General features: G+C 51.2%; 210 protein-coding genes, 5 pseudogenes and 1 riboswitch. Of the genes and pseudogenes, 157 read left to right on the top strand and 58 right to left on the bottom strand.

The window, feature by feature from the left end; all coding sequences use genetic code 11:
• Positions 1-6: 6 nt before the first annotated feature.
• The 3 genes from PDUR_RS21570 to PDUR_RS21560 all read left to right on the top strand — a co-directional run bounded on the left by PDUR_RS21570 (position 7) and on the right by PDUR_RS21560 (position 5,105).
• Positions 7-1,434 (top strand): dihydrolipoamide acetyltransferase family protein, encoded by a 1,428-nt coding sequence (locus tag PDUR_RS21570; protein ID WP_042208138.1) that lies wholly within the window; start codon positions 7-9, stop codon positions 1,432-1,434.
• Positions 1,435-1,448: 14 nt separating this feature from the next.
• The gene (gene lpdA, locus PDUR_RS21565; RefSeq protein WP_042208137.1) at positions 1,449-2,834 is read left to right on the top strand and encodes a dihydrolipoyl dehydrogenase; all 1,386 of its coding nucleotides are present in this window, start codon (positions 1,449-1,451) and stop codon (positions 2,832-2,834) included.
• A gap of 294 nt (positions 2,835-3,128) precedes the next feature.
• Positions 3,129-5,105 carry a sigma-54-dependent Fis family transcriptional regulator gene (locus tag PDUR_RS21560; protein ID WP_042208136.1) on the top strand — a complete coding sequence of 659 codons (1,977 nt, stop codon included), beginning with the start codon at positions 3,129-3,131 and terminating at the stop codon, positions 5,103-5,105.
• 79 nt (positions 5,106-5,184) lie between these two features.
• On the opposite strand, the gene PDUR_RS21555 is transcribed toward PDUR_RS21560, so the two are convergent.
• Positions 5,185-6,342 carry a M23 family metallopeptidase gene (locus tag PDUR_RS21555; RefSeq protein WP_233277417.1) on the bottom strand — a complete coding sequence of 386 codons (1,158 nt, stop codon included), beginning with the start codon at positions 6,340-6,342 and terminating at the stop codon, positions 5,185-5,187.
• A 220-nt stretch (positions 6,343-6,562) separates the two neighbouring features.
• Here PDUR_RS21555 and lipA point away from each other — a divergent pair, with 220 nt between their 5' ends.
• A complete protein-coding gene (lipA, locus tag PDUR_RS21550; protein ID WP_042208135.1) occupies positions 6,563-7,468 on the top strand; it encodes a lipoyl synthase in 906 nt (301 codons plus the stop codon).
• A 45-nt stretch (positions 7,469-7,513) separates the two neighbouring features.
• Positions 7,514-8,188, top strand: coding sequence for a YutD family protein (locus PDUR_RS28275; protein ID WP_081949609.1), 675 nt, complete (start codon positions 7,514-7,516; stop codon positions 8,186-8,188).
• Between the two features lie 117 nt (positions 8,189-8,305).
• Here PDUR_RS28275 and PDUR_RS21540 read toward each other — a convergent pair whose 3' ends face one another.
• The 4 genes from PDUR_RS21540 to ylbJ all read right to left on the bottom strand — a co-directional run bounded on the left by PDUR_RS21540 (position 8,306) and on the right by ylbJ (position 13,477).
• Complete coding sequence (locus PDUR_RS21540; protein WP_081949608.1) at positions 8,306-9,763, bottom strand: S41 family peptidase; 1,458 nt, start codon at positions 9,761-9,763, stop codon at positions 8,306-8,308.
• A 10-nt stretch (positions 9,764-9,773) separates the two neighbouring features.
• Entirely contained in the window at positions 9,774-10,964 is a 1,191-nt protein-coding gene (locus PDUR_RS27480; protein WP_052410337.1) for a copper amine oxidase N-terminal domain-containing protein, read from the bottom strand.
• Between the two features lie 172 nt (positions 10,965-11,136).
• Positions 11,137-11,940 carry an NAD kinase gene (locus tag PDUR_RS21530; RefSeq protein WP_042208133.1) on the bottom strand — a complete coding sequence of 268 codons (804 nt, stop codon included), beginning with the start codon at positions 11,938-11,940 and terminating at the stop codon, positions 11,137-11,139.
• A gap of 277 nt (positions 11,941-12,217) precedes the next feature.
• Positions 12,218-13,477, bottom strand: a complete 1,260-nt coding sequence (gene ylbJ / locus PDUR_RS21525) for a sporulation integral membrane protein YlbJ (RefSeq protein WP_407944248.1) — start codon at positions 13,475-13,477, stop codon at positions 12,218-12,220.
• Between the two features lie 511 nt (positions 13,478-13,988).
• Between ylbJ and PDUR_RS21515 the strand changes: the two genes are divergently transcribed.
• Positions 13,989-14,378 carry a globin domain-containing protein gene (locus PDUR_RS21515; protein WP_042208130.1) on the top strand — a complete coding sequence of 130 codons (390 nt, stop codon included), beginning with the start codon at positions 13,989-13,991 and terminating at the stop codon, positions 14,376-14,378.
• A 30-nt stretch (positions 14,379-14,408) separates the two neighbouring features.
• Positions 14,409-15,125 carry a DUF2225 domain-containing protein gene (locus PDUR_RS21510; protein ID WP_042208129.1) on the top strand — a complete coding sequence of 239 codons (717 nt, stop codon included), beginning with the start codon at positions 14,409-14,411 and terminating at the stop codon, positions 15,123-15,125.
• An 18-nt stretch (positions 15,126-15,143) separates the two neighbouring features.
• Here the strand turns inward: PDUR_RS21510 and PDUR_RS21505 are convergent, their stop codons facing one another.
• Both PDUR_RS21505 and PDUR_RS21500 read right to left on the bottom strand, forming a co-directional pair.
• Positions 15,144-15,374 (bottom strand): hypothetical protein, encoded by a 231-nt coding sequence (locus PDUR_RS21505; RefSeq protein ID WP_025695895.1) that lies wholly within the window; start codon positions 15,372-15,374, stop codon positions 15,144-15,146.
• Complete coding sequence (locus PDUR_RS21500) at positions 15,371-15,553, bottom strand: YycC family protein (protein ID WP_036594730.1); 183 nt, start codon at positions 15,551-15,553, stop codon at positions 15,371-15,373. The genes PDUR_RS21505 and PDUR_RS21500 overlap by 4 nt, the downstream gene beginning before the upstream one ends.
• 137 nt (positions 15,554-15,690) lie before the next feature.
• Between PDUR_RS21500 and PDUR_RS21495 the strand changes: the two genes are divergently transcribed.
• Positions 15,691-17,490, top strand: coding sequence for a M3 family oligoendopeptidase (locus tag PDUR_RS21495; protein WP_042208128.1), 1,800 nt, complete (start codon positions 15,691-15,693; stop codon positions 17,488-17,490).
• A gap of 304 nt (positions 17,491-17,794) precedes the next feature.
• Complete coding sequence (locus tag PDUR_RS21490; RefSeq protein ID WP_042208127.1) at positions 17,795-18,199, top strand: hypothetical protein; 405 nt, start codon at positions 17,795-17,797, stop codon at positions 18,197-18,199.
• A 110-nt stretch (positions 18,200-18,309) separates the two neighbouring features.
• Here PDUR_RS21490 and PDUR_RS21485 read toward each other — a convergent pair whose 3' ends face one another.
• Both PDUR_RS21485 and PDUR_RS21480 read right to left on the bottom strand, forming a co-directional pair.
• The gene (locus tag PDUR_RS21485) at positions 18,310-18,552 is read right to left on the bottom strand and encodes an alpha/beta-type small acid-soluble spore protein (RefSeq protein WP_042208126.1); all 243 of its coding nucleotides are present in this window, start codon (positions 18,550-18,552) and stop codon (positions 18,310-18,312) included.
• Between the two features lie 200 nt (positions 18,553-18,752).
• Positions 18,753-19,730: an aldose 1-epimerase gene (locus PDUR_RS21480; RefSeq protein WP_042208125.1), complete on the bottom strand. Its 978-nt coding sequence runs from the start codon at positions 19,728-19,730 to the stop codon at positions 18,753-18,755.
• A gap of 469 nt (positions 19,731-20,199) precedes the next feature.
• Here PDUR_RS21480 and trpS point away from each other — a divergent pair, with 469 nt between their 5' ends.
• Positions 20,200-21,192 (top strand): tryptophan--tRNA ligase, encoded by a 993-nt coding sequence (trpS, locus tag PDUR_RS21475; RefSeq protein ID WP_042208124.1) that lies wholly within the window; start codon positions 20,200-20,202, stop codon positions 21,190-21,192.
• A gap of 53 nt (positions 21,193-21,245) precedes the next feature.
• Here trpS and PDUR_RS29260 read toward each other — a convergent pair whose 3' ends face one another.
• A complete protein-coding gene (locus PDUR_RS29260) occupies positions 21,246-21,413 on the bottom strand; it encodes a hypothetical protein (RefSeq protein ID WP_169744931.1) in 168 nt (55 codons plus the stop codon).
• A 246-nt stretch (positions 21,414-21,659) separates the two neighbouring features.
• Entirely contained in the window at positions 21,660-22,664 is a 1,005-nt protein-coding gene (locus PDUR_RS21470; protein WP_042208123.1) for a metal-dependent hydrolase, read from the bottom strand.
• Positions 22,665-22,968: 304 nt separating this feature from the next.
• Here PDUR_RS21470 and cyoE point away from each other — a divergent pair, with 304 nt between their 5' ends.
• The gene (gene cyoE / locus PDUR_RS21465; RefSeq protein WP_233277592.1) at positions 22,969-23,862 is read left to right on the top strand and encodes a heme o synthase; all 894 of its coding nucleotides are present in this window, start codon (positions 22,969-22,971) and stop codon (positions 23,860-23,862) included.
• Positions 23,863-23,877: 15 nt separating this feature from the next.
• Complete coding sequence (locus PDUR_RS21460; protein WP_042208121.1) at positions 23,878-24,495, top strand: SCO family protein; 618 nt, start codon at positions 23,878-23,880, stop codon at positions 24,493-24,495.
• 88 nt (positions 24,496-24,583) lie between these two features.
• Here PDUR_RS21460 and PDUR_RS21455 read toward each other — a convergent pair whose 3' ends face one another.
• The gene (locus tag PDUR_RS21455; RefSeq protein ID WP_042208120.1) at positions 24,584-24,931 is read right to left on the bottom strand and encodes a toprim domain-containing protein; all 348 of its coding nucleotides are present in this window, start codon (positions 24,929-24,931) and stop codon (positions 24,584-24,586) included.
• Between the two features lie 516 nt (positions 24,932-25,447).
• Complete coding sequence (locus PDUR_RS21450; RefSeq protein WP_042208119.1) at positions 25,448-26,650, bottom strand: MFS transporter; 1,203 nt, start codon at positions 26,648-26,650, stop codon at positions 25,448-25,450.
• A gap of 503 nt (positions 26,651-27,153) precedes the next feature.
• Here PDUR_RS21450 and PDUR_RS21445 point away from each other — a divergent pair.
• The 14 genes from PDUR_RS21445 (at position 27,154) to PDUR_RS21380 (ending at position 48,509) form a co-directional block, all read left to right on the top strand.
• On the top strand, positions 27,154-28,332 hold the full coding sequence (locus tag PDUR_RS21445; RefSeq protein ID WP_042208118.1) for a fibronectin type III domain-containing protein: 1,179 nt from the start codon (positions 27,154-27,156) through the stop codon (positions 28,330-28,332).
• 360 nt (positions 28,333-28,692) lie between these two features.
• Entirely contained in the window at positions 28,693-32,454 is a 3,762-nt protein-coding gene (locus PDUR_RS21440; RefSeq protein WP_081949607.1) for an Ig-like domain-containing protein, read from the top strand.
• Between the two features lie 91 nt (positions 32,455-32,545).
• A complete protein-coding gene (locus PDUR_RS21435; RefSeq protein ID WP_042208116.1) occupies positions 32,546-34,828 on the top strand; it encodes an S-layer homology domain-containing protein in 2,283 nt (760 codons plus the stop codon).
• Positions 34,829-35,143: 315 nt separating this feature from the next.
• Positions 35,144-35,593 carry a hypothetical protein gene (locus tag PDUR_RS21430; RefSeq protein ID WP_042208115.1) on the top strand — a complete coding sequence of 150 codons (450 nt, stop codon included), beginning with the start codon at positions 35,144-35,146 and terminating at the stop codon, positions 35,591-35,593.
• A gap of 21 nt (positions 35,594-35,614) precedes the next feature.
• The gene (locus tag PDUR_RS21425) at positions 35,615-36,760 is read left to right on the top strand and encodes a transglutaminase domain-containing protein (RefSeq protein ID WP_042208114.1); all 1,146 of its coding nucleotides are present in this window, start codon (positions 35,615-35,617) and stop codon (positions 36,758-36,760) included.
• 105 nt (positions 36,761-36,865) lie between these two features.
• On the top strand, positions 36,866-38,989 hold the full coding sequence (locus PDUR_RS21420) for a peptidoglycan D,D-transpeptidase FtsI family protein (RefSeq protein WP_042208113.1): 2,124 nt from the start codon (positions 36,866-36,868) through the stop codon (positions 38,987-38,989).
• 257 nt (positions 38,990-39,246) lie between these two features.
• Positions 39,247-41,367, top strand: a complete 2,121-nt coding sequence (locus tag PDUR_RS21415) for a peptidoglycan D,D-transpeptidase FtsI family protein (protein WP_052410336.1) — start codon at positions 39,247-39,249, stop codon at positions 41,365-41,367.
• Positions 41,368-41,414: 47 nt separating this feature from the next.
• Entirely contained in the window at positions 41,415-42,182 is a 768-nt protein-coding gene (locus PDUR_RS21410) for a Cof-type HAD-IIB family hydrolase (protein ID WP_156130561.1), read from the top strand.
• Positions 42,183-42,234: 52 nt separating this feature from the next.
• Entirely contained in the window at positions 42,235-42,720 is a 486-nt protein-coding gene (locus PDUR_RS21405; RefSeq protein ID WP_042208111.1) for a DUF456 domain-containing protein, read from the top strand.
• 27 nt (positions 42,721-42,747) lie between these two features.
• On the top strand, positions 42,748-44,373 hold the full coding sequence (locus PDUR_RS21400; protein ID WP_042208110.1) for a putative polysaccharide biosynthesis protein: 1,626 nt from the start codon (positions 42,748-42,750) through the stop codon (positions 44,371-44,373).
• Between the two features lie 87 nt (positions 44,374-44,460).
• Positions 44,461-44,805, top strand: a complete 345-nt coding sequence (locus PDUR_RS21395) for a thioredoxin family protein (protein WP_042208109.1) — start codon at positions 44,461-44,463, stop codon at positions 44,803-44,805.
• A 202-nt stretch (positions 44,806-45,007) separates the two neighbouring features.
• Complete coding sequence (locus tag PDUR_RS21390; RefSeq protein ID WP_156130559.1) at positions 45,008-45,961, top strand: COX15/CtaA family protein; 954 nt, start codon at positions 45,008-45,010, stop codon at positions 45,959-45,961.
• A 25-nt stretch (positions 45,962-45,986) separates the two neighbouring features.
• Positions 45,987-47,765 (top strand): UbiD family decarboxylase, encoded by a 1,779-nt coding sequence (locus PDUR_RS21385; protein WP_042208108.1) that lies wholly within the window; start codon positions 45,987-45,989, stop codon positions 47,763-47,765.
• A 42-nt stretch (positions 47,766-47,807) separates the two neighbouring features.
• The gene (locus PDUR_RS21380) at positions 47,808-48,509 is read left to right on the top strand and encodes a Cthe_2314 family HEPN domain-containing protein (protein WP_042208107.1); all 702 of its coding nucleotides are present in this window, start codon (positions 47,808-47,810) and stop codon (positions 48,507-48,509) included.
• A gap of 249 nt (positions 48,510-48,758) precedes the next feature.
• Here the strand turns inward: PDUR_RS21380 and PDUR_RS21375 are convergent, their stop codons facing one another.
• The gene (locus PDUR_RS21375) at positions 48,759-49,007 is read right to left on the bottom strand and encodes a NifU family protein (protein ID WP_042208106.1); all 249 of its coding nucleotides are present in this window, start codon (positions 49,005-49,007) and stop codon (positions 48,759-48,761) included.
• A gap of 82 nt (positions 49,008-49,089) precedes the next feature.
• Between PDUR_RS21375 and PDUR_RS21370 the strand changes: the two genes are divergently transcribed.
• Positions 49,090-49,344, top strand: a complete 255-nt coding sequence (locus tag PDUR_RS21370; RefSeq protein ID WP_042208105.1) for a YuzB family protein — start codon at positions 49,090-49,092, stop codon at positions 49,342-49,344.
• A gap of 5 nt (positions 49,345-49,349) precedes the next feature.
• On the opposite strand, the gene PDUR_RS21365 is transcribed toward PDUR_RS21370, so the two are convergent.
• Positions 49,350-50,411: an NAD(P)/FAD-dependent oxidoreductase gene (locus PDUR_RS21365; protein ID WP_042208104.1), complete on the bottom strand. Its 1,062-nt coding sequence runs from the start codon at positions 50,409-50,411 to the stop codon at positions 49,350-49,352.
• Positions 50,412-50,458: 47 nt separating this feature from the next.
• The gene (gene mqnE, locus PDUR_RS21360) at positions 50,459-51,565 is read right to left on the bottom strand and encodes an aminofutalosine synthase MqnE (RefSeq protein ID WP_042208103.1); all 1,107 of its coding nucleotides are present in this window, start codon (positions 51,563-51,565) and stop codon (positions 50,459-50,461) included.
• A 381-nt stretch (positions 51,566-51,946) separates the two neighbouring features.
• On the opposite strand from mqnE, the gene PDUR_RS21350 reads away from it, so the two are divergent.
• From PDUR_RS21350 to PDUR_RS21305, 12 genes are all read left to right on the top strand, one after another.
• Positions 51,947-52,306 (top strand): HesB/IscA family protein, encoded by a 360-nt coding sequence (locus PDUR_RS21350; RefSeq protein WP_042208101.1) that lies wholly within the window; start codon positions 51,947-51,949, stop codon positions 52,304-52,306.
• Positions 52,307-52,505: 199 nt separating this feature from the next.
• Entirely contained in the window at positions 52,506-53,060 is a 555-nt protein-coding gene (locus tag PDUR_RS21345; RefSeq protein ID WP_042208100.1) for an RDD family protein, read from the top strand.
• 284 nt (positions 53,061-53,344) lie between these two features.
• On the top strand, positions 53,345-53,734 hold the full coding sequence (locus PDUR_RS21340; protein ID WP_042208099.1) for a hypothetical protein: 390 nt from the start codon (positions 53,345-53,347) through the stop codon (positions 53,732-53,734).
• Between the two features lie 263 nt (positions 53,735-53,997).
• Positions 53,998-54,435, top strand: coding sequence for a hypothetical protein (locus PDUR_RS28925; protein ID WP_156130557.1), 438 nt, complete (start codon positions 53,998-54,000; stop codon positions 54,433-54,435).
• A gap of 224 nt (positions 54,436-54,659) precedes the next feature.
• Positions 54,660-55,208: a GNAT family N-acetyltransferase gene (locus PDUR_RS21335; protein ID WP_042208098.1), complete on the top strand. Its 549-nt coding sequence runs from the start codon at positions 54,660-54,662 to the stop codon at positions 55,206-55,208.
• A gap of 458 nt (positions 55,209-55,666) precedes the next feature.
• The gene (locus PDUR_RS21330) at positions 55,667-55,978 is read left to right on the top strand and encodes a tautomerase family protein (protein WP_218918420.1); all 312 of its coding nucleotides are present in this window, start codon (positions 55,667-55,669) and stop codon (positions 55,976-55,978) included.
• Between the two features lie 339 nt (positions 55,979-56,317).
• Complete coding sequence (locus PDUR_RS21325) at positions 56,318-56,929, top strand: hypothetical protein (RefSeq protein ID WP_042208097.1); 612 nt, start codon at positions 56,318-56,320, stop codon at positions 56,927-56,929.
• 233 nt (positions 56,930-57,162) lie between these two features.
• Positions 57,163-57,717, top strand: a complete 555-nt coding sequence (locus tag PDUR_RS21320; RefSeq protein ID WP_042208096.1) for a hypothetical protein — start codon at positions 57,163-57,165, stop codon at positions 57,715-57,717.
• 254 nt (positions 57,718-57,971) lie between these two features.
• Complete coding sequence (locus PDUR_RS21315) at positions 57,972-58,211, top strand: hypothetical protein (RefSeq protein ID WP_042208095.1); 240 nt, start codon at positions 57,972-57,974, stop codon at positions 58,209-58,211.
• Positions 58,208-58,507: a GNAT family N-acetyltransferase gene (locus PDUR_RS28270; protein WP_169744930.1), complete on the top strand. Its 300-nt coding sequence runs from the start codon at positions 58,208-58,210 to the stop codon at positions 58,505-58,507. Before PDUR_RS21315 ends, PDUR_RS28270 begins: the two co-directional genes overlap by 4 nt.
• Positions 58,508-58,728: 221 nt before the next feature.
• Positions 58,729-59,277, top strand: coding sequence for a GNAT family N-acetyltransferase (locus tag PDUR_RS21310; RefSeq protein WP_042208094.1), 549 nt, complete (start codon positions 58,729-58,731; stop codon positions 59,275-59,277).
• Positions 59,278-59,640: 363 nt separating this feature from the next.
• Positions 59,641-60,006 carry a radical SAM family protein gene (locus PDUR_RS21305; RefSeq protein WP_042208093.1) on the top strand — a complete coding sequence of 122 codons (366 nt, stop codon included), beginning with the start codon at positions 59,641-59,643 and terminating at the stop codon, positions 60,004-60,006.
• A gap of 112 nt (positions 60,007-60,118) precedes the next feature.
• Here PDUR_RS21305 and PDUR_RS21300 read toward each other — a convergent pair.
• Positions 60,119-61,262 (bottom strand): IS3 family transposase gene (locus PDUR_RS21300; protein ID WP_218918414.1). Its coding sequence is split into 2 segments (ribosomal slippage): positions 60,119-60,989 and positions 60,988-61,262, totalling 1,146 coding nucleotides; the frame shifts between segments, so codons are not numbered across the junction.
• Positions 61,263-61,388: 126 nt separating this feature from the next.
• Between PDUR_RS21300 and PDUR_RS21290 the strand changes: the two genes are divergently transcribed.
• The 5 genes from PDUR_RS21290 to PDUR_RS28920 all read left to right on the top strand — a co-directional run bounded on the left by PDUR_RS21290 (position 61,389) and on the right by PDUR_RS28920 (position 64,157).
• Complete coding sequence (locus tag PDUR_RS21290; protein ID WP_156130555.1) at positions 61,389-61,718, top strand: hypothetical protein; 330 nt, start codon at positions 61,389-61,391, stop codon at positions 61,716-61,718.
• A gap of 199 nt (positions 61,719-61,917) precedes the next feature.
• Positions 61,918-62,409 carry a GNAT family N-acetyltransferase gene (locus PDUR_RS21285; RefSeq protein ID WP_042208091.1) on the top strand — a complete coding sequence of 164 codons (492 nt, stop codon included), beginning with the start codon at positions 61,918-61,920 and terminating at the stop codon, positions 62,407-62,409.
• A gap of 106 nt (positions 62,410-62,515) precedes the next feature.
• Positions 62,516-63,166 carry a nucleoside deaminase gene (locus tag PDUR_RS21280; protein ID WP_042208090.1) on the top strand — a complete coding sequence of 217 codons (651 nt, stop codon included), beginning with the start codon at positions 62,516-62,518 and terminating at the stop codon, positions 63,164-63,166.
• 222 nt (positions 63,167-63,388) lie between these two features.
• Complete coding sequence (locus PDUR_RS21275) at positions 63,389-63,757, top strand: hypothetical protein (protein WP_042208089.1); 369 nt, start codon at positions 63,389-63,391, stop codon at positions 63,755-63,757.
• Positions 63,758-63,995: 238 nt separating this feature from the next.
• Positions 63,996-64,157, top strand: a complete 162-nt coding sequence (locus PDUR_RS28920; protein ID WP_156130553.1) for a hypothetical protein — start codon at positions 63,996-63,998, stop codon at positions 64,155-64,157.
• Positions 64,158-64,357: 200 nt separating this feature from the next.
• Here the strand turns inward: PDUR_RS28920 and PDUR_RS21270 are convergent, their stop codons facing one another.
• The gene (locus PDUR_RS21270) at positions 64,358-64,645 is read right to left on the bottom strand and encodes a hypothetical protein (RefSeq protein ID WP_042208088.1); all 288 of its coding nucleotides are present in this window, start codon (positions 64,643-64,645) and stop codon (positions 64,358-64,360) included.
• A 172-nt stretch (positions 64,646-64,817) separates the two neighbouring features.
• On the opposite strand from PDUR_RS21270, the gene PDUR_RS21265 reads away from it, so the two are divergent.
• The 17 genes and pseudogenes from PDUR_RS21265 to PDUR_RS21185 all read left to right on the top strand — a co-directional run bounded on the left by PDUR_RS21265 (position 64,818) and on the right by PDUR_RS21185 (position 75,479).
• Positions 64,818-65,030 carry a helix-turn-helix domain-containing protein gene (locus PDUR_RS21265; protein WP_042209586.1) on the top strand — a complete coding sequence of 71 codons (213 nt, stop codon included), beginning with the start codon at positions 64,818-64,820 and terminating at the stop codon, positions 65,028-65,030.
• Between the two features lie 241 nt (positions 65,031-65,271).
• Complete coding sequence (locus PDUR_RS21260) at positions 65,272-65,730, top strand: hypothetical protein (RefSeq protein WP_042208087.1); 459 nt, start codon at positions 65,272-65,274, stop codon at positions 65,728-65,730.
• 230 nt (positions 65,731-65,960) lie between these two features.
• A pseudogene (locus PDUR_RS21255) lies at positions 65,961-66,382 on the top strand (NUDIX hydrolase).
• Positions 66,383-66,611: 229 nt separating this feature from the next.
• Positions 66,612-67,211 (top strand): hypothetical protein, encoded by a 600-nt coding sequence (locus PDUR_RS21250; RefSeq protein WP_042208086.1) that lies wholly within the window; start codon positions 66,612-66,614, stop codon positions 67,209-67,211.
• A gap of 134 nt (positions 67,212-67,345) precedes the next feature.
• Positions 67,346-67,900, top strand: a complete 555-nt coding sequence (locus PDUR_RS21245; protein WP_052410335.1) for a hypothetical protein — start codon at positions 67,346-67,348, stop codon at positions 67,898-67,900.
• 526 nt (positions 67,901-68,426) lie between these two features.
• Positions 68,427-68,537, top strand: a pseudogene (locus tag PDUR_RS28265) (CPCC family cysteine-rich protein); the annotation flags it as partial.
• 107 nt (positions 68,538-68,644) lie between these two features.
• Complete coding sequence (locus PDUR_RS21240; protein ID WP_042208085.1) at positions 68,645-68,974, top strand: hypothetical protein; 330 nt, start codon at positions 68,645-68,647, stop codon at positions 68,972-68,974.
• 363 nt (positions 68,975-69,337) lie between these two features.
• Positions 69,338-69,799 carry a CDI toxin immunity protein gene (locus tag PDUR_RS21235; protein WP_042208084.1) on the top strand — a complete coding sequence of 154 codons (462 nt, stop codon included), beginning with the start codon at positions 69,338-69,340 and terminating at the stop codon, positions 69,797-69,799.
• 135 nt (positions 69,800-69,934) lie between these two features.
• A complete protein-coding gene (locus tag PDUR_RS21230) occupies positions 69,935-70,486 on the top strand; it encodes a lysozyme inhibitor LprI family protein (RefSeq protein WP_042208083.1) in 552 nt (183 codons plus the stop codon).
• 895 nt (positions 70,487-71,381) lie between these two features.
• Positions 71,382-71,972: a hypothetical protein gene (locus PDUR_RS21220; RefSeq protein WP_042208081.1), complete on the top strand. Its 591-nt coding sequence runs from the start codon at positions 71,382-71,384 to the stop codon at positions 71,970-71,972.
• A gap of 33 nt (positions 71,973-72,005) precedes the next feature.
• Positions 72,006-72,494, top strand: coding sequence for a cysteine hydrolase family protein (locus PDUR_RS21215; RefSeq protein WP_042208080.1), 489 nt, complete (start codon positions 72,006-72,008; stop codon positions 72,492-72,494).
• Between the two features lie 79 nt (positions 72,495-72,573).
• Positions 72,574-72,999 (top strand): NUDIX hydrolase, encoded by a 426-nt coding sequence (locus tag PDUR_RS21210; protein ID WP_042208079.1) that lies wholly within the window; start codon positions 72,574-72,576, stop codon positions 72,997-72,999.
• A 122-nt stretch (positions 73,000-73,121) separates the two neighbouring features.
• Positions 73,122-73,649, top strand: coding sequence for a hypothetical protein (locus PDUR_RS21205; RefSeq protein WP_042208078.1), 528 nt, complete (start codon positions 73,122-73,124; stop codon positions 73,647-73,649).
• A gap of 8 nt (positions 73,650-73,657) precedes the next feature.
• Positions 73,658-73,876 (top strand): P-loop NTPase family protein, encoded by a 219-nt coding sequence (locus PDUR_RS21200; protein ID WP_042209584.1) that lies wholly within the window; start codon positions 73,658-73,660, stop codon positions 73,874-73,876.
• Between the two features lie 22 nt (positions 73,877-73,898).
• Positions 73,899-74,372: a macro domain-containing protein gene (locus PDUR_RS21195; RefSeq protein ID WP_233277416.1), complete on the top strand. Its 474-nt coding sequence runs from the start codon at positions 73,899-73,901 to the stop codon at positions 74,370-74,372.
• A 124-nt stretch (positions 74,373-74,496) separates the two neighbouring features.
• Positions 74,497-74,958 (top strand): CDI toxin immunity protein, encoded by a 462-nt coding sequence (locus PDUR_RS21190; RefSeq protein WP_042208077.1) that lies wholly within the window; start codon positions 74,497-74,499, stop codon positions 74,956-74,958.
• A gap of 110 nt (positions 74,959-75,068) precedes the next feature.
• Entirely contained in the window at positions 75,069-75,479 is a 411-nt protein-coding gene (locus PDUR_RS21185) for a YhfM domain-containing protein (protein WP_042208076.1), read from the top strand.
• 531 nt (positions 75,480-76,010) lie between these two features.
• Here the strand turns inward: PDUR_RS21185 and PDUR_RS21175 are convergent.
• The 3 genes from PDUR_RS21175 to PDUR_RS21165 are packed head-to-tail and all read right to left on the bottom strand — an operon-like array spanning position 76,011 to position 78,733.
• Positions 76,011-76,811, bottom strand: a complete 801-nt coding sequence (locus PDUR_RS21175; protein WP_042205200.1) for an ExeA family protein — start codon at positions 76,809-76,811, stop codon at positions 76,011-76,013.
• Complete coding sequence (locus tag PDUR_RS21170) at positions 76,804-78,156, bottom strand: DDE-type integrase/transposase/recombinase (protein WP_042205201.1); 1,353 nt, start codon at positions 78,154-78,156, stop codon at positions 76,804-76,806. The genes PDUR_RS21175 and PDUR_RS21170 overlap by 8 nt, the downstream gene beginning before the upstream one ends.
• 40 nt (positions 78,157-78,196) lie before the next feature.
• Positions 78,197-78,733, bottom strand: coding sequence for a DUF6431 domain-containing protein (locus PDUR_RS21165; RefSeq protein WP_052410173.1), 537 nt, complete (start codon positions 78,731-78,733; stop codon positions 78,197-78,199).
• 274 nt (positions 78,734-79,007) lie between these two features.
• On the opposite strand from PDUR_RS21165, the gene PDUR_RS21160 reads away from it, so the two are divergent.
• The 5 genes from PDUR_RS21160 (at position 79,008) to PDUR_RS21140 (ending at position 92,568) form a co-directional block, all read left to right on the top strand.
• Positions 79,008-80,822, top strand: a complete 1,815-nt coding sequence (locus PDUR_RS21160) for a sensor histidine kinase (RefSeq protein WP_042208074.1) — start codon at positions 79,008-79,010, stop codon at positions 80,820-80,822.
• Between the two features lie 25 nt (positions 80,823-80,847).
• Positions 80,848-82,476, top strand: a complete 1,629-nt coding sequence (locus PDUR_RS21155) for a response regulator (protein WP_042208073.1) — start codon at positions 80,848-80,850, stop codon at positions 82,474-82,476.
• 177 nt (positions 82,477-82,653) lie between these two features.
• Entirely contained in the window at positions 82,654-83,931 is a 1,278-nt protein-coding gene (locus PDUR_RS21150) for an ABC transporter substrate-binding protein (protein ID WP_052410334.1), read from the top strand.
• A 78-nt stretch (positions 83,932-84,009) separates the two neighbouring features.
• A complete protein-coding gene (locus PDUR_RS21145) occupies positions 84,010-90,930 on the top strand; it encodes a TIM-barrel domain-containing protein (RefSeq protein ID WP_042208072.1) in 6,921 nt (2,306 codons plus the stop codon).
• Positions 90,931-90,999: 69 nt separating this feature from the next.
• Positions 91,000-92,568 carry an S-layer homology domain-containing protein gene (locus PDUR_RS21140; protein WP_042208071.1) on the top strand — a complete coding sequence of 523 codons (1,569 nt, stop codon included), beginning with the start codon at positions 91,000-91,002 and terminating at the stop codon, positions 92,566-92,568.
• 165 nt (positions 92,569-92,733) lie between these two features.
• Here PDUR_RS21140 and PDUR_RS21135 read toward each other — a convergent pair whose 3' ends face one another.
• Together PDUR_RS21135 and PDUR_RS21130 are read right to left on the bottom strand one after the other, a co-directional pair.
• Positions 92,734-93,240: a dihydrofolate reductase family protein gene (locus tag PDUR_RS21135; RefSeq protein WP_042208070.1), complete on the bottom strand. Its 507-nt coding sequence runs from the start codon at positions 93,238-93,240 to the stop codon at positions 92,734-92,736.
• 20 nt (positions 93,241-93,260) lie between these two features.
• The gene (locus PDUR_RS21130) at positions 93,261-94,154 is read right to left on the bottom strand and encodes an alpha/beta fold hydrolase (RefSeq protein ID WP_233277415.1); all 894 of its coding nucleotides are present in this window, start codon (positions 94,152-94,154) and stop codon (positions 93,261-93,263) included.
• A gap of 104 nt (positions 94,155-94,258) precedes the next feature.
• Between PDUR_RS21130 and PDUR_RS21125 the strand changes: the two genes are divergently transcribed.
• Complete coding sequence (locus tag PDUR_RS21125; protein WP_042208069.1) at positions 94,259-94,612, top strand: winged helix-turn-helix transcriptional regulator; 354 nt, start codon at positions 94,259-94,261, stop codon at positions 94,610-94,612.
• 251 nt (positions 94,613-94,863) lie between these two features.
• Here the strand turns inward: PDUR_RS21125 and PDUR_RS21120 are convergent, their stop codons facing one another.
• Positions 94,864-95,076 (bottom strand): hypothetical protein, encoded by a 213-nt coding sequence (locus tag PDUR_RS21120; protein ID WP_042209580.1) that lies wholly within the window; start codon positions 95,074-95,076, stop codon positions 94,864-94,866.
• A 349-nt stretch (positions 95,077-95,425) separates the two neighbouring features.
• Between PDUR_RS21120 and PDUR_RS21115 the strand changes: the two genes are divergently transcribed.
• Both PDUR_RS21115 and sda read left to right on the top strand, forming a co-directional pair.
• Positions 95,426-96,088 carry a YheC/YheD family protein gene (locus tag PDUR_RS21115; protein WP_042208068.1) on the top strand — a complete coding sequence of 221 codons (663 nt, stop codon included), beginning with the start codon at positions 95,426-95,428 and terminating at the stop codon, positions 96,086-96,088.
• 293 nt (positions 96,089-96,381) lie between these two features.
• The gene (sda, locus tag PDUR_RS28260; protein WP_090834316.1) at positions 96,382-96,525 is read left to right on the top strand and encodes a sporulation histidine kinase inhibitor Sda; all 144 of its coding nucleotides are present in this window, start codon (positions 96,382-96,384) and stop codon (positions 96,523-96,525) included.
• Positions 96,526-96,715: 190 nt separating this feature from the next.
• On the opposite strand, the gene PDUR_RS21110 is transcribed toward sda, so the two are convergent.
• Complete coding sequence (locus PDUR_RS21110; protein WP_042208067.1) at positions 96,716-97,732, bottom strand: NAD(P)/FAD-dependent oxidoreductase; 1,017 nt, start codon at positions 97,730-97,732, stop codon at positions 96,716-96,718.
• A gap of 293 nt (positions 97,733-98,025) precedes the next feature.
• Here PDUR_RS21110 and PDUR_RS21105 point away from each other — a divergent pair, with 293 nt between their 5' ends.
• Entirely contained in the window at positions 98,026-99,219 is a 1,194-nt protein-coding gene (locus PDUR_RS21105) for an NAD(P)/FAD-dependent oxidoreductase (protein WP_042208066.1), read from the top strand.
• Between the two features lies 1 nt (position 99,220).
• On the top strand, positions 99,221-99,484 hold the full coding sequence (locus PDUR_RS21100) for a hypothetical protein (RefSeq protein ID WP_042208065.1): 264 nt from the start codon (positions 99,221-99,223) through the stop codon (positions 99,482-99,484).
• A 55-nt stretch (positions 99,485-99,539) separates the two neighbouring features.
• Here the strand turns inward: PDUR_RS21100 and hemQ are convergent, their stop codons facing one another.
• A complete protein-coding gene (gene hemQ / locus PDUR_RS21095) occupies positions 99,540-100,292 on the bottom strand; it encodes a hydrogen peroxide-dependent heme synthase (RefSeq protein ID WP_042208064.1) in 753 nt (250 codons plus the stop codon).
• A 178-nt stretch (positions 100,293-100,470) separates the two neighbouring features.
• Between hemQ and PDUR_RS21090 the strand changes: the two genes are divergently transcribed.
• The 3 genes from PDUR_RS21090 (at position 100,471) to dnaI (ending at position 103,528) form a co-directional block, all read left to right on the top strand.
• Positions 100,471-100,767 carry a YuiB family protein gene (locus tag PDUR_RS21090; RefSeq protein WP_025698774.1) on the top strand — a complete coding sequence of 99 codons (297 nt, stop codon included), beginning with the start codon at positions 100,471-100,473 and terminating at the stop codon, positions 100,765-100,767.
• Between the two features lie 257 nt (positions 100,768-101,024).
• Positions 101,025-102,551: a replication initiation and membrane attachment family protein gene (locus tag PDUR_RS21085; RefSeq protein WP_042208063.1), complete on the top strand. Its 1,527-nt coding sequence runs from the start codon at positions 101,025-101,027 to the stop codon at positions 102,549-102,551.
• Between the two features lie 20 nt (positions 102,552-102,571).
• The gene (gene dnaI / locus PDUR_RS21080; protein WP_042208062.1) at positions 102,572-103,528 is read left to right on the top strand and encodes a primosomal protein DnaI; all 957 of its coding nucleotides are present in this window, start codon (positions 102,572-102,574) and stop codon (positions 103,526-103,528) included.
• Positions 103,529-103,849: 321 nt separating this feature from the next.
• On the opposite strand, the gene PDUR_RS28915 is transcribed toward dnaI, so the two are convergent.
• Complete coding sequence (locus tag PDUR_RS28915) at positions 103,850-104,008, bottom strand: YqzM family protein (protein ID WP_156130551.1); 159 nt, start codon at positions 104,006-104,008, stop codon at positions 103,850-103,852.
• 842 nt (positions 104,009-104,850) lie between these two features.
• On the opposite strand from PDUR_RS28915, the gene trxA reads away from it, so the two are divergent.
• From trxA to uvrC, 3 genes are all read left to right on the top strand, one after another.
• Complete coding sequence (gene trxA, locus PDUR_RS21075; RefSeq protein ID WP_025688833.1) at positions 104,851-105,168, top strand: thioredoxin; 318 nt, start codon at positions 104,851-104,853, stop codon at positions 105,166-105,168.
• Positions 105,169-105,242: 74 nt separating this feature from the next.
• Positions 105,243-105,500 (top strand): hypothetical protein, encoded by a 258-nt coding sequence (locus tag PDUR_RS21070; RefSeq protein ID WP_042208061.1) that lies wholly within the window; start codon positions 105,243-105,245, stop codon positions 105,498-105,500.
• 126 nt (positions 105,501-105,626) lie between these two features.
• Complete coding sequence (gene uvrC / locus PDUR_RS21065) at positions 105,627-107,702, top strand: excinuclease ABC subunit UvrC (RefSeq protein ID WP_042209579.1); 2,076 nt, start codon at positions 105,627-105,629, stop codon at positions 107,700-107,702.
• 167 nt (positions 107,703-107,869) lie between these two features.
• On the opposite strand, the gene PDUR_RS21060 is transcribed toward uvrC, so the two are convergent.
• Entirely contained in the window at positions 107,870-109,597 is a 1,728-nt protein-coding gene (locus PDUR_RS21060) for a type II CAAX endopeptidase family protein (protein WP_042208060.1), read from the bottom strand.
• Between the two features lie 200 nt (positions 109,598-109,797).
• On the opposite strand from PDUR_RS21060, the gene PDUR_RS21055 reads away from it, so the two are divergent.
• Together PDUR_RS21055 and PDUR_RS21050 are read left to right on the top strand one after the other, a co-directional pair.
• Positions 109,798-111,156 (top strand): TrkH family potassium uptake protein, encoded by a 1,359-nt coding sequence (locus PDUR_RS21055; RefSeq protein ID WP_042209577.1) that lies wholly within the window; start codon positions 109,798-109,800, stop codon positions 111,154-111,156.
• Between the two features lie 13 nt (positions 111,157-111,169).
• Positions 111,170-111,850, top strand: a complete 681-nt coding sequence (locus PDUR_RS21050; RefSeq protein WP_042208059.1) for a potassium channel family protein — start codon at positions 111,170-111,172, stop codon at positions 111,848-111,850.
• A 204-nt stretch (positions 111,851-112,054) separates the two neighbouring features.
• Here PDUR_RS21050 and thrS read toward each other — a convergent pair whose 3' ends face one another.
• Entirely contained in the window at positions 112,055-113,968 is a 1,914-nt protein-coding gene (thrS, locus tag PDUR_RS21045) for a threonine--tRNA ligase (protein ID WP_042208058.1), read from the bottom strand.
• A 407-nt stretch (positions 113,969-114,375) separates the two neighbouring features.
• Positions 114,376-115,284 carry a LysR family transcriptional regulator gene (locus PDUR_RS21040; protein WP_042208057.1) on the bottom strand — a complete coding sequence of 303 codons (909 nt, stop codon included), beginning with the start codon at positions 115,282-115,284 and terminating at the stop codon, positions 114,376-114,378.
• Between the two features lie 309 nt (positions 115,285-115,593).
• Here PDUR_RS21040 and PDUR_RS21035 point away from each other — a divergent pair, with 309 nt between their 5' ends.
• The 6 genes from PDUR_RS21035 (at position 115,594) to PDUR_RS21010 (ending at position 122,115) form a co-directional block, all read left to right on the top strand.
• Complete coding sequence (locus PDUR_RS21035; protein WP_042209576.1) at positions 115,594-116,262, top strand: succinate dehydrogenase cytochrome b558 subunit; 669 nt, start codon at positions 115,594-115,596, stop codon at positions 116,260-116,262.
• Between the two features lie 15 nt (positions 116,263-116,277).
• Positions 116,278-118,023, top strand: a complete 1,746-nt coding sequence (gene sdhA / locus PDUR_RS21030) for a succinate dehydrogenase flavoprotein subunit (RefSeq protein ID WP_042208056.1) — start codon at positions 116,278-116,280, stop codon at positions 118,021-118,023.
• Between the two features lie 106 nt (positions 118,024-118,129).
• Positions 118,130-118,894, top strand: coding sequence for a succinate dehydrogenase iron-sulfur subunit (sdhB, locus tag PDUR_RS21025; RefSeq protein ID WP_042208055.1), 765 nt, complete (start codon positions 118,130-118,132; stop codon positions 118,892-118,894).
• 455 nt (positions 118,895-119,349) lie between these two features.
• Positions 119,350-120,210: an MBL fold metallo-hydrolase gene (locus tag PDUR_RS21020; protein WP_042208054.1), complete on the top strand. Its 861-nt coding sequence runs from the start codon at positions 119,350-119,352 to the stop codon at positions 120,208-120,210.
• Between the two features lie 168 nt (positions 120,211-120,378).
• Entirely contained in the window at positions 120,379-121,068 is a 690-nt protein-coding gene (locus PDUR_RS21015; protein ID WP_042208053.1) for a DUF3891 family protein, read from the top strand.
• A 105-nt stretch (positions 121,069-121,173) separates the two neighbouring features.
• Positions 121,174-122,115: a metallophosphoesterase gene (locus PDUR_RS21010; RefSeq protein ID WP_052410333.1), complete on the top strand. Its 942-nt coding sequence runs from the start codon at positions 121,174-121,176 to the stop codon at positions 122,113-122,115.
• A 149-nt stretch (positions 122,116-122,264) separates the two neighbouring features.
• Here the strand turns inward: PDUR_RS21010 and PDUR_RS21005 are convergent, their stop codons facing one another.
• Together PDUR_RS21005 and PDUR_RS21000 are read right to left on the bottom strand one after the other, a co-directional pair.
• Entirely contained in the window at positions 122,265-123,698 is a 1,434-nt protein-coding gene (locus PDUR_RS21005; protein ID WP_052410332.1) for an MFS transporter, read from the bottom strand.
• A 60-nt stretch (positions 123,699-123,758) separates the two neighbouring features.
• Complete coding sequence (locus PDUR_RS21000) at positions 123,759-124,271, bottom strand: cysteine protease YraA (protein ID WP_042208052.1); 513 nt, start codon at positions 124,269-124,271, stop codon at positions 123,759-123,761.
• A gap of 223 nt (positions 124,272-124,494) precedes the next feature.
• On the opposite strand from PDUR_RS21000, the gene PDUR_RS29255 reads away from it, so the two are divergent.
• Complete coding sequence (locus tag PDUR_RS29255; protein WP_407944245.1) at positions 124,495-124,806, top strand: helix-hairpin-helix domain-containing protein; 312 nt, start codon at positions 124,495-124,497, stop codon at positions 124,804-124,806.
• Between the two features lie 112 nt (positions 124,807-124,918).
• Here PDUR_RS29255 and PDUR_RS20990 read toward each other — a convergent pair whose 3' ends face one another.
• Both PDUR_RS20990 and PDUR_RS20985 read right to left on the bottom strand, forming a co-directional pair.
• Positions 124,919-125,728, bottom strand: coding sequence for a histidinol-phosphatase (locus PDUR_RS20990; RefSeq protein ID WP_042208051.1), 810 nt, complete (start codon positions 125,726-125,728; stop codon positions 124,919-124,921).
• A gap of 44 nt (positions 125,729-125,772) precedes the next feature.
• Positions 125,773-126,678: a LysR family transcriptional regulator gene (locus PDUR_RS20985; RefSeq protein WP_042208050.1), complete on the bottom strand. Its 906-nt coding sequence runs from the start codon at positions 126,676-126,678 to the stop codon at positions 125,773-125,775.
• 255 nt (positions 126,679-126,933) lie between these two features.
• Between PDUR_RS20985 and PDUR_RS20980 the strand changes: the two genes are divergently transcribed.
• From PDUR_RS20980 to PDUR_RS20960, 5 genes are all read left to right on the top strand, one after another.
• Positions 126,934-127,392 (top strand): chemotaxis protein CheX, encoded by a 459-nt coding sequence (locus tag PDUR_RS20980; protein WP_042208049.1) that lies wholly within the window; start codon positions 126,934-126,936, stop codon positions 127,390-127,392.
• A 51-nt stretch (positions 127,393-127,443) separates the two neighbouring features.
• Entirely contained in the window at positions 127,444-128,220 is a 777-nt protein-coding gene (locus PDUR_RS20975) for an SDR family NAD(P)-dependent oxidoreductase (protein WP_042208048.1), read from the top strand.
• A 94-nt stretch (positions 128,221-128,314) separates the two neighbouring features.
• The gene (locus PDUR_RS20970) at positions 128,315-129,796 is read left to right on the top strand and encodes a DEAD/DEAH box helicase (RefSeq protein WP_042209572.1); all 1,482 of its coding nucleotides are present in this window, start codon (positions 128,315-128,317) and stop codon (positions 129,794-129,796) included.
• Entirely contained in the window at positions 129,793-130,539 is a 747-nt protein-coding gene (locus PDUR_RS20965) for an ABC transporter ATP-binding protein (RefSeq protein ID WP_042208047.1), read from the top strand. Before PDUR_RS20970 ends, PDUR_RS20965 begins: the two co-directional genes overlap by 4 nt.
• 1 nt (position 130,540) lies before the next feature.
• Positions 130,541-131,758: an ABC transporter permease gene (locus PDUR_RS20960; protein WP_042208046.1), complete on the top strand. Its 1,218-nt coding sequence runs from the start codon at positions 130,541-130,543 to the stop codon at positions 131,756-131,758.
• Between the two features lie 208 nt (positions 131,759-131,966).
• Here PDUR_RS20960 and PDUR_RS20955 read toward each other — a convergent pair whose 3' ends face one another.
• Together PDUR_RS20955 and PDUR_RS30140 are read right to left on the bottom strand one after the other, a co-directional pair.
• Positions 131,967-132,446, bottom strand: coding sequence for a GNAT family N-acetyltransferase (locus PDUR_RS20955; RefSeq protein ID WP_042208045.1), 480 nt, complete (start codon positions 132,444-132,446; stop codon positions 131,967-131,969).
• A 142-nt stretch (positions 132,447-132,588) separates the two neighbouring features.
• A complete protein-coding gene (locus tag PDUR_RS30140; protein ID WP_269079195.1) occupies positions 132,589-132,711 on the bottom strand; it encodes a hypothetical protein in 123 nt (40 codons plus the stop codon).
• A 162-nt stretch (positions 132,712-132,873) separates the two neighbouring features.
• Between PDUR_RS30140 and PDUR_RS20950 the strand changes: the two genes are divergently transcribed.
• The gene (locus PDUR_RS20950) at positions 132,874-133,746 is read left to right on the top strand and encodes a putative RNA methyltransferase (protein ID WP_042208044.1); all 873 of its coding nucleotides are present in this window, start codon (positions 132,874-132,876) and stop codon (positions 133,744-133,746) included.
• A gap of 251 nt (positions 133,747-133,997) precedes the next feature.
• Positions 133,998-134,624: an HAD-IA family hydrolase gene (locus tag PDUR_RS20945; protein ID WP_042208043.1), complete on the top strand. Its 627-nt coding sequence runs from the start codon at positions 133,998-134,000 to the stop codon at positions 134,622-134,624.
• Positions 134,625-134,730: 106 nt separating this feature from the next.
• On the opposite strand, the gene PDUR_RS20940 is transcribed toward PDUR_RS20945, so the two are convergent.
• Positions 134,731-135,756, bottom strand: a complete 1,026-nt coding sequence (locus PDUR_RS20940) for an HAAS signaling domain-containing protein (RefSeq protein WP_042208042.1) — start codon at positions 135,754-135,756, stop codon at positions 134,731-134,733.
• On the bottom strand, positions 135,743-136,099 hold the full coding sequence (locus PDUR_RS20935; protein ID WP_042208041.1) for a PadR family transcriptional regulator: 357 nt from the start codon (positions 136,097-136,099) through the stop codon (positions 135,743-135,745). The genes PDUR_RS20940 and PDUR_RS20935 overlap by 14 nt, the downstream gene beginning before the upstream one ends.
• A gap of 153 nt (positions 136,100-136,252) precedes the next feature.
• On the opposite strand from PDUR_RS20935, the gene PDUR_RS20930 reads away from it, so the two are divergent.
• The gene (locus PDUR_RS20930; RefSeq protein ID WP_042208040.1) at positions 136,253-137,170 is read left to right on the top strand and encodes a serine/threonine protein kinase; all 918 of its coding nucleotides are present in this window, start codon (positions 136,253-136,255) and stop codon (positions 137,168-137,170) included.
• 64 nt (positions 137,171-137,234) lie between these two features.
• Here PDUR_RS20930 and PDUR_RS20925 read toward each other — a convergent pair whose 3' ends face one another.
• Positions 137,235-139,349 carry a VWA domain-containing protein gene (locus PDUR_RS20925; protein ID WP_042208039.1) on the bottom strand — a complete coding sequence of 705 codons (2,115 nt, stop codon included), beginning with the start codon at positions 139,347-139,349 and terminating at the stop codon, positions 137,235-137,237.
• 527 nt (positions 139,350-139,876) lie between these two features.
• Here PDUR_RS20925 and PDUR_RS20920 point away from each other — a divergent pair.
• From PDUR_RS20920 to PDUR_RS20795, 24 genes are all read left to right on the top strand, one after another.
• Positions 139,877-142,045 carry a hypothetical protein gene (locus PDUR_RS20920; RefSeq protein WP_042208038.1) on the top strand — a complete coding sequence of 723 codons (2,169 nt, stop codon included), beginning with the start codon at positions 139,877-139,879 and terminating at the stop codon, positions 142,043-142,045.
• A gap of 116 nt (positions 142,046-142,161) precedes the next feature.
• Positions 142,162-142,587 carry a hypothetical protein gene (locus PDUR_RS20915; RefSeq protein WP_042208037.1) on the top strand — a complete coding sequence of 142 codons (426 nt, stop codon included), beginning with the start codon at positions 142,162-142,164 and terminating at the stop codon, positions 142,585-142,587.
• A gap of 136 nt (positions 142,588-142,723) precedes the next feature.
• Positions 142,724-143,176 (top strand): DnaJ domain-containing protein, encoded by a 453-nt coding sequence (locus PDUR_RS30135; RefSeq protein WP_042208036.1) that lies wholly within the window; start codon positions 142,724-142,726, stop codon positions 143,174-143,176.
• 32 nt (positions 143,177-143,208) lie between these two features.
• Positions 143,209-143,820, top strand: coding sequence for an FHA domain-containing protein (locus tag PDUR_RS20905; RefSeq protein WP_233277414.1), 612 nt, complete (start codon positions 143,209-143,211; stop codon positions 143,818-143,820).
• Positions 143,821-143,838: 18 nt separating this feature from the next.
• Positions 143,839-144,363, top strand: a complete 525-nt coding sequence (locus PDUR_RS20900; protein WP_042208035.1) for an FHA domain-containing protein — start codon at positions 143,839-143,841, stop codon at positions 144,361-144,363.
• A 74-nt stretch (positions 144,364-144,437) separates the two neighbouring features.
• Entirely contained in the window at positions 144,438-145,304 is an 867-nt protein-coding gene (locus tag PDUR_RS20895) for a PP2C family protein-serine/threonine phosphatase (RefSeq protein WP_042208034.1), read from the top strand.
• Positions 145,305-145,339: 35 nt separating this feature from the next.
• On the top strand, positions 145,340-147,121 hold the full coding sequence (locus PDUR_RS20890) for a PP2C family protein-serine/threonine phosphatase (RefSeq protein ID WP_052410331.1): 1,782 nt from the start codon (positions 145,340-145,342) through the stop codon (positions 147,119-147,121).
• 63 nt (positions 147,122-147,184) lie between these two features.
• On the top strand, positions 147,185-148,492 hold the full coding sequence (locus PDUR_RS20885; protein WP_042208033.1) for a hypothetical protein: 1,308 nt from the start codon (positions 147,185-147,187) through the stop codon (positions 148,490-148,492).
• Positions 148,489-149,178, top strand: a complete 690-nt coding sequence (locus tag PDUR_RS20880; RefSeq protein ID WP_042208032.1) for a hypothetical protein — start codon at positions 148,489-148,491, stop codon at positions 149,176-149,178. The genes PDUR_RS20885 and PDUR_RS20880 overlap by 4 nt, the downstream gene beginning before the upstream one ends.
• Positions 149,179-149,219: 41 nt before the next feature.
• A complete protein-coding gene (locus PDUR_RS20875; RefSeq protein WP_042208031.1) occupies positions 149,220-151,871 on the top strand; it encodes an Hsp70 family protein in 2,652 nt (883 codons plus the stop codon).
• A gap of 136 nt (positions 151,872-152,007) precedes the next feature.
• Complete coding sequence (locus PDUR_RS20870; protein WP_042208030.1) at positions 152,008-152,775, top strand: hypothetical protein; 768 nt, start codon at positions 152,008-152,010, stop codon at positions 152,773-152,775.
• 39 nt (positions 152,776-152,814) lie between these two features.
• Positions 152,815-153,447 carry a hypothetical protein gene (locus tag PDUR_RS20865; RefSeq protein ID WP_042208029.1) on the top strand — a complete coding sequence of 211 codons (633 nt, stop codon included), beginning with the start codon at positions 152,815-152,817 and terminating at the stop codon, positions 153,445-153,447.
• Positions 153,444-154,868, top strand: coding sequence for a contractile injection system protein, VgrG/Pvc8 family (locus tag PDUR_RS20860; RefSeq protein WP_042208028.1), 1,425 nt, complete (start codon positions 153,444-153,446; stop codon positions 154,866-154,868). The genes PDUR_RS20865 and PDUR_RS20860 overlap by 4 nt, the downstream gene beginning before the upstream one ends.
• Positions 154,869-154,908: 40 nt before the next feature.
• Positions 154,909-156,108, top strand: coding sequence for a pentapeptide repeat-containing protein (locus PDUR_RS20855; protein ID WP_052410330.1), 1,200 nt, complete (start codon positions 154,909-154,911; stop codon positions 156,106-156,108).
• Entirely contained in the window at positions 156,105-156,689 is a 585-nt protein-coding gene (locus PDUR_RS20850; protein WP_042208027.1) for a hypothetical protein, read from the top strand. Before PDUR_RS20855 ends, PDUR_RS20850 begins: the two co-directional genes overlap by 4 nt.
• Positions 156,690-156,722: 33 nt before the next feature.
• Positions 156,723-157,190 carry a DUF4280 domain-containing protein gene (locus PDUR_RS20845; protein WP_042208026.1) on the top strand — a complete coding sequence of 156 codons (468 nt, stop codon included), beginning with the start codon at positions 156,723-156,725 and terminating at the stop codon, positions 157,188-157,190.
• Positions 157,191-157,315: 125 nt separating this feature from the next.
• Positions 157,316-159,931 carry a contractile injection system protein, VgrG/Pvc8 family gene (locus PDUR_RS20840; protein ID WP_052410329.1) on the top strand — a complete coding sequence of 872 codons (2,616 nt, stop codon included), beginning with the start codon at positions 157,316-157,318 and terminating at the stop codon, positions 159,929-159,931.
• Positions 159,928-160,602: a hypothetical protein gene (locus PDUR_RS20825; RefSeq protein WP_042208025.1), complete on the top strand. Its 675-nt coding sequence runs from the start codon at positions 159,928-159,930 to the stop codon at positions 160,600-160,602. Before PDUR_RS20840 ends, PDUR_RS20825 begins: the two co-directional genes overlap by 4 nt.
• Before the next feature lie 507 nt (positions 160,603-161,109).
• Positions 161,110-161,454, top strand: a complete 345-nt coding sequence (locus PDUR_RS20820; protein ID WP_156130549.1) for a hypothetical protein — start codon at positions 161,110-161,112, stop codon at positions 161,452-161,454.
• On the top strand, positions 161,451-162,860 hold the full coding sequence (locus tag PDUR_RS20815; RefSeq protein WP_042208024.1) for a contractile injection system protein, VgrG/Pvc8 family: 1,410 nt from the start codon (positions 161,451-161,453) through the stop codon (positions 162,858-162,860). Before PDUR_RS20820 ends, PDUR_RS20815 begins: the two co-directional genes overlap by 4 nt.
• A complete protein-coding gene (locus PDUR_RS20810; RefSeq protein WP_179945167.1) occupies positions 162,857-163,522 on the top strand; it encodes a hypothetical protein in 666 nt (221 codons plus the stop codon). Before PDUR_RS20815 ends, PDUR_RS20810 begins: the two co-directional genes overlap by 4 nt.
• Positions 163,504-164,031, top strand: a complete 528-nt coding sequence (locus PDUR_RS20805) for a hypothetical protein (protein WP_042208023.1) — start codon at positions 163,504-163,506, stop codon at positions 164,029-164,031. Before PDUR_RS20810 ends, PDUR_RS20805 begins: the two co-directional genes overlap by 19 nt.
• A gap of 15 nt (positions 164,032-164,046) precedes the next feature.
• Positions 164,047-164,445 (top strand): DUF4280 domain-containing protein, encoded by a 399-nt coding sequence (locus PDUR_RS20800; protein WP_042208022.1) that lies wholly within the window; start codon positions 164,047-164,049, stop codon positions 164,443-164,445.
• A 21-nt stretch (positions 164,446-164,466) separates the two neighbouring features.
• Positions 164,467-165,882: a hypothetical protein gene (locus PDUR_RS20795; RefSeq protein ID WP_052410327.1), complete on the top strand. Its 1,416-nt coding sequence runs from the start codon at positions 164,467-164,469 to the stop codon at positions 165,880-165,882.
• Positions 165,883-166,124: 242 nt separating this feature from the next.
• Here the strand turns inward: PDUR_RS20795 and PDUR_RS29550 are convergent, their stop codons facing one another.
• The 3 genes from PDUR_RS29550 to PDUR_RS20785 form a co-directional block, all read right to left on the bottom strand.
• A complete protein-coding gene (locus tag PDUR_RS29550) occupies positions 166,125-166,235 on the bottom strand; it encodes a YjcZ family sporulation protein (RefSeq protein ID WP_211245151.1) in 111 nt (36 codons plus the stop codon).
• Positions 166,236-166,466: 231 nt separating this feature from the next.
• Positions 166,467-167,771, bottom strand: a complete 1,305-nt coding sequence (locus tag PDUR_RS20790; RefSeq protein ID WP_042208021.1) for an aminotransferase class I/II-fold pyridoxal phosphate-dependent enzyme — start codon at positions 167,769-167,771, stop codon at positions 166,467-166,469.
• Between the two features lie 253 nt (positions 167,772-168,024).
• Positions 168,025-168,642, bottom strand: coding sequence for a pyridoxamine 5'-phosphate oxidase family protein (locus tag PDUR_RS20785; protein ID WP_042208020.1), 618 nt, complete (start codon positions 168,640-168,642; stop codon positions 168,025-168,027).
• A 120-nt stretch (positions 168,643-168,762) separates the two neighbouring features.
• Here PDUR_RS20785 and PDUR_RS20780 point away from each other — a divergent pair, with 120 nt between their 5' ends.
• From PDUR_RS20780 to gpmA, 3 genes are all read left to right on the top strand, one after another.
• Entirely contained in the window at positions 168,763-170,502 is a 1,740-nt protein-coding gene (locus tag PDUR_RS20780; RefSeq protein WP_042208019.1) for an aminotransferase-like domain-containing protein, read from the top strand.
• Between the two features lie 46 nt (positions 170,503-170,548).
• Positions 170,549-171,334 carry an AraC family transcriptional regulator gene (locus PDUR_RS20775; RefSeq protein WP_042208018.1) on the top strand — a complete coding sequence of 262 codons (786 nt, stop codon included), beginning with the start codon at positions 170,549-170,551 and terminating at the stop codon, positions 171,332-171,334.
• A gap of 191 nt (positions 171,335-171,525) precedes the next feature.
• Positions 171,526-172,275, top strand: a complete 750-nt coding sequence (gene gpmA / locus PDUR_RS20770; protein ID WP_042208017.1) for a 2,3-diphosphoglycerate-dependent phosphoglycerate mutase — start codon at positions 171,526-171,528, stop codon at positions 172,273-172,275.
• A 133-nt stretch (positions 172,276-172,408) separates the two neighbouring features.
• On the opposite strand, the gene asd is transcribed toward gpmA, so the two are convergent.
• Complete coding sequence (asd, locus tag PDUR_RS20765) at positions 172,409-173,200, bottom strand: archaetidylserine decarboxylase (protein WP_042208016.1); 792 nt, start codon at positions 173,198-173,200, stop codon at positions 172,409-172,411.
• 102 nt (positions 173,201-173,302) lie between these two features.
• Positions 173,303-174,379 carry a YheC/YheD family endospore coat-associated protein gene (locus PDUR_RS20760; RefSeq protein WP_042208015.1) on the bottom strand — a complete coding sequence of 359 codons (1,077 nt, stop codon included), beginning with the start codon at positions 174,377-174,379 and terminating at the stop codon, positions 173,303-173,305.
• A 300-nt stretch (positions 174,380-174,679) separates the two neighbouring features.
• Here PDUR_RS20760 and PDUR_RS20755 point away from each other — a divergent pair, with 300 nt between their 5' ends.
• From PDUR_RS20755 to PDUR_RS20660, 22 genes and pseudogenes are all read left to right on the top strand, one after another.
• The gene (locus tag PDUR_RS20755; protein ID WP_042208014.1) at positions 174,680-183,352 is read left to right on the top strand and encodes a WIAG-tail domain; all 8,673 of its coding nucleotides are present in this window, start codon (positions 174,680-174,682) and stop codon (positions 183,350-183,352) included.
• A 263-nt stretch (positions 183,353-183,615) separates the two neighbouring features.
• Positions 183,616-184,440, top strand: coding sequence for a glycosyltransferase family 2 protein (locus PDUR_RS20750; RefSeq protein WP_233277413.1), 825 nt, complete (start codon positions 183,616-183,618; stop codon positions 184,438-184,440).
• A 7-nt stretch (positions 184,441-184,447) separates the two neighbouring features.
• Positions 184,448-185,506, top strand: a complete 1,059-nt coding sequence (locus PDUR_RS20745) for a glycosyltransferase family 2 protein (protein WP_233277412.1) — start codon at positions 184,448-184,450, stop codon at positions 185,504-185,506.
• Positions 185,503-186,240: a glycosyltransferase family 2 protein gene (locus PDUR_RS20740; RefSeq protein ID WP_042208012.1), complete on the top strand. Its 738-nt coding sequence runs from the start codon at positions 185,503-185,505 to the stop codon at positions 186,238-186,240. The genes PDUR_RS20745 and PDUR_RS20740 overlap by 4 nt, the downstream gene beginning before the upstream one ends.
• A gap of 24 nt (positions 186,241-186,264) precedes the next feature.
• Complete coding sequence (locus PDUR_RS20735) at positions 186,265-186,996, top strand: sugar phosphate nucleotidyltransferase (RefSeq protein ID WP_042208011.1); 732 nt, start codon at positions 186,265-186,267, stop codon at positions 186,994-186,996.
• Positions 186,997-187,199: 203 nt separating this feature from the next.
• Entirely contained in the window at positions 187,200-187,427 is a 228-nt protein-coding gene (locus tag PDUR_RS20730; protein ID WP_042208010.1) for a DUF1858 domain-containing protein, read from the top strand.
• Positions 187,428-187,440: 13 nt separating this feature from the next.
• Positions 187,441-188,700, top strand: a complete 1,260-nt coding sequence (locus PDUR_RS20725; RefSeq protein WP_042208009.1) for a DUF438 domain-containing protein — start codon at positions 187,441-187,443, stop codon at positions 188,698-188,700.
• A gap of 191 nt (positions 188,701-188,891) precedes the next feature.
• Complete coding sequence (locus tag PDUR_RS30130; protein ID WP_269079194.1) at positions 188,892-189,014, top strand: hypothetical protein; 123 nt, start codon at positions 188,892-188,894, stop codon at positions 189,012-189,014.
• 93 nt (positions 189,015-189,107) lie between these two features.
• Positions 189,108-190,313: an MFS transporter gene (locus tag PDUR_RS20720; RefSeq protein ID WP_042208008.1), complete on the top strand. Its 1,206-nt coding sequence runs from the start codon at positions 189,108-189,110 to the stop codon at positions 190,311-190,313.
• A gap of 550 nt (positions 190,314-190,863) precedes the next feature.
• A pseudogene (locus PDUR_RS20715) lies at positions 190,864-192,076 on the top strand (IS701 family transposase).
• 381 nt (positions 192,077-192,457) lie between these two features.
• Positions 192,458-193,829 (top strand): annotated as a pseudogene (locus PDUR_RS20710) (IS1380 family transposase).
• Positions 193,830-194,061: 232 nt separating this feature from the next.
• On the top strand, positions 194,062-194,517 hold the full coding sequence (locus PDUR_RS28910) for a hypothetical protein (RefSeq protein ID WP_156130547.1): 456 nt from the start codon (positions 194,062-194,064) through the stop codon (positions 194,515-194,517).
• Positions 194,518-194,594: 77 nt separating this feature from the next.
• The gene (locus PDUR_RS20700; RefSeq protein ID WP_042208006.1) at positions 194,595-195,569 is read left to right on the top strand and encodes an ABC transporter permease subunit; all 975 of its coding nucleotides are present in this window, start codon (positions 194,595-194,597) and stop codon (positions 195,567-195,569) included.
• Positions 195,566-196,855, top strand: a complete 1,290-nt coding sequence (locus tag PDUR_RS20695; protein ID WP_042208005.1) for a hypothetical protein — start codon at positions 195,566-195,568, stop codon at positions 196,853-196,855. Before PDUR_RS20700 ends, PDUR_RS20695 begins: the two co-directional genes overlap by 4 nt.
• A gap of 5 nt (positions 196,856-196,860) precedes the next feature.
• Positions 196,861-197,532 carry an ABC transporter ATP-binding protein gene (locus PDUR_RS20690; RefSeq protein WP_156130545.1) on the top strand — a complete coding sequence of 224 codons (672 nt, stop codon included), beginning with the start codon at positions 196,861-196,863 and terminating at the stop codon, positions 197,530-197,532.
• Between the two features lie 136 nt (positions 197,533-197,668).
• Positions 197,669-197,965, top strand: coding sequence for a hypothetical protein (locus PDUR_RS20685; protein ID WP_042208004.1), 297 nt, complete (start codon positions 197,669-197,671; stop codon positions 197,963-197,965).
• Positions 197,962-198,093 (top strand): hypothetical protein, encoded by a 132-nt coding sequence (locus tag PDUR_RS30125; RefSeq protein WP_269079193.1) that lies wholly within the window; start codon positions 197,962-197,964, stop codon positions 198,091-198,093. The genes PDUR_RS20685 and PDUR_RS30125 overlap by 4 nt, the downstream gene beginning before the upstream one ends.
• Positions 198,094-198,330: 237 nt before the next feature.
• Positions 198,331-198,618, top strand: a complete 288-nt coding sequence (locus PDUR_RS20680) for a hypothetical protein (protein ID WP_042208003.1) — start codon at positions 198,331-198,333, stop codon at positions 198,616-198,618.
• Between the two features lie 13 nt (positions 198,619-198,631).
• On the top strand, positions 198,632-198,976 hold the full coding sequence (locus tag PDUR_RS20675) for an alpha-helical endospore appendage domain-containing protein (protein WP_042208002.1): 345 nt from the start codon (positions 198,632-198,634) through the stop codon (positions 198,974-198,976).
• Positions 198,973-199,275, top strand: a complete 303-nt coding sequence (locus PDUR_RS20670; protein WP_042208001.1) for a hypothetical protein — start codon at positions 198,973-198,975, stop codon at positions 199,273-199,275. The genes PDUR_RS20675 and PDUR_RS20670 overlap by 4 nt, the downstream gene beginning before the upstream one ends.
• A 5-nt stretch (positions 199,276-199,280) precedes the next feature.
• Positions 199,281-199,712 (top strand): FliH/SctL family protein, encoded by a 432-nt coding sequence (locus PDUR_RS20665; RefSeq protein WP_042208000.1) that lies wholly within the window; start codon positions 199,281-199,283, stop codon positions 199,710-199,712.
• Positions 199,713-199,870: 158 nt separating this feature from the next.
• On the top strand, positions 199,871-200,389 hold the full coding sequence (locus PDUR_RS20660) for a GNAT family N-acetyltransferase (protein WP_156130543.1): 519 nt from the start codon (positions 199,871-199,873) through the stop codon (positions 200,387-200,389).
• 1,096 nt (positions 200,390-201,485) lie between these two features.
• Here the strand turns inward: PDUR_RS20660 and PDUR_RS20655 are convergent.
• On the bottom strand, positions 201,486-202,355 hold the full coding sequence (locus PDUR_RS20655; protein ID WP_042209559.1) for an NAD(P)-dependent oxidoreductase: 870 nt from the start codon (positions 202,353-202,355) through the stop codon (positions 201,486-201,488).
• Between the two features lie 201 nt (positions 202,356-202,556).
• Positions 202,557-202,655: riboswitch (purine riboswitch) on the top strand.
• A 52-nt stretch (positions 202,656-202,707) separates the two neighbouring features.
• Between PDUR_RS20655 and PDUR_RS20650 the strand changes: the two genes are divergently transcribed.
• Entirely contained in the window at positions 202,708-204,048 is a 1,341-nt protein-coding gene (locus PDUR_RS20650; RefSeq protein ID WP_042207999.1) for a 5'-deoxyadenosine deaminase, read from the top strand.
• A gap of 651 nt (positions 204,049-204,699) precedes the next feature.
• Here the strand turns inward: PDUR_RS20650 and PDUR_RS20645 are convergent.
• Positions 204,700-205,536 carry a helix-turn-helix transcriptional regulator gene (locus PDUR_RS20645; protein WP_042207998.1) on the bottom strand — a complete coding sequence of 279 codons (837 nt, stop codon included), beginning with the start codon at positions 205,534-205,536 and terminating at the stop codon, positions 204,700-204,702.
• Between the two features lie 119 nt (positions 205,537-205,655).
• Here PDUR_RS20645 and fabF point away from each other — a divergent pair, with 119 nt between their 5' ends.
• The gene (gene fabF, locus PDUR_RS20640; protein ID WP_042207997.1) at positions 205,656-206,894 is read left to right on the top strand and encodes a beta-ketoacyl-ACP synthase II; all 1,239 of its coding nucleotides are present in this window, start codon (positions 205,656-205,658) and stop codon (positions 206,892-206,894) included.
• Between the two features lie 41 nt (positions 206,895-206,935).
• On the opposite strand, the gene PDUR_RS20635 is transcribed toward fabF, so the two are convergent.
• Positions 206,936-207,478: a DUF1003 domain-containing protein gene (locus tag PDUR_RS20635; protein ID WP_042207996.1), complete on the bottom strand. Its 543-nt coding sequence runs from the start codon at positions 207,476-207,478 to the stop codon at positions 206,936-206,938.
• A gap of 139 nt (positions 207,479-207,617) precedes the next feature.
• Between PDUR_RS20635 and PDUR_RS20630 the strand changes: the two genes are divergently transcribed.
• Together PDUR_RS20630 and PDUR_RS20625 are read left to right on the top strand one after the other, a co-directional pair.
• On the top strand, positions 207,618-208,199 hold the full coding sequence (locus tag PDUR_RS20630) for an RNA polymerase sigma factor (RefSeq protein WP_407944244.1): 582 nt from the start codon (positions 207,618-207,620) through the stop codon (positions 208,197-208,199).
• Positions 208,199-209,356 carry a hypothetical protein gene (locus PDUR_RS20625; RefSeq protein WP_042207995.1) on the top strand — a complete coding sequence of 386 codons (1,158 nt, stop codon included), beginning with the start codon at positions 208,199-208,201 and terminating at the stop codon, positions 209,354-209,356. Before PDUR_RS20630 ends, PDUR_RS20625 begins: the two co-directional genes overlap by 1 nt.
• Positions 209,357-209,408: 52 nt before the next feature.
• Here PDUR_RS20625 and PDUR_RS20620 read toward each other — a convergent pair whose 3' ends face one another.
• The gene (locus PDUR_RS20620; protein ID WP_042209557.1) at positions 209,409-210,551 is read right to left on the bottom strand and encodes a glycerate kinase; all 1,143 of its coding nucleotides are present in this window, start codon (positions 210,549-210,551) and stop codon (positions 209,409-209,411) included.
• 132 nt (positions 210,552-210,683) lie between these two features.
• Between PDUR_RS20620 and PDUR_RS20615 the strand changes: the two genes are divergently transcribed.
• Entirely contained in the window at positions 210,684-212,582 is a 1,899-nt protein-coding gene (locus PDUR_RS20615) for an LTA synthase family protein (RefSeq protein ID WP_042207994.1), read from the top strand.
• A 52-nt stretch (positions 212,583-212,634) separates the two neighbouring features.
• On the top strand, positions 212,635-214,065 hold the full coding sequence (wsfD, locus tag PDUR_RS20610; protein ID WP_042207993.1) for a glycan biosynthesis hexose transferase WsfD: 1,431 nt from the start codon (positions 212,635-212,637) through the stop codon (positions 214,063-214,065).
• A 61-nt stretch (positions 214,066-214,126) separates the two neighbouring features.
• Here wsfD and PDUR_RS20605 read toward each other — a convergent pair whose 3' ends face one another.
• Together PDUR_RS20605 and PDUR_RS20600 are read right to left on the bottom strand one after the other, a co-directional pair.
• Positions 214,127-215,929: a glycosyltransferase gene (locus PDUR_RS20605; protein WP_042207992.1), complete on the bottom strand. Its 1,803-nt coding sequence runs from the start codon at positions 215,927-215,929 to the stop codon at positions 214,127-214,129.
• Positions 215,930-215,941: 12 nt separating this feature from the next.
• Positions 215,942-216,904: a glycosyltransferase gene (locus PDUR_RS20600; RefSeq protein WP_042207991.1), complete on the bottom strand. Its 963-nt coding sequence runs from the start codon at positions 216,902-216,904 to the stop codon at positions 215,942-215,944.
• A 203-nt stretch (positions 216,905-217,107) separates the two neighbouring features.
• Here PDUR_RS20600 and PDUR_RS20595 point away from each other — a divergent pair, with 203 nt between their 5' ends.
• From PDUR_RS20595 to rfbG, 3 genes are read left to right on the top strand one after another with little or no spacing between them, the layout of a single operon-like run.
• The gene (locus tag PDUR_RS20595) at positions 217,108-217,977 is read left to right on the top strand and encodes a glycosyltransferase family 2 protein (RefSeq protein WP_042207990.1); all 870 of its coding nucleotides are present in this window, start codon (positions 217,108-217,110) and stop codon (positions 217,975-217,977) included.
• A gap of 33 nt (positions 217,978-218,010) precedes the next feature.
• Positions 218,011-218,781: a glucose-1-phosphate cytidylyltransferase gene (rfbF, locus tag PDUR_RS20590; RefSeq protein ID WP_042207989.1), complete on the top strand. Its 771-nt coding sequence runs from the start codon at positions 218,011-218,013 to the stop codon at positions 218,779-218,781.
• Complete coding sequence (gene rfbG / locus PDUR_RS20585; RefSeq protein ID WP_042207988.1) at positions 218,748-219,857, top strand: CDP-glucose 4,6-dehydratase; 1,110 nt, start codon at positions 218,748-218,750, stop codon at positions 219,855-219,857. The genes rfbF and rfbG overlap by 34 nt, the downstream gene beginning before the upstream one ends.
• A 162-nt stretch (positions 219,858-220,019) precedes the next feature.
• Here rfbG and PDUR_RS20580 read toward each other — a convergent pair whose 3' ends face one another.
• The 6 genes from PDUR_RS20580 to PDUR_RS20555 all read right to left on the bottom strand — a co-directional run bounded on the left by PDUR_RS20580 (position 220,020) and on the right by PDUR_RS20555 (position 224,832).
• On the bottom strand, positions 220,020-220,190 hold the full coding sequence (locus tag PDUR_RS20580; RefSeq protein WP_156130541.1) for a hypothetical protein: 171 nt from the start codon (positions 220,188-220,190) through the stop codon (positions 220,020-220,022).
• 131 nt (positions 220,191-220,321) lie between these two features.
• Positions 220,322-221,251 (bottom strand): NAD-dependent epimerase/dehydratase family protein, encoded by a 930-nt coding sequence (locus tag PDUR_RS20575; protein ID WP_169744929.1) that lies wholly within the window; start codon positions 221,249-221,251, stop codon positions 220,322-220,324.
• A gap of 8 nt (positions 221,252-221,259) precedes the next feature.
• On the bottom strand, positions 221,260-221,823 hold the full coding sequence (gene rfbC, locus PDUR_RS20570; protein WP_042207985.1) for a dTDP-4-dehydrorhamnose 3,5-epimerase: 564 nt from the start codon (positions 221,821-221,823) through the stop codon (positions 221,260-221,262).
• Positions 221,820-222,827 (bottom strand): glucose-1-phosphate thymidylyltransferase, encoded by a 1,008-nt coding sequence (locus PDUR_RS20565; RefSeq protein WP_052410325.1) that lies wholly within the window; start codon positions 222,825-222,827, stop codon positions 221,820-221,822. The genes rfbC and PDUR_RS20565 overlap by 4 nt, the downstream gene beginning before the upstream one ends.
• The gene (locus PDUR_RS27475) at positions 222,824-223,816 is read right to left on the bottom strand and encodes a hypothetical protein (protein ID WP_052410324.1); all 993 of its coding nucleotides are present in this window, start codon (positions 223,814-223,816) and stop codon (positions 222,824-222,826) included. Before PDUR_RS27475 ends, PDUR_RS20565 begins: the two co-directional genes overlap by 4 nt.
• A gap of 26 nt (positions 223,817-223,842) precedes the next feature.
• Positions 223,843-224,832 carry a hypothetical protein gene (locus PDUR_RS20555; RefSeq protein ID WP_042207984.1) on the bottom strand — a complete coding sequence of 330 codons (990 nt, stop codon included), beginning with the start codon at positions 224,830-224,832 and terminating at the stop codon, positions 223,843-223,845.
• 231 nt (positions 224,833-225,063) lie between these two features.
• Here PDUR_RS20555 and PDUR_RS30355 point away from each other — a divergent pair.
• The 3 genes and pseudogenes from PDUR_RS30355 to PDUR_RS20545 form a co-directional block, all read left to right on the top strand.
• Positions 225,064-225,174, top strand: a pseudogene (locus PDUR_RS30355) (helix-turn-helix domain-containing protein); the annotation flags it as partial.
• Positions 225,175-225,354: 180 nt separating this feature from the next.
• A complete protein-coding gene (locus tag PDUR_RS20550) occupies positions 225,355-226,416 on the top strand; it encodes a DNA-binding protein (RefSeq protein WP_233277408.1) in 1,062 nt (353 codons plus the stop codon).
• A gap of 286 nt (positions 226,417-226,702) precedes the next feature.
• Entirely contained in the window at positions 226,703-228,007 is a 1,305-nt protein-coding gene (locus PDUR_RS20545; RefSeq protein WP_156130540.1) for a hypothetical protein, read from the top strand.
• A gap of 72 nt (positions 228,008-228,079) precedes the next feature.
• Here the strand turns inward: PDUR_RS20545 and PDUR_RS20540 are convergent, their stop codons facing one another.
• On the bottom strand, positions 228,080-228,457 hold the full coding sequence (locus PDUR_RS20540; protein WP_233277407.1) for a hypothetical protein: 378 nt from the start codon (positions 228,455-228,457) through the stop codon (positions 228,080-228,082).
• A 63-nt stretch (positions 228,458-228,520) separates the two neighbouring features.
• A complete protein-coding gene (locus PDUR_RS20535) occupies positions 228,521-229,114 on the bottom strand; it encodes a TetR/AcrR family transcriptional regulator (RefSeq protein ID WP_042207983.1) in 594 nt (197 codons plus the stop codon).
• A 150-nt stretch (positions 229,115-229,264) separates the two neighbouring features.
• On the opposite strand from PDUR_RS20535, the gene PDUR_RS20530 reads away from it, so the two are divergent.
• Positions 229,265-229,855 carry an HD domain-containing protein gene (locus tag PDUR_RS20530; protein ID WP_042207982.1) on the top strand — a complete coding sequence of 197 codons (591 nt, stop codon included), beginning with the start codon at positions 229,265-229,267 and terminating at the stop codon, positions 229,853-229,855.
• 29 nt (positions 229,856-229,884) lie between these two features.
• Entirely contained in the window at positions 229,885-230,256 is a 372-nt protein-coding gene (locus tag PDUR_RS20525) for a YybH family protein (RefSeq protein ID WP_042207981.1), read from the top strand.
• The last annotated feature ends 430 nt before the right edge of the window (positions 230,257-230,686 follow it).

Raw genomic sequence — 230,686 nt, 5'->3', positions numbered from 1 at the left:
TGCGTCATGGCTGAACTTGTCGTATTACCCAAGCTGGGGCTGACAATGACTGAAGGAACCGTCTCCAATTGGCGGAAGGCCAAGGGAGACCGAGTGGAGCAGGGAGACATTCTGTTCGATGTGGAGACCGATAAAATATCCAATGAAATCGAAGCCAAGACCAGCGGAGTGCTGAGGGAGATTCTGGTCGAGGAAGGAACGGTGGAGGTCTTTCATCCGCTGGCGATTATTGCGGACGCGGGCGAGGATATATCTGCGCTGCTTCCGGCGGGCGCTTCCGGCAAGCCGCCGGAAGGAGAAGTGGCGTCTCCTGGGTCCGGGGCAATCGCCTTTGGCAGTTCCGGGGCGGAGGCCGAAGCTGCGGAGGAAGAAGCCGCCCAGGACGAACCAGCTGCGTACGGAGGCCGGATCAAGGCTTCGCCGCTGGCGCGGCGAACGGCGAAGGAGCTGGGCGTGGAGCTGTCTTCGGTAAAAGGTACGGGGCCGCAGGGCCGGTTAACGGACGGCGACGTGCGGCGTTATGCCGAGAGCGGCAAGCACGGCTCGCCGAAGGTTAGAATTTCCCCGGCTGCGGCGAAGGAAGCGGCGGCGCTTGGCGTAAATCCCGCCGATATCCACAAGGACGGCAGAATTATGAAGGAGGATGTTCGCACTTATGCCGCCACGGGCGGGGCTGTCTCCGAAAGCGCAGGTCAGGCTCCCGCTTCCGTATCCGGCTCCCGGCCAGCAGCTTCGGCACGGAATGCGGATACGGAGGAGCAAGCCGTGTCGCGAGTTCCGATGAGCGCCATGCGGAAGGTGATTGCCAAACGGATGCGCGAAAGCGTCGATATTTCACCAGCCGTCACCTACAACATGCGGGTGGATACCGCCGCGCTCGCTGCCCTTAGACGGCAGTTGAAGGATTCGCGGAAGATCACTTACACCGATCTGCTGGTCGTGATTACCGCCAAAGCGCTGCTCGAATTCCCGCTGCTTAATTGCTCCATCGAAGGAAACGATCTCGTCATGAGAAACGCGGTTCACATTGGCGTGGCTGTCGGCCTGGATAGCGGTTTGGTCGTGCCGGTTGTCCGTAACGCCCATCTGAAAGGCCTGGGCGAAATCTCGGATGAAGTGCGCTTTCTTGCCGAAGGCGCGAGGAATAATACGCTCACCCCGGCCGACATGACCGGCGGCACTTTTACCATAACCAATCTCGGGATGTATGGCATGGAATCCTTCTCCCCGATCATCAACCAGCCTGAAGTGGGGATTCTCGGCGTAAATGCCATCGTCGATACGCCGGTTGCCGTGAACGGCGAAGTCGTTATCAAGCCGCTGATGAATCTCAGCCTGACGGCGGACCACCGTGCGGTGGATGGCGCGGTTGCCGCCGGGTTTATGCAGAGAATTAAGGCGTACGCGGAGAATCCGGCGCTGCTGCTGCTGTGAAAGGAGAATGCGGGATGAAAATTGTGGTGCTGGGAGGCGGTCCGGGCGGTTACGTTGCCGCGATAAGGGCCGCCCAGTTGGGGGCGGAAGTGACGCTGGTAGAGAAAAAAGCTTTGGGCGGAACCTGCCTCAATGTCGGCTGTATTCCGACCAAAGTGCTGCTGCATACATCGGAGCTGTATACGGCGCTGAAGCGTGAATCAGCCGAAATCGGCCTTGACGTTCCGCAGATTGCGGTGGACTGGAAGAGGCTGCAAAAGCGCAAGGACAAGATTATCCGGATGAACACCGGCGGAATCGACGCGCTGCTTAAGAAGAACAAAGTGACCAAGATTATCGGCACCGGCCGGTTTACCGGCGTGCATGAGCTGGAAGTGAGCAAAGAAGACGGAAGCATACAGACGATCGCCTTTGACCGGGCCATCGTCGCCACCGGTTCGGTGCCGTCACGGGTGCCGATTCCCGGGACGGAGCTTTCCGCTGTGATCACGAGCGACGAGGCCCTGTCCCTGCTGGAGGTGCCAGGCAGCCTCTGCATTATCGGCGGAGGAGTAATTGGCTGCGAGTTCGCGAGTATATACAGCAGCCTCGGCTGCAAGGTTACGATTATCGAGATGCTGCCGGAGCTGATCGCCGTGATGGACCGGGACATCGTCCGATGCCTGCGGAAAGAATTCGCTGCCTCCGGCGTGGACGTTCACACAGAAACCCGTGTTGAGCGAATTGAGCAAACGCCTGAGGGCCTGTCCATAACGGCGATCTCGCCTTCCGGTCCGATTACCGCCACAGCGGAGAAAGTGCTGCTGTCCATCGGCCGCCGTCCGATGACGTCGGGACTCGGGCTGGAAATTCTCGGCGTCTCTATCAAGAAGGGCGCCATAGAGGTTGACCGCAACATGCAGACGGCGGTGCCGTCCATTTACGCCATCGGCGACTGCGTCGGCGGAATCATGCTGGCGCATGTCGCCTCGGCGGAAGGCGTTGTTGCGGTGGAGCATATCATGGGGAAGCCGTCCCCGGTGGATTTCCGGACAGTGCCGTCCTGCGTGTACACGAGACCGGAGCTGGCTTCGGTCGGTTTAACCGAAGATGAAGCCCGGGAACAGGGATTGGAAGTAAAGACGGGAAGCTTCCCGCTTCAGGCTAACGCCAAATCCATGATTATGGGCGAAACGGGCGGTTTGGTCAAATATGTAACCGATGCGCGGACCGGTGAAATTCTAGGAGTTCATATCGCCGGACCAAGAGCTACGGATATGATCGCGCAAGGCGCGCTGGCGCTTCGGCTGGAAGCGACGGTGGATGAAATCGAAACGACGGTGCATGCCCATCCTACCGTTTCCGAAGCTTTGCTCGAAGCGGCGCTTGCCGTGAATCACCGTGCGATCCATTCGCATTAAGCGAAGCCTCCCTGCTTCAGGCTGCGGATAAGATGAACGGACGCTGCCTTTTCCCATATTGGGAATTGTCATGAGATGTTCATCTTATCCGTTTTTTTGCGTGTATCAGCTCCCAGTTGGCCCCTTATAATAAAAGCATAAGTGTAAGCGCATACAAAACTAACTCGCAATCGCCAGCTCGTGGTGGGTCGATTCATGCTGGCCTTAGACAACACGGGTTTCTTCAGGGCGGAAGTGTATGTTTACTGCGTGGAAGCGATTACAAGTATACAAGGGCAAGGGGGGCGTCTTATTATGATCAGTTATCCGACCACGGTGAGAAGCTGGGATGCTTTTGAAGAACATAGGGAGCTGCCAGAAGGAGTACGGCCTGTTATATTCGCTTCATGGAGGAGATGCCGGATGGCCGGGGTTAACCCGCAGCAGGGGAAAGGAGTGCAGGTATCCAAGGAGGAGCTGGCGCGGCGGATGGAAGAGAAGAGCCTGCTCATTTCCGTAGCCAAACCGATTATGAACAGCATCTATCAGGTGATCAAGGATACGGTTTACGCCATCGTTCTGACCGACCAGGATGGAGTGCTGCTCAGCACCCTGCTTAACAAGGAGATTGAGCCGGAGTGCGCGAAGGTGAATTTCTTTGAGGGGGCAAAATGGGATGAACTCAGCGTCGGCACCAACGCCGTCGGAACCGCGCTGGCCGTCGACATGCCGATACAGGTGCTCGGGGGCGAGCATTACTGCGAATCGCATCACGCTTGGACCTGCTCTGCAGCCCCTATTCATGATAGCTCCGGGAGATTGATCGGATGCCTGGATCTGTCGGGTAAAGCGGAGGATGTCCATCCCCATACCTTCGGCATTGCCGTGTCGGCCGTAGGCAGCATTGAGGAACAGCTTAACGTGCTGGAGACGAACCAGCTGATGAATGCCGTATTTCAGTCGATGCAGGACGGACTGCTGGTCATAGATACAGAATACCGGATCAGGCAGTTTAATGAACGGCTGGCCTCGATTTTTATGCTGGGGATGGAAGAGGTTCGGAGGCTGGATATTAAGGAACTGCTGCAGAATGTCGATCTGGACGGCGTGTTCCGGAACAAGCGCTGCATCAGTTATGCGGATTGCACGCTTACGGTAAATGGCAGAAAGATCGATTGCATGGCCAATATCTTTCCGTACTCCTTTGGCGATCGGGTCATTGGGGCGTCGCTCACGATCCGGGAAGCCAGGCAGGTGCGCAGAGAGGTCAATCAGCTTGCCGGCTTCAAGGCGAACTACCGGTTTGAGGATATCATAACCCATAATCCTTATATGCAGGAACAGATCGATTTTGCAAGGAAAATCGCCAGAACGAACTGCACGGTTCTGATCGAAGGAGAGAGCGGAACCGGCAAAGAACTGTTTGCCCAGTCCATTCATAACGCCAGCTCGCGCGCGGACGGGCCGTTTATCGCCATTAATTGCGCGGCGCTCCCGAGAGAATTGGTAGAGAGTGAACTGTTCGGGTATGAAAAAGGCTCATTTACCGGCGCGCTGCGTGAAGGCAATCCCGGAAAGTTCGAGCTGGCGAATGGAGGAACCCTATTTCTGGACGAAATCGGGGAACTGCCGCTGGAGATTCAAGCCAAGCTGCTGCGGGTGCTCGATAACCACAAGGTCCGGCGGATCGGCGGCAAGCATGAACGCTCGCTTAACGTCAGGGTCATTGCGGCCACCAACCGCGATCTGCTGGAGGAAATCGCGCAGAAGACTTACCGCAGCGATTTGTATTACCGGCTCAATGTCATTAACCTCAGGCTGCTGCCGCTGCGGGAGCGTACCGAGGATCTCGCTCCGCTTGCCCAGCTCTTCCTGCGTAAGTGCAATCGGGATAATCCCGGGCCTGCCAAACGGTTTGACCCCGCATTTCTGGAAAGACTGCAGGACCGGCAGTGGAGAGGGAACGCGCGTGAACTGCAAAACGCGGTACAGCGCGCCTACTATCTATGCGGCTCGGATTGTATTTCCGAATCGGACGCGGCCTGGATTCCGTCCGGGCAGCAGGAGAGCGGCCTCCCGGACCCGCGTCCTGCGCTTGCTCATGCGTCCCCACCTGCCGATCCTTGCGCAGTCAAGAGTATGCGGCAGAGCGAGATGGAGAGCATCCGCCGCGCCTTGGCCGCAAGCGGCGGCAATGTTGTGGGGGCCGCCCGGATGCTGCATATCGGCAAGTCGACTTTGTACCGCAAGCTGGCGGAATACGGCATTGTCAGAGACGAATCTTCACGCTAAAGCCGTCTATTTCGGCGGAAAACGGATGCTCTCTCCAGCTTAGAACGGCGCAGCAGCTAGCCCTATATAAGGGTTCTCCTCAGCGGCCCTTTTTGTTCTTATGCAGCGCCTTCCGTTCGGCATTCTCCCACTGCTTCAGCAGCGGATAAGGATCGAAGGCCCATTCTGTGAGCCCGCGGTCTTTATATATGCCATAGTGCAAATGCGGCGGGAATTTACCCTGAGTGCCCGGTTTGCCGTAACCGGAGCTGCCGGCCCAGCCGAGTTGCTGTCCGGGAATGACGATATCTCCTGCGGACAGCGATTTATCGAAACCGGACAGATGGGCGTAGTAATGGTAGCGGTTCTCAATGTCGCGGATGCCGATCCGCCAGCCGCCGTAACGGTTCCAGCCTTTGGTCTCCACAATGCCGAAGCAGGTGCTCCGCACAGTAACGCCGTGGGGCGTGAACAGGTCGGTGCCTTCATGGATCCGCGCACCGCCCCAGCTTCTTCCGGTTCCCCAGGTGCTGCGGAAGGAATATGTGCTGCCGAGCGGGAGCGGAAAGGCGCTGCCCGACAAATCCAGGCGGTCGAAATGATCGTACAGCTTCGCGAATTGGGCGATGCGCTGGGAGGCGCGGGGGTTGTGGTAATACTCCCAGACGCCAATGCTGAAGTCATTGGCGGAATTGCCGTATTTCATCAGGTGGCGGGCTATCGTGAACATCGCGTCAAGATCGTTCTCCGGAACGGCTTTGCCGTCTCCGGAGCCGTCGCGGCCAATGCCGCCAAAGAAGGAGATCGAAGCCGGTGAGGTGTCCTCCTGGTTGGGATTCAGCGGTCCGCACCACACCGGCGCCGGGATATGAATTCCGGTGAGCCGCTCAGGTTCGCCGCTCCCGTCTTTGCTTTTTTTGGCAAGGGTACGCTCGTACTGGTCAATGGCGGCAAAACGGAACCAAGGAATGCCTGTGGCTGCGCTCATTTGATCATATAGCGCCTGGCGGACGGCAAAGACGTTTCCAGCGCCGGCAGAACGGAGGGTGTTCCGTGAACCGGCGGCAGAACTGCCGCTTTTAGCGGCTTGCGGTTTATCCGCCGCCTTATCTTTTTTTTCCGGGGCAGCTGTTGTCTTTGTATCCTTCGGGGCGGCAAGCCCGGCGTTTGCTGCCGGATTGTCAAGGCTCCCCCACAGCAGGGCCGCCGCAGACAGAGACAGCAGTGCCCGTCTTGTATTTACGCTCCATAACGGCACAGTAATAGTTCTCCTTTCATTTCCGTATGAACTAACGCTTTACCTTAGATTGAACAAATCCGCGCATTTTATCCATGCTTAATACCGCAGGATTTCGTTCTCGCTATTGATTTTGTCACTCTTCTTTCACAAAAGCAGGCATTTCCCTACGGCGCATGTTATAATGTAAGGCAGTAACTTTAAAGCTTTTCATATTCAGTCGGAAGAGGGGTTTACTACCATGACAAGAAAAGAAATTGCCAAACAACCCAAGCCGGATTGGATTCGGATTAAGCTGACGACCGGCGAGAACTATCAAGATATTAAGGGAATGATGCGTTCCAAAACTTTACATACCGTCTGCGAAGAGGCGCGCTGCCCGAACATTTACGAATGCTGGGCGAACCGTACCGCTACTTTTATGATCCTGGGCGATATTTGTACCCGCGCCTGCCGCTTCTGTGCGGTTAACACCGGGATGCCTACCGAACTGGATCTTCAGGAGCCGGAACGGGTGGCCGAAGCTGCGGAAGGTATGAAGCTGCGGCACTGTGTCGTAACGAGCGTGGCGCGCGACGATTTGAAGGACGGCGGAGCGAAGATTTTTGCCGAGACGGTAGCTGCGATCCGCAGACGCCTCCCGCTGTGCAGCGTGGAGGTGCTTATTCCCGATTTCCTCGGTGACCAAGACAGTCTCCAGATTGTTATGGACAGTAATCCCGACATTCTGAACCACAATATCGAGACCGTTGAGCGCATGTCCGACCGGGTGCGGGCCAAGGCGAAGTACCGCCGCTCCCTGGAGCTGCTGCGCCGGGCTAAGGAAATGAAGCCGAACATTCCGACCAAGTCCAGTATTATGCTGGGCGTTGGCGAGGAATGGGATGAAATTTTGCAGTCGATGGACGACTTGCGCGAGGCGGACTGCGATATCCTTACGCTGGGCCAATATCTGCAGCCTTCACCGCAGCACTTGGACGTTGTCAAATACTATCCGCCGGAGGAGTTTGCACGGCTGAAGGAAGAGGGACTGAAGCGGGGCTTTAGCCACGTTGAGGCTGGGCCGCTCGTGCGCAGCTCCTATCATGCGCATGAGCAGGTCGAATCGGCCGCGAAGACCCGCGAGGAACGCATGGCGGCGAACTGACCGCTGGCGCAACATATTTTTTTGTGAAAGGCAGGCGAGTCTTGCTTGATCATTATAGGCGGCAAAAGCTACGAGCTCATGGTGAATCATAAGGAAGGCTGGAATCCGGAAAGCTTTCGTGGAAGGTACAGCGAAGTGCTTGACCGCTACGACTATATTGTCGGCGATTGGGGCTACAGCCAGCTGCGGCTAAAAGGATTTTACCGGGATAATCATCCGAAAGTGAACCGGGATACGGCGATTTGCGGATTGGTCGATTATATCAATGAATATTGCAATTTCGGTTGTGCTTATTTCGTCCTCCGCAAACTGAAGGATGCTCCCAAGGACCCGAGTGCCAGGGACATTCTGATGAAGGAGCCGGGCGAGACTGCGAAGGAAGTTCACGTCAATGAGGCCGCTCCCCAGGAGGCTTTCTCTAAGAAGGAAGCCATTCCGCAATTATCCTCCAGGAAGTTCCAGGCGGAGTCGGCGGTTTCCCGGGAGCAGCCGGTTAGAGAATTTAGTCCCAAGGAAAGGCCGTTCAAGGAACGCAGCAGAGATAACAGGAACAAGGATTATCAGGGCAAAAAAAACGGATCGCGTGAGAATCAGGCGCGCGAAGCTCAGGGCTGGGAGAATCAGGCGCGGGGGAACCAAAACAGGGATCACCAGAACCGTGAGGCCAAAGCCAAGGATACTCGGCAGAAGCCGCCCCAAGGTCCTGCGGGTCAGCCGTAACGCTTTCGAAGTTAAGTGGCCCAAGGCCGATATCATTAATAAAGGTGACGCCGGCGTTCAACTGAACGCCGGCGTCACCTTTATTGTTTTAGGCCGGATAATGGATAATGATAGCCCTTATTTTACGGATAGCGTCAAACGATTTTGCGTCTGGTTATAGCGCCAGACCAGGGACGGAAATTTCTTCTTGAAGGCATCCAGAGCGATGAAGGTCTCTCCGTATTGGGAGAGCGCTTCTTTGGAGGAAATGGTAAAGCTGAACGCTTTGCCGGACCCGGTAGTCACGATGACCTTCTTGTTCTTGGCATCCCATGACAGATCGCTTTCTACAAGTGCGGAGAGCACGCGGGCAGAGGCGTAGATTTTACCGCCCTGTTTCACTAGACCGACATTGCCGGCAAAGGCGGTGCCGCCAACGTCGAGAATGTGATTGTCGCCAGCGGCTTCAATCGAATTCATGCCCGCAAGCTGAAGGGCGGTAATGATCTGCGCCGCCTCGCCTTTTACCTCAATATCCGGCGAGAGCCCGATATGGTTGAAATCGGCTTTGCTTGGAGTCAGATACCGTTCCGTGGTCAGCTTGAGCAGGCCGCCGTCCGACAGGTCCAGCAGGCTTTGAATCCGCGCTTTTCCGAAGGTTTTGGTACCGACAACGGTGGCCAGATGATTATCATGCAGCGCCCCGGTCAGTGCTTCGGAAGCGCTGGCAGTATATTCGTTCGTTAAAATAACCACGGGCACATCCATTTTGGCGCCGTCCGTAATCGTAACTGGAGTAAGCTCGCCTGTGTTGTCCGCAGTATACATCATGATTCCCTTGTCGATGAATTGAGAGGCGATGTTATAAGCGGAATCCATGTACCCGCCCCCATTGTTCCGGAGATCGAGGACCATGGATTTCATTCCCGCCGCGCGCATATTTTTGAGTACGGCCGCAAATTCTTCGTCTGAATCCTCTGTGAAGCCGTTCAGCGAAATATAGGCGATTTTTGGCCCAACGATTTTGCCGGTAACGGATGGATAATTGATCTCGCTCCGCTTTACGGTGTAAGTCTTGGCCACCCCGCCGCGCTGGATGAGCAGCGTGAGCTTGGTGCCCGCCTCTCCGCTGATCGGATCGCTCTTGATCTCGCTGATTTTCACACCGTTAATCTTCAGAATCGTATCCCCGCGTTTGAGCCCTGCGCTTTCCGCAGGCGATCCGGGCATAATCTGTTCGATATACAGCTCGTTACCCGTATAGACCAATTGTACCCCGATACCCACATAATCCAAGGCCAACTGATTTTGAAGCTCTTTACTCTCCTCGCTGCTGAAATACTGGGTGTAAGGATCGTCAAGCGAGTTTACCATACCGTCGATCGCGGCGCGGATCAGGGCGTCCCTGTCAGCACCGGTCAAGTTGTAGTTCTCTATGTACTGCATAACCTCATTGATCAACTCAGTTTCCGAAGAGGTCTGGCTGGCGGTTTCACTGCTGCCTTCGGCGGCAAAAGCGGCGGGAGACAGCATAAGCGATAAAGCCAAACAACTGCCGGCGGCTGCGGCCGTTAACTTTTTAAATGATCTCATCATATAACGTCCTTTACGGATTATTTGTTCCGGCTTCCGTTGTATCGGAGACGGTGTAGCTGTCACTGATGGTCCAGAGGTCTTCTGCCGACTTGTTTAGAATCAGAATGAGGGTTTGGTTGTAAGACGCCGATTCATTCTTATCCGTAATCTGCTGCTCGACATAGACGGCTGCTTCGTTGTCACTGTAGTAAAAGACGTTTGAAGCGGATACGGCATAGACCAGATTATTCGTCTTGAAGAAATTCTCCAGGGACGCTTTCTGCGCGTTGTCATAATCCTCGCCATAAGAAGTTAAGGTTGACAGCGTTCCGGCTACATTTTTGTCGTTCAGGTTTTGATAATGGCGTTTGAGCAATTCCTGAATGGCCGTGCCGCTGCTTTGCGGCATTTCAGCGGGCTTCATGCCCTGGTCCCGCGTTATGAGAAGAGTCGACTTCAGCTTCTGTATATTCGATACCTTCCATGATCCATTACGGACAAGGGTATAGATATACTCGTCCTGCGTGTCCGGAATATAGGCTCCTCCGATGCGGGTGGAGGTTTCCACTGTAGCCACCGTAGCTTCGTTCGCCTCAAGGCTAAGGATATCGACGCTTTTGATTTCGCTCTTCAAATCGTAATTGCGGAATGATTGTTCAAGTGCGCTGAGACTCAGAGCGAAGTCGGAGCCGGTCTGGGACAAAGAGGTAATCCCTGCTGTATTCTCCGAGTTAAAATAGCTCGTCAGCGTGCTGATCAGGGAGACAATATCCGCTTTATCCTGGGTTTTGGATACGGGTCTCGTAATTTTGACGCTTCTTGAGGACGCGTTCCAAACTACGCCGCCGCCGGTGGCTTCGCCGATAAAACGCAGCGGCACATAAGCGGTTCCGCCGGACTCTACGGGAGCGGCCGGCAGCTTGCGGATAACGCTGTTGACCGAGGCGCGGTTGCTGCCAATGGTCAGCTTCAAGCTTAGCTCCGGGCTTGTCCCGGTTACTACGCGGCCAGCGGGGTCCCAGCCCACCTTCAAACCGAGCTTCTCGAATACGGCCCGGAAAGGAACCATAACGGAGCCGTTCTGCAAATAAGGAGAGCCAGAGGAAAAGGAAACCGGGATGCCGTCAATATAAACCTTGATCGGCGCGGGCGCGGCGAGCGCGGGGACCGCAAGAGCCAGGGACAATAACAAGACCCCCAGCATAATGAACCATTTTTTCAACAAATTTCTCTCCTTCTATATGTAACTATTTGTAAAATAGGCTCATTATACCATCCCGTTTCTCACTCTGTCTATCAATTTGATAGTAGGCCTGCTAGATTGATAAGCGAAAGTAAAGCCCATGCGGCGGCAGCCGGCACACGGGCGCGCACCGGCTGTATGTACGAGAACTCTACACCAGGAATGAGGAACGCACGCGCTTCCAGAACGGAAACGGACGGTAACGGGCGAAGCTGACCTTTTTCTCCGACACCTGGCATCTGACAGAAATCAAATCATCAATAGGATAGTTGGTATGGTCAACGGTCAGCATCAGCCTCTGCTCTCTCCGGGAGAAAATATCGCAGTGGTGATGCTTGGGCAGGAGCAGCGGGGAGCCCATCGTCCGGAACACCCGATTGTTAATCGACGCGATTTCCGCAATCTGCAGCGCCTCAATCGAAGGATGAACCATCGCGCCTCCGAGACTTTTATTGTAGGCTGTGCTCCCGGAAGGGGTAGAAACACAGATGCCGTCGCCGCGGAACATCTCGAAGGTCTCGTCGTTAATGTCGATCTGGAGAACTACCGTACCTTCAACCCCTTTAAGAGTGAACTCGTTAAGGGCGATATGCGAAGTTGTCCCTGATTTTCTATTGATTTCTAGCTCGACGAGCGGATATTTGACGATGCGCGGCTTATGCGGCGCAGGATCGCTCTTTCCGCACATATAATCGACCAGTGTGGAGAGTTCCTCGCACTGCCAGTCGGCATAGAAGCCAAGATGGCCGGTATGGACGCCCACGAAGGCGAGCTCGGGAATCCGATCGATAAAGGTATGGAAGGCGTGAAGCATTGTGCCGTCTCCGCCGATGGACACTACGATTTCGGGAGACTCGGCATCGAGCTGAAGACCCCGCTCTTCCGCAAGCTTATGAAACTTCTGACTGAGATCAATGGACAGTTGATCGCCACGGTCCAGGACATAATATCTCAAGATGAATAGACTCCTTTGTTGGTTCTGTCATACACCGATCATAATCAATCTTGCTTAGGAAAACAATGTTTAACGGGGGGAAAGACTAAACCCGGAAAAAAGGCCGCAACCCCTCGTTCAAGAGAGGCGGCCGTTCTTTAGGAAATTTCGGAGAAAACGCCTTTCCCGAAGGGCGGAGCGAGATGGCATGTGGTTAACGGCCACGTACTGCTCCGCCGCACGCTGCCGAGCTGCACGCTACTGGGCTGCACGCGGTTTTGAGCAATCCTTCCGCCGTTCAGCGCCGAAGAAGAACCCGCAGGACTCTGCCGGAGGCGGCCGCCGCAAGCGACAGCAGCAAGGTTCCGGCCAGCAGCAGGGCGAGAAGCATGAACCCGGCTGCGGGTGAGTACAGGGCCGGACCCGGCATCCAGAGCGGAGCCAGCGCCGGCGAAGCTTCCATCATCGGCCGCCAGAGAAGCAGCGTCAGTCCGGCCGAGAGGAAAGCATGCAGAATACGGGCGGCAGCAAAAGGCAGATAACGGAGCCCTGTTCCGTTCCAGATGCTGGCAACCTGGGCGTGCACGGACAGACCGCCCCAGGACAGAATGAACGCGGCGGCGGCGGCCTTGAAGGGGAGTGCGGCGGACGCGGTTCCGGCCGCTTTGGCGCCGAGCGTAACCTCGAAAAAACCGCTGGTTACCGCCTCGGACAGCCCCGAGGGAAAACCTAAAGCCGAAAGAAACCGCCCGATTACCGAGAAGAGAAAGGCCATCACTCCCGCCCGGTTCAGCAGTTCCATTAGCACGGTGAAGAATACAACGAGCCCTCCTACGACAATAATAAGCTGCAGAGAGGATTGCACCGCCCCCTTCAGCAGCTCCCCGAGCGTCCGCCCGTCGCGGCGGCGCGCTTCGGCCATGGAAGCGAAGGCGGTGCGGAGACGGCCCGCTTCCTGACGCTCCTTCTCTGGCTTGAGGGATCGGGACGTTCCTCGCAGCGGGGCGGACTTCTGCCCGGCTGCGGCGCTCCGCTCTTCCCTTCGTCCGTGAAAGGACATTAGCAGTCCGACGAGCAGGCCGCTCCCGTAGTGGGCCAGCGCCAGGCAGGGTCCCAAGGCTGGATTATGAAAAAATCCGACCGAAACGGCGCCGAGCAGGAAGATCGGATCGGAGGAAGTCGTACAAGCCACAAGCCGTTCCCCTTCGACGCGAGTGAGCAAGCTCTGCTCCCGCAGCTTGGCCGTCAGCCGGGCTCCGACCGGATAGCCGGACACATAGCCCATCGCCAGCACGAAGCCGCCGCTGCCTGGAATGCGGAACAGCGGGCGCATCAGCGGATCAAATAGAGCGCCGAACAGGTGAACGACTCCGAAGCCGAGCATGAGTTCGGAGATGACGAAGAAAGGAAAGAGCGACGGGAACAGCACATCCCACCAGATAGCCATTCCCCGCAGGGCGGCGCTAAGAGAAGCTTCGGGATAAACCAGTACGAGCAGCATACAGCCGGCGAGTCCCAAGGCCCAAGAAGGGCCGCTTAGCTTTTTTATGGTCATCATATACGCCTCCCGGTCTATGGTAAGATGTATGCATGTAGAGGGACAAACAGTACAAAAAAATAAAGTAAGCGGTTACAATCGGTGGTGCATTTTTACTGCATTTGTGGTAATATAAAAAATAATAAAGCACCTTTTCGAAAACTTTAATATTCAGGGATGGAGTGATGATGATGAGCGTAGTTGCCGGCGTTCTCGTTTGCGCTTTTGTTTATGTCATCCGGGCCTCCCTCGTCTCTCCCGGTGATGAGGATTGGCGGACCTATTAATATGCTGCAGACGCTAAACATTCGTTTAGCGTCTTTTTTGGCTTTTTGGGAAATTTTGAACTTTTTTTCACATTTAAGAGATGGGTACTTTTTCTTAGAATAAAGGATTGGAATATAGGGCTTATTTATTAGGTCTATAGGATTTTTTTCTCTCGTTTTTCGCGTTAGCAAGATGTTGAACGACCCTGATTTTGGTATAATGAATAGGCCAATACTATTAAAGTCGCAGAAAGTTGGTTGCATCAATGAATCCGGAGAAAAGCATATATGAAAATTTGGGAGGGGCCGAGAAGCTGCGCAAACTGGTGGAAGTGTTTTATAGTAAAGTGCAGGCGCATCCGCGGCTCGGCCCGCTGTTTCCGGCAGACATCGCCCCCGTTTTAGACAAGCAATACCGTTTCCTCACTCAGTTCTTTGGCGGTCCGCAGCTGTATTCCGAGCTGTATGGCCAGCCAATGATGAGAGCTCGTCATATGCATGTGCCGATTACGGAGGAACGGTCGAAGGAGTGGCTGGGTTGTATGGGAGAAGCGCTGGAGGAAATCGGAGTAGAAGAGACGCTCCGATTGCTCGTACTGCACCGGCTTGCAGGCCCGGCCCGCCATTTTGTCAACATGCCCGGAGAAAGAGATTGAAGCTTGACTGACGCGAAAGGATGAGGGCACATGACCTATTTGGAGCCCCTATACTCCATTAAAGTAACCTGTTGCAATTGTGAACGCGAATTCGTAACCTCCAGAGTGCGTCCCAGCCTTAAGAGGGCTGTTCGCCGGGATGCGGATTTTTGCTCTTATTACAAGGAAGAGAATCCCGATTACTACGTTGTCCGGGTATGTCCTTTCTGCGGTTTTGCCTCCACGGAAAACTCCGCGGGCAAACTGGCCGAATGGCAGCGGAAGGCGTTCAGCGAGCGGGTCGGCAGCCGCTGGCAGTCCCGTGATTTCGGAGGCAAGCGGAGCTGGGCGGAGGCGCTGGAGACCTACAAGCTGGCGCTGCTCAGCGCGCAGTGCATAGGCGACAAAGAGCGAATCGTCGCCAGCCTTCTGCATCATATCGCCTGGATGTACCGGTATCAGGGCGACACCGAGCAGGAACAGCGCTTTCTTCATTATTCGCTGGAGTCCTACATAAATGTATTTGAGCGGGACGGAATTGCCGGGAATGATGCGCGCCTGATGTTTCTGATCGGGGAGCTTAACCGGCGCATCGGCTGGTTTAACGAGGCAGTTAAATGGTTCTCGCGCCTGGTCAATGATCAGAAAATTATGGATACGGCGATGATTCGGGCGGCTCGCGAGCAGTGGGCGATTATTCGCGAACAGATGCTCGGAGATCAAGGCGGTTCGAGTGCGGGCACGGAACCGTTGAGAGGGGTATTATAAAAAAACCGGACGGTGCCTTTAGCGCACCGCCCGGTCGAACAGCAGATAATCGCCGTCGCTGTCCACGACGACAGGTCTTTCGCTGCAGCAAGGAAAGACAAGCAGCTTCTTCTTGCCTTCCCGGACGCTCTGAAGCTCTTTGGGCTTCATGGGGAGCAGCACGTTCTCCGCGCTGCAGAATGGGCAGGATTGGACGTACAGATCGCCCAGTATGAGTTCATATGGCCACGTATGGCTGAATGGAATCATGCTTCATCCTTGCCTTCTGCGCCGTCTTTCGGTTCCCCGCCATCCGTATTTTTCTTGGATAGCTCGGCTATTTTTTGCAGCAGAATATGCTGGGGCATATGCATTAAATGTTCCAGAGGCACACCCAGCTGCTTGGAGAGCGCCAAGGCCGTTTCCGGCGAAATTTGCAGTGGCCGCATCATTAATGTCCTCCTGTTCTTTAATGAATGGTATGGCGTGTTATTCACTTTACCATGGGATACCTCCGATTACAAAGTGAATGTTGTATGATGGGATAGGTGAACCGAATGAAAAGTAAAGGAATGGTGGTACGAAAATGAAACAGCCGTTGTCTTTAACTTGGGAACTGGATTCGATTTTTGAAGGGGGCTCGGCATCCCCCGGGTTTGAACGATTTTTGAGCGAACTGGAAGGCGATATCGGTAAGCTCGCGGAGCATGTAAGAGCGGCTAAGGCTCCGGTGGATTTGGAGTCGACGAAGAAGCTGGACGGCGTTATCGAGCTTCTGCAAAGCTGTACCGCGCGTCTTGTTCAGGCCTCGGAGTTCGCTGGATGCCTTGGAGCGCAGAACCAGCAGGATAAAGGAGCCGTACGTCTGTCGGGAACCGTTGCCGGCCTCAGCGCCCGATTTCAGGGCGTATCCTCTGCATTCGAAAATGTGCTTCGCCAGACGGAAGACGATGTATGGCGGCAATGGGTGGGCCGGCCCGAGATTGCGCCGCTGACGTTCGTGCTCAGCGAGAGCCGGGATCAAGCCCGCGAGAAGATGAGTCCGGAGCTGGAGAGCCTGGCGCTTGAGCTTGCGGTGGACGGCTATCACGGCTGGAGCGAGCATTATGAAACGATTGTCAGCTCGATCGCCATTCCTTATACCGATGAGGACGGGGAGAAGCTATTGTCAGCGGGCCAGGCTTTTAACAAGCTGCACGACAATGATAATCAAGCCCGGAAGGATATGTTCGTCAAATGGGAAAAGTCGTGGGAAGGCGTCGCCGATTACGCCGCGGATACGCTTAATCATCTGGCCGGCTTCCGGCTGAAGCTGTATGAACGCCGGGGATGGGACGATGTGCTGAAAGAGCCCCTCAGCATCAACCGCATGTCCCGCGAGTCGCTGGATGTTATGTGGGATGTTATCGTCAAGAGCAAGCCGGCTCTCATCGCCTATTTGGAGCGCAAGGCGAAGCTGCTGGGACTTACGAAGCTCGGCTGGGAGGACGTGGAGGCCCCGCTGGCGCGGTCTTCAGGCAAGATATCCTATGACCGGGCTGCCGAAGAAATCGTCACCCAGTTCGGTAAATTCAGTCCGAAGCTTGCGGAATTTGCCGAGCGCGCATTTGACAGCAGCTGGATTGAAGTGGAGGACCGGCCGGGCAAGCGTCCGGGCGGCTTCTGCGTCTCGTTCCCGCTAAGTAAGGAATCGCGGATATTCATGACATACAGCGGCACGCCTTCCAATGTGGCGACGCTCGCGCATGAACTGGGGCACGCCTACCATTCCTACCTGCTTGATGACCAGCCGGTGCTTAACCAGAACTACGCCATGAATGTGGCGGAAACGGCATCGACCTTCGCTGAGGTCATCGTCTCAGATGCCCAGGTCAAGGCGGCAGAGAGCGAGGAAGAGAAGCTGTCCCTGCTGGAAGAGAAAATCCAGAACAGCGTTGCCTTTTTCATGAACATACATGCCCGGTTCCTGTTTGAGACCCGATTCTATGAGAAGCGCAAGGCGGGACTGGTCAGCGCAGAAGAGATTTCCGAGCTCATGGTGGAAGCGCAGAAGGAAGCTTTTGGCGGCACTCTTTCCGGTTACCATCCGCATTTCTGGGCTTCCAAGCTGCATTTTTATATTACCGACGTTCCGTTCTATAACTTCCCTTATACCGTCGGATACATGTTCAGCACCGGCCTTTACCGTCTCGCCCTGCAGGAAGGCCCTTCCTTTGCAGATAAATACGATGCGCTGCTGCGCGACACAGGAGTCATGACGCTTGAGGATCTGGCGGGCAAGCATCTGGGAGTGGATCTGTTGAAGCCGGAATTTTGGCAGGGAGCCGCCGACCTGATTCTTGAAGATATTTCCACCTTCCTGGATATGACTAAGCACTTAGTTTGACTTCGTTTTTGTGAAAGATACGGTTTTTGTCAGTGTATTTAAGCGCAAGTAATGGATTGAATTTTGTGTAAATGCGAAATGGCCCTCATGATGGATTTAATCGTGAGGGTCGTTTTTTATGTGAATTTGTCGAAAGTGATCGTTTTATCGTGGTGAATTAGGAAGAAGATAGGAGAAAAAAGTGTATTTTATAGGGATAACAACCTAATTATGTTGATAATTGTTGTGGGGTATTGCCTTCTACCCTATAATGAGTCCTAAGCCTTAGGTAGTAAGGCAGCAAGTATGACAGAGGAGGAAAAGTATGCTTAAGACGGATCAATTGTCTTTGGCTAGGCAAATGGACCTGGTGTTTAAGGAGCTTCAGGAGGAATTATCGGGGGTATCTTCCGGTACGGTTTTTGTGCAAATACGAAATAATATCATCGGGAAGTTTGGAATCCGCCATAATCCTCTGTACGGCCGCAGCGGATCGTTTGAAGAGGAAACGGAAGGGCTGACAGCCTCGCAGCAGTCTTCGTTTCGTTTGATGGCCCTCGAGAGTCTGAAGTTTAAACGCCGCTGGACGCACGGAGAGATTAGCTATGAGTTTGCCGTGAAGAAGGGGATTATCATTGTCGATGCTGTTCTGGAGTCCAATTACAATATGGCTAACCTGATGATCCGCTACCCGAGGAATGTGCAGCAGGATACGGAGGACTGCGGATAACCGGTGCGGGCCATGAAAAAACCCCCGCGCTTCCTTGTGGAAGCGGGAGGGCTGCAAATCCGTTCGGCGGACCCTTGCGGGCGGACCGAATAAAAGCGATAAACGAGGCATTACACACCCGTACGACCGGAGAGTTGCTGTTCTGCCAGCTGTACGAGACGCTTGGTGATATAACCTCCCAAAGAACCGGTTTCGCGGGAAGTGTAGTTACCATAGTAACCGTCTTGAGGGATAGTTACACCAAGCTCTTGCGCCGCTTCAAATTTCAGTTGTTGCAGCGCAGCGGTTGCTTGAGGAACGATCAGATTGTTGGAACGACTGCTGCGACCTTGGCTTTGACCTACTTGACCCATGTTTGTCACCTCCTTCGTCCTTGGTAGAGATAGTATGAGCGCGGTGACGGGAAATCATGCATGGTGCAAGAAGGTTATAAGGCTGGAAATAAGTGTATAGAAACCGAGCTTCGGACAATTAAAATAAGAGGGCGGCCACAATGTTCCGGTGGGCTGCCCTCTTGGCAAATGATCGCAGCATGCTCAAATGGCTGCAAATCTCAATTTTCAGGATAGATCATTTCAATTGAAGTAGTCAGTTCAAGGCTCTGTCCGGGGGCAATCGTCAGCAGACCGGTAAAGCTTGGATCAGAGGACACGTTGGGCGCATCCGGCAGCCATGTATAGGGTTCGGCGCAGAGAAATTGGTCGGCGGGTCCTTTTGTATAGATAACCCAGTGGCGGAAATAGCTTTCGTCTGCGAGGTAACGCAGCCCATAGCCGTCATCCCGGAGCAGCAAAGCTTCGACGGGCCGCTTCTCTCCAATTCGCAGGGCGGTGTCAAAGTTGGTGCCCTGAAGATTCATTCCTTCGTTCAACGCTTCCAGCGAACCGAGAGGAAGCACCTTTCCAGTGGGCAGGAGTTGGTCGTTCAATTCGTAGATGCTCTCTACCGGCAGCTTGAGGCTCCATCGCTTCGGCTGACCGTCAACCATGAACCAGGTGTGATAGCCTATTCCGAAGGGGATGTTCCGTTCGCTGCCAAGGTGGGTTACCTTCAAGGTCTGCTTCAAAGACGCATCCTGCAGCCGGAACGTCATCTCGAATTTGAGCGGCGCCGGCAGCTGCTCCATCCAATGGGCATCGTTTGCCGTCTTGAATTCGGTCGTCACCGCGCAGCCTTCTTCGTCTTCCTCAATATCGCTAACGCACCAGGATTGCGTCCGGTGCAGGCCGTGAATATGATTGTCACCGGCGGTGTTGCGGTCGAACTGGTAATGCGCGCCATCAAATTCAAATTGTCCCTTGGAGATACGACCGGGCGGAATTAAGAGCGGAATGCCGAAGTGATACGGCTTCTGCATATAAAAATCCAGATCGGCCTCTTCCGGCCGGCGCAGAACCTCTCGTCTTTCCTTACGGTCCCACAGGGAGATTACGTTGTTGCCCAGACGCGGCAGCAGCGTGACTTCCAAGTCGCGGCTATGCAAAATATAAGTATCATAACCGCACCATTGCCCTTTGGTCACCTGTTTCATGATCCATGCTCCTTTATCATTCACTTAATACGAAATGTGAACACGATAATCTTATCATAACAGATTTATGTTCGAGGGGTTAAGAATTTGACAAACTTCTTTCCCGGCTCTATGATGAACTCAGTTAACTAAGTTTGTCAATGCGATGACGGGGATAAGTAGGCGGGAGAGAGGCCTTCAGAAAGCCGGTGGATGATGCGAACCGGTGGATGCCTCCCGGATGAATGGACCCCTGAGCGCCGCGCTCGAACGGGAAAGCTTTCCCTGGTAGACCGGCCGGATCGTCCCCGTTACAGGATGTCTTAAGGCTGTTACAGTATTTCGCTTTGCGGTCCGTTTATAGGCGGGAAGCATGGGAAAGGCTGAAAGCGGCGAATAAGGGTGGCACCACGGTCTCACGTCCCTTCGGAGTGAGGCTTTTTTGCGTTCTTTTGTAAGCAACTTAAACCTTGATCGGAGGAGTTACAGTATGAAAAAAGTTCTGTCCGGCATACAGCCCAGCGGTAAGCTGACAATCGGCAACTATATCGGCGCAATGAAAAATTTCGTCAAGCTTCAGGATGAGCATGAATGCTATTTCATGGTGGTTGACCTGCATGCCGTTACCGTACCGCAGGAACCGGCCAGCTTGCGTGAACAGTCTGAAGCGGTTGCCGCACTGTTCATTGCGGCGGGAATTGATCCGAGCCGCTCTAATGTATATCTTCAGTCGCATGTTCCCCAGCATGCCGAGCTGGGCTGGTTGATGACAACGCTCACCTCGATGGGCGAGCTGGAGCGGATGACGCAGTTCAAAGACAAGTCATCGGGGAAGGACACCGTAGGCGCGGGATTGTTCGTGTATCCGGCGCTGATGGCCGCCGACATTCTCGTGTACAACGCGGATCTCGTTCCGGTAGGCGAAGACCAGAAGCAGCATCTGGAGTTGACACGCGATCTGGCGGGACGGTTCAACCATCGCTACGGCGATTTCTTCACTATTCCGGAGCCTTATATTCCGAAGGTCGGATCCCGGATTATGTCGCTTGATGACGGGACGAAGAAAATGAGCAAGAGCAATCCGAATGCCGGCAGCTATATTGCTCTGCTCGATCCCCCGGACGTTATCCGCAAAAAAATCAGCCGGGCAACTACGGATTCCGGACGCGAAGTCGTGTACGACCCGGCGAACAAGCCGGAAGTCAGCAATCTGATGGGCATTTACTCGGAGTGCTCCGGGCTGTCCCTAGCGGAAATCACAGGCCGCTATGAAGGACAGATGTACGGCGGCTTCAAAAAGGATTTGGCCGAGGTCATCGTGGCGGCGCTTGAACCACTTCAGGAGCGCTACCACGAAATCCGCAGTTCCGGCGCCATCACCGATATTCTCGCGTCGGGCGCGGAACGCGCCCGCGCCGTGGCGTCGGTTACACTGGAAGGAGTCAAGGACCGCATGGGATTCCTGCCTCCACGTTCAAAGTAAAGGGCTTGCGCCGCGGGTACAGCCGCTCGGCTAAAATAAATCGCGAGCGGCTGTCACTCTCTTTCGCTGCGGGCTTTGATAATGAATCCCCAGCCGATATTCAGCACGCACAGTGCTCCCAGCAGCAGCGCGGCCCATAACCGGTAGCTGATGGCGATGGAAGCCGCAGCAAGCAAAAGAATGGAAGAAATCGCGAACCAAAGCGAGAGTCCTTTGCTCAAGGTGTGCCTCCTTTCGTTTCACGGCGGATTTTGCCGCTCTTCGGTAAGGTAATGGCGGCTGCCGGGTATATGTCTATATTATTATGAAATCAGGACGACGTTAAAGCCTTTTCGAGCATATTCAGCGTTATAAGCGATAAATCCCGGAGCACTGGGTGCTCCGGGATTTATTTCGATTTGGGGACTATAAAAGAGCCGGACGGCAGCCATTTAGCCTGATGCAATCTGCACGTAAGCAGCCTGAAGCTATACTTTCATCGAGCCGGGTTCAATCGCGAAACGTTCATCCAGCTTCTCGCTGCTGAGCCAGCCTACATATGTCTGCAGCGCATGATACTGGTGATCCATGACCAGGACGGCGACAAACGGAAATTGCTTCCGGTGCAAATAACGGACGTCACCCCAGCGTACAATGTAACCTGAAGGCAATTCCTCCACCTCGGCGATGGCATAGGAAGTGAAGTACAGGAAAGCCTGAATATCCGGATGGGACTTGGAACGTTCCACAGCCGGATGCCGGGAGTTAACCGCGTGCTTGAGCCATTCCAGACGCCCGTAGTTAAGCTGGCCGACATAGTAACTGCCATCCTGTCTTGTCTTGACGACATTCCATCGTCTCGGCGTTATCGTGGGGATAAGGATATATCTCTCGCCGGGTTCGTGATGGAGATCTTTGGCCTTAATGCTGCGGGTTATCCGGATATGGGCGGCGGTCCTCCAAATATAATACAGGACGATGATGCTGTACAGCGATACGAACAAGGGGGCAGGGTGAAAAATGCCGGTGATCCACAGCGCGATGGCCGCGACATGGCTGCCGAAAATAAACGGATCGAAAATGTGGATAATGTTCCACGCGATCCAGCGTTCGGTGATTGGCCGGGCCGCTTGAGTGCCATAGGTATTAAATAAATCGCTGAAGACGTGCAGGGCCACGGCAACAAAGCTCCAGAGGGCTAGATGGCCGATGGAGCGGATGTCGTTCAAACCGAAGACCGGACTAAGTACCAGGGTAATCAGCGCGGGCCAGAGCAATAAAAAAGGAAGGGAGTGTGTAATCCCTCTGTGATTGCGAATATACACCGCGTTGCTCTTTAGTCGCAGGACGGTGTCGGCATCAGGGGCCTGCGATCCGATAACGGTGGCCAGCATAACGGCGCCTGACAGCATCGGCTGAGAACTGACGACGGGATCGACGAAGGAGAGCCCGGCAAGTCCAAAACCCATGACGAAGTGTGTAGCAGTATCCATAGCAAGATCTCCTTTGTACGGAAGTTCTCTATTAATAACTACCCATTTTATCATCTTTATATTTATACCGAAAAGAAATATTTCCGTCACGCAGTTGTCAAATTAATGAACATCTTGGTCAAAGATTGTCAAAGTATTTTGCGGTTTGTTATGATAAAGTTAACAGCGCAAGAATGATATTTGTCAATAATGAGCTGACAAACAGGCTTGCAAGTTCGTTCTGTCTTAAAGACTGAACATGAAGGAGGAACTCAAATACGTGAATAATCAATGGAGATATCAAGCCTCTTCCGATTCCGCGGCCATGTCCGCCAAGCTCCCCCCTGAAGCTGAACGGGCCAGTTGGCGCGATTTCATCACGGTAACCAAACCGGGCATCATCCGGTCGAATCTAATTGCCGCCTTTGCCGGCTTCTGGCTGGCTTCCGGTTGGGATGTTAGCTACGGCAAGCTGCTGCTGACCCTGATTGGCACCATGCTTGTTATGGCTTCGGCCTGTGTGTTCAATAATTATTTCGACCGCGATCTGGATATGAAAATGGAACGGACCAAGAAACGCGGACTGCCGACCGGGCGGCTTAAGCCGAATACGGTTCTGCTTTATGCTCTGGGACTTGGCACTTTGGGACTGGCGGCGCTGTTTCTTTTTTCCGGAATTCTGGCTGGGCTGTTCGGAATCGTTGGTATGTTCGTCTACGTTGTAGTATACACCCTTTGGCTGAAACGGACATCTACCTGGAGCACTTCGGTCGGAGCGATTTCCGGCGCGATGCCTCCGGTAATCGGCTATGTTGCCGTGACGGGCAAGGTTGATCTTGGCGCTTGGCTGCTGTTCGCGATGCTGTTCCTGTGGCAGCCCCCTCATTTCTGGGCGCTCGGCATCCGCCGCAAGGAAGAGTACCGGAATGCGGGATTCCCGCTGCTTCCAGTTGTGAAAGGCACACACCGGACCAAAATACAGATGATTCCATATGTCGCGCTGCTTGTTCCGGTTTCGGTGCTCATGTATGGGTATGGATATGCCGGCATTTATTATTTGATTGTTTCCGCCGGGCTCTCTCTTACTTGGCTTTATCTTACGCTCAAAGGCCTGAAGGCTAAAGATGACGATGCCTGGGCGAAGCAAAACTTCTTCTTTTCCATTAATTATTTGACTCTCAGCCTGATTGCGCTGGTACTCAATACGATTCACGGATAATGAAGGGAGAAGATCATGCACATCCTCAAGCGGTATAAATGGACTTGGCTTCTGCTGCTGCTTGCGCTGGCCATGGCGGCCTATCTGGTCGTAAGCTCCTGGGCTTTCCGAGCGGGAAAGCTGCCGGTTATCGGGGAAGTGCAGGACTTCTCCCTTGAAAATGTAAGCGGTGATACCGTGACGCTTTCCGATACGGAAGGCAAGGTGCGGTTAGTTTATTTCTTTTTTACCCAGTGTACGGATGTGTGCCCGATCACGACCTTCACTCTGTCGCAGGCGCAGGATCTGCTTATTAAGGACGGCAGCTTTGGCAAAGACGCGGCCTTCCTGTCGATCTCATTTGATCCGCAGAACGATACGCGTGAAGCAATCAAGGCGTTCGCCGACCGTTTCCACGCCGATTATGTAGGCTGGTACTTTCTGCGGGGGGATCAGGAGAAGGTTCGGGATTTGGCGGCGGGTTCCTTCAAAATTCTGATCGCGGGAAGCAACAAGGACAATTTTGCCCACGCGAACCTGATCGGGCTTGTGGACCGGAAGAACCGGCTGCGCGCACTGTATAATGCCAGCGATACAGACCAGGTTACTCCGGAATTTTTGACAAGCGCTGTGAAAAAGCTGGCCCGAGAGTAGCACAGAATATGATGCGGCAGCGTGAAAAGCGCCTTTCGCTTTCATCTTTCAAGCTCATGAAAGGTAGAAGCCGAAAAGGCGCTTTTGTCTAAAAAGGAGGGGGATCAGGGTAGATGATGAATTCTTCCAGTCCCGCCTTTTCAAGCTGCGTGATATTGTATTCATCAGGAGTGCCTTCGACTCCGGCGTAACCCCGGCGGGTGTAGATATGCTCTGCGTCCGGGAAGGCGTCCCGCAGAACGCCGCGTATTTTTTTGCCGGAGCTGTCGTTATCCATATAGAGATAGACTTCACTATCCCCGACTTGCTTGCGCAGAGTCTCGAGCTTGACCGTATTGAGTGTGCCAAAGGTGCACAGAATGTCGACTTCAGGCTTCAGGAGACGCCGCAAACGGCTGCGGTCATTCTTGCCTTCGACAATAATAGTAATGGACATAATCGTGGCGTCACCTCCGTCCGTATTGTGCAAGCGTACGGCACAAAATGCCGGATTGCGTACGGGCTTAACTACATTTTACATAACGTTTGTCGTTTTTAATAGATGGGCGGCCGGGTTGCGGTCATTCCCCGGGAAATGTCGCATATCCGCAGGCTGAATTGCAGAATATGTTTAAATAATGCCACAAACAATCACCCGGACGCCAGCGGCGGTCCGGGTGATTGCGCGAGATTGCACATTGACAGAGAATTGGATGGATGTTAAACCCAGAAAGTTTTCAGAATGATGACAAGCAGAACGTAGAGAACCAGAATGACACCGGCAGAAGTAGGGCATGGAGCGACAATAGGTTTAGGACAGCACGGATTGGACATTTGCAGTTCAACTCTCTTTCGCAGTGGATTCTTAACTACACGGTATTATATGTCAATTCATCCACCGGGTTTGTGTCCCTGCCCATTGTGTATGGAGCAGACATCATGTTTTTGGGTCTTATTGCACCGGCATCCGTCATCAGGCAGCACGGCTGTTCCAATCAGGGTGATAAGCGGAAAGCTTCCCCGAACCGTAAAGCGGAAGCAGCAGCAGCGCCATCATCATCAGCAGAAAGGCAATGAAGTATGGCGAGACCATCCCCCGCAGCTGTCCGGCAGCAACGGGTCCAGCGAAGGCGCCAAGGGAGGTCGCAATCGACTGCAGCGAGAAAGTCCTTCCCATACGTCCGGGGCCGCTGATGCCGATGAACAGTGAGGCCATTGCCGGGAACAGCACTCCTTTCGCGGTCCCGAGCAGAAATAGGACAACCTCTGGAGGAATAGAGGGGACAGCAGCGAGAGCGAAGAAGCAGAGCGCCAGACCGAGCAGCGCCGCGCCGATCCGCAAGAGCACGGATAGACGATTCAGAAATAGCATACTCAGCGTGACAAGTGCGCCCAGACTGAGCAGTGAGAGCAGAATACCCGTTGAAAGGATACCTTCGTTTCCGTTACCGGCTTGGGAAAGAGGAAGCTCGAAGAAGAGCACGCCCTGCGCGGAGGCGATGAAGAACGGCAGCAGGAGATAGCGGAAGGGAACCGGCATCACTGAGCCTGGGTCCGGTGAGAGCCGCACTTCGGCTGCGGAGCTGCCGTCCGCTGCCGCAGAGCTTACGGCCTGCGCCGGAAGCTCCCGGGTAGCCTTCGGCACGCTGAAGTATGCCATTACGCCGGTGGCAATCAGCAGCCAGCCAAGGCTCAGGAAAGTGCCGGAAAATCCGGCTTTGGCCACGATGAAAGCGCCTGCTGCCGGCGAGAGGACGGAAGCAAGTGTATGCACAATCCCCTGGCCGGACATATATTTGCCCTGCTTCACCGAATCGCCTGACAGCGAGGCGAGCAGCGCCATGCAGGCGGGAGAGAGGAAGGCCAGCGCAAACCCGCTTGCCGCCCTGAGGAGCAGCAGATGCCATGGCAGGTGGGCATAAGCCTGGAGCAGCAGTATCGCTCCCGCTGCGATTAGGCTGTAGACGATATAGCGGCGGCTGCCCTTTCGGTCGATGAGCACACCGGCGAGCAGATTGCCGGGGAGATGTGTAAGCGAATACATGCCCATCATCCAGCCGATAAAAGCAGGTCCAGCGCCCAAAGAGATAGCAAAGGGCGTCAGAATGGGATACTGCGCATGCAGATCAAAATATGCTAGGAACAAGAACAGATACAGCCACAGCGCGGTTTTCAAGAAGTCTGCACCTCCAAGCGCCAACCCCGGACTACTGGCCAGGGGGAGACAGAAATGTAAAACGAAGAGACACCTTCCTTGAAGGCATGGACAATCGTTACTTGTACTTTACGTGAGGGCGGGGCGGCATATGCCTTTTTTTAAAAAAATGAACCTCCTTTAGCATTTCTTACTATCAAAGCATTGCGTATCCGCAGGAATTCTAAATATATCTAAATATCATTAAATATACCTAAAATAATAAATTAGACTTAAAAATAAGCACAAACTATTGAAATTGCTTAATATTAAGCATATAATAACGTACAGGAATTCATTACAGATCTTCACATTACATAAGGCGATTCCTCTGAGAAATGAATACAAAGCTGGTGTCACCATCATTTTGATGGGACAGGCGGACAGGGAAGGGGCGGGTATCGAAACGCTTACCTGCGAAGAAATTGAAGCTTGACCCGGTAAATCTTTTTAGCTCAAAAATTAAAAAATCAGGAGGTATTGAAATGTTAAAGAATGTTAAGAAATTCAAAATCATGGCCTTGTTAGCTCTCTCGCTGACGGCAGCTGTACCAGTTATTTCCTCCACATCGGTATTTGCCTTGAATGATGCAGGAAACAAAGCTATCAATCTGCACGGGTATTATTTCGACGCCCAGTCTCGTTCGCAGCTGAAAATCTACTTTGACAAGAGCCTCTCGGGTTCTGTAAAAGAGCAGTTCAAAATTGTCAGAGCTTCCGATGACGCGAGCCAGACCATCTCCAGCTTGGGAACGGCCAGCGGCGGCGGGTGGACAAGCTCCGGAGCATCGACAGGAACGACGGTCACGCTCGGCATGCAAAATAATTTTGATTATGACACGCTCTACAAGGTAACCATCAGCAACACAGTCGGGGCTAACAACAACTTGACCCTGGGCAGCTTCCAAAATAGAAAAGACTATGTCTTCTACTTTAGAACTCCCGATTCGGGCGGTAACTATACAGGTGATCCGATCATATCCTTCCAGCCGGCGAATGACGCTGATGGAGTCGCTTATGAAGGGAATGTCGAATTTACTGTGGACAGACCGGTTAATGCAGCCGATCTCAGCGGTCTTTTGTCGAGTCCGAACTCGGGAATTACTTTGAAGAAAAACATTAGCGGAACTTGGACCGATGTTGTAACAGACCCGCAGTTTGACTCTACTGCTGTAAGTGGTGCGGAATCTTACGCGAAACAGGTGAACGACGCTCACACCTTCTTCTTCTATCCCCTGACTGCTGGAGGTACGGCTGCCTTTTCTTATGATCTGGACCCTTCAGGGACACACCAATACATGCTGACCCTACCGGCATTTGATGACGTTGGCACAGGCCATTTCGACGGAGCCTCTATAACCTTTGATACGGTGTCCTCAGACATTCCGGGCAAGCTGTCTGCTGCTCCAACAGTCGGAACGGTGGGAAGCACATCGGTAAGCTTGACATGGAGCGGAGCTACCGGCGCCACCAGCTATAAGGTATATTACTCTACCGATCCGTACTGGGGATTTGAGGACCACCTTGCGGGAAGCACGACGGGAACAAGCTATACGGTGAACAGCCTCAGTCCGTCAACGACCTACTATTTCCGGGTTACACCGGTTAACGCTGGCGGCGAAGCGGGATATTCGCCAAAGGCAACTGCTACTACCACTCCGTAAACAAAGTCTGCTAATTACACAAGCCGTCTGAACGATTCGTATAACAGCCACTATACATGAGCCAATAGCCAATCCGGGGCCTCATGATAGTGGCTGTTTTTTGTCCAAAATGGTGCTGTGTCAGTGTTGTGTCAGATAAATTCGAGGATTATCGCCGTTATGTACAAAAAATTGACAAATTGTGCCGCAAATATCATTGACTTACGAACATTCAAAAAATATAATGTATGAAATTATACTGGATTTAACGAAACATAATTAAATATGTTTAAATTTATTAAAATATATTAAATTGTGAATGAAATGATATGTCATATTATATAACGTATCATTCTATTATAAATAAGCGAGGGGAATCGTATGTCAAAACGAAAAATGAAGAGGAATTGCAGTAAATTTATAGTTTTTTTTACTGTGATGGCATTACTGCTCAGCAATCTGGTGGCTGTATCCACTGCTTATGGGGCTGCTCTTGCTATTAACGGAGCTTATCTGGCACCCGGTACAACCAAGATGGGAGACAATGAAACGGATAACCTTAATGCAGCACTACAACCTGTAATCAAATTCAATTTTGGAAAGGGAGTTACGGGGGAGACCACCTGGGCGGACAATCAAAGCCGTTTTCAATTGGTCAAATACAGCGACTCAACAGTCATCCCCATTATTGTAAGCAAAGGAGACAGCAGCGGGTTTACGAATAAAGACATTGCAGTAACGCCTGCAAGTTCGCTGGAATATGCAACCACCTACAAGATTATCTGTGCTGCAGGTGTCAAATCAAATAACGGTGATTCTACTGCTTCAGACAAGGTGTACTACTTCACAACGATAGATCAGCCCTCAAATCCTACCCTCTCATCCGCCACACTTTCGGGCAGCACGCTTCAACTAGACGGTTTGGCGTCTATTGGAAAAGATATGGAATATTACATTGACGCAAGCGGAACTGCGGATATTAACAGCGTCAGCGTTACCGACTGGGTATATATGAATACGGTGACGGATTCGACCTATTCCATTGCTTTAACCAACCCGAATCTTACCGTAGGCACAAGCAAGGTTTATGTTCATTTTAAAGGGGATACGAACAACGCTCCTGCATGGGCGATCGTGAAGGGCGGGTTCGGCACTGATATTCCCATTGCCCAAGGCAGTACATATGCCTTTGACAGAAATATCAATATTTCTGTGCCTGTGCTCATTCCGGCTTCGGACGACGCAAACCCGACGATCCATTTGCGGAATGCCGGCTCTGAAGTGCCTTCAGGCAATGTCATGCCAAGTATGCAGTATTATTCCAGATTGCATCCATCCGGCGGTATTTACGGTGTAACCGCAAACGGCGCGGCGCCGGGGACGGCTATCCAATTGTCGCTGCCGGTCGAGTTGAATCTCAATGATATTTGGCTGAAGGATAAGGATATCAATGATGTCCGGAATAACAAGATTTCTGTCTATTTGCTTGACCAGACAGATCCGAATGCGTACAGATGGATGTACCAGAAGTCTACGGACAGGTCGGAAATTGCAAATAATGTGATCAAAGTGACTGCCGATGTTAATCGTGCGAATCAGGATTTGATTTTCGGGGTTTTCTATGACAATGATGCGCCCGAGGCGATCACCTCCAATCTGGTCTCCAAAACGGATCATTCGCTGACGATTGAATTTCAGGCAACGGATGAGAGCGATATTGTCCAATTTGATGTGCTCCGTACGGAAGTCATCCTTAAGGACGGTATCCAGGGCAAGTATATAAAGAGCACAGATCCGGACAAAAAAATATCTTTTACTATAAAAGCGGATCAGATAAAGAATACCGATTTCTCCCACTTTAAGGCCATCTATACAGATAATAATGTAGAAAAGGGAAAAATCTATAATTATGAAATTATGGCAGCTGAAGATTCGCTTGGAGCCAGAAGGGGTACCGGTCTCGGTGGTATCAATTATACGCCGGACAGCGATGAGGAAATTGTCCAGAGAATCAAAAAAGACATTTTGTCTCCTGGCAGTGACTATCATCTATCCTTCGCAAGCTCCGACAGCGCCGATTCCGTAACTCAGGATCTTATTAGTTCTCTTCCGGGATGGATGATTCAAGGCTCTGAAATCAAGTGGATATCGAGCCGGCCCGACATCATTTCGGATACGTTTTTAAAAGTCAATAAAACGGCAGTTACCGATCCGGAAACGGTTATTCTGACGGCAAAGATCAAGTACGGAAATGCCTCGGATTCTTCTATTGTAGTACCTGTAACCGTAAGATGGACTGCTGAGGCGATCGTAGACTCCGTTGACGAATTGAAGGCGGCAATCCATTCTGATCAGGTGACGACTATTTTATCCAGAAATTTTAGTGTCCCAAGCGGTGAGGATTTGACGCTGGATTTCAAGGGGAAGACATTAAAGCCCGCTCCAACGGTACCAGACTACATTCCCGGAGGCTTGTCTACAGTTTTTATAAATGGAAGTAATTCTCCAGATTCGAAACTAACTATAAGCAATGTAAATATAGATATAAGCGGAAAGTCCATACAGAAGATATTTTACGCATCCGGCCCTGTAACGCTTAATAATGTGAAGGTCATCGGTTCGGAGAATAGTTATTACAGCGTGTATGCAGTTAATAACAATAATGTAGCGATTATGAACTCAAGCTTTGCTCCGGTTAAAACTTCTAATATATGGTCGGAAAAGAGAGAAGGCATAGAGGCGCCGATATTGCATATATCCGGAAGCACCTTCGACGGAGGTGGGAATCCGGGCTACGGCATATACAGCGCAGGGCTAACAACGCTCGAAAATAACAGCTTCAAGAATTACCATGCGAGCGACAATTCTTCCGCCGGTATTTTTATTGACAACGCCTCGGACGCCAGCATCATTGGCAACACTGTCACGGGTTCCGATATTGGCATCAAGATCGCGGCAGCGACTGCGGGGGTAAGCTCCAGCAAGATCAATAGCGTGTCTGTGAAAAATGGGGAATCTGCCCAAGCAGCAGCGAATTCCCTTCTTAAGGATGGAAACAATGTCGGAGTCAACCAATACTCGGTAGTGATAACCGACAAGACGACAGGCAGTGAGGTCTATAAATTAAGCGCATTTCCGTTCATCCCCGGCTCTTTTGCTCCTGCCGCCGGCGCCGTGAACGTCCCTCTTGACAGCGCGATCCAATTTGTGTTTACAGGGAAGGAAGGCGTGAAGATTGATCAGAGCGCAATAGACGGCAACATTACATTAAACGCGGATGGAGCTGTCGTGCCTGCTTCGGTTTCCATCGACCCGGCGACGAACATTGTCACCATTGCTCCGGCGAACAAATTGCTGTACGGTACAACGTATACCGTATCGATTTCAAAGAATATTGCCGATGTAAGCGGAAAGAACATGCCCATGGATATCGGCTGGAAGTTTACTACCGTCCCATTCGCAACATTCCTCAATCCGGCTGCGAGTACTCCTTGGGATGTTGAAGTAGATGAAGCCTTGAAGATCGGCTTTTCCGAACCGATTAATCCAGACAGTATTTCAGCGGGTCAGTCGGTTGCGCTCCAGCTTGTGGGAGGGGAAGCCGCCCCGTTCAAATATGAGCTTAGAGCGGATGGAAAGCTGCTAACCGTCACGCCAACGCAAAAGCTGGTTCCCGGCGGACAGTACAAATTAACCCTGTCCTCTCCTTTAACCGACACGAAAGGTAACACCATCGGCTCGCCGCAAAGCATTACCTTCCTGACGCAAAGCGGCAGTGTGGCAGAAACGCCTGTTATTACGGAACTAGGAGGCAGCTCATCGCCTGTGGCGGATTTGAAAGCCGGAAGAAATTATTCCTTTGATATTGATATCAAAAATAATTCAAGCAGCTTGGACAGCTATACGGTTTATGTCATTGGAAGAGCTGGAAAGGGAGCGAGACAGGAGCATGGAGGAAAAGTTATCTTATCAGGATTCGCTAATTTGACAATAGCATCTTTGAGTTCCCGTATAACGAACATCCCCACCTTTACCGTGCCAAGCGACGCGACGGATGTATACTTTGACGTCTTTGTATGTGATACGAGCAGTAAGCATATCCTGGCAAAACCTGTTCACTTTGCTTACAAAGTCCAACGCTAATCAGCAGCAAATCATACAGGCTGTTTCCGTTCGAAGAATGCCGACAGCTTGTATTTTTACGAAAACCGCAATTTGGGGAGGTTCAAAATAGATGGTAAAGAGGTTGTTGGCCTGTATCCTTTCATTATTTATTCTCTTATCTACAGCAACCGCAGTTCATGCGGCGCCTGCCATAGATGTGATAACGAATGGCGGTTCGGGCTCATTCAATCCGGGGTCCGTATTGGTCATTTCCGGCAGGGTGACCGATGGCGGTGCTCCATTGCCCAATTCGAACGTGATGATATGGGTTAACGAGCCCGGCGGCGGAAATATTTATTACACTGTAACGAAGAGCAGTGCCGAGGGTTATTACAAAACGATCTTTACGCTGCCTGACAACCTTGCAAGCGGCCAATCCACAATCAAAGTCACAGCGGGTCAAGCAACGGCAACGACGACTTTTTCCTCTCCGGGCGGTGCGAACGCTCTGGCATTTCTGGGAACTTATCCAAAAGGCTCTACCGGGGAACCGACGAATGAGGTGCCTGCAGACACTAAAAGTTTTGCCCTCGTATTCAGCTCCAATGTGAACTATTTCATCAATAGAAACTATCCGGATTTTACAATCGGGCGCAATGAGAACAATGTCGATTCCATCTCGCTGTACAAAGGAGAGAGCAATGCGCCGGTCAGCGCCAGCGTAAATCTGATTGAGAATGACAGCCAGAATAAGGCGGGTTACACTTATTATGATACAGCCAGCCAACAGCAGACGACCGAAACCAAAAATGTCATTATCATTACTCCTGGAGAAGCTTTGTCCCCAAATACGATATATCGGGTAAAGGTCAGCGGGGAATTAAGCGCAAACAACGGCGGCAAGCTGGGGAAGGATATGACGGTATCGTTTAAGACAGGGAAAGTTCTGACGGGTCCTTTGAGCAGTGTAGCGACTCTTTCGTCAGAGAAATACACCATAAGCGCCAGAGGAACCGCCAATGAAACGATCAGCGGGGTGCCTGCCGCAACGGCGAAAGCCGCTTTTCTTGCGAATCTGAGCAAGGGTGATGCCGATCAGGAATGGAATACGGAAGGTGTTCATGATCCGGTAGCATCCGGGGACCAACTGGTTGTTACGGCTTCGGATAAGACGACCCAGGTAACTTACACTATCAAAGTAGATGGGGCCGCTACCGTTCCTCCCGCAACAGATGGCGGAAGCACGGATGATGGGGGTACGGCTAACGGCCATGAAGTACTTCCGCTTCTGCCGCCCGCCGTTCAAGCCAAGGAAATAGGAAGCATTGTTCAGGAGAACGGCAAGGTGACTCTGGTGGTTGACCCGGCTAAAGCAGCCGACAGGGTTAGTGATCCTGGGCAGAGCACTCTTGTGATAGATGTGTCCGGGCTTGCCGGAACGGCAAAAGCGGTGAAGCTTCCTGCGGATTTGGTGGATCTGATCAAGGCCGGGAAGAAGTTCGTGGCCATTCAGGATGGCGAACTCATCATGATCATACCGCCGGAAGTATTGGTGCAGGGTAAGGAGATGGCCTTTACGACTTCCCGCGCTTCCGAAGAAACCGCAGCAGCAGCGTCTGCTGAGGCTTTGAAGAAAGTTGCAGCCTATACGTTCCAAGCATCGGCTGATGGGGCTCCGCTTCATCAGTTCGAGAAGGCAATCCGCATAATCTATTCTATTCCGGCAGGAGTGGGCAACCCGCAGAAGCTGGGCGCCTATTATCTCAACGAGCCGGCCAGGCAGTGGGAATATATCGGCGGCAGGATCGTGGAAGGGAAGCTGGTCTTCAGCACCAAGCACTTCTCGACCTATATGGTGGCGGAATCCGAGAAAACCTTCCGGGATATCGCTTCTCATTGGGCCAAGCAGGATATTGAGGTAATGGTGGCGCGTCATGTCATCAAGGGAGTCAGTGAAACCTCTTTTGCCCCGCAGCAAAATATTACCCGTGCGGAGTTCGCGTCTCTGCTGTCCAGAGTGCTGAACCTTGCGGATGCCGCCCCAGGCAACGCTTTTAAGGATGTTGCAGCCGGCGCGTGGTATGCAAGCGATGTGAACAAAGCCGTCAAGGCGGGAATCATTAAAGGCTCAGAGGGACGTTTCCACCCTAGCGACAAGATTTCCCGGCAGGAAATGGCTGTCATGATTGACCGGGCTTACACCTATGCCGGAGGTAAGGTAAGCGCGCTGAGCAATACGGCATTTACCGATAACGAACGAATTGATGCATGGGCGAGGGATGCGGTAAAAAGCGTCTACACCCTGGGGATCATTAAAGGTCGCCCGAACGGCAGCTTCGGACCCCTGAACAACGCGACCCGCGCCGAGGGCGCCGTAATGCTCAAGGCGTTGATGGATAAGGCTGGTCTGTAAAATAACAGAAGCATATGCCGCCTAGAGACCAGCCGCATATTTGTGAAGAAAGACCATGTGACTCTACTGCAATGTAGAGCTGCATGGTCTTTTGTCCATGAGCTCAATGCCAAGCCGGGGGCTCTTGTGGACAGCGACTGTTTTTAGATTCCATACCGGCAGAACCGCCGCCGCAAAGCTTACAATGTTGTCATCCCTTTGGCGGATTTATGAATTAAGCCGGATGATCATGTATAATAATGAATATCCGTGGCATGCTGCCGGATTTGGCGGGAAGCACGGGCAAATGAGTAATAGGAGTGTGTTGCCGGAGTGATGGATACTCAGGTATGGTCGCAGTTTATTAGAGAAAATTGGCTTGTTATCGTCATTGCGCTTGTGCTGCTGTTCGCAGTTGTCAATTTGGTCAAAACGGTGCTGAAATGGGCCATTGTCATTGTTATTGTCGCAGGCTTGCTCGTTTACAGCGGAGTTACGATAGATCAGATCGGAAATGCAGTAAGCAAGGTGAAAGAGGAGACGGTCGGAACGCTGAAGAACGAGGCCCAGCAAGTGATGCTGAAAGAAGCGAAGGACGCGGTCTATACCGCAAATAGCGACGGAACCTTTACGATTACGACACCCAATATTGAGGTGAAGGGAAGAGCCGGTGAGGACAAGGTTAATGTTACTTTCCGGGGAGTCAGCCTCGGGCAGTGGAGTGTAAATGAAACCGTGAAAAGCTTCATTGAAGAAGCACGTAAAGCTCAGGGTGCCAATCCATAACGCCAGAGCAGGAGGGGAGATATGTTGAACGAATGGCTGCAAAGCCTGCGCGATGCCAATATCATAACGATATTTCTGCTGCTTATTGTCGCCCTGTCGCTGATTCAGGGATGGGTCAGGGGATTTTCTTTATCCGCAGGCAGATTATTCGGGCTGCTTGGTTCAGGCATTCTGACGATTGCGGCCCTCATTCTCGCCGCGCTCACCTCCGCCTATTTTTCGCCATATGTTCAAACATGGGCTGCGGATACGGTGGCTCCCAAGGGTGAACTCAACCAGTGGCAGCAGATTTATTATACTGCCGTATCGGCGCTTGCGGGACTTCCGCTGCTGCGGTTTCTGTTTCTGCTGATGGTAAGCTACAGCTTGATTCGGATCGTTCTGGGGCTTCTGGCTTTGCTGCTGCCGATTCCGCGCTTCCGCAAATCCGGCGGACTGTGGGACCGCAAAATCTCGGCGGCAAGCCGGCTCGGCGGGGCAGGTATTGGACTTTGTATAGGAGCCGTCCGGTGCCTCCTGCTGATCATCGCTCTGTATGTGGGAACCAGTCTTATCCCAAGCAGTGATGCGGCGCGTTATATCGAAGATTCGCCAATATACCGCCAGAGCGTCGAGTCGTTGATTGAGCCTGTGACCGGCACAGCCGTACAGGACAAGCTTCCGGTTCTGACCAAGGCAGTTGCCGCAGAAATGAACGATATCCTCAGGCGCAAATACGAAATTATCGACCGGGACGTTTCCAGCGATATTACTGTCGCTGCGGCGGATATTGCTGGCAAGGCGAAGAGCGATGAAGATAAAGCGCGGCTGCTCTACGATTGGGTCGGGACGAGAATTTCTTACGATTATGCCAAAGCCGAGAACTATGAACAGAACCGGGTATGGAAAGAACAAACGCCGCAGGATACCTTCGATACCCGGCTCGGCGTGTGCATTGACTATGCGCGGCTGTATGCCGTGATGGCCAGGTCTCAGGGTCTTGACGTGCGGGTGGTGACCGGGCGCGGTTACGACGGACGCGGCGGCTATGGGCCGCATGCCTGGAACGAAGTTTATATCCCGGAGCGGAAAGCGTGGATTCCTTTGGATTCCACCTGGGCCAAAAGCGGAGATTGGTTTAATCCTGCGGATTTTGACTCCACGCACATCAAAGAAAGTGTGCTTTGAGCATTAGAGGCGCGGCTTTGCTTGTGATACAATGGATGAGTCTGATTATGGAGGCATATTCCGGAATTTATTTTAATTATTTCAAATTATAAAGGAGAGAACAAAGTGAGCCTTTTTCGCAAACAGGGCTCGCCTTCGGACGAGACCAATAGCAAAAGCACCCTGGCGCTGCGGATCAATGTGTTCTTTTTCAGTACGTTTATCATTTTCTGCGTAATTATTATTCGTCTTGCCGTACTGCAATTCGTGGAAGGCCCGACGCTGACCGAGGTGGAGGCGAATCGGGATACGAAAAATGTGCCGCTGGCCGCTATGCGCGGTTCGATCCTCGCCGCCGGAGGCGAGAAAATCGCTTATTCCACTCCGGTTCAATCGCTGTACATTACGCTGACCAAGGAGTATACGGAGAAAAAGACAGACAAGGTAACCAAGGTAACAGATTTCACTCCTGAAGCCAAGGCGAATGTGAACAAGCTGGCAGCGGATCTGGTGGATAAATTTAATCAGCTTGGCGACCCGAACGAGGAGAAGCTGACGGTGGAACAGGTCAAGGACTCGCTCGACTTGAAGTTCAGGAAGTACAACGGCTATACCCCCCGGCGGATCAAGGAGGGGCTTTCGACCAAGGAAGTCGCTTATTTTATGGAGCATAAGGATGAATATCCCGGCCTGGAAGTCGTAGAAGAGAACGCGCGGCATTATGACAAGGATACGGTGGCTGTGCAGACGGTTGGCTATGTCAAGCTGTTCAAGAATTCCAACAGTCTTGGTATTTACCAGAACATTCTGAGCGCAATGAAGAAGAAGGATTCGAACCCGGGGCTAATGTACAAAGACGAAGAATATGTTGGCTTCGATGGCCTTGAGAGGCAGTATCAGAGGGAGTTGCGTGGGCAAAACGGTTATCAGGTTGTCTCAATCAATCCGCAGAACATGGCCGAGAAAATCGAGAAGGTCGTGCCTCCCGTCAAGGGCAATGACATCTGGATGACGATTAACAAGAATGTGCAGCTCAAGACAGAGCAGGCGATAACGGATCAGATCAGGTGGCTGCATTCGCATGCCGTTCAGGGAAAGACGCATCCTAATGCCATAACGGGCTACGCGGTGGCGATGGAAGTGGATACCGGGAATATCGTGGCCATGGCCAGTTTGCCGGATTATGATACGAACAAGTGGGTTGACGGCAGTATTATGGAAATTTGGGATAAGATTGAGTACAACTATCAAAACGGCGCGATTACGCCAAACTCTTCAGGAAGATCGGGTCATGGCTTCTCCTCGACCGTCTTTATGGGCTCCACCATCAAACCGCTCAGCGTGCTGATCGGGCTTAATGAGGGACTCTTTACAACATCGGAATGGTACACGGATAAAGGGATTGCTTATTTCGGCAAAGCAGGCCATGAAACGAGTGTTCGAAACGCTTCCGGTCACGTCTATGGAGGAATGGACCCAGCCTTGGCTATTGAACATTCATCCAACGTATTTATGGTTGATATGGTTGGCAAGAGACTTTATGAAAAATATCCTTCCAAGAGCATCAACGTATGGGATAAATATATGAAAGAATTCGGTCTTGGCGTATCGACGGGCGTTGACTTGCCACAAGAGTTTTTGGGTCAGATCAACTATAAGGATCTGAATGCCGCAGGCAGTGCCCAGGCAGCTATGGTTTACGCTTCTTTCGGTCAGCAGGGTGCTTATACAACTCTCCAGCTTGCCCAGTATGCCTCCACGTTGGCCAATAAGGGCGAGCGGATCAAACCGCATCTGGTCAGCAAAATCACGGACTCCTCAGGGCAAGTGGTCAAGACATTCGGACGCGAGGTGCTGAATACCGTTAAGATGGATGACTCGTACTGGAATGAAGTAAAAAGAGGAATGAATAGCAAGGTTGACGCTTTTGATGGCTTCCCTTACGACTTTGCTCGCAAGACAGGAACTTCGCAACAGACATACGTTGACAAAAAGACAAAAATCGCAACCAATCTCGACAACGGCGTCTTCATCGCCTACGCGCCGCGCAACAAGCCGAAGCTTGCCGTAGCCGTTATTATCCCCGAAGGGGGATTCGGCTCGAACAGCGCCGCGCCGGTGGCGCGCAAAATTTTTGACGCTTATGACTGGGAGTACGGTCTTGACGGGGTGCCAAAGAAGAGTCTTCAGCAGAAATCTGCGGGTCAAAGCAGCAGCTCTAGCGAGAGCGGCACAACGGGTACAAACTAAAGGAGCTGACATTAGGCTTTAAATCGGTATATAAGAGAGGGGGACATCTTCTTTGTATGGAAATTGTTTGGTCGGTCATCTCAATTTCTTCACAAATGGAAGATGTCCCTTACTGATCTTCAGCATGTCGAGAGAAGTGTGTTGAAAATATTAGAGGCGCAGCGGTGCTTATGTTACAATAAATGGGTTCTGTAGACATCGGCCTGCTTCCTGAGATACATATGAATTCTTAAATGTTATAATAAGGAGAGAACAAAGTGAGCCTTTTTCGCAAGCAGGGCTCGCCTTCGGACGAGACCAATGGCAAAAGCACCCTGGCGCTGCGGATCAATGTGTTCTTTTTCAGTACGTTTGTCATTTTCTGCGTAATTATTGTCCGTCTTGCCGTATTGCAATTCGTGGAAGGTCCGACGCTGACAGAAGTTGAGACGAAGCGGGATACGAAAGATGTGCCGCTTGCCGCCATGCGCGGTTCGATCCTCGCCGCCGAAGGCGAGAAAATCGCTTACTCTACCCCTGTCCAGTCGCTGTACATTACGCTGACCAAGGAGTATACGGCGACAAAGACGGACGAGACAACTGAGGTAACGGATTTTACTCCGGAAGCGAAGGCGGCTGTCGACAAGCTGGCGACAGATCTGGTGAATAAATTCAATGAACTCGGCGACCCGAGCGAGAAAAAGATGACGGTGGAAGAGGTCAAGGACTCGTTCGACCTGGAGTTCAGGAAGTACAACGGCTATACACCGCGCCGAATCAAGATGGGGCTCTCCACCAAGGAAGTCGCTTATTTCATGGAGCACAATGATGAGTACCCCGGGCTGGAAGTCGTAGAAGAGAACGCGCGTCATTACGACAAGGATACGGTGGCTGTGCAGACGGTTGGCTATGTCAAGTTGTTCAAGAATTCCAACAGTCTGTCGATCTACCAAGATATTCTGTCTGCGATGAAAAAGCATCCGACTGCGGGTCTGACCTATAAAGATGATGAGTTCGTTGGCTTCGACGGTCTTGAGCTTCAATACCAGCGGGAGCTTCGGGGACAGAACGGTTACCAGGAGATTTCCATCAATCCACAGAACATGGCGGAAAAGATTGAGAAGGTCGTGCCTCCCGTCAAGGGTAATGATATCTGGATGACTACTAACAAAAATGTCCAGCTCAAAACGCAGCAGGCGATAACGGATCAGCTCAAATGGCTGCATACACATGCCGTTCAAGGCAAGACGCATCCTAATGCCATAACGGGCTATGCGGTGGCAATGGAAGTCGATACCGGCAATATTGTGGCGATGGCCAGCATGCCGGATTATGATACGAACGTTTGGGCTAGTGGCAGCATGGATACGGAAGTATGGGGAAAAATCGTAGATAACTATCTAAATGGTACAATTACCTCGATTTCTTCAGGAAGATCAGGGCATAACTTTGGCTCGACCGTTCTGTTGGGCTCTACCGTCAAACCTCTGAGTGTGTTGCTGGGGCTAAATGAGGGATTCTTTAAGACATCGGATTGGTACACGGATACAGGGATCGCTTATTTCGGCAAAGCGGGCCATGAAACCAGTGTCCGGAATGCCTCAGGCCACGTCCTGGGACCAATAGATCCGGCTAAAGCAATAGAACAATCTTCCAACGCTTTTATGGTGGACATGGTTGGTAAGAGATTATATAACAAATATGGCTCCGAAGGCATTAAAGTGTGGGATAAATACATGAAGGAGTTCGGTCTTGGTGTCTCAACAGAAGTAGACCTGCCGGGAGAACAAAAAGGGGTAATCAGCTACACGGATTTGAACTCTGCAGGCAGTGCACAGGCGGCGCTCGTCTATGCCTCGTTCGGCCAGCAGGGCAAATACACGGCGCTGCAGCTTGCCCAGTATGCCTCCACGTTGGCCAATAAGGGCGAGCGAATCAAACCGCATCTTGTTAGCAAAATCACGGACTCCTCAGGGCAAGTGGTCAAGACGTTCGGACGCGAGGTGCTGAATACCGTCAAGATGGATGAATCGTACTGGAATGAAGTAAAAAGAGGAATGAATAGCAAGGTTGACGCTTTTGATGGCTTCCCTTACGACTTTGCCCGCAAGACGGGAACCTCGCAGCAGGATTATTACGATAAGGGTGGTAAACACACCGTCGACAACGGTGTCTTCATCGCTTACGCTCCGCGCAACAAACCGAAGCTGGCCGTTGCCGTTATCATCCCCGAAGGGGGCTTCGGCTCGAACAGCGCTGCGCCGGTGGCGCGCAAAATCTTCGACGCCTATGACTGGGAGTACGGTCTTGACGGGGTGCCGAAGAAGAGTCTTCAGCAGAAATCTGCGGGTCAAAGCGGAAGTTCTGCCGCGAACACCACAGAGACACCCGGGCACTAACCGATAAAAGGATATATACCAATAAAACATAAAATGGAGGGATGGCGATGACAGCCAAATACCGCCTGCTAGCTTTGGATATGGATGGAACCTTGCTGAACAGTGAAGAACGAATTACACCTGATACGGTGAAATGGATACATAAGGCGGTGGATGCAGGCATTCATGTCTGCTTATCCACCGGGCGGGCGTTTAGTTCCGCTTACCCTTACGCCCAGCAGCTTGGGCTGAAGACGCCAATGGTTACAGTGAACGGAAGTGAAGTGTGGCGGGCGCCGCATGAGCTGTACCGCCGTTCCCTGATGGACCCGCAGCTGATCAAACAAATGCACGCGATTGCGATAGGGTATGGCATCTGGTACTGGGCGTATTCGGTCAACGGGGTGTATAACAAGGAAAGCTGGGACGGCGATATCGATGGGCGGGAATGGTTGAAATTCGGCTATGACACGGAAGATGATGAGATCCGCTACCAGGTGCTGATGAAGCTTCAGGACATGGGCGGTCTGGAGATTACCAACTCGTCTCCCTATAACCTGGAGATTAATGCTCTCGGTGTGAACAAGGCGTCCGGTATCCAAGAAGTATGCGGATTGCTGGGAATCAAGATGGAGGAAGTTATCGCGGTTGGCGACAGCCTGAACGATCTTGCGGTGATTCAGCAGGCGGGCCTTGGCGTAGCCATGGGCAATGCCCAGGATACCGTTAAGCAGGCAGCGGACGCGGTAACCTCGACGAACAACGAAGATGGAATCGCCGAAGTCATCCGCCGTTTTATCTTTCACGATGAAGCGGCGGCTTCACGGGAGCTGTAACTTAATGCAGAGCCTTCGGGTTCGCAGATTCTAATCTACAGGAGGGACAAGCTTGGCTATTCTCGGATGGGTATTAATTATCGCACTGTTTACCGTCGGCTTGGCCGGAGCCGTCTATCCCATTTTGCCGGGAGCATTGGCGATCTACTTTGCCTTTTTCGTCTACGGCTGGTTCTTCGGCTTCGCCTCGTTCGGGCCATGGTTCTGGATTATCCAGACGCTGATCGTCGCCGCACTGTTCATTGCCGATTATGTTGTGGGGGCATGGGGTGTCAAAAAATTCGGCGGTTCCCGTTCCTCCATCATCGGCAGCACAATTGGTCTGATCGTGGGGCCGTTCGTTATTCCAGCCTTCGGCCTGATTATCGGACCGCTCCTGGGAGCATTTATCGGCGAGATGATCGCCGGATCAGATCCGGGCAAAGCGCTCAAGGTCAGCGCAGGCTCCATGCTCGGGCTGTTCAGCAGCACGGTCGTCAAAATTGTGCTGCAAATCGTTATGGTCATCCTCTTCTTTATTTGGATCGGCCTGTATTAAATTCACTTGTAAAGAAGGGGAAACAGGTTGTCGAAGAAGGATTCTTTTATCAAAGGCACGATCATTCTCGCCGCCGCCGCGCTGGTGGCGCGCGTGCTTGGCATTTTTCAGCGGGTTCCGCTGGAGCATTTGTTTAATGATGTCGGGGATGCGGCCTTTTCACAGGCCAACAATGTGTATCTGATGCTGCTGACGCTCGCCACGGCGGGTATTCCCAGTACACTCAGCAAAATGGTCTCAGAGCGCTACGCTCTGAACCGTCCGGACGAAGCGCGGCAGGTTTACCGAGCCGCGCTTATTTTTGGCGCCGTCGCCGGCGTAATCATCAGCGCGGCGCTCTACATAACCGCTCCGCTGTTCGCGAAGCATGCGGGCGTCCCTGAGAGCACGCTGGCGATCCGGGCCATTGCCCCCGCGCTGCTGCTGTTCCCCACAATCGCGATGATGCGCGGGTACTCGCAGGGCCGCAACAATATGATGGCCAACGGGATCTCGCAAATCGTGGAACAGATTGCCCGCGTGTTTACGGCTATCCTGTTGGCGTTTTTCCTGCTTCACCAGGGTTACGGGAACCCGGTTATGGCGGCGGGAGCTTCGTTCGGCAGCGTATTCGGCAGCGTCGGGGCATTCGCCATTATGCTGTACGCCGCCATCAAGATGAAGCGGAACGACAAGCAAAACGGTATCCACGCCTCCTCGGAAGCCAAACTGCCGCTGCTCGGTATTTATAAGGATATTTTCAGCTTATCCATTCCGATCATTCTGTCATCTATGACCATTCAGGCCGTCTATTTCATCGATTCTTCCTTGATCGTTCCCCTGCTCAGCGGGCAGGTGGGGGGCACCGAAGCAACGCGGCTGCTCGGTATTCTCGGCCAGAAGGCGCAGAGCATCGCGGGCATCCCGCCCGTACTGGCGATTGCCCTCAGCACCTCGCTGATTCCGGTCATTTCGGCGGCCTATGCCCGCCGGGATGAAGATCACCTGAAGCGGCAGATCACGCTCGCGATGCGCGTCGCCATCCTGACCGGAACACCGATCGTGATGTCGCTTGTCGTTGCAGCCTACTCGGTCAACGGCCTGCTCTTCAGCAGCCCATCCGGCAGCGGCATGATTGCCCTGCTGACGCTGGGCACTATTTTTCAGATTACAATGACCACCTCAAACTCCATTCTGCTCGGCATGGGCAAATCGCGGATTTCCATGTTCTACGTGCTGGCCGGAATCATCGTCAAGCTCGCGGGGAGCGTCCTGCTCAGCCGGTTCATGGGCATTTACGGCATTATTATCGCCACGGCGCTGTGCTTTATCGTTATTACCGGCCTTAACCTGCGGCTGCTTCGGAGCATCGTGCCGTTTGAAATTATGGGCAAGCGCTGGGGCGGATATTTGCTGGCGATGCTCGTATCGGGCGCGGCCGGTTACGGCCTGAACGTAGCAGCGATCAGTCTGACGGGAATGATGCCTGCACGTCTGGCCTATCTTGTTGGTTGTCTGGCTGCCGGCACAGTCGTTGTCATCCTTTATCTGGTCTTGCTGATTGTTCTGGGCGTATTAAGCGTCGGGGACCTGGCAAGCTATCCGCGTCCGGTGCGGAAGCTGCTGAGTCCGCTTATGAAGCTGCAGCCGGCGCGCGTACGGGAAAGAGAGTAAGAGCGGCAGTTGACTTCCGCTGTGCATTTTGCTTCACTTAAAGGGTAACAAGAGACAATTGTCATATGAGAAGGGACGGTGCAAGTTATGGACAAAATCAGCTCTCCCGCTGAATTTCAGGCTGCCATCCAATCCCCCAGACTGACCGTGGCCGTATTCAAGGCAGACTGGTGCGGAGATTGCAAGTTCATCAATCCGTTTATGCCGGAGGTTGAGCAGAATTACGCAGATAAGCTGACGCTGGTAGAGGTTGACGTCGATGCTGTGGGCGATGTCAGCCAGGAACAAAATATTCTTGGTATTCCCAGCTTCGTCGCCTACTCGGGAGGCCGGGAACTTGTCCGGTTCGTCAACAAGCTGCGCAAGTCGAGACAGGAAATCGAAGATTTTCTGAACCGCGCGACCCAGGTCTATCAGAGCATTCACCAGTAATCGCCATTCGCCGCTTTCGCCGAATTTGTGTGAAAGCGGCGTTTTTAAAAATATAAGAATGTATAAGCTGAGCGCTTATCATTTTGCACAATGCAGGTATGCCGCATTCACCCTTATCGGTTATAATGGAAACGCATAACTTTTCTGACCGAAAGACCGGTTTACGCTTAACAAAATCCCATACAACGGCGGGTGATCGGATTTGACGGCGAAACAGCTGAAATGGCTTGGGTACATAACCTGTCTCATTATGTTTCTCGCCTTGCTTGGCGGTGCGCTCGTTACCAAAACGGGGTCCGGCCTCGAATGCGGAAATGAATGGCCGCTGTGCAACGGCAAGCTGGTTCCCGCATATACGCTCGGACAGATGATCGAATGGAGCCACCGGCTGCTCAGCGGTCTGGCCGGTCTGGCTGCTCTCGCCTCGGCGCTGGCTTTCCGGCGCTATGCTAGGGATCGCCGAGATTTGCAGGCGTATGCCTTCATGACGCTGCTGTTTGTCGTCATTCAGGCATTCATGGGCGCGCTCGCCGTCGTCCGGTCGCAGTCCGCCGCCGTCATGGCACTGCATATGGGCTTCTCGCTGATCGCCTTCGCCAGCTCCTTGATGCTGGCTCTTGGCGCGGGAAGGCGCCACTCCGGAGAGCAGACCGGCACCCTTCCGCCGCTTGGTAAGGGCTTTCGCAATTTGACCTGGATGACCACGATTTATGCTTATATCGTCGTCTATATCGGCGCTTTTGTCAGTCATACGGGTTCGCAGGGAGGCTGCTCAGGCTGGCCATTGTGCAACGGCGAGGTGATTCCGGAGCTTTCCGGCGGAACCGGCATTATGTTTTTTCACCGGGTTGCAGCTATGCTGCTGTTCATTCTTACCGCCGTGCTCGGACATCTGGCGTTCTGGAGGCATGGGGGCTATCCTGAGCTTAAAAAGCTCGGAATCTCGGCAGTCATTCTATGCGGACTCCAGGTGTTTAGCGGCGCGAGTGTCGTATTCACTCTGTACAACGAACAGTGGTACCTGTTTGCGGCACTGGCCCATATTGTGCTGATATCCGGTCTGTTTGGCGTGCTGTGCTACATGAGCGTGCGCGTCTGGCAGCTTAGCAGGATACAGAAAGAGGCTGTTTCGGATGAAATCAGCCGTTTTGGATAGAGCCCGATCAAGGAGGAACAATATATTGGGATACAGTAATTTACGTCAATGGATAGAGCAACTGCGGAAGGACAAAGATCTTGCCGTGATTGAGGCGCCGGTCGATCCTTATCTGGAGCTGGCGGAGATCCACCGCCGCGTTATCCAGGAAGAGGGGCCGGCTCTGTTGTTTACGAATGTAAAAGGAACCCCCTTTCCGGTCGTCACCAACCTCTTCGGGACGGTCCGGCGGGTGGATCAGGCTTTTGGCCCTCGTCCCGAAGAGTTGATGAAGTCGCTTATGGGCGCGACGGAAACGCTGCTGCCGCCGACGGTAACCGGGGTGTGGCAGGAGAAAGGGCTACTGTTTGATCTGCTCAAAGTCGGCATCAAGAATGTTCCGCAGGGCGAGGCGCCTATTTTAAAAGTCTGCCAGAGTACTGATCCGCTTAAAGGGCTGCCTCGGATCACAAGCTGGCAGGATGACGGAGGACCGTTCGTCACGTTGCCGCTCGTTTACACGGAAAGTCCTGCTAATCCCAAGGATCATAATCTCGGGATGTACCGGATTCAAATATATGATGATCAGACGACAGGCGTGCACTGGCAGATTCACAAGGGCGGAGGCTTCCACCATCATGAGGCCGAGCGGCGGAATGAAGCGCTGCCGGTATCTGTCTTTATCGGCGGCCCGCCCGCCTTGATCGCCACGGCCATTGCTCCTGTGCCGGAGCGCATGCCGGAGCTGCTGCTGGCATCCATGGTGCTGGGCGGCCGCCTGCCGATGGTCAAGGACCCGATGGGCGGCCACCGGATTCCGGCCGAGGCGGAATTCGCGATCCGCGGACTGGTCCCGCCGCATGAGCGTAGACCGGAAGGACCGTTCGGGGACCACTACGGCTATTACTCGCTGAAGCATGACTTTCCGGTCATGCATGTACAGCGCATGTGGCACCGCAAGGACGCCATTTATCCGGCGACCATTGTCGGCAAGCCAAGGCAGGAGGATTACTACCTTGGTGACTTCCTTCAGCGGCTGCTGTCTCCGGCTTACCCGCTTGTCATGCCGTCCGTCCGCTCCCTGTGGGCGTACTCGGAATCGGGCTCCCATACGTTGGCGTCCGCCGTCGTGCGGGAGAGCTATTCGCGCGAAGCGCTGGTCTCGGCCTTCCGCATCTTGGGCGAAGGGCAGCTGTCCCTGACCAAGTTCCTGATTCTTACGAACGAGCCGGTTGATCTCTCCGATTTTCCGAAGCTGCTGGAAACGGTGCTGGAGCGGTTCGATCCAGCGGTCGATCTGTTTATTTTCAACAAAACATCGCATGATACACTCGACTATACCGGCCAAAGAATGAATCACGGCAGCAAAGGCGTCATGATGGGGATCGGCGACAAGGTACGCGAGCTTCCGCGAAGCTACGAGGAAGGCAATCTTCCCGGGATTCACGCGGCGCTGCCATACTGCGGCGGCTGTCTCGTTGTCTCCGGCCCGTCCTATACGGAAGATCCGGAGCTGCCGCAGCGCCTGGTCGGCTCTCTTCGGGAGAAGAAAACCGCCTGGCCGCTCGTCATTCTAGTCGACAATGCCGCCGAAACGGTGAAGACGCAGACCTCCTTCCTGTGGACGGTGTTCACCCGCTTCAACCCGGCCACCGATATTTTTGCCGAAGCCACGGTAAAAAATCATCATATCGGCTACGAGCTCCCCATCGTCATTGACGCCCGCATGAAGCCGGGGTATCCGGACGAGCTCTTCCCGAGGGAGGACATCGTAGAGCTGGTCGACCGCAACTGGAAAAATTATTTTCCTGCGGGTATAAGATAATTAATCATGCGTTTGCGTTAACGCGTAACAGGAGGACGGATTATGCTGCGGACGATCCTGGGGGAACCTCCCCGCGAGAATACCGGATTGCTGGCCGATGCTATGGAATCTATGACCGAAGCTGAGTCGATGCTGCGCAGGAAAATGAATGACGATGAAGACCATGACCATGAATACCGAAAGCTGGAGATTTGGATTCAAGGATTGATCTCTTCACTCGACGAGCTGGAGCAGAGCTTGTTCGCCGCTTCCTTTTTTCGCAAATCGGTGAAGGCGGGAAGCATGGATGAGATGTCCGTGAGCGAACAGGGCGAGTATGCGCGGTATGTCTATTTTTACAAAAACGGCTTCATTCGCGTCTTCTCCCTGCTGGATAAGCTTGGCACGGTGCTGAACACGCTGTACGATCTGAACACCTCTAGAGTAAAAGTTCATTTTTCCTACTTTACCGTGCTGCGGCGGTTCCGCTCGTCCAAGAGGCATAGAGAGCTGTCCGGCAGGCTGGAGGAGATCAAAGATTCGTACCGCGACCCGCTGCAAAAGCTGCGTAACCGCCGCAACGCCGAAATTCATTATATGAATGCCGAAATGCAGGACGATTTGTGGCAGCGGCATCAAGGCCTGCACGATAAAATCCAGCTTGAGGATCTCGACGAGCATCTGGAGGACCTGCGCCAAGGGCTGGAAATGGTATGCAAAACTCTGGCCGAAGTCTTCCGTTATAGCAATGAACAGCTACGCTGACTTCCCCGGAAGCCAAGAAGTTTATCGAAGACAAATACCAAGGCTCCATCATTCCGGCGTTCTAATTGTCAGGCATTTGAACAAATCCCGCACAGCCCCCTTTGGCCGTGCGGGATTTTATTATTGCTGGCCCACAGAATAGTTGTAGCGATATATAAAATTTTATATAATGACCGATAGGCTGGTGATTGAACAAAAAAATCCCGGCCATTTGCCTAAGCAAACAACCGGGACGGGTTTACGCAAAAATTAGAATACTTGAACGACTTCCTCAACACCTTCAACTTCTTCGACGAGTGCGCGTTCGATTCCGGCTTTGAGCGTAATGGTGGAGCTTGGGCAGCTGCCGCAGGCACCCATCAATTTCAGTTTCACAATACCGTCTTCAACGTCAACCAGCTCTACGTCGCCGCCATCGCGCTGCAGGAACGGACGCAGTTTATCAAGAACTTCCAGCACTTCATCATACATGCTAGTACTTTGTGTATTCTCACTCATTTCTCAATCACTCCTTTCGTACGTATATTATAGTACAAATATTTAAAAAATAAAACGGTTAGCAAGGGCCAAGGAGAACTATATGAGACCAATTATTGAATTTTGTGTCAGCAATTTGGGGCATGGCACCGAAGCATTGAAGAATAAACTGGAACAAAACATGGATTACGATGTTATCGAGTACACCTGCCTCGGCAACTGCAGCCAGTGCCGCTTCGAGCCTTTCGCCATGGTTAACGGTGAAGTCATCGCCGCAGATTCGGCTGAAGAGCTGGAAGAAGCCATAGAGACAAAAATTAAAGAACTGGAAGCCTGGGACAAGCTTGAGCTGGACTGACCGGATTATCCGAAATGCCGCTTGGACATCCACAGAACTCCGCTCTTTAGAATGCGGGGCACCCGGCCCATGACGGACCGGCGGCCCAGCAGCCCGAAGCCTTCGCTTTTTCCCAGGGAACCGAGCGTTCCCTTCAGTTTGATTTTGCCCAGCTTCGGCGTCTCATTGTTCCACAGGGCGCGCAAAATCTGCGCAACCTGCTCGCCTTGAGCTCCCGCCGCCTGGGCGCTGGGCGCAAACGGCAGGCTGGCGCAGTCCCCGATCACATACACCTCGGGATAGTCCGGGACCTGATGATATTGGCTGAGAATCACCCTTCCGCCGTGATCCTTCGCGAGATTGAGCTCCTGAATCACTTTAACCGGCTGAATGCCTCCGGTCCAGACCGTCACGTCGGATGGAATAGCCTCCGAACCGTTGAAGAGCGCGTCCTTCTCGATATGGGAGACCGAGACGCGGCCAAGCGTCTGCACCTGATGCTCGCTGAACCATTCTTCTACATACTTAGACAGCTTTGCGGGAAAAGCGGACAGCACCCGCTCGCCCCGGTCGAGAATGGTAATGTTCAGATCAGGCCGGCTTTCCCGCAGCTCGGCGGCAAGCTCGACTCCGCTGAGTCCGCCGCCGACAATGTTGACGGTGCCGTATGGCTTCACATCATTCAGGCGGCGGTAAGTTTCTCTTGTATCCGAGAGCGTCTGGATACCGCAGGTATGCTCCTCGGCTCCGGGGATGCCGTGATAATTATCCGTACAACCGAGAGCGATAGCGAGCAGGTCATAAGGCACAAGCTCGCCATCTGCCAAGAGGACAAGCCGTTTGTCCAGATTGATGGCATCCACTTCGCCGTATTTGACGGAGAGCCTTGGGTGGACAGGGAATGCGATTCGAAGATCATGATCGGAGACGGTTCCGGCGGCAAGCGCATAGTATTCCGTCTTGATGCCCTGATAGGGCATCCGGTCGATCAGGACGATTTCCACATCGTTTGGAAGATGCTGCTCCAGCAATTTTTGGATTAGGGCGAGGCCGCCATAGCCGCCGCCGAGGACAAGCAGTTTTTTCATATAGCCAGCCCTGCCTTTCAAAAGAAGGAGTATGTGAGGTGCAATCGCTATTCGTATACCTTGATCTCGTTGTAGAAGGTGTCCCGCTCAACAGGGATTTTGCCTGCGCCCTTTACCAGCCAAATCAATTCTTCCCGTGTCATTCCCTCTGGAGTCAGCGCGCCCGCGGAATGGCTGATCCGTTCTTTCAGAATCGTCCCATGCACATCCGAAGCGCCGAAGCTGAGCGATACTTGAGTGAGCTGCGGTCCGATATTGATAAAATAAGCCTTGATATGGTCGATGTTATCCAGCATCAGCCGGCTGATGGCGATCGTCTTGAGATCCTCATACGCGGAATTGCGGCGCATAATGCCTGCGTTCTTGCTCTTGGGCTGCATCGACAGCGGGATGAACACCATGAAGCCGTTCGTCTCGTCCTGAAGCTCGCGGATTTGCAGCATATGCCGGACGCGGTCCTCATGGGACTCAATGGAGCCATACAGCATAGTGGTATGGGTCCGCATGCCGAGCTGATGCGCCTGACGGTGAACCTCCAGGTACTCCTCAACGTTGGCCTTGTCAACGCGCATTTTTTTGCGGTACTGATCGGACAGAATTTCCGCTCCACCGCCCGTCAGCGTCTTGAGTCCGGCTGCCTGCAGCCGTTCCAGCACTTCGCGGATGCTCAGACCGCTGATCCGGGTGAAGAAATCGATCTCCGCCGCCGTATAAGCCTTCAGTGTAACTTCCGGGAAGCGGTCGTGCAGCGCCTGGAGGGAATCGACATAGTATTGAAACGGAACATGGTCGTTATGACCGCCTACAATGTGGAACTCGCGCACGCCGGGGTGAATATGCTGCTCCACATAGGAGATCATTTCCTCGCCGGAGAGCGTGTAGGCTCCCTCTTCGCCCTCATCTTTACGGAAGTTGCAGAACGCGCAGCGGGATTCGCACACATTGGTAAAGTACAGACTCATATTTTCGATAAAATACACCTTGTTTCCATTTTTCCGCTGGTTGACTTCGTTCGCAAGCTGGCCGATCGTCAGCAGATCGCTGCTATCATATAAATAAACGCCGTCCTCCAGGGTTAATCTTTCACCGCCGCGAACCTTTTCAATGATATCCGCCATTCTGGCATCCGTGTGGGGAGTAATAAGAGTAGACATTATGATTCCTCCTAGTATGGTTGTAAGAAAAGAGGCTTAGCCAGCATGGACGTAAAGCCGTTATTTAATAACAGAAAACATCCCGCTGTTTCTCACATATGGAAAAACGACGCAGATGTTTTCAGGAACAACATATCGAAGCGGCGGCAATTCATTTTGTGGATTGGGGCTCTGCCGTACGTGACAAAATTTCGAATTTTAACTCATTGCTTTTCCTATTATAAACTCCTCTTCACAGGTGAGCAACCGCCCCGTTTTCTTCCCTTCCCTTGATCTGTAACTTGTAGACCGGGTGGGAGTGAAGTATACTTTATTTTATATAGACAATAACTTTTGGCCAAGCTTGGCCGATACCATATAATTTAAAGGAGGCTGGAAACCATGATTTCTATCAGCGATGCGGCTGCGGAGCAGCTTAAGACCATGCGCGACTCGCAGGAGATCCCGAACATGTTCCTTCGTCTTGGCGTGAACCCCGGGGGATGCAGCGGCTTCTCATATGCGATGGGCTTTGACGACAACGAGACCGATCAGGACGTCTACATGGATGTGAAGGGCCTCAAGGTCGTTATGGAAAAAGAAAACCTGCGCCTTCTCGACGGCCTCGAAATCGACTTCGAGGAATCCGGCATGTCCGGCGGCTTCACCATCAACAACCCGAACGCCACCGCCACCTGCGGCTGCGGACACAGCTTCAGAACGGCGACGGATGAAGGGAAGCCGAGTGAGGAGCCTTGCTAAGATAGGCATAACAGCAGAATACTTGATTCCGAAAGCAGTGGAGACTTTGAGGCGATTGAGCCTTGGAGTCTCTTTTTATTACATCCAATATATTGAATGACTGTTATACTGGGGATGGAATGGGATGTAGATTAGTACGCAGAGTACAAGAACATTAAAGGGAATAAATGGTGAAATAATAAATATTGGTGGTGCTCACATGGAAGAGGAAGTGAAAATACAATATGTTGGATTTGGGAAACGTATCTTAATAAGCATAATTGATATTATAATGTTTATTCCTATTATTTATGTTTATCAATTTATTATGAAATTGTCTTTAGAGGGACGAAGTATATTACCAATAACCATATATTACATATCCCTTAATCTATATCTAACATTCATGGTGACCAGATTTGGGGGGACTCCTGGTAGACTGATATTAAAGGCTAAAATCACTAATATTAGTGGAGAAAAATTATCCGTAATGCAAGCTTTCTTAAGGACAATAACTTACATACCAAGTTCAATTGCATTTATTGTATCTGTTCAATTAGTCATAAACCAACTTAACAGTGCGGGATTACAAGGGAAAGAAATTATGGAATTTTATAGCCTACATAAAGAGAGCAACATCTTTGATTTTGTTGGAAGTATAGTGGTTTTTATTGATATACTTTGGATTTTATTTAATAAGAAGAAGAGAGCATTACATGATTACATAGCTGGAAGTTATGTGGTTTACAAAGGTAAAATGATTGATAAGAAATAAATTTTTGTTGGCAAATCAAAGAAGGCATGATACATCCTCTAAAACCGTAGATAAACTTGAGTGCTTAAGTTCCTTAGTCTGCTTGAGGCAAATTGAAGAGAATAGTCAGGCAGACAACCCTGCGAGTGTCTGGCGACCCGGCGCTGCTGCGTATTAAGCCTCTCGAGTTCGTGAGTGTGGAAACGTTAGACGAAATGACCTGAAAGGACATTTATAGTGCCAAATCATGATTTTTTGTTGGATTACAAGTTGATCCCAATATTACTTGGAATCAAAACGGTATAGTGCTCAATGGCTTGGAAGTAACGCCTCATGCTTCGATCGATGATGAATTAATAAATTATATAAGCGATACACTAAATTGGATAAAAGCGTGGTATCCAAATGGTTCTTATGAAAAAGGATTAGATCGATATGGGTACTCAATTATTAAAGAAGAAGAAAACATAAAATTATTTAAAGATATCATTATATCTTGGAGAAATCTTTTTATAAACGCACCTGAAAGAATTATATTAACAGGAGATTATGGCTGGGAAGTTGATTCCATAAAAGGTTTTTATGTGAAAAATGAATTCAAAAAGCAGGATATTATCGACCAAATAAGTGATTTAGTAATAGTAGTTGAGAAGGCATTAGATACTAAAACTTATGTAATTCATTATGGAATTTAATAAAGATCGATGTATAGCAATTCGCTGAAGTAGGTTACATCGTATAACATTGTATTCACGTTGCGTCGCTACCGCTCCTTAGTCCCGCCGAAGTGAAGAAGCTATAAAGCGAACCAGCCGTACAACCTCTGCGAGGCTAAGTCTTCGACCAGGTGCTAACGCTACGCTCTTAAGCCTCTCGGGTTCGTGAATGCGGAAACGTTATACGCAATTCCTAGAAAACTGAAAATATTAATTTTTGATGGAGAAGGTGTTCTCTCATAGTGCCAAGATTTAAAGATCCCAGATTACATCTTTATGATTTTGCTGATATTTTTTTGGTACAGTGCCCTAGTTGTAGCAAATGTGCAACTGTAACAACAAATAGTGAAGAGAAAGTATTTAATCTTTTTAAAAAGAAGACTTTTGTATGTTATCACTGTGGAAGAATAGAAGAAGGTTCGAATAATCATGAACTATGGCTAGTTGCAAATTGTAAAGGAAATACACTATGGGCATATAATTTAAGACATTTGGAATTTATAGAAAACTACGTACAAGCAAAACTACGTGAAAGTAATAAACATGAGAAATTAGGATGGTATAATCAAGGACTCGTTAGTAGATTGCCTAAATGGATAAAGGAAAAGAATAACCGAGAAGTAATATTAAAGACAATAAACAAACTAAAAGGATCAGTAGATATAGGAAAGAATAAATAAATTTGAGGATTATTCGGGCAGTAAGGAACTTCGTATAACATTGCATTCACGCTGCGGAGCCTAACGGCTCCTTGGTCTGCAGAAGCGAAGGCGAGGAAGTTAAGGCAGCAGACAAACCTGCGAGGCTAAGTCTGACGACCTGCGCTAACGCGCCTTAAGCCTTTCGGATTCAGGAACACAACAACGTTAGGCGAAATGACCTAAACCATGAAAGGAGAAAAAATATGTCTCAATTCCCCATATTAGAAACAGATAGATTTGTACTAAGACAGCTTAAACAAGACGATTCAAGAGAAATATTTCAATATTTCTCTTTGGATGAAGTTACAAAATTTTATGATTTGGAGAGTTTTACGAATATTGAGCAAGCAGAAGAACTAATTGATAGATGGAATCAAAAGTTTGAAAGAAATCAGGGCATTCGCTGGGGAATCACTTTGCGGTCGGAAAGCAGAGTAATTGGAACATGTGGATTTCATGGATGGATGAAAAATCATTATAAAGCTGAAATTGGATATGAATTAACACCAGAATATTGGCGGCAAGGTTATATGACTGAGGTGATTCAGAAGGCAATTGAATTCGGATTTGACAATCTTGGATTAAACCGTATTGAAGCATTTGTAGAACCAGAGAATGTGGGATCAAGAAAGGTGCTTGAGAAAATTGGATTAAGTGAAGAAGGGACATTGAAGGAACATTTTTATTGGAGGAATCGGTTTGTTGATACTGTCATATATGCATTACTTAAGAAAGATTATAAAGTGAGTTAAGTAGTGGGATTAATCAAAAGAAGAAGTCACTTTGCCTAACACCGTATCTACTCTGCAGAGCCTGCGGCTCCTTGGTCTGCAGGAGTTCGGTTCGAGGAAGCCGGTTCAGCAGACAACCCTGAACTGACTAACCGCGTCATGGTCGGAACCTTCGGGTCCTTAAGGCAGTGAGGGTTCGTAGATACAAGAACGTTAGACGAAAGTTTTGTGTAAACATTTAATAAGGGGTGGATTGCTTTGTCGTACACTTTAGAGCAATGGAATAAAAGAATAAGTAGTAGAACAGATCTTTCTACGTATGTTACTCATTTGACACGAGCTTCAAACGACATACCGGTGAAATTCTATAGTGGTGAGGCGTCGTGAATACAAGAACGTTATACGACAATGATGCAAACCCGAATCAGCCAAGAAACGTTCCACAGATGTTTCATTTTTTAAGATCGGAGAGATTAAGTATGCCAAGAGTTAAAATTGATATTAGAGAAGGAAGATCTGAAGAACATAAGATGAATTTGTTGGCAGCTGTTCACGACGCATTAGTTGAGTCAATTAAGATACCCGATGATGATCGTATACAAATCTTACATGAACATAAAAAATCAAATTTTGAAATCCCACCAAATAAAACTGAATTATTTACAATCATTGAAGTAACCATGTTTTCAGGACGGTCAGTGGAAGCTAAAAGGAGTTTATATAGGACTATAACGGAGAAGCTTAAGCCCTTAGGAATAATGAAACATGACATTATGATTATATTACTTTAACCAACCTTGGAGAATTGGGGAATACGTGGGTTGGCGGCTAGTGAAATAAATCTTGGATTCAAGATCGATGTATAAATAAAGGATGAAGAGAACTGTGAAAGTATTCCAAGGTGGCATCATCGTCGTATAACACAGCATTCACGCAGCGGGCCAGCAAGCTGTCCCTTGGTCCGCCCGAGGATCGGAGAAGTAGGGGCGGGCGGACACATCCCACCGGCTAAGTGGTGTGGCCGCCACCCGGTCCTGAGCGGACCTTAAGCCGCTGTGACGTCGTGAATGCAATTACGTTATGTGAAATCAACGGAAAGATCATGAAATGTTCTGAATAGGAGGGATTTTGTGGGGCTCATACTGGAAAAAAAGATAAGGCGGAAAATCGAGGAAGGCAAAAGGGCTGTATTTACATTGTCTGCATATACTTATGATTTTCACCCTGATAACAATGAAGGCTGCTATACTTGTAATATTAGACTGTTTGATATCAATAACCATATTGTTGATGAGTTCTATAGGCACTTTCTCGTTAGTAACTATAGTGACAATCATTATAAACGATTTATTTCAAAATTTTGTGTAGACATAAATTACCGGGAACAGTTCAATATCAAGAAGGATACCGTAGAGCGACGTAACAATAATGAGATTGATGAGGAAATTGTAGACATAATAAATAGATTAAACTTAATGGGACTTCGAACTAAATATTCTTGTCAGGGCACTAAGACTCCATGGAAGGACAGGCCGCATAAAAGTGATGGACACAGTATAACGGCATATATAACTTTTCAAGAAAATTTGCCGAAACAATTCATAGTACTGGCTAGAGAATGTGATTTTATTGATGTTAACACCACGACAATTCAATCTAAGCGTCGTGAATTTAATATACATTTTCCCGAATGCGTGACCAGAATAATAGATAAGTCGGAATCCGTGAGAAGTAATCATTGAAAGGGCTCTCCTAGTAATTCGAAGATGTCGTTGACATCACATAACAATGCATTCACGCAGCAGGACTCTCCGAGTCCCTTGGTCGCCAGAGGGATATCAGGGGAGCAGATTCAGGCGACAACCCTGCGAACCTAACCGCGTCGCGGCCGGTCCTAGGGCCCATAAGGCTCTCAGGTTCGTGAATGCGGGAACGTTATAGGAAATCAGCGCAAAAAAATGAAAGGAGCGATCACTTGAAGCATTTATTAGTTTTTGTTCTTTTAGTAACAGCTTTATCTGGGTGCTTATCATTAACTAATAATGCGATTGATCAATTAATGAAGTCAGTTCCATTTCCCGAATCAACTCATTTACTTTACAGTACAAATGTTGATAATGGAAAAATAGCTTTAATAATAGATGAATCTGGATTTCGTACAGCATTCTACTCAAATAGAATAAATAATTGGAATATTACTGGAAATGCAGATGCATATCCAAAAGATGGATTTTCATGGACGATGTTGAATGCACCCTATATACCGATTGTTATATTTGGGGGAGTAATTAATGATGACAATATTACTGCTGTTTTAGTTAAGCAAAGAACATTATCAAAACGGGCTAACGTAATCAATTTAAATCAAGGACGTTATTGGTATGTTCTCTTTGATAATTTAGAACAACCTGAAATGAATGAATCGGATCCATTAAAGGTTGAAGCGATATCAAAAAGTGGTGAGGTAATATGGAAGAACGGAGTTTATGAGGATGGTTTTTTCAGCGGAAGAATAACAAAACAAAAATGATATTAAGTGTTAGGTTAATCAAGTAAGGCGCTGACATCCTATAACAATGTATTCACGCTATGGTTGTCTACGCTGATCTTGGTCTGCTCGAGGATTTTCGATGGAGTTAATCAGGCAGACAACCCTGCGAGGCTAAGTGGCGGAGCCACCCGTCAGCAATGCTGCCTGAAGCCTCTTGGGCTCGTGAATACAACAACGTTATCAGAAAGAATCTGAAATAGCATAGTAAACACAATAATGGAAGTGGGATATTTATGATCATAAAATCAAGGTGGAAATCAGAAAGACTTTTAATAGGAGACTTGAATTCTCAAGAAATAGATGAAGTACAAGAGTTATATAAAACTAGTAGCGATATAAGTCTCTGGGGCAAAGAAGAAACTGAAGCAGAATTCATAAGGCATTGTTTTTTAGAAGGTGATTTACCCCCTAATGGCATTAAAAAGAACTTAAAATACAAACGATTAAAACGAATACTGAAAGTAACGATTTGATTGGATTAATAAGTATATATTGCGGTTATCCGAATGAGAATATAGCCTATATATCATTTTTGTGTATTGGAAATCTGTATAAAAGTTTAGGATATGGACAAGAAATTATTAATCAATTACCAGATGAACTAAGAAAACTAGAATATAAAGAGATTAGAATAAATGTATCCTTAAAGAACTGGTCAGCATTGAGATTTTGGATTCTCCTAGGATTTGATAAGATCAATGGAATTTACGGGGATAAAGAATATAAAGATAATACGATTGCAAATCTTGAATTATCAAGACTTTTGTAAGTAACGCATAGAAGCAGATTCCATCTGATAACACCGTTATCCTGCTGCATCGCGAACGCTCCTTGGTCTGCCCGAGGATATTCGATGAAGGCGAGTCAGGCAGATAACCATGCGAGGCTAAGTGGCGAAGCCACCCAGTCGCTATGCTCCTATAAGCCTTTCGGATTCAGGAACACAACAACGTTAGGCGAAATGACCTAAACCATGAAAGGAGAAAAAATATGTCTCAATTCCCCATATTAGAAACAGATAGATTTGTACTAAGACAGCTTAAACAAGACGATTCAAGAGAAATATTTCAATATTTCTCTTTGGATGAAGTTACAAAATTTTATGATTTGGAGAGTTTTACGAATATTGAGCAAGCAGAAGAACTAATTGATAGATGGAATCAAAAGTTTGAAAGAAATCAGGGCATTCGCTGGGGAATCACTTTGCGGTCGGAAAGCAGAGTAATTGGAACATGTGGATTTCATGGATGGATGAAAAATCATTATAAAGCTGAAATTGGATATGAATTAACACCAGAATATTGGCGGCAAGGTTATATGACTGAGGTGATTCAGAAGATAATTGAATTCGGATTTAACAATCTTAGATTAAACCGTATTGAAGCATTTGTAGAACCAGAGAATGTGGGATCAAGAAAGGTGCTTGAGAAAATTGGATTAAGTGAAGAAGGGACATTGAAGGAACATTTTTATTGGAGGAATCGGTTTGTTGATACTGTCATATATGCATTACTTAAGAAAGATTATAAAGTGAGTTAAGTAGTGGGATTAATCAAAAGAAGAAGTCACTTTGCCTAACACCGTACCTACTCTGCAGAGCCTGCGGCTCCTTGGTCTGCAGGAGTTCGGTTCGAGGAAGCCGGTTCAGCAGACAACCCTGAACTGACTAACCGCGTCATGGTCGGAACCTTCGGGTCCTTAAGGCAGTGAGGGTTCGTAGATATATCTGAAATCAACCGAAAACACAAAAAAACCATAGATCAATATATGACCCATGGATTCGTATGTCATTTTTTTTCAAGACCTTATTCAACATCATAACAAATCAGTAATTATAAGTCTATATTTTTTTTGAGGATTAATTTACCATTTGTTATAAGATGATGAATGGAGATGGTAAAAATGCTCAAAGAAATATTTGTTAATAGTGCAATGACTTATGAATATCCCCCGGATGGGGGGATAATACCGATTATAGACCCGTATGATGGATGTACAATTGGATGTCCTTATTGTTTCCAATTAGACGATGAGACTTGGAATACTAACTTGAATGTTAAACTTAATATTTCAGATGTTTTGCAAAAAGAACTTATTCAATGGAATAAAGAAGATACTGTGTACTTGGGTAGTAAGTGTGATCCTTATATGGAGATAGAACGAAAATACCAATTAACTAGAAAATGTTTACTTGAATTAAGTAAGTTAAATTTGAAATGTATGGTTACAACTAATATGGTGCTACAAGATGTCAAGACAGAGATTTGAATATATTTAAGGTGTGAAAAAAAGTGCAAAGTGAAAAGTAGAGCTGTTGTAGGTGGAGGACAAGGCCCAAGCGAAGGCGCGGGAGGGGAACAAAGTTCCCTTCACCTTATTCCTATGTGGATGAAAGCATGACCTCCTGGTTATACACAGCAGCCGGCGTATGGTTTTGCAGGGACTGATGAGGCAGGTAGTGATTATGCAAATGGATATATCCTCCTACACCCTGCCGGGTCTCTCTTGGACTGCCATACTCGTTGATGTAAATTTCGTTGTACTTTAGGCTGCGCCAAAAGCGCTCAATGACAATATTGTCTGTCGCTCGGCCCTTCCCGTCCATGCTGATCCGAATCTCCTTTTCCTTGAGCAGATCAATGTACTTGGGACTGGTGAAGTGGCTGCCCTGGTCGCTGTTCACGATGGACGGAACACGACGGGCCAAGGCGCGTTTCATGGTTTCCAGGACAAAGTCAATTTCCAGACTTTGATCCAGTTGCCAGTCCACAATGAAGCGCGAATACCAGTCCATGACGGCATACAGATACATCCAGCCCTGTTTCATGCGGATATAGGTAATATCGACACTCCAGACCTGATCCGGCGCTGTAATCGGCAGCTTACGCAGCAGGTACGGGTAGATCCGGTGCTGTAGGTCTCGCTTACTCAGGTTAGGACCGGGGAAGATCGCCATGATCCCCATTTCCCGCATATACCGCCGTACGGTGTTGGGATGAATAGCATCCCCTTCCCGGTTCATGATGGCCGCAATCGTCCGGTAACCCATAAACGAATGGCGGGTGTAAAGCTCGTCAATCCGGTGCTTGAGGCGAATTTCCTCCGGGGAGGGAGGGACCGGCTTGTAATACAGGCTGGAACGATTCAGGCTGAGCAAGTCCGCCTGCGTTTGAATGGAAAGTTCAGCGTTCCCATACTCGACGAGGAGCAACCGTTCGGCACGGCTGAGATTATCGGCCAGATTTTTTTTTGAGCCACGACAATTGGGTGGTCAGTTTACCCACTTCGGCGTAGAGGTCTTCGATCTGCTGCTCGTATTCTTTTTTCATCTTCGTGATCCCTTTCCGGTCGTCTACAAAGAGCTGAGCCAGATTTTGAGTCGCTTCATTCTTCCAGCGATTTAACACATTGGGATGGATTCCTTCTTCCGAAGCCAGCTGCGAAATGGACTTTTCTTCTCTTAGAATCTCCAGTACAATTCGTGCTTTTTCTTCCGGCGTGAATGTTCGTCTTGATGTTGGCACAACTAAGAATCTCCTTTTTTGCTGTCTAGATTCTATGTAGCATTATAACCTATGGGGAACAAATTTACTTTACTTTTAGGATTATCTAACCTACAACAGTTGAGTAAGATCGATGATTATACTCTTATGAGTAATATACAGACAGCAAATCAGTTACACCGAATGGGAATTACTGTATGGGTATTTATTACTCCGATTTTACCTGGTATTACAGATGTAGATTTAATGATTAACGCAATAGATCAAGACATTCCTGTATTTTTAGATAAGGTTAGATTAAAACGAAACACTAGACCAGCACTAAAGTTGGAACGTTTCATCGACAATCATTACCCTCATTTAGCTAAGACTTACAAAGACATAATATATAATAATACGGATGTTTACTATGAAGATATTAAAGAAAAGTGGGGTAAAACTGAGAGAGTAAAGTTTGTATTCGAGTCGAGTAATTAATAAATATGATAGTATTTCAAGAAGCGGTTGACTTCAGCTAACATCGTATTCACGCTGCGAGCCTGACGGTCCTTGGTCTGCAAGAAGGTTTTCGAGGAAGCGGAATCAGCACACAACCCTGACGGGTTCATGTATGCAAGAACGTTAGGCGAAACCGCGAAGAGCATAAGAAAAACAAAAAAGATTATAAGGAGCCAATATGGAAATTAAACTTGTCCCAGTGAGACCGGAAGACAAAGGTACATTAATTAATTTGTATCAATTGTATGAGCATGATTTTAGTAGGTTTACAAACCGAGATATAGATAAGAACGGAAGATATGAGGTGAACATAGATTTTTATTGGGAAGGTGACGAAAGATGGAACCCATTTTATATTGAGGTGTCTGGTACAATCGCTGGATTTCTGGTAGTTCTTTTCGAGAATATGGATATTGATCCTGACCCGACACACGTGATATACGATTTTATGATTCTGCAGAAATATAGAAGAACGGGCATAGGTCGCGCAGCAGCAATAAAGGCGTTTAAAATGTATAATGCAGATTGGGCTGTTACTCAAATGGAAAACAATACTCCAGCAATATCATTTTGGAGAAACGTAATAAAAAGTTTCAAAGAAGATAATTTTACTGAGAGATATAGACCAGAACGAAAAAAGTATATTCAGGAACTTAGTACAAAGACTTAGAGGCATTATTTTGAGGGTCTAATCAGATCGGCTTCGCCTAATACCGCATTCACACGTCAGGCTACTGTCCCAAGGTACTATTAAGAGATTTTTAAGGGAGTTAAGTATGTGGGCTAAACTAACTAAAGTGTGGCAAAGTTGTTTTGAAGAAGCTTGGGAGTCATATTGCCATGGCTCAATACCTATTGGTGCAGTTCTCGTTAATTCTGACGAAGTAATCGTTAGTCGAGGGAGAAATAGAATAAATGAAACCCAAGCGCCTAACAAACAAACGTGTTCAAACAGACTCGCTCATGCTGAAATTAATGCCTTGATGCAAATTGAATCAACAGACTCTGAAACCTTTAAAGACTACACTTTATACACAACAACTGAGCCATGCGTACTTTGCTTCGGAGCTATAACGATGACTGGAATTCGAAAAGTAAGGTTTGCGGCGACAGATCCGATTGCAGGAGGAAGAAATCTAAATTATTCAGATAATAGCTTCATTAAGTCACGAGGAATTGATATTGAAAGTGCGGAGAAACAGCTAGGGGAAATCCAACAGGTATTGATGACCGATTATATATTGCGTTCTATTAAAGAAGAACAGGTAAGTCGCTTTTTAAATAGTTACACCATAGATTATCCGAAGGCTGTCACAATAGGGATTAAATGGTATAAAGAAAACAAATTATATCAGGCAAGTAAAGAACAATTACCTATTAATATGATTATCGATGACATTTTAGAAGCTTTAAGAAATACAAAGTGAGAAAATTCAAGAAGCAGCTCCCTTCGGATAACATTGCATTCACGTTTCGGACCATGCGGCCTGGGTCTGCCCGAAGCTAAGACAGGGAAGTTACAGCAGGCAGACAACCCTGTGAGGCTAAGTCTTCTACTCGGCGCTGTCGCGCCTTAAGCCTCTTGGGTTCGTGAATGCAAGAACGTTATATGAAATGAACGAAATCGATTAATAATAAGGAGATCATCTATGCGTACTGAAAGTGTATTAGATATATTCGGTAAATTATTGATAGAGAACCTACGAGATCAATCCATTGATTATTTTGATAAACTTGTTCAAGGAGAGTGGAAGGCTCCATCACTTCAAAGTTTACAAACAGAATTGAAAACATTTAATGAAGATCAACTTGATATATTAAGAAGAGCCTTTATATCAAGTCTTGATTCAGGGCTCCATGATTTTTTATTTAAATTACAAGAAGTAAATGAAGATGGAATAAGAATAATAATTAATGAACAAAACCTTGCTGATTTAAGTGATGGATTGCATGGCGAGTTATTTACGGAAGATGGGTGGTTAAAGAGATTTAGTAGGTATCAAAATAATGAAGAATGAATTGTGTGGCTTCTCGAAAAAGTCGTTCACTTCATATAACATTGCATTCACGCTGCGGGCCTTAGTGGTCCCTTGGTCTGCAGAAGCTAAGTCGACGAAGTTACAGCTGCAGACAACCCTCTGAGGCTAAGTCTTCGACCCGGCGCTGGGGTGCCTTAGCCTTTCGGGTTCGTGAATACGGAAACGTTATAAGAAATCCCCTCATGAGTAAAACTATAAATAAGAAGGAAGTGCAAAAATGCAAAAAGCAATAGTAGTCTATTTTTTAACTGAGAAGAAAAATAACTTAGAGGAATTAAATGAATTGTTAAATACCGGATGGAAATTAATTAGTCAAAGTGCGATGGGTGGCGGTGGTGGTAATAATGCTGTATATTCACTGGTAATTTTAGAGAAATAAAAGCTTGGTTATCCCTCTATTTTAAATTGAAAGCAGGGGACATCTTATAACCAACATATTCAAGTTGCGGGGTTAAGCCCCTTGGTCTGTAGCAGTTAAGTCAAGGAAGTTATAGGCTTGCAAACAACCCTAACGGGTTCGTGAATACAACAACGTTATACGACAGGGTCAAAAATACTAAAAAAGAGCCTCGAAGGCTCTTAATTTTTAGCTATATGTAATTCGTTAAAAAGATGTAAAGCGTCTTTAAATCCCTGTAGATATATATTACTTTCCAGAATTGCTTGTAATGTAATTTGAGCGTCTTCATAGAGAAATAATGTATGTTGGAGGTTATCAGGAAGAGATTCTTGGATTGTTTTGAAGTACTGTACAGATTCATTTGAAATTTGCACGAAGTCAGAGTTATGATCTTTAAGATCACTGTACATTGAATCTAAACGATTACGAATAAGCGGATTAATCAAGATCTCTAGAGAATTAATCAACTATGGCACCCCCTAAATCGGCTTTATATTTACGAAATAAAGTTTATCTTCTCAAATATTATTTTATCACGATGAATTTTTCTGTCAAGAGAACATGAATTTAATTTTGATAACATAAAGAATGTTTAATATAATCAAAGAAAAATTCAACTCGCTGGAGAGGGATTGGCTAATGATAAGTTATAAACCATTTCAAAAATTATTGATAGACCGAGATATTAAGAAGCAGGAATTATTAAAATTGACAGGAATATCATCAGCGACGATGGCGAAATTGAACACAAACGAATATGTGTCTCTAGAAGTAATTGATAAAATATGTTCTGTATTAAATTGTCAACCTGGTGATTTGTTGGAACATATTCCTGAACAAAATGATAGATGAATTAAACTAAAAGGATCATGGTGATGAGGGTTAATTCAAAGACGGACCCCGTCGTATAACAATGCATCTACGCTACGGGGTATTCACCTCTTGGTTGTCAGGAGTGAAAAGAACAGAAGAATATTCAGACAACACACGACCCGACCTAAGATAAGAGCTATCTAACGGTCGGGTCGCGTCGTAGATGCAGAAACGTTATACGCAATGCCACAAAAACCTTTAAATAATAGGAGAATATTCCATGAGACAAATCGTTCTCATCTTGTCGATTTTTTTAATTAATTTTTTAACTGGATGTACGCAAACCAATAGGTATCAATTTAATGATAACGATATAAAGATTTCATTGATAAATCAACAAAATGCAAATGACTATAGAGCATACTCAATTGAAGTAGAGAATACAGGGAAATTAGAAATAAAATATATAAATCTTTATCTGTACTTTCCAGTGATATTACCAACTGGATCTAAAGGGAATCCTTTTAAAATGGAAGGGAAAACTGAAATTAGTAAACCAATAAATCTAAAATCAGGAGAGGAGATTATTTTTAATTTTTTTGCTCCGACCAAAGAGGTCTTCGGAGATTCGAAGTTACTAGACTTTGATGATCCTCAAATAGAACTGAATGGAATAGTAAAACAAGGAAAGTCGGAAATTCCTTTTATAATGAGTGGAGGATATCTTAATAATAAGTAGACGTAATAAGTATTTCAAAGAAGAGTAGCACGGCGTATAACAACGTATTCACGCTTCGGGATATTCGGCCCTCGGTTCGCCAGATGGATTTCGAAGAAGCGGATTCAGTGGACAACCCTGCACCACCTAACCGCATCGCTGCCGACCCTTCGGACCTTAAGGTGGTGAGGGTTCGTGAATACACCAACGTTAAATGAAAGTTATACAAAAAAACTAAAGGGGATGTAACTTTGAATAGAATTGATGTAGCCTACTCAATAATAACTAAAGAAAACAAAACTAAAATCTTAATGGTAAAGAACAAAGACAATAATAATTGGACCTTACCAGGAGGAGCGAAAAAGGAGAAACCCTAAAACAAGCTGCAATTAGAGAGGCGAAAGAAGAAACTGGATATGAAGTGAATGTATTCGGCATAGTTGCAGTTAATGAATGCATTTTTGAAGATAGGCAGGAACATGCTGTGTTTTTTACTTTTAACGGCGAGATTATAAATGGTCATGAACGGATCGAAAGACCAGAGGAAATAACCGAGATAGCATGGAAAGACATTAATGAAGCAGAACAATTAATGCCTTATTATGAAGAAGGAATAAAAATACTAATAAATAAAAACATAGAAATACCATATACTGATCAAGGAAGAAGATAAACTTAGCGATTTCAAAGAAGACATATCCTTCATATAACAAAGCATTCACGCTGCGGAACCTGACGGTCCCTTGGTATGGAGAAACTAAGGCGAGGAAGCTATGACTGCAGATAAACTTGCGAGGCTAAGTCTAGCGACCCGGCGCTTTCGTGCCTTAAGCCTCCCGGATTCGTGAACGGAAACGTTAGCTGAAATCCTGCAATTATTAAACAGAGGTGTGTAATCAAAGATGTCCTATACAAAACCCGTTATTAGAGAACCATATTACGATTGTCCAACTTGGTTTGATCAAGATGTTTATCGTACAGAATTTCTTGTTTTATCAGCTAACTGCAACTCATCAGAGGTGGAACTTTTCTTATTACATTTATTTGGATATAACAATATCAACATAGATCAATCAATGGAGGATACTTTTAATGAATTGTTAGTTAAGGACTCAGTGGCTATTTTAGGTGGCATTGCCTTTTTTGAAAGCGAGAACAAACTTATTATGCCAAGTTGCTGCTGTGGCCTTGAGCAATTTAGAGATATTTATAATTCCGTAACCAAGAAAGAGAGTCCGTGGCTTGGCCATGATCCTTTCCCGGTAATTACATACATTGGTGACTTGGCTAGAGTCTGGTCTGATAACCCAGAGTCAGTAGAAAGCTACTATATTGATTTTAAATATCAAGAACTTCTAGATAATCTTGAAGAATCAAAAAGAGATCTGGAGTGTTTTATTGATAAACCATTATACCAATGGATTTATAGGAGAGATCAAGGGATGGCCCAAATAATGAAAGTGAAGATGTATGAGTGGTTTCTTGTAGGTATAGACTCTTAAGATACTCGAGGAAGGCAGGAACATGAGCTAACACAGTATTCATGCTGCGGGTCTTGATGACCCCTAAAGGGAAACGTTATCTGAAACCAATAGAAATAAAAATCTCAAAATGAAAAATAAAGTGGGATAATACAATGCGGTGCAAAAACAGATCAAAGCTTAAAAAAATCACATTTGCTTTTCTTTTTTTGTATACTATCTTATGTCTGTCAATTATTGTGCCAGATTATAAGGCTTGTGCATTCTTATACTATAAACTTATACCTAATGTAGATAAGATTCATGCAGAACTTCAAGTGACAACTGGACCGATGCACTACATAGATGACGAAAAATCAAAAGAATTGTTAAAAAAAATTTACGCTAAGATAGATTCATACGAAATTGAATTGAAAGGAGATACACCATATAAATATGTTGATGATCCTACAGAAATAGGTGATTTAACTGTGTATGGAAAATTTAATGGAGTCACAGACAGATATAAAGATATAGGATACGGAGATATACCAATTTTTGAAGTCAAGTATTACGACTATTTATTGGGCGAGATATTTTCGCCACTAGTATTTTTAACTTTAATTACACTACCATTTTTCTTCATTATTATATTATTGGTTATTATGTTTTACGGGAAAAGTGCCATGCACAAGGTTATCAAACATCAAAGATATCAAAGACATAAGTAATAACTCAAGGAAGGCATGGGCATCAGATAACATCGCATTCAACGTAGCTGGCCAAGACAAGCTCGACCCTTGGTCCGGACGGTACTTTTCAGGGAAGAGGAAACACCGGATACATTCAACCGGCTAAGTGACGGAGCCACCCGGCAGCTACGCTGCCTTAATCCACTTGAACGTCGTGAATGCTAAGAGTTATGAAATCAATTTTAAAGGAGAATAGTACATAATTATGGGTAAGAAATTAACTATATTTCTTGTTGATGTATCTGAAACAGGTCCTAGAACTATTGAAATTGGAAACTGGTCTGGTAAAGCAGAATCCTATTTTTAATCACACGAATTTCCTTGATTACACTCCAACCTTAATACATGGAGATTTAGCCCCCTACCATATCCTTCAATTAGATGGGCACTGATCGGATTTGAAAGTAATGATGTATCATGGCATCTTAACCGTCTTATTAAGGAAATACAATTGACTAACGGGGTGACTTTTTGGTGGGATTAGTTGATGGAGGTACCTATGGAAATAAAATATGCCTGTCATTGCTATGGGTATCTAACACTTGATGAAGAGCCACCTGGTACATATGACATTTGTGAAATTTGCTTTTGGGAGGATGATGCTATTCAATTTCGGCTAAGTGGCAAAGGCATCCGGCGCTTACGTGCATAAGCCGGCTATAAACATTAGTACATACGAAAACGTTGTCAGAAATTAATGTAGAAGAAAAGGGATATAATACTATGATGAAATTTCAAAGAAGCATTTTTGCAAAAGCCTTCCTCGGAGTTATTTTAATCATATTCAATATGGTATGGATATATTTCAACGGCACAACGCTGGCATCAGGCGTTTTAATTCCTTCCGTTGCAGTCTTTCTAGTTATTATGGGTAACAGTTACCTAGTGTCTAACGACACGGTGACCAAATACTTTTTTGGCTATAGACTTTTTGAAGTTGATATTCACGAAATAGATTTTATAGAGTTTTATAGCGTGAAAAAATTTGGCCAGATCGAAATTAATGTGGCAAGTCCGGAAGTCCGGAAGAAGATTATTATAGGTTGCATCTAAAAAACGGTAAAATTATAAAAATACAATCATATTATACAAACGAAAGAATAACTATAGGGGAGTATATATGTAAAAAGTATAAGGTGATGAAGAAAGAAACAAAGAAAACTAAATATTTTTATGGTTCCTAATGTTTAAGGTAACTCAAGAGGACATTAGCATGGGTAATACCTTTTTCCCGCTGCGTCCTATCGATCCTTGGTCCGCAGAAGCTAAGACGAGGAGGTTATGGCTGGATGATAACCCTGCGAGGCCAAGTCTTCGACCCGGCGCTGAAGAACTTTAAACCTATCGGGTTCGCGAACATAACAAAGTTATGGGAAATTGCCGAAACACGACGACATTATGAATTGGGGCTGGCTTATGGATGCGAAATCAAGAAAAGTAAAACTTCAATTATTACTGGAAAGACAAAAGCTAAAGGCTCAAAAAAATAAAACGAGCTTATTCTTCGATGAATGTATAGAGGCGCTCGGTGAAGGGACCGTAATATTCAGTAATGAAAAGACTGAAGAGATTTATTCTGCATTTCAAAATGAATATCAAATCACATTCTATGGACGAATAGACTGGACGAAATATGAATTTGAAGAAATCGATTTAAAAACATTAGAAACCTTGTACTTGATGAAGGATGAGATCGTTTATATTCTGTGGAGTCACGACTTCAACCCATCAATACAAGTTAAAATTAATAGGATATTAGAGAACATTAATGAAGTCACAGCTGTATCTCCAGATGTTTGGCTGTATAAAGAAAACGAATATGTAATAGAGATATTTCATGACGGAATAATTAGAAGAACGATTAAGGGCAAAGATTGAAAGGCAGACAACCTCATGAGAGTAAGTCCAATTTGATTTTTTCGTTAACGCTCACTTAAGCTTCTCGGGTTCCCTAGATACAAGGATATTATATGCAATAGGCCTAACAACAAACTTATTAATTGAGGTATTTCAATGAAAAAACTAATAATTATTTTGTTTGCGATTTTATTGCTTTCTTCATGTGATGATAAACACGATACTCATCTTGATTCTTCTTCTGAAAATAATGAAGATAGTATCTACTATGGAGACTACCAAATGGGGCCAGATGATTTTAACAATATTATAAAGAATAATCCGATTGACAGAGAATATGATATTGAATCAGAAAAGTTTCAAACATCAAAAGAATTCTCAACATTTGGGTGGGTACAACTAGAAGATAAATACTATGGGATATGGAAAGATGAACTTAATGAAATAATTAAAAAGCTAAAAATGAAACTTTCTGATGACGAGTATAAATTGCTGGAAGCTTCACAGAAAGGATGGGAAACCTATCATTTGAAAGAATTAGAATTTATGGACCAAACCTTCTTAAGTAAGGGATATTTCGGCACGCAGGGTTATGTTACTAACACAATTGTTAAACGAGAAAGAATAAGACAGAGAACGATCCAATTAATGGAATATTATTTCGAACTAAACGACTACCAATTAGATTTCCTTTATAAGGGAAAGTGAGAGTATGAAAAGGCCTAACTACATACTTAGCCTTAAGCCGCTCGAATATTGTTAATGAAAGCTCCTGCAGAGTCTTAATGTGGCGGGGCGCACGAAAATGTTAGGTAAAATAATCAGAAAGCAGGACTTTATGAGCGAAAATTCCAATGAGGGTATTCATACACCAAAGATAAAGATTATATTACTTATCGTAGCATCTCTAATAACGGGTTGTATTTATCTATTTTCCTACATTGCTTATTTTGGATTTGAGTATCAGCATAGGTTTTGAGAAGATTATATTGGACCTTCGGTAACATCGAGATCCATCGGTTTAATGACGTTAATAATCTATATATTGCTCATCCTAATTAGTTGCTTCTACTATAACAGAAATATGAAAATACTATTCTATAGATCACTCAATTCAATAAAACAAGCAATAATTATTATGATTACAGGATTTCTAGTGAGCTTGCCGATAATGTACCCTGCTTACTTAACTTTATTTTATGATTGATTATTACCCCTACGGGTCCGTGATGTTCAAAAAATAAAGAGGTGTATTCGTATGAAATATATTAAACGAATTGGCTATATGGCGAGTGCGTCAACAATTGCTCTTTGGTTTATTTTAATTTGGGTAAATCCATATGCTGAAGGAATGAATCAAACTAGCCCGTTAATTACCTTGATCATGCTAGTTCTTCCGAGCGTTTTATTTGCAATAGGCCAATTTTTTAACAGAAGTATTATTCTATTCATTTCATTCATCTGGAGCTTTCCATACAGTATGTATATGTTGTTAAGCCCAGGTGTTTTTTTGTTGTTTGGGGTTACAAACCTAATATATTTACTTTGCTTCGCGTTATTCAGAATAAATAATATAAAGTATTAAAAAGATGAGGAGAAAAACATGTTTGGATTATTCAAAAAGAAAAGGATTACATTAGAAGATCAAATTAACACTCTTAATGAGCTCGGAATCAGTTTAGAAACTAATATTTCTATTGATTATTTGTTCGAACACTTCGATCGAGAAGAGTATGAACAGGATCCGTACTATACATTGTTGATAGTAATGGGCGGAGAATTTGGTAACGAAAAAGATGAATTAGTTATAGTTTCTAATGATGTATGGCATTTCGATATGGAATGTGTTGAAGATGAAGATATTTATGCTGAACTTGCTAACAAAATGATAATTTTGGCTAAAGGAAAACTGCCTTTGCAAAATATAAAAAGTATGGTGGATCATGATCATGAAGTAGCTTGGTTTTCCTTTGAACTTTACAATAAGGAATATAACTGGGAATTACAATATAATTATGATTGGTTTGATATTGGCTTTGTTGAGAAGTTTTCTGATTTGTGTAGTGAACTGCAGTTAGAAGAACGTTATATATTTTTGAACCTAGAACAAGACTGCATTATAAGTTTTTGCACTTTAGATCAGTATAATCAGTTAAATAAATTGATGAAGTATAAGTTCGAATTTATGGCGTAGTCAGGAAGGCGTATGCAATAGGGAGTGTCCTTGATGAAAATTGGTTTTTTAATTATTGATATGCAAACAATCCATCTACAGGATCTAGAAAAGAAAATAATAGATAGAGCTTGCGAGTATATCAATTATGTGTCAGATTTGCTTCGTTCGAATGATCATGTTGTCATACATGTTCAAGACATTGAAGGTCTTAAAGAACCAAATAGAGATTTATATAATAGTGTTCCAGAAATTCAAACCGAAGAAAAAGACTTGATACTGACCAAAGAAAACTCGAATGCATTTTGGAAGACAGAATTAGAACAAATTTTATTGAAACAAAGCGTAGAGTTAATAATCATTTCAGGGTTTGCCGCAGAGCATTGCGTTTTATTTACCTATAACGGAGCCATTGAACGAGGATTTAAGCCTGTACTATTACAAAATGGAATTTTAAGTAATAATAGTGATGTGATAACTTCAACATACCGGGATAGGAACTTGATCTCTTATCCTGTCGTTGAATATTTAATAAGAAAGTGAAAGCAGAAAGGCAAGGAAGGCTCCGATAGCATATAACAATATATGTAATATATGCAAAAAAACTTAAGGGGATGTAACTTTGAATAGAGTTGATGTAGCCTACTCATTAATAACTAAAGAAAACAAAACTAAAATCTTGATGGTAAAGAACAAAGACAATAATAGTTGGACCTTACCAGGAGGAGCGGTAGAAAAAGGAGAAACACTAAAACAAGCTGCAATTAGAGAGGTGAAAGAAGAAACTGGATATGAAGTGAATGTATTCGGCATAGTTGCAGTTAATGAATGCATTTTTGAAGATAGGCAGGAACATGCTGTATTTTTTACTTTTAACGGCGAGATTACAAATGGACATGAACGTATCGAAAGACCAGAGGAAATAACTGAGATAGCATGGAAAGACATTAATGAAGCAGAACAATTAATGCCGTATTACGAAGAAGGAATAAGAATACTAATAAATAAGAACATAGAAATACCATATACTGATCAAGGAAGAAGATAAACTTAGCGATTTCGAAGAAGGCGAATCCTTCATATAACACAGCATTCACGCTGCGGAAGCAGAGCTTCTGGGTCTGCCCAAGGTATTTTAGCGGATGAAGATCCAGGTAGATAGGAGAAGGCATGAATCATATTAAGTATTTAATTCTTATTATTCTTGTATGTGCATTCATCGGAGGATGTAAAAGCAATACAATAACCGAAGCATTTCGAAAACAACATCCAGATCAACATTATGAACTGCTTTACACAAAACAAGTAGAAGAGAAGGTCATTGGTTTTTATAAGGCTCCGTTTGATAGTAACAATACTGGAATCGGAGTAGCCATTTTTCAGGGAAATGAACAGAAAGGCTGGAAGGTTATAGATTCATACTCTTATTATTCACCTTCCAAAGTCATTATTGAAGCTGGGAGAATTCATTTGGATCAGAAAGAGAGTTATAGGATCTTATATGGTTTAATTGACACTCCTGATATAACAAAAATCGAAGTTACAGATAAACACGGACAGATAATCGAAGGGAATATTATAAATACCAACTGGAAGAGAATATGGTATGCGATAGCAGAAATTAATGAAATGAAAGTAAAAGCCTATACCAAAGATGGAAAAGTAGCTGTTGAAGTGCCCTACAAAGACAAGGAGTAGGAGGCAGTATGAATCGAATATTGGTTATTGGATCAGGCGGATCGGGCAAATCGACCTTATCTCAGAAGCTTAGCAAAATACTCAATATTCCGGTAATACATTTGGATGCACATTTTTGGAATGCCAATTGGGTCCCTACACCAAATGATGAGTGGGATCAGATCGTTGAAAAATTTACGAACGAAGATCAATGGATAATCGATGGAAACTACTCAAGAACATTGTAAAAACAAGAAGACAGGTTGATGAATGGATAGAAAGTTTAGAGAAGAAAAGAAATATTATGATGGAGTGAATCCTATGGAATTTCAAGAGATTAAAAAAGACTTATTTTCTATGCCAGAGGATTACCATTTGGCCCACTGTATTTCAGCAGATGCTAAGATGGGGGCGGGTATTGCTGTGCAATTTCGGAAGAGATTCAAGTTATCCTCACTTCAAGATATTGCAAGTAGAAATGAATTAATTGTAGGTAAATGTTATAAAGTAGACAGAGTGTTTAATTTAATAACCAAGAAAAAATATTGGCAAAAACCAACCTATGAGACATTAACATTATCATTAAGTTCAATGAAAGAAATTTGTATGCAAGAATCCATCAACCAAATAGCTATGCCTGAAATTGGTTGTGGCCTAGATAAATTACAATGGGGAAGAGTAAAAGAGATAATAATAAATGAATTTATCAATACATCTGTAAAGATCACAGTTTGTAGATTATAGATATGGATTTGAGTAATTGTTCGAAGAGGACAGGGACATCACATAACAATGCATTCACGAATGCGGGAATGTTATAGGTAATTAAGCGAAATTGACGAAACGTGATATTTATAGGAGCTGGCTTATGGATGCGAAATCAAGAAAAGCAAAACTTCAATTATTACTGGAAAGACAAAAGTTAAAGGCTCAAAAGAAAGGAACGAGCTCATTCTTCGATGAATGTATGGAGGCACTCGGTGAAGGGACTGTAATATTCAGTAATGAAAAGACTGAAGAGATTTATACTGCATTTCAAAATGAATATCAAATCACATTCTTTGGGCGAATAGACTGGACGAAATATGAATTTGAAGAAATCGATTTGAAAACATTAGAAACCTTGTACTTGATGAAGGATGAGGAAGGTTATGTTTTGTGGAGTCACGGCTTCGATCCAGTAATACAAGCTAAGATGAATAAGATAATAGAGAATATTAATGAAGTCACAGCTGTATCCCCAGATGTTTGGCTATATAAAGAAAACAATTATGTAATAGAGATATTTCATGACGGAATAATTAGAAAAATGATTAAGAGCAAAGATTGATTCGAGAAATTAGCTAAGTCTGACGATCCATTTGCTAGCGCTCCTTAAGCCTCTCGGGTTCGTAAATACAAGAACGTTAGGTGAAATGCCCTTAGTGAATAAGAAAAGAGATGATAAACATTCATAAAAGATATCTAATAGCCATATTGCTGATCTTAGTCATTGTTACAGGATGTAATAGTAAGACAGACTCAAATGATTCGATTACCTCTATAAGACTTGATTGCCTTCAACCTATTAAAGATGAATTATGCGAGAGTAAATATTTTGAAAATGCACAATCCATTAAGATATTTGAAGAAGCGATTAATAATGCAATAAAAATGAAAGGTGAACTAAATTACATAGCAGAATATAATTTGACAGTTACATTTGCTAACAATACAACAAAGGATTATCATTTGTCGCTAGGATCAGATAGAACAATGAATGGATTATTGGTAGATCAATCAGATACAAGTCAGGGATACGAAATTCCAATGAAATATGCAAATCATTTGAGAGATTTATTAAAGAAATAGAAACTAAAGGGGATATAACTTAACTTATCCTTATTGATTCTTCATGAAATGGACGGGATAAATAAACAAAGAGTGGAAAATGTTTTCGAACGCATCTCATCACCTCGGCGAATAAACCACGAAATCAAACTCGCTTCTTATGTAGGATAAGCCCCCAATTTTGACGGTAAACGGTGTGTAGCATTGGATGGAGTTACCGCAGCTCACGACGACCCCGTCCTTTTTGCGGATGATGATGCGAGCCTGCAAGAGAGCGGCGGTGAACAGTTTAATGTCCGTATCTAAACAACCCATAATTCGTATAATTCCGCCTTTCTTCATTAATATAGGTACTATTCGCCGAGTCGGCGCATAATCCTTTTGGAAGTTTGAGATTCCAGGAAATGCTGGGCGTTTCGTAATCAGCCGCTGGAGTGATTTTTTTACCTTTTAACTGTTACTGCTAACCCATAATGACCGGAGGTTGACGGTGTAAGCTGTCCTGCTATTGACGGCCATGCTGTCCGCAGTAGGATAGAAAAGCAGGGAGAATCATGACAATTCTCCCTGGATCACGCGCTTTACCATATGGTCGTCCACAATCCGGTGCTTGTTCTGTGCGCCGTAGATCAACGCGTGGGTACAGAGCTTGTTCACCAGCCGGGCGGCTCCGCTGGAAAAACGGTAGATTTCATCCATCGCCGCCTCCGTAAACAGTTCATGCTCGGCACCTGCTGCACTCAGATGCCTCTTCATATAGGCCCCCACTTCCGCCCGGTCCATATGCGGAAGATAACACTGCATATCAATTCGCTGGCGGATCGCCGCATAGGCTTGCAGCCCCAGCCGGTCCCACAGTTCGCTTTGCCCCACCAGAATCAGGGCCATCGGACTCTGTGAATCCATTTTCAGATTTAGTAGAAATCGCAGTTCCTCCAGCATCTCCCGGTCCAGCAGATGGGCTTCATCGACCACGACCACGGGCTGTAGCCGGTGAATCCCACGCATGAGTTCAATCTCCCGGTGTAACTGCCGTTTTGCATCCCCCCGGTAAAATTTCGACTCACAGCCGAGCTGCTCCAGCAGCCCTTTGTAGAAGTGGCGCGGGGTCAGTTTCGAATCGGACAGGTAGAGTAGCTTAAAGCGCGCCTCGTCCAGTTCCTTGGCTAACCGCCGGATCGTAGTCGTTTTCCCGGTCCCGCAGTCCCCTGTGAGCACGGCAAACCACTGGCGTTCCGCGACATAGGCCAGACGCCCGAGCATTTCTTCCTGCGACGCAGACGCATATAACTCGTCTACCGCAAGATCTCTGGAGAACGGAGCACGGTGCAACTCGTAGAAGGACTCAAACATGGCCATCCTCCGCCTGCACTCTGCGGTACGTCACCGCAGGTGCTTCCCGCTGTTTGCGCTGCTGGTGTCGCTGCTCTGCCGCCTCCAGCAGTCTCGACGTGTCGGTCATAGATGCGCCCAGGTGCTCCGGCAACGCCGGACGGGTTCCCGCCCGCTGACCGATTTCCATCTCGCGCACCCGCCACGGCGCTCGTCCCTCATACTCAATCGTCAGTTCCGTGGGGTCTGCCGGGTCATAAACCACCTCGACCGTACAGCCAATGACCGTCAGGCCCACTTCGTACTTTCGGTTCATGAAGCTAATGCAGCCCGACTTGTCGACCTTCCGCTTTTCACTATGCAAGAACGCGTCCGCCAAGGTATCCGGGTCCATGAACCGCAGTGCTTTCTTGTCACTCCGAAACGCCGTTTCCGGGCTTTGCTTGTCCGGCAGGGCGGAGTGGGGCTTGTGCTGGTAGCACTCCGAGAGCCATACCTCGAAGCGCTCATTCAACTGCTCGAGTGTCTTCGGCTTCTCCAAGGCGACTTCGCTCAGAAACGAATCGACGATTTGGTTAAACCGTTCGACCTTGCCTTTGGATTCAGGCGAGTAGGGCTTCGCATAGAGCAGCCGGGTTCCGAGCTTGGAACATATCCGGGTCATGGCTTGGGTACGGTACTGCTTGCCGTTGTCAAAATAGACCGCTTCTGGTACCCCATACTTCTGGATCGCTTGGCGAAACGCCGATTCGACCAGCCGCTGGTCCATGACCGGCACAAACTCCCCATGCAGAATAAACCTTGTAGCGTCGTCAATGAACACGACCAGATACACCTGTTTCATCGTCCCGCTTTCGCCAAGGGGCAAATACGGTCCGTATTTGAGGTCTGACTGCCACAGCTGGTTCCGGTGGCGCTGCTGGAAGCGTCTGGCGGCAACCCCGGATTCGGCGTACATCCGCAGATGGCGCGAGCTGTAGCCACAGGCAGTCAGTCTCTCCTGCAGGGTACTACGCTTAATTTGGCCCGGCGAAATCCGCCCTTCCCATTCTAAAATCTGAATGAGCTGTGCGACGCTGCGGCCGGGGACCTCCCGGCGCAAGAGAATCGCTTGCTCGAGCACGGCGGTAGGAAGAATCTCTTCGGAGGGCTGCCGCCCTTTGCCTTTGGGCTTCAGGCCGGTAAATCCTTCGCTCCGGTAACTCGCCAAATACCGGCGCAAGGTACGTTCGGAGAGTCCGGTTTGCTTACAAATCTGCGCTTTCATCTCCCGGGCTTTGGCCGGGTCCAGCCCTTCGGCAAGCAGGGGAGCGAGAAGCTGCATCCGCTCTGCGGCGAGGGCTTCGGCTTTCTTTTGGTCTTTCATGGGTCGGTAAACTCCTTCCTGAAATGAACTCAAGGAGAGTCTACCGTAGAGCCGGGGCGGACAGATAGGCAAAACGGGTATGTACCCACAAATGAGCGTTTGCGACGGGGCGGACAAGTCTGGCCAGCCAGCCGGGTCCTTGCTGACGAAAGGCGGGGGCGGAGGTCATACGCAGGTGATCCGAAGCTTCGGGGGACCCGGGAGCGAGGCCGGACATCCGAGCCTCCAGCGCCTGCAGAACGAGGATGAAGTAGATAGAGAGCACGCGAAACCAGACCTTCCAACGCCGTAACGTAGAGGTTTCCGCGCAGGCGGTCACGGACGCCTCCGGCTCCGTGACCGCCTGTTCGATACAACGGGAATCGTACCGTTTATAGGGAATGAGTAGATCCGGGAGCTCATGGTGAATCCTGCGGCATCCCGCACACCGGAGTCTGCGAATCACCAGTTGGCGCAGCTCACCACCCCCACCCCGGACCTTCCGCTCCCGGCTACCGATAATCTCCAGGTTCTCTGTGCAGCACGGGCAGGGCACCTCCTCCGCACCCCTGACGAAAAACACCAGGGATCTTTTCAACCAGCGCATACTCTGTTACAATGACCATGTCTAATGATGAAGGATATTTCCGGTGCGGCCTGTGCTAGCAGGCATACACGCGATGGAAGTATCCTTTTTCCTTTGCTAGAATACGGTCATTATATCTGGCAACTTCCGGACAGGCAATCCCGCCAGCTTCGCGGCGTTATGCTTTAGCAGAAACATTTAACAATAGAGCCCTCCAGTCAGGTATGATACTATTAATTTATCTTGAAATCGTCTTCATTATTATATTGGCAATGGCGGTGATGGGGTGAAGCGCTTTCTTCTGAATCTGTCAAGGAGATACACCCGGAAGCTGGGGAATAAGCTGGGATTGGCTTTTTCGCTCATTGTCTGCGTGCTGATTCTGGTGCTTGTCACCGTGTCCTATTACCGGACTATCTGGATTATCAAAGATAACTACATTTCCAATACGGCTAAAGAGCTGAAGCATATGAACGAAAGTCTGGAAAACTACGTGGCGCAGATTGACGCGCTGTCGTTGACGTTCAGGCGGGATGACAACTTTATGGAGGCGCTGATTAACGACGAAGCGGATTTTTCAAGCCGTCTCTACATTGAGAACCAGCTGCGGAACCTGTTCTTCTCCAGCAGAGATATCGCCGCTGTCTCCTTGTATATTCCGCGGACCGGGGCTGAGTATACCATATCGCGGCTGACGGATTCGCCGAAGCTGGAAGTCGATTACCCTGAGTTTATCATGTCGGACCCATGGTTCAAAGAGGCCAGCTCCAGAGCCAATACATTTCGAAGCATCAAACCGCCGCTGCAGTCATCCTGGGCGTATAATACGGATAACAAACCGCTGTTTTTCACTTTTCATAGGGCACTCATAAATATTCCGAACCAGAGGCCGTTGGGTATGGTGTCCATCACGATCAACTCCGCATACAGAGATAAGATGATTAACGATATCCTTGAGCAGAATGCCGAGGTCATCGCGATTTTTGACCGGAATAATACTTCCTTTTATAACAGCAATTCGAAGACTTTAAGTAATGAAGCGGATTTGGTGCAATCCATTGACTGGACGAAGCCGGAAGGCTATCTGAACTGGAACAGCGGACAGCAGAATTTTCTCGTCATGTACGACGTTTCGCCGGGCGACGGCTGGAAGCTGGTCAAGCTGATCTCCACCAGTGCCTTGAACGAGCGGGCCAAAAACACGAGAAATCTGGAGTTTTTAATCGGACTGGTCTTTTTGCTGATCGGCACACTGCTCGTCACGTTTGCAACGAAAACGATTACACGTCCGCTGAAGAGGCTGTCGAAGCAGATGGAAAAGGTCGGCGGCGCGAACTTCGATGTGATGATTGAAATTAACGGCAATGATGAGATCGCCTATCTCTCAAAAAAATTCAACGCGATGGTTGCCAAGATCAACGATCTGATTAATGAAGAGTATAAAGCCAAGCTGGGTGAGAAGACCGCGCGTATGAAGGCGCTCGAAGCGCAGATCAATCCGCATTTTTTATATAACGCCCTGCAGACGATTTCGACGGAGGCGCTCGTTCACAGGGTTGATCATATTGACCGGATGGTGCAGGCGCTGGCTTATATTTTGCGGTATTCGATCCGGACCGGCGATAACGTGAATCTGTCCCAGGAAATGAAAAACGTCGAAAGCTATGTGATGCTCCAGCAGGCCAGGTACGGCGAAAGGTTATCCGTCAAGATCGATCTGGAAGAAACTATTACCGATATCCCCATCCCCAAAATGGCTGTTCAGCTATTGGTGGAGAATTCGATCAAACATGTTCTGGAGCAGACTCTGGACCCTGTCTTGATCACAATTCGGGGCTATTTCAGGGAAGGCCGGGCCATCATCGAGGTCAGCGACAACGGTCCCGGCATTCCGGAAGCCCGGCTCAAAGAACTGCAGGAGCTGCTGCAGAAGGAGAATTGGATGAACGGGCAGCAGGGGAGCATCGGGCTGAAGAATTTATCCGAGAGATTAAAGCTGTTAATCCATAGTGACGCCAGGCTGGACATCCGCAACCTTCCGGAGGGAGGGACATCCGTACAAATCATCATTCCTGTGGAGGCCGGAGGGATATACCCATGAGCAAACAATCGGGAGGGATCTTGGCATGTATAAGGTGTTGATTGTCGATGATGAGCGTCCTGTCCGGATGGCGATCAGGCTCGCCGGAGAGTGGGAGAAGCTGGCGGTGTCCGAAATCGCAGAGGCCCCTGAAGCGCATACAGGACTCCGGCTGCTGGAGGAGTGGAAGCCGGACATCGTCCTGGTCGATATCAAGATGCCCGTCATGGACGGAATGGAAATGCTGCACAGAGCGAGTGCCCGGCACCCGGAAGTCAAATATATCATCATCAGCGGCTTCGACGAGTTTGAATACGCAAGGCAAGCCATCCAGTACCGGGTATTGGATTATTTGCTGAAGCCGGTCGATAAGGTGGAGCTGAACCGGTCTTTGAGCGAGGCGGTCCGGCAGTTGAACGAAGAAAGAAAGGACCGGGAGATGAAGCAGCGTCAAAGCATGATGAATAATTTGTCTCTGCCCCTGTTCAAGGAAAAGCTCCTGACCATGATCATCGACGGCGACCGCATCCATCCCCCGATTCTTGAAGATTACAAGAAGCTGACCTCCATGACGAAGCAGCATGTTCTGTACGGCTGCGCCATTATTCAGGTGCTTAATTTTGAAGAGGTGTGCGCTTCCAAATTTAAGGGAGACTCGTTCTCCTGCTATTTTGCATTAACGAATATGATTGACGAATGCTGCGCTCCCTGGAGCCAGGGCTTCAGCTTCCGAAGCTACAAGATCGATCATGAGATTATAGTCGTGCTCGAAATCGGTACCCGCCCGGAACCCCAAGTGTACAGCGCCGCTAAAATGATAGAAGTTATCCATACTTTGCAGACCCTGTTCGGCTTTGCTTCAATCGCCGGGATTGGCGGTTTTTCTGCTTCCTTTGAAAAGCTGGGGGAATCCTACAGCGAAGCCCATGCCATCAAGTCCAGCATCAACATCCTTAAATGCGAGAACCGGGTATTCACGGAAGCCCAGACCGGACGCAGGGCAGAATTGTCTTCTATTATGAACAAAAAAGAGCTGCTGATCCGCGCTTTCGAGAGCGGGAATATCGAGTTTACCCGGGGGATTGTGAATGGGTATTTTGAGCTTATCAAGCAGACCGGCTATTTCAGTATGGACGACGCGAGAAAAGCCGCCGCCGAATTTATCCTGATGATCGAGGATATTGCGGCTCAGCTTGGCATCGCCGAAGATTCACAGGGAAGGCTGTTATCCTACGGTACCGTCGCTGCTTACCCTACGTTCGAGGATTTTAGCGAATTTGTGTTTCACGTCATTTCGCTCGTGTTCGACAGAATTCAGGATGGGCTGAAAAATTCGGAAGCTTTCAACATTATTCGCATCAAGAACTATATCGACGACCATTTTTTTACAGATATCCATCTGACAATGTTCTCGGAGCAGTATTATTTAAGCAAGGAATATCTGTCCAGGCTCTTTAAAGAAAGGTTCGGCTTCGGTATCTACGAGTATGTGCTCAAGGTGCGAATGGACCGGGCCAAGGAAATGCTGGATGATCCGTCCATCAAAATCCAACTCGTCTCCAGCAAGGTAGGCTTTAACGACAACGCCTATTTCAGCAAAGCCTTCAAGAAATACACCGGCCTGTCGCCAAGCGAATACCGGAACCTGACGCTGCAATCCAAAAAGAGCATCTGAGACGGCTGTAAAGCTATAAGTATCGCGCCCGTGATCCGCTGTGCTGGCCATTTTCGGAGTTCAGGATATTCCTATAAATGCTTCATTTTTGTACATTACAATCGGAACGGCTTCGCGTTATTCTGTCATAGAGGAGCCTTAAACGTTTACGTGGAGCCTGAATAGAGGAGCCTCAGGATGAAAAAGAAACCGGTATTCACCGTGCTAAGCTGGATTCTTATGGCCGCTGCATTCACAAGCTGTTCGATTGGCGGAGGCAGTTACTCTGCGGAAACCCAGGATGCCCACGGGCAGGCCCGCCCAGTCACCTTGAAAATGTTCACCTTTGGCGAAGGATTGTCGGAGCAGCTCCATGATATGGCGGAACAATATCACGCTCTGCATCCGGAAGTTACGGTAGAAACGGAGCTGATATCCAACGAGTACGATTCGGTCCTCCAAACAAAGCTGAATTCCGGCGATGTGCCGGATATCTTCATGACTCAGGGCTATTGGGCGAACCGGACGTATAAGGACATCGTGGTGGAGCTCACCGGTGAGCCGTTCCTGAATCAGATTGAAGACAGCGCCCTGAAAGCCGCCGAATGGGATGGAAAAATATACGGAGTGCCTGTCAGCATCCAATCGTACGGCTTTATTTACAACAAAAAGGTGTTCGCCGATGCCGGCATTGACACCTTGCCCACAACTTTTTCCGGACTGGAGGAAACGGCCAAGCGCCTGAAGGCTAAAGGCGTCACGCCGTTCGCCAACTCATTCAAGGAATGGTGGGTGTTCAAGCATATCGCATCCCAGACTCTTGCGGCTGAAGAAGGTGATTATGCGCAAACGGCGCAGGAAATTTCGGAAGGAACAAAAACCTTTAAGGATTTGCGGTTATTTAGCCGGACCTTCGATATGATCGATCTGATGGTCAAGTACGGCAGCGATAAGCCGCTGGAGACGGATTACGGCACAGGGCTTGCTCTGGTGGCTCAGGGCAAGGCGGCTATGATCCATAACGGGAACTGGGCGGAAGGCGATATGCTGAAGGCGAATCCGTCCGCCGAGATCGGCTTCTTCCCGGAACCGGTCGGAGACGATCCCTCCAAAGCGAGACTGATGGTCGATTCCTCCGTGCTCCTCCGCATCAGCAACAGCTCCAAGCATATAGATGAAGCGAAAAATTTTCTCGATTACATCGTTACTGATTATATCAAGCAATACGGCTGGCACGGCGAGGTCCCAGTCTTGAAGGGCGGAGCGGCGCCTGACGGACAGCTTGCCGCTGAGACGATTCGCTATATGAACAAGGGGGAGACTTACCCCTGGGTTCAAGGATATTGGCCGGATGGTTTTGATACGGAGCTGGGGGCGCTGTTTCAGGAATATGTAGCGCAGGTCAAGACAAAGGATCAGGTGCTTGACGAATTGACGAAGGCTTGGGTGAAGCTGGTGAAGGCTGCGAATATGTAAGGAGGCGAATTCCGCAGCCGGGCGTGATCTTTGGTGATATGGTTATCCACTCTATTCCGAATAGGAGGACACTAGGGGATGCAAAAAAAGAATAGAAAGCGATTACATCGTGTAATGGCCTCGATTATGGCGTTCAGCCTGATCGTACCGGCATTCGGCTCGGGTTCCGCGGCGGCGCGGGACAGCGAGTTCACCCGAAAAGGCTCGGGGCCGATGTACTGGATCACGTATGAGCATCAATGGACCCAAAATACGTTCATGCCAGAAGACCGCTGGAAAGCGAACATCGACTGGATGGCGGAAAATTTTCAACCGTACGGTTACGATATGATCAGCACGGACGGTTGGATTGAAGGGGCCACGCTGTTAAATGAGAACGGTTACATCGTGTCGCATAACAATAAATGGATGACCGATCCGCTGGGCTCGAGCGATGATAATACAGGACCTGTATTCGGAGTGGTCAACGGTAATTTCAGCGCTCCCGAGACCAAGGGCTGGACCTTTACAGGACCGGCTTCCCATGGGCGGAATAACGACAACGGCAATGATTCCTTGTATACGTGGTTGGATGATCCCCATAAAGAGACCGTCAGCCAGAACGTTTATCTGGAGGATACGGGCCTGTACCGGCTGAGCGCAAGGGCGAAGACCAAGAATGGAATGTACACGGACGGCGTCCCGGCCTTCATGAAGATCAAGGGCTATGATGCTGCCGATCCTGAGGCTGAAACAGTAACCGCCATTACTTATGAAGATTGGACGGATTACAGCGCCCAGCTGAACATCACCAATCCGAACGTGTATCTTGAATTCTCCTATGATGCGTTAGCCAAATCGAAGAGAAGCGCCGGGCTGGACCTTGACGATGTGAAGCTTGAGAAGGTTGCCGATGCGGTAGATACTTCGAACCATGCGGTGAACGGCGATTTCGAGCAGGGCGATTCCGTGGGCTGGACATTCGGGGAAGGATTCCTGCACGGAACCAACGATGACGATCCGGAAGATAAATCCCTGTGGACCTGGTCGAATGATGCCAATACGATTCAGTCCATCAAGCAGAGTATTACATTGCCGAACGGAAAATATCTGGTAAAAGCGAAAGCGAAAACCAAGGACGACATGATCAAAAACGGGGCGACCGCCGTCTTCCGGGTTAACGGATACAATTCCGCGGTTCCGGAAGCGGCTCTGGCCAAAGCCGTAACCAGCCAAAGCTGGACGGACTACTCGATCGAAGTAGACGTGACCTCGGGTTCGCTGAACTTGGAATTTGCCGCCGACCCCAAGGGCAAATCGGGTAGCACGGGAATCGATGTGGATGATGTGGAGGTCAAATGGGCGGGTCCGAATGACTGGCAGGGCTATCCTTCCGAGGTTTATCCGGACGGCCACACCTGGAAGTACTGGGGAGATTACATCAAGAGCAAAGGCATGAAGCTGGGAATTTACTATAACCCGCTGTGGGTTACCCCCGAAGTGCTGAAGCATCCCGACAAATACCATGTCACTGTGAAAAATGACGACGGCACCACCGAGCAGATTCCGGTATCCAGCCTGGTTAAGACGGAGCCGTACAATCTCGGCAACGGCAAGCAGCTGAACGGCGACCGCTTTGACGGCGGACAGGGCGCCGATCAAGCGCTGTACTGGCTGGACGTCAACAAGAAGGGCGCTAAAGAATACCTTCAAGGCTATATTAAATTCCTGGCCGAGCAGGGAGCTTCCTTCCTGCGCGTTGATTTCCTGTCCTGGTATGAATCGGGCTACGATCAGGGCCTTGGCCAAATCGGAACAGGCCATAACTCGGATACGGAATACGCCAAAGCGCTGCAGTGGATGGACGAAGCATCCGCCGACAATCATATATTTCTCAGTTTGGTTATGCCGGATTTAAAGGGCCATGCCAAATATGAGCAGCAGTTCGGCGATATGATCCGCATCGACGAGGACGTGTTCGCAGGAGGCTGGGATCATACCAGCGGACGCCGCCAGAACTGGACTCCCAGCTGGTCGCAGTGGGCCAATCCGTTCCAGGGCTTCACCGGCTTCTCCGATATTTCGGGCCGGGGCTCGATGATTAATGACGGCGATTTCCTGCGCCTGAACACCTACACCGGACAATACGCCGACAACGAGCGGAAGACGGCCTTGTCTCTGTTCACCATCGCGGGCTCTCCGATTACGATCGCCGACCAGTACGACACCATCGGAGGTAACGCCAAATTTTATCAGAATCCCGAACTGATCGAACTGAACAAATCGGGATTTGCAGGGAAGCCGATTTACTATTCGGGTGAACATTACAAGAACAATGCCAGCCGTGACAGCGAGCGGTGGGCCGGACAACTGCCGGATGGAACGTGGGCCATTGCCCTGTTCAACCGCAGCGACGAATCCAAAGCGCTGTCCATGGATTTCACGAAGGAGCTTGGGCTGGCTGACGGAGCGTATGTACGCGATATTTGGGAGCACCAAGACCTTGGATATAAAAAGATATACTCAAAGACCCTTGAACCGCATGATAGTGTCGTCCTGAAACTTATTCCAAAGGCGGTTTCCAAGTCATATCAGGCGGAAGTGGCTGCGTATCAAGGCGGAGCGATCTTCGGCAATGATGCGGCGGGATACCAGGGCTTTGGCTACATCGGCGGGCTGGATAAAAAAGACGCCAAGCTGACCTTTGCCGTCAGTGTTCCGCAGGACGGGGATTATCCGCTGAATGTCCGTTATGCAAATGGCAATGAAGCGGACAGCTCACTTGCGGTATCTGTAGAGAATGAGGCCGGCAGCGCGGTCGATTCAGATACGGTCGCATTCAAGAGTCTCGGCAAAGGCAGCTGGGATAAATGGGGCAGCGCGGAAAAGTCGGTTACGCTGAAAAAAGGAACGAATCTGATCACCCTGCAGCAGACGGCGGACAGTGCGGATTCCGTTCATATCGACTCCATTTCGTTCAGTTCCGGAACGGGCCAATTGATTAACGGTGATTTTGAAATGGGCAATGAAACCGGATGGACAGTGGATACGCACGGCACTACAATATGGCACGGCGTGGATACCAGTGATGCCTATGCAGGCCGCAAGCAGTACCTGTATTCGCCGGATGCTGGAGGTAAAGCGACATCCCAGCAGAAGATTACCAGTCTGAAGAACGGGCATTATACCCTATCCGCTATGGTTAAGCTGATGCCGCATACCGATCCAACGTTTGCTGGCGGAACGGCGAAAATGGTCATTTCGCAGCCGGGCAAAGACGATGTAGCCGTTAATATTACGCCAAGCCTCAAGGATGGAGTTCCATCAACAGGCAAGACGAAATGGGAATCAGGCGATTTTGAGTACAAGGAATTCAAGGCCGAAGCGGATATCACGGAGCAGGAAGCTACGGTGAAATTCATCCTGGAGGCGCCCAAGGCGGATACCTCCATGCAGATCGACAACGTGAAATTTACATCCGAGGAAGCGGTAACTGAAGCTCCGGCGGTGGCCTTGTACAATCCGGGCTTTGACGAAGGCTTCACCGGCTGGAGCCGCACGAACATGACGCATCAGGCAATTGCCAAAGACGGAGATAATGCCTTCGCCAGAATCGGCGGAGCAAGCGCCTATACCTCCGACATCTGGCAGTTCCGCAATGCGCCGGCAGACGGTGTATACCAATTGTCGCTGAAGACCCGTAAGACCGGGGAGTTTGACAAGGCTCAGGTATATGTAAGCTATTCCGGCGGCACGAAGAAGCTTGATATTCCGGCCGGTGCGGAATTTACGGAACTGAAGCTGCCGAATCTTCAGCTGTCCATGAACGAAGTGGTCAAGGTAGGCGTGATTTCAGAGGGCAAAGCGGGAAGCCTGCTCGATATTGACGACTTCAAGCTGCAGAAGGACAACGACCAGCAGTATAAAGACGTTACATTCGTTAACAGTCTGTCGGAGAGCGATCCGTATCAGGTATCCGCCGATGGACGGGCGGTTGTGCTGAATTCGCAGGACAGCGCGAAGGTGAAGCTTGAATTTGTAAAAGCCGATACGGCCAAGGTATGGATGGAGCCGACCGGAACCTTTGCGAAGAAGGACACCTTCGTTGTCGACAGCGAACAGGGAACGGTGAAGCCTGCCATTAAGAATATGGAAGACGAAGGCTATATTCTGATTCAAACTGATGCTTTGAGCGTGCGCGCCTACAAGTCGCCGTTCCGTCTGGCTTACTATGACGCTTCCAACACGAAGCTGCTCTCCGAGCAAATTGGCGGCGAAGGCTTCGGGTATGACGGAGATACCGGTGTTTACAGCGAGATGTCTCTTGCTCCAGACGAACATATCTTCGGACTCGGTATGGACCGCGACGCGCAGTCGTTTGACCGCAGAGGCAAGAAGGTCGTCATGGATAATGCGATGACCGGAGGCTATGGCGGCAATACGTCCGACGTTTCCAGCACCTTTTTTACCAGCACAAAGGGTTACGGCCTGTATTTCGATAATACATTCGAGAAAGCGGCCTTCGATATGGGGGCAACGGATGAGAGCAAATACAGCTTCAGCGCGCCGAACGGGGAAATGCTGTATTACTTCATCGCCGGCGAGAACAGCGGTTCATTGAACCGTATTATGAAGAGCTTCGGGAGCTTGACCGGCACCGCTCCGATTCCGCCGATGTGGACGCTGGGCTACATGCAGTCCAGATATGGTTACAGAAGCTGGAACGAAGTGGACGGCATCGTGGACACCTTCCGTGATAAGAACATCCCGCTCGACTCCATGGTGCTGGATGTGTACTGGGCCAAGAAGAATCATTATTTCGATATGACCTGGAACGACGATCCTGCGCAGGACTTTACGAGTCCAAAGGCAAATATGGATGAACTGAAGGACAAAGGCGTGAACATCGTAACCATCGTCGATCCTTACATCCAGGTTACGGCTTCCAATTTTAAAGAGGGCGACAGCAAAGGCTATTTTGTCAAGGACGCTTCCGGCAAAACGGTCATGTATCCGGCTTGGTACGGCAAAGCGGGGCTGATCGACTTCACCAATCCCGAAGCGGCCAAGTGGTACAGCTCCCAGGTGAAAAAGCTGCATGATGCCGGCGTGAAAGGCTACTGGATCGACCTTAACGAGCCGGAACAGCCGACCGATTCGGTGAGAGACCAGTTTGCTGCAGGCAGCGCTGCCGAAATTACGAATGTGTATGCACTGAATGAGGCAAAAGCGTTCTATGAAGGCCAGCGCGGCTACACCGGCGACCGGGTCTGGACACTGGCAAGATCGGGCTTCACCGGCATTCAGCAGTATGGCACCACCGTCTGGAGCGGAGACATCAACTCCAGTTGGGAATCTTTCTCGCATCAGCTTCAGCTTGGCCTTAGCGCGGCGGCATCGGGCATTTCGTATTTCACCAACGATACCGGCGGCTTTGTCGGCAAGCCTACGCCGGAGCTGTATACCCGCTGGATGCAGGCCGCATCGCTGATGCCGATTTTCCGGTCCCATGTGGCTCTGGGCGACAATCCTTCGGATCCGACCAATATCAGAGAGCCATGGGCGTTCGGAGCCGCAGCGGAAGCTTCGGTAACGAAAGCGATCAACCAGCGCTATCAACTGCTGCCGTATATCTACTCAACGGCTAAGCAGACGGCGGACGGCGAAACTTCACTGATGAGACCGCTCGTTATGGACTACGCGAACGACAGCAAGGTTTATAACATTCAGGATGAGTGGATGTTCGGCGCTTCCATTTTGGCTGCTCCTATTCATCAGGAGAAAGCAACGGAAAGAACGGTCTACCTGCCAAGCGGAACCTGGTATGACTGGAACTCCGAGCAGCAGTTTACCGGCGGGCAGGAAATTACGTACAGCGCGGACCTGAACACCATTCCGATGCTGGTGAAGGAAGGCGCCATCATTCCGACCAGAGAAGCGCAGGACTTCTCCGAACAGACTCCGGCAAGCGAATTGACGCTCAAAGTGTATCCGTTAAGCAGCGGAGAGACGTCAAGCTTCACGCTCTATGAGGATGACGGCAAAACGTATGCTTATGAGAAAGGCCAATCCGCAGCAACCGAGATCAAGACAAATACACAGGATGATAAAGTGGTGCTGAATATCGCCGCGATGAAGGGCAGCTATACCGGCAAGGTTGAACAGCGGGTGTGGTCTTCCGAAGTGAAAGTCGGAGCCGAGGGCAAGACGGTCTATTCCGTCAAACGGGGCGGCAAAGAACTGACAGAGGTTGACTCCCAAAATGCCGTGAACGCAGGCCAGGACGTATGGTACTACGACGCGGCCGCCCGCAAGCTGTATGTCAGAACGGCGAAGGTTGCGACTTCGGAGGCTCAGCAAATTACGGCCGCGCTGACCGCTGATGGAGCCTCTAACATCAAAGACGTGACGCTGGACGCCGCTATGCACCGCGCCGGCAGCGCCAAGGATGTGCAGATCGCCGTTAATACGGCTAACGTCGCTGACGGAACGGCCGTCACGGCGGTCCTGCTGAAGAACGCCCTACCCTATGAGGGGGTTCCGGCTGCTTCCGGCTCCATTGCGGGCGGAAAGGCCAGCCTGACTCTGGCGCTTCCGGCCACGCTTCCCGCAGGCCCGTACCAGATCCGGGTCGAAGCCGGAAGCGTATCGTATACGCTGGATTACACGGTACTGAAGAGACTGGAAGACAGCTTCAAGATGGAACCGTCATTTAACATGAATAAGCTTGAAGCCGGCAAATATCTCGACGCCAAGGTCAAAGTAACGAACGCCTTGTCCGAAGACAAGCAAGTCATGATCATCGCCGCGCTCTATGATACGAACGGCGGACTGAAGATGGTCAATCACGCTTACAGTTCCTCACTCGTCAAAGCAGGCCAGACCCTGCAGCTGAATGCTGGCTTTCAGCTTCCGTCCAGTGTTGCTGGGTACAAGGTTAAGCTGATGGTCTGGGAAGGCGAGGATCTGATGAACACCACCATGATGCCGCTTGCCGACGTAACCGAGCTCACCCCTTAAACCATTATATTAGATGAAGGAACCCGGCGGGAATGCCCCCCCGGGGCTCCTTTTAGAAGGAGACAAACAATGAAAAAAAGTATAGCCGCACTAATCATGGTTCTTCTCCTGTCTACGTTCTGGCAAGCATTGGCTACCGCTTCCGAAACCGTCTGGTTTACGGACGTCTCGGCAAGCGCGGACGCGTCCAGTAAGCAGGCAACGGTAACGGGGAAAGTGGCGTCCGGTGCCGGACAGTTGGTAACGCTGAAGGTGGTGGAACCCGGCGGACAATTTTTTCTGGACAGCGTAAAAAGCGGAGATGGCGGCGTGTTCACTTTTAAATGGAATATTTCCGCCGAGGGTAAGTACGAGGTGCACATCGGCGCAGAGAACAGCAGCACTCCTTATAAGACCAGCTTTACCTACGGACTGGCGCCATCTCCGACCGGAGCCCCGACTCCAACCCCGGCTCCATCAGCGGGACCGGGTTTGGGTTCGGGCGGCTCGGGTGCGGCGGCATCGCAGGCGCCTTCTCCCTCTCCCGCCAATATCGTGCGGGTGACGGAGGATAAGCTCACTTTTAACGAAGTCTTGAAGGAGGCGACTTTCAATCTTGAAACAGGTGCGGAAGCGCACATTCCGGCCGCTCTGCTGGAAAAGCTTGCGCAAAGCGGCACCGGCTTAAACTTGGAGAGTGAGCAATTTACGCTTAAGCTGAGTGTTCAGACGCTCCGCGACCTGCTGGATCAGGTATCCAAGGCGGGCGGCGGTGAAGTGGCTGTAAGTGTCAACAAGGTGGCCGCTGCCGACATGAAATCACTGCTGGAGCTTGCCAAGCAGCGCAATTATGCGGAACTTAAGCCGGGAAGCGATCTATACGAATTTGAGATGAAGCTGATCACAAGCGGCGGAGCGGAAACGGCGATCTCCGCATTCGATCATCCGCTCACACTCCTGCTTAAGGCAAATGGGCTTGTCGCGGCCAAACTGGCCGGAATCTATTATATTTCTGATGCAGGGGAGCTTGAGTATTTCGGCAGTATGTCTGCAAAGGGGTGGCTTAGCGGCAAAATGAGCCATTTCAGCAAATATACAGTGCTGGAGTACCGCAAGACGTTCACGGATGTTCCTGCCGGAAACTGGGCATATGACGCCGTTACGGAAATGGCGGCGAAGCACATTGTGGAAGGAATAAGCTTGAAAGAATTCGCGCCTGCACGCAAGGTGACGCGCGCGGAATTCGCGGCGCTGCTGGTACGAGCGCTCGGACTGAGCGGAGGCAGCGCGTCGTTCACGGACGTCCCGGCAGGCAAGTGGTATGCGGATGAGGTGGCGGCAGCCTACCAGGCCGGAATCGTCCAAGGCCTCGGCGAAGCTTCCTTCAAGCCGGAGCGGACGATCAGCCGCGAAGAAATGGCGGCAATGCTCGTCAGAGCCTGGAGCGTCCTTCAGCCGCAGGCCCAGCCCGAAAGCGCGGCGCCGCCGGTCTTTAAGGACCAAGCCGCAATCAGCGTTTGGGCGCGGGATGCCGCCGGGAAGGCAGCGGGACTTGGCCTGATGAAAGGCAGAGGCGCATCGGCGTTCGTCCCGCAGGGAACGGCAACCCGGGCGGAAGCGGCTCAGGCGATTGCGAATTTGCTTAATGCCGGGAATTGATACCGGCTCTGAATAAGAAAGATGCCCCGTGCGCTCAGCCGGGCGGTAATCCGCCTACGGCTGGAGGAGAACTGGAGATACGAAATGTTTTGGAAGAAATTTAACCTCCTCAATTTCAAATCTGAGGAGGTTTATTTTTTATAATGAAGTTTGACGCTTGACTTGTTAATGACCCACCGCGTAGTGCAACTGAATGACGCCACTGCCAAGAGACTTGAAATCCAACAGCTGCACATCCTTGTACTGGTAGTCGTCTTTGTCAATCAAAAGATTGAGCCCCTTGCCTTCTATTACCGGTGCTACATTGAACATTAACTCGTCAACAAGGCCGTGACCTAAAAATGCATTATGAAGATCTGCGCCGCCCACGATGAGGGCTGTTTGATGGCCTTTCTGTTGCAGATAGTTTAAGGCTTCCTGCGGTGACCCCGCAACCGTTATGCCGGGTAATTCTTTGGTGCTTGTAGAAACCACGACGATATCAATATCGGCAAATGCACCTCCACCGCTTGCCTGCATGCCCTCGAATGTTCTACGTCCGACAATGAAGTTTCCAGCAGCTTTGGCCTGCGCCGCAAAATCGTCAAGTGCTTCCTTTTTGGGCGGATGCGTGGGGCTGGACTGCGCATAGTTACCATTAGCGGTCAATGTTGCCCATAGAATTGTTTTCAAAATAACTCCTCCTAACATCATCATTTCTTCGACGTTCTTTCAAGAACTCTACGGATAGCTGCTGCAACTCGATCTGGCCGATCCTCTTGTACGTAGTGAGAGGCATCGCTCAGGGGCTCGGTTACATTCATTTGAAGATAACTCTGCCATTTAGCCATCTCTTCGAGCGGGAAGCCGGCACTATCTTTCGTTCCCCACAGTATTTGCGCGGGCAGATCAGAGAGCACTGGCAGTTTCGATTCAATCTCCGCGAGCCACGTTCGTGCCTTCCGAATTTGTCCGGGGAAAATCCATGTTGGTTTCCTTGATTCCGGAGTTGGGAACGGGGCGGTATAGGCCTTTCTCAAGCTATCCGTGACTTTTTCAGAATGGTATATCCCGTTTGGAATAATGACCTTGGCGAAAAAGTTTCGTTGTGTCTGAAGCCAGTATCCGAGAGGCCACCCCCCCATTGCCAAAGAAAAAATCTTCATCGGAAGAAGAGTCGCGGGCCAGGCCCAGGTATTCATCACGACGATGCCGCGCAGATTCTCCCGGTAACGAACTGCATAGTTTAATCCGATCGGTCCTCCCCAATCCTGGACTACTAAAACAAAATTCTTTAGGTCCAAGTAACGGATTAAATTTACGACTGCATCGGATTGCTCTTGTGGCGTAAACCCAAAGCGGGAAGGCGCTTTTGACATACCGAATCCAGGGTAATCTAAAGCGATGAGACGACAGTCGCCGCGCAGCTCCTTAATGACATTTCGGTAGAGATAAGACCACGTGGGATTTCCGTGAAGGAGAAGCACCGTCGGCCCTTGTCCTTCGTCAATGTAATGAACGTATCCGTCACGGTAAGGGAGCCAATGGTCCTCGAATGGGTACTCCGATGAATCCACTTCAAAAGGTCTCTTCATTTCCGCTTTCAATTTTCCACCTCCTCTTTCACAAGAGTAGCGGAGTATGGTACATTTGAAAAGTAGTTACAAAAAAGTGCAATAGGTTCATAAAATGAACTAAGGAGGAAACACTGATGATCGATCCTGAATGCCCTGACGCAATTAAACCCGTCTTGGAGATCTTAGATGGGAAGTGGACCCTTCTTCTCCTGCGTGATTTGTTCAATGGCATCAAACGTTTTGGGGAATTGCGTCGTTCGTTGCACCCAATTAGCCCGAAAACCTTGACAGATCGGTTACGCCTGTTAGAGGAGCAGGGAATCGTGACACGTACCCTTTATCCTGGAGTGCCTTTGCACGTTGAATATGAACTTACCGAACGCGGGCAGCGGCTCCAACCTATTTTTGCTGCAATAAGGGAGTGGGCTCAGACGGAAGGCGCATGTCCCAAAAAAGAAGCGAGCGAGTTGCTTTTGGAAAAGCAGTAATGTAAATCATCTGGATTCTCTTGATAGCTCAAAAAAAACGGAGCGGCAGTCTGGGACTTTCACGTCTCAGGCAGCCGCTCCGTTCTTTTACCAGGGGCAGTTAAATTTGTCATAACTATAATTGATCTTGGCCCTTAAATTCGATGTATGATCAGAATTATGGGATTTATGATAAAATCCTCAAACAGCCATCAATTGCCGGTTGAGTTCCGGCAGCAGATCGCCGCTTGAAATTCTTCTTTTCGGTTACTTCAAGCCGCTAAGATAAACTTGTAGTTAATCATAAAAACGATCAGGGCTGCGGATACGAGCGAGAAGGCGATGCAGCCTGCGCCCAGTGCTCTCCGTCCATCTTTAATGAAGAATTTGATACCGAGCCCGCAGACCAGCATCGTAGTTGCGGCCAGTACGACGGACGATCCGACCATGGCAAACCAATACAATACCTCAAACAATTGAGCCATCGTAAAGCCTCCCTCTTTCGTATCCGGATAGATACTATAAATATAAGCTATCCGGCCTCCTTTTGGAAAGCGGTTACTTTTTGTCGCTCTGCCAGCCGTCCCCCCGCCGCAGAAATATGTCGTATTACAGCGGCTGCTAAGGCGACTTATTTCCCCCCGTTTCTCCGGCAAATGCCAGCGGCTCGGATGCTGTCGGATTTCGCAGGCTGTTCTCCCGGTCCTCGTGGCATCCGCCGCGGCATAGCCGCCCCTTTTTACATAGCTGCCTTCAGCCAAGGACAATCATACAGGAGGTAAAAGTAGTATTTGAGTACAGTATAGCAGGCTTTGAGAAAGGAGAGAGGAGCAAATGGCAGGAAGACAACTGGCCAGCAAATGGCGGAAGACTGAAGCGCTGCTCAGCGACAGCCGGATTTCCGGTTATATACCGAAAACGATGCCCTATAGTAATACCGCTCTGCATTCGATGCTTCAACGATACGGCAATGTGGTGATCAAACCGATTGTCGGCGGCGGGGGCTATGGCGTCATCAAGGTGTTCCGGGACGGCAGGGGGTATGGTTTTACCTATATGGACAGAACCAGAATCTATCAGGACTATTCCAGCATGGCGGGGGCGCTGAAGAGAGCCAAGGTCAAGCGCAGCTATTTGATCCAGCAGGGCATATCGCTTGCCAGAATAGCCGGACGTCCTATCGATTACCGGGTCAAGGTCGTGAAGAACGGAGAGCACTGGGAGTTTCGGTCCATGGTTGGCCGATTGGCCAGACCCGGACTGTTCGTGACCAATTTGTGCAAGGGAGGCACTATGCTAACCTGCCGGGAAGGGCTGAGAAGATCGCTTCCGCGGACTAAGATATCCGCCAAAAGAACGGAGATGCGCAATCTCACCATAACGTGTATTGGAGTGCTGGAGCGCCATTTTCCGGGAATTGGCGAACTCGGCTTCGATTATGCGATAGACCGTACGGGGAGAATCTGGATTCTGGAAGTGAACACAAGACCGCAATAATAACGTAATATGAAAAAAAGGCGATAATAGTTCTTTCCGAACAGGGAAGAGAGACCGATTTTTAATAATGGCTATAGCAAAAATGAATTTTTTTTATTATACTACCAAAGGCGAATCCTGTGTATAACTCTTATCCCCATTGTCCACCGCATTTTTCCAGCATATATTACCTTTACTCACATATTATGCACAGGATTTCCACATAAGGCTGTGGATATTAAGAACACTTGTTCGAAAATTGATAGTTTGATATGATAGAGAGGAACCAAATAAAGGAAAGGTAGGTGAACGTTGTGGTTGAATTGTCGGATGAGATGTTGTTGGACTCTTATCACAAAGCCATAGAACTTCAGCTGGAGCATGATTTTATCGCTCTGTTATTAGTTGAAATTCTCAAACGGAACTTACACTCTCCAGAACATGCGGTACTTCAATAATGACTTCGGAATGATCTATGAAGCCCTACATAAAACTAAACCGCTACTAGAATTTAAATAGGGTATCCTTACGAGCTGTGATTAACTTCAACCCGTCAGGATACCCTTTTTATGTAACATGCCCCACAATATGCAGCTTTGGCTCAGAAACCTCCTCAGGAGCTTTGTGGGGACTCTAGGAACAATGATATTAAGACGTTTGATGCTGCAGCTTCAGACTGCTGCTATGGCCCGGAGACAGCTTCGCTTCGGGATCAATGTAGATCTTGGCATTATTGACCGCGGTCGGCGCCTCTCCAAAGCCTACGGCGATTAGCTTCAGCTTGCCAGGGTAGGTGGTAATATCGCCGGCGGCAAAAATGCCAGGGATGCTGGTCTCCATGCGGGAATCGACGACAATGGAGCTGCCTTCGATTTGGAGGCCCCAATCAGAGATCGGGCCAAGTGAGGAGAAGAAGCCGAAGTTAACGATTACACTGTCCACTTCAATGTCCTGGGTCTCCTTAGTCATGACATTGGAGAGCGTCACCTTGTTAATAAATTCATCTCCGTGAAGCGCTGAAATCTCAGTAGGGGTAATAACTCTTACCTTTGAATTCATCAGATTCTCCACGCTATGCTCGTGGGCGCGGAACTTGTCGCGGCGGTGGATCAAAGTGACCTCAGCGGCGATAGGTTCAAGCATAAGCGCCCAGTCCACTGCGGAATCGCCGCCGCCGGTGATCAGTACTTTTTTATTTTTAAACACGTTCAAATCGCTTACAAAATAGTGCAGGTTGGCTTTTTCAAAGCGCTCAGCTCCGGGGAGCTCCAGACGCCGAGGTTCAAAGGCGCCGACGCCTGCCGTAAGGATAATGGCTTTGGCGTGGTATTCCGCTTTATCGGTCGTAACGACGAAATGGCGTTCGCCCCGTTTTTCAACGGAAACCACTTTCTCCTCCAGACGGATGTCGCTCTGGAACAGAGTCATTTGCCGGGAAAGGTTGTCAACTAGTTCTTGTGCCGTAATTTTTGGGAATCCTGCCACATCATAGATATATTTTTCGGGATAAAGAGTAGCAAGCTGTCCGCCCAGTTGGGGCATACTCTCTATCAAAGTTACGGACGCCTGGCGCATTCCGCCGTAGAAAGCGGCGAACATGCCTGCAGGACCTCCGCCTATGATGAGAAGGTCACTCATAGGAGCGCCGGTTTGCTGGGAAGTCACAGGATCTTACACCTCCAAGTTGATATATTCAAAATGCCATACTACCCCATTATAAACATTGCGGAACCGCACTGCAAAGCTTCAAATTTAAACAATTGGAGGAGCATGAGCCAGCAATTATAATAATAATTACTATTTGCTTAAATACAGGGTAAGGATTACAATATATATGATTATTTTCGATTTATTTTAAGTTTTACTGGAATTTATTCCAATCTCATGTGTATAAATTCACAAAACTTTATTTATCCAGACACTTTAAATTAGATTCGCCTGTTGGAAGGAGCCGGAAAATGAACAGTATTCCTAAAATCGTAATTCTAGGCGCGGGATATGGAGGCATACTAACCGCACAACGTCTGCAAAAGTCCTTAAATTACAACGAGGCGGATGTTACGCTTGTCAATCGCCATGAGTATCACTACTTCACTACACATCTGCATATGCCTGCCGCAGGAACGGACAGCATCGACCATTCACGCATAGCCATTTCCAAGCTGATCGATGAATTCAAGATCGACCTTGTCAAGTCGTCTGTGCAGGAAATTCGCACCCAGCAGAAAAAGATCATTCTGGAGGACGGAACGCTGTCCTACGACTATCTCGTTATCGCACTGGGCGGCGAGCCGGAGACGTTCGGCATTCCGGGACTCGACAAGTATGCCCTGACGATCCGCAGCATTAACTCCGTTCGTCTGATCCGAGAGCATATCGAATACCAGTTTGCCAAGTATAAGAACGAGAACAATCTGCAGGAGCATATCAATTTCGTAATCGGCGGCGCCGGCTTCAGCGGCATTGAATTTGTGGCCGAGCTGGCGGACCGGATTCCGGGGCTGTGCAAGGAATACGACGTGGACCCTAGCCTGGTCAACATTTACAACGTGGAGGCCGCTCCGACAGCTCTGCCGGGCTTTGCTCCCGAGCTTGTCGAGTATGCTATGAATGTGCTTACCAAGAAAGGCGTAACCTTCAAAATCGGTGTAGCCATCAAGGAATGTACGCCGAGTAGCGTTCTTCTTGCGACGGGCGAAGAGATTAAGGCATCCACAATCGTCTGGACGGGGGGCATTCGCGGTAACCGCCTGATCGAAGCTGCGGGCTTTGAAGCGATGCGCGGCCGTGTCAAAGTGGACGAGTTCCTGCACGCTCCGGGTCATGACAATATCTTCATCATCGGAGACGGTTCGCTTATGATCGGACCTGAGGGCCGCCCTTACCCTCCGACGGCGCAAATCGCCATGCAGCAGGGCGAGTGCTGCGCCCATAATCTGGTGGCAGCGATTCGAAATCAGCAGCCGAAGAAATTCGCATTCAGCAATAAAGGAACGGTGGCTTCGCTTGGCAGGGGCGAGGGAATCGCGGTAGTCGGCGACAAGAAATTCAAGGGCTTTATAGCCGCCCAGTTGAAAAAAGTCGTGGACATGCGCTACCTCTTTATTATCGGCGGCATTCCGCTTGTTCTGAAGAAAGGCAAGTTCCTGTAGAATGCGGCATTGCAGTGTGCAAGTGCGGGGGCTGCTGACCCGGGACGAACTGGACCGTTACAACGGCCTGATGGAGGTCGGCTCCTACCTGGAGGATCAAAGCAGACATGATCTGGCCTATACCATCCAGAAAGAAGTCGACCTGCTCATTCTGCCTGCGATTGAGCGGCTGAAGGAGAAGAGCCGGGACCGTGACCGTGCGACTGCAGATTACCTGAAGAGCCTGCGGGACGGGGAAGACGACGGGGAGTCTTCGGAAGAATAAAGGATAAGGCAAAGGGTGTGCCCCGGCGTTATACGCTGCGGAGCACACCCTTTTTTTACACTTTTAGCATTTCTTCAAAAGATTCGGAAGTCAGCAGGTTGCCGACATAGAACGAACCGAATTCGCCGTAGCGTGCGCTGACCTCGTCAAACCTCATCTCGTAGACGAGCTTCTTGAACTGCAGCGCGTCTTCCGCGAACAGGGTCACGCCCCATTCCCAGTCGTCGAGGCCGACGGAGCCGGTAATGATCTGCTTAATCTTGCCGGCGTAACCGCGTCCGATCAGCCCGTGCGAGTACATCAGCTCCTTGCGCTTGGCCATATCGAGCATATACCAGTTATCGGCAAGCTCCCGCTTCTTGTTCATCGGATAGAAGCAGATATGCCGGGCTTTCGGCAGGACCGGCTTTAGGCGGGCGGCGATATGCGGATTCTGCATCGGGTCTTCTCCGCTTTCTCCGCCGGAGTTATAGTTGCTAAGCTCCACAATGCTGACATAGGAGTAAGCTTTGGTTGTAAAGGAGGCAAAAGCGGTCTTATTGAAGGCGGCTTCGAGCTTATTCAGGTCCTCCAGGCTTTCACGCAGGTGCATCATTACGAAATCGGCCTTCTGTCCCACGATCGAATACCAGGCGGAACTGCCGAGCTTTGCCTCCTCGACACCGGCCCATTCTTCTATAAATGCATTCAGTTCATCCAGAGCCACAGCGCGTTCCTCGTCATCGGCTGCCGTCCAGGCGGTCCAATTCAGAGAGCGGAAGTCATGGAGAGCATACCATCCTTCCAGCGTCAAAGCGGCTTCACTCATGTAATCACTCCTCCAATGGTTGTCCTTCTAAGCATTGTAGCGCAAGCTTGCGGTGAAGAGCAAACACTGCCGCCGGCTGAGCCACGAAAATTCATTGCTTCGTCACCTTTTTTCTAGTAAACTGACTACGGGTTGATGCTTTATGTGCGTTTCTTTATAGAGAGGGGAAGTGAGTCGGGTGGGATTTATTCCTGTGTTTGTGCTCGCCGTTCTGTTCTTTGTAATGATGTTTGGTATCGGCTTTATCCTCAATATGTTAATGAAGACTACTTGGTTTCCTGCTTATTTGTTCGTTCTCGTCATTCTGCCGGTGGTAGTGTATTCCATCTGGGACCGTTCATCCGTGACCCTCTGGGAGCATCTGTCTTCCTTTCATCCGGTGGACTATTTGACCGGCGCCGCCGGTCTGGCCGGAGCGGTGCTCAGCGGCTGGACGATCCGGCGTCTGCGGCTGGGCGGATACAAAATGTTCTGACGAATCAGGTATGAAGAGAAAGCGCAGCGGCCGCTTTCCCGTATGAAGCGGGAGCGGCCGTTTTAGGTTGGATTTTCATCTTTTTTTCTAAAAAATCCGCATGTGTCAGGATGACGAGGACCGGCTGCGAACGGGCGGGAGAAAGCGTCTGTTTTGGGCTTTTTTCAACATTTATAGACAGTCGATTTATGATAGAATAGAACTCTACTTGAAAGAGAAACCGTCTTGAATTCGCGAAAAGGAGGAGGTATCCGAAGATGCATATCAGTCATTTACATCATTTCACCGAACATCATCGGTACTGTGTTTCCCGCGAATTCGGCCTAAGTCCCGTCGACGAGCGTATGCTGAATTCCATCTACCAGCCTATGGTCGGCGCTTTTGCCATAAGCCTGTACCGTCTGCTCTTCTCACATGTGCCTGCGGAGAATATTGGCTTCTCGGCTGCGGAACCGCAGCGCCGCCTGTTTCTGACGCTGGGCATAGAGCCGAACGAGAAGGGCCGCAGATCGCTGATTGAACAGGCTTCCCGGCTCGAGGCGGTCGGTCTGCTTCAGACCAGCCGTATCTTTATACCGGAAACCGACGATTATATGTACGAATACGAAATGCTGCCGCCGCTGTCTCCATCCGACTTTTTTGCCACTCAGCATTTAACGCTGCTGCTGCGCGACAAGGTCGGTAAATTCGCCGTATTGTCGCTTAGGGAGCAGTTCTGGAGCCGGGAACCGGAGGAGTGGAGCCGGAGCGCCGCAGGCAAGGAAAATATATCACGGCCGTTCTATGATATTTTTGAGCTGAATACGCATGTCATCGATTATGAGCTGGAGCAGGCGTTGACCGAAGTGGCCGCTGTCCGCCAGCCTGTGAAGAGCGCCGAGGGAAAGCTTACGATTGGTTACAGCGACCTTATTTTGCGCTTTCCGCGGGAATCGGTCAACCGGGCGCATGTCGAGAAGCTGCGTTTTGATTTTGATCAGATGGGTGTTATCAATTATGTGGCCCATAAATACAAGCTCGGCGCGCAGGATATGTGCCGGCTGCTTGATGAGGACGGTATTTTTTCTCCGGACGGCGAGCTCATCCTGGATGAGCTTCAACACCGGGCCAACCAGCATTTCCGGCAAAATATGAAGCGGCAGGAGCAGCGGGAAGCATCGGCCGCCAAGGTCGTGGCTATTAGAGCTGCGGAACAGGGAGATGGAGCGATCATACCCGATGAGCAGCCTGTTGAAATGGAATATTATGTGGAGGTTCCTCCGCAGTTCCTGTCCAAATGCGATATTCACCAATATAATATGATGCTGCGCAACGAACCGTATACCCGGCTGCTTCAGACTTTTTTTCCGGGCGCGGTGCCGGGGCAGCTAATGGATATTTTCGAGAAGATCGATTTGAATTACAAGCTTCCGGGCGAAGTTATCAATGTGCTGATCCACTACCTGATGGCGATGGTTGCCTCGGGAGGAGAACAGCGGATCAACCGCAATTTCGTGGAGGCCATTGCTTCCAATATGCTGGTTAAGCAGGTCAACAGCTATGAGAAAGCGGTTCGCTACATACGGGATCAATCCAAGGTAAAAGGAAAAGGAGCCTCCGGCGCGCCGGGGACGCGTTCGCGTTCCTATGCCAAAAGAGGCGGGACTTCCGGCAAGCCCGAAATCCAGATTGCGTTGGATGACGGACAATCGGGAGCCGTGAGTGAAGAAGAATTTGCGGCTCTGATGCAAATGGCTGCCAATATTAAAGCCAAGAAGAAAAAAGGCGCGGATGGCGCGCCCTGATGAAAAGGGAGGTGCAGGCAGTGGAGTCGATGGGCGAAGTACTTCGTTCAATGAATAATCCCGCTCTGAGGATGCGTTCCCGCGATCTTGAGCATGAGCTGCTGAATCATCCGCTGGTGCTCAGGCTAAGGGCCGAGCATCCCGAATTGGAAGAATCCAGGATGCGGCTTCATTTAAGCCGCCTTTATCAATATGTGGAGGAAGCCCGCAACTGTGCGAATTGCCCCGGTCTGGAGCGGTGTCCGAACGATTTCCAGGGCCATTACAGCAAGCTGACGGTGGAGAGCGCCGGCGGTTCACCCGATCTGTATGAGCGTAAGACCGCATGTGCGCTGCAAGTTGCCAAAGACAGTCAGGAGCGGATTCGTAAACGGATTACGAGTTTCTATGTCGATGAACGGGCGCTGAGCGAAGGCTATGACGAGATTGAGATTATGGGCAAGGACCCAAGACGCGCTCAGGCGGTAGGCCGTATTTTGAGATATATCGAAGACTCGAAGGAGAACGGGCTGAGCAGCCGGGGATTGTATCTGTACGGTTCCTTCGGTACCGGCAAGACATTCCTGATGTGCTATCTGCTGCATGAGCTGGCCATTGCCGGATACAGCGGCGTTATCGTGTACATGCCTGATTTTGTCGAGGATCTCAAGATGATGATGATGGATGGCCAGAAGCTGAAGGAAACCGTCGATACGTTGAAGAACTGCGATTTGCTGATTTTCGACGACATTGGTGCCGAGAATCTGAATCCCTGGGCCCGGGACCACGTGCTTGGGGCGATTCTGAATTACCGGATGAACCGGAAGCCGACTTTTTATACGTCGAACTACACGCTCGAAAGACTGGAGCAGCATCTAAGCTTCACAAGCAAGGATGGCGAGGAGGGCCATAAAGGTCAGCGATTGATGAACCGGATCTCGCCGTATGTGGATGTGGTGCAGCTGGTAGGGGAGAATCAGCGGGGATACCCCTCCTAAAATCAGTGGGCGGCCCCTCCTAAATCATTGGGATACCCCTCCTAAATCCTCCCCAATGGGGAGGACCCCAAGGGCTGCGCCCTCTGGACACCCGCAATTTTTGGCGAGGGAGCGGCGTTGGCGGTGGAAGGTTGCAGTCGTAAGTGGAGCGGTCCCTATTCGGCTCCCGCCCTGACGGGCGGCTGCCGAAGGACCCTTCATGCGAGAGGGGTGGCGGATGGCGCATCAAGCGAGCGTGTGCCCGCTGTCCCTAACGGGATGCGCTTTACGTTAGCGAGGACAACAAGAACGTCAGGCCCGGGTTACCGGGCCTGACGTTTCTTACTTCGATATTAGGAACTTGATGATGACCATGCCGAAAAAAACAACCGCCATAAATGTAGTCATTCCGAAAAAGCCGTTCATCAAATCGCCAAGATCATTGCGGGGCTCTTCATTAACATGCTCCCGCGGGTCGCGTATCCGCACATTGACATCCATAGTTTGACCTCCTCGCCGAAATGGCCAATCGTTTTGATTGCAGGAGTATGAGTTAAGTCATTGACATATAATGCGCTTTCTTTAAGTATACTCAAGTCCCTGGCAAGTTGTAAAGATGATCAGAACCTTAGTGATACGAAAGGGGGCAGATAGGACGGAAAACCTGAAATGGTACATCTTTTTGTCCATATGAGTTAGCCAGGGGGGAACACGCCTGCAAACATACAGTTTTTGGGCACGCTCAACGTCACAATTAGTCCGGACAGCCCGAAATTCCTGCGCAATGGCAGGATTTTTCTGTTGGCCGACGTTTTCTTATAGAAAAAACTGCACATTGGCTGTTTTGCCAGCCAGAGTAGCCGTTTCAAGCGAACATGGCTTGACGCGCCAGGTTCACCATAATAGGGACAGGTATTACCCTACAAAAGTCACTTCGATTCTCTTGCTCCAACTGTGCGGACGATTATTACCTGGTGCCACATTTGTCGATCGTTCAATTTAGTGTTGAAGCCAATTCCGTATAAATCTTTAAGCGATTGTTTTTGAAATTTGAAGCTTTCGTTTGATAGAACTTTTAAATTTGGGGAATAACCGGTAATGTGACATTTCACATATACTAGACAAATATGTTATAATGAAAGTGTGTCGATAAAAAGTAATCTGGTTATCATATTACATGAAGGCATATAATATTGCTGGGTCTTACGAAGCGGGCTTCAATTGAAGCTTTTTCTCTTCGCATAACTGATGAAAGCCTAAGCGGAATAATCCGCTGTGCAGAAACCATCATATATTACGAAGCGATTTCTACTTCGCAAACCCCTTTAAGGAGGAACATTATCATGGCAATTGTTAACGTGTCTGACCAATCCTTTAACAATGAGGTTCAAGGTCAGGGTACTGTTGTAGTAGACTTCTGGGCACCTTGGTGCGGGCCTTGCAAAATGCTTGCTCCAATTCTGGATGAATTGTCCACCGAGCTTGGAGACGGCGTGAAGATTGCGAAACTGAACGTGGATGAAAATCCGGAGACAGCTTCCCGTTTCGGCGTTATGAGCATTCCGACTCTGATCTTTTTTAAAGACGGCCAGCCTGTCGATAAAGTGGTCGGTCTGAACTCCAAAGAATCGCTGAAAAACATCGTAGCCAAACACCAATAATTTTAATACCGCATTGTCCGGGCCTTTGGCCCTGCCCAGCGCCTTCGGTTCAAACCGGAGGCGCTTTGTGCGCTATGAATAAGCGAATCCCGCAGGGAGAGCGGGCGTCCGCACGCATGAAGAGAAATACGCCGAAGCACGAAGTAAAGCGACTCACGCAGGGAGAGCGGGTCGCTGCACGCATGAAGAGAAATACGCCGAACCGCGAAGTAAAGCGAATCCCGCAGGGAGAGCGGGCGTCCGCACGTATTGTGGGCAAGCGCCAGGACGTGCCGCATGAAAGGTCCCGAGGCCGCCGCCCGTCAGGGCGGGGCCGAGAAGGGACCGCTTGATTCAAACCAGGTCACCACCCCAGGCTCAGCGTCGCTCATTCGCCCATTTCCGGGTGTCCAGAGGGCGGAGCCCTTGGGGTCCTCCCCCTTGGGGAGGATTGAGGAGGGGAAAACCACGTGGATTACATGGACAACATCAGGGGCAAGCTGGCGCTGCTGCCGGACCTGCCCGGATGCTATCTGATGAAGAACGAAGAAGGCACGATCATCTATGTAGGAAAAGCGAAGGTGCTGAAGAACCGGGTCCGCTCTTATTTTACGGGCAGCCATAACGGGAAGACCCAGCGGCTGGTTGCGGATATTCGCGATTTTGAATATATAGTCACGGCCAGCAACATGGAAGCGCTCATTCTGGAGTGCAACCTGATTAAGAAGCATATGCCGCGCTACAACGTGCAGCTTAAAGACGACAAGACCTTCCCCTACATCAAAATTACGAATGAACGGCATCCGCGCCTTGAAGTGACGCGCCGGGTGCTCAAAGATAAAGCAAAATATTTCGGACCGTATCCGAACGCCTACGCCGCTCAACAGACGAAGAAGCTGCTTGACCGGATGTATCCCCTGCGTAAATGCGGAGCGATGCCGAAGGAGGTATGCCTGTATTACCATATGGGCCAGTGCCTCGCCCCGTGCGAGAAGGAAGTGTCCAAATCCGACTACGAAGAGATTACTCAGAGCATTTCGACCTTTCTGGGCGGCGGGCATGAAGCGGTCAAGAAGGATCTTCAGCAAAAAATGCAGGAGGCCGCGGAGGAGCTTTATTTTGAACGGGCCAAGGAACTGAGGGATCAAATCAACTATATCGAAGCCCTGATGGAGAAGCAGAACATTAATACAGCGGACACGAAGGACCGCGACGTATTCGGATATGCCGTGGATAAAGGCTGGATGTGCGTGCAGATTCTCTACATGAGACAGGGAAAAATGATCCAGCGCCACTCGTCCAGCTTTCCGTTCTACGGAGAGGCTTTCAGCGACTTCATGTCATATGTGACGCAGTATTACAGTGAGAATCCGGCGCTGCCGCAGGAGATTTTGCTGCCCGAAGCGCTGCTCATGGAAGGCTCGGCGTCCGTACTTCCACCGGAGCCTGCGGACGGCGGAGCCGCGCCAGTGGACGGCTCCGCTGCTGCAGACAGCGAAGAAGTACCGGTCCGAGCGGCTGGCAAGGCTGCAGCGGCTGCAGCCGATACCTCAGCCTACGGAGGCAGGCCGGCGGACGACACTTTTGACGGGGCCGATGAAGACCCAGCAGGGGAAGAGGAAGCGCCGGAAACGGCCGCCGAGACAGCGCAGTACGCCGCCGCAGCTGTGGAAGCTGCCGCAGCCGGCGTGGTGGATGCCGCCGGCGGAGCGGCGGCGCTGCAGCAGTGGCTGGGCGTCAAGGTCTTAGTGCCGCAGCGCGGACTCAAGAAGAAGATGGTCCGCATGGCCTGCGAGAACGGGCGCGTGGCGCTCGAAGAGAAGTTCCGCCTGATCGAGCGGGATGAAGAGCGTACCTCCGGCGCGGCGCTCGGCCTCGGGCAGAGTCTGGGACTTAAGAGTCTCAGCCGGATCGAGGCGTTCGACAACTCGAACATCCAGGGGGCGAATCCCGTATCGGCCATGGTCGTGTTCATCGACGGAAAGCCGGCGAAGAAGGAGTACCGCAAATACAAGGTGCGTACCGTACAAGGGCCTGACGACTATGAGACAATGCGCGAGGTCATCCGCCGCCGCTATGAGCGGGTGCTGAAAGAGGATCTGCCCCGGCCGGACCTGATCGTCGTGGACGGCGGCAGAGGCCAAATTTCCGCTGCTGTCGATATTCTGGAGAACGAGCTGGGCCTGTTCATCCCGGTCTGCGGCCTCGTCAAAGACGCCAAGCACAAGACCGCGGAGCTGCTGGTCGGCGACCCGCCGGAGCCGGTTCATCTTGCTCGGGACAGCGAGGAGTTTTATCTTCTCCAGCGCATTCAGGACGAAGTGCACCGCTTCGCGATTACTTTCCACCGCGAGCAGCGCGGCAAGTCGATGGTCACATCGCGGCTTGACGCCATCCCGGGAATCGGCGAGAAACGGCGGAAGCTGCTGCTCAAGCATTTCGGGTCGCTGAAGAAAATCAAAGAAGCGACGGTCGAGGATTTCCGCCCCCTGTCCATCGGCGACAAGCTCGCCCGGCAGATTCTGGAGGCGCTGAGAGACGAAGAAAAGGTATAGGCGGCGGTTGATTGACGAAAGGTATTTTCCACTTATTTGCATATCATATGCACCCGAGCTTAAATGTCTTCTATTACTAAATAAACAGCCCGAGAGCGGATGCTCCCGGGCTGTTGCTTAATCATCTGTATTGGGTCCGAAGCCCGCCAAGTGAGAAGGCACGGCAGTTAAATCGTATGCTCCGGTACCGGACCAGGCTCCGGACCAGGGTCCGGGGACTGCGGCCCCCGCTCTTTGCCCGGCGGATTGAACAGATACACAATGTAGCCGACGAGAAGCGGTGCAACAATCGTAATGACACCGGCGATCACATTCACCGGCTCCCGCATGAAGATCAGGGTGATGCCCATCAGAACGCTGTCGAACACGACATGGCTGAACATGACGGCAATAAAGCCGTACCGCAGAAAAATATAACTGAACAGCAGGCCGATCACCGTCAGTTCGATTGGGCGGGAGCTGATCGGATAGATCGGATAGAGGGTATGTCCGAACGCCCAGATAAGGGTCGTAATCAGGCTGGCGAGCAGGGTGCTGCGCACGATTTTTTTCAGCATCCGGATGCCGAACAGGCGATACACCGCTTCCTCGGAAAGTCCGGCCAGCCACGCCACGATCGGCAGCAGCCAGGCATAACGCATATTGTAGGGGGACTGGGAATCATCCGTCGTCGACCAGTTATGCAGCGTGTACTGCAAAATAATGAACATCAGCGTCTGCACGCCGAGCAGCACGAACGCCCAAATATATCCGGCATAGACGCTATCCATGAGGTATCTTCCATAGCCCGGCTCTTTGGCACGGGGCCATGGATTGAGCCTCTCCTCCTTCCGCCACAGGCCGTTTCCGCCGACCAGCGAGAAGTAGAGCAGCGCGGACATCAGCAGACTGTACAGCGTATAAATGATGAACATGACGATGGTCGTGATCCGGTCAACCGTGGCTGTGCCGGTCGTTTCGGGCAGCATATTGTAAGTGCTGATCATCATAATGACAAAATGGGCGATACTTAAAAAGACGCCGCGCGCAAAAGAAGTGTGTTTCCGGCGGAGAATACTGTAGATTAACGCCAGAACGCCAAGCGCGAAAGTAGGAAGCCCGTAACCGAACAGTGTAAAGCGGGTGGCGCTCTTCACTTGCGATTCTACATAGTCGGTATGCCACTCCGGCGCGGAAAATCCGGGCTTGAAGTACGATACTTCCTCTGCGGTAAACTTGAAAGCATAGCGCAGCGGAGTTTCCCCGACTTTGACCGAGCTGTCGGTATAGATCAGGCCGTAGCTGCCGGTAGAAGGAAAATTCCGTTCCAGCCGCGAAGGGTCGGCTCCCCACTTCTTCAACCACGGTTCAGCCAGCCGTTCCTTCTCCTGCGGGGTTAGCGAAGCGTCGCTGACGATGTCTTCACTCTCATCCTTGCCGGTGAGGACAGCTTCCGTCTCGTTCGCTTGCTTTCCGGCTCCAGCTGGGACCCGGGTGAAGCCGGCCGTCTCGCCGGTATACATATTCAGATCGACCGCCAGATTTGCCCATTTATCCTCCTGGGAATCTAGGGAAGCATGGAAGGTGTCGTATGGATAGCGGCGGTCCAGTTTTCTTTTGCTGTAATCCTCCAGCAGGCTTTTCCGGGACATGTAGCCGTAAAAAGAGGAATCCGACGTATAAGTGACGATCCAATGATCGCCGGGTTCCGGTATGTATCCAAGCTGTTCTGCTGCAAAGCGGACCGCCTTCTCGCGGGCCTCCAATTTGCTGATCGCCGGCTCATTGCCGTAGCCTTCCTGAATAAGTGAGGGGACGATCTGGAACATAACAAACAAGATCAGACCGGCGAGGCCTGCGAGAACAAGTCTTTTGGAGATGGGCCGTTGATGCAAGGGTTGGCCGACGGGATTCATGAAACGCCTCCTTGGATATATGATTTCTAAAACCGTATAGCTATTTAAAAATATCACAGCCGGGATACGAAAAGCCATTTTTTAGGCTGTAAACAGTGGAATCCACTGAAAAAAACGGTGAAATTGCAAACTAAATTTGATACGATCGCCTAAGAACAATCTATGAAGAACAAACGCATTTTATGGATGGGGTGACGGATATGGCTTCACAAACATCAAAGGTTTCCGAGTATCGCTGGCTGAAGCTGTCTCCGCCCCAAATACTGGTGATCGGCTTTGCCGTCATCATATTGATCGGCGCCCTTCTGCTCATGCTGCCGGTCTCGCTGGCCCCGGGGAACACAATCGCGTTTCTGGATGCGGTATTTACGTCCACATCGGCTACCTGCGTTACCGGATTGGTCGTGCATGATACGGGGACGTTCTTCTCGGCCTTCGGACAAGTTGTCCTCATGCTGCTGATTCAGGTCGGCGGCCTAGGCTTCATGTCGATGGCGACCTTGTTCGCTCTGGTATTCCGCCGGCGCATCTCCCTGCGGGAGCGGCTGGTGCTGCAGGAAGCGATGAATCAGAGCACCATGGAAGGCATCGTCCGGCTGATCCGCAGCGTCCTGATCTATTCGCTGGTTATCGAAGCCTGCGGCGCGCTGCTCCTTACGGTCCGCTGGGCTTTTGATATGCCGCTTGGACGCGCCGCTTTCTTCGGGGTATTCCATGCCGTCTCGATGTTTAACAACGCGGGCTTCGATCTGTTCGGCGGGTATCGCAGTCTGACCGGCTACGCTGATGACCCGGTTGTGAACATAGTGGTCATGTTCCTGATCGTCTCCGGCGGCATCGGCTTTATCGTTATGTCGGACATTATGGACTACCCGCGTAAACGCAAGCTCTCGCTGCACAGCAAGGTTGTACTGTCCATGACCGCCGCGCTGATCGTGACGGGCGCCGTTGTTCTTTTTATATTCGAGTTTACGAATCCGCGTACCTTGGGCTCGCTCGGCTGGGGCGGAAAAATATGGGGAGCCCTCTTCCAATCCGTCACCCCGCGAACGGCCGGCGCCAACACGCTGGATATGCCGGGTCTTAGGCAGGCCTCGCAGTTTTTTATTGTTATTCTGATGTTCATCGGAGCTTCTCCCGGCTCAACAGGGGGCGGTATCAAGACGACTACGTTTACAATTATGATCGGCGCGGTGATTGCAATGCTGCGCGGCAGAAATGATATCGTGCTGTTCCGCTACCGTCTTGCCCAGGAACGGGTGTTCAAGGCGCTGACGATTACCCTGCTGGCCCTGCTGCTGATCGTCGCTGTCTCGATGGTGCTGTCGACTACGGAGGAGGAGCCCTTTTTGAATCTGCTGTTCGAGACGACATCGGCCTTTGCTACGGTGGGGCTCAGTCTGGGGGTTACGCCGGATCTGTCCGTGGTAGGCAAAATCCTTATCTGTCTCACTATGTTCGCCGGCAGGCTTGGCGTATTGACGCTGGCCTATGCGCTGGGACCGAAAAAGGGCAAGGAATTGTATCGTTACCCGGAAGGCAAAATGATTATCGGATAAGGGGATAACGGGAATGAAAGCACAGCAATTTGTAATCATCGGCCTTGGCCGCTTTGGAGCCAGTCTGGCGCTTGAACTGATGGCAATGGGGTATGAGGTGCTCGGTATCGACCACAACGAGGAACGGGTGGAGGAGATGACCGACAAGCTGACGCATGCAGTCATGGCGGACGCTACGGACGAGGGTGTGATGCGGTCGCTGGGCGTTCGGAACCTGGACTGCGGCATCGTGGCAATTGGAGACAATATGGAGCGCAGCATCCTTACCGCCATCCTCCTGAAAGAATTGGGTGTCAAAATGGTGGTAGCAAAGGCGATCTCCATCCTGCACGGACGCGCTTTGGAGAAGCTGGGAGTGGACCGGGTCATTTTTCCGGAGCGGGATATGGGGGTCCGTGTAGCGCATCAGTTGGTGACTCCGCATCTGCTCGATTACATCGAGCTGTCCAAGGAATACAAAATCGTCGAGCTGACCGTTCCATCCTGCATGGACGGCAAAAGTCTCGCCGAGATCAATACCCGCGCCAAGTATGGCTGCAGCATCATTGCGCTTAACCGAGGGGGCGGGGTTATCGTCGCTCCGACCTCTCATGACCATGTCAATGAGGGAGATATCATGGTTGTGATCGGCTCCAACGAGAGCATCGACCAATTTGAGGAGGAAGCGGTGAACCGCGAGGAAGCCGAGGCCTGATCGTCCATTTAGCGGCTGACAAAAGCACAGTGAGCCAGCCCTGCCGGAATTAATCAGTCTGGTGCTCGTTCTCCATTTCCTCCGGAAATCCCCATGCTGACCTATTCTCAGCAGACAAACCGATGAGAAAGACTCTCTAAGGCCGATGGCAGGCCGAAAGAGAGTCTTTTTCTCGCATGTTAGCGCCGGAGCCGCAGATCCGCTTTATTGTTTATCGCGGATTTCTTCGGTCATCTGTCCAATCAACTCCGCCAGGCTTCGGGAACCGAGATCGCCTTCGCCCCGTTTTCTCACGGACACATTGCCGGAGGACAACTCGTTCTCGCCGAGAATGAGCATATACGGCGTTCTTTGCAGCTGGGCTTCGCGGATTTTGTAGCCCAGCTTCTCGTCTCTAAGGTCCATGTCGGCGCGGATACCGGCGTCTTCCAGCGACTTCTTCACCTCGCAGGCATATCCGCTAAACTTCTCCGAAACAGGCAGAATCTTGGCCTGAACCGGCGCTAGCCAGAGCGGGAAGGCACCTGCGTAATGCTCGGTGATAATTCCCATGAACCGGTCAAGCGACCCGTACACGGCGCGGTGGATGACGACCGGACGATGCTTCTGGCTATCTTCACCGATATAGGAGAGATCGAATTTCTCAGGCATCTGGAAATCAAGCTGGATGGTCCCGCACTGCCAGCTCCGTTTCAGCGCGTCGAGGATATGAAAATCAATCTTCGGACCGTAGAATGCCCCGTCTCCTTCATTCAGGCGGTATGGAATGCCGCTGGCCTCCAGACACTTTCGCAAAGCCTGTTCCGCTTCGTTCCACAGCTCTTCGGAGCCCATGGAATCTTCCGGCCGCGTCGACAGCTCGACAGTGTACTGGAAGCCGAAGACCTGGTAAATATGGTCGATCATTTCTATGATGCGGCCAATCTCCTCCTCGATCTGCTCCGGCAGCACGAACAGGTGCGCGTCATCCTGGCAGAAGGTGCGGACCCGCATCATCCCGCCGAGCGCTCCGGACAGCTCATGGCGGTGCACCTGTCCGAATTCCGACAGCCGGATGGGCAGTTCACGGTAGGAATGCAGATTATTCTTGTAAACAAGCATATGGCCCGGGCAGTTCATCGGTTTGAGGGCATATTTTGTTTCATCCACATTGGTAAAATACATATTGTCCTTGTAGTGATCCCAATGCCCGGACTGCTCCCACAGCCGGTTATTCATCATCAGCGGCGTGCGCACTTCGTTATAGCCCCGCTGTATTTGCAATTCCCGCGCAAAATTCTCCAGCTCGTTACGAATCGTCATCCCGTTCGGCAGATAAAAAGGCATTCCCGGCGCTTCCTCGGAGAACATGAACAGTTCGAGCTCCTTTCCGAGCTTGCGGTGGTCGCGCTTTTTGGCTTCCTCAAGGAACAGCAGATGCTCATCCAGCTGCGATTTTTTCGGAAACGCGGTTCCGTAAATGCGCTGAAGCATCTTATTGCCGGAGTCTCCCCGCCAGTAAGCCCCCGCCACGCTTAGCAGCTTGAATGCCTTGATACGGCCTGTCGACGGAAGATGGGGCCCGCGGCACAGATCGGAGAATTCGCCCTGCTCGTAGATGCTGATAACAGCATCCTGGGGCAGATCCGCGATCAATTCCAGCTTGAGCGGCTCATCGAGCTCTTCGAATATGCGAACGGCTTCGTCGCGGCTGACAACCCGGTGTACGATGGGGAGATCCTCTTTGATCACGTTCTCCATCTCTTGCTCGATTGCCGCAAGATCGCTGTCAGTCAGCGGCTTCTCTATATCGACGTCGTAATAGAATCCATCTTCGATCACCGGCCCGATACCGAGCTTGACCGCTTGGGGGCCGTATATGCGTTTAATGGCCTGGGCCATAATATGCGCTGCGGTGTGTCTGTAGATTTCCATTCCTGCTGTGCTGTCCAGCATAACCAGCCGCAGGAGGCTGTCATGATCGATCGGTTCACTCAGATCCGCTGGCTTCCCGTTGAGCAATCCTGCTACGGCCTGTTTTTTCAGTCCCGTACTGATGGACCCCGCCACTTGTTCAATTGTCGTGCCTTGCGGGTACCTCCTTATTGCGCCATCCGGTAAAGTTACTTTGATTTCCATCTGTCCAGCCTCCATTTCTCGATTATTTTGGGAAAACACAAAAAACGCAGCTCATCCACAAAGGGACGAGTGCGTTTAAGCTCGTGGTTCCACCCTGATTCGACCTGCGGCGCGCTTCGCTCCGGCTACTGCCGGACACTGCCGCTGCAAGTCCTCATTGGTATCCGGTAACGGGGATAATGCGGTGCCGCATACTGCCGTGAAACCTAAGCTGTCGGTTCATGGGTTCAGCGTCACGGCTGCAAAGGGGTAATTTACGCATCCGGTTGCCGAAGAAGCTTTCAGCCTGAGCTTCTCTCTCTGGACGGCCCGTGAAGGAAATCATGTCTTTGGTCATTGCCTGATGGGATGTTAAATTGGATGGATATTACATTACCCCAGGTTTTAAGGTCAAGTCAAGCATAAATTTAAAGAGCGGCCGGCCTTCCCTCATGAAACACTTCTTCCGTCACTCGCACCAGACTCCGCGCCGCCGCGCTTAAATCACCGGTATCGCGGTATATCAGACAGGTGGTCCGCTGGGTCAGTTCCAGCTCCTTGATATGCAGGGAGACAAGTCCCCCTCCCGACAGCAGCTCCGGCCGAAGATAGGAATTGGGCAGCAGCGCCGCCGCCTTGATCGTTGGGAGCAGCCGGATAATCGCCTCGAAAGAGTCGATCTCCATACGGATATCCGGCTGCACGCCGCTGCGCTGGAACAGGTCGTCCGTCATGCGGCGGTACCAGGTTCCCTTGGAGAACAGGATCATCGGCAGACCCGTCAGATGCTCCATCTCAAGCCTGGGCAGCCCGGCGAGCGGGTGATGTTCTGTGATGACGAGCCGCAACTGGTCGTCGAACAACGAAATGCAGCGCAGGCCGGATTCCGCAGTGGCGGAAGCGATCAGGCCGACCTCCGACCGTCCTTCCTGAACCGAGGTAACGATCTCATGTGTCTTGCCTGTAATCAGCTTCAACTCGGCGGCGGGATATTTCTCCATGTATGCGTTTACGAGAGGCGGCAAAGTGGTCTGAATCGTAGTCAGACTGGCTCCCAGCGTAACGGACAGCGGCTCGCCCTGTTTGAATCTGGCGATCGCCTCCAGGAATTTAAAGCGCTGCTGCCGCTGCTCCAGAGCATAGGTATATGCCAGCCGCCCGACCTCGGTCAGCTCGAGCCTTTTGCCATAGCGGTTAAACAGTGTGACACCGAGCCGCTCCTCCAGTTTGGAGATTTTGCGCGAGAGGGCAGGCTGTGACAAATTTAGTTGACGGGAAGCGCGGTTGAGGCTGGACTGCTCTACAACAACGGCAAAAATATCAAGGTCGTCAAACATCGCTGCACTCCTTCCGGCTGCTCATGATCGGACAAATCTCCCTTTTTCCAGGGACTTATGCAAATATTTTATAACGTATAATAATTAGATTGCAATTCCCTTATAAGCTGAAAAAGAGTAACATACAAAGTGACACAAGATATTCACAATTTGTAAAAAATGAAGCAAAGCCTTATCAGGAGCGAAGCGGTGAAAAAGAAAAGGTTATTCGGCCCGAACGGGCCGTCAATTCCCTGTTTCAACTACCGGCCCGAAGGTGTATGCTCATTAATGAAAACGCTGTTTTATTCGGAAAGGGGACACGGCAATATGAGAGGCTTCTACTCCAGAAAGATTCATTCCTTGCTCGGTGTAATTCCGCTCGCGTTCTTTTTCATCGAGCACATGCTGACGAATTTCTCGGCGGTGGAGAAGGGTGCTGCCGGCTTCAAAGACAGTGTGCTGTGGCTGAACAGCCTGCCGCTCGTCTTCTTCCTGGAATTATTGTTCATCTGGCTTCCCCTGCTGTACCATGGTGTCTACGGGCTGTATATCGCCTATCAGTCGAAGCCGAACCTGAACCGCTACAATGTTGAACGCAACTGGCGTTATACGCTTCAGCGGGTCAGCGGTATCGTCACTTTTATTTTTATCGTGTGGCATTTGTACGAAACCCGGGTGCAGGTGGCGCTCGGCAACGTTACGCATGAAGAGCTCGGCGGAGTGATGCATGATATCGTTACACAGCCGTGGTGGCTTGCCTTCTATATCGTCGGCATCGTTGCGGCCTGCTTCCATTTTGCCAATGGGCTGTGGTCTTTCCTTGTAAGTTGGGGCATCACGATCGGTCCCCGTTCGCAGCGGGTATCGTCCTATATATGCATGGGCCTGTTTGTCCTGGTGACGTTCATGTTCCTGCTGTCGCTCGTCACGTTCCGTGACAGCGAATTCAAGACCGCTGAGGCTATTGTCCAAACCGTAAATACTGTCATCCAATAAGGGAGTGAACCTGTCATGGCAACAGCCGATATCATTATCGTGGGCGGCGGCTTGGCCGGCCTGATGGCTACCATCAAGGCGGCGGAGGCCGGCGTTCATGTGCATCTGTTCTCGCTCGTTCCGGTCAAAAGATCGCACTCGGTCTGCGCACAGGGCGGCATCAACGGCGCCGTCAACACGAAGGGCGAAGGCGACTCGCCGTGGGTGCATTTTGACGACACCGTATATGGCGGGGATTTTCTCGCTAACCAGCCTCCGGTCAAGGCGATGTGCGAGGCGGCTCCCGGCATTATCCACCTCATGGACCGTATGGGCGTCATGTTCAACCGCACGCCGGAGGGACTGCTCGACTTCCGCCGGTTTGGCGGCACGAAGCATCACCGCACCGCCTATGCGGGCGCAACGACGGGTCAGCAGCTCTTGTACGCGCTTGATGAGCAGGTGCGCCGCTGGGAGGTCGAAGGCTTTGTAACGAAGCATGAGAACTGGGAATTTCTCTCCGCTGTGATCGACGACGAAGGTGTCTGCCGCGGCATCTGCGCCCAGGATTTGCGCACGATGGCAATTGAGACGTTCCCGGCGGACGCGGTCATTCTGGCGAGCGGCGGTCCGGGGATTATTTTCGGCAAGACGACCAACTCGGTCATCAACACTGGGACGGCCGCAAGCGCCGTGTACCAGCAGGGCGTACATTACGCGAATGGGGAGTTCATCCAGATTCATCCAACGGCCATTCCGGGCGACGACAAACTGCGGCTGATGAGCGAATCGGCGCGCGGCGAAGGGGGACGCATTTGGACTTATAAGGACGGCAAGCCGTGGTACTTCCTTGAGGAAAAATATCCGGCCTACGGCAACCTGGTGCCGCGCGATATCGCCACCCGCGAAATCTTCAACGTCTGCGTCGATCAGGGGCTCGGCATTAACGGCGAGAACATGGTCTATCTGGACCTGTCGCATAAAGATCCGAAGGAGCTGGACGTCAAGCTCGGAGGCATCATCGAGATTTACGAGAAATTCATGGGCGACGATCCGCGCAAAATCCCGATGAAAATCTTCCCCGCGGTCCACTACTCCATGGGCGGCATGTGGGTGGATTACAACCAGATGACGAATATTCCCGGCCTGTTTGCGGCGGGCGAATGCGAATACCAATATCACGGAGCTAACCGGCTGGGCGCAAACTCGCTGGTGTCGGCCATTTTCGGCGGCATGGTGTCGGGGCCAAAGGCTGTGGAATATATTAAGGGGCTTAAAAAATCGGTGCAGGACGTATCCTCTTCCGTATTCGACGGTTCCCGGGGTGTGCAGCAAGACAAATACGAATCGCTGCTTGGCATGAGCGGCATGGAGAACGCCTATGTCCTCCATAAGGAGCTGGGCGAGTGGATGACCGCCAACATGACGGTGGTCCGTCATAACGTGAAGCTTGAGGCGACCATAGGTAAAATCAAGGAACTGAAGGAGCGCTACTCTAACATCAACATGAGCGACACCTCACGCTGGAACAATCAGGGCGTCGCCTTTACCCGTCAGCTGTGGAACATGCTGGAGCTGGCGGAGGCGATGACGCTGGGCGCGCTGCTGCGCAACGAAAGCCGGGGCGCGCATTATAAACCGGAATTTCCGAAGCGCAATGACGAAGAGTTCCTGAAGACGACCAAGGCATCCTGGACACCGGACGGGCCGAGGATTGCGTACGAAGACGTCGATGTGTCGCTGATTCCTCCGCGGGTCCGCGACTACTCCAAGGAAAAATAACCGGCCCTGCGCCGATGCGATCCAAACGAAGTCCACGCTTCCGAAGCCAGTTTTGCGAAGTGATTCATAGCAGCTTATGCTATCAAAACTTTTAGGAGGGGTAACTATGGCGGAAACAGCGGCAGCTACCAAAAACGTGAAATTTATCATCACCCGCCAGGACGATCCGCAGAGCGCGCCCTACACGGAGGAATTCAATCTTCCCTACCGTCCGGGGATGAACGTCATCAGCGCCCTGATGGAAATTCAGCGCAATCCGGTCAACGCCAAGGGCGACACCACAGTTCCCGTCTGCTGGGAATCGAACTGCCTGGAGGAGGTATGCGGCGCCTGCTCCATGGTCATCAACGGCAAACCGCGCCAGGCCTGCGCAGCCCTGATCGACAATCTGGAGCAGCCGATCCGCGTCGAGCCGATGAGTACCTTCCCGGTTGTTCGCGACCTCGTCATCGACCGTACCCGGATGTTTAACGCGCTTAAAAAGGTAAAAGCCTGGATTCCGATCGACGGAACGTACGACCTCGGTCCGGGTCCGCGCATGGCCGAGAAAAAGCGGCAGTGGGCCTACGAACTGTCCAAATGCATGACCTGCGGCGTCTGCCTGGAGGCCTGCCCGAATGTTAACGCGAAGACCGACTTTATTGGTCCGGCGGCTATTTCGCAGGTCCGCCTGTTCAACGCCCATCCGACGGGTGAGATGAACGCCGACGAACGGCTGGAGGCGCTGATGACGGATGGCGGCATCGAAGGCTGCGGCAACTCGCAGAACTGTGTCCGGGCCTGCCCGAAAGGCATCCCGCTTACGACCTCCATCGCCGAAATCAACAAGCAGACGACGAAGCATATGTTCAAGCGGTGGCTGGGCGTGTAACATTCATAGCACATGTTCGACCCTCTGCAGCGGGCCACTGCCGGATAACGATCCGGCGGCGGCCTATTCTTTTACCTTGAATAAAAGACCGATTTGATACAACATGGAGGTATTATGCGCTTAATGCCTGGAATTTGGATGATGCCAGCACTCGATTATTTGTTCAGGCACTGGTATAAACGGAAAAACCTCCATCTTAATTTCGTAAAAAACAAGACTTGAGACGTTAAACGGGAAAACCTCCGCCATATTGTCCGTATTTTCTTTTTCTCCAACCAAATTGCCGGATTAAGATGGAGATTTTCCAGTCTGGACCCTAACCAATCCCTCTTTTTGAAAAATAAGCGGGAGAATTTCCGTTCCATCCATCCAAAGCCTGATTAGCGCATCTAATTTAGAGTGATCACTGTACGCCAATTCTGTTTTTGATTGTACGCGAAAAAGGGGAGCTGAACATGACCCACCATTATCAACAGTTAAGCCCGCATGTCATCATCATGCATGCCGAGCATGAAACAGACCGCCCCATCCTTGCGGCTATAACAGGAGAGCGGCGAACGCTGCTCATGGATGCCGGCAATTCGCCGGCGCATGCGGAGCTGTTCCGCAGGGAGCTTAAGCGGCGCGGGGTCCGCCTGCCGGAAATTATGGCGCTGACCCACTGGCACTGGGACCATACCTTTGGCATGCAGGCCTGGGGGATTCCGGCAGCGGCCCATGAGGAAACCGCCCGGGCGCTGTCTTTGCTCCGGGAGCTGGACTGGTCGGACGGCTGTCTCTTGAGTTTGATCTCGGACGGGATCATCAGCGAAGAGAGCGCCACCGACATTCGCAAGGAGTTCGGCAGCGGCCGCGACATCCGCATCACTGAGCCGGATATTCGGTTCCGGGACCGGATCGAGTTTGATCTCGGCGGCGTTGTCTGCGAATTGGTGCATGTGGGAGGGGATCATTCCGCCGACAGCTGCATTTTGCATGTCCGGGAGGATCGGGTGCTGTTTCTGGGCGATGCGCTAGGACCTTCCGTGTACGGCGGTCCGCGCAAGTATACCAGCGCCGCCTTTTTGAAGCTGCTGTCTACCGCATACGGGTATAACGCGCACTGGATTGTGGAATCGCATGGGGTCCCGATGAGCGGGGAAGAGTTCCGCAGAGATTTGGAAGGTTGGGGGGAGCTGGCCCAGGTCGTGGAACGGTTCGGCCATGACCGGGAACGGGTGATACGGGAGATGAAGGACTTTTTGAAGTCGGATCAACTGCCCAAAGATCTGCTTCAGGGCCTGGACTATTTCATGGCAGGTTTGGAACCGGTGTGAGCGGAAGGGGCAAAGACGAAGTCTGTATCCTTAGCCTAGGCGACGCGATGCCCAGCCGGTCTATTCTTCGCCGATTGTTCCGCTTCCACCGATTCCAAATCGCCCAGGCAAATATGGTATAATCTCCGTAACTATGCATGAAAATGGAATCTATCGGGAGGTATATCGGTGATTTGTCGGGAGCAGGATGAGAAGTTTGTCATGATCAAGCAGCATGACCACGGGCTGCTGGCCGGGGAATTTGCAGCGCGTTTCCGCATAGAGCAGGTTCCCCGGAAGCGCAGGCTGGATGAAGTGCTGTATGCGATAGGCAATCATGACTGGGGGTGGATTGATCTGGACGAAATCGAGGCAGTGACCCCTTACGGAGCGCTGCTGTGCAGCCTGCATTTTGAACGCCTGATCGAAATATCCGGCGAGAGCAGCCCTGAGCTGACATTGTACCTCCAGGAGGAGCGCCGTTCCCGGATTCACCGCGAACTGGAATCGTCCGGAGCGGCTACCTTCGAGGCGGAGCTATATTACGACAGCCGGCTGCTGCAGTTCTGCGACGATCTGTCGCTTTATATCGGATTGAATGAACCGGGAACGCCCAAGTCCCAGGAACATCCGTGGTGGAAGAATGGCTTCTCGAGCACCGGGGAATTCGATTTTACCGGCGGACGGGTTATTACAGCGGAGTGGCGGGGAACGACGCTGCTGCTTGATCCCTATCCGTTCACCGAATCATTTGAAGTGACGCTGCCGGTGCGGCGGGTGCCCCGAAGCGGAGCGGTCTCCCGGGGGCTTGCGGCGGAATACAGCGATACGCCGGAAACGGCGATAACCATTACTCTAGCCGAAGGGGAACTGAAGTGACCTAAAGGATCTAGAGCCTGACGTACACGGAGCAGGACGAGGTGAAATAAGCCTTCAAGGGAGTTTGGTCATAGAAGGAATCGGGTGCGAAAGGAGGGGCGGCCAATGAACGAACCGTCGCAGAATAAATCTAGAGTATCCGCCACAGGCGGCGGACATGGCAATTTGGCCGAATTGCCTTCCACCGGCACTGGCGGCAAAAAAATAACGCGCCGCCAGTTTCTGGCCCGAGGAGCGGCGGCGTTAATCGGTGCGGGGCTGTTGACCGGCGGTTACAGCTGGAAGGGAGAGCCAAGTTGGTTGGAAATAAACAACCTGACGCTGGAGTGGAAGGAGCTCCCCGCTTCGTTCTCAGGACTGAAGCTTGTCCATTTCAGCGATGTGCATCTTGGCTTTAACAAGGATGCCGGGGATGTTAAGCGGCTGATACGCCATATCCGGGAAGCGGAACCGGACCTCATCTGCTTCAGCGGCGATATTGTCGACAGCTATCCGGAGGATTTGGAGGATTCCGTTCCTCTGTTTGCCGGTCTGACTGCTCCGCTAGGCAAATTTGCGGTCCTTGGGAATCATGATTACAAGCATGCCGAGCAACTGGTCGGTCTGCTGGAGGCTGCGGGGTTCACAGTGCTGCGCAACAGGCATGTCCTTATCCGAAGAGGGGATGAATCCATCGCAGTCGCAGGAATGGAGGATTATCTGATCAATAGCCCAGGCCCTGACCCCAAGGCGGCGATGGGCGGCATTCCGCCGGGCACATTCACGGTGCTGCTCATGCATGAGCCGGATTATGCGGATTTTGTGCAGGAGTATTCCATTCAGCTCCAGCTGTCCGGCCACAGCCATGGGGGACAGATTCGCGTTCCGTTTATGGGTGCTCCCTTTTTGCCGGACGGGTCGGTTAAGTATGTCAGCGGCTTATACACGGTTGGGGATCAGAGGATGAAGCTGTATGTCAACCGGGGCTTTGGCGAGACTTACATGCCATTCCGGTTCATGTGCCGGCCAGAGCTTACGGTATTTACACTGCGCCAGGTGGAAGGATAGCAGCCATACCCGGTCAAATCTTGTTACACAAATGAAATAATACCGTTATCAAACTCTAACAGTGATGGGGTAAACTGTATACATGACCCCCTTTTGAGAATATAGATTCTTGGGACCCGAGAAATCGGGTCCATTTTTTTTGTATAGGCTTAGCCGCTTCTTCTTTGATTATTCAGACTTACTTGGGGCTGCTTCCGCCGCAAGGCGTTGCCGGCGCTTGGGTCCAGCCGTACCGCCCCCAGCGCCGCAAATGAAGCGATGATGCCCAGGATGAAGAAGGAGACCGTATAAGGCCCCGAGACGCTGGAAGAGCCGGTCACAAAATGCGCGATCGGCTCCCCGGCGCGCAGCGCCACCGTTGTCGAGGCAATGCCGAAGGCGGCGGCAAGATTCTGCGTGGTCGCCGCCAGCGCATTGGCATGGCGCGTGTTCTCCGGCGAAATATCGCTGTATGCCATCGTGGAATAAGCCGTTAGCGCCGTGGAACGGACAATACCGCTGACCAGCGTGAGCAAGGCGATAAGCACAATCGGAACAGCCGGAGTGATCAGTCCGCTCAGAATCATGGTCAGAGCGCCGATTGACGTCGAGACGATCAGAACGCGGCGAAAGCCGAACCGGTTCAGCAGGAAGGTCGTCGCCGGCTTGATGCCGATGTTTCCGACAAAGATGAACAGCACAATGCCCCCCGCCAGCGTAGGGCTCCAACCGAAGACGTTCTGAAACAGTAGCGTCAGCATAAAAGGCGCGGCACCGACCATCATCCAGTACATGGAACTGCCGAATTGAGAAGCACGAAAGGTCGGGATTTTCAGAATCCTAAGCTCTACAATCGGGTTGGAGGCGGTCAGCAGATATCTTATGGCGGCAGCGGCGGTGACAAGGAAGACCGCTGTTAACAGCAGCCCTCGGCTCCAGGGGGCCCCGGAGTCCGCGAGTACATGGGCCGCGTAAGTCAATCCGCCTACCCCGATTCCCGTCAGCACCACTCCGGTTACGTCCAGCTTGGACGGCGGCGCTTCGGCGGCATCGCCGATCAGCTTCCAGGCGGCGATAAATCCGGCAATGTCAAGAGGAATGTTGATCAGAAACAGATATTCCCACGAGGCGTAAGTGATGATGAGTCCGCCCGCAAGCGGTGCGATGGCAGGCGAGATCAGCCCGGGCCAGACGAGGTAAGACATGATTTTCAGCAGATCGCGTTTTTCCGTATGCTTGATCACAACCACCCGTCCGACCGGAACCATCATCGCGCCCCCGAATCCTTGCAGTACCCGCGCAGCGACAAGCGCCTCCAGGCTCGGTGACAAAGCGCAGGCAATCGAAGCCAGTGTAAAGATCGCGATGGCCGACAGAAACACAGGCCGGGTCCCGAACTTCTCGGCAAGCCAGCCGCTGATCGGGATGAACACGGCCAAAGTGACCATATAAGCGGTGACAATCAGCCCCATTTGGGCCGAAGAGACATGAAGTGCCCGGCTCATCGCGGGAACTGCCGTAGTAACGATGGTGCTGTCCAGATTCTCCATAAAATAACAACCGGCGACAAGCAAAGCGGTGTTGCGGAGTTTAGGAGTAATCACAAGGCGGTCCCCCTCTTGCGAAGAAGACCGGGGTCAATCCATTCTGAATGCATACCGGCATTACCGGCCCAGCAGGTTCAGAGATTCTCTGTTGAAGGCGGGCAGATCATCCGGCGTGCGGCTTGTTACAATACTCCGGCTGACAACCACTTCTTCATCTTTGTAGTTCGCGCCTGCATTTTTCAGGTCATTGCGAATCGAACGATAGCCAGTAATGTCAATACCTTTAAGAAGCTCCGTATCAATCAGCACCTGGGGTCCGTGGCAAATCGCAAATACTGGTTTTTCCTCCTGTACAAAAGCCTTCGCAAACTGACCGAACCGGTCATCCGCACGCAGCAAGTCCGGTGAGAATCCTCCCGGAATTAGCAGTGCATCGAAATCTGCAGCGTTCGCCTCTCCGATCGGCCGGGCAATAGCTACCTTGGCTCCGTGCTTGCCCGTAACCTCTTTTCCCGCTTCCCATTCGATAGGTACAACCTCGTGACCGGCCGCCTCGAACGCTTCTTGCGGACTTGTAAGCTCCACATCCTCGAACAAATCCGTTACGATAACCGCAATTTTTTTACCCATAATGCTTCCTCCTATTCTTTGTTATAAAAATAATAATTGGTATTACCAATATTGGTGTTACCAATTTTATTTCGCTTTTGCCGTCTTGTCAATGCGCTTCAGCCGAACATGTCCTTGTTTAGGGTAACTTCAGCGGGGAATAATTCTGCCGCAGGTCGCACTGATTCGATAATCATCCTCAGTGGAAGGGGTATAATGGACGTACAGAGAAAGGAGGGATCAGATGGAGGGAAAAGATATGGCCGGTACTCAAAGCGGTCTTCCCGAAAAACTGAGCAAACCGGCTAAACGCGCGCTTCAGGGGGCCGGATATTTGACTTTGGAGCAGCTGACGGAGGCGGGCGAAGCGGAGCTTCTGAAACTGCATGGAATGGGGCCGAAAGCGCTGGATCAACTGCGGCGCGCAATGGCGGACAAAGGTTTGAATTTTGCGGATGGGGATGGGGATAGGGATAGGGATAGGGATAGGGATAGGGATAGGGATAGGGATAGGGATGGGGATGGGGATGGGGATGGGGATGGGAAGCAGGGGTAAAAAAATAGCGGCAGCCGGGACCTGTTAAAGTCTCCCGAACTGCCGTTGTTGTCTTTTTCCAGCCGGTCTTATTTATGCTAGCGTTCTCCGGCTCGCAAGGATTATCCGGTTCTTATAGAGGCACCTCTATTTTCTGCTTCTGCTTGTAATAAACCCAGGAGGTAAAGCCGATCTCCTTCAGCCGGGCCGCCACCGCTTCATGCTCGTCTCCCACCCGTGAAGGCTTGTGCGCATCCGAGCCGAACGTTACCTGCACACCGTAGCGCAGCGCCCGTTCCAGGATGTCGTCCGATGGGTACCAGCCGCCGCTTAGCTTGGTTTTGCCGGAGGTGTTGATCTCAATCGCCACGCCGCAGTCGGCAATGACCTTCAGGCATTCGTCAACCGGACCTGGAGCGGGAATATTTGAGAAATCGGGATAGTTGCCCTTCATGGCGTCGATATGGCCGAGAATCTGAAACATGCCGGTGCGCGCGGACTCGGAGATAAGCCGGTAATACTCTGTTTTGACCGCAACCTTCTCTTTCGTTTCGAGACCTCTCCATCGCCCTTTGTTAAAAATACTAACGCCTCCCGTGCTGTGCACGGAACCGATCACGTAGTCGAAAGGGTATGCGTCAAGCATCTTCCGGTACGCTTCCACATGCTCCGGAAAGTAGTCGGATTCGATGCCAAGCAGGACGTCGATCACGCCCTTGTACTCTTTTTTCAAGGAGAGCACTTCTTCCACATAAGCGGAGAATTCCGATTTGGCCATGGCAATATGTGGAAAAGCTTGATCGCTCGGATCTCCGAAATAGGGTGTATGATCCGAAATACCTATGACTTCAAGCCCGGCCTTAACGCCGGCCTCAACGTAGTTCCGAATGTTTCCGTCAGCGTGGCCGCAGCGGAAATGATGAGTATGCAGGTCAAATTTCATTGAAAGAACATCTCCTTAGGCCAGATTGTCTAGATAATGCCGTCTTATTCCGAACCGATGAACTTCGTCTCCGGCATTCCCTTGAGATCGCTGAGGAACTGCCGCATAGCAGAGTTGACATATTTGCCTGATTTGGTGATGACGCCTACCGGATGAGTCACTTCAAGCTCCATAATCGGAATGATCTTAAGAGTCCCGGCTCTTACTTCCTCCGCCACCGACTGCTTCGAAATAATGCCTGCGCCCAGATCCAGCTCCACCATCCGCTTCACTTCCTCGCTGCTGGTCAGCTCCATGATGACATGCGTCTGGATGCCGTGCTTGGCAAACACCTCTTCGGCAAACATCCGTCCAACCGTATCGGGTGACAGCAGGATGAGCGGAGTTTCGCCAAGCACCTCGACGCGGGCTCTTCCCGGCTCTGCGGCCAGCGGATGCCTTGGGGACACGACCAGCTCAAAGGTGTCGTAATAGAGAGTGGAAGTGGTCATGCCGGGGCTGTCTCCGATCAGATAGCCGATGCCGACATCGACAAGGCCGTTCTCAACATGCTGGTATATCTGCGTAGAGGACATGGATTGGATGGACGTTTTGATATGAGGAAATTGATCCTGGAAATAAGAAAGAATGCGCGGCAGAATCTGAATCGCGATTGAGGTTGTCGTCCCTAGAATGATATGGCCCTGGGGCGTCTCGTCCAGATCGGCAAGCCTCTGCTTCAAATCGTCGACGATATTTACGATCTGCTCCGCATGCGTTAGAAACACTTGCCCCTTGTCCGTCAGCGTAACGGGCTGGTTCCGGTCCACCAGTTGGGTCTTGAACTCCTCCTCAAGGCTCTTGATCTGTGCGGAAACTGCCGGCTGGGTCAAATTGAGCAGTTCTCCCGCCTTGCGGAAGCTCAATGTTTTGGAGATCATGATAAGCGTCTCCAGTTGGCTGATGTTCATGGAATACCTCCCTTGGCCAACTCTTTGTTGACTTATCGGTTATGTATTTAGTTTACGCCGAATGTTGGCATTTGATTAAATTATAGGAGATTCTACCCGGCAGGGCAATGATACCGCACGCCCCTTTCTTCATTTTACTTGGGCCAATCCTTAATTTTTGGTGAATTGTACCGATATATGAGATATAATATACCAAGATCGTCGTAGGTCTTTTGGGTTATGACTTAAGTCCGGTAAAGGGAGGCACAGTGCTTAATGAAAGCCGAAGTGATTAATCCGTTTTTAAAATCTGCGTGCGTCGTAATTGAACAAGTGATTCAAGTGTCGCCGTCAGCCGGTAATTTGGGTGTAAAAGACATTGAACTTATTGATAATCATATATGGATCAAAATCGGAATGACGGGTCAGATAAGCGGCGATATTGTCTTTGGAATCGCCGAGAATGTGGCACTGCGCATGGTGTCGGCCATGATGGGAGGCTATCCCATTTCCGAGATGGACGAGATGGGGCAAAGCGCCATTTCGGAGCTTGGCAACATGATCAGCGGCAACGCGAGCACCATTCTGTCCAATCAGGGCGTCACGGTGGACATCACGCCTCCCCAAGTTATGAAATCGGAGAATCTGGTAGCATTTCTGCCACGTAAGGCGCTTAGCATTCCGCTCGTTATGGATGGAATCGGCGAACTGGATATTCAGGTGATGATCTCTTAGAATAATGAAGAGATTGCAGTCACTTGAGTAAGAAGGAGCTGATTGTCCAGGGTGGAGCTTAAGGGGAAAGTCGCAGTCATCACAGGCGCTTCCAGTGGAATAGGTGCGCTAACTGCGCGTCTGCTCGGAGAGCGGGGAGCCATTCCGGTGCTGCTTGCCAGGTCGGAGGACAAGCTGAAGACAGCGGCTGCAGGGATAACGGGCGAATATGGACTTTACCGCTGTGACGTGAGCAGGTCCGAAGATGTGGAAGAGACATTCGCCAAGATTTTTGCGGCTTACGGAAGAGTCGATATTCTGCTCAACAATGCGGGCTACGGCAAGTTCGAAAGTCTCACGGAAATGGCGGTCAAAGAGTTCGATCAAATGATGAACGTCAATTATTTGGGTATTGTCAGGTGCACCAAGGCGGTAGTTCCGCATATGCTGAAGCGGGGAAGCGGCCAGATTGTCAATGTGGCATCGATGGCAGGCAAGCTTGGAACCTCGCGGGCAACAGCGTATGCCGCAACGAAGCATGCCGTCCTCGGCTTCACGAACGCGCTGCGCCAGGAGCTTCGCCATAGCGGCATCACCGTGTCGGCGGTTAATCCGGGGCCGATCGAGACGAATTTTTTTAACGTGGCCGATCCGTCCGGCAGCTACATCAAGAACGTGGGCGGCTTTATAATGAGCCCTCAGTATGTCGCCGAGCGAATGGTCAAGCTCATGGAGAAGGGCAAGGAAGAACTCGACCTGCCGCGCCTCGCGGCCATAGGCATTCGCCTGTACGGGCTGTTTCCGCGGCTGGCGGACAAGCTGTCCTATAAGATGCTGAACCGGAAATAACATAAAGATGAACAGGAGGGCCTTCCATTTGGTGGACAGGTCTTTTTGGCATATAATGAATGAATACTATACAGTGAAAAGGATGAATTTCCCTATGACTAAAGCTTCTTTTGCGGCTATCGGCATCCAGGAAGACCTTGAAGCCCGATTGTCGGAATTCGGCATCACCTCTCCTTCTCCGGTTCAGGCGGAGACCATTCCGCTGCTGCTGGAGGGCCGGGATGTGCTGGCCGCTTCCCAGACCGGAACAGGTAAGACGCTGGCCTACCTGCTGCCCCTTCTGCAGCGAATCGATCCGGAGCGGAGAACGGTTCAGAAGCTGGTGCTGGCTCCGACCCAGGAGCTGGCGATGCAAATTGTACGCGAAGCGGAGCGTTACGGCGAGGGACGCAGCATCCGCGTGCTTGGACTGATTGGCGGCGCGGCAATTGGACGCCAGATCGAGCGGCTGCGGGAGCATCCGCAGCTTGTCGTAGGCACGCCTGGCCGCGTGCGGGAGCTGATCGGGCTGCGTAAGCTGAAGATGCATGAGGTCGCGACGATTGTTCTCGACGAGGCGGACCAGATGTTCCAGCTCGGCGGCGCGGGCGAGCTGGAGAAGATTATCGCAAGCGCCCTGCGCAGCCGCCAGCTCGTAATGCTGTCGGCGACAATCGGACCGGAGACGCGGGCGCTGGCCTCCAAGGTCATGAACGCTCCGGCCGAGATCGGGATCGATCCGGATACCAAGACGGCGCGCGGACTGGAGCATCTCTACATCGCCGTAGAGGAACGGGATAAGGTGGATGCGCTGCGCCGGGTGCTGCGGTATTACAACCCGCAGCGGGCGATCGTCTTCGTCAACACGGCTGAGACTATCGCGGAGGTGGAAGCCAAGCTGAATCACCTCGGACTGACGGCGGGCGCGCTCTATGGCGATGCCGACAAGGTGACGCGCAGCACGGTGCTCAGCCGCTTCCGCGAAGGCAAATTCCGCGTGCTGGTCGCAAGCGACGTGGCGGCGCGCGGGCTGGATATCGAGAATCTGCCGCTTGTGGTCAGCTTCGATCCCGCGTTCGACGCGGAGCACTATGTGCACCGGGCGGGGCGGACGGGCCGCATGGGCCGCAGCGGCCTGTCGCTGTCGATCGTCACGCAGCAGCAGACGTTCATTATGCGCAAGTTCGCGCGCGAGCTCGGCATAGCCATAAGCGAGCGCGCGCTGTACGGCGGCAAGATTCTGCCGCCGGAAGAGCTGCGCGGCGGCGCAGGGCCGCGCCGCGAGAAGCCGCGCAGCGGCCAGCCGGCGGTGCGGACCGCCGGCATCCGGCCACGCGCCGCAGCGGACGCGGGCGGCGCGGCCGGGCGCGGGCCAGCCGGCGGCGGCAGCGCCGGAGCGCGGCGCGAGGAGGCGCATGGCGGCAGCGCGCGCCAAGCGGCTCCAGGCGGCAAGCCAGGCGCCGGGCCGCACGGCGCCAAGGCGGGGGCTGCCGCACCTGGCGGCAAGGCGCGAAGCGCCGAACGGGAGCGGAACCGCAAGAACAAGGGAGCGCCCAAATGGCTGAAGGATAAGAAGAACAGGGGGGATGGCCAATGAGCCAGACCCCTGTGCTGCAGATTACCGGCCTGACCGGCGGTTACAGCCTGAACAAGCCGGTGCTGCACGATATTTCCCTGCAGGTTCAGCCGGGAGAGATGGTCGGGCTGATCGGCCTGAACGGAGCTGGAAAGAGCACCACGATGAAGCATATTCTCGGCCTGATGACGCCGCATAAAGGCGGGATCGCCGTACAGGGCAGAACGCGTGATAAAGATTCGGAGGGATACCACAGCGCGCTTTCTTTTGTGCCGGAGTCGCCGCTCTTATACGAAGAAATGACGGTGCGCGAGCATGTGGAATTTACGTCCAGGGCCTACGGCGTGAACCGCGCCGATTACGAAGCCCGCAGCCGCCGCCTCTCGGAGCTGTTCCGCATGGAGGATAAAATGGACAGCCTTTCCGGCCATCTCTCCAAGGGGATGAAGCAGAAGGTCATGATTATGTGCGCTTTTGTCGCAAGTCCGGCGCTGTATGTGATCGACGAGCCTTTTCTCGGCCTCGACCCGCTCGGCATCCGTTCCCTGCTGGATTTCATGCTGGAGATCAAGAAATCGGGTTCCTCCATTCTGCTCAGCTCTCATATTCTTTCCACGATTGAGAATTACTGCGACCGTTTCATCGTGCTGCATCAGGGCAGGGTCATCGCCGAGGGCACTTTAGCGGAGATCGGAGCTGCTGCCGGCAAGCCGGGACTGCCGCTGGAGCAGCTGTTCTACGAGCTGGTTCAGGGAGGGAAGTAGCATGAATCTCAGAGAGCTGCAAAGGGAGCGGCGCAGCAGGGCCGCCGGCAAGCTCCTTCCCTATGTAGGATATATTATCCAGAGCGGTGTAGCGGTCGTGCTTCTGTTCATTCTTATCGCATTTTCGGCCTGGTACACTTCGCTGCTGAAGGATGTTCCATCCGGCGTGCCGATTCGCTGGATCATGCTGGCGGTGCTGCTGCCGGCTGCGGTTCATAGCAGCTTCCGCACCTATCTGCAGCCGGCGGATGCCGTCTTCCTGCTGCCGCAAGAGCACCGGATGCACGAGTATTTTGCATCCTCATGGACCAGGGGAACGGTTTGGAAAGGCCTGCGGCTCCTTCTGGCGCTGATCCTGTTGTGGCCTTTGTACATACGCACGGCGGAATCGCCGAAGTCTCTGTTTGTCACAGCCGCGCTGCTGCTAGGCGTAAAGCTTCTCTCCGCTTACGGCTGCTGGCGGGAGTTGAAGATGCTCTCCCCGGTCGCTTCCGCCGGGTACCGCCTGCTGCGCTGGGCGGTGGGCGGGCTGATTATCGCCGCCTGGCTGTGGCAGCCTTACCATAAGGGCCTGGGATTCTCTATGCTGCTGGCGGCGGCTTATCTGGCTGCGCTTGCCGTGCCCGGCCGGCATGCCGTTCCCTGGGAGCGGCTGATCGCCCAAGAGAAGGCGCAAAGCGGGCGGGCCCAGATGCTGCTCGGCTGGTTCGTCGAGGCTCCCGGACGCCAGCAGCGCGTCTATTCCCGCCGCTGGCTCTCCCGCTGGGGAGCGGGGCTTCCCTGGCGGAGGGATAGCGCATACCGCTATCTGCTTACCAAAAGCTTTGCTCGCGGCGATGTTCTCGGCATTGTGCTGCGGATCGGGCTCTTGGCGCTGCTGCTGGAATGGTGGAATCGGGGAAGTCTCATCGGCGCCGGAATTTACTTGTTCTTCCTGTTCATTACGGGCGTCCAGCTCTCCGCTTTGTCGAAGCTGCATGGCGAATCGTTCTGGCTGACGGTTTACCCGCTGCCGGAGAACAGCCGGAGCCGCAGCACCGTCTCCTTCGTATTCCGGCTGCATCTGGCTTTCGCGCTGGTGCTGTGGCTTCCGCTGGCGGCGGGCGGAAGCGGCGAGCTGCCCAAAGCGCTCGGTGCGCTGGCCGCCGGAGTGGTGCTGACCCTGATCATCCGTCTCCGCCTGGCACGGAAAATGGGGCGTACCGACGACGATATCTAAACGTTAGGAAAATGCGCCGCCGCTGTGCCGGTTAGGCCGATAGGCAGGCGCACCCTGTTGGAGCGCCAAGCCCCAAGCGCCAAGCCCAAGCGCCAAGCCCCAAGCCCCAAGCCTCAAGCGCCAAGTGCCAAGTGCTAAACCCTAAGACGGCCCATGAAACGCCAAGAGGACCGGCGCTCCTAGCCGCCGGTCCTCTTTTCACATTTAGTTACACTTTAAAAGTCTGAATTCTTTTTCCATTCCGGTATTCGTCTTTGAAGTTTCCCGAAGTCACCTCCGTAATGATCTTGATCCAGAACTGCTGCGCGGGTAGATTGTTCTCCAACTGGGAAAGTCCCCATTCTCCCGGAGACCAGCGGAAGATACAGTTTGCCGCCCGGCGGCCCACTCCTTGGCTTCTATATTTTCTCAGCACAAAGAAATGGTCCAGAACATGGCGGCGCGCCGTTTTCGAATCATAATTTTTGACGAAGACGAATCCGGCAGTCTTGTTGTTTGCCTTTATCAAAAAGGGCTGGTACAGCTCGCCCGATGTCCAGTAAGCGTCAAAGTCGGGCATCGCGCCGAATCGTCCGTCATCATTAAGATCCGTGCCGGTAAATTCAGTGAAATCATACACGTAGAACTGCAGAAGATTTTCGAGCGTTTTTTTATCGCCCAGATCCGCTTTTTGTACTTCGACCTTCATGTGGCACCCCCGCGTTATGCGCGTTTTTCCTGCTGCTTCCGTATTTTCCTATATACCAGAATACTTCATTTATCCCGTCCGGCACAGCCACAGATTGCTCTTTAAGCCCAATGTTATTTATAATGGAATCATACGTTCAACATTAAGGAGGATCATTAAAAATGGTCTGGTTCATGAGACTGCGTTTCCCGGCTTTGACCGCGTAATTTAATACGTTCAAAGGCTCTGTTTGGCTATACAGAGTAAACGGGATCAGTCTGTCCATTTTTAATCCTCCTCTTCTTTTGTTTTAACTTAAGGGAGGTTTATTTGGTGACGGCTGTCTTGGCTTAATCTCTAATCGAATATGGATGGGTCTTTTCCCCTTTACTCTGGATCACAGGCAAACCGCCTGTGATTTTTTATTTTTTTCAAAGGGAGATAAGTCATGACCAGACAATCAATAAGTGCAGCACGCGTGAAAGAATTGGAGCCGGTATTTAAGTGTCCGCTATGCGAAAGTCCGATGAGGGTTGCCGAATGTAAAAGCCTGATCTGTTGCAGAAACCACACCTTTGATTTCTCAAAATACGGCTATCTAAACTTGTCGGCCCGTCCCGTGAGCAGCAAATACACGAAAGAATTGTTTGAAGCAAGGCGCAAAATCATTACGGAATCCAGCCTTTATCCTTCGTTGCATGAGGCGATTGCGAGCGCGATAAAGGATCACAGGGGCGGTTCTGCCGACTCCTATACGATGGCGGATTTGGGCTGCGGGGAGGGCTCGCATTTACACCGGATTATGGAGGAATGCGGGAGTCCGGGAATAACCGGAATCGGTCTTGATCTATCTAAGGAGGGCATTATTATGGCTGCAAAAAGATACGAAGATCCCATTTGGATCGTAGGCGACTTGGCCAAATTACCACTTGCAGACCAATCGGTGAACGTCGTACTCAATATTTTATCACCATCCAATTACAAGGAATTCAAGCGGATTTCGGTTCAAGACGGCCTGGTGATTAAAGTCGTACCCCGCCCCGGCTACCTAAAAGAACTAAGAGAAGCCCTTTACGATCGGGAGGAGAACAAGAGGTACCGTAACGATGAGACGGCGGCGCTGTTCAGGCAGCATTTCGTTCTAGCGGATGTGATTCATCTAAGCTACATCAAAGAACTGAATCAAGTGGAGCTTGGAAATATGGTGCGCATGACCCCTCTTGCCTGGTCCGGAAATAAAGCGCGGATAGAAGAATATATAAACCGGGATTCGGCTGAGATCACCGTGGATTTGGATATTTTGATTGGGAAAAATAAGTAAAACGATGTGATTCATGCCGTGGCGCTCTTGGGAGTTATGCTTATGGCAATGGTCATTTCGGCTTCAAATTGTCATAAATTCGGAGGGTATAGTAAATTTTTGCAGAAAAAATCTTGAAAATGGTTCTATTTTATGTAGAATATGTTTGAATTAATAGATATTTTTCTTCCTCGAAGGAGAATACAGGATGTCTTTCATTTTCTTTTTTTCAAAAAGATAGATAGAGCTTTCACGGTGAAAGGAGGGGGAAAATGATTAAACATATTATTTTTGATTTTGATGGTACATTGGTAAAATCCAGAACCCTTGCCGTTGATTTATTCAATGAGCTTTCAGACAAATATGGTTATCAGAAAGTGAAACAAGAAGACGTAGAGGAATTATCAAAGCTTTCTATTATGGAGCGACTTCAAAAATTAAATGTTCCTATCCTCAAATTCCCTATGCTTGTTAGAGAAATGAAACAGTTATATCGTAATTACGTAATTGGGCTAGACTTGGTAGAGGGAGTTTCTGACTTGTTATATGGATTGAAAAATCAAGGGTACCAGTTAGGAATTCTATCTTCAAACACAGAGAGTAATATCAATCATTTCTTGGTCACCAATAAAATCCGGATTTTTGATTATGTTTTTGTAGCCAGCAACCTTTTTGGAAAGGATAAAGCCATTAAAAAATTAATTAATCATTACAATCTTCCGAAAGATCAAGTTTTGTATATCGGCGACGAATTACGAGATGTAGAGGCTTGTAAAAAAATAGATGTTCCTTTTATTGGAGTAACTTGGGGATTTGATTCCGCTGAATTATTAGTTAAAGGACCCTTCGAAGCAATAGTAAATAATCCTCGTGAAATTTATGAAGTTATTAAGAGGTGAATTTGCTTATGGAGGATTTTGAACTACATCTATGTAGCAGCAGGCAAAACAAAAAGCGGAGAATGGCTCTCCGCTTTTTGTTATCTCCGGCTTCGGATGATTTGCACTAGCGTTGATAAATGGTTCTTAGCCGGTATGCCTTTACCGCAGCAGTGATCATATCAATGAAGATTACGATTCCGATCAGATAAATGAATCCTCCGGTGATTCTGCTCCAGATGCTGCTCACGTTGTAGAAAGCCTCGCTCCCTGCCGGCGCTATCCCGGATTCTGCCATTTGCCGCATAAAATCGGGATTCCATATGGCCGAATCGTTGAACATGAACAGAGCCAGCACGAAATGCAGCAGACTGACCAGAATTTCAAAGCCAATCAGCGCCGGCGTCCATTTCCCCGCAGCCATCTTCAGGATATCCTTCAAAATGCTGAGGGCGAATACTGCCAAGATAACCGGGAGGAATCCGCGAAATACCGTTTCGTTGAAAAAAGGCACAATCTTCATGGAACCGCTCTCCGGAAGATGCCATACGCCGAAGAGATTAAGCGACGAGGTAAACAGAAGCCCCAGCAGAATGGTAAAGATCAGACTGGCGATTGGGTCTGAGCGTTTGATGCTCAAGCGTTGGTCGGGCAGGGGAGGAAGATCGGCCGGTCTCCAAGCGCTCCTGGCCCCCTTCCGCATTCTGATGCGTTTCGCTCCTGCATATTCGATCAATCCAAAAGCAATGGTTACCCAAGCAAATCCCTGAATGAATCCTATGAACAGGGAAGCCAGATAATCCAGAAAATGTCCAAGCGCATCCATAGGATCGGTAAACATTTGGAACACGGATGCAACCGTCAAGGCAATCCCGATGGAGAACAGGACAATCTTAAGCACCGAGAGATAGGACCCGAACACTTCCGGACTAACCAGATATCTTCCGTACCCCCTGTATTGATCAGCCAGTTTCTGCGGATCTCCAAGCTCCAGCAGCACTTCTTCCACATCTGCGTCAGAGGCGTCCCGGCCTCCGGTGCGCTCTTCAAGCATGTCCTCGATTAATCCCTGAAGCTCCCTCTTAATATCCTCCCGCTGTCTGCCCGTCAGCCGGGACGTTACCGCATGGATATATCTGTTAACCAGCTCCATTGCCATCGTCTCCTTTAATTAAGCTGTCAAGGCTGTTGCACAGGCTCTTCCATTCCTTGCATAGCTGCTGATAAACCTCTTTCCCGGCAGGACTGAGTGAATAATATTTCCTTGGGCGCGTTTCATTAGTGTCCCACGTACTTTCCAGCAATTCCTGCTTCTCCAATCTGCGCAAAAGAGGATATAGGGTACCCGGATCAATATTTACACCCTTTTCCTGCAAAATGGTGACCATAGAATAGCCGTACTGAGGTTCGGATAATTGGCTGAGAACGCTGATGATAATTGTTCCGCGCCGTAGCTCCTGAATTAAGCCGTTGATCGTCTCTTGAATATCAGCCATATGCATCAGCTCCTGATTTCATTATACTGTGTGTCACACACTATTGTAAATAAAATAATATTATCGCTCCACAATCAAATTTACGAGAAGGCTTGACACATAATGGTCTATAGTAGAAAAATTAGGATTAACCGCTATATAGGAGGATGAAGCATGAACAGCGTGAAGGGTGATGACAATCTGGCTCGGAATACGAAACTTCGCGGCACCTACCAGATTCGGAAGCCGCTGTACCGCAGCGAGCTGTCGATTGTATACCAGGCCCGGAGCATCCGAGGCGAGACGGCTTTGAAGGTGGTTGTTAAGGAATTTTTTCCGGCGCTTCTGGCTGTACGGACCACTGACAAACAGGCTGTGAAGTGCCGCTCGCATACGCTGGCAGGAAAGTATGGGGAGCTGATGGATTCCTTTTTGCAGGAAGCGCAGATTTTGAAGGAACTGAGACATCCGGGGATCGTAGGTTATGTGGACCATTTTGAAGAGAACGGTACGGCCTATCTTGTCATGGAATACTGCGAAGGTCAGACCCTGGACAAGCTTATCAAGGGCCAGAACCCTCCGGTTGATGCAGCATTCCTTCGCAACACGCTGCTGCCGCTAATCGACGCGCTGAAGTTTATTCACGGACACGGTTATATCCATCGGGATATTAAACCGGGAAATATTATGGTTGGAGAAGGCGGCGAGGTTAAGCTCCTGGATTTCGGATCGGCTGTAAAATATGAAGGCAAAGAGCATCCAGTCTTTACAACCGCCGGCTATTCGCCGCTGGAGTTCTACTCGAGCCGCTCCTGCCAGGGGCCGGTCTCCGACATGTATAGTTTGGCCGCCACGGTATACTATTGCTGTAACGGGACCCCTCCCCCAGATGTGCCGAAGCGGTTGTTCCGGGACAATCTGCAGCCAGTTGCGCTTAGAGGCAGCGCTTCTTCACCACTGCTGTCCTTTGTCATTCGCCGGGCTCTTGCAGTGAAGCAGCAGCGGCGGGTCCGTTCCTTCCGCTGGTTTAAGGCTGCTCTGCAGGCGGAATATTGGCTGAACAGAGGGAAGCGTCAGCGCTCTGGAGGATAACCTTCAGGGCTGACGCTTTTTCAGGCGCCCTTATACCCGAGCAGCAGCTCCGCTTCATCCCTGCTTATCCGGCCCGATTCGAATCTCCGCCGGTGTAAATGTTCGTTACCGGCTTAATCGCCTTGTATCGAATCTCAATTTCCGTTATTCCATCCTCGAAAGTAATGTACAGCTTCTCATTGTAAGACATGACTGCCTTTTGATTTCTCGCGACCGGCGTCTTGCCGTGCTGGACCGCGCAGCGCGTATCGTGTTTGACGGTCAGAGTCCCGTTTTTACCTGGCGTGAAGACGATCCGCTCCGCTTCCGGCAAAGGCTCGTGCACGGCAAGCGAGCGGAACAGCTCATTTAAGGTAACCTTGCGCCCAGGGAAGGAAGTAAGCGGCCATGACTTGACCGGAACCTCGTTGCCGCTGGCCGTCGCGAGGAAGAAGCCTTCAAGCTTGCCGGTGAAATCCGGCCTCGGCCTAAAGCAGAAATATAGCAGCACACCGGCGGCAATTGCCAGTACGGCTCCACCCAATGACCATTTCAGTACGGTATATCTGGATTCTACGGTCAGCAGCAGGACGGAGCTCGCCGTTTCTCCTTGCGGGTCCGCCGCAGTCAGTTTCAAGCCCGCCTCTCCCGTACGCAGGGAAGACAATACCAATGTGTGCCCGTCCCATCTATAATGTCCAAGATCGAAAGCTTTCTCATTTGCTACGGAGAAGGTAAGCTTGTCCTTGTTGGCATCCTGGAAATAATCGTCCAGATTCAGCCGAATTTCCCCGTCTTCGCGGATGGCATGGAGCTTCCAATTCCCTGTCGCCTCAGGTCCGGTGTTCACTGCATGGATGTTATTTACTATTCCATTCCGGTAGAAAGCCGCGCCATGCATTTTAACCTGCCATTTATACTCTCCCGTCTGCGGGAAGCTGTACTCCGCACGGAAGCTTCCGGACTTATAGACCATTGGAATCTGCTTCTTGCTCTGACCGTTCGCGGAAGTGACAACAAGCTCTGCTTTAAGCGAGGTATAGACATCTTCATTTTGGAGCGGCTGTCTGCCGCCGGTCACAAGCCGCGCTTCAAAAGCGGTCTTCTGCCCTTTCAGGGTCTCTCCCCCCGTAAGCCGGGACGCTCCATTTCCGGCATTCTTCCCGCTTGCCCCTCCGCCAGTCATCTTGCTGTCTACTTCCAGCGCATAGCTTCCAAGCAAATTAACTTTGATCAGATCCCCCGCCTGTCCTCGCAGCTTCAGCTTCAACGACCCGGCTGCCGGATGGCCGATTTTCAGAATGACGTACCGGTTCGATTCATATCTGCGGATATTGTCCGAATTGTAATACAGCTGTGCCTCTTTCAGCCGATGCTCGGAGAGCAGGACGAGATTCGCTTCCTCCATGCTGGAATCGGGAATGGTCACCGTTACGTCTTGGAGTGAACCTGTCGCGGTGATGCCGGCGGTCTGCATGAGCTGTGAACGAATCTGACTAGCGAAAATACGGTTGACGATTTCGGGAAGATCATCCGCGCTGCTCGTAATATATGAGCTCCCGCCGGTTTCCCCGGCAATTTGCTCCAGCTCCTTCCGGTTTACGGCTCCGTTATGATTAAGCCCGATCGTATAGACAGGATAGTTTCTGGTCTTAGCCGATTTAATCACAGAGGCTACATCCCGGTCGGAATCCGCTTTGGTCCGTGAGCCGGCAGAAGGACCGAAGTCCGTCTCGCCATCGGATAGCAGAATCAGAAAGGACTTTCTTCCATCTCCCGTCCCGGAGGCAAGCAGATCCGCGCCTTTGCGGAGACCGAGGCCCAGATCCGTATATCCGGACCGCTTCAGGCTGGAAATGGCCGTTTGAATTCCCGTCCTCCGGGCCGCGACTGCAATTGAGGTGAGGGGACTCGCGGCGACAATCTGGTGATTGTAAGCGACAAATCCGACCTTAGTGCGGCTGGCGTCGCTCATGTCCATGAACATCTTCACGACTTCGGTGGCGATTCCTTCCTTGTCTGATTCTCTCATCGAATAGCTGGTGTCCATCACAAACACAACGTCATATCCGGAAGGAAGAGCTGCGGAAGCAGCCTCTGCGGAGCCGGTCAAACCGGCAGAAAAAAAAGTTTCGAGAAAAATTAAAAATAGTACAAAAGTCACAACAACCTTAGTCCTGCGTTTACTTAGGTTCTTCATAATCTCCTCCCTGAATTTTGACTGGATTTACCGCTATGTGCCTGATCCCCTTGCTTTTTCGAACCATTCCCGAACTTTCGGACAGTTTAGCGGATCAAGATGGAATCCATTCCTGAATATGAACAATAACCTAAAATCTAACATTACTTTATCGGAAGGCAGCATTTTGGAATGAATAGAGAATTTTGTAATAGGGTCTATTTTCATAGAAATTTTCGTAATTTCACGGAACTATGAGTCTATTGGTCCTGTTTTTTGTATGAATAACTTAAATTGACAAAAATAATGGGCCGTCGTTAATATTAGGTGTGAGATTGAGGAATTATCTGGAATACAATCGGCTTTTGTAGAAATTCAGGAAGAACCGCAAGACATAGGAATGTACGTTCCTTGAGTCTAACGGACGACCATACATATGCACTGAGGGAGGAGGAGGCAGCGAAATGGTGACAAGGTCCTGGGTATTTGGCATTCGTACAGCGGATGGCGAGTCCACAATATTTTGGCAATTGAGCTGCCGAACATGAATGGAGATTATCAACCAAACGAACCGCACCATTCTTTTTGAGGAGATTAATCCAGAAAAGCTTGACCTGATTACCATCGTAGGTGATGTCAAAGGGATCGACAGTTTAAGCGACGACCGGATTAAAGAGATTAATCAACAGCTGCTGGTCCGCAGCTTCGAAGAATTTCTGGACAAATTTACCCCGACAGTATACTCGTTTTTTAACGCGGCCAACCAGAAGGTGATGTATACGCTGCGCAAGCCGGATGGCATTCCCGACGAGATGATTTCGGAGATCCGGGTAGATCAGAATAACGATTTTCTGAAAATGCTGTTTACGCTGATTGATACGAAACGCAGCCAAGGTATCACGAACGTCGATTTTAAATTCGAGAATCTGCTTGATATGATTTCGCCCAAAAAAGTGATGGATGATATCCGCCAAGTGCGCAAAGAAATTCATTATTTGTATGGGCAATATGACCAACTGGATGAAGGCGACCCCAAGAAACTTGATATGGGTGACAAGCTGAACGCAATGTTCGAAGAAGCGAGCCGAAACTACAACAATGTCATGGCCATGCTGCCGCTGGCTATCGAGGATATCAAGACCCGGCTTCTGCTTGGCGGAGCACAGGAAGAGAATGCGGGAGAAGCCGTTCAGATCGGCATGCTGACCATCGGCGAGGGCGGCGAGCTCAAGATTATTGAAGCGCCGAAAAGCGACAGCACAGAGCTGATACTGCTGGATGAGAACGGGGCAGGTGATTTATCGGACGTCTTTGGGGAGGACTATGACTCCATTACGGAGAGTCCGTCCAATTACGTGAAGGATCTTGTTGTCCGTACCTTCGTACCGCTCCCTGCCGTGCATACGGAAGTGAACACGGAGCTGGAGGTACAGAACTACAATACCTATTTGGAATTTTATAAGAATGCCAAGGATGATTTCGTTAAAACCGTCAAGCCGCTTGTCGAGAAAATTATCGGCGTCAAACTGTTCTTCGACCAGTACGCCACCAAGAACAAAGGCATGCTGCCGACGATGCTGATTGCCAACAGCAAGCTGGATATGCTCGTGAAGAGCAGCAACATCCCGCGTCTGGAGACTTTCCTTAACACCGTCAACTCGAAGAATGATTTCAGCGACACGATCTGGTTCGGCATTGTGCCGTCGGTTGAACTGGAAACTGCAGGGAAAGTCAAAGTATCGCGCGAACGCTTCAGAGGCAATGAGAAGATTGTAAAGCACGACGGATACACGATGGAATCGCTGTCCATGCTGCTTCAGGTGGTCAAGGATTACAAAATTCAAATCTTCTTCAATTTCGAATCCAGCGAAGATACGACTTTCAACAGCATGGCGACGGCGGGCATCGATAAGTATATCGACAAATGCGCCCCGCTGGTCCGCAAGGAATACAGTGAATTTGCCGTTCCTTGTGTTCCGAATTTCACCATTATTCCGAAAGAGAAATCGGGCGTAATCATCGACAGCAAGATGCTGCAAACCGAAAATGGCGTAGAGCTCTCCAAGGAGAAGGAAGACATCCTGAAATTGTGGATTGAAGGCGTGTATGTCGGAGCTGCTTATGTGGCCGCGGGACTCGTTGCCGCATATCAATGTCCGGAGTATCTGCGGGAAACGTTCAAGACGGTCAACAAGGACTTCCCGGGAGCCCGCTTCGACATTGAAGCAGGAGACAACAGTCTGCGCACGGTGACGACCATGGCCAAAGAGATCACCGGCTTTACGAACAACATCAAGGATGCGATCAACCGGAAAAACTTCGGGTTCGTGTTCTCATCGGAAAACGCGCAGCTGCAGGATAAAGACATCCGCCGGATTACGGTATACAAAGCCAGAAGCATGGCGCTGTCGGAGGACGGATTCGATTCCGTCTACAAGACGCTGGTCAGCACGTATATCGAGCGGATTCTCCGTTACCAGACCGGAGATTTCAAGCATGAGAACATTGTCCGTTTCTTTAGCAACAACCCGAGCAGCCAGAAGAGCAAATGGATCGGCACCAGAGGATATATCAACTCGATCATTCAGGACGGGGATGACATCAGTTATGTGATTGATGAGAAGAACAACCTGTGCCATATCGATCTGGTCTTCAACGGCAATGTCAAGAACCTTGAAGTCATGATTACCAAGGGAACCAGCCCTGTGAAAGCGTGATGGGCGCTGTGAAAAAGTTGGTAAAGGCGTTTCTTAACCGATTCGCCTTTATACATAAATCCCGGCCAAGCGAAAGCTTCCCGGAAATCAAACTTTATTCTAAGGAGGAAACACAGATGGGATTCAGACTGACAATTGAAGGACAAGAAACGATTGAAGTGGGCATGGACAATATTCAAAAGGTCGTATACGACACAGACACACCGGATGATTCCAACGCCCGCTCCACAGACGTAGGCTCGACGCTGCGTATCAGCGGCAAAATTATTACCGCAACGGATGGAGACAAAGCAGACGACACCATGAAGCTGGCGCTTTGGTCGCTTGTACCCGCCGAGAAAGCGGATTGCTACCGCAAGCTTACTCTGGAAGTTATCTCAGCCGATCAGGTTGTGCGCAAAATTTCCTTCCCTAACGCTTTTGTTGTAGATTACAACGAAAGCTTCGGCGACACCGAAGGAGTGGGTACATTCTCTATCTTCGTAAAACAGAAAAAAGACAAGACCGAGCTGGCAAAGATCGACGGCGGCTACGCGGTATAATCTTACATTCCGTTATACAGCTGATGCCTTAGGGCAGAGCGGATAGGGTTGTCTTACCAGAAGCCCGTATTCCCCACCTCAGAATGGGAAATGCGGGCTTCCTAATCCGCGCAAGAAATGAAGGGGAGAGACAAGCATGGCGGATTTCTATGAACTGCTCGATGTCGGCCGGGATGCTTCGGAAGCAGAGATCAAGCGGGCTTACCGCAAGCTCGCCAAAAAATATCATCCGGATACGAATCAGGGAAGCAAGGAAGCGGCGCAGAAGTTTAAGCAGATTCATGAGGCTTATGAAACGCTGCGCAGCGAAGCCTCGCGGCAGGCATACGATGTCAGGATGCGGCAGGGCAGGAAAGAAGGGAAGCAGGCGGAAGGCGGCCGGACCCGCAGCGGCGGCGACCGGGCCGGGCACGCGGAGCGGAAATCTTTTACAGCTTCTGACCCGGCTGCCATGGCGAAGGAATTTGAGAGATTCTTCGGCTTTCACCCGAAGACCGGAAAGGGGACACCGGGAGCGTCCGGCAAGAAAGCCGGAGAGCCAGTGAATGCCGACGGACTGTTCAATCAATTTTTCGGATTCCGTAAATAACAGCGGATTACCGGGGCAAAGGAGAGATTGGCTTGGCCAAACCGTTCAGGATCATATGCCTGTTCATACTGGACGTCATCATTTGGGGAGTGATTGCGGCCACTGCCATATATGTATTCCGCAGATCCGGCTTTTATCCGTTGAAGGCCGGAGTGGTTGCAGGGATTGCGGTCTGCTTCCTGCTGTATCTCTATTTTGGCAGACGCCGGGTGACAGTAGAGAGGGGCGGCGAAGCTGCAGATGCTGTCAAGACGGTGACGAACAAGAAGCCGCGCGTTCAGCAGGCGGCGCATCCTCCGGTGCAAGAGGTAATTAAGCTTGTTCTGCTTGATGACGACGGCGATCCATTGAAAGAGTGGTACATCAAAGGAGAGATTTCGCTGCTGATCGGGAAGACAAATGCCCGCCAGGAGGCGGATATCGATCTGGCGAACAGCGAGTATGCTTCGCTGATCAGCGCGGAGCATGCGGTCCTTAACCGGGTAGGCAGCGAATGGTACGTGGAGGATGTCGATTCCAGAAGCGGAACCGGACTGCGCGCGGCGAAGAAAAGCGCCGTTGACAAGCTGGAGAGCGGAGAGCCTCATAGGATAGGCCCGGGGGATCTGCTATATATCGCCAATACAAGATTGCTGGTGAAATAAGGGGGAAGAGTACATACGATGAGTTTGACAAGATGCCCGAACGGACACATGTTCAGTACACGCAAGCATGGAAATACATGTCCTTATTGCCACTCGGTGGTGCAAGCCGCGCCGGCGGGCGATCCGGCCGCGCGCCAGACTCCGCTTACTGCGGAAGAAGACAAGACGATGCCGTATCTGGGAGAGACTACCGGCATTCATCCGGTAACCGGCTGGCTGGTGTGCATTGAAGGGGCTCAGATGGGTCAGGACTACCGGATCATGGCCGAGAAGAACTTTATCGGGCGCGCAGAAGAAATGCATATCCGTATTATCGGGGATAACACCGTGTCGCGCCGGAATCATGCCGTTATTGTATATGATCCGAAAAAGCGCAACTTTTTTCTGCTGCCCGGAGACGCATCGGGGCTGGCTTATCATAACAATGAAGCGGTATATTCCCCGGTGGAGCTCAACGCGTACGACGTCATTCAGCTTGGGAGAAGCAAGTTTATCTTTACTCCGCTGTGCGGGCCGCACTTTGAGTGGGAGAACAACGGATAGTTCACCCGGCTGAAATCGCAGGGCCAGATGGATGCTGCGCGTTAATTGCAAGCCTGACTTTTGAGGTGAAAAGAGTGAACTATGAGAATGCAGTTGATTTTTATATTGTTGTGGCTATAGCGGTCTGCATCATTATTGCACTGCTTATTATCCGCTTTGGATTCATAGCGCCGATTGCGCCCCGGCGGCGGCTGGGGAAGGCCGGAGCCATCCGGATCGGCAACGGACAGACTATTGGACGCAGAGCGGAGCAGGACGATTATTTCGCCAGCATGACGACGCCTGTCGGGACGCTGGCTGTGGTCGCCGACGGGATCAGCGGCCTGCAGAACGGGCGGATGTCCAGCACTTTGGCGGTGACAACATTTACAAGAGAATTCGCCAAAGTGGAGCGGGCAGACGAACTGGAAGAATACTTCGCCAGGGCTGCGCAGAAGAGCAATCGCGAAATACTGCAAAATCTGAACGGGCAGGGTGGAGGAACGACGCTGGCAGCGGCTGTAATCACAGGCGGCAAGCTGCATTATGGCGCTGTAGGCGACAGCCTGATCACCCTTTTTCGCAACGGAGAGTTCGTGCCGGTGAATTCGAAGCATACGGCGGAAACGCTGCTGGAGGAAAAGGTGCTGACCGGGGAAATGTCCCGCGAGGAGGCCGTGTCCAGCCCGGTCCGCCGCCAGTTGACGAATTATCTCGGCTACGAGGGATTCGAGCGGATGGAGATTGGAGAGGACCCGGTGCCGCTTCGGGCGGATGATCTGGTCCTGCTCGCAAGCGACGGTGTGCACGAAGCGCTGACAGAAATTGAGCTTGAACAAATTCTGCTGCAGCAGAAAACGCCTCAGGATATGGCGGAAGACATCATTGACGCCATTGAGGCGAAAGGGCTGCGCGGTCAGGATAACGCCACCGTAGTGATTCTGCGGGAGGACGCCTGCTGAAGTTCGGGGGGAGAAATGTAAAGGGGAAGGTAAGCATGCGTAAGGAGAACAGCCAGTTCGTGACCGGCTTCGTATCAGAAGCAGGTTCCCATATCGACAACCGCGATTATTTCGCTTATATGGAGACGGATGATATGGCTTGCTATGTACTGGCCCACGGACTCGATACCGACCAGGAGGTGAGGAGCGCCGAGATGGCGGCAAAGGCCGTGCTGGAGAACTTCATGGAAAAGCCGTTTATGTCAAAGCGGCGTTTGAAGGAAGGTCTGCGGGATGCGCAGGAATGGCTGCAATTCGAGAGCCGCCGCGTTCGGCTGAAAGCCAGTCTGCTGGCGGTCGTCACGGACTATACGCGCATGGTATACGCTTCGTGCGGGAATGTCAGGCTGTACCACTTTCGCGGAGGCAGGCTGAATTTTCGTAGCAGGGATCACAGCTTGGCCCAGGCGATGGCGGATGAAGGGCGCATCCCGGAGGAAGCGGCAACCTTGCATGAAGAGCGCGGGAACCTTCTTGAGTACCTTGGCAAACCGGGAAAAAGCCGGAGCTTCTTATCCAAGAAAACCCTGTTGGCCGACGGGGACGTTCTGCTGCTTGCCACCCCCGGTATGTGGGGAAACGTCGAACTGGCGGAAATGCTGGGCGCGCTGGAAGAGGCGAAGGACCCGAATGCGCTGACCGACACGCTGGAAGAGGTGCTGCTCAGCCGCCAACTGCGGACGGTGCCGAATTACACGGCGGCAGCGGTGTACATAGATAAGATTTTTCAAGAAAAGCCGAAGAACCGCCGCAAGTTGATCAAGCGGATCGTCATTGGGGCGCTGGCGCTGATGCTGGCGGGCGGCGGTGCATGGATCTACGCGGCGAAAGCGGCGCAAAAAAAGGCCGAGGCGATTGAAGATATGATTCAATACGGAAATCAAGGTGATGACTACGCACATATGGGCGATTTCGAAAAATCTCTGAAAGCGTACAGTGAAGCCAAAAATGCGGCCACTAAAGCGAATGACAAAATCAGCAAAAAGCTGTACGTAAACAAACAGAACATTTCCCAGGCAATGGTTGACGGCGACGGATACGTAGATAAGGGTGATTTTGAGAATGCGAAAGTCAGCTATGAAAAGGCATTAAAAGCGGCGAAGGTCTACCTGCCCTCGGACAGCGACGATATTGAGCACAAGCTTGAAAGTCTGGATGACTACGCCGCCATCCGGAAGCAGATGGATACAGCGGATCTGAAATTTCAAGGTCAGGATTATATGGGTGCGCTGACGTTATACAACAAGGCGAATACGGCGGCAACGGAAGCCGGTTATGATGCGGCGATCGAGATCATTACCAAGAAGAAACAGGAGACCCAGGACAAGATCGCGGCTTTGAAGCGGGAGATTCAGGAGATCCGTGCCGGACAATTGGAAGCCCGGGGAAAACGCTTGCTGGAAGCAGAGGATTTCGACGGAGCGATTGATGCCTACAACGATGCAGAGGAAATCTATCAGGCAATAGGCAAACTGGAGAGCGTAGTGGCCGTGGAGCGCACTATTTCGAAGATTGAGGATAAGAAAATCGCCAAACAGCAGGCGGAAGCGGCCACGCTTGCCAAGGAGCAGGAAGCCGCAGACCAGGCTGCGGCGGAGGAGGCGGTTGCAGAGCAGGCTGCGGCAGAGCAAGCTGCGGCCGAACAGGCTGCAGAAGTAAATGAGGCTCCGAGCAAGACATCCGGGCAGGCAGCTTCCGGGCAGCCTGCATCTGGGCAGCCTGCGCCGGATGCGGCTAAGGATGCAGCGGAGACTGGCGATGCTGCGGGAGGAGCTTAGAGGAACTTATAGGGTGGCAGCAGCGCAAGGAGCAGCGAACTTAAGGGAGAGGAGCTGAGGGGGATGAAGGAGCTTGTACAGGACCGGCTGGGCAGGATGGAGGATCTGCAGCAGCGGCAGATTTTGAAAAATCTCATGACCGGTGTGTTCCTGAATCTGGTGGAATATCAGGAAGAAATGACACGCAAGCTGGAGCAGCGCGTCTTCCATGAATTGGAGGATGACGGACAACGGTACGATATCTTCGTCTCCATGTGTTCCCGGGAGGATTTCGACCCGATTCATGAGTTCCTGTATCCGATGCTGCCGTCGGATCATACGGACAGCACGGTGGATATGAGCAGCGTCGCTTCGATTATTCGCGAAGGCGGCGAGTTGAAACTGTTCGGGCTGTTTCTGGAAATAGAGACCGGTGAGGTGCAGCGGCTCATCCAGAGCGGACGCGTCTTTCATGGTCAGGTCGTTACGGATGCCGGCTCTTACCGGATTGATATCCGGTTGAGACAGGACAAGAGGTATATCCATGAAATTGAAAAATTATATCAGGTGTTTCTGGACAACGGAATTCCGTGGAAGACGGTGAATCATCCTTACGCGTATAAATTCGTCGATGTGCTGCTGACCGGAGGCGAAGGAGAGCCCGGACCGCATGAGGAGATCCGGGAGATTACGGTTTCACTGGAGGAATTCGACGCTTACAGCCGTCAGGGGGTGATCCCTCTTTGGAATGTGGAGCGGCTGTCGCTGAAGAACAGCGGCTTTCCCGTCCCGGCCATTGACCGGGTGAATTATGAGCATGTGCTGCCCCTGCGCAAAACCGGTGTGGAGCACGGTTATTTGGTCCGCGCCGCCGGGGAAGGGGAAATACGCTATATCAAGCGCTCCGAGCACGAGCTGACCGTTGTGACTCCGCGCGAGAAAGCAGGCATGTGGGAGGTGCTGAAAGTCACAAAGCCGGTAGAGATCCGGCTCGGACGGCAGCTGTATAAGCTGGTATCGAACCGCCGGCGGGACAGCTTTACCGAGAGGTATGCCCGCAAGCAGGCGATGGTGGTGCGCGCCAGGGCGGAGATCGCGCGCATTGTTCACTCTTTTGAAGCTGCCGAAGTGTTGGAGCTGGAAGGTGTCGAGATTATTGAACCGGACGGGCGACAAGCTTTGCCGCTGACCTATCCACTCAATCCGTTCGTCAGCGATAACGTCCGCACGGAAACAGGCAAGCTGGTCATGCGGCTCGGGTTCAAGCCTTCGGGGGGTGCTCAAGGAGCGAAATCGGTCCCGCCGTTTATGATCGGCGATCTGATGAGCTTCGTCGTCTCGGAGGTGCAGATGTATTTTCCCGAATACCGCTGTGAAGGGGTGTGGGTATGAATTACATCTGGGATGTCGTGATGCGAATCCGCAATCTTCAGGCCGATGCCGCCGATATCCGCTTTGTGCCGGCGCAGACCTATTCGCCTTATATGGAGCTCAGTCTTCCGGAGCTGAATGCGATATCACCCGGACAGGTGCTCGAAATCAATCCCTACTACCGGTTTTACGATATTTTCCGCGATTTGTTCGCTCCGGATTTGACCGGCGACGAGGAGCTGCGGGATACGCTGTTTGATCTTTTGATGCATTTTCTGGCGGAAATCGATTTGCATCAGGGGATGAACCGGCGGGAGTATTATATCCGGTTTGTACGGCGGGATATCAGCAGCGGGCTGTTCGGCGGCCGAATTCGCGAGTATTTCTCAAGGCTGGAGCAGGAGGAGCAGGAGACGGTGGCCGAAGGGATTTTGCGGCTGTATGAAACAGGGGAGGCTGTGCATCTGTTCAAGGAGATGATGAAGCGTCTATTCTCCGGTTCTGTGATCTATGCCAACTGTGAAGAAAAGGATGAACTGCTCATCTATGTAGGACGGGAAGAGGATGAAGCCGCCCGCATCCGCGTCGAGCTGATTCTGGAGCTGTTCCTGCCGCCCCGCTTTCAAACGGAGCTTTATTGGAGCCGGCATTTCGGGGTGCTGGGAACGGAATTGACCATGCGGATGGACGCGATTGCGCTGTATTAGTAACGAACGCGGCTGCGACAAGAAGAAAGGACATGTGAAGGATGAACGGACCTTATACCTATCGGCTGTACAACCACTCCATGGAGAGCGCTGGGGTCCGGTTCACAGCCAGATTTACACGGGCGGAGCTGGAGCAGATGACGACGTTTCAGCTCCGGGGCATCTGTGACAAAGAGCGGCTGGTGGAAGGGCTCGCTAAGCGGCTCGAACGCGAGGAATTAATCGCGCTGATTCTGCGTTTCCGGGGGGCCGACAGCAGCCAACTGATCGGCAGACCGAATCCGGGAGGGTTCGAGCGGCTGGAGGCGGCGCTGCACAGGCGGCTCGGCACTGACCGGCAGGAAGCGGGACATATTCGCGTTCCGGCCAAAATCGTGCTGTACGAGGAAATCCGGCTTGGCCGCATGGACGGATTCCGGGTGGAATCGGATCTTCATTGGCTGGCCGAATCCAATGTGCTGATCGTCAATGCTCTTGGGGAGCTGTGCGGCGTGCTGAATCTGGTCAAGGATGAGACGGAGGCGGGAGTCTATTTTCTGGCCCGGCACAGCTCGGCCGAGCTGCGGCAGACCGCGAACCAGCAATACAGTCTGCTGTTCTTCAGGCGGCAGGAATCGGAATATTTGTACGATGCCTACTACGGGGACAAGCCGCTGCTGCCGTCGACCCTGCACGCCATCCGCATTCCCGTGGCGGAGCTGATTATCCAGAGGCCCGAGCTGACTGATGCGGTGCTGGCTATTGATTTCGGCACCTCCAACACAACGGCAGGGGCTTATTTGGACAGTTCCTACGTGTCTGCACCTGATCCGAACGGCACCAGACATGTCCGGCTTGATGCGGTCAATTACGTCTCTTTCCCGGGAGCGGACGGACCGGGCGGGGAGTGGATCGAAGTACTGCCGACAGCCGTCAGTGTGGAGAATTGCGCGATTCCGCAGCATATTGTCTATGCCTTCGGGGAAGAGGCGCTTCGGGGCGGCAGAGTGCCCGGCAGCCGGGCCACGGTCATGCGCGGCATTAAGCGCTGGGTCAATGATTACAGGCGGCAGGAAGAGCTGATGGACCCGGATGGGAATACGGCGCGGGCTCCGCGCAGCGAGATACTGGCCGCGTTCATCCGGCATGTAGTCGGGACAGCGGAGCAGCAGTTCAAATGCCGGTTTCAGCATCTGCATCTGTCCTCCCCTGTGAAGCTGAAGGCACAGTTTATCGAGATGTTCAGCGAGATTCTGCCGGAGTACCGGATTGAAGCCAAGGATGCTCTGGACGAAGGGCTGGCCGTTCTCTACAATACGCTGGCCGACCAGATGGACAAGGGGACATTCGCCGACGGGAAAGAATATCAGGCGCTGGTTATCGATTGCGGAGGCGGGACAACGGATTTGTCGTCATGCCGCTTCAGGATCGAGGACGGGCGGATTGCTTACAAACTGGACATCCATACCACGTATGAGAACGGAGACACCAATTTTGGCGGCAACAATTTGACCTACCGGATTATGCAGTTTATGAAAATCGTATTCGCCGGCTACTATGCGGCTGAGACCCGTCTCCCCGACACGGACATCGACGCCCTGATCGGCATTCCGTCCGGCGACTTATACCGGTACGTCGATGAATACGGCGTAGAGGCCGTATATGCAGGGCTGGAGCGGCGTTACCGTGAAGCCGAGGCGATTCTGCCGACCGCGTTCAGGCAGTACGAGCAGGCCAGCCGCGACGAATACCAGCGGGTGCTCGGCAATTTCCATCTGCTGTGGGACGCGGCGGAGCAGATGAAGCGCGAATTTTTCCGGCGGACCGGTATTCTCCGAAGCCGTTTCGAAGCGGAACAGGTGCGGTCAGCCGACAGCGACCTAAATATTGCGGTCATGAACCGGTGGATGGTGTCGGTGGTGGAGAACGGAAGGTTCCGGGACGAGTACAGTCTGCCAGATGTCATCTTTAACATCCGCGAAATCCAGCAGTTGGTCAAGGCGGATATTTACGGCATTGTGCGTAAGTTTCTGGAGGACTTCTATCAGGATGGGCGTCTGCAGGATTATTCAATCATCAAGCTGACCGGACAGAGCTGCCGCATTGACGTGTTCCGTGAAGCCTTGAAGGAATTTGTTCCGGGGCGAAGCATTGAATTCCGGCAAAAGGCCGAGGAGCAGGACAGGGTGCCAGAGCTGAAGCTGGCGTGCGTGCGCGGGGCGATCCGTTATCTCAATGCGAAGAAAATGGGGCGGATTGAGCCGTTCATTACCGATCATATTCCGGTGATACCGTATACGGTCAGCGCGTATACGCATACCGGCCAGGAGAAGGAACTGGTGGAGAGCCTGACGCCGAGCCGTTCCGGCGGTTTTATTTCCCGGCCGTCGCAGGCGGTTGAAGTGGAATTTTTCCTGACTGCGCACGGAGGGGCGCTCCGGCAACGTCATGTATACCAGCGCCGGCCGAACGAGTTCCGGCAAATCACGTATGAGAATATCGCGGAGCTGTACGGCGAGGGGATTCCCCAGGATGACACAGATTCGATCCGCAACGGTGAAACCAAATATTTTGTACTCTCCGGAGGCAGCCGCTGGGGATTTCACGTTGTGCCGGTCGCGCGGCAGAATGAAATTCTGGAGCTTGGCGCGAAACGGTTCTTCGCGTTTGAGAGCGATCTGTCCGAACTGGACTTTTTTGACGGAACAAAGTAACGGCGGTCTAGCAGTGCCCAAGCAGGGACGCGGCGCATATGCGTACAAGTAGCGGATGATTTACAGCAAGCGTATGTGCGTGTAAGCAGCCTATGCGCAGATACGGCGTATGCCACTCGAAAGGAGCGGAGTGTTATTGTTTACCCACATCGTACCGAAATTTGAGAAAGGCCGGATTCTGAAGACGGGCATGCTGGAAAATCTGCGGGACTATCCGCGCTCCTTCCTCGATATCCGTTATCAGGATTACTCGGACGGAATCATAGCGGGAACAAATGTCAGTGTCAGGGAGGATGTTCTATGCATCTCCCCAGGCATTATCAAGTACGCCGGGCGGCTGTACCTGATGGAAGAAGAGCAGGAGGTTCCTTATGCGGCAACGGGGCGGGAGATGGTGCTGAAGGTGCGGTTTGAAGAGGGGCAATCCTCTGCCGATTTTGACAGACATGCCGGAACCGTTGTGCTGGAGGAGAACCAGCACGGGGACATCGAACAGGAACTGGCCAGATTCAAGCTTAAGGAAGGGGCCGTTCTGCGCTCTGGATATATCGATTTCGCCGACCTGTCCACCGAGTACAATACGTTGAACTTCATTCGCGCCCTACATGCAGGCTGCGGGGGAGGAACCTTGTCCCCAATCATTCTAAAGCTCTTTGCCAGAGAATTGATCGGGAAGGGCAGCAGAGATCCGCTTGATCTCTCGTTTGCTCTGTTGTGTTTGAACGAGGAGAAGATTGAACTGGAAGCGATACTGCATTATTTGGCTGCCCGCTCAGGTTCATCCCTTCCGGATGATGATCCTGTGAAGCTGCATCAGGCGCTGGTCCGTGTGCTTGAGGAGCAAGGCGGACACCGGTCTTATGGAGCGGCACGCAATGGACCGCAGCGGATGCTGGTGGATTGATTTTTTATATAAATAGCGCTCAAAAAGGAGGTAATACGGATGAAGCCGATGGATGAGAAGATCATGGCAATGCTTCATAAGACAGATGCTGTTCCGAATGTTGAGCAACCTGCGCAGACCACCCTTCGAGGCAAAGCCGATCTATCCGGTTTATTGGTCGAAATTGAGGGAGAAAAGATACTGTTCCGGGAGCAAGAATGGTTTGACGGACGGGTTAGGATGACCATGCCCAAGACATTCCGGCTGATGACGCAGCGGGAAGCGGCTCTGAAATATCCCTCCGAACGCAGACCGCCGCTTATTTATACCAATGACGATCTGAGCGTGAACTTGGCCTTAAACCACACGGGCAATGTACTGGATGAAGCAGATGTTGAAGAATTTAAAGATGCTTTGGCCCAAATCACCCGCTCCACACAGCCGATACGCGAATGGATCGGGGACGGTATCCGGCAGACCGAAGAGAAAACATTCGGCTACCTCGAGTTCATGACCCCGGCGCTGAACACAAATATTTACAACCTGCTTATTTTCATCTCCCTGGATAAGCGCGCGCTAATCTGCACCTTCAATTGCACCGAGTGGGAACGTAAAGCTTGGAGACCTGTTGCGCTTGGCATGCTGGATTCTCTATATGCCAGTGAAACGGGTAAAGGAGGAAGAACGGAATGAGCACCGTATCTTTAACCTACGGAAACCTGCGGATCGCCCCGTATGAACTTGTCAGCCTCCAAGAGCTTACTATCAGCAAAGAGATGAATGATCACGCCCGCCTAACCTTGACGGGAATCGTACCGGAAGACAAGAAAGAAAGCTATGTCGAAATGACTGAAGCCGACACGACCATTGAGGTCAGCCAGGTGGACGAGCACGGCAGCGCCGTTCCGCTGTTTCATGGCATGGTGCTGAATGTGGGCATTAAGGCGTTGCGCGACGTTTATTATTTGGAAGTAGAGGCGGTCTCCCATACCTATCTGCTGGATGTCAAAAAAAGAAAGCGTTCGTTCCAAAACCACAGTATGACCTACGACCAGCTGCTGGACCTGATTGCGGCCGACTATCCCGGATTCGATGTTATGGATGAGGCCACAGGCGGCGCGTCGATCGGCAATTTTACGATGCAATATGAGGAGACCGATTGGGAATTCCTCAAGCGTCTGGCCTCGCGTTTCTACACATCACTCATGCCTGCTTCCACCTTTAGCTACCCCAAGTTTTATTTCGGTGTACTCGACAGTTCTTCCAAGGGCAAATTAGACAACTACCATTACATCGTTGGTAAAAAAATGGCCGACTATCACTACCATACCGCCAACGACGGCAACACGCTGGGCGAAAATGATTTCATGTTTTACGAGGTGGAGACCGACCGGATTCTGGATATCGGCAACGCGATTGAATTCCAGGGACGTCTGCTCTATGTGAGCAGCACCCGCTCGGAGATGAAGAATGGTCTGCTGAAGCATCGCTATATTCTCTGTTCCCGTCAGGGGCTTCGGCAGCGAAAGCTGTACAACGAGCGGATCATCGGCGCGTCCATTCAAGGGACAGTGATCGGAATCCAAAAGGATACGGTACAAATCCACTTATATATGGATGAAACGCAAAGCAAGTCCGGGGCGCATTCTTTCCCGTATGCCTCCATGTACACGGCTGAAGGCAGCAGCGGCTGGTACTGCATGCCGGAGGTGGGCGACCATGTGCGGGTGTATTTTCCCAGCAGCAAGGAAGAAGAGGGCGTCGCCAGCAGCTCGGTTCGCCAAAATTCCGAAGAAGGAGAGACGAACAAGTTGGGTAATCCCGATATGAAAGTGTTCCGTACCGCTGCGGGCAAGGAACTGATGATGGGCCCGGAAGAGATCGTCATTACCGGAAAGGACGGGGAAATTTTCATCCGGCTGAATGAAAGCGGCGGAATTGAAATATCCAGCAGCCAGATGATCAAGCTGATCGCCAAAGAAGACATCACGATAGACGCGGGTCAAAAGGTGGCCATTTCCGCGAAGGATGAAATCAGTCTAACCTGCAAGGAGAGCAGCCTGCTAATGAATGGCAACACCAAAATTGTCGGGACGGAACTGAATACGAATTAGGAAGCTATGCGGCCAAAATCGCCAAGGGAGGGTTGCAAGAATGTACGATGAAGAGGCGTTAAACCATTTTCGGGAAGCGGTGCTGAAGCCGTGGCATACGCAAGCGCTGCTGTCGCTCGACCGGGAATACCATCGCCGGAGGGAGGAGCTTGCCGCCGGGTTTCTGGCTCATTTCCAGGACTTCTGCCGCAGCATTCTGGAGAGTCAGCTTGCCGGAGATAAAGGAGCCCTCGGTTACATTACCTATTCGATGCTACGCACCGGGCTGCTGGACGGACAGGCGGTGTATTTGGCGGAAGGTCTGGACGCGGGCTGGTTTTTTGACCGTAGGCCCGTACAGGCGAGCTATGACCCACAGTGGGCGTTTGCGCCGCTGCAGAGAGCCGTGGAAGAGTGGGAGCCGGCTGCGCGGAAGTATGCGGGCAAACTACCCCGTCCTTTGCTGGAAAAGCTGCGTTTGTCCGAAGCGGAGCATTTTCATAGTTATGTGGCCGAGCTCATCCGTTATGCAATGCCCCAGGCGGCCGAGCTGCCGGAGTTTCAGGCGCTGTCTAAAGAGGCGGTCTTCGAAGTACGGGCCGGAGAATATCTGGATCACAGTATAACGGTGTACAAGGAAGACAAGCGCGGCTTAAGCAGTCAGCAGATCCGGGAATGGCTGGGCGAGCGGAGCGAAGAAGAGTACGCCTATGCGGCTATTGAAGGGGCTAATTTATCCTCGGGAACCTATTCCGGACTGGATTTCCGCTACACGGCTTTTCGGGAGTGCGACCTATCGTTTGCCCGGATGTCGCTTTGTGTGCTGATCGGGACGCACTGGAGAAATTGCCTGCTGGACGGAGCCGATTTTAGTCACAGTTTATTGCACGGAGCCGATTTTAGCGGCTGCCGGTTGCAGAGAAGCGTATTTCTCAGCGTTCGGGGAGGGCGTCCGCTGGAAGAAGCGGCAGAGTGGGTGATGCCGGGATTTGCCGGGATGAGGTTTGCGGGAGCGGATTTGACCGGGGCTAAGCTCAGCTTCGCCGATCTGCGGGGGGCTGTGTTTGCCGGGGCCAACTTAAGCGGAGCCGACCTTACGGGAGCGGATTTGCGGGGAGCTGATTTCACCGGGGCCGACTTGAGCGGGGCTGTACTGGAAGGAGCGGTACTGGACGGAGCAGTACTGGAAGCGGCGGATCTGACCGGGGTTAGGCTGCCGGGCGGATCGTGGAAGACCGAGCGGAGAGAGGTGGAGCGGTGAGCTATTTCAGGTTAAGCCAGGATGACCGCTTTCCGAATGCGGTTCAGCCGCGGGGAGTGTCGGCCGTGATCCGGCCGGACATGCTGGATGCCGGACTGGCGGAGCGGCGAAGCGCGGAACAAGCTGCTGGGCAGGCAGCCGGACAAAGGGCGGGCCAGCGCCCCCAGCTTGAGGAATTAAGCCTTCAGTTTGCCGTGGCAGAGGTCGCCCAGGTCGATTACGTGGATTTCATCGAGTATCCGTTTCCCTTTGTCTCCAACCGGCTGAAACGGACCATCGAGCTCTTTGCGCCGAAGGTGAGGTTTGTGCCGGGTGTATTTACGGACTTGCCGCGCAGACATCAGGAAGTCTACTGGCTGGTTGCCGCGCCGCAGGTGGACTGCCTGTCGGATGAAAGTGAATGGCATCCAGACGGCACATTGCGCAGACTGGTGCTGGATGCCGGGCGTGCGGAAGGCCAGCCTTTTTTTCAGGTAAACGGCCCCAGAGAACGGATATGGCTCATAAATCTGGCGCTGGCGGAAGGGCTGCTGCGGCGGGACTTCAATGGAATTCGGCTAACACGGGTAGAACAATCCTGAGGAATAAGATGAAACCACAAGGAGGCGCAAGTTATGCAGGTAGAAGGTGCATTTAGCGTAGGCGGAAGCGGCGGCGAGGAGCAGAAATCGTATGTGGTGGCCGGGGCGATTCTAAGCTGCAGCTGCGGGACCCAGCTCACCCGGCTCAAAATCCCGTTTAGCCACGGCGTCTATGTCAAGGAAATGCCGCAGGTGAATGTAGAGGATTACAAGCCGGGCGTAAATATTATCCACTTTGGCAACTGCACCAACCCATTAAACCCAGCAGTAAAGAACGGTCAGTTCGACACTGAGGGCGTTCAGAAGGCTCCCTGCGTGCCTGTCATTACCGGTCCATGGGTGAACGGGAAATTCGATGTACTAATCGAGGAGCAGCCGGCGTTATTGAGCCATTGCACCAATACCTGCATCTACGAAGGCAGCCTGATCCGGATTGAAGACGACGGACAGGACCTGGGCGGCGTATCCGTCGGCAGCTCAGGCAGCGGGGCGATCCGGTAGGTGTAGCTGCACTATAAGGGATTAATCGTACGCGCTTTGAAAAACATGTGCAATCTTAGAAAGAGTAGACAATCTGGCATTCGTACGTAAGCTGGGCCATCGTGCCGGGAGAGGAGGAAAACAAAATGGCAACCTTACATACCTGGAAAGGATACGGGCAGATCAAGCTGATCGCCCCTTATGAAATCCAGCGCCTCAGGCAGCTGGAGATTCGGCGGAGTGTCGGCGAGCATGCCACCCTGTCGTTAAGCGCAATCCTGCCGGAGGAGCAGCGGGATCTGGCGGCGCAGCAGAAAGTGGAAGAGGAAGCCGTGGAAATCCAGGAAGTGAACGCGGACGGGGAGAAGGTGCGGACCTTATTCCACGGGCGGGTCGAGCAGATGGAAATCGAGACTGTACGGGGGATGTTCGAGCTGAAGCTGCAAGCGGTCTCGCACTCTTCCCTGCTGGACCGGAAAGTGGAAATCCGCTCCTTCCAGCTTGGGAATCAAAGTACGGGCGAGCTGATCGAACGGGTGGTGCTGGGCTATGACGGAGCGGACCTGATCGACAACGCCACAGGAGCGGATCAACCGGATGCGCTGGTGCTGCAATACCGCGAGACGGACTGGGAATTCATTAAACGCCTGGCGTCCCGTGTCGGCGCGGTGATAATCCCGGAGTCCTCGGCAGAGGCACCGAAGCTGTGGATCGGGGTACCGGACGGGGGGATGGAAGAACTGCCGTCCGAGACGTCGTTTACCGTGGGACGGGATTTGGCCGCGTATGCCCGGGCGCAGGCCGCCGGACTGGAAGCGAATGTGATGGATTTCACCTATTATGAAGTGGAGAGCGCCAAGTGGCTGCAACTGGGAGATAATGTGACGTTTCGGGGGAAAGAGCTGGCGGTGGCCGCCGCCGTTTCGCAGTTGACGGACGGGGCTTTCCGCCATACGTATACCCTGCGCCTGGAGGCAGGCATCCGGCAGCCCTTCATCCTGAATGAGCGGATCACCGGCGTCTCGCTGGACGGCAAAGTCATTGATCTGCAAAAAGACCGGGTTCGTGTGCACCTGGACATCGACGCCAGCCAGGAGAAAAGTGAGGCCGTGTGGATTCCGTATGAATCCGTATATAGCGCCGAAGGCAGCAGCGGACTGTACCTCATGCCGAAGGCGGGGGATGCGGTGCAGGTGTATTTTCCTAGCGCACGGGAAGAGGAAGCTATGGCGCGGGGATCGGTACGTAAAAGCGGGCAGCCGTCCCCGAAGCTGGAGGACCCCGGCACGAAATATTGGGGAACGGATTACGGCAAGGAGCTGAAATTCGGCGCGTCCGATCTGAGCCTAACGGCGACCGAGGGGAGCCTGTTCATCTCGCTGGAGGACAGCAGTGGGATTACGATCCAGAGTGATACGGGCATCGTACTGTCGGCCAAGAAGGATTTGGAGTGGACGTCGGAGAAAAAGATAGAGATTACAGCGCAAGAGGGGATCTACCTTCTGAGCGGCAACAGCAGCGTGGTCATGGATGGCAGCACGGATATCCGGGGCGACGAGGTGGAGCTTGCGGGGCTGACGAAAGCGCCGGTGACAATCGAGGACCTGGAGCCGCAGCCGGAGGCGCCGTTCGTCACGGAAACGCAGCCGGAAGAAGAGAAGCCGAAGAAGAAGGGATTCTGGAGCAAATTCCTGGACGTGACGCAGGTCGTACTGGATGTGGCGGGCTGCATCCCGGTTATAGGAGAGGTCGCGGATGTAGCGAATGCCGGGATCTCGCTGGCGCGGGGCGACTATATGGGAGCGGCGTTATCCATGGCCTCGGCGATCCCGTTTGCCGGCTGGGCGGCGGCGGGAGCCAAAATAGCGCGGGACGCGATGAAGGCGGGGAGCATGCTGGCGAAGGCCACGGACAAAGTGGTCAGCGTGGCGAAGGCAGCCAAAGAAGTGGCGCAGTCTATGACCAGCACGGGGACGCTCGGGAAAGTGTTCACAGGAGCGCGGAACCTGGGGAGTAACCTAAGCCAATCGGATGTGCTGCAAAAAATGCAAAAAATGATGCAGCGCCTGGAAATGAATAGTCCGAAACTGAGCTATGCCCTAGATATGGCCGGTCAAACTGCAAGGAACTACATGAAGAGCGAAGCCCAAGAGAGAGCGGTACAGAAGGTGCAGGAGGAAGGCTGGGCCCCGCGGGAAGTATTCACGCTGCTGGGCATCCTGACCAACACCGGGGGTAAGCGGCATGGCTGGGGCGGCGGAGACGGCAGCCATTTGGGGGCTGTTTCCGGCGGCGGCAGCGGTCGTTCGGGGGATGGAAGAAAAGGGAATGCGGAGACGGGTAAACCTCAAAAACAAAAAAAACATCAAGCAGAGAAGAAAAGTACTCCACAATCAGGCAATGGACCTTATTCACATCTTACAGATTCCAAGCATGTAGGTCCTGGGAAGGATTTTACTGCGGCTCAAAAGAAAAAGATAATTGAAGAAAATATGAAACAAAACGGTAGGGGTGTTAAGTCTGACCAAACAGGTCAAATTTTAACTAAACCTCAAAAAAGTAAAAAAGGTGTTACACCCGATCCGAATGAATGGCAAATCGATCATATTATTCCTAGGGATAAAGGTGGTACTAATAGTTACAGTAATGCTCAAGTATTATCTAGAAAAGAAAATAGAGAAAAATCAAATAAGTTACCTTCGGACTTTGATAAACCAAGCAAGAAAACACCACCAACTAAACCGAAAAGGAGAAAAAAATGAAGCCTGTGATATTAAATAGCCAATTAAATAAAAACAATTTATGGAGCGGTTGTACACTTGCATCGGTGGCACATGCAATCATGGTTGCTCACTATCCTGAATTATCATACGAACATTCATGGGATGCTGACAACTATAATGTTGTCGATGGTTCGGGAGGAAGAGGAACTATTACTTTCAAAGGTAATTATTTTGTTGGGGCATTTCGAAATGACAACTTTACCCGAACCGATATTTCTACAGCTATAGATTTTTTTATGGGTGCACCAAAGGATGTCCTTGAGTTGGCTAAGAATGAAACTTTAGAATATCTTCTTGAAGAGGATGAAGATGGTACGACCTCGCCATCTATAACTACCGCATTTTGGGGTGATAATGATACTATTTCTTCAATTGATAATATCGTAAGAATAGTACAATGTGGTGGATATTTATTAGAGAGGCAGCTTATGGAGAGTGACACTGCAATTGAATCTTGGCGAGATTATTATGAGATGACTTCTGAACAAGTAGAATTGTTAAAGTCCATATATGTTAGGAAAGTAAATAATCCTTATGGAAACATCACTTTGACAAAAAGTGAGATCAAAATAATTGGAACAGAAAGTCCTGAAGGCTTGAGCGAAAGTGTGGCTTCGTTTGAGGAAATCGGGATATACTGGGAGAAGTAAACTGCTACTACGTCTACCCAGTGTCAAGTGAATCCATCATTCAACCAATAACTTATAACCCATGTAATACCCGTATAAGACTTCACTAATCCAATTGTACGCACATCAATGCGTGAATTTTATATTCTAATTAACGCTATTCCGTTACATCAAACAGGTTGATTATGATCAGATACCACCATGATTGACCTGTTTTTTGTTACGTCTACCGCTGCTTCCCTTGCGCACCACGTACTACCAAAAGAGTGGGTGAGGAAGCAAGAAGTTAAGGGAGCTTATTCCAACTTGAATCATAAGTAGGAATGAGCTTTTTTACCATGTCCAAAATCAAAGGAGGAAGAAAATATCGGAGACGAAAGCTACGAGTTTGTTGAACGCGCTTTTTTTGAAGACAAGCTAAAGTTATACATTCCTAGCACTTTCGAGGAAATGCCTGTTGCGCTGCAAAAAATAAAATACCCTTATGAACAGCGTCCCGAGATCGTCTTGAGCAATGAGCCCGGGACGGTGAATCTCACGTTGAACCGGGTGGACCAAAAGCTGCAGGACGAATGGGTTCAAAGACTGACCTCCGGTATGAAAGCCATGCTGAAAAAAATGCAGCCGTCGAACGTCTTCTATGATGAACAGCTTGAAGAAGTGAACGGGAAAAGCATCGGTTATTTTGATTTCAAAAGCCCTGCGCTGGATGAACCAGTGTATCACAATTTGTTCTATTTTGAACTTGAGGGTGAGACGGTGATGGGAAGTTTCAATTGTCCGTACAGACAATACGCAGACTGGCGGGATATTGTGGTGCAAGTGATTCGTTCCATACGGACCGTTCAGGAAGAGGAGGAACCCAGCGTATGAGCGATACTTTTTTTACCGCAGCCAATGTTGTGGTTGAACCGTATCAATTTGAGCGCATTACAAGTCTGAAGCTGCTTAAGCAGGTTAACGAGCATGTGTCTTTTTCCATTACCGGCATCGTGCCGGATGGGTTACTAGATCAGTATGTGGAGAAGGCGGATGAAGAAGAGAGCATCCAGGTTTTTCTGCGGGATGACGAGCGCCAGGTCATTTTGTTTCAGGGAACCGTGTCGGACATCACCGTAAGAGCCGTTAATCATGTCCGTGAAATGACCGTCGAGGCCGCAAGCTTAACGCTGCTTATGGATTTAACCCGGCAAAGCCGCTCCTTTCAACATACAGGTCAAGCGTACAACGAGCTGTTCTCACAGCTTACCGCAGGTTACGCGGATGCTGAAGTGATTGACGAAGCTTCCGGCGGGCGGTCCATTGGCGAATTACTGGTTCAATACAACGAGACCGACTGGGCATTTGTCAAACGTGCGGCTTCCAGGCTGCATGCGGTGGTGATTCCTTTTTCCATGCAGCAGGGCTTGAAATTTGTCGTTGGTTTACCGGATTTGGGCGAGGCGCGTCCGCTTGAAGAGTTTAACTATACCATTCGAAAAGACCTTCATGAATACAAACTAAAGGCCGGCAATGGAATTCCCGAGGCCAGCGAGCAGAGCAGCCTGAGCTATGAAGTGACCAGCCCTAAAGTATTGGAGCTTGGCAGTCCCGTCAGCTTTCAGGGGCAAACCCTGTATGTGGCCCGGGCGGAAACGGGGATTGAAGGCGGTCTGGTTGTCAGCCGTTATCACCTTCGTAATAAGCAGGGCTTTGAATGCCGGACGGTTTATGCCACCCAGCTGGCGGGAGTGTCCCTTTTTGGCAAGATAACGAAGATCTCCAAAGATAAAGTGCAGCTCCATCTGGAAATCGATCACGGCTCCTCCTCATCCGGCGCCATGTGGTTTCCTTACTCTACCGTCTACTCTTCTCCGGATGGCAGCGGCTGGTATGTCATGCCGGAAGAGGGGGATGAGGTACGCTTGTATTTCCCCGACGAACAGGAGCACCATGCTTTCGCTGCAAGCTCCGTCGATATCGCTTCCTCCGACCCCGTCAAGCGCAGTGACCCCTCCGTGAAAAGCATCAGTACCAAGTATGGCAAGCAGATCGTGTTCAAACCGGGAGCTGTAGAAATTATCGGCAGCGGCCAGCTGCTCATGCGTCTGACCGATGAAGGCGGTATTGAAATCAACAGTGACAAAAAAATCAAGCTGCATGCCGAAGGGGATATCGAAATCCAGGGCAGCAAGGTATTCATCGAAGGCCAGGAAGGCGTGGATCTAATCCAGGCCGGGGCTACATTACAGATCATGAAGGATGTCACGCTTAGCGGCGGCAAGGTGAATATCGAATGATGAGGATAGACCGGGATGCTATGCTGCAGGATTTTCTGGAGAAGCATGTCCTTGAAGGCTGGCTGGGCGATCTTTCGCTGATTGAGCAGTATGTGGAAGAGCATAACGAACAGATTGAGGCCGACCTGCTGAATGCCTTCGAAGCCGTGTGCGAAAAGGCATTGCTGCAGCAGCGCGCGGGGATGAAAGGCGACATCCAATACATGTATATCTCCTTGCTTCGCACCCGTTTACTTGAAAATCAAGCGTATTACCGGATCGACGCCCATGATGCCAACTGGTTTCTGGACCCGGTGGATTGCGCGGAATTATGGTCGGCGGACTTTGTGTACCGGCCGTTGTTCAACCGAATGGCAGGACTTGAAGAAATGAAAAGAGACTATGCCCGCCAGATTACGTCGATGGATATCGAGCAAATCCAGCAGATCGAAGCCGTTAAATATCATCTGCTGACGCTTCAATTTCTCAAAACCATGATTCCGGCTCTAATCACAAGCCCCAAACTGGAGGAACTGGCCAAAGCGGAACCGTTTACCCTGTCTGCCGGTGAATACCGGGATGAGAGTATCATCCTGTGCAAGCTGGAGCGCCAAACGGCAGAGGCGGGGGCGGCATCCCCATTTACGGAAAGAGGGGAGAAGCGATGGATTATTTCTACTTAAAGCAGGATCAGCGGTATACCGATGTGCCGGTGCTGCAAAAAGGGATGGGACACATCGACCTGTGGAAAGTGAATAAGCTGCCGCCGGAAGAGCTGCCGCGGGTGCTGGTGTTCCCTGTCAAGGCGGGCAAGGAGAGCCGGTTTATCGACTTTATGGAAAGCCCGTTTCCGCTGGTTTCCGACCGGCTGATGAAGCTAATGAAGGTGTACGTTCCAGAGTGCCGATTTAAACCGGCGGCCCTGATCAACCCGGAACTCCAGCTGCAGAAAAACTACTATCTTCCCTTTCTGGAAGAAATCGAGGCGTTGTCACCGCGCAGTGAGTTTAATCTCGACCGGAGTGTGCTCAAATCCGCCGTTCTGCAAGAAGAGCGTATACGGGGCAAAAAAATATTCAAAGTCAGCGGTGTCGCCACACCGCTGCTGGTGATCCGGCTTGATGCGGCCGAAAGCATCTTGAGGCGGGATTTCACCGGCATCCGGCTGGAAAGAGCAGAACTGGATACCTGAGGGGAGGATGAAGAAATGTCAAGTCTGGAAGCTTACATTGTACGCGGCGCGACCATGCGCTGCCAGTACGGAACGCATGCGCGGAAGATTAACCTGCCGGTCAGCCACGGTGCCTATTACAAAGGAAAGCCCTTGATGAACCAAGGGGATTATAAGCCGGAGAACGTACCCTATTTCGGCATTTGCGCAAGTCCAGTGAACCCGAGCGGCGAGACGATTTATTTGGTGTCGGAACAAGGGGGGCCGATTCAAGGCAAGCCTTGCCTGCCGGTAATTACGGCCTGCTGGAATCAGACGAAAGCGGATATGCTCGTGGGGAACCAGCCGGCGCTGACCAGCGCGTCTTACCTGATCTGCCAGCATCTGCCCGAAGGCTGCATTTATTTTGAAAAGACGGGCCAGGAAGATGAATAGCCGGGTGGAGGTGCAAAGACGATGATCCATTATCATCAGCTCAAGGTCGTCTCTCCCTATTACATACAGCGCATAACGGATTTGACTCTGGAGTGGAAGCCGGGGGAACATGGCCGGATGACCCTTCATGCCATCAGCGAGGAAGCGCGTCAGACGTCGGCTGTCCTCGGGGCTTCCGCCGACGATGAGATTCACCTGTTCTATAGCGAAGGCGGGCCGGATATCCCCTTGTTTAAAGGAACGGTCAGCCATGTCGCGCTATCCCATATCCAGGGCGTCCATCAGGTGGTCATTGAAGGCGTAAGTGCCTCTTATCAGATGGATATTGAAAAGAAGAAGCGTTCCTTCCCCGAGGTGAATCAAACCTACCCGGAACTCGTGTCCAAAGTGATGCAGGATTATCCGAATAGCGATGCTTTACCTAGCGCCGGTGAACAGGGAGCGGTAGGCGACGCCATCTTGCAGTACGATGAAACGGACTGGGAGCTGCTCAAGCGGCTGGCCAGCCGCTTACAGGCGGTTATCGTATGTGATATATTGGAAGCAGCAGGGCCGAAAATCTACTTTGGTATGCCAGAGGGGGCCGCCCGCACCCTGCCCGCAGGCACAGCGTATACCGCCCGCAAAAACTTAACCGCCTATAAGCGGGCCGGGGGAATCGAAGCCGGACTGCATGACACTGACTTTTTTGAGTATGAAGTCGAGACGGGAGAGCGTTACGCGATTGGGGATCAGGTTCGCTATCTGGACAAGGACATGATCGTCAGCGGCGTGGCGGCGCGGATGGATAAGGGCGTGCTGGTGTTTACTTATACGTTGTCCCGCCCGGAGGGTATCCGCAGTCTGGAGCTGGGAAATTCGCGGATGGCGGGCCTCTCGCTGGAAGGCGAAGTGCTGGACGTTCGGGGAGAAGAAGTGAAGTTGCGGCTGGATATTGACAAGGACGACGGCAAAGCCGATCCGCACTGGTACCCGTTCGCACCGGCGACGGGAAGCGCGATGTACAGCATGCCAAAGCCTGGGACCAAGGCGAGCCTGTATTTTCCGAATGAGCAAGGGTCGCGGGCGATGATCGTGAGCGCGGTACGGATGAACGGGGAAGGCTGCGCCAAGACGGGGGACCCAAGCAACCGTTATTTCGGAACCGAACACGGGAGCGAGCTGAAGCTGGCGCCGGACATGATTCAGATCATGGGCGATCCGGGCGGAGCGCTGCAGCTGAGCCTGAACGATGCCACGGGAGTGGAGCTGAAAAGCCCGAAGAAGCTGACGCTGACGGCCGGGAAAGAAATGACGTTGTTCACGCCAAAGAAAATAACGATCCGCAGCACGAGCCTGATCATGGCCTACCAAAAAGGAGCGAAGGCCGGACTATCGGTAGAAAATGAATACTTGGAAGCAAGCTGGCAAAAGCCACGGACAAAGCGGTCAGCGTGACGGAGACGACAGCCCGTTGGGTACTGTTTCCGCATCTCGTTTAAGATGATTAAGCATAAGAATAATCCGGTGACGCCATGTCATAGAAAAAGAGATCACGGAGTCTTTAGCGGACTTGTCCGGATCTCTTTATTTACTCTCGAAAAGTTCTTCCGCCGATTGTGCCGTGGGACACAGCGGCGCGAACATGATGGGAGGGAAGGGAGCCTGTAGGCTCTCTTCCAAGGATGAATCAATGCCGATTAGATAAACAGAGAACGGGTGATGATAACCAGCAGAATGAAGAGAACCAGGATGGCTCCAGTGCTGGTAAAAGGTCCGTATCCGTATCCGCCTCTTACTTCTTCGCTCATGTTCATTCCCCTTTCGGTGAGTTGTTGTACTTGAGTACACCGTATTGTATGTGCCCGATTCTTCAGTGGTATGGGCCGATGCCATTAGAGGCGGCAAAAATAAAAGTAAGGGTTCCTTTCAGAAGCTTCCCAAGTATTTACGAATCCACAGCTGCCGCATGATACACACGCAAAAAGCCTCCGCATTTGTTATGCGGAGGCTGATATATAGGCTGGATTTTAAACGTTATGTTATCTGGCTTGCTCCAAATCGCGGATGCCTGCGTATACGAGGTCGAACAGATCTTCCAGATTCTCCTCTGCAATGCAGGAGAAAGCGATGCGCAGGTCGGTGTCGCCAAGGGCAATGGTGCCAAGGCCGTAATTGTGGATCAGATGCTGGCGCAGTTCTTCGGCATGGACGGTATGAAGCTTCAGGCACATGAAATAACCGGAGTTGAACGGATAGTACGTCCATACTTCGTCTCCGTACTTGTCGCTGTCGAGCAGCGCCTTGACCTTGTTGGCGCGGCCCTTCATAACCCGGAACTTCTCTTCTTTCTGTTCGACGAATTCCGGCGCCTTGAGCGCGTCGAGCACGAACGTCTGCGAAGGATGCGGCCCGCTGGAAATGGTGGCCCGGATAATACCGAGCGTCTTCTGCTCCAGGGCGGCCAGCACGTCTTTGCTCTCGGAAGCATAAGTGATGAAGCCTACGCGGAAGCCCCATACGTATTCTTCCTTAGTCGCGCCGTCAATCTTGACGGCAAGCACACGCGGATGCACGTTCGCCAGCTTGCCGAACAGCGATTCCTTAAGCGAATCCTCGAAGAAGAGTCCGAAATAGGCGTCATCACACACCGCAACAACGTTAACGCCTTCTTCCGCCGCGCGCAGAATCGCCGCAACGATTGCGTCGCCTTCCTTGATGCCCGGCGTGTACCCCGTCGGGTTATTCGGGAAGTTCAGCAGCACGATCGCCTTGCCTTTGTCCTTCTGCGACAGGAGCGCCTGAAGCAGTCCGTCGCTGTTGAAGGTCATGTCTTCGGTGAACAGCGGGTAAGTAACCAGTTCCGCGTGGCGGCGGACGCTGAAGGTTAACTCGTAGTTCTCCCAGTTCTTATCTGGGTAGATGACAGCGTCGCCGGACTCGGCGAACAGGTCGGCGACGATGCTGAGTCCGTGGGTCAGCGCATTGGTTACAATTGGATTGCCGAAGGATTTGCCTTCAAGCGAAGGGTTCTCGCGCAGCATTTTCTCGCGCCATACGGTCCGCAGCTCCGGTTTGCCCGCCGGCGGAGCGTAGCCGTATAAGTCCTTCGGAGCGAACGCGGAGAGCTTTTCCTGGATGACATTCAGATGCATCGGACCGCCGTTCTCGGTGGCGATGCCGATTGTGGCGTTGTATTTCTTGGCATGAGCGGTCGCCTCTGCGGATTGGCTCAAAATGCCTACTTTTGGAAAATAAATTTCTCGGCCAAGAGTGGACAGCATGTCGTACACATGCTCATTTCCGGCTTTAATGCTTTCGTTTAATTGTCCAGCCTGTGGATTCATCGGTTTCATCCTTCCGGGTATCTTTGAAAATCGGAGCACATTAACGATGGGAGCGCCCTTGAAATCGTTAGCCAACGTTCTAACATTGCCTAACATTATATCACCTGCGGTACAGGGCAGTCACTTCGGAATATCGGTTTTTTCTAAAAGAATTAGGGATAATTTTAAGGCTTTTGATAAACGTTCACACAGCAAAGCGGGGACTGGCCGCGTTATACGGACAATCCCCGCTTATATTCGCACATTAAGCCATTTAAGAGGAGTGGAACGGACAGAATTTTTTCATCATCTCAACCGTTTCGGCATCCCGTTCCCCGCCTCTGGCCTCAAGCCCGCTGATGACGGCGCTGCGTTCTTCTTCCTTTAGATTTTGCCCGAACTTGAATTTGGCGGTAATTTCTTCCGGAACAATCCGCACTACGGCGACCGCTTTAAGCTGGGGACGGTACTTCGGATTCTCCGCGTCAATGGGGTCATACCCGCCCTCCGGCTGGAGCTTCTTCATGAACTTGTCGAGCGCCGCCGCTTTTTCACTTAAATCAGTGACGATCTCGGCCGTGCCGAAGGCGGTGACGCTTTTGAAATAGGCGGTTGCCGGACAGGCCATTTGGGGATCGGTAAAATACGAAGGAATCAGGGCAAACTCATCCGCTACGGTGAAACAGACCTTGTCCATCTTGCGGATCGCGTCCATCTTGCCGCCGGCATGGCTGCCGTGGAAATAAAAGCTTCCGTCAATATAGACGAAATTAAGCGGGATAACGCGCGGACGGCCCTGCTCGTCGATCACGCCGAGAAAGCCGAAGCTCATTTCATCCAGAAAGGCTTCCAGTTCTTCTTCCTGTTCGACTTTAAATTCTTTTCTTCTCATATGCAGTTTCTCCTTTGGCTGATAGAAATGGTTAACCAACAGCATAACAGGAGATTGACAAGAAAAAAGAGCCCATTTACATTATTTTTATTGGTCCACTTGAATGGGGGGAAGGAAGGCATGGACGCCATTCCAATATTAAGCTTTGACGAATACTTGGCCGAATACCGCTATAAGTATCTGGCGCTGTATCATGCGCTTAGGGCGGCGATCTTAAGCGGGAATTTGCCGGGAGGCGCGCGGCTTCCCTCGACCCGCAAACTTGCCGCTTTATACGGTCTGTCGCGGGGGTCGGCGGCTCAGGTGTACGATATGCTCAGTGCCGACGGCTATGTAAAATCGGAAACGGGACGCGGAACCTTCGTGTCGAGGGACAGTTTCGTGACGGAGGGCGGTCAAGCGGCTGAAAAAAGAGCGGGACAGGCGCAGGATCGTTCGGGGATGGCGGACGAAAGCACGGGACAGGCGGAAGCCAGCGCAGGAATGGCGGAAGGAACCGTGGGACAGACGGAAGCCCGTGCCGGGATGGGGGAACCTCCCCGCGAAGCGGGGCGAAACCGCGCCTCCATTAGGGAAGGCCGGTCTGGGGAAGCCCCGGCTCATCCCGGCAGGCCGGGGAGACCGCTCTCCGCAGAAGGGAGCGGCGGAACCTCGCTGCCGGCGGAGGGAGCCGCAGCAATTCCGAGCCTTATGGCGGACATTCCGCTGTCCGCCTGGGCCCGGCGGCTTGCGGCGCGGCCGCCTGTAAGGGAGCAGGCTGCGGGGGACTCAGTCATCAGCTTCCGCAGCGCCGTAATGCCGATGGAGCATTTCCCCTACGCGGAATGGCGCAGCGCGCTGTCCCATGCTGGGGGCAGGGGCGGCGGTGCGCTCGCCGTCTCCGCGCCGCCGCAGGGAGACGAGGGGCTGCGGCGGGCGATTGCGGCGCATCTGCGGATTACCCGAGGCATCCGTGCCGAAGCGCAGCATATCGTGACGTTCAGCGGCTCCATGCAGGGCATCGTCCTGCTGACTCAGCTGCTGCTGGACAGCGGCGGCCAGGCCGTCGTCGAGGACCCCGGCTTTCACGGCATCCGGCGCGCCGTCGAGGTGTCCGGCGGCGTGCCGGTACCAGGCCGCGTGGACGGCAGCGGCCTTGTGCCGCAGGACTGGGACGCCCGGTTGCTGTTCGTGACGCCGAGCCGCCAATATCCCACAGGCGCGGTCCTGCCGCTTGAACGGCGGCGGAGGCTGCTCGAATGGGCGGCGGCCCGGCGGGCGATCATTATCGAGGATGATTACGACAGCGAGTTCCGCTGGTCCGGCCGTCCCATCGAGCCGCTGAAGGCGCTGGACCGGGAGGAGCGCGTCGTGTATATCGGCTCCTTCTCCAACACGATGTTCGCCGGGCTTCGCCTCGGCTATGCCGTCCTGCCGCCTTCCCTGATCCCGCCTGTGACGGCGGCGAAGGCGCTTTACGAGCCGCTTCCCGCCGGGCTGCTGGAACAGCGGGCGCTGGCCCGCTTCATGTCGCTTGGCGTATACGCCCGCCATATCCGGCGGATGACGCGCCTCTATGGCGAACGCGGCCGCATTCTCCGCGAGCTGCTGGCCGGAATGCCGGGCGGCCTGTTCCATCCGCAGCCCGGCGACGCGGGGCTGCATATATACGCCCGCTGGCTGCGGGGCGAGGAGGAATTTGCGCGCTTTCAGAAGGCGGCCAAGCGGCGGGACGTCGATTTCAGAGACGCCGCCCTTTACCGGATTACACCTGGAGAGCCCGCCGCCTGCTTTGCTTTTTCCCATCTGGACGAGGAGGAACTGATTGAGGGGATGCGGCGGCTGTCGCTGGCCTGGAACGATGTGCAAAATGAAGCGTGAACAGGTATGATAGGATAAGCTATTCATGATGAAGGAGGGAGAAAGGATGCTGCATGCATCGCCGTCCGCTTTTGTCATCCTTCCCGCCTTGGCCAAAATCGTCTGCGAGCCGGGATGGAAATGGCAGAAAAGGGAGAAGCCGCTGCCCAACTATGATCTGTTCTACGTCTGGAGCGGCGAAGGAACGGTTGTGCGCAACGGCACAGCCTATGAAGTAGGGAAGGGAAGCTGTTTCCTGTTTCGTCCGGGAGATCATACTAGCGCATCGCATAACCCGCAGAAGCCGCTTGTGCTTACATATATTCATTTTGACGTCAAAGAGCCGGTCACCGATATTCCCGAGCCTTACCGCAAGCTGACGGAGACGTTGGAGTTCGAGCATTTGCTTGCCCGCTACGTCCGGTTGTTTCTGGTCAAGACCTTCGCCGCGGAGGAAGAGGGCCAACTGATTCTTAAGCAGATTATGATCAACCTGCTGCGGGAAGACCGGGTCAAGCCGGTAGAACGGAGTGTCAGCAACCAACTAGTGGAGGTCATCCACGAGGTCGCGAATTATATCAGCCAGCATCCCGGCGCTGTGCATCGGGTAGAGGAGCTGGCCGCCCGCGCCGGTCTGTCGCCGCGCTATTTTTCCATCAAATTCAAGGAACTGATCGGCTCCTCCGTGCAGTCTTACGTTATCCGTACCCGGATCGAACGGGCCCAGCATTTGCTGCTGTACGCGGGAATGAACGTGACGGAGGTGGCGGATGCGCTCGGATACCGCGATATTTTCTTTTTCAGCCGCCAGTTCAAGCAGCATACAGGGAAGAGCCCCTCGGAAATTCGCTAAATGTGGTTTTAAATTAGGGACGCAAGGTCCAGTGACTGCTTGATCTGATAAATAAATGTGACAAACGAACCGGAGACGCTTTTGGGTCTTCGGTTTTTCTTGTGCTGCGGCGTTTAAAACGACTGAAAATTGTATTAAATGACTATTGTGAGCAAAATAGCAGGCGAGTGGGGACAGGAGGAGAGCGTCATATGTACGAAATCGTGCTGATACGGCATGGAGAGAGCGAATACAATCGGCAGAACCTTTTTACCGGCTGGAGCGACCCGGATCTCACGGAGAAGGGGATACACGAAGCCAAGGACGCGGGGAGAACACTGAAGGAAGCCGGGTATACGTTTGACCTTGCCTTTGCTTCGGTGCTCAAGCGTTCCATCAAGACGCTCAATCTTGTTTTGGAAGAGCTGGACCTGCTGTGGATTCCCGTGCAGAAATCGTGGAAGCTGAACGAGCGGCATTACGGCGCGCTTCAGGGCCTCAGCAAGTCGGAGACGGCGGTAAAATATGGCGACGAGCAGCTGCATATTTGGCGGCGCAGCCTGTCGGTCCGGCCGCCGCTGCTGGAGCCGGACGATCCGCGCTACGCGAGAAACGACAGACGCTACCAGGAGCTGCGTCCCGAAGATATTCCCCTCGGCGAGAGTCTGGAGGACACGGTCCACCGGGTCGGAGACTTCTGGGGGAACCGGATCGTGCCGCTTGTCCGCAAGAAAGAGCGTGTGCTCATTTCGGCGCACGGCAACACGCTGCGCGCCTTGATTAAATATATGGAAGACCTCGACGAGGCCGCGCTGCTGGATCTCAATATTCCAACCGGCATTCCTCTCGTTTACGAGCTGGACGACGATGTGAAGCCGATCCGCCGGTTCTATCTCGGCGAGCAGGAGAAGGTGGAGGCCAAAGCCCGCGAGGTGGCAAATCAGGGCAAGGTAAGCGAATGAAGGAGGCTTTTCTCGGAACAAAAAAGAAGCTTCCCCTTACAGGTTCGTAAGCTGAAAAAGAACAGGCCGGCAGCTAGGCGGATTCTCATCCTGCCGATCTGCCGGCCTGCTTCGGTTCAACTCAGGATACCGCTTATTTTGCTGGCTGCAAAAATCCAAGCAGCTCGCCCATCTTGACCTTCGTGCCGGGCTCAAGTCCCGGACGGGGGCTGAAAATGCCGCTCTCGGTCAGCAGCACCACCGTCGAACCGAACTCGAAGTAAGCGAGGTCCTCGCCGATTTCCCATACACTTTTGCCTTCGACTGAATAGCGGATGCTGCTGACGTTCATCGCGCCCACCTTCACGACCGCAACTTCACCGGCACTGTGGGCGATATAGGTGATCAGCCGCTCGTTGCGGCACAGCACGCCTTTCATATGCTTCATGCCAAATTCGTTAACAGGATAACAGCGCCCGCGAATATGGTCGCTCTCCGTCTTTTTTCCGGTAACGGGAGAATGAATGCGGTGATAGTCGGTAGGACTTAAATACAGCACGAAAAAAAAGCCTTTCTTGTAAAGCTCCTGATGGGGGGAGTGGTTCAGCAGCTCCTCCAGATTATAGTCTTGTCCTTTTACATTCAGAATTGTTCCCGATTCAATCTTCCCCATCGCCGTAATCATCGCATCAACGGGGCTTGCCAGAGCGTCCGTCTCTTCCGTGACGGGCCGCATGCCCTGCTTCAGCCTGCGGCTGAAGAACTCGTTGAGAGTCGCGTATTCCCGGGGGTCTTTCTCGGCCTGCGAAGCGGGAATATGATAGGTCCGGATAAATGCCGGGATAAGAAACCGGCTGATCCTGCTGTGGGAAAAAGCGCCCATTATGCGGGAAATCCACCTGTGCGAGGACAACTCGGTCATCAGCCGCAGGAGTCGTTTAACCATGCCTTGTCACCCTTCCGTCATACAGCGCAGCCCCGGGTTCTTTAGGCCCAGGGCCGCTCTGCATTATATTGACATAGAATAGAGGACAAATCAATAACGTTATCACTCCGATCCGCCTTCCAGCAAATACCGCGCATATCCCATCGGCCGCCGGTAGGTGTCCTTCCAGACTTCAGGCAGTCCCGCCTTGTAGAACCCGTACCGCTGGTCTCGTCCGTTGCATTCGATGAAAAAAAGCTTCCCGTCCCGCGTAAGCCCGATGTCGAGTCCGATATCGGCCAGTCCGGGCAGGCTGTGCTCCAGGCAGTGTGCAACCGCAAGGCCGAGGCTTGCAGCCGACATGCGGTAATGAGCGGCGGCGCGGGCGGGAAAAGCCTGCTCCAGCGCAAAGGCGGCTTGCGCCGCTTCTCCGCCTTGGGCGATGTTCGAGACAAAGCCGCCGGGAGGCGCCAGCTTGGCGAAGAGGCCGGTTACGGCCCATTCGCCGCCCCATCTCCGCTGGACGGTAACCCGTAAATCAAAGGGTCTTCCGCCCGCCTCCGCAAGCGGGATGCGCTCCTGAATGAGATAAGAGCCGGCATCTATTCGGCGCAGCAGCGCATACGGAAGACTGGAGGGATCGATATTGACAGTGACCATCCGGCCATTATGCAGATAATCCAACAACCAGCCTTTCTTGTCTTCGCGCCGCATACGCATAATCCCTTTGCCGATGCTCCCCCGGCGGGGCTTCAGAATAAGATCCGGATACTGTTCCATCATTCTCCGCAGTCCTTCGCTTCCTGCTTCCGTACCCGGAAGATGGCGGAGAAGTCCGGAATTAAGCGACAGCAGCCGGTGGATCTCGTCCTTGCCGTACCGGCTGCGTCTGTTGAACACCTTCACCCCGCGGGCGGCCAGCCGCTCGGTCCCGGTATTTCCGGGAGGATAAATAGCCCGGTTATGGATGACTTGGGGAATGGGGATAACGACTCTTTTATAGCCTTGATGACCCTTGATATAAGCGGTGCTGTAACCGGTGGCGGAATCAATGTCCGACAGCTTCAAATAGCAGGGAGTCAGGCCGTAGGCGTCTGCAGCTTCCTCGTAGCATGCGAGGGATTCCCACCCCGTCCTGCCTTGGGGAACGCCCCGGTGGGCGGAGGCATTCAGCAGTATACCGACGTTTTTTTGCTCCATTAGTCTATCCCTCCCGGGTGGTAATCCGCGCCTTGCGGCTAATGTTGACCTCTTCAATTAAGATATGTGCATACCCGCTTGTCAGGGTGGACGAATGAGCGAGTGGCAGGCGCCCTTTTTCATGTATTCCCTTCAATTGATGAAAAATAGTTGTCCGTTTGACTTAAGCAGCTTGTCTATGGAGATGGATCTCTTATCTCTATTCGTCTTTTGGCTTCCGAAATGGGAGAAAAGGGTGTCATTCGCCCGGTTTCCCGCATATGATGCTTAGGCGATAACACAGGGAGGGAGGGACTGCTTGTGAGCAGATCCAGAAAGAAGCTGCCGAGCAAGGCGAAAAAACGGCTGTATTTTGTGGATAATCCCAACATCAAGGAACTGAGTATACTGGAAGACGGGTGGCAGCAGTCTGGGAAGGGTGATGTGGAAAGTGAAGAAACGGATATAGACCTGACCTTCAAACCGGAAGAAATCATAGCCCCGGCAATCAAACAGGAAGAGATCGTAGCCCCGGCAATTAAACAGGAAGAGATCGTAGCCCCACCTGTCAAACTGGAAGACAACATGGGCCTGACTGTCAAACCGGCAGATAACATGGAAAAAGAGGCGCTGGCGCTGCACTCCGCTGCGGCTGCCAACCCGGTAGCGTTCCCTGCAGGGAAGACGGCGGATGCCGCTGCCGAAGAAGACGTAAAGCCGGAGACGTTCTCTCTCGCCGGGAAACTCGAGAAAGAGAAGCGGAAGATATATACCGATGACCTGTCGAACGGAGCGGTGACCGGACCGAAAATTGCTCCGCGCAGCATTGACGGATCAAAGCTGAAGCCTGGCATTATCGGCGCTCCCTGGCTTCAGGATTATGCAGTTCAAACCATCCATATCGCGGACAAGGCGATAACTTCAAGCAAAATTGCGCCTGAATCCGTGTCGGGCGAACATTTGGCCGAAGGTAGCGTCTCCGGCGGCAAGCTGCTTGACCACTCCATCGGCGGCGAGAAGCTGAAGGCGGGCAGCATCGGTCCGGAGAAGCTGGCCGACCGTCTGATCGACGCCAGCAAAATCGCCGAGCGGTCGATTGAAAGCCGCCATTTGAGCGAATGCGTCGTCACCACCGAGCTGCTGGAGGAAGGAGCGGTCACCGGAGATAAAATCCAGAGCGGCTCGATTGCCGGCCGCCATCTGGAGAACGGCCTTATCGACCGTTCCAAGCTGGCTGACGGATCGGTCGGCGGCGACATCATCGAAGACGACTCCATTTCCGGAGCGAAGCTGGAGGAAGGCGCCATCGAGGGCCGCCATCTGACAAATGGCATTATTGGAGCGAAGCATCTTGCGCCGGGAGCCATCGGCAGAGAACAGCTCGTAGGCCGGATCATCGGCGGGGAGCAGATCCAACTTGGTACCGTTGGCAGCGGGCATCTGGCTGAAGGTGCAGTCGGTTCCAGGGAACTTGGCAATGACTCCGTGCAGAGTTCGCATCTTGCTCCGGACAGCGTCACCAGCGGGCATATCGCCAGCGGAGCGATTATCGGGCGCCATCTGGCGGACCGGGGCGTAACTTACGCCAAGCTGGCGGAAGGCGCTGTAGGCACGGCTCAGCTGGTGGAACAGGCGGTCACCTCGTCCAAGATTGCCGATCAGAGCGTGCTCGGGCACAAGCTGGCCGACGAGGTCGTGAGCACCCGGCATATCGCCAAATCCGCCGTGCGCGGTCCGCAGCTTGCGCCTCAGTCCGTGGGCAACGCCCACCTTCAGCGCGAAGCTGTAAGGGAAGAACAGCTTGCAGCTGATGCTGTGGGACCGGGCCAGATTCAGGACAGCGCGGTGCATGCCCGGCACCTGGCGGCGGGAGCCGTTGGGGGCGGGGAACTCGCCGGGGAAGCGGTGGGCGAAGGGCATCTTCGTCCGCAGAGCGTTACCGCCGCCAAGCTGGCTGACGGCAGTGTTGTTGCAAGCAAGCTGGCCACGGGTGCGGTCGGCGGATCCGCGCTTGCTCCGGGTGCAGTAAGCGGCGAGCATATCGCGTTCTGTGCGGTGGGAGAGAAGCATTTTGCCGATTCAAGCGTCAGCGCCCGCGTTCTGCAGGACGCTGCGGTGGATGCCGAGCATCTGGCAGCCGGAGCGGTGGATACCCGGCATTTGCGGAAGAACAGCGTAGCCCCTATTGCCCTACAGCCAGGATCGGTGACCGGGGATAAGCTGGCGGAGGGTGCAGTAAAGGATATCCATCTTGCCGCGGAAGCGGTTCAGCCTCATCATCTCGCGGATCATGCGGTAACCTCGCTCAAGCTGTCGCCCGAGAGCGTAACGAGCGATAAGCTCGGCGATTGCGCGGTAACTGCCGCTAAGCTGGCTGACAGCAGCGTCCATTCCGCCAAGCTGGCCGCATCATCCGTTCAATCGGAGCATCTGGCGGACGGCTCGGTGGAAAGCCGTCATATTGAGACGGGTGCGATACATTCGGAGCATTTGTCCCAAGACATCATCGGCGGCGAGCATATCAGCTCCCTGTCTGTGGGCGTCAGCCATCTTCTGCCGGACTCGGTTTCATCCGTCCAGCTTCAGGACGGCAGCGTCACTGCCAATAAACTGGGTGAAAATGCGGTCGGTTCCGTACACTTGGCTCCAGAATCCGTCGGTGCGGTGCATCTGACGGACGGCTCGGTGAGAGGCCGGCATATCGCAGCGGGGGGGATTACACTTCAGCATCTGTCAGATGAGGTACGGTCCCCGGATCTGCTGCTCGATAGATCGATTGCCGGGAGCAAGCTTGCGCCGAAGAGCATCGGCAATGATCAGTTGGCCGAAGGTGCGGTGGGCAGAGCGGAGCTTCAGGATGAAGCGGTGAGCGGTTCCAAGATCGCCCCCTATTCCATCCAGTCCCGCCATCTGGAAGAGGCGAGTGTGCAGAGCTCACATCTTGCTCCATCCTCCGTCGCCGGGGAGCACTTGACGGCATCGTCCGTTCAATCGGAGCATCTGGTGGAAGGCTCGGTAAGGAAGGAAGCCATTGAGGCGGGCGCGGTTCAGTCGGAGCATTTGTCCCCCGGTATTATCGGCGGCGAACATATCCGCTACTCATCCATCGGACTGGGCCATCTCCTGCCGGGTTCGGTCTCGTCCATAAAGCTTCAGGACGGCAGCGTCACCTCTGACAAACTCGGCGAGGGAGCCGTCCGCTCCGAGCATTTGGCCGCAGAATCTGTCGCTGGAGAACATCTGGCGGACGGCTCGGTGGAAGGCCGCCATATCATCCCCGGCGGCGTAAAGCTGCTGCATCTGTCGGCTGAGGTGCGATCCACGGAGCTGCTGCCCGATGGCTCGCTCCCCGGAAGCAAGCTTGCGCCCAAGAGCATTGGCAGTGACCGGCTGGCTGAAGGTGCGGTCAGCGGAGCGGAGCTTCAGGATAAATCAGTGACCGGCTCGAAGATCGCCCCCTTCTCCATCCAGTCCCGCCATTTGGAAGAGGCGAGCGTACAGAGTTACCATCTTGGCGCAGAAGCGGTTCAGCCCCATCATCTGGCGGATAATGCGGTGACCTCGCTTAAGCTGTCGCCCGAGAGCATAACGAGCGATAAGCTCGGCGATTCCGCAGTAACTGCCGCCAAGCTTGCGAACGGCAGCGTCCATTCCGCCAAATTGGCGGCATCGGCTGTTCAATCAGAGCATCTGGCGGAAGGCTCGGTAGGGAAGAAGGCCATCAGGCCCGGCGCGGTTCAATCGGAGCATTTGACCCCCGGCATTATAGGCAGCGAGCATATCCGTTCCTCATCCGTCGGTGTCAGCCATCTTCAACCGGATTCGGTCTCGTCCGTTCAGCTTCAGGACGGCAGCGTTACCGCCAGTAAGCTTGGTGAAGGAGCAGTCGGCTCCGAGCATTTGATCGCGGAAGCCGTCACTGGAGAACATCTGGCGGAAGGCTCGGTGGAAGGCCGCCATATCGCGGCAGGAGAAATTACGCTCCAGCATTTGTCAGCCGAGGTCCGCTCCCCGGAACTGCTGCCCGACGGCTCGCTACCCGGAAGCAAGCTCGCGCCCAAGAGCATCGGCAGCAACCGGCTGGCGGACGGCGCCGTGGGCGGAGCAAAGCTTCAGGATGAAGCGGTAGACGGCTCGAAGATTGCACCCTCCTCTATCCAGTCCCGGCATCTGGAGGAGGCGAGCGTGAAGAACTATCATCTTGCTCCATCCTCCGTCGGCGGCGAGCACTTGACGGCATCGTCCGTTCAATTGGAGCATCTGGCGGAAGGCTCGGTAGGGAAGAAGGCCATCGGGCCCGGTGCGATTCAATCGGAGCATTTGACCTCCAGCGTTATCGGCGGCGAGCATATCCGCCCCTCATCCGTCGGTGTCAGCCATCTTCAACCGGATTCGGTCTCATCCGTTCAGCTTCAGGACGGCAGCGTCACCGCCAGTAAACTTGGTGAAGGAGCAGTCGGCTCCGAGCATTTGATCGCGGAAGCCGTCACCGGAGAACATCTGGCGGAAGGCTCAGTAGAGGGTCACCATATCGCGGCCGGAGAAATTACACTCCAGCATTTGTCGCCCGAGGTACGTTCCCCGGATCTGCTGCCCGACGGCTCGCTTACCGGAAATAAGCTTGCGCCCAAGAGCATCGGCAGCGACCGGCTGGCCGAAGGCGCCGTAGGCGGAGCGGAGCTTCAGGATGAAGCGGTGGACGGCTCGAAGATTGCCTCCTTTTCCATTCAGTCCCGGCATCTGGAAGAAGAGAGCGTACAGAGCTATCATCTTGCTTCATCCTCTATCGGCAGCGAACAATTGGCGGTATCGTCCGTTCAATCAGAACATCTGGCGGACGGTTCGGTGGAAGGCCACCATATCGCGGCCGGAGAAATTACACTCCAGCATTTGTCGGCCGAGGTCCGCTCCCCGGATCTGCTGCCCGACGGCTCGCTTACCGGAAATAAGCTTGTGCCGAAGAGCATCGGCAGTGACCGGTTGGCGGAAGGCGCGGTGGGCGCAGCGGAGCTTCAGGATGAAGCGGTAGATGGCTCGAAGATCGCCTCCTTTTGCATTCAGTCCCGCCATCTGGAAGAAGAGAGCGTGCAGAGCCATCATCTTGCTTCATCCTCTATCGGCAGCGAACAATTGGCGGCATCGTCCGTTCAATCGGAACATCTGGCGGACGGCTCGGTGGAAGGCCGGCATATTGCGGCGGGTGAAATTACGCTCCAGCATCTGTCAGCCGAGGTTCGCTCCGCGGAACTGCTGCCCGACGGTTCGCTTACCGGAAATAAGCTTGCGCCGAAGAGTATCAGCAGCGACCGGCTGGCTGAAGGCGCGGTGGGCGGAGCGGAGCTTCAGGATGAAGCGGTAGACGGCTCGAAGATCGCCTCCTTTTCCATTCAGTCCCGCCATCTGGAAGAAGAGAGCGTACAGAACTATCATCTTGCTTCATCCTCCATCGGCAGCGAACAATTGGCGGCATCGTCCGTTCAATCGGAACATCTGGCGAACGGTTCGGTGGAAGGCCGGCATATTGCGGCGGGCGCGGTTCAGCCGGAGCATTTGACCCCCGGCATTATCGGCGGCGAGCATATCCGCTCCTCATCCGTCGGTGCCAGCCATCTTCTGCCGGACTCGGTCTCATCCGTCCAGCTTCAGGACGGCAGCGTCACCGCCGGTAAACTGGGTGAAGGAGCCGTCGGTACGGAGCATTTGGCCATCGAATCCGTCACTGGAGAACATCTGGCGGAAGGCTCGGTGGAAGGCCGGCATATTGCGGCGGGCGCGGTTCAGCCGGAGCATTTGACCCCCGGCATTATCGGCGGTGAGCATATCCGCTCCTCATCCGTCGGCCTCGTCCATCTCCTCCCAGACTCGGTCTCGTCCGTTCAGCTTCAGAACGGAAGCGTCACCGCCGGCAAACTGGGTGAGGGAGCCGTCGGTACGGAGCATTTGGCCATCGAATCCGTCACTGGAGAACATCTGGCGAACGGTTCGGTAGAAGGCCGCCACATCATTCCCGGCGGGGTGAAGCTGCTGCATCTGTCGGCTGAGGTTCGCTCTTCGGAGCTGTTCCCCGACAGCTCGATTGACGGAAGCAAGCTTGCGCCCAAGAGCATCGGCAGCGACCGGCTGGCAGAAGGCGCGGTGGGCCGGGCGGAGCTTCAGAACGAAGCGGTGGACGGCTCGAAGATCGCCTCCTTCTCCATTCAGTCCTGCCATCTGGAAGAACAGAGCGTGAAAAGTTACCATCTTGCCCCTTCCTCCATTGAGAGTGAGCACTTAGCGGTCTCTTCCGTTCAATCGGAGCATTTGGCGGAAGCTTCGGTAGGGAAGGAAGCCATCGCGCCGGGCGCGATTCAGCCGGAGCATTTGACCCCCGGCATTATCGGCGGCGAGCATATCCGGTCCTCATCCGTCGGCGTCGGCCATCTCCAGCCGGACTCGGTCTCGTCCGTCCAGCTCCAGGACGGCAGCGTCACCGCCGGTAAACTGGGTGAAAGAGCCGTCGGTACGGAGCATTTGGCCATCGAATCCGTCACTGGTGAACATCTGGCGGAAGGCTCGATAGTGGGCTGCCATATCGCGGCGGGCGAAATTACGCTCCAGCATCTGTCGGCTAAGGTTCGCTCTTCGGAACTGCTCCCCGACAGCTCGATTGACGGAAGCAAGCTTGCGCCCAAGAGCATCGGCAGCGACCGGCTGGCAGAAGGCGCGGTGGGCCGGGCGGAGCTTCAGAACGAAGCGGTGGACGGCTCGAAGATCGCCTCCTTCTCCATTCAGTCCCGCCATCTGGAAGAACAGAGCGTGAAAAGTTACCATCTTGCCTCTTCCTCCATTGGCAGTGAACACTTGGCTCTCTCTTCCGTTCAATCGGAGCATTTGGCGGAAGCTTCGGTAGGGAAGGAAGCCATCGCGCCGGGCGCGATTCAGCCGGAGCATTTGACCCCCGGCATTATCGGCGGCGAGCATATCCGGTCCTCATCCGTCGGCCTCGGCCATCTCCTGCCGGACTCGGTCTCGTCCGTTCAGCTCCAAGACGGCAGCGTCACCGCCGGTAAATTGGGTGAAGGAGCCGTTGGTTCGGAGCATTTGATCCCGCAAGCCGTCACTGGAGAACATCTGGCGGAAGGCTCGGTAGCGGGCTGCCATATCGCGGCGGGCGAAATTACGCTCCAGCATCTGTCGGCTGAGGTTCGCTCTTCGGAACTGCTCCCCGACAGCTCGATTGACGGAAGCAAGCTTGCGCCCAAGAGCATCGGCAGCGACCGGCTGGCGGAAGGCGCGGTTGGTGGAGCGGAGCTTCAGAACGAAGCGGTGGACGGCTCGAAGATCGCCTCCTTCTCCATTCAGTCCCGCCATCTGGAAGAACAGAGCGTGAAAAGTTACCATCTTGCCCCTTCCTCCATTGAGAGTGAGCACTTAGCGGTCTCTTCCGTTCAATCGGAGCATTTGGCGGAAGCTTCGGTAGGGAAGGAAGCCATCGCGCCGGGCGCGATTCAGCCGGAGCATTTGACCCCCGGTATTATCGGCGGCGAGCATATCGGGTCCCTGTCTGTCGGCGTCGGCCATCTCCAGCCGGACTCGGTCTCGTCTGTTCAGCTCCAAGACGGCAGCGTCACCGCTGATAAATTAGGTGAAGGAGCCGTTCATTCGGAGCATTTGGCCCCTTCATCTGTTAGCGGGGAACAGCTGGCGGAAGGCTCGGTAGAAGGCTGCCATATCGCGGCGGGAGAAATTACGCTCCAGCATCTGTCTGAGGAAGTGCGTTCTCCGGAGCTGCTGCCCGACGGCTCGCTTACCGGAAATAAGCTTGCGCCTAAGAGCATCGGCACCGACCGGTTGGCGGAAGGCGCGGTGGGCGCAGCGGAGATTCAGGATGAAGCGGTAGACGGCTCGAAGATTGCCTCCTTTTCCATTCAGTCCCGCCATCTGGAAGAAGAGAGTGTACAGAGTTACCATCTTGCCCCTGCCTCTATTGGCAGTGAGCAATTGGCTGAATTGTCCGTTCAATCGGAGCATCTGGCGGAAGAATCGGTGGAAAGCCGTCATATCGTACCGGGCGGAATTACGCTTCAGCATCTGTCGCCCGAGGTTCGCTCTCCGGAACTGCTGCCCGACAGCTCGATTGACGGCAGCAAGCTTGCGCCCAAGAGCATCGGCAGCGACCGGCTTGCCGAAGGTGCGGTAGGCGCAGCGGAGCTTCAGGACGAAGCGGTGGACGGTTCGAAGATCGCCTCCTTCTCTATTCAGTCCCGCCATCTGGAAGAGGCGAGCGTACAGAGCTACCATCTTGCCCCTTCCTCCGTAATCGGTGAGCACTTGTCGGCATCGGCTGTTCAATCGGAGCATCTGGCGGAAGGCTCGGTGGAAGGCCGCCATATCGCAGCGGGCGAAATTACGCTCCAGCATCTGTCTGAGGAAGTGCGCTCTCCGGAGCTGCTGCCCGACGGTTCGATCACCGGCAGCAAGCTTGCGCCGAAGAGCATCGGCGGCGATCGGCTCGCGGAAGGCGCGGTAGGTGGAGCGGAGCTTCAGGATGAAGCGGTGGACGGCTCGAAGATCGCCCCGTTTTCTATCCAGTCCAGCCATCTGGAGGAGGAAAGCGTGCAGAGCTGCCATCTTGCTCCCTCTTCCGTAGGCAGTGAGCATCTGATGCGTGAAGCTGTGAGTCCTGAGCACCTGACCTTCAATCCGGTGCGCAGCGCCGGAAACCGGTCAACGCTGCAGCAGTTCGGAATGTCGGCATTCATGTTCGCCGCAGGGTCAGACAGCGTAGATGTAACAGTGACTTTCGATGAGCCGTTCGGTCATACGGGCTATGTGATCGTTGCCATGACTAACCAGCCCTTCTTCAGTGCATCGCTAAAAAGCAGAGGAAGCGCGGATGCAATCATTCAGGTTGTCCGTCTGCAGGACACTCAGCATTTCTACGGCGTTCTTTCCTGGATCGCTATCGGGGCTCCTGCGGCGAAGCCTGCTGCCGAGGATCGTTTATTCGATTAAAAATACGGCCCACGGGGTTTAAAGAGCAGGATCTTGTATAGACGGGTTCCCTATTTGAAAAATAATGAAAAAGCGCAGCCACGGCTGTGCTTTTTCTACATAACTAAGAAAGCTTTGTGCTGGTCTTTTCCATTCTTAAAAGACGGAACAGGATGCCGAAATTTTAAACAAACGTGGACGTTGGCCGTTGCCGGCCGCAATCCGTTACATACACTGTGATGAACCCCGCCCCGGGGAATGCTCTGCAAGGAGGATGAATGAGCATGAAGCGAGCAGCAAAGCGCTCCCGCCGAGCCCGGCGTTCCCCTATACGCCGCGCCGTCCGGTCTCATAAAGCCGTATACTCCGGCAATCATCCCGAGCCGCTTGTGTCCGTCATCATTCCGGCAATGAATGAAGCCGGTACGATTGCAGCGGCCGTCACGGAAGCAAGAAAGGTCGATCCGCGCTGTGAAGTCATCGTTGTGGCCAACGGCTCTTCAGATGGTACTGCGGAGATTGCCGCATCCTGCGGAGCGCGCGTAATTTCCTGCGCCGAACCGCTCGGACATGATGTTGGCCGCAGTGTCGGGGCGGAGTCGGCGAAGGGTGAGATTCTTTTGTTTACGGACGGCGATCTCGTTATTCCAGCGAAAGAGCTGCGCCCTTTCGCGGTGGCTGTAAGAGGAGGCGCAGACATCGCATTGAACAATTATTCCGGACCTGTACGCCGTCACCGTCCGCATCCGGTTGTGCTCTCTAAGCATGCACTCAATATTTTGCTGCGCCGTCCGGACCTGAAAGGCAGTTCGATGACGGCGGTTCCGCACGCGTTGAGCCGCAGGGCGCTGGACGTGCTCGGCAGCGGGCTGTTGTCATCGCCTCCGGTGGCGCAGGCCAAGGCTGTCATGGAAGGGCTTAGGGTAGTAGCGGCGCATAAAGTGCCTGTCGGCCGAATAAATGTCATCCGTCCTAAAGCGGATGGAACGGACCCTTTACAGCAGATAATCGTCGCGGATCATCTCCGGGCGGTTTCCCTGGTGCTGGAGTACGGCGGCGGGAGAGCCGGATTCGGCGACGGAGCCCGGCGGCGGGAGATGGTGAGGTGACAGACCCATGAGAATTGGAATTCATCCGAAGCCTGCGGGCAGATCGCAAGCCGCCTTTTCCCGCCGAAATAGAGCCCTCCCGGGGCCTGAGAAGCCGCGTAAGCTTCGGAAAGGAAAAGGCATGAAAAGTGCCGGAGCGCTGAGATCGCAGCGGCCCTCCTTAAGAACCGCCCCGGGTACGGGCGTGGCAACTGCTGGAAGAGCCGCTGGAAGAGCCGCTAGAAAATCCGCCGGAAGCCGCCCCGGAAGAGCCGCCGGCCGTCCCTACGTAAGAACCTCCCGCAGGTCCTTATGGACTCCGCCGGCGCTGAGCGGAAAGCTGTCGGTCATCATTAGCGCCTGCAATGAGGAGAAGACCCTGGGGGCCGTGCTGAGAGAAGCGGAACGGCTTATGCCGGAGGAGATCATCGTCGTGCTCAACGGCTGCATCGATAACAGCTTCCGGCGGGCGCGGCAGTGCGGCAGGGCAATTGTCGTCCATTGTCCTAATGCGGTCGGACATGATGTAGGGCGGGCAATCGGCTCGAAGCTCAGCCAGGGCGATATTATGCTGTTTCTCGACGGCGATCTGCCCATTCCCGCTCCAGAGCTCTTTCCATTCGTTGCCGCTGTGGACCGGGGAGCGGATGTGGCGCTCAATGATCTGAATCCGCTGTTTCCCATATTCGGAAAATGCGACAATGTGACGCGCTGCAAAATGTTTCTGAACATGGCGCTTGGCAGGGAAGACTTGGGAGCCGGGTCCATGACCGCCGTGCCTCATGCTCTATCCCGAAGAACGCTGGAACTGATCGGACCCCAGGCGCTGTCGGTACCGCCCAAGGCGCAGGCTGCCGCCATTCTGGAGAAGCTGCGCGTAGAGAACGCGGGTACAGTCAACGTAATCAAACCGAACAGAATACGAAAAGGAAATACGGGGGCGGGAAACAACGTGGAACAAATGATTATCGGCGATCACGCCGAGGCGCTGGCTGAAGTGCTCGCCCGCGGCGCGGCAGATCCGCTCTGGAAAGAGAACGGACCGGACAGCCGCCGGTTGCTTGCGGCTTGGAGGAACGGAATATGACACGGACCAGCATTATTATTCCGACCTTCAACGGACTGAGTCACTTGCGGTCCTGCGTGAATGCAATCCGCCGTTATACGGCCGACCCCTACGAACTGATTGTCGTGGATAATGCCTCAAGCGATGGAACGGCTAAATACTGCCGAAGGGAAAAAATCACTTTCATTTCCCTGCCTGCCAACGCCGGCTTTCCGGTCGCCTGCAATCGCGGCCTGCAGCTGGCTTCAGGGGACGAACTGCTGCTGCTCAACAATGATGTCATTGTATCGAAGAACTGGCTGGCCAATCTGAAGACCGCCCTGTACAGTTCTCCAAATACCGGTATTGTCGGTCCCGTGACGAATTATGCTAGCGGCCGGCAGATGGTCGATACCCGGTATGCGGACATTGCCGGGTTCCATGCGGCGGCGGAAACAGCAAATGTTCCCGATCCCTCCAAATGGAGCGAGACGAAGCGGCTGGTTGGTTTGTGTCTTTTATTCAAAAGGGAAGTGCTCGGGAAGGTCGGACTGCTCGACGAAAGGTTCTCTCCGGGACATTATGAGGACGACGACTATTGTATGCGCGCCCGGCTTCAGGGTTACCGGCTGCTGATCGCCGGCGATTGTCTGGTGCATCACGAGGGAAGCGCGAGCTTCAAGGAGGTCTATCGTTCCGGTTGGGATGAACTGATCGAGCGCAATCGCAGATTGTATATCGAAAAATGGGGGGTCGACCCCAAGCAATTTATTTAGGTTACATGTGAGGAGGAATGCGCTTTGAAAGGAGTCATACTGGCAGGCGGAACGGGTACGAGACTTTATCCGCTCACCCGGATGATGAACAAGCATCTGCTTCCGGTCGGCAAATATCCGATGATCTGTTACGGCGTCGACCGGCTGCGAAAGGCAGGCATCACCGACATTCTTCTTGTAATCAGCAGACAGTCCGCCGGAATGTACACGGATTTCCTGGGAAGCGGCGCCGAGTTCGGTGTGTCCCTGACGTATAAAATTCAGGAAGCCGCCGGCGGAATCGCCGAGGCTCTGGAGCTTGCGAAAGATTTTATTCCCTCAGGGGAGCGGTTCGTCGTGCTGCTTGGAGACAATTTATTCACAGAGGATCTTACTCCTTATGTGGACAGCTACCTCCGGCAGCCGGAGGGCACCGCAAAGGTGCTGCTCAAACCGGTGGAGGATGCGCGGCGGTACGGCGTTCCCGTATTCGACGGTGAGGATTCGGCCTGGATTGCCCATATCGAAGAAAAACCGAAACAGCCGAAGACCGGCTACTGCGTAACCGGCATTTATATGTACGACAGGGCCGTTTTTGATATCATCCGGAGGATTTCCCCTTCCCGGCGGGGGGAGCTTGAGATTACCGACGTCAACAACCTGTATGCCGCAGACCGCAAGCTGAGCTACGATGTGCTGAAAGAGTGGTGGAGCGACGCGGGAACGTTCGATTCTCTGCGGGAGGCGGGAGAGAAGCTGAAAGATGCGCTGCCGTAACGGCGGCGTTTTTTAATGGTTCTTGGGGTCCCTGCGGAGTAGTAGGGCACAGCGTACAGGAGTCCGAAAAGAGTTTTTCTTACTTTGTGATTGTAATCACTATTCCGGCATTTCGCCCATGCTAGTCTGATGTTGAGAAGAGTTCTCAATTAAATTGGTCCTATCCGTGAAGAGGACACTAACCGGTAAGGAGCCGCAGTCGTATGCAAAAAACATTGAGTATTAATGAACCGATATTCGATCTGGTCAGCCGTAATCCCGAAGTGAAGGACATCATGATCGAGTTGGGTTTCCAGGATATCGCCAAGCCGGGCATGCTGCAGACGGCCGGACGTTTCATGACATTAGCCAAAGGCATCAAGCTTAAGAAAATGGATATCGACTCCGTCAAGCTGGCATTTCAGCGTCACGGATTCAACATTCAAGAATAGAGGAGCGGATGACATGAGTGAATTAATCAATAACCGGGAAGTCGATGTGCAAGAGCAGACCCGGCGCCAGAAAATGCTGAAAGAAATTATCAAGGAGCTGCATGCCGGCAAGAGCGTAGAAGAGGTAAAGGCTCGTTTTGAGGAAGCGGTCGGGGATGTGACGGTGGCGGAAATCTCCGCGATGGAACATTCGCTGATGATGGAGGAAGGGATTCCGGTATCCGAAGTGCAGCGTCTATGCTCCGTGCATACGGCTATTTTCAAAGGCTCCATTGAGGAGATTCACCGGTCATCTAGGCCCGAGGAGCAGCCCGGCCATCCGGTGCATACGTTCAAGCTGGAGAACCGGGAGATTGAGAAGCTGGTCAATTTCTGCCTGGAGCTGCACAAGGATAAATTTCGCAAGAGCGATGATGAAGGGATAATCTTTAAGCTGCTGGAGGACCTAAACCTCCTGCTGGACATCGACAAACACTTCAGCCGCAAGGAGAACCTGCTGTTTCCTTACCTGGAGAAGTACGGCATTTACGGCCCAACCAAAGTCATGTGGGGCGTGGACGATGGCATCCGCAGCATGATCAAGGAAGCTAAAATCCTTCTGTCCGCTAACACCGGAACTCAAGAGGAAGTAACGGCGGTGCTTGAACTCATAATCAAAGAAGTGAATGAAATGGTCTTCAAGGAAGAGAATATTCTTTTGCCGATGGCGCTGGACAAGCTCACCGAGGACGAGTGGGTGAAGATTGCCCGGGAGAGCGGCATGATCGGCTTCTGCCTGACTGCGCCGGAGAAAGAGTGGGTGCCGGAACGCGCTCCCGAGCCGCAGGATGCTGAGATGCAGGACCAGAAAAGCGTAGAGACTCCGCAGGGCTTCATCCGCTTTGAGACCGGAATTCTATCGGTGCAGCAGCTTGAACTGATCATGAATCATCTGCCGGTGGACCTGACGTTCATTGACGAGAACGATGTCGTCCGTTATTTCTCCCACGGCAAAGAACGCATCTTTGCCCGCACTAAGGCCGTGATCGGCCGCACCGTGCAGAACTGCCATCCGCCGCAAAGCGTGCATGTCGTGGAGAAGCTGCTGGAGGATTTCAAGGCCGGCCGCAAAGACGCCGAGGATTTCTGGATCCAAATCAAAGACAAATTTATTTATATCCGTTACTTCGCTGTCCGCGACGGAGAGGGCCGTTACATGGGGACACTGGAATTCACGCAAAATATCGCCCCGATTCGCGCATTGGAAGGGCAAAAACGCATTTTGTCTGAATAAAAAAGGAGTTTGAACCGCCGGCGAAAGTGCCGGCGGTTTTTCTGTCGAAGAAAATTCAGCGTTCCCGCACGCCCGAGCAACCACCCCGCCCGGATTCCGTTGTACAGGCAAATCCGATGTAAATATTTAGATATTCAATTGAAGACGTTTAAACTATAATTATGGCAATTCATTAACGGAGGTGCTTCAACATGTCAAGAAGCCGACAGTTCGAGCTGGCAACTATTCATCTGCACAAATCCAAACCCAATGTACACCAATCTCAACAGGAACGGCAGCGCGGGCTGGGCGGCTTGGCGGCAGCGGAGGATTAATCCTCCACCCGAACGCATGGCATGAAAGGTCCGCCTGCCTGAAAGGCGGAACATATTTTTAATTGTTACCGGGCATCACAAGTTTATTTATGGATGAAGTTTTTGACGGCTCTGGCCGGCAGTACTATTTTTACGACATACAGCGTCTACTATGTGGCAAAGCTGGGATTTAATCCGCTTCAGCTTATGCTCATTGGAACGGTGCTGGAGCTGACGGTACTGGTGTTTGAGGGGATCACGGGGGTGGTCGCCGATACGTACAGCCGGAGGCTGTCGGTCATCCTCGGCATGTTTATTCTGGGCGGGGGCTTCACGCTGGAGGGCAGCGCGGTTTGGCTCGCGGGGGGCACGTCTCAGCTCTCCGCCTATGTCCTGGTGCTGGGCGCGCAGCTGCTGTTCGGTCTTGGCTGGACGTTCATCAGCGGAGCGGACACGGCATGGATTGTTGACGAGGTAGGCGAAGAAGAAGCCGGAAGCCTGTTCATGCGATCCCGGCGTCTCTCGCTGGCCGCTTCCTTGCTGGGCATTGGCATCAGCGTGGGGTTGTCGACGCTGATGCCGAATCTGCCGTATTTAGCCGGTGGGGCAATCTACTTCGCGGCGGGGTTTTATTTGCTACGCTGCATGAGGGAGACGAAGTTCCAGTCCCGGAACCGCGAACCGCAAGATTCGCATTTGCGCGCGATGCGGAATACGTGGCTGGAAGGGGCGGCCGTGGTGCGCAGTAGCCCGCTGCTGATTACGATGGTCTTCGTAACACTGCTCGAGAGCGCCGCCTCCGAAGGCTATGACCGTCTGTGGCAGGTGCATTTGATTAACGGCATCGGCTTTCCCGATCTGCCGCTGTCAATGGCGGCATGGTTCGGTCTTATCGGCGCGGCGGAAACCCTGCTGGGGCTGCTTGCCGTGCATTTTGCCGAGCGAAGAATCGATATGGGCGGCGAGCGGAAGCTGTCTGCGGTTCTACTTCTGCTGACGGCTGTCCGCATCGCCTGCATCGCCTTACTTGCGCTGTCGCCGTCATTTGGCTTCGCGGTGTCCGCCGTGCTTATCACCGGCATGGCTGCATCGGTAGCCGAGCCGGTATACGCCTCCTGGCTGAACCGGAATCTGGAAAGCCGGAGCCGGGCGACCGTCCTGTCGATGGTGAGCCAGTCCGACGCGCTTGGCCAGACGGCCGGCGGACCTGTGGTCGGCTGGGTTGGCAGCCGGTTCTCGATCAGGGCGTCTTTACTGGCGGCAAGCATACTACTGCTGCCCCTTTTGGGCGTATTCGGCCGGGGTAGCCGTAAGCGGTAAGGGAAGCGGATATCATTGCGAAGGCTCTTTTTGCAGGAAAATCTAGTGGATACAGGGTTTTACCAACCATGAATAAAAATGGTTCTTCGCTTTACTGCGTGGTTAAAACTACGGATTCTAGACTAATAGAGCGATTTAACATGGTGCCTCTGCGCACATGAGTGCTCGTGAAAGCCGCGAAGCACAAGAACCTTGCGCTGCTAATCAGCTTATCATCCCACATCTCCATATAAAATCTTATTCCATTTTACCCATGTCTAGTAGCAAGGAAACATAAAAATGTACTTGGCCTGTGAATCTGCTTTTTGCGTACTAAAAGTGCAGGTCACAGGCCATTATTATTTTAGTAGGATAAACGCTCTAAGTCCTAAACCGGCTGGTTTATCCCAAAAGTACTCATTGTTATTTCTATTGAAATATTAAATTAAAACTATAAATGAGCAAATTCGCTTCCAGACAAACTGTAAAACCAAAAAGAATAGAGACAAAGCCGTCTCCATGTGGTAAAAAGTAGTCACCACAACAAACTCGTACCAAAGGAGAAATCGCTATGTCTCATACCGCCATCGTACCCGATCATGCTACGCTGCGCAACTATTTGTTGCAACACCGGCTTCGGTTGTATTTTTCCAAGCCGGTAATGGAGCATATCCAGACGTATATGGCGGCGGCCACAGCAAAGGGATTTCGCGGTAAGGTTGTAGATCTGGCTGAATACAGCGAATGCCACCGTACGACACTTGGTCATTTTTTAGCCGAAGGCAAGTGGGATGAAACTGTGCTGCAAAACAAAGTTAAAGCGGAATCGATTCGCCACGTGCTAAAAGTCTCCCAGGATAAGGCGGAGCCGCTGTTTGTCATTTACGACGATACGATTGCTCAGAAGACGAAGCCTTCGTTACAGGCCGTGTCTCCTATCGCACTCACCGGCTTTCATCACTCGCATCTGCTCGGCAAAGTCGTGTGGGGCCATCAGGTTCAGGCGGCGGTGGTCCAATGCGCGGGCCTGTCCTTGATTCATTCTATTGACTTATACGACAAAACCAACACGCGCCTGGACGGCGCGGTCTATACGAAAATCGACCGTGTGTGCGACATGGCGGCAACTTTACCGTTTCCGCCTCATGGGGGCTATGTGCTGGTCGATTCCTGGTTTACTTGCTCACGTGTCATCGACGGCTATGCAGCCGCAGGATATCACTTGATTGGCGCGCTCAAAAACGAATCGGATTCTCTACCCCCAAGGCATCCGCATCTCGGTACAGGACTTTGCCGCGCACATCCGTAAGGAAGACGTTTGCCTCGTGACCGTGAACGGCTCTTCCTACTGGACGTACCGCTATGAAGGCGCTTTGAACGAGATGGAAAACGCCGTGGTCCTCCTGTGCTGGCCGGAGCACGCTTTTGGCGAACCGAAGGCCCTTCGCGCGTTCTTGTGCACCGACGTTTCTTTGGATACTGAAACCATTTCGGCTTATTACGCCAAACGGTGGCCCATCGAGATCTTTTTCCGCCAGTCCAAAAACAACCTGGGTTTTAACACCTATCAAGTTCGTTCGGCTGTTGCCGTTATCCGACTGTGGGCGTTGTTGGCCTTTACTCATCTGTACTGCACGACCGGGCTTGGGCAGCCGCATCCGTTTGGTGACGGCTTGCGCATTGTTCGCAAACAAGTTCAGCGGGACCGGCTTCAATGGGTCTATGACTGCGGTCAGAAGGGCATTCCTTTTCACATGGTTTGCGATCACTTTAAGTTGGCTTAACGACATATGGATTTTTTTGTATCCGTTTTTGCTCATTTATAGATTAAAAATTTAAGTTTCAAGAAATTCACTGTCAAAGTAGAATTCCCGAAGTCTCTTGAAAATTTTTTTGACATTCTTTCTTAGTGAAGGAGTGTCTTTTTTTACGTTTAAAATAATTATTTTGTATAATCTAACCTTTACTAAGCAAGGATTGTCTTACAATTTTTGGATAAGACATTTATATATGCATATATAGAAAAATATATTAAATAATAAAATATATGATCCTGAATCCGTGAAATGACATTATGAAAACATTAGAAAAAAGAGCCTCCGGTGAAGTAAACTAAAGAAAAGGGAAGATTCCTCGTATTTCTTGAATTCACCTTGGAGGTGCGTATGAAACCCGTTCGTTTTCAACTGGATCAATCCGTGGAACTGCTGACCGCTCATTCTGGCCTAGCTCTCATTGGCCTGCTCCTTTCTCATACCCGGATGGCCAAACGCCTGATTCGTCATTCCCTTCCTGGTGTGCAGCAACCTACCGTTACTCACCCGGATGTGGTCTTTGCTTACCTTGGATTGCTGTGTCAAGGTAAAAGCGATTTTGATCAGATCGAGCCGTTTCGTAAGGATCGATTTTTCGCTAAATCGTTAGGCCTCAAACACGTCCCGTCCTCTCCTCTCCTCTCCCACCCTTCGGCAGCGTCTGGATTTGGCGGCGGCCAGCAGCTATGATTGGCAAACGATTTTGCTGGAAGAATCGGCTGATTTGCTCCGTGCTTTGGCCGTGCCGCTGACTCCCGTTCTGGCGACGGTCCGCGAAGGGGAAACGTGGTCCTGGCTCCCCTTAGATCTAGATGTTTCGTCGTTTGACAATAGCAACACCAAAAAAGAAGGCGTATCCCTGACGTACAAGAAGGTGGACGGCTATGCTCCCTTTTTTGCTTATCTCGGGCAGGAAGGGTATGGGGTTAATGTTAATCTGCGCGAAGGTAGCACACATGTCCAAAAAGAAGCGGCCGCTTTTCTACTACACAGCCTGGAGTATGCTCGCCGCATCACAGATTCGCCTCTGCTCGTTCGCATGGATGCCGGCAACGACGCGCTGGAGAATCTAAATGTCTGCCTGGACGAAAACGTGGACTTCATCGTCAAGCGCAATCTGCGCCGGGAGTCGTCGGAAGAAATGGCTGATGATCGCTGAGCAAGACGGCATGTGCTGTGAAGAACGGGAAGGCAAGCGTGTCTATCTAGGCTCCATGGAATGGACCGACAAGAAGTTGAAGCGTCCGATTCACGTGATCTACCAAGTGATCGAGCGAACCCTGGAAGCCGATGGACAAATATTGCTTGTGCCCAAGATTGACGTGCAAGTGTTTTTACCACGCTGCGATGTGCGCCCTGGCAAGTGATGAGGTTGTACCGTGACCATGCCACGAGCGAACAGTTTCACAGCGAACTCAAGACGGATCTGAATTTGGAGCGACTGCCCTCTGGAAAATTTGCCACGAATGACCTGGTGCTGTGTGCAGGCCTCGTGGCTTATAATCTGCTGCGGGCGATTGGGCAAATTTCCATGCAAAAACCGGGTGCTCCGGTAAGAACGAAGGTCAACCGCAGACGGGTCAAAACGGTTATTGAAAATCTGATCTGGCTGGCTTCGCGAATGGTCGAGCATGCCAGGCAGACCAAGCTCCGCTTTGGGAGGCAGAGTCCTTGGTTCCAAACGTTTCGGCGCATTTATATGACCTTGTCGGCTAAAGAGTAAGGAACCTACGTTCGAAAGGAGCTTGTTCCGAGGCATGCTCTGTTTCCCCATGCCTCGTTTTAACCAAATCCGCTCTCTTCTTTGATTGACACACGAATCGCTACAGCAAAAGGGAGAACCTCCTTAGGCTTTGGTTATTTCACGGATTCAGGATGATATTTATAGTTTATATTTTCTCATATATAGTATAATATGGTAAAGTAATAAAAATACATTTTTGGGAGATGAAATCTTGAAAAGGCAAAAAAAGATTATTTTCACTTGTGCATTAGGACTTTCTCTTTTGACAGTAGCCGTTCCTAGTTTTGCTGCTAAAACTGCCGAATTAGCTTCAGGGGGCTGGAGCGAATCTGAAGGGTATTATAACAATTCGAGTAGCGATGGGGTATCAGCTCTATTGGCATCGAGTAGTACACCTGACTCTCATATAGGACAACGATTAACGAGGAATGTTGGAAGTTCCGCGTCACCTATATGGGAGGATGCAGCCTACGGAAAGACTGTTTGGTATAATGTTCCGCACTATACTACAGCTCGAATGGAACTTAGTGATGGAACAGTCAAAACTACTAGTGGACGAGTTTATAATAATAGTAGCTGGGTTTCAGAAGCCACTTCACCATATTATCGTATTGATGAATGGTCATTTGAGAATACTGAGGCAAGAACTTACTGGGGTCAAAGTTAGTATAACCTAAATAAGAACCAGAGCTTGTCTTAACAAGATAAGCTCTGGTTCTATTTTTGAAAAGCGGGGATACAGAAATGCTTATATTTAAAAGGAATAATATTCCTATTTTTATTCTCTTTGTTTTTTTATTTTTAATGACCTATACCTTTCAATTCTATGTAAATAAACAACAAATGTATGAGCAACTATCGAATAATCTCTATACCAGCAACTCGTCGATGTTAATTGCAAAGGGAGATCTAACGTGGATTAATGAAGATTTAAGCAAATCCCAATATCGCTTGTTCCTAGAAGAAGATGACACTCACAGATACTTATTGAAGAACAATGGACACTGGTCTCCCCCTATGATTTCAGGAGATTTCTTAAATCTCTCCGAAAGAACCAAAACTGCAGTTATAGGACGAGAGATGGAGCAGTATACGCGTACAATAAGCGGAGTGAAGTACATATCATATCAAACACAAAGTTACGAAGTTATAGGAATAATGGGTGCGTCTTTTCCAAGCTCCGTGGATTATCTTATTCTATTGCATGATCCCGGTCTTCAATTAAATGATTTAAATACTAAAATAGTTATTGACAGTGATAACCCGAATGTTATGAAAAAAATACTAAATAGAGCTACAAAATCGGATTCCTTTATTTCTACTATTGATAACTTTCAAAAAGGGTTTCTTAGAACAGGCGATGCTCCCTTTCTATATAAGTTTCTTTTACTTGAAATGTATTTCTTATTATTGATCGGTCTTATTTCAATATTAAGATATGGGTATGAAAAGGAACAAAAGGTCATAAACACCCTGTATATGTTAGGTATATCAAAGAAAAATCTTTATTTTGAAATATTAATTAAAAATTCAGTCATCATCTTTCTTTCATCTCTGATCAGCCTTTTTATCTTTAGCGGAGCTGTTATTTTCGACTCTCTTGCTTTAAGCAAAGTATTGCTAGTTATGCCTGCAACAATTCTAATGTCATGGATTATCATAGGTGTTTTTATAGGGAGAGATCATTTAGAGAAAAAACGGGGTGTAGTAAAAAGGTGATTATTCGAGAGTTAAAGCATTACTTTTTCGCTTACAAAGCTACAATAATATTTTTGGTTTTGCATCTGACTGCATTTTTCATTCTTGTAGGCACTTTCCTGACGTTCATTGAACAATTAAATTATGAAAGCAAGCATCTTCAAAATATATATGATGGCAAGGCGGTATATCAACTGCTGGATGGTTACTACGATGGTGAAGACTATCAAAACTTCATAAGCCGACCCAATTATTTAAGTATCCTTAAGAATTATTATAAAGAACTGAACTCAGCGTCAGATTTTAATTATTTGGCCATGTTCGATCACCCTATACTTCTGAAGAGTGATCAACCGCTTGAACCGTTTGGACAAGGATATGAACGAGGCGCTGAAATCAATCGGTTTACATCTGGAACGGAAGTATTCACTGAAGTTAAATCACTTCAGATCAATGAGAAGGTTCCTGTTTTTTTTGAGTTGAAGACCGAAGATGGTAGATTGTGGAGTCAACAGGATTTTGAAAATCCCCAGGAAATCATGCCCGTGGTCATGGGAAATTCCTATAAATCTTTTTTTAAAATTGGTGAAAAGATAGAAATTGAGTACTACGGGGAAATTATAAAAGCAAAGATTATCGGATTTCTCAAAAAAAATAGTAAGATATACTACCAGACCTCTTCAGAGTTTTATTTGGACGAACACCTTTTGTTACCCTATCAATCCCATGGTAATCCTGTTACCAAAGAAGATGAGCTTTTTCAACGTAAAAATTATTTTGCTATGGATAACGGTTACATCATAACGGATAATACTCCAAAAGCTAATCAACTAATGATGCAAAGAGTAGAAGCAATCTCAAAAAAAACATCTTTTGGAAGTTATTCATTCATAAATCTAAATCCTCATTTTGCTAAATACAGAGGGCTGCTAACCGTTATGTTAGAAAACAAAGGTCTAGCCTTTGCGATCTTTATCACTACTTTGGTTCTAAATATAATCATTATCAGCATCATATTTCTGTTGCAGCAAAAAAGAAGGTTTGCCTCCTTTTATGTGCATTATATCAATGGAGCTTCTCAGAAATTCTTATTGACGTCGCAATGGCTTGAAATAAGCTCTTTATTGCTGGTTGCTTGCATATTTAGCGGAGTCGTATTAAGAAATATACTGAAAATAGGTGAGATAAGCATTCTGATTTACATGTTGGGAATCTGTATTATGATGATTATTATTATTCATTTTCTTATCAGGAACGGGCTCAAGAAAACGTACTTCTTGAAAACTAATGACGATGAAAGGAATTAATAAGTATGATACTTGAACTCTCAGGTGTAAAAAAACAATTTAGAAACGGAAATGATTATAGCAGCTTGCTAGATCATATTGATCTTCGAATTTATAAAGGCGAATCGGTAGCTATACAAGGGAAAAGCGGTTCCGGAAAGTCTACACTTCTTAACATTTTAGCCGGGTTAATACAGTCAGACGAAGGGATTATGTTGTTTAACGGTAAAGACGTGTCGGCAATGACAACCAATGAACTTGCAGGATATCGTAAATACAATATTGGATTTGTTACTCAATATTTCAATCTCTTGGGTGACCGAAATGTATACCATAACGTCGCTCTGCCTTTACAATATCTTAGACAATCAAAGAAAGAGATCAAGTTAAAGGTTGAAAAGGTTTTAGAGGAATTAGAGATAAGTCACCTGAAAAGTAGACCTGTTGGCAACTTATCCGGTGGTGAGCGGCAGCGGGTAGCAATAGCGAGGGCTATTGTGAAAAATCCTTCTATCCTTTTAGCTGATGAACCAACCGGCTCATTGGATGAGAAAACCGAAGAAACCATTTTAGAAATATTTAAAAATCTAAATCATAGAGGGACGACCATGGTCATTGTTACCCATGATAAATCGGTTGCCAATTTATGCAAAAAAAAATATGAACTTAAAAATAAGAAGTTAAATGCGATTTCTTAGAAATATATTATTGATTATTCTAAATTAAGTGTCTATATCATTGCTTGACATCCGATTTGATTTCTTTACTGGGGCTACGATAGAGGGTGCGGTTTTCTACATCTCCACGAAGAGCTTGTCGAATTGACTGATCGGCATGGCTTCTTCAGTAGCCGAGCCGGTATACGCCTCCTGGCTGAACCGGAATCTGGAGAGCCGGAGCCGGGCGACCGTTCTGTCGATGGTCAGCCAGTCCGACGCGCTTGACCAGACTGCCGGCGGACCGGTGGTTGGCTGGATCGGCAGCCGGTTCTCGATCAGGGCGCCTTTGCTGGCGGCAAGCATACTGCTGCTGCCTCTTTTGGTCGTATTCGGCCTTGGAGCCGCAGGCAGGAGAGCGGAAAAAGCCTATTTTGCAGAAAACCTGGAACAGGAGGATACAAGGCGCTTGTGAAGATAACCTATACACAAACCGATCAAGCCGGACTCCATTTGGTAGAGCCGCTATGGGAACGGCTGAGAGATCATCATGCATCGATTTCCAATCATTTTTCAGACGATCTCAGTATTGTTCGGGAATGATGAAGCATTGCCTTTTTATGAAAAATTCGGATTCTATCCAAGAACCTATGTACTAACCAAATAATTACAAATGAAAGAGGAAGGCGGGCGCTCCAGGCTGGGGTGCTCGTCTTTTTGTCCATCGGGCTGCATCGGGAGGCATCGGGCTGAATTCCGCCATTCCTTTGCTTCCCCGTAACCGACCATGCCGCCGCCGCATATGTTGTAGCAGGGCGCCTAAGCAAAGGAGACATGATCATGCAGAATAAGATCACCAAAATCTTGGAGCACATGGCCCATTCGCATGAACAGATGGCTCGCATTCTTGACGCCGAGCGCCACGTGGCTGTCCGCATGGCGCAAATCGTCCATGATTTGCCGGATGCGGAGCCGGAATTCGGCGGCAGTGCGGGAGTCATTGAAAGCGCGGGCCAGGTGAACAAGAATATTATCGCCTATCTTAACGCATTCGCCGATCTTCAGGAGGCGGTGGCCGAGCAGGTGGGCAGAGTCATCAAGGAACTGAACAGCCAGGAAGAAGAGTAGCGGGAGGTGGACGATGAGCAGAGAAGAGGCTTATCTGAAAATGCTGGAATCCACCGCCACCATCCAGTGGAATATCGCAATGATCCTGGAAGCTAAGGCGGTGGAAGCGGAGAAGGTAAAGGAGTGGACGCACCATCATATTCATCCCCGTGCGTTCGATACGCACGAAGACCAGTTAAAGGAATCACTCTCCATCCATGACGCGATTGTAGAATTGGTGGAGGGATTAACCAAACTCGAGAACGGTCTGTGCAGCAATTTGAAAGCCATGCTGGACACTGGGGAAGAGGAAAGCAGCGGAGACGGCTTCGGAAGTCTGACCGAAGGCGGGTTCAGCTTCGGGGAAGACGAGAAATGAGCGGGCTGCAGCTCTCGGAACGCGCCGTCAAGCTGGAAATGATCCGCTCCATCGCCCGCAGCCAGGCCGCGCTGGCGGCTATTCTGGAAACCATAGCAGATTTGACAGGCCATTCGGAGCTTGCAGCCCGCAAGCTGTGCGACAATGTCAGGGTGCTCAGCGAATACCAGAGCGCCATGTGCCGGATGATGTCCGGCATTTCGCTGCATAAACACAAAGAAGGAATTCCCTCCGCGCCATGGCTGGCACCGTCCTGCGTTTTGGGGCATCGCGGCGCGAACGCAGTACTGAAGGAGTGACAGAGATGAAGAAATCAAGCCGTAAGCCGTCGCGTACGGGAAAAACGGCCCGCAGATGCAAAGTGCTGCTGTCGCGGAAAACCAAGGTTCGTAAAGTCCGTAAAATCCGTAAAATCCGCAAGGGAACCGCGCTTAAGGGCCGTAAAAAACGGCTAACCCGGCCTCTTCGCTCGCGGCTGCGGAAAAAAGGCGTCAAGCTGCGCAAGAAAAGACGGCTCCATCGGCCCGATGTTCTGCCGGTTCCGGAACCCGTGCCCGCCAACCCTCCGGCGGAGACTGAACAGGTGGTTGTACCGCTCCCCTCCGAACCGGGCGTTGCTCCGGAAACGCCGCCGGATGGCGCCTATCAGCAGGGCTACAATGAAGCCTACGACGTCGGATTCGATACCGGATTCGCCAAGGGCTTTGAGGACGGACACAAGCTGGAATTTAAATGAAGGATTGCGGCGGTGAAGGCCCCTTTCGCCGCCGCTTCACCATGTCCCTAAGCGAAAATCTTTTAAGATTTTAGTTTGTCCCGTCATCTGTGGTAGACTGTCAAGTGGCAGAGTTGTATAGACTCGGATACTGACAAAAGAGGCAGGTGCGCAGAAACGTGGAGCATGACATTAGAAAAGGAAGAATAGAAGAGCTTGAGCAGATTATGGCGCTGATTGCTGAATGCGTGCGGGTGATGCAGGAAGGCGGAAGCGACCAGTGGGACGAAAGCTATCCGAACGCGGAAGTTATCGCCGGGGACATAGAGCGGGGAACCCTGTATGTCTGCGAGGAGGACGGGGCGGTCGCCGGCATTGTCGTGCTGGATGAAATTCAATTGGAGCCGTACCGGCAAGTCGATTGGGTGCAGATAGAAGGCCCCCATCTGGTGATGCATCGTCTGGCGGTTCATCCACAGGTTCAAGGCAAGGGGATTGCTCGCAGATTGATCTCGTTTGCCGAGAATTTTGCCGAGGAACAGGGTTATAAGAGCATCCGAATGGATACATACGCCAAAAATGACAGAGCGCTTGAGCTGTACCGCCGTCTCGGATACGAAATCAGAGGGGAGTTCCGCTTGCCCGGCAAGACGGCCCATTTCCCGGTGCTGGAGAAGATTCTGGTTCGGCCCGATTAACCTTTTTTTGGCCTGGGCCATTAATTAATACCTTTGAAAATTTCCAATGAAAGCATTTACAACGAAATTGGGCGAGAAACCCATCTATTTTTTGAAAGCGTAAGCATTTTTCGGCTAATCTCCATTTTTGCAGGAATACCGGGAAATAAGACGCTAAAGTCCGCAATATCAAGTTTTAAAATTTAAGATAAGTAGTCTATAATAAAGACATCACCAGAAGAGCTGAACGAAAAAATAGAGCCGGATGGATAACGCTCTAAAGCGGATGTTTTGAAATTCAGCGGCCCACCATTTTTCTTGCAGCAGCGGAAGGTGATAATTCCCAAATTCCTTATTTTATATAAGGAAGGGAGCAAACTCCGATGGGCTAGGCAATCGGTGCATACCTTAAATTGGCGCAGCCAAGACGGGACAATGAGTTGTTTGAGCAGACCAGTCGGTGAAGCGGCAACGGACAAATGAGCTATCTGAGCAGATCAATTGGTATATCCCAAAACGGAATCGTGAGCCGTTTAAGCGGAAGCCATTGGCATAAGCAAAGATAGACAAATGAGCCGTTTAAGCGGAAGCAATGGCGAAGCACAGACGAACATATGAACCGTTTAAGCAGACCAAAGGGTATGTTATCCGAAAATCCAGGCGAACCATGGAAAAAGGAAACAAGCTGTTTCAAAACAAGACGAAATGTCTTGTGAGAAAGGAGCGGGATTCCATTGGAAAAGGTTAGCGAAGCGTACAATGTACGATAATCGCACATAAGGAAAACGGACGTGACAGCGTTTTTCGCGAGAATCGTGTACGCGGGAACCGAAAAACACCCATATGCAGGACATGGAGTTTCGGTGAAGTACTCCGAAATCGGAGTATGAGGATTGTAAGGTAAAATTTGAAAAACAATTCTGAAGCGATTGTCCAAAGCGGTCAAGCCGATTGGAAATCGGGTAACATGGAATCATCGGAAAATGTACCATGTCAAAAGTATGGATTGTTGTAGGAGGATATGAATTAAATTGCGTAGCCAACAGGAGACTTAAAACCCCGTTACCATAAAAAAGGTATACGGGGTTTTAAGTGTTTGCTTAAGGTTTGCCTGGGATCACTTGTCTCCCTTAACCTCCTTCAATTGCAGCCATACGGCGGCCATATCTAGCGCCCCCTTGCCGCTATGATCAGCGGCTGCGTATGTTTCCTTGGCTGCTTCAGCGAGCGGAAGCCGGATGCCGTAGCTGTGCGCTGCATCCGCAACCAGCCCCAAATCCTTGGCAACGAGGCTGATCATGAAGGCGGAAGGGTACTCTTCTTTTACATACATCTCTTTCTTGCCCTCGAACAGCTTCGTGGACACGGCCGATTCGCTAATCATCTGCAGCACCAGCTCACGGTCAAGTCCAGCCGTTTCCCCAAACAGCAGCGCCTCGCCCACGCCTTGGGCAACAACGCCGAGCAGCAGGTTGATCGCCAATTTGGCGGAGCTGCCCGCTCCGACATCTCCGAAATGAATAGTCGCCTTTCCCAGTTTATCGAAATAAGGCCGACAAGCTTCAACCGCCTCGCTGTCTCCGCCTGCCAGGATGACGAGCTGCGCTTGCACCGCGGGCCCTACCGAGCCGGACACGGGCGCATCTACATAAATTCCTCCCGCTTCGCCGGTAATCCGGGCGAATTCCTTGGCTTCCTCCGGGCCAATTGTACTCATATTTACGACAACGGCTTCCGGACGGAGCTTTGCAAGAATGCCTTCTTCTCCCGACAGCACTTCCCGGACCGTTTCGCCCTTGGTCAGCATTAGGAAGAGCAGATCGGCTTCCGCAGCGGCTTCTCCCGCCGTCTGGCAAATGACGGCTCCTTCCCCTCTGAGCGGCTCGGCCTTCTCTGTCGTCCGATTATAAACATGCAGGCTGTGGCCCGCCTTCAGCAAATTGCGGGCCATGGGAAGCCCCATATGCCCCGTTCCAATCCATGCCATGTTTTTCAATTGGATTACACTCCTTTTCAAGGATATCTATGCTATTTTAAACCCAACAAGGCAGAATGAATAGCCATTTAGTCACTATGACTTTGTCGATTATGTTAGGTTTTGTCTGGTTTCGCCACAAACCGTAAGAGTGATGTCAATTTAGTTCACTCGTGTTGACAATGAATCGTCCCTGAATTATGATAAGGGTATTCATAAGAATTTTAAATTTTTCGTATATCCTTAATGATTGGATTAAGGGTCTCTACCGGAAACCGTAAATTTCTGGCTACGAAGATATGCTTCGGCATGTTTTTGTAGCCTTTTTGCTTTTAATTTTAGCTATTTCAAGGGGGAAACAGTCATGAGCAGTATATTGATCAAGAACGCGGAACTCATCACGATGAACAAGCAGGAGGAAATTCTGCGCGGCAGCGATATCCGGATTAAGGATGATCTGATTACGGAAATCGGCAGCGGTCTTGCGCCGCTGGAAGGAGAAACGGTGATCGACGCCACGGGGCGGACCATCATCCCCGGCTTCGTGCAGACGCATATTCATTTATGCCAGACGCTGTTTCGGGGCAAGGCGGACGATCTGGAGCTGATGGATTGGCTGCGCAAGCGCATTTGGCCGCTCGAAGCGGCGCATGACGGGGAGTCGCTCTATTATTCCGCCATGCTCGGCATCGGGGAGCTGATCTCCAGCGGGACGACGACGATTGTCGATATGGAGACGGTGCATCATACGGATTACGCGTTTCAGGCGATTGCAAAGAGCGGTATCCGCGCCCTCTCCGGCAAGGTCATGATGGACCAGAAGGGCGGGGATGTGCCTGCGGCGCTTCAGGAGGATACGGCGGCTTCGCTTCAGGAGAGCGTGGATTTGCTGGAAAAATGGAACGGGTATGACGGCGGGCGCATCCGCTACGCTTTTTCCCCAAGGTTCGTGATTTCCTGCACCGAGCCGCTGTTAACCGAAGTCCGGGATCTGTCGGCGCGTTACGGGGTTAAAGTGCATACCCATGCCTCCGAGAATCAGGGCGAGATCGAAATTGTGCAGGCCATGACCGGCATGCGCAATATCGTGTATCTGGATCATATCGGCCTTGCGAACGAGCGGCTTATTCTGGCCCACTGCATTTGGCTGGATAAGGAGGAGCGGCGCATTTTGCGGGAACGAGGCGTGCATGTCAGCCATTGTCCGGGCTCCAACCTGAAGCTGGCGTCCGGCATTGCCGACACGCCGGGGCTAATTCACGAGCATGTATCAGTAAGCCTGGGCGCGGACGGCGCTCCCTGCAACAACAACCTTGATATGTTCAATGAAATGCGGCTGGCCGCGCTGATTCAGAAGCCGCTGCACGGGCCGACGGCGATGGACGCTAAATCCGTGTTCCGGATGGCGACGATCGGCGGAGCCAAAGCGGTCGGGATGGAGAATGAAATCGGCAGCATCGAGGTCGGTAAAAAGGCGGATCTGGCGATTCTGAACCTGTTCAACTTCCATACGTTCCCTTCCTTTGACGCGGACCCAATCTCCCGGATCGTATATTCCGCGACGCGCGCGGATGTGGAAAGCACGATCATTAACGGTAAAATCGTGATGGACAGAGGGCTGCTGAAGACGGTCGACAAAGATACCGTGCTGCGCGAGGCGGACCGTTCCATTCAAAGACTGCTGGCCCGCTCGCCGCTGGGGTAAAGAGCTGATGAGGGCGTCCAGTGAGCCATGGAAATGGCTGCGGCGGCGCCCTTTATTTATATATAAAAGTTTATAAGCTTCGCGGCTTTCGTTTGGTCTTATATTTCTACGAGAAACGTACTTGCGTCCTTCAAGGACGCCGTTAGCGTTTCTTCTTGTTGAGGCGGGAGTCAGGCTGGGGAATACGGGGGACGGTCTGCTATTCGGGCATTCCAGGTGCGATAGGTGATGCGGGTCAGGAAGAAAGCCGGAGATTGTACATCTTTTGGCCGCGTGAGAACACCCTTTAGATTACACACCTGCGAATATACAGTTTTTTTCTCCTGTTTATTTTGCATTCAGTTAATATGGCCTTAAATACCTGCATAATTCAGGGTTTCTCTATGTTATGAAGGATTCGGATTTGAAAAACCTGCACTTTTAGCCCATTTGCCTGACGCTGAACTTTCGATAAATTCGGATAAGGAAACTGAACCCTAATTTTCGTTTAGCAACAATTTCATGAAATGGATGACCAATGACGATATCCGTATGTTCCAGCATTGCCGCAATATCTTTCGGATTCCGGGTGTTGGTTCATCATTCCTGCCGGTACAGCTCAGAGATCTGCGAACTGCCGTTCATTTAACAACGAAAGGACAAAATACAGAATCAAAGCTTCTGAATCATCTTCATGAGCTTCATCTCTGTCTCATTGGCCGCTGGAGTATAGATAATGCACCGTAAATCAGCGCTGCCGTGGACTTGCATCGAAGTCAGCTCGAACAGCATTTTGCCGGCTTTGGAATGCCGGAATTCGATTAACACGTCCGGGGCGTTGTTCACGGTGCTGCGCTGCCAGAGGCGGTCGAAATCCGGGTAGTTTCTGTCCATATCGCGGAGGAATTCGGTATACCATTCGTCATCAACGTATTGTCCGTAATAGGTTCTGAAAATGGCGAGAAACCCTCCGACAAAATCCTCCCAGTTCACGGCAAGCCTTTGCAGCTCTTTGCGGGCAAACAACAGCCTGATTAAATTTCGCTCCGCAGCGGGAACTTGTTCGAAATCAAGGAACACATGTCTTGCGGCTTCATTCCAGCCGACAATCTGGCACCGGCGGTCTGTTACAATCGTTGGAGAATATTTCAGCTCCCTTATAATTTTAAGCAGTGATGGGCGAATCTCGGATTGAGTCTCGGGAGGGAACTCAGGCCCGGTATGTGTATCTAGCGCGAGCGAATACAAATATTTGCGTTCGTCGGGGGTAAGCCGGAGCGCCTTGGAGATATTGTCGAGAACGGAGACAGACACCTTGATGTCGCGACCCTGTTCCAGCCAGGTGTACCAGGTTGTGCTGACGCCAGCAAGCTGAGCTACTTCTTCCCGTCTAAGTCCCGGCGTTCTTCTGCGGGTCCCCTCTGGTAGTCCTGCCGATAGGGGAGAAATTTTGGCGCGCTGCGATTTCAGGAAGGAAGATAGCGCTTCCAGTCTGGTCTCGTCATTCATGAATCATCACTCCATTACTCATTATCATAGCACCTATTATACTAGTTTAAACAACAACTTGTAATAGGATAATTTCCATGACATGATAACGGGGGATGTGAAATGAAGGAGGATTCATAATGGAAAGAGTTGTTATAAGCGGCATGGGTATCGTTTCTCCCCTTGGCAACGATGTGGAACAATTTTGGAATAAATTGCGAAATGGGCAATCGGGCATATCTGCAATTGATGCATTTGACACGTCCGCCTATAAGACCCGGTTCGGGGGCGTTGTCCGGGATTTTGACGCCGAAGCTTTGTTTGGCCGCAAGGAGGCGCGGCGTATGGACCGCTTCACTCAATTCGCGGTCGCAGCCGCCGATCAAGCCTTGGCTGATTCGGGACTGAAGCTGGACGATCTGGACAGGGAACGGATCGGAGTATATGTTGGATCGGGAATCGGGGGAATTGGATCATTGCTTGATCAGCATCGAGTGCTGCTTGAACGCGGACCGGACCGGGTGAGTCCGACTTTGGTGCCGATGATGATTTCCAATATGGCCGCGGCAACCATCAGCATTCGTTATGGCGCCATGGGTCCGAGCTTATCGCCGGTTACGGCTTGCTCCATCGGCAATACGGCGATCGGCGAAGCCTGTCGGATCATCCGGTCCGGTGAGGCGGACGTTATCTTGGCAGGGGGAACGGAAGCGGCGATTAATGGGATTTCGCTTGCCAGCTTTGGCAACGCCCATGCTTTATCTGTCCGAAATGAGGACATCCAGCGGGCTAGCCGGCCGTTTGACGCGGGAAGGGATGGATTCGTAATCGGCGAAGGAGCGGGCATCCTCGTTCTGGAGTCGCTCACCCATGCGCTGCGGCGGAATGCGCGAATCTGCGCGGAGGTTATCGGTTACGGAAACAGCTCAGACGCCTATCATATGGTGGCGACCCATCCGGAAGGAAGAGGAGCTTATCAGGCGATGAAGCTGGCCCTGCAGGCAGCCAAGCTCTCACCGGCGGACATTGATGTCATCAGCGCACACGCCACCAGCACGGAAGTGGGGGACCTCTCCGAAACGAACGCGATTAAAGCCCTGTTCGGAGAAGAGGCTTACCGCATTCCGGTTACCGCCAACAAATCGATGACGGGACATATGCTCGGCGCCGCCGGCGGAGCGGAAGCGATTGCCTTAGTCAAGAGCCTTACGAACAACGTCATTCCGCCAACGATCAACCTGGAGCGCCCCGATCCGGAATGTGATTTGGACTATGTGCCCAACGAAGCCAGAGTCCGGGATCTGGAGATCGGCATGTCCAATTCTTTTGGCTTCGGCGGGCATAATGCCGTTATTGTTATTCGGAAATATCAGGAATGAGAGCTCGCCCTCCAGTTAACAGTATGGCGAGGATCTTTTGCTCACTCTGACTCTTTACTTTTCTCCTGCTGATTCATCAGCAATGATTTCAGCTCCTGAAGCTCCGTTTCAATCCGGTGCAGATGGCCCTGCACATCGTCGATCTCCTGCTCCGCCTTGTAGTTGATCGCAAAGTCAATGATCGCCTCGTGCTTGTCCCGCGCAGCCTGCCGGTTCTGGCTCATCATGATGACCGGCGCCTGGAACGCGGACAGAAAGGACAGGCATAGATTCAGCAGAATAAACGGCGGTGAATCAAAATGCCGAGTGAAACTGAGCAAGTTCCAAATAATCCACAGCGCCAAGAAGCAGGTAAAATAAATGATGAACGTCCAGCTTCCGCCGAAAGTGGCGATACGGTCGGCCAATTTTCCGCCCAGGCCCGTCTGCTTGCTGTATTCCTCATCCAGATGGGCGACGATGCGTTTTTCATAAAGCTCCACGTATTTGTCAATGCGCCCTTTATGTTTGTCGTTCAGTTCAATGCCGAAACCATTAATGGTCACGTCCTCGGGCGGGACCTTTTTTGCGTTCTCTTGCGCCATTGATTGCCCTCCTTAGGTTAAAAAGAATGCCATCATCTTACTTCATCCTTTTCCATTTGTATATGGTATGAATAGGGCTGCGCTTTTATTTTCCGGGAACGGGAACCGCGGCGGCTGTAACTTCGTCTAATCCAGTGAGGTGAACACATTGAACTTCGATGAACTGAAAGATGCCGACCGTATGGATGAGGATACGCTGCGGGCCGTAATGAAGCGTTTCGGCGGCGATGTCTGGAATTACATCTATTATCTAACGTCAAGCCGCGAGCAGGCGGATGGGCTGGCGCAGGAAGTGTTTGTGAAATGCTATTACCGCATCGGGACGTACCGGGGAGGGTCTTCCTTTCAAACCTGGTTGTTCTCTATTGCGCGCAATGCTGTGTTCTCCTACCGAAAATCCCGATTTTTCAGAACTAGTCTGTGGGGAGACATCGCCGCGCTGCCGGATCGGACGGAAAGGATTGGGGTGAACGCAGGCGGAGGGATGGTCGTTGCCGCTTCGGCGGAAATGCAGTATTTCAGCAGCATGCATGTCAATGAAATCTGGGATGTGATTATGAAACTGCCCGCAGGATTCCGTGAAGCGCTTGTGCTCGATTTGAAGTACGGCATGTCGGTAAAAGATATCGCGGAACTCACCGGCTGGTCGCAGGGAACCGTTAAATCGAGGCTGTACCGCGCCCGCCGCAAGGTTCAATCCAAGCTGAAGGAGATGGAATAATGGAGAGCAAGCCGAATTGGTATGAGCGGGTGGAGGCCGGCCCTTTTGAAAAGCGCGGGTTTAATGCGGAGCATGCAGAGAATGTAATTCGTACCATCCGCGAAGGCGGACAACGGGCGGCACGGGAACAGCGGGGTACCCGCTATACGAAAACAGTCGTTGCCGTTTGTATTACGCTGACCATCGCCGGAATCGGCTGGATGGCAGCGGACGGTCCTCTCTCCGGCTACCAGGGTGCGAATAATGTAAGTTCAACTGCTGCGGGAGTTGTTAATGAAGCGAACATGAGGAGTACAGCGGACAAGGCGCTGCGGAATATGGTGGGTAGCTCTTTTCCGTTGGAGTTCGCAGACCGCCTATCGCAAAAGAAGCAGATCCTTTATTCGTATCGCAGCGGATATAACACCGCCAAAATATGGATCAGCACGGAAACGGGGGCGATGGTGCGGGCGCAGGTGAACAGCTCGTTAAAACCCGGGGGAGTGGAGAAGAAAATGAGTAGGGGAGCGGAAGTGGCGCTGGCTAGTTTGGGGTATCAAGGAAACTTTGTTTACAGGGCCTCACGTTATGTTGATTATGATGCCGCCAGAGACAAAACGGTAGACATTCAAACCACACTAGCAGCAGAAGATGCGACAGTCGGTTTTATCAACGGAGACATTGCGGAAATGAGCTCCAAAATAGATATCGGTACCCTAGACCCTGCAACGGTGGAAGCTGGAATCAAGGCGTTAAAGATCATGAACAAGAACAGTAAAAATTTCTCTCTGGCTGGAGCCTACCGCGTGGTTAAAGGAACATCGGATCTGCTGACGCTGCATTTCAGCGGCGAGTCCTCCGTTACGATGGACTCCACGGTCCGGGTTGTCTATGGGGTGAGCGACCGCACTCTGTTCGACGGGAAGTCAGACTCCGCTTCGGTGCAGGCTGAACGGGACAAACAACTGGTGGCTGTCAGCGAGCAGAAGCTGCGGTCGGAGCTGGAAGCTCTGACTTCGGCTTACGACTTACATCTTGGGCTTGAGGATTATCAATTCAAGAAAAATCCGAAAGCTCCCGGTATCGCCACATTCACCAAGCCAGGAGTTCCGGCTATCACGATTTCCTACAACGTCTCAGGAGAGATATGGAATTTTTTAATAGATATTCTAAAATGATGGAACGGTCCGCGCCGTGAACAGCGGACCGGATCATCACCTGACGATTCTGTTAATCGCTCAGCTTAAGTACCCTCGCGATATTCTCGCAGGTACGTTCCACATTGCGCGGCCCTTCAACCAGCAGCTTCTCGAGGCCGGATGCACCCGGAACAATACCGAATACCGCATCAATGCCTTCCGCATACAGCGTATCGATTCCCTCACCGATATACCCGGCGACGGCAATCACTTTTTTGCCGCATTCTTTGGCGGCGCGGGCTACCCCATAAGGGGTTTTGCCGAACTTGGTCTGGAAGTCAATGCCGCCTTCACCTGTAAACACAAAATCCGCATCCGCCAGCTTCTCCTTTAAGCCGGCATATTCAACGACAATTTCGATGCCTTTCCGGAGCTCCGCCTGCGTAAAGATCAGCAGACCCGCGCCTAAGCCGCCAGCTGCTCCGGCCCCCGAAATATCCCGCACATCTTTCTGAAGCTGCCGTTTCACGACCTCCGCATAATGGGCGAGGTTGGCGTCCAGCCTGTGCACCATTTCGGGCGTGGCTCCTTTTTGCGGGCCGAACACATGGGAGGCGCCATGTTCCCCGCACAGCGGATTCGTAACATCGCAGGCCACAATCAGTTGGGTCTCGTGAAGCCTTTCATCCAGCGAGGAAATATCGATGCTTGCCAGCCTATCCAGACCGCCTCCCCCTCGGGGGAGGGCATTCCCTTCCTTATCCAGAAATTTAGCTCCGAGCGCTTCGGCCATGCCTGTGCCGCCGTCATTCGTCGCGCTTCCCCCAATGCCGATGATCATTTTCCGGATTCCCAGGTCCAGACATTCGCGAATCAGCTCGCCCGTTCCATAGGTTGTCGTAATCAAAGGGTTTTTCGTTTCCTTGGCCACCAGATGAATTCCGCTTGCGGACGCCATCTCGATTGCCGCGGTCGTCCCGTCGCCCAGAATACCGTACTTGGCTGTCACCAGCTGCCCGAGCGGTCCCGTTACTTCCTTGTAATGGATTTGTCCGCCCGAGGCGTCGACAAGCGACTGCACCGTTCCTTCACCGCCATCCGCCATCGGAACATGAATATATTTAGCCGCCGGGTAGACCTTGCGCAGCCCTTTTTCCATTGCGATACATACTTCTTTTGCCGTCATGCTCTCTTTAAAAGAATCGGGCGCCAGCACAAATGTCTTCTCTCTCATCTTCTCACCCCATGGTTCATTGTTAAAACGGAAAGCCGTCAAATACATAAGCGTTGCACGATCGCCTTTGAGGTTCGCTCTATTTTGACTATAATGGGTATTACATGAATTTTACAAATAAGAGGGGTAAGCATGAACGGAAAAAATAAAGGGACCGCCGTCGGATTCTATACCGTGTCCGCGCTGCTCGTGCTGAAGCTGCTGGTGCTGCGGATGCTGTTCTATGACCGGATCGCCTGGGAATGGGTGCTGGCCGATGCCGCGCCGATGCTGCTGCTGATGGGAATCTTGGCTGTTGCGGTGCCAACGAGGGCCAAGACCGCCGTGTTCTGGATTTTCAATGGCATACTGTCGCTGCTGCTGTTCGCATCAAGTGTATATTTCAATCATTTCGGCTCGGTGCCGACTTATCTGGCTCTCTATGAGCTGAACCAGGTGTTCCAGATCAGGGACAGCGTGGAGTCGACGATTCAGCCTGTCGATTATTTGTTCTTTGCGGACATTGCCGTCTATGTGATTTACCGCTTGTTCCGCAGAGGGAAGACTAGCACAAGGGATACGCGCTCGTACGATGCCCAGCCAAGGTTCCGGGGCGTGTATCCGGCCGTTATCCTGGTCTCCATTATCGGAGGCGGGTCGTTGTCCGCCTATTCGATCCATGCCTCCTCAGGAATCACGAACGAGCTCGTGCAGGCGGAAAGCGCCGGCTTCCTTAATTACGAGGTCGTTGCCGCGATTCGGGAGCGTCAAAATAATGAACTGGTCGGCACCGGCGACATCAAGGATACGATCGCCAAGGTTGAGGCGCTGGAGGCCTCCTATAACTATGGAGGAGCGCCTTCCGGAACGCCGTCGGCAGCCTTTTACGGTTCCATGAAAGGCAAGAATGTCATTGTCGTGCAGATGGAGGCCTTCCAGAACTTCCCGCTGCATCAGTCGCTGAACGGGCAGGAGCTGACTCCGAATCTGAACAAGCTGGCGGACGAAGGATTCTATTTTCCCCATGTCTTCCAGCAGATCGGTCCGGGCAACACCTCGGATGCTGAGTTTATGAGCAATACGTCGATTTATCCGATCGGCTCGCTGGCAATGTCCACCGGGTTCGGTGACCGGACGCTGCCGAGCCTGCCGCGCGTGCTGAAGAAGAAGGGCTATGAAGCCTATACGTTCCACGTCAACAAGGTCGGCTTCTGGAACCGGAAGGAACTGTATGCGGCAATTGGTTTTACCGGCTATTACGATAAGCCGTATTATAAGAATGATCATTTTAACGCTTTCGGCGCTTCGGATGAACAGCTGTACCTTACGGGAGTGCAGAAGCTGGCCGAGTTAAACCGGAAAGGGACGCCTTTTTATGCCCAGTTCGTGACGGCCTCCAGCCACCACCCTTTTCAAATACCGGATTCGTTCCGAAAAATAACCGTACCGGACAATCTCGAAGGCACCATGCTCGGCGATTATCTGACCGCGATTAACTACACCGATTATGCCATCGGCACGCTGATTGACGGATTGAAGCAGAACGGATTGTGGGACAGCACATTGCTGGTGTTCTACGGCGACCATTTTGGCCTTCAGCCGCAGGATGTTCCGCCGGAGCAGGTGGAAGGCGCACTTGGGATCAAATACGACAACCGGATCAGCCGGTTCAATATTCCGCTTATCATTCACATGCCCAGCTCGGAGCAGGGGAAAAGGATCGAACGGACAGGCGGACAGCTTGATATCATGCCGACACTGGCTAATCTGCTGGGGATATCGCTGAAAAATGAAGGGGTGACGCCGCTCGGACATGACCTGCTGAATATACAGCATAATGTGCTGGGCATGAGGTACTATCTGCCTTCGGGATCTTTTTTCAATGACGACATTCTGTTCGTTCCCGGCAAAAGCTTTCAGGACGGCGACGCCGTCTCGCTGAAGACGTTACAGAAGGTCCCCGATTTTGCCGGGTATGAGCGGGATTACAAGTATATTTTGCAATGGATGAGCCTGTCGGACGAATATGTGAAGCTGCTGCCGAAACGTTAGCAGCCAGGCAAAGAGTCTGAACGATGAAGAAGAAGCTGGGAGAGAATGGATAATGAATCGATGGTTAAAACCGCATGTTCTGGGGGCAGCAGCGGGCTTCGGCCTGCTGCTTGGCCTGGTGTTCCTTGGGCCATTCATTGGAGTGGCCGACAACGGCGATTTTCTGCGAATGATGAACACGATCGGCCTGAATTATTACGATGCTTCGGAGACGTATCAAGACCGCTTTTTCAGCTACAGCCATTCCCGGTTCGCGTATGAGAATCTGTTCCGGGGGTTCTATCCCTCTTCGCAGATTTTTCTCGTGCTGGCGCCAAGGCTGCTGGGCGGACTGCTTCATGGAAGCTGGTTCGACATCCGGCTGCTGGCTGCGGTGTACGGGTTTTTGCTGCTCGCTGCGACCTGGCTGCTGGTCAAGCATAACGCCCGCGGCTCTTATATTACGGGCCTGCTGCTGGCGGGAGCGCTGCTGTTTGTCTTTTACGATATCGGCTATCTCGCATATTTCAATTCGCTGTTCGGCGAGCCGGTCTCACTTGTATTCATGCTGCTGACTTTTGCGCTGGGACTCAGGCTTGCTTTCAAGGAGAATCCGGCGGTCAAGGACTTGTGGCTCTTCTTTGTGGCCGTCTTCTTCCTGACCTGCTCCAAAATCCAGAACGCGCCCATTGGCGTCGCCTTCGCCCTGATCTTTCTGCGGTTCGCTTCGCTTCAAGGGACTGCGGGCTTCCGCAAAGCGGCGATCCGTTTCTCGGTTGCTATCTTTCTTATTTCCGTCATTATGTACGCTGCCGCGCCCAAGGATTTGAAGCATATCAATCTGTACCAGACGGTATTTTACGGCATTCTAAACGGTTCGCCGGATGTGAAAGGGGACCTTAAGGAGCTGGGGCTGCCTGAAAGATTGGAGGTGTTGGCAGGCACGAACTATTTCGAGAGCGGCACAGCGATCAAACAGGATGACCCGTCGCTCGTTCCCGATTTTTACAGCCGGATTTCACACAAGGATGTGCTGATGTTCTATCTGAAGCATCCCGGCCGTTTATTGGATAACATGCGTTATGCCGCAGCGAACAGCATGGCGATTCGCCCCTCATACCTCGGAAATTACGAGAAGGCGGACAATAAGCCTCCAGGCGCTCTAGCCTATACATACAGTGCATGGAGTCAATTAAAAAATAATGTGCTGCCGCATAATCTCGCGTTTCTGGCCATATTCTACGCTGTTTATTATGCCGGGGCCCTATATGAATACCTGCGCAGCGCGGATCGGCGGCAGCGGGTGGCTTGCGAACTGATGATGCTGCTCGGACTACTTGGCATCTTTGCATTCCTGGTGCCGATTCTCGGCGATGGCCGCGCGGATATCGGCAAGCATTTATTTCTGTTCAATGTCTGCTTCGACATGATGGCCGTAACGATGTTTGCCTGGGCAGTTTACAGATTGACAGGATGGGTTTTTGGGCGCGGCAGTTCTTACTGACGCCGTTCTAACTTATAAGCCGTGACGCATAAGAACGTCACGGCTTTTTTGCAGCATTATTTCAATAATAGTATTTGGAGACTTGATCGAACATCTCCAGCAGCTTAGGAAATGCGCCAATCTCTCTGACCGCGGCAACATCTGCATAGACCGCCGCTTCTTCATCCTGCCAGGTTATTGAACGGGGAAGGGGCAGGATGACTGCATCATTATGCCGTAAGCTGTGGACCAGCAGATCTAAGGTCCGATGCAAATAGTGACACAAGGACCCGAAACGGTTCTTGTATATCGTCTGGAGGTTGTTATAATCCGTTAAATAATCGTTAAGGACGATAAGAGTCACACGGTCAGGCACCATGGTAAGAACGAATAATTTGATCTCCATCGCTTTAGAGTTCTTTTCATAAAATCTTAAATAGTTGAAACGGGAATGCAGAGCATTGCCCTGGAAAATCGGATGCTCCTGGTGGTAATTAATCACCGCGTCATCATGGATGAATATCGCTCCTTTTCGGGCGGCGCGATAACCAAGCTCCCAGTCTTCCCAGCCGAATCCCTCGAAATCTTCCTCGAAGCCGCCAATTTCATCAAAAAAACGCTTGGTCATTGAGACGTTATTCGTGATCAGATTCAACCAGGCGTAGTGAAACAGTTTAAATCTGCTGCCATAGGTCTGCAGTATGATTTCGAAGAAATCGTTCTTGCTGCTCCACTGGTTAAGATGGCCGGGATCGAACATCAATTCAAAGGGGAGCAGCTGCACCGGTGTCTGATCCCCCTGTATAAATCGCTCAATGATAGGCGCGGCGATCGGATGGCCGGCATATAATGCGTTCATAGCCGACTTCTGCTCCGGAGAATATTCCGGACCCGTCATCGTATAAATGCATTTCCAGCGCATGGCCCCGGATACAATCTTTCGTTCTTCGCTTTGATGGTGGCCTACATGGGTCATGATATAATCCGGCCCGCATATCATCTCGGCATCCACAAACAGCAGGGTGTGCCCTACGGCAATGCTTGCGCCGATGTTCCGAATCTTGGATCTTCCTCTGCTCTTAAGCTGCTGCACATAAATAAATGAATATTCCGGATAAATCGAGTAATAAACGACAGGCGTAGGATCCGTAGAGCCGTCATCCAGAAAAATAACCTCCATCTCCTGAAGCGGAAACTGCTGCCGCTCCAAACTCAGCAGGGAGAAATAGTTCGAAGGGCAGCGGTTATAGGAAGGCATAATCACGCTCGCCGAAAAATATCTTTTAATCCCCCTGAACACCGCAATACCTCTGCCCGGATCGCGGTAAAAATAGAGACCGGCCTCATCGCCGTCCAGGCCCGAGAACATATGAGCTTGGATCTCTTCCTCGTTCCGGGCCGCCGACCATAAGCGAAACTCCCGGACCTGGCCTTTAAAAGCACCGTACATATGTCCTCCAAGGCCGAGGGAGGGAATAACCCGTTCGACATTGGTGGACATGCTTTCGTTCTTTACCCAGGCTCCGTTAATATACAGCCGCAGTTTCTTGTCTTCGCTCACGACGGCCACATGCTGCCATTCCGAGAAATCATGCGCGAAGACGAGCCTGGCGGGAAGATGATTTACTGAATGCTCGAACACCGAGATGCCGTTTGTGCCCACGGAGATTCCGCAGCCTGCAGATCCTGCCGGGTAGAAATCCGGGCCAACCAAATATTTTCTTCCATGTATGCCGTCGGCCCCTGTATTCCGTTCTTCATCCAGAATTTGTTCCTCTTCCGCTCTTACCCAAAATTCATAAGTGAAGGTATTGCTGAATTCGCAGGTCCTCTGAAACTTAATCCATTCGTTGCCATCAAAATGTAATGTACTTCCTTCATACATGTACAATCCCTCCTATTTTCCCCAATACTCTGAGATGGCTAATTGATACAGAGAGAGATAGCCGTCGACCATTTTGGATACCGAGAACCGTTCTGTGACATAGTTTCTTAATTGATCAGGGGAGTAGGGGGCTTCATAATAGTAAAGCTTTCCTGCCATCTGTTCGAATGACTCGCACATCATCTCGGGTAAGAACTCCAGTATTTCCGGAACGGCACCCTTCGAGAGAGCAAGTACAGGAGTCCCGCAAGCCATCGCCTCAATCAGCACAAGCCCGAACGGTTCCGCCCACTGGATAGGAAAAAGCAGGCATTTAGCATGCTTTAACAAATCCTGGCGGACTCTCCCGCCGACCGGGCCGACAAATTGGAGCAGGGGATTGCGGTTCAACCGGGGAGAAATCTCATGGAAAAAAAGCTCTTCATCATGGAGCGGTCCGGCTATAATGAGCCGCTGTCCGGTCATTTCCGCAAGATCCATTGCTTCGAGAATTCCTTTTTCCCGGACTACTCTGCCCATAAAGAGCAGATAATCTTCTTTTTCATAGCTGAACTCATATTCTTCAGGAACAATACCGTTGTGCACATCGAATCCGTATCCGCCGCCTATCGCTTCCCTGGCACTGCGGCTTACATAGATTGGAAAATGGACGGGGTTGTAGACCGGCAGATGAATGGTATGCACTAACGGAACATTTACTAAAGCACGGCTAAGCGCAGAATCGAAGGTATGGTCATGGATAATGTCGATGTTTTGCGGCAGATTTTCCATGAGATAAGAGCCGATGGCATCATCTCCGTAAAACGGGTAGCCCACTACGGTTCCCCAAATATGACTGCCGGTTGGAGCATAGAGAATAACTTCATGTCCCCTCTGGGCTAGCCCCTGGGAAAGTTCATAGATTATTCGTTCGGTTCCTCCATCTCTGAAGGGAGGGACCGTTTCATGATTTGGCGCGACTTGCAGAATTCTCATGGAGAACCCTCCTGTACTTAAGCATTTGTGTACGGACTAAAACATCATATGATTTCCTTTTCGCCGCTGCATACGGAGTCCGCCTATAACGCTATTAAATAATCCTAGTGCCCAGACCGGTCAAAATATGCGGATTTCCCGGTGCAACTGTCCATATCTATAGCTCTTCCGCAGGAATCTATTGTAAGAGGAGGAGGATATGGATGGCGAACCTTTCTGTCCTGATGCCGGTCTATAACGCATCTCGCTTTCTTGAGCACGCGGTGGAGAGTATTCTGCAGCAGAGTTATACCGATTTTGAGCTGATCGTCATCAATGACGGATCAACTGACAACAGCCTGGAGATTCTTGAGCGATATTCCGATCCCCGTATCAGACTGATTCATAACGGGACGAACTGCGGAATTGTGTCCAGCCTTAATTGCGGCTTGAACGCCGCCTCAGGAGCTTACATTGCCAGAATGGACGCGGACGATTACAGTCTGCCGGATCGTTTCAAGGCACAGATTCAGTTTATGGATCTGCACCCCGATATCGGGGTCTGCGGTACGCAGTACCGGATAATGGATTCTCATAAGTTCGGAGGTTTCAATACCGCGCTTCCCTGCGATCCGGATATTGTTGCTTGTTCGCTGCTGATCAATTGCTGTCTGACGCACCCTACCGTAGTGATGAGAAGGCGGGTTCTGGACCAGCTTCACAGTTCGCCCTATGACTCCAATTACCAATACGCGGAGGATTATCATCTCTGGGCCAGGCTTTCCGCAATCACTCGCATAGCCAACCTGAATCAATGTTATTTGCATTACCGCTATCATGATCAGCAGCTCAGCAGAACCAAAAGCCTGGAACAGATCTGGCAAGCGGATCGGATTCGTCTGGATTTATTACACGGGATGGGACTTGATCCCACAGCCGAAGAATGGGCGCTTCATCTGAATTTATGCCATATGAGGAGCTGCGGCCGATCCGAAAGGGAATGGACCCGGAAAATATTTTTCCAGAATCTTCTTGTCCGAAGATATGATCAGGTCGCGCTGATGGATGTGCTGAACAGTGTATTGAGAGGATAATTTTCACGTAAATCCTGAAAGGGGATGTCCGGGATGAAAGCAGTAATTCTGGCAGGCGGCTACGGCACGCGCATCAGTGAGGAATCGCATCTGCGGCCGAAGCCGATGATCGAGATCGGCGAAAAGCCCATTTTGTGGCATATCATGAAACTGTACTCTCATTATGGAATTAACGACTTTGTGATCTGTCTTGGCTATAAAGGCAATGTAATCAAGGAGTATTTTTCCAACTATTATCTCTATAATTCCGATGTCACTTTCGATTATGCCAATCATAACGAAGTCTTGATTCATCAGCGCAAGGCGGAGCCGTGGAAGGTTACTCTGGTGGATACGGGGCTCGAGACGCTGACCGGAGGGAGACTGAAAAGGATTGCCGAGTTCATCGGGGACGAGACGTTTATGATGACTTACGGTGACGGACTCTCTTCGATTGATCTTAACGCTTTGCTTAAATTCCACCGCAGCCATGGCAAATTCGCCACGGTAACCGTAACCCAGCCTCCAGGGAGATTCGGAGCGATGCAGCTTAATGACCAGCAGCGGGTTGAGGCTTTCCGGGAGAAGCCTAAAGGTGATAACTCCTGGATTAATGCGGGCTTTTTTGTGCTCGAGCCGCAAGTGTTTCAATATATCGAGGGAGACAAGACGGTATTTGAGCAGGAGCCCTTGGAAAATCTCGCGCGCGATGGCCACTTAATGGGTTATCCATTCGAAGGCTTTTGGCATCCGATGGATACGCTACGAGACAAGAATTATTTGGACCAATTATGGAAATCGGGGAATGCTCCGTGGAAAAAATAAACTTTTGGAAGGGTAAAAAGGTGTTTCTTACCGGCCATACGGGCTTTAAAGGCTCATGGCTGTCCATTTGGCTGCACCAGCTCGGAGCGGAAGTCACCGGCTACTCCGATGCGCCTCCGACTGATCCCAGCCTGTACGAATGCAGCATGGCCGGTCAGCTTCTGACTTCAATTACGGGAGATGTCCGGGATGCCGGCCGCCTGCAGAGGGCAATGCAGGCTGCCGATCCCGATATCGTGCTTCATCTTGCTGCACAGCCGCTCGTCAGGGAATCGTATCAGCGGCCGGTGGATACGTATGCGGTTAATGTGCTGGGAACCGTACATGTGCTCGAAGCGGTGCGCCAGAACAACGCCCAAGGAGGCAGAATTAAGGCGGTCGTTAACGTTACAACGGACAAATGCTACAGCAACAAGGAATGGTTCTGGGGATACAGGGAAAATGACAGGCTTGGCGGCTTTGATCCTTATTCCAACAGCAAAGCCTGCTCCGAGCTCGTCACTGCTTCGTATCGCGATTCCTTTTTTAACCCCAGCCGGTATGAGGAGCATGGAGTGGCCATCGCGTCCGCAAGAGCGGGCAATGTGATCGGGGGAGGAGATTGGGCCGGTGAACGGCTGATCCCGGACAGCTTCCGGGCCTTTTGCAATCAAGCTCCCCTGGTCATTCGAAGTCCGCATTCGGTGCGCCCCTGGCAGCATGTACTCGAGCCGCTTGGCGGTTATCTGCTGCTGGCTCAGCGGTTGTATGAAGAAGGAGTGCGGTATGCCGAAGCCTGGAACTTCGGGCCGGAGGAGCAGGATGCGCAGAGCGTCGAATCGGTGGTCAGCCGATTCTGCCGGTTATGGGGAGAGGGAGCAGCCTATGGAGTTGTGCCTGATGGTAAGCTCCATGAAGCTGCCGCGCTGAAGCTCGACTGCTCCAAGGCAAAGGCTCGGCTGGGCTGGCGGCCCAGATGGAATCTGGATACCGCCCTGGCTCAGACCGCCGCCTGGTATAAAGCTTATTTGAATGGCGAAGACATGCTGGAGCTGTGCCGTGCACAGATTAGGGAGTTTGAGCAGGCTGGCGGCTGATTCAGGAGAGATTGGGGTGTCCCATACTGCCCATGGAAATGGCTGCTGGGATGCCCTTTTTATGGTGGGATTTAGGCAGGCGGACGGGTCTGCTCGAATGGAAGCAGGATAATGCAGAATACCTGAAATTGTGCATCTTTTGGTCGTGTGAGAAAATACGTTCTATGATGTACCTGCAAAACTGCACTTTTTTTCCTGTTCAGCCGCAAATTCAATCAGCACAGCCGCAAATTCCTGTAAAATCGTAGGTTTTCTCTGTGAATCAACGTTTTCGACCGAAAAAAGATGCGCTTTAGCTGTTTTGCAATGGTGCTGAACTTTAATTACATCCAACCTGACCTCGTCCCTTAATGTTGGAGCGATTGCCCTGATTCCTAGAAAAAAGCAGAAGCCAGCCAAGTCTTTCAACAACTGAAAGGCTTGCTGGCTTCTTAACTTTTAGGGGAAATCCCCTCTTTTATTGCTCAGTGAGCTGAGCGCTCCAGGCTGAGGAAGATGAGACGGATCTCCTTGCGGAAATCCTCGGCTCCCAGGTGTTCCTTAAATCCGTACCGGTCTTCCAATTTCCGTAGGGATATTTCGAACTGGTTCTCCTGCCGCGGCTCCTCCCCTTGAACGAGCAGCTGAACCGGATCGGGATACATTTCATCATGAACCTGCTTCACGCATTGCGCAGCTTCCAGAATCGTCATATGGCACGGGGAGCCAAGATTCAGCGTGTCATAGGAAGCCGGGAAGTTCGCCAGCACGGCGCTTGTCGCATTGGCAACACTGTCGACGCTGACAAAGTTTCTTCTTTGTCTTCCCGAGGAGCGGATCGTAATCGTCTTGTTATAGAAAGCTTCCCTGCACAGGCAGGCCGGAACCAGGCTCCAGCGGTTGATGGTCGGAGAAGCAAAGTGGCCGTACACATTCGTCGGCCGGATGCTGACGGCACGCAGCAGTCCTTTTCTTGCATACATTTCCGTATACAGTTCAGCTACCGCATGGTTGGCGGCGTAATCGTTCTCAGGAAGGACTGCCGATTCTTCCGTGACCATCCCTTGCAGTTCCGACCCGAGTACCTGTATAGTCGAAAAGAATATCATCTGCCGTATTTCGTTATTAACGGCAAAATCCAGCACATTTTTGGTCCCGATTAAGGAGAGCTGAATTCCTTCCCGGCCATTCTTGGAAACGATATCGTTGGCCGCCGCCAGATGAATAACGGCGTCTCCGCCGATGCGGAGTTCGGGAAAGCCGCCCGAGAGCACATCCGCCGCAATATCTTCATAGGCTGTTCCGGCATCGGCTGCATGCTCCGGCAGGCTGCGGAATATCCGTACCACCTCATGGCCTTCCCGGCGAAGCTGCTTGCACAAAGAGCTTCCGATAAATCCTCCCGCTCCAGTCACAATATACCTCATTCCGTATCAAGCCCTTTATTTTGCGAAATGAACATATCGAGCGTAGGCAGATTCTTGTCTTTGTCAGAGAGAATTGGAGTTTCCGTCGGCCACTGCACAGCAATTGTCGGATCATTCCAGCGGATGCCGCCGTCTTCTGCGGGGGAGAATTTCCGGTCTACTTTATACTGTACGGTGCAATGATCGCAGAGCGTGCAGAAGCCGTGGGCGAAGCCGCGCGGAATATAGATCATCGCCAGGTTGTCATCGGACAGCTCAATGCTGTCCCACTCTCCGAAAGTCGGTGAACCTTTCCGCAGATCTACAAATACATCCAGCACGGCACCGGTAGCGGCTCTTACGAGTTTGGCCTCTGAACTGGGGGAATATTGGAAGTGCAGTCCCCGGATCGTCCCTTTGCTGACCGACACCGATTGATTCTCCTGGACCCAATGGCGGTGGATGCCGTAATCGGCGAAGATAGACTCGTCATAGGTTCTCATAAACTGTCCCCGATGATCGCTGAGCGGAGACAGCCGGATTTCATACACGCCTTCCAGCCTTCTTGGAATAATCTTCATCCTTGATCTCCTCCGATCTTAAGGGCGATTGGTCCATTGGCCGAGGAGCCTATGATGCTCGCCTCATCGCCAAGAATGCCGGCAATGACGGCCTCGCCGGTGCCGCTGATTGTGACATCCCGCAGCAGAATGCTGTGCTCAATGCGGCATTCCTCCAAATTGGCCCCCGACATGACCGAAACATAGGGGCCGATCGTGCAGTTCTTGAATACGCAGCCGGGACCGATGACCACCGGAGCATGAACCGTGCAATTGACAAGTGTGGATTCCCAGGAAATGTCGTTCTGTTCTCCGTAAAGCTCATCCATCATCCAGTTGTTGGCCGCAAGCCACCGCTCTGAGGTCCCTACATCGGAGCAGTGCTCCCGGGTTATCGCATAGGCAACCCTTTCTCCGCTGTCGATCAGCCGCTGTATGGCGTCCGTTATTTCCAGCTCTCCCCGGTCAGAGACCGTCAAGGCTCGGATGTAATCAAAAATTCCAGCTTTAAAGGCGTAGCTGCCGACGACCGCAAGATTGCTTTTGGGGAATTTCGGCTTCTCTTCCAGCGCGATAATCCGGGTTTCATTGATTTCCGCAACACCGAACTGCTGCGGATTCTCAACGTGAGTGAGCAGGATGCAGGCGGCCGAGTGCTTGAGCTGGTCAATCAGCGTCTTGAGGGGTTCTTTGATCAGGTTGTCGCCGAGAAGCAGAATGAAATCACTCTGTCCGATGTAATCCTCAGCTGCGGCCACCGCATCCGCAATACCCCTCGGCACTTGCTGGTACAAGTAAGTCAGGGATACTCCGAATCGTTCTCCGCTGCCCGCGGCGCCGCGAATCGTCTCTTCCTGGGACGGATGGATCACGATTCCGATCTCATGAATACCTTCGTTGGCCAGCTTTTCAATCGCATAGAACAAAATCGGTTTATTAGCGACAGGGAGCAGCGTCTTCGGCCTAGTAAGTGTAAACGGTCTTAGGCGGGTGCCTTTTCCGGCGCAGACGATCAGCCCCTTCATATTCCTCCGTCTCCCTCGCGGGAGCCGTATCTGGACAGGAAGGGATCGCGGCCTGACTCAAAAGCCTGAACGTCGCTGCCGTATGCTTTCCTTTCTTCTGCGGTTACCCTGCTGCCATCCAGATAATAGTCATAGCTCCAGGGGACCTCGGAAAGTTCCTCTTTGCCCATCGCATCCATCTCCTCCAAATAGAGCTGAAGCAGCCGGTACAGCGGGTTTCCACGGTCGGGAATCCACTCGTTCATACAATATTGCAGCATCCCGTGCAATCCGGAATAGTGGTAGCATACGAAAGGAATATTATTTTCCAGCCAATACCGCCCATTCTCCTCCCGGACAATCTTCCGGCAGCGCTCATGCAGATTCCAAGCGGCGACATTATACCCCGGATGCTTCCATACCTTGACGTTAAATAAAGCCGGAGCCAGGTCCACCCATTTCTGATCCACAAAAAAGGGAGCGTTATAATAGCAGTAGCTGTACAGCCGCTGTCCCCACCATTCCAGAAAGCGCATCGTTTCCTCCGATCTCCGGAGCGCCAGAAAGCCGGTATTAAAAATACCGTGATGCAGATATCCGAGAGGCTCGCCGTTAGGTTCGATCCGGTGAGGGGATAACAGAATATCATGATGCTCCAGGGCGGCCAACAGATCGTCGTAGGGAGCATAGGCGATGATATCTGTATCCATGAATACGACATTCATCTCCTCCGGATGCCGGTCAAATAATAAACGGAGAAACGCCGGTTTGATGGAGGTTACCCCCTCAAGCAGACTGTATTTAAAGATACTTCCTTCAAACCGGGGAATTCCCAGATCCTTGGCAAGAACAACCTCATCAAACCACGGCACGTTAAGCGCCGCCGGATGAATCGTCCGTTCCATCAGGCAAATGACAACCCGGGCATACGGCATGTGGTATTTGGCTGCTCTTGCCATCATTTTTGCCTCGTGCAGGTTATCGGCACAGGTCACCGAACAAATAATCATGGAGTGCCTCCTTGTCATAATCGGGATTAGAAATCACTGTGGTTTGATAGCGTGAAGGGATTTGCCTCAACCAAATGGTCTATTTTTGCCGCTCTATAGCGTAATTTGGTCTCATCGGCAATCTTCTCCCCGCTGTAAAAGTAGTCGTAGCTCCAAGGCAGGGCAGGATGCTGGAGAGACAGCCAAGCCCAATTTTGCTGATATTCGTTCCACATTTGTCTATAAGTCCCGTCATGGGGAGTATAGGTGTCTATGCAGCTGTCCAGCAGTCCCAAAAAGTTGCTGAAGTTCGCGCAGCGAAGAGGGGTGTGGTTGGTTAGACAGTATTCATCGCCGGCGCGAAAGAGCTGTCTGCCGTTCTCATGCAGATTCCAGAATGCCAGATTGTACCCCGGATGGCGAAGTATGCCCGTATTGAAAAAAGCGGGTGCGAAATTCAGATAAGGCTGATCGGTAAAAATTCCGTTTGGCTGTCCGCCAAAATCGCCTGCAATGATCTTCATCCACCAATCTGCGAAATTGCGTCCTTCCCAGGAGTTCTTCACGGCCACAAGACCGCTGTGAAAGGTGCCGTCCTGCAGCGTGCCGATTTCGCGGGTACAATCCCAGGCGTCCGAAGGCTCGAGGTGATGGGGGGTTAAGACAACATCGTAGTAGCTAAGCATGTGTTCGATCTCGTCAAACGGCTTAAACACATACATCTCCGGATCGAGATAAACAATATGCTCTTCCGCCGGAAAGGCTTCAAGAAGATAGGTTAACAGCTGCCCCTTCATTGCCGCGCCGCATTGGAGTGAATTAAACTTGAATATATATCTGTCAAAATCATGGAATCCGATGTAGCCGGAAATTTGTCTGGCCGTAAAAATCCAGTCAATGTCCGGCAATGGTCCCACTGGACTCTCTTCTACAAGGCAGACTAGAACTTTGGCGTCAGGCATTTGCCGTTTGACTGAGCCTGCCATCAGCCTGGCCTGGGCTAATCCGGACGCATTAACTACCGTTCCGATAATCACGGGTGGATCATCCTCCTCAATACTGAAATCCGAATACTGCAGTATATAGGTTGAATGCGTAGACCGGCACGGCGTCTGTCTCTCTGAATGGACTCTTAATAAATTCAAGGTTTATTAATTGACCGCTGGCGAGTAATAGATTAGTATTGTGATATACTAATATTTGGATGTTTAGTAAATGTCTTGTTGGAGGTGACTCTATTGATCAGCAGTGCTACGATCCGATGTGAAATGGAAACTTATATTCGGGAGCAGGGACTTACCATGCAGAGCTTTGCGGAGCAGGCCGGTGTCAATCGGGGAACCTTGAGCGCCATCATCAACAGAAATCCCCCCCGCAAAATATCCGTGCGCGAGCTTGATTTGATAACCAAAGGCATGGGTCTGCCCGAAGGGGAGCTTTACAGTCTTTATGCCGAGGAGTGCTTTATTCAAGCTGTTCCGCATTGGCGGCGGCTCAAGCCTTTTTTGCTGCGCTGCGCCGAGACGGGGAAGCTGGAATGTATTGGAAAAGTGCTCGAAATGCTGCTGGACAACTTGTCCCATATCGGGGAAATTTTCGCTACCGCAGAGCAGATGTACGAGCAGGGATACCAAGATGCTTCCAAATTATTGTACCGATGCGTGATTGAAAGCGAAAAATACAACAACTCCGAGCGCCTGGCCATCAGCCATTACCGGATGTTTCAGATAGCCATTGGAAAGGATATGGAGGCCAATTTGCGGGCGGCTTTGCAGTTTGAGCCTTACCGAAGTTGGTTGCCGGTGGAATACCGGCTTGAAGCGCTGGTTGAATTACTTCGAATTTATTTTTCCGTACATAATTGGAAACAGTTTGAAATGTTATCAGATGAGTTGATTGATCTGGCCCACACGGTTTATAGGGAGTGGAAAGATGAAACGGGATTCTTAAGTTCTTCCAAGGGAGAACCGATTCGGCTGCGAAAATCGTTAATACGTTACTTTGGACAGGGGTATCTTTGTAAAGGAACCGCGCTTCAAAAAATGGGGAAGTATGAAGAGGCCGGTAAGGCGATTGCTCTCTATGCCGATTTAAGCTGGATCGGACCGGAAAATGCTGAAGAAGAGCAGGAAGTGCAGCAATTCCGCGATTGGGCCCAAGCTAATTTATATACTTTAGATGTCCTTATGGGAAAACAGGAAATCTTGGATGAATATGCTGATTTTCTTGGCAATCACCCGGGGGAAGTTCTGTCGGGACTAGCGACAATAATTCAGTCTGCTAATATTTATAATTTTTCAATAGACGACATTATTTGTAAATTTACTGATGAAATTTCTGGATTTGAGAGTTATAATGATACTGTGAACCTGGAACGGCGATTACGCCTTGCCATTCAGATGTCCGTTTACTTTTTCCGCCACAGCAAATATGAAGAAGGTATTGAGAGTTGTCTTACAGCTTTAGATCTTTCCTTTAAGACCAACAATGAGACCGTTTTTGCAGAATCGGCATCGCTTCTGGAAGCGTATAGAGAATACGCCGGGCCGGCTCAGAACAGTCAATACAGAATGGTTATGGAACAGATGCGGATTAGGACAACTCTGAAATATACAATTTAAACTTAGAGGAGGATTCGGAATCGTGAAAAAAATCACAATCACTCTGGTTACTTTGTTTCTTCTGACATTAGGTACTACCGCATTTGCAGACGGAGCAAACAGTTCGCCGAAGCTGGGAGACGGAGGTTCTATTGTCCAACCACTGGATCATGGAGTGGGTGTATAATCCTCTTTTTATTTAGACAGGCCCTTATAGGGTCTATTTTTTTATAAAAATTAAAAGATTAACATAAAGAGTTTGGTTGATACAGCGAATCTTTTTATTAAATGTTTTAAGGGGGTACAGATGGAAGTTTCTGCACTTCGTAATGTAATAGAATCACATATCCGCAAAGAAGGGCTTAATCTTTATAGCTTTGCTGAACGTTGTGGTCTTAATCGAGGAACCTTAAGTGCCATTATTAACCGTAATCCACCCCGTAACATCTCGGTACGCGAACTCGATTCAATCACTCGGGGAATGAGACTTCCGGAAGGAGAGCTTTACGATCTATATATTGCAGAATGCTTGATTCGGGTTGCTCCTCACTGGCGGAGAATTCGTCCCTTCATGCTGCGCTGTGCAGAAACGAACAAACTTGATTGTCTTGCCAAAGTGCTGGAGATACTGGTGGATAACTTGTCTTATATCGGCGACATTTTTAATACAGCGGAGGAGCTTTTTAAGCTTGGACATAAGCAGGCATCTGTTTTGCTATATCAATGCGTAATCGATAGTGAAAAATATAATAATTCTGAGTCCTTAGCTATTAGTCATTATCGGATGCTTCAAATCGATTTCGGTAAAAACATGGAGACCAATCTACGTGCAGCTCTGCGGTTTGAATCTTATCTGAGCAGACTTCCGGTAGAACATCGACTAGAAGCGTTAATTATTCTGGTTAAAATATATTTTTCTACGCATAACTGGGAGCGGATTGCGATTTTGGCCGATGAGTTGCTCACGCAATCACAAGCTGTATATGAGGAATGGGAACGAAGCAAGAGAGCTTCCGTTCCTTCCAGAGTCGAACCAATCCGTTTACAACGATCATTAATTTTTTACTATGGACAGGGTTACCTTTGTAAAGCGACTGCACTGCAAAAAATGGGCAGATACGAAGAAGCCAGGAAAGCGATTGACTGTTATGCCGACTTGAGTTGGCTGGGGCCGATAAATGATGAAGATAAGCAAGAGATTCAAAAATACAAATCATGGGCCACGGCGAATTCCTACACCCAAGACATCCTGATGGGCCGTCAGGAGACGCTAGAAGCCTACGTCGATTTTTTGCGGCGTCATCCGGAAGAAATTTTGTCAGGGCTGGTTACAATCGTTCAATCTGCGAATACATATCATTTTTCGATAGACTGGATTATGAACGAATTTGCCGAGTCGATTTCTAGCTTCGATCAATTCACGGATGTAGTGAATATGGAGCGGCGGCTGCGTTTTGCCATTCAATATTCCATCTATTGTGTCCGGCGGGGAAAAATGAATGAAGGTATGGAAAGCTGCCTGAAGGCGCTTGAACTGTCCTCCACGACGAACAGCGAGACTTATTTCGGCGATTTAATCAAAGAATTTATGCATGTTCAGAAGCCGGTTTAGCGGGGTTCTTCAGTTGAAGGCGGATTATGATCTTCATCCGTCATACTCCGGCTCCCATCTGCTAGGTAGAGCCTATTTGACGTTTACATTTTTTCTTATTGTAACATTTGTTAAGTTTTTGTCGTTGGACTTTTTAGTAATAATCAATGTATATTTACTGTTATCTTTCATCACTCTCATCACTTTATTACTTTCAATTTCAGTTATTGACCAGCCTTCATCTGTAAGTTTTTTAATATATGCTTTATTCAATACTTCAAACTTCTCAGGAACTTCATAACTTTTTAGATCGATTGCCGACCTATTTTCAATTTCAGAAGCATTTTCAGGAATCGGGAGGTTGTTTAGTTCTTGAACATATTCGAATACGATACTTTCTACAGAAGAATGATTCGTTATATTTGAACATGCGTTCAAAGCTATAAAACATAATACTAATATTAATCGCATATTTAACCTCACTCAGTAGTTTTGGGCTGTACTCATCAGGGCCCGGACTTTGCCGCTAACCAATCATTTACAAATATTTTGCATGATAAAATCTATTAACAGCTTGTTGTTCTCCTGAATGGGCGTATTGGAATGAAAGAGCTTACTGATCATAACTCCGCCTTCAATGGACGTAACGATAAAATTGGCAACCCTTCTCTTATCGATATCCGGCTTAAATTCGCCTGTTTCCATTCCGTGTTCCAATATATTGGAGACAAAAGCAACGAATGCGGTTAACCCCTTCTGCGCTCTTTCCGTTAATGCCTCATGGGTGTCATCACTTTCAGCAGCGATGTTCATGACAGGGCACCCTCCGATAAAGGGCGGCGCTTCTACGACATGCTCATACACCCGGATCGCAGCTATAAGTTGATCATATGCGCGGGTATGTCCGGCTATCGCTTCCTGAAACCGGGTATTTACAATGTCTACAGCGTAGTCCAATGCTTCCAGAACCACTTCGTCTTTATTTTGAAAATGGTTATATATGCTTCCTTTTTGAAGACCGGTTTCACGCATAATATCAGAAATGGATAGTCCATGATAACCCTGAACGTTGAGCAATTCGGCCGTTTTTCGGATAATATTCTCCCGAGTCTCTGCTCCTTTTCGCATGCTGCAGCCTCCCTCTCTATTACCAATTCACCCAAGTTACCATTTGAACTATACGATGTCAAGGAAGCAAACCTCATATTTTTTTCGTTGACCGACCGGTCGGTCTTTGATAAGATGAAATCGTCCAAAAGATAGGAGGGAGCGATTAAGATGAATACCGAACTCAGTATTCCAGACAGTTCATTGTGTACAAAAGCGACAGAGCTTGTTCTGGAATTGTCCCCGCAATTTTTGTTCAATCATTCTGTAAGAACGTACCGCTTTGGAGGACTTCTGTCGCAGAGAGAAGGAATGAAGCTGGACCCGGAGCTATTCTATTTAGCTTCCATTTTGCACGATATCGGCCTGACTAAACGCTGTGACCATGGTCATTCCTTTGAGGTGGATGGTGCGGATGCGGCGGATGAGTTTCTTACGCAACACGGTTATCCCAGAGACAAGATAGACATCGTCCGTGAAGCGATCGTTCTGCATACTTCTCTGCTCGCGGAAGAAAAACAGCCTGAGATTGCTCTCGTTCATTTTGGCGCCGGGTTTGATGTTGGGGCATTCCACATTAAGGATCTTCCTTCCAGCAGCGTACAGCAAATCCTTGAAGCGTATCCCCGTCTTGGATTTAAGAAGGCTTTTGCAGAGGTATGGATGTCTGAGGCAGGCCGTAAACCCAATATGCTCGCTGACCGGGTGAACACAGAAATCGGCTTTATGGATATATTGATCAACGCTCCATTTGAAGAATAATGGCTGATAAGCCAGGGGAGAGAACCAATATGGGAGACATTCGTAAGGTCATAGAATCTAACAACCAATTGTTTGTACAAGCTGTTCAGCAAAAAAACGCTGCGGTAATCACAGACTTATATACGAAGCAAGCCATCCTGATCCCAAGCGGTTCCGCAAATATTCAAGGCAGCGAGGCTATTCATTCCTTCTGGGTTACCATGCTCAATAATGGACTGACCGATCTGGCTCTGGAAAGCAAGGAAATACAGGCCGGAGGGGAATTTCAAGTACGTGAAAGCGGAATTGCTCACTTGACGCTTCAGAATGGCGAAGAAGAAATTCATCCCACCTCCGGCTATGTGGTTTTGTGGAGACTGGAAGACGGGGCTTGGAAAATAGATATTGATATTATGTTCTAGAAATTGCATGGATCAGCGAGGTTAATGAAACATTTGGAAAAGTCAAACTGCATAGAAAAATTAAGAAGCCAGCAAGTCTTTCGGTTATAAAAATAAAGACTTGACTGGCTTCTGTTGTTCTATTATTGACGATGGATCAAAATAGACAATTGGGGCGGCCGACATCGATATGTATTGCTGTGGCTTAGGAGAAGCCTGCTTGACGCTCCATTATCAAGTAACGAGGTCAGGTTGGCTGTGAATTTAGTGTAGTGTCTTGCAAAACAGCTAAAATGCAGCTTTTTTAACCCAAAGTGTCTATTCACAGTGAAATCCTGCTACTATACAGGAATTTGAGGCTGTGCTGACTGAATTTGAAGGTGAGCGGGAAAAAACCTGTATTTTCGTAGGTATGTTAAAGAACGCGCGTTCCTACACGATCAAAAGATGC

Origin of the sequence: Paenibacillus durus, assembly GCF_000756615.1 — a bacterium.
GTDB lineage: Bacteria > Bacillota > Bacilli > Paenibacillales > Paenibacillaceae > Paenibacillus_AQ > Paenibacillus_AQ durus.
The sequence above is the reverse complement of the archived record's forward strand: the minus strand, read 5'-3'. Positions and strand labels throughout refer to the sequence as shown.

What these genes read in the sequence shown, in the direction of transcription:
- PDUR_RS20805 (WP_042208023.1), top strand. Translation starts at nt 163,504, where the DNA reads ATGGATTATTTCTACTTAAAGCAGGATCAGCGGTATACCGATGTGCCG.
- PDUR_RS20615 (WP_042207994.1), top strand. Translation starts at nt 210,684, where the DNA reads ATGAACGGAAAAAATAAAGGGACCGCCGTCGGATTCTATACCGTGTCC.
- PDUR_RS20775 (WP_042208018.1), top strand. Translation starts at nt 170,549, where the DNA reads ATGCTGCATGCATCGCCGTCCGCTTTTGTCATCCTTCCCGCCTTGGCC.
- PDUR_RS21140 (WP_042208071.1), top strand. Translation starts at nt 91,000, where the DNA reads ATGAAAAAAAGTATAGCCGCACTAATCATGGTTCTTCTCCTGTCTACG.
- PDUR_RS20700 (WP_042208006.1), top strand. Translation starts at nt 194,595, where the DNA reads ATGCTTATATTTAAAAGGAATAATATTCCTATTTTTATTCTCTTTGTT.
- PDUR_RS21170 (WP_042205201.1), bottom strand. Translation starts at nt 78,156, where the DNA reads ATGAAAGACCAAAAGAAAGCCGAAGCCCTCGCCGCAGAGCGGATGCAG.
- wsfD (WP_042207993.1), top strand. Translation starts at nt 212,635, where the DNA reads ATGAATCGATGGTTAAAACCGCATGTTCTGGGGGCAGCAGCGGGCTTC.
- PDUR_RS20865 (WP_042208029.1), top strand. Translation starts at nt 152,815, where the DNA reads ATGAAGCCGATGGATGAGAAGATCATGGCAATGCTTCATAAGACAGAT.
- PDUR_RS20685 (WP_042208004.1), top strand. Translation starts at nt 197,669, where the DNA reads ATGGCTTCTTCAGTAGCCGAGCCGGTATACGCCTCCTGGCTGAACCGG.
- PDUR_RS21305 (WP_042208093.1), top strand. Translation starts at nt 59,641, where the DNA reads ATGCTCAAAGAAATATTTGTTAATAGTGCAATGACTTATGAATATCCC.
- PDUR_RS21285 (WP_042208091.1), top strand. Translation starts at nt 61,918, where the DNA reads ATGGAAATTAAACTTGTCCCAGTGAGACCGGAAGACAAAGGTACATTA.
- PDUR_RS21500 (WP_036594730.1), bottom strand. Translation starts at nt 15,553, where the DNA reads ATGCGGCCACTGCAAATTTCGCCGGAAACGGCCTTGGCGCTCTCCAAG.
- PDUR_RS20840 (WP_052410329.1), top strand. Translation starts at nt 157,316, where the DNA reads ATGGCAACCTTACATACCTGGAAAGGATACGGGCAGATCAAGCTGATC.
- PDUR_RS21120 (WP_042209580.1), bottom strand. Translation starts at nt 95,076, where the DNA reads ATGGCTCAATTGTTTGAGGTATTGTATTGGTTTGCCATGGTCGGATCG.
- PDUR_RS20670 (WP_042208001.1), top strand. Translation starts at nt 198,973, where the DNA reads ATGAGCGGGCTGCAGCTCTCGGAACGCGCCGTCAAGCTGGAAATGATC.
- PDUR_RS21395 (WP_042208109.1), top strand. Translation starts at nt 44,461, where the DNA reads ATGGACAAAATCAGCTCTCCCGCTGAATTTCAGGCTGCCATCCAATCC.
- PDUR_RS21040 (WP_042208057.1), bottom strand. Translation starts at nt 115,284, where the DNA reads ATGTTTGACGACCTTGATATTTTTGCCGTTGTTGTAGAGCAGTCCAGC.
- PDUR_RS30130 (WP_269079194.1), top strand. Translation starts at nt 188,892, where the DNA reads ATGTCAAGAAGCCGACAGTTCGAGCTGGCAACTATTCATCTGCACAAA.
- gpmA (WP_042208017.1), top strand. Translation starts at nt 171,526, where the DNA reads ATGTACGAAATCGTGCTGATACGGCATGGAGAGAGCGAATACAATCGG.
- PDUR_RS21570 (WP_042208138.1), top strand. Translation starts at nt 7, where the DNA reads ATGGCTGAACTTGTCGTATTACCCAAGCTGGGGCTGACAATGACTGAA.
- PDUR_RS21115 (WP_042208068.1), top strand. Translation starts at nt 95,426, where the DNA reads ATGGCAGGAAGACAACTGGCCAGCAAATGGCGGAAGACTGAAGCGCTG.
- PDUR_RS21540 (WP_081949608.1), bottom strand. Translation starts at nt 9,763, where the DNA reads ATGATGAGATCATTTAAAAAGTTAACGGCCGCAGCCGCCGGCAGTTGT.
- PDUR_RS21060 (WP_042208060.1), bottom strand. Translation starts at nt 109,597, where the DNA reads ATGAATCCCGTCGGCCAACCCTTGCATCAACGGCCCATCTCCAAAAGA.
- PDUR_RS21330 (WP_218918420.1), top strand. Translation starts at nt 55,667, where the DNA reads ATGCCAAGAGTTAAAATTGATATTAGAGAAGGAAGATCTGAAGAACAT.
- sdhB (WP_042208055.1), top strand. Translation starts at nt 118,130, where the DNA reads ATGGCGGAAACAGCGGCAGCTACCAAAAACGTGAAATTTATCATCACC.
- PDUR_RS20620 (WP_042209557.1), bottom strand. Translation starts at nt 210,551, where the DNA reads ATGAGAGAGAAGACATTTGTGCTGGCGCCCGATTCTTTTAAAGAGAGC.
- PDUR_RS20925 (WP_042208039.1), bottom strand. Translation starts at nt 139,349, where the DNA reads ATGAAGAACCTAAGTAAACGCAGGACTAAGGTTGTTGTGACTTTTGTA.
- PDUR_RS21105 (WP_042208066.1), top strand. Translation starts at nt 98,026, where the DNA reads ATGAACAGTATTCCTAAAATCGTAATTCTAGGCGCGGGATATGGAGGC.
- PDUR_RS20720 (WP_042208008.1), top strand. Translation starts at nt 189,108, where the DNA reads ATGAAGTTTTTGACGGCTCTGGCCGGCAGTACTATTTTTACGACATAC.
- PDUR_RS21495 (WP_042208128.1), top strand. Translation starts at nt 15,691, where the DNA reads ATGAAACAGCCGTTGTCTTTAACTTGGGAACTGGATTCGATTTTTGAA.
- cyoE (WP_233277592.1), top strand. Translation starts at nt 22,969, where the DNA reads ATGTCCGCCAAGCTCCCCCCTGAAGCTGAACGGGCCAGTTGGCGCGAT.
- PDUR_RS21440 (WP_081949607.1), top strand. Translation starts at nt 28,693, where the DNA reads ATGTCAAAACGAAAAATGAAGAGGAATTGCAGTAAATTTATAGTTTTT.
- PDUR_RS21230 (WP_042208083.1), top strand. Translation starts at nt 69,935, where the DNA reads ATGAAAAAACTAATAATTATTTTGTTTGCGATTTTATTGCTTTCTTCA.
- PDUR_RS20800 (WP_042208022.1), top strand. Translation starts at nt 164,047, where the DNA reads ATGTCAAGTCTGGAAGCTTACATTGTACGCGGCGCGACCATGCGCTGC.
- PDUR_RS21145 (WP_042208072.1), top strand. Translation starts at nt 84,010, where the DNA reads ATGCAAAAAAAGAATAGAAAGCGATTACATCGTGTAATGGCCTCGATT.
- PDUR_RS20545 (WP_156130540.1), top strand. Translation starts at nt 226,703, where the DNA reads ATGGAAGTTTCTGCACTTCGTAATGTAATAGAATCACATATCCGCAAA.
- PDUR_RS20880 (WP_042208032.1), top strand. Translation starts at nt 148,489, where the DNA reads ATGAATTACATCTGGGATGTCGTGATGCGAATCCGCAATCTTCAGGCC.
- PDUR_RS20550 (WP_233277408.1), top strand. Translation starts at nt 225,355, where the DNA reads ATGCTGCTGGACAACTTGTCCCATATCGGGGAAATTTTCGCTACCGCA.
- PDUR_RS20745 (WP_233277412.1), top strand. Translation starts at nt 184,448, where the DNA reads ATGAGAATTGGAATTCATCCGAAGCCTGCGGGCAGATCGCAAGCCGCC.
- lipA (WP_042208135.1), top strand. Translation starts at nt 6,563, where the DNA reads ATGACAAGAAAAGAAATTGCCAAACAACCCAAGCCGGATTGGATTCGG.
- PDUR_RS20795 (WP_052410327.1), top strand. Translation starts at nt 164,467, where the DNA reads ATGATCCATTATCATCAGCTCAAGGTCGTCTCTCCCTATTACATACAG.
- PDUR_RS20525 (WP_042207981.1), top strand. Translation starts at nt 229,885, where the DNA reads ATGGGAGACATTCGTAAGGTCATAGAATCTAACAACCAATTGTTTGTA.
- PDUR_RS20780 (WP_042208019.1), top strand. Translation starts at nt 168,763, where the DNA reads ATGGACGCCATTCCAATATTAAGCTTTGACGAATACTTGGCCGAATAC.
- PDUR_RS21370 (WP_042208105.1), top strand. Translation starts at nt 49,090, where the DNA reads ATGAGACCAATTATTGAATTTTGTGTCAGCAATTTGGGGCATGGCACC.
- PDUR_RS20740 (WP_042208012.1), top strand. Translation starts at nt 185,503, where the DNA reads ATGACACGGACCAGCATTATTATTCCGACCTTCAACGGACTGAGTCAC.
- PDUR_RS21375 (WP_042208106.1), bottom strand. Translation starts at nt 49,007, where the DNA reads ATGAGTGAGAATACACAAAGTACTAGCATGTATGATGAAGTGCTGGAA.
- PDUR_RS21020 (WP_042208054.1), top strand. Translation starts at nt 119,350, where the DNA reads ATGACCCACCATTATCAACAGTTAAGCCCGCATGTCATCATCATGCAT.
- PDUR_RS20635 (WP_042207996.1), bottom strand. Translation starts at nt 207,478, where the DNA reads ATGGCGCAAGAGAACGCAAAAAAGGTCCCGCCCGAGGACGTGACCATT.
- PDUR_RS21240 (WP_042208085.1), top strand. Translation starts at nt 68,645, where the DNA reads ATGATGAAATTTCAAAGAAGCATTTTTGCAAAAGCCTTCCTCGGAGTT.
- PDUR_RS21150 (WP_052410334.1), top strand. Translation starts at nt 82,654, where the DNA reads ATGAAAAAGAAACCGGTATTCACCGTGCTAAGCTGGATTCTTATGGCC.
- PDUR_RS21205 (WP_042208078.1), top strand. Translation starts at nt 73,122, where the DNA reads ATGAATCATATTAAGTATTTAATTCTTATTATTCTTGTATGTGCATTC.
- PDUR_RS21125 (WP_042208069.1), top strand. Translation starts at nt 94,259, where the DNA reads ATGATCGATCCTGAATGCCCTGACGCAATTAAACCCGTCTTGGAGATC.
- PDUR_RS20965 (WP_042208047.1), top strand. Translation starts at nt 129,793, where the DNA reads ATGAGCCAGACCCCTGTGCTGCAGATTACCGGCCTGACCGGCGGTTAC.
- PDUR_RS20730 (WP_042208010.1), top strand. Translation starts at nt 187,200, where the DNA reads ATGCAAAAAACATTGAGTATTAATGAACCGATATTCGATCTGGTCAGC.
- PDUR_RS21345 (WP_042208100.1), top strand. Translation starts at nt 52,506, where the DNA reads ATGGAAGAGGAAGTGAAAATACAATATGTTGGATTTGGGAAACGTATC.
- PDUR_RS21430 (WP_042208115.1), top strand. Translation starts at nt 35,144, where the DNA reads ATGGATACTCAGGTATGGTCGCAGTTTATTAGAGAAAATTGGCTTGTT.
- PDUR_RS21250 (WP_042208086.1), top strand. Translation starts at nt 66,612, where the DNA reads ATGTCCTATACAAAACCCGTTATTAGAGAACCATATTACGATTGTCCA.
- PDUR_RS20855 (WP_052410330.1), top strand. Translation starts at nt 154,909, where the DNA reads ATGTACGATGAAGAGGCGTTAAACCATTTTCGGGAAGCGGTGCTGAAG.
- PDUR_RS21190 (WP_042208077.1), top strand. Translation starts at nt 74,497, where the DNA reads ATGGATGCGAAATCAAGAAAAGCAAAACTTCAATTATTACTGGAAAGA.
- PDUR_RS21195 (WP_233277416.1), top strand. Translation starts at nt 73,899, where the DNA reads ATGGATAGAAAGTTTAGAGAAGAAAAGAAATATTATGATGGAGTGAAT.
- rfbF (WP_042207989.1), top strand. Translation starts at nt 218,011, where the DNA reads ATGAAAGCAGTAATTCTGGCAGGCGGCTACGGCACGCGCATCAGTGAG.
- PDUR_RS21410 (WP_156130561.1), top strand. Translation starts at nt 41,415, where the DNA reads ATGACAGCCAAATACCGCCTGCTAGCTTTGGATATGGATGGAACCTTG.
- PDUR_RS20935 (WP_042208041.1), bottom strand. Translation starts at nt 136,099, where the DNA reads ATGGCTGATATTCAAGAGACGATCAACGGCTTAATTCAGGAGCTACGG.
- PDUR_RS21235 (WP_042208084.1), top strand. Translation starts at nt 69,338, where the DNA reads ATGGATGCGAAATCAAGAAAAGTAAAACTTCAATTATTACTGGAAAGA.
- PDUR_RS21155 (WP_042208073.1), top strand. Translation starts at nt 80,848, where the DNA reads ATGTATAAGGTGTTGATTGTCGATGATGAGCGTCCTGTCCGGATGGCG.
- PDUR_RS21350 (WP_042208101.1), top strand. Translation starts at nt 51,947, where the DNA reads ATGATTTCTATCAGCGATGCGGCTGCGGAGCAGCTTAAGACCATGCGC.
- PDUR_RS20990 (WP_042208051.1), bottom strand. Translation starts at nt 125,728, where the DNA reads ATGAAATTTGACCTGCATACTCATCATTTCCGCTGCGGCCACGCTGAC.
- PDUR_RS20760 (WP_042208015.1), bottom strand. Translation starts at nt 174,379, where the DNA reads ATGGAGCAAAAAAACGTCGGTATACTGCTGAATGCCTCCGCCCACCGG.
- mqnE (WP_042208103.1), bottom strand. Translation starts at nt 51,565, where the DNA reads ATGTCTACTCTTATTACTCCCCACACGGATGCCAGAATGGCGGATATC.
- PDUR_RS20825 (WP_042208025.1), top strand. Translation starts at nt 159,928, where the DNA reads ATGAAGCCTGTGATATTAAATAGCCAATTAAATAAAAACAATTTATGG.
- PDUR_RS21175 (WP_042205200.1), bottom strand. Translation starts at nt 76,811, where the DNA reads ATGTTTGAGTCCTTCTACGAGTTGCACCGTGCTCCGTTCTCCAGAGAT.
- PDUR_RS20940 (WP_042208042.1), bottom strand. Translation starts at nt 135,756, where the DNA reads ATGGAGCTGGTTAACAGATATATCCATGCGGTAACGTCCCGGCTGACG.
- PDUR_RS20650 (WP_042207999.1), top strand. Translation starts at nt 202,708, where the DNA reads ATGAGCAGTATATTGATCAAGAACGCGGAACTCATCACGATGAACAAG.
- trxA (WP_025688833.1), top strand. Translation starts at nt 104,851, where the DNA reads ATGGCAATTGTTAACGTGTCTGACCAATCCTTTAACAATGAGGTTCAA.
- lpdA (WP_042208137.1), top strand. Translation starts at nt 1,449, where the DNA reads ATGAAAATTGTGGTGCTGGGAGGCGGTCCGGGCGGTTACGTTGCCGCG.
- PDUR_RS21245 (WP_052410335.1), top strand. Translation starts at nt 67,346, where the DNA reads ATGCGGTGCAAAAACAGATCAAAGCTTAAAAAAATCACATTTGCTTTT.
- sdhA (WP_042208056.1), top strand. Translation starts at nt 116,278, where the DNA reads ATGGCAACAGCCGATATCATTATCGTGGGCGGCGGCTTGGCCGGCCTG.
- PDUR_RS21000 (WP_042208052.1), bottom strand. Translation starts at nt 124,271, where the DNA reads ATGGGTAAAAAAATTGCGGTTATCGTAACGGATTTGTTCGAGGATGTG.
- PDUR_RS21470 (WP_042208123.1), bottom strand. Translation starts at nt 22,664, where the DNA reads ATGGATACTGCTACACACTTCGTCATGGGTTTTGGACTTGCCGGGCTC.
- PDUR_RS21050 (WP_042208059.1), top strand. Translation starts at nt 111,170, where the DNA reads ATGAAAGCACAGCAATTTGTAATCATCGGCCTTGGCCGCTTTGGAGCC.
- PDUR_RS20985 (WP_042208050.1), bottom strand. Translation starts at nt 126,678, where the DNA reads ATGAACATCAGCCAACTGGAGACGCTTATCATGATCTCCAAAACATTG.
- PDUR_RS20665 (WP_042208000.1), top strand. Translation starts at nt 199,281, where the DNA reads ATGAAGAAATCAAGCCGTAAGCCGTCGCGTACGGGAAAAACGGCCCGC.
- PDUR_RS21200 (WP_042209584.1), top strand. Translation starts at nt 73,658, where the DNA reads ATGAATCGAATATTGGTTATTGGATCAGGCGGATCGGGCAAATCGACC.
- PDUR_RS21490 (WP_042208127.1), top strand. Translation starts at nt 17,795, where the DNA reads ATGCTTAAGACGGATCAATTGTCTTTGGCTAGGCAAATGGACCTGGTG.
- PDUR_RS20950 (WP_042208044.1), top strand. Translation starts at nt 132,874, where the DNA reads ATGACCAGACAATCAATAAGTGCAGCACGCGTGAAAGAATTGGAGCCG.
- PDUR_RS21365 (WP_042208104.1), bottom strand. Translation starts at nt 50,411, where the DNA reads ATGAAAAAACTGCTTGTCCTCGGCGGCGGCTATGGCGGCCTCGCCCTA.
- PDUR_RS21265 (WP_042209586.1), top strand. Translation starts at nt 64,818, where the DNA reads ATGATAAGTTATAAACCATTTCAAAAATTATTGATAGACCGAGATATT.
- PDUR_RS20815 (WP_042208024.1), top strand. Translation starts at nt 161,451, where the DNA reads ATGAGCGATACTTTTTTTACCGCAGCCAATGTTGTGGTTGAACCGTAT.
- PDUR_RS20920 (WP_042208038.1), top strand. Translation starts at nt 139,877, where the DNA reads ATGGAGATTATCAACCAAACGAACCGCACCATTCTTTTTGAGGAGATT.
- PDUR_RS20605 (WP_042207992.1), bottom strand. Translation starts at nt 215,929, where the DNA reads ATGTATGAAGGAAGTACATTACATTTTGATGGCAACGAATGGATTAAG.
- rfbG (WP_042207988.1), top strand. Translation starts at nt 218,748, where the DNA reads ATGGAAATCGGGGAATGCTCCGTGGAAAAAATAAACTTTTGGAAGGGT.
- uvrC (WP_042209579.1), top strand. Translation starts at nt 105,627, where the DNA reads ATGGACAACATCAGGGGCAAGCTGGCGCTGCTGCCGGACCTGCCCGGA.
- PDUR_RS20595 (WP_042207990.1), top strand. Translation starts at nt 217,108, where the DNA reads ATGGCGAACCTTTCTGTCCTGATGCCGGTCTATAACGCATCTCGCTTT.
- PDUR_RS20645 (WP_042207998.1), bottom strand. Translation starts at nt 205,536, where the DNA reads ATGAATGACGAGACCAGACTGGAAGCGCTATCTTCCTTCCTGAAATCG.
- PDUR_RS20885 (WP_042208033.1), top strand. Translation starts at nt 147,185, where the DNA reads ATGAAGGAGCTTGTACAGGACCGGCTGGGCAGGATGGAGGATCTGCAG.
- PDUR_RS21290 (WP_156130555.1), top strand. Translation starts at nt 61,389, where the DNA reads ATGAGTAATATACAGACAGCAAATCAGTTACACCGAATGGGAATTACT.
- PDUR_RS21010 (WP_052410333.1), top strand. Translation starts at nt 121,174, where the DNA reads ATGAACGAACCGTCGCAGAATAAATCTAGAGTATCCGCCACAGGCGGC.
- PDUR_RS20900 (WP_042208035.1), top strand. Translation starts at nt 143,839, where the DNA reads ATGAGTTTGACAAGATGCCCGAACGGACACATGTTCAGTACACGCAAG.
- PDUR_RS20600 (WP_042207991.1), bottom strand. Translation starts at nt 216,904, where the DNA reads ATGAGAATTCTGCAAGTCGCGCCAAATCATGAAACGGTCCCTCCCTTC.
- PDUR_RS20970 (WP_042209572.1), top strand. Translation starts at nt 128,315, where the DNA reads ATGACTAAAGCTTCTTTTGCGGCTATCGGCATCCAGGAAGACCTTGAA.
- PDUR_RS20725 (WP_042208009.1), top strand. Translation starts at nt 187,441, where the DNA reads ATGAGTGAATTAATCAATAACCGGGAAGTCGATGTGCAAGAGCAGACC.
- PDUR_RS20655 (WP_042209559.1), bottom strand. Translation starts at nt 202,355, where the DNA reads ATGGCATGGATTGGAACGGGGCATATGGGGCTTCCCATGGCCCGCAAT.
- ylbJ (WP_407944248.1), bottom strand. Translation starts at nt 13,477, where the DNA reads ATGATGACCATAAAAAAGCTAAGCGGCCCTTCTTGGGCCTTGGGACTC.
- PDUR_RS30140 (WP_269079195.1), bottom strand. Translation starts at nt 132,711, where the DNA reads ATGGACAGACTGATCCCGTTTACTCTGTATAGCCAAACAGAGCCTTTG.
- PDUR_RS20875 (WP_042208031.1), top strand. Translation starts at nt 149,220, where the DNA reads ATGAACGGACCTTATACCTATCGGCTGTACAACCACTCCATGGAGAGC.
- PDUR_RS28915 (WP_156130551.1), bottom strand. Translation starts at nt 104,008, where the DNA reads ATGGATGTCAATGTGCGGATACGCGACCCGCGGGAGCATGTTAATGAA.
- PDUR_RS21485 (WP_042208126.1), bottom strand. Translation starts at nt 18,552, where the DNA reads ATGGGTCAAGTAGGTCAAAGCCAAGGTCGCAGCAGTCGTTCCAACAAT.
- fabF (WP_042207997.1), top strand. Translation starts at nt 205,656, where the DNA reads ATGGAAAGAGTTGTTATAAGCGGCATGGGTATCGTTTCTCCCCTTGGC.
- PDUR_RS20680 (WP_042208003.1), top strand. Translation starts at nt 198,331, where the DNA reads ATGCAGAATAAGATCACCAAAATCTTGGAGCACATGGCCCATTCGCAT.
- asd (WP_042208016.1), bottom strand. Translation starts at nt 173,200, where the DNA reads ATGGTTAAACGACTCCTGCGGCTGATGACCGAGTTGTCCTCGCACAGG.
- PDUR_RS20785 (WP_042208020.1), bottom strand. Translation starts at nt 168,642, where the DNA reads ATGAGAAGAAAAGAATTTAAAGTCGAACAGGAAGAAGAACTGGAAGCC.
- PDUR_RS21185 (WP_042208076.1), top strand. Translation starts at nt 75,069, where the DNA reads ATGATAAACATTCATAAAAGATATCTAATAGCCATATTGCTGATCTTA.
- PDUR_RS21435 (WP_042208116.1), top strand. Translation starts at nt 32,546, where the DNA reads ATGGTAAAGAGGTTGTTGGCCTGTATCCTTTCATTATTTATTCTCTTA.
- PDUR_RS20530 (WP_042207982.1), top strand. Translation starts at nt 229,265, where the DNA reads ATGAATACCGAACTCAGTATTCCAGACAGTTCATTGTGTACAAAAGCG.
- PDUR_RS21035 (WP_042209576.1), top strand. Translation starts at nt 115,594, where the DNA reads ATGAGAGGCTTCTACTCCAGAAAGATTCATTCCTTGCTCGGTGTAATT.
- PDUR_RS20540 (WP_233277407.1), bottom strand. Translation starts at nt 228,457, where the DNA reads ATGCGATTAATATTAGTATTATGTTTTATAGCTTTGAACGCATGTTCA.
- PDUR_RS29550 (WP_211245151.1), bottom strand. Translation starts at nt 166,235, where the DNA reads ATGAGCGAAGAAGTAAGAGGCGGATACGGATACGGACCTTTTACCAGC.
- PDUR_RS20860 (WP_042208028.1), top strand. Translation starts at nt 153,444, where the DNA reads ATGAGCACCGTATCTTTAACCTACGGAAACCTGCGGATCGCCCCGTAT.
- PDUR_RS21425 (WP_042208114.1), top strand. Translation starts at nt 35,615, where the DNA reads ATGTTGAACGAATGGCTGCAAAGCCTGCGCGATGCCAATATCATAACG.
- PDUR_RS20690 (WP_156130545.1), top strand. Translation starts at nt 196,861, where the DNA reads ATGATACTTGAACTCTCAGGTGTAAAAAAACAATTTAGAAACGGAAAT.
- PDUR_RS21215 (WP_042208080.1), top strand. Translation starts at nt 72,006, where the DNA reads ATGAAAATTGGTTTTTTAATTATTGATATGCAAACAATCCATCTACAG.
- PDUR_RS21100 (WP_042208065.1), top strand. Translation starts at nt 99,221, where the DNA reads ATGCGGCATTGCAGTGTGCAAGTGCGGGGGCTGCTGACCCGGGACGAA.
- hemQ (WP_042208064.1), bottom strand. Translation starts at nt 100,292, where the DNA reads ATGAGTGAAGCCGCTTTGACGCTGGAAGGATGGTATGCTCTCCATGAC.
- PDUR_RS21455 (WP_042208120.1), bottom strand. Translation starts at nt 24,931, where the DNA reads ATGTCCATTACTATTATTGTCGAAGGCAAGAATGACCGCAGCCGTTTG.
- PDUR_RS21380 (WP_042208107.1), top strand. Translation starts at nt 47,808, where the DNA reads ATGCTGCGGACGATCCTGGGGGAACCTCCCCGCGAGAATACCGGATTG.
- PDUR_RS20750 (WP_233277413.1), top strand. Translation starts at nt 183,616, where the DNA reads ATGAAGCGAGCAGCAAAGCGCTCCCGCCGAGCCCGGCGTTCCCCTATA.
- PDUR_RS21480 (WP_042208125.1), bottom strand. Translation starts at nt 19,730, where the DNA reads ATGAAACAGGTGACCAAAGGGCAATGGTGCGGTTATGATACTTATATT.
- PDUR_RS21510 (WP_042208129.1), top strand. Translation starts at nt 14,409, where the DNA reads ATGACCTATTTGGAGCCCCTATACTCCATTAAAGTAACCTGTTGCAAT.
- PDUR_RS20945 (WP_042208043.1), top strand. Translation starts at nt 133,998, where the DNA reads ATGATTAAACATATTATTTTTGATTTTGATGGTACATTGGTAAAATCC.
- PDUR_RS20960 (WP_042208046.1), top strand. Translation starts at nt 130,541, where the DNA reads ATGAATCTCAGAGAGCTGCAAAGGGAGCGGCGCAGCAGGGCCGCCGGC.
- PDUR_RS21260 (WP_042208087.1), top strand. Translation starts at nt 65,272, where the DNA reads ATGAGACAAATCGTTCTCATCTTGTCGATTTTTTTAATTAATTTTTTA.
- PDUR_RS21070 (WP_042208061.1), top strand. Translation starts at nt 105,243, where the DNA reads ATGAATAAGCGAATCCCGCAGGGAGAGCGGGCGTCCGCACGCATGAAG.
- PDUR_RS21220 (WP_042208081.1), top strand. Translation starts at nt 71,382, where the DNA reads ATGTTTGGATTATTCAAAAAGAAAAGGATTACATTAGAAGATCAAATT.
- PDUR_RS20565 (WP_052410325.1), bottom strand. Translation starts at nt 222,827, where the DNA reads ATGAAGGGGCTGATCGTCTGCGCCGGAAAAGGCACCCGCCTAAGACCG.
- PDUR_RS20845 (WP_042208026.1), top strand. Translation starts at nt 156,723, where the DNA reads ATGCAGGTAGAAGGTGCATTTAGCGTAGGCGGAAGCGGCGGCGAGGAG.
- PDUR_RS21335 (WP_042208098.1), top strand. Translation starts at nt 54,660, where the DNA reads ATGTCTCAATTCCCCATATTAGAAACAGATAGATTTGTACTAAGACAG.
- PDUR_RS21515 (WP_042208130.1), top strand. Translation starts at nt 13,989, where the DNA reads ATGAATCCGGAGAAAAGCATATATGAAAATTTGGGAGGGGCCGAGAAG.
- trpS (WP_042208124.1), top strand. Translation starts at nt 20,200, where the DNA reads ATGAAAAAAGTTCTGTCCGGCATACAGCCCAGCGGTAAGCTGACAATC.
- PDUR_RS20790 (WP_042208021.1), bottom strand. Translation starts at nt 167,771, where the DNA reads ATGAATCCACAGGCTGGACAATTAAACGAAAGCATTAAAGCCGGAAAT.
- PDUR_RS21310 (WP_042208094.1), top strand. Translation starts at nt 58,729, where the DNA reads ATGTCTCAATTCCCCATATTAGAAACAGATAGATTTGTACTAAGACAG.
- PDUR_RS20675 (WP_042208002.1), top strand. Translation starts at nt 198,632, where the DNA reads ATGAGCAGAGAAGAGGCTTATCTGAAAATGCTGGAATCCACCGCCACC.
- PDUR_RS21445 (WP_042208118.1), top strand. Translation starts at nt 27,154, where the DNA reads ATGTTAAAGAATGTTAAGAAATTCAAAATCATGGCCTTGTTAGCTCTC.
- PDUR_RS20955 (WP_042208045.1), bottom strand. Translation starts at nt 132,446, where the DNA reads ATGAAGGTCGAAGTACAAAAAGCGGATCTGGGCGATAAAAAAACGCTC.
- PDUR_RS21055 (WP_042209577.1), top strand. Translation starts at nt 109,798, where the DNA reads ATGGCTTCACAAACATCAAAGGTTTCCGAGTATCGCTGGCTGAAGCTG.
- PDUR_RS27475 (WP_052410324.1), bottom strand. Translation starts at nt 223,816, where the DNA reads ATGATTATTTGTTCGGTGACCTGTGCCGATAACCTGCACGAGGCAAAA.
- PDUR_RS21085 (WP_042208063.1), top strand. Translation starts at nt 101,025, where the DNA reads ATGCATATCAGTCATTTACATCATTTCACCGAACATCATCGGTACTGT.
- rfbC (WP_042207985.1), bottom strand. Translation starts at nt 221,823, where the DNA reads ATGAAGATTATTCCAAGAAGGCTGGAAGGCGTGTATGAAATCCGGCTG.
- PDUR_RS20915 (WP_042208037.1), top strand. Translation starts at nt 142,162, where the DNA reads ATGGGATTCAGACTGACAATTGAAGGACAAGAAACGATTGAAGTGGGC.
- PDUR_RS30135 (WP_042208036.1), top strand. Translation starts at nt 142,724, where the DNA reads ATGGCGGATTTCTATGAACTGCTCGATGTCGGCCGGGATGCTTCGGAA.
- PDUR_RS29255 (WP_407944245.1), top strand. Translation starts at nt 124,495, where the DNA reads ATGGAGGGAAAAGATATGGCCGGTACTCAAAGCGGTCTTCCCGAAAAA.
- PDUR_RS20535 (WP_042207983.1), bottom strand. Translation starts at nt 229,114, where the DNA reads ATGCGAAAAGGAGCAGAGACTCGGGAGAATATTATCCGAAAAACGGCC.
- PDUR_RS21275 (WP_042208089.1), top strand. Translation starts at nt 63,389, where the DNA reads ATGCGTACTGAAAGTGTATTAGATATATTCGGTAAATTATTGATAGAG.
- PDUR_RS20625 (WP_042207995.1), top strand. Translation starts at nt 208,199, where the DNA reads ATGGAGAGCAAGCCGAATTGGTATGAGCGGGTGGAGGCCGGCCCTTTT.
- PDUR_RS21505 (WP_025695895.1), bottom strand. Translation starts at nt 15,374, where the DNA reads ATGATTCCATTCAGCCATACGTGGCCATATGAACTCATACTGGGCGAT.
- PDUR_RS21280 (WP_042208090.1), top strand. Translation starts at nt 62,516, where the DNA reads ATGTGGGCTAAACTAACTAAAGTGTGGCAAAGTTGTTTTGAAGAAGCT.
- PDUR_RS28920 (WP_156130553.1), top strand. Translation starts at nt 63,996, where the DNA reads ATGCAAAAAGCAATAGTAGTCTATTTTTTAACTGAGAAGAAAAATAAC.
- PDUR_RS20810 (WP_179945167.1), top strand. Translation starts at nt 162,857, where the DNA reads ATGATGAGGATAGACCGGGATGCTATGCTGCAGGATTTTCTGGAGAAG.
- PDUR_RS21560 (WP_042208136.1), top strand. Translation starts at nt 3,129, where the DNA reads ATGATCAGTTATCCGACCACGGTGAGAAGCTGGGATGCTTTTGAAGAA.
- thrS (WP_042208058.1), bottom strand. Translation starts at nt 113,968, where the DNA reads ATGGAAATCAAAGTAACTTTACCGGATGGCGCAATAAGGAGGTACCCG.
- PDUR_RS20980 (WP_042208049.1), top strand. Translation starts at nt 126,934, where the DNA reads ATGAAAGCCGAAGTGATTAATCCGTTTTTAAAATCTGCGTGCGTCGTA.
- PDUR_RS21460 (WP_042208121.1), top strand. Translation starts at nt 23,878, where the DNA reads ATGCACATCCTCAAGCGGTATAAATGGACTTGGCTTCTGCTGCTGCTT.
- PDUR_RS21315 (WP_042208095.1), top strand. Translation starts at nt 57,972, where the DNA reads ATGATCATAAAATCAAGGTGGAAATCAGAAAGACTTTTAATAGGAGAC.
- PDUR_RS20930 (WP_042208040.1), top strand. Translation starts at nt 136,253, where the DNA reads ATGAACAGCGTGAAGGGTGATGACAATCTGGCTCGGAATACGAAACTT.
- PDUR_RS20890 (WP_052410331.1), top strand. Translation starts at nt 145,340, where the DNA reads ATGCGTAAGGAGAACAGCCAGTTCGTGACCGGCTTCGTATCAGAAGCA.